Annotated in this window: 195 protein-coding genes, 6 pseudogenes and 1 riboswitch (2 of these 202 cut by a window edge); of the genes and pseudogenes, 47 read left to right on the top strand and 154 right to left on the bottom strand. The window is 46.9% G+C overall.

The window, feature by feature from the left end:
* The 7 genes from RQP50_RS24715 to yyaC all read right to left on the bottom strand — a co-directional run.
* Nucleotides 1–80, bottom strand: the 5' end (the start) of a protein-coding gene (locus RQP50_RS24715; RefSeq protein WP_072730164.1) for a PilZ domain-containing protein. 598 nt of this gene lie to the left of the window's left edge; the window shows 80 of its 678 coding nt (coding positions 1–80); its start codon is at nt 78–80; its stop codon lies beyond the left edge, outside the window.
* A gap of 473 nt (nt 81–553) precedes the next feature.
* Nucleotides 554–1,756, bottom strand: coding sequence for a class I SAM-dependent methyltransferase (locus tag RQP50_RS24710; protein WP_065291856.1), 1,203 nt, complete (start codon nt 1,754–1,756; stop codon nt 554–556).
* A gap of 13 nt (nt 1,757–1,769) precedes the next feature.
* Nucleotides 1,770–2,537 carry a DUF6483 family protein gene (locus RQP50_RS24705; RefSeq protein WP_072730162.1) on the bottom strand — a complete coding sequence of 256 codons (768 nt, stop codon included), beginning with the start codon at nt 2,535–2,537 and terminating at the stop codon, nt 1,770–1,772.
* Between the two features lie 5 nt (nt 2,538–2,542).
* Entirely contained in the window at nt 2,543–3,214 is a 672-nt protein-coding gene (locus RQP50_RS24700) for an SdpI family protein (RefSeq protein ID WP_315747053.1), read from the bottom strand.
* A complete protein-coding gene (locus RQP50_RS24695) occupies nt 3,214–3,495 on the bottom strand; it encodes an autorepressor SdpR family transcription factor (RefSeq protein ID WP_021255291.1) in 282 nt (93 codons plus the stop codon). Before RQP50_RS24695 ends, RQP50_RS24700 begins: the two co-directional genes overlap by 1 nt.
* A 158-nt stretch (nt 3,496–3,653) precedes the next feature.
* Nucleotides 3,654–4,448 (bottom strand): alpha/beta fold hydrolase, encoded by a 795-nt coding sequence (locus RQP50_RS24690; protein ID WP_315747052.1) that lies wholly within the window; start codon nt 4,446–4,448, stop codon nt 3,654–3,656.
* A gap of 473 nt (nt 4,449–4,921) precedes the next feature.
* Nucleotides 4,922–5,479, bottom strand: a complete 558-nt coding sequence (yyaC, locus tag RQP50_RS24685; RefSeq protein WP_174810262.1) for a spore protease YyaC — start codon at nt 5,477–5,479, stop codon at nt 4,922–4,924.
* 271 nt (nt 5,480–5,750) lie between these two features.
* Here yyaC and RQP50_RS24680 point away from each other — a divergent pair, with 271 nt between their 5' ends.
* Nucleotides 5,751–5,975: a DUF1128 family protein gene (locus tag RQP50_RS24680; protein WP_021255294.1), complete on the top strand. Its 225-nt coding sequence runs from the start codon at nt 5,751–5,753 to the stop codon at nt 5,973–5,975.
* Between the two features lie 93 nt (nt 5,976–6,068).
* Here RQP50_RS24680 and RQP50_RS24675 read toward each other — a convergent pair whose 3' ends face one another.
* Both RQP50_RS24675 and RQP50_RS24670 read right to left on the bottom strand, forming a co-directional pair.
* Entirely contained in the window at nt 6,069–6,773 is a 705-nt protein-coding gene (locus tag RQP50_RS24675; RefSeq protein ID WP_315747051.1) for a copper homeostasis protein CutC, read from the bottom strand.
* Between the two features lie 53 nt (nt 6,774–6,826).
* A complete protein-coding gene (locus tag RQP50_RS24670) occupies nt 6,827–7,834 on the bottom strand; it encodes an asparaginase (RefSeq protein ID WP_072730157.1) in 1,008 nt (335 codons plus the stop codon).
* Nucleotides 7,835–7,989: 155 nt separating this feature from the next.
* Between RQP50_RS24670 and RQP50_RS24665 the strand changes: the two genes are divergently transcribed.
* Nucleotides 7,990–8,679: a phosphatase PAP2 family protein gene (locus tag RQP50_RS24665; protein ID WP_227774825.1), complete on the top strand. Its 690-nt coding sequence runs from the start codon at nt 7,990–7,992 to the stop codon at nt 8,677–8,679.
* Between the two features lie 91 nt (nt 8,680–8,770).
* Nucleotides 8,771–9,154 (top strand): YtxH domain-containing protein, encoded by a 384-nt coding sequence (locus RQP50_RS24660; protein ID WP_021255298.1) that lies wholly within the window; start codon nt 8,771–8,773, stop codon nt 9,152–9,154.
* Between the two features lie 97 nt (nt 9,155–9,251).
* Here RQP50_RS24660 and RQP50_RS24655 read toward each other — a convergent pair whose 3' ends face one another.
* The 8 genes and pseudogenes from RQP50_RS24655 to RQP50_RS24620 all read right to left on the bottom strand — a co-directional run bounded on the left by RQP50_RS24655 (nt 9,252) and on the right by RQP50_RS24620 (nt 18,387).
* On the bottom strand, nt 9,252–10,022 hold the full coding sequence (locus RQP50_RS24655; RefSeq protein WP_028532007.1) for a sigma-70 family RNA polymerase sigma factor: 771 nt from the start codon (nt 10,020–10,022) through the stop codon (nt 9,252–9,254).
* The gene (rsbW, locus tag RQP50_RS24650; protein ID WP_072730155.1) at nt 10,019–10,477 is read right to left on the bottom strand and encodes an anti-sigma B factor RsbW; all 459 of its coding nucleotides are present in this window, start codon (nt 10,475–10,477) and stop codon (nt 10,019–10,021) included. The genes RQP50_RS24655 and rsbW overlap by 4 nt, the downstream gene beginning before the upstream one ends.
* A gap of 33 nt (nt 10,478–10,510) precedes the next feature.
* Nucleotides 10,511–10,831, bottom strand: a complete 321-nt coding sequence (locus RQP50_RS24645; protein ID WP_021255301.1) for an STAS domain-containing protein — start codon at nt 10,829–10,831, stop codon at nt 10,511–10,513.
* 117 nt (nt 10,832–10,948) lie between these two features.
* Nucleotides 10,949–12,139, bottom strand: a pseudogene (locus RQP50_RS24640) (ATP-binding protein); the annotation flags it as partial.
* Nucleotides 12,140–12,150: 11 nt separating this feature from the next.
* Nucleotides 12,151–13,017, bottom strand: a complete 867-nt coding sequence (locus tag RQP50_RS24635) for a CheR family methyltransferase (protein ID WP_021255303.1) — start codon at nt 13,015–13,017, stop codon at nt 12,151–12,153.
* A gap of 48 nt (nt 13,018–13,065) precedes the next feature.
* Nucleotides 13,066–16,452, bottom strand: a complete 3,387-nt coding sequence (locus tag RQP50_RS24630) for a response regulator (protein WP_315747050.1) — start codon at nt 16,450–16,452, stop codon at nt 13,066–13,068.
* 20 nt (nt 16,453–16,472) lie between these two features.
* Nucleotides 16,473–17,615: a SpoIIE family protein phosphatase gene (locus RQP50_RS24625; protein WP_021255305.1), complete on the bottom strand. Its 1,143-nt coding sequence runs from the start codon at nt 17,613–17,615 to the stop codon at nt 16,473–16,475.
* A gap of 175 nt (nt 17,616–17,790) precedes the next feature.
* Nucleotides 17,791–18,387, bottom strand: coding sequence for a DUF948 domain-containing protein (locus tag RQP50_RS24620; RefSeq protein ID WP_072730151.1), 597 nt, complete (start codon nt 18,385–18,387; stop codon nt 17,791–17,793).
* Nucleotides 18,388–18,609: 222 nt separating this feature from the next.
* Here RQP50_RS24620 and RQP50_RS24615 point away from each other — a divergent pair, with 222 nt between their 5' ends.
* Nucleotides 18,610–18,771: a DUF1328 domain-containing protein gene (locus RQP50_RS24615; protein WP_021261596.1), complete on the top strand. Its 162-nt coding sequence runs from the start codon at nt 18,610–18,612 to the stop codon at nt 18,769–18,771.
* 103 nt (nt 18,772–18,874) lie between these two features.
* Here the strand turns inward: RQP50_RS24615 and RQP50_RS24610 are convergent, their stop codons facing one another.
* The 3 genes from RQP50_RS24610 to RQP50_RS24600 all read right to left on the bottom strand — a co-directional run bounded on the left by RQP50_RS24610 (nt 18,875) and on the right by RQP50_RS24600 (nt 21,474).
* Nucleotides 18,875–20,218, bottom strand: coding sequence for an L-cystine transporter (locus tag RQP50_RS24610; RefSeq protein WP_370510433.1), 1,344 nt, complete (start codon nt 20,216–20,218; stop codon nt 18,875–18,877).
* A gap of 136 nt (nt 20,219–20,354) precedes the next feature.
* On the bottom strand, nt 20,355–20,810 hold the full coding sequence (locus tag RQP50_RS24605) for a MarR family winged helix-turn-helix transcriptional regulator (RefSeq protein ID WP_021255309.1): 456 nt from the start codon (nt 20,808–20,810) through the stop codon (nt 20,355–20,357).
* Between the two features lie 91 nt (nt 20,811–20,901).
* Complete coding sequence (locus RQP50_RS24600) at nt 20,902–21,474, bottom strand: hypothetical protein (RefSeq protein WP_021255310.1); 573 nt, start codon at nt 21,472–21,474, stop codon at nt 20,902–20,904.
* Nucleotides 21,475–21,723: 249 nt separating this feature from the next.
* On the opposite strand from RQP50_RS24600, the gene RQP50_RS24595 reads away from it, so the two are divergent.
* The 4 genes from RQP50_RS24595 to RQP50_RS24580 all read left to right on the top strand — a co-directional run bounded on the left by RQP50_RS24595 (nt 21,724) and on the right by RQP50_RS24580 (nt 25,827).
* On the top strand, nt 21,724–22,371 hold the full coding sequence (locus RQP50_RS24595; RefSeq protein ID WP_315747049.1) for a hypothetical protein: 648 nt from the start codon (nt 21,724–21,726) through the stop codon (nt 22,369–22,371).
* Between the two features lie 114 nt (nt 22,372–22,485).
* On the top strand, nt 22,486–23,982 hold the full coding sequence (locus tag RQP50_RS24590) for an MFS transporter (RefSeq protein ID WP_315747048.1): 1,497 nt from the start codon (nt 22,486–22,488) through the stop codon (nt 23,980–23,982).
* Nucleotides 23,983–24,006: 24 nt separating this feature from the next.
* Nucleotides 24,007–25,236, top strand: a complete 1,230-nt coding sequence (locus RQP50_RS24585) for a macrolide family glycosyltransferase (protein ID WP_315747047.1) — start codon at nt 24,007–24,009, stop codon at nt 25,234–25,236.
* Nucleotides 25,237–25,401: 165 nt separating this feature from the next.
* Entirely contained in the window at nt 25,402–25,827 is a 426-nt protein-coding gene (locus RQP50_RS24580) for a MarR family winged helix-turn-helix transcriptional regulator (protein WP_028532002.1), read from the top strand.
* Nucleotides 25,828–25,952: 125 nt separating this feature from the next.
* Here the strand turns inward: RQP50_RS24580 and wsfD are convergent, their stop codons facing one another.
* The 5 genes from wsfD to RQP50_RS24555 form a co-directional block, all read right to left on the bottom strand.
* Nucleotides 25,953–27,374 (bottom strand): glycan biosynthesis hexose transferase WsfD, encoded by a 1,422-nt coding sequence (wsfD, locus tag RQP50_RS24575; RefSeq protein ID WP_315747046.1) that lies wholly within the window; start codon nt 27,372–27,374, stop codon nt 25,953–25,955.
* Nucleotides 27,375–27,441: 67 nt separating this feature from the next.
* Nucleotides 27,442–27,969, bottom strand: a complete 528-nt coding sequence (locus RQP50_RS24570) for a GtrA family protein (protein WP_315747045.1) — start codon at nt 27,967–27,969, stop codon at nt 27,442–27,444.
* Nucleotides 27,966–28,982: a glycosyltransferase family 2 protein gene (locus tag RQP50_RS24565; protein ID WP_315747044.1), complete on the bottom strand. Its 1,017-nt coding sequence runs from the start codon at nt 28,980–28,982 to the stop codon at nt 27,966–27,968. Before RQP50_RS24565 ends, RQP50_RS24570 begins: the two co-directional genes overlap by 4 nt.
* A 225-nt stretch (nt 28,983–29,207) precedes the next feature.
* Nucleotides 29,208–30,305 carry a serine hydrolase domain-containing protein gene (locus RQP50_RS24560; protein ID WP_315747043.1) on the bottom strand — a complete coding sequence of 366 codons (1,098 nt, stop codon included), beginning with the start codon at nt 30,303–30,305 and terminating at the stop codon, nt 29,208–29,210.
* A 105-nt stretch (nt 30,306–30,410) separates the two neighbouring features.
* Nucleotides 30,411–31,601: an anhydro-N-acetylmuramic acid kinase gene (locus RQP50_RS24555; protein ID WP_072730140.1), complete on the bottom strand. Its 1,191-nt coding sequence runs from the start codon at nt 31,599–31,601 to the stop codon at nt 30,411–30,413.
* A 399-nt stretch (nt 31,602–32,000) separates the two neighbouring features.
* On the opposite strand from RQP50_RS24555, the gene RQP50_RS24550 reads away from it, so the two are divergent.
* On the top strand, nt 32,001–32,438 hold the full coding sequence (locus RQP50_RS24550; protein ID WP_072730139.1) for a hypothetical protein: 438 nt from the start codon (nt 32,001–32,003) through the stop codon (nt 32,436–32,438).
* Nucleotides 32,439–32,516: 78 nt separating this feature from the next.
* On the opposite strand, the gene RQP50_RS24545 is transcribed toward RQP50_RS24550, so the two are convergent.
* The 6 genes from RQP50_RS24545 to RQP50_RS24520 form a co-directional block, all read right to left on the bottom strand.
* The gene (locus RQP50_RS24545; RefSeq protein ID WP_315747042.1) at nt 32,517–33,704 is read right to left on the bottom strand and encodes a trans-sulfuration enzyme family protein; all 1,188 of its coding nucleotides are present in this window, start codon (nt 33,702–33,704) and stop codon (nt 32,517–32,519) included.
* A 160-nt stretch (nt 33,705–33,864) separates the two neighbouring features.
* Complete coding sequence (locus tag RQP50_RS24540; protein WP_315747077.1) at nt 33,865–34,539, bottom strand: serine/threonine-protein kinase; 675 nt, start codon at nt 34,537–34,539, stop codon at nt 33,865–33,867.
* Between the two features lie 268 nt (nt 34,540–34,807).
* Nucleotides 34,808–35,080: a transcriptional repressor gene (locus tag RQP50_RS24535; RefSeq protein ID WP_021255323.1), complete on the bottom strand. Its 273-nt coding sequence runs from the start codon at nt 35,078–35,080 to the stop codon at nt 34,808–34,810.
* A 50-nt stretch (nt 35,081–35,130) separates the two neighbouring features.
* Nucleotides 35,131–36,600 (bottom strand): catalase, encoded by a 1,470-nt coding sequence (locus tag RQP50_RS24530; RefSeq protein WP_072730136.1) that lies wholly within the window; start codon nt 36,598–36,600, stop codon nt 35,131–35,133.
* A gap of 389 nt (nt 36,601–36,989) precedes the next feature.
* Nucleotides 36,990–38,852: an ABC transporter ATP-binding protein gene (locus RQP50_RS24525; RefSeq protein WP_315747041.1), complete on the bottom strand. Its 1,863-nt coding sequence runs from the start codon at nt 38,850–38,852 to the stop codon at nt 36,990–36,992.
* Nucleotides 38,845–40,590 (bottom strand): ABC transporter ATP-binding protein, encoded by a 1,746-nt coding sequence (locus RQP50_RS24520; RefSeq protein WP_315747040.1) that lies wholly within the window; start codon nt 40,588–40,590, stop codon nt 38,845–38,847. Before RQP50_RS24520 ends, RQP50_RS24525 begins: the two co-directional genes overlap by 8 nt.
* A 493-nt stretch (nt 40,591–41,083) precedes the next feature.
* Here RQP50_RS24520 and RQP50_RS24515 point away from each other — a divergent pair.
* Nucleotides 41,084–41,248, top strand: a pseudogene (locus tag RQP50_RS24515) (PAS domain-containing protein); the annotation flags it as partial.
* Between the two features lie 179 nt (nt 41,249–41,427).
* Here RQP50_RS24515 and RQP50_RS24510 read toward each other — a convergent pair.
* Nucleotides 41,428–42,276: an EcsC family protein gene (locus RQP50_RS24510; protein WP_315747039.1), complete on the bottom strand. Its 849-nt coding sequence runs from the start codon at nt 42,274–42,276 to the stop codon at nt 41,428–41,430.
* A 462-nt stretch (nt 42,277–42,738) separates the two neighbouring features.
* Here RQP50_RS24510 and RQP50_RS24505 point away from each other — a divergent pair, with 462 nt between their 5' ends.
* Both RQP50_RS24505 and RQP50_RS24500 read left to right on the top strand, forming a co-directional pair.
* Complete coding sequence (locus tag RQP50_RS24505) at nt 42,739–43,677, top strand: hypothetical protein (protein ID WP_315747038.1); 939 nt, start codon at nt 42,739–42,741, stop codon at nt 43,675–43,677.
* Between the two features lie 66 nt (nt 43,678–43,743).
* Nucleotides 43,744–43,986, top strand: a complete 243-nt coding sequence (locus RQP50_RS24500) for an NHLP leader peptide family RiPP precursor (protein WP_021255329.1) — start codon at nt 43,744–43,746, stop codon at nt 43,984–43,986.
* A 79-nt stretch (nt 43,987–44,065) separates the two neighbouring features.
* Here the strand turns inward: RQP50_RS24500 and RQP50_RS24495 are convergent, their stop codons facing one another.
* Nucleotides 44,066–45,691 (bottom strand): ATP-binding protein, encoded by a 1,626-nt coding sequence (locus RQP50_RS24495; RefSeq protein WP_235075065.1) that lies wholly within the window; start codon nt 45,689–45,691, stop codon nt 44,066–44,068.
* 685 nt (nt 45,692–46,376) lie between these two features.
* On the opposite strand from RQP50_RS24495, the gene RQP50_RS24490 reads away from it, so the two are divergent.
* Nucleotides 46,377–46,982 carry a pentapeptide repeat-containing protein gene (locus RQP50_RS24490; RefSeq protein WP_072730133.1) on the top strand — a complete coding sequence of 202 codons (606 nt, stop codon included), beginning with the start codon at nt 46,377–46,379 and terminating at the stop codon, nt 46,980–46,982.
* A 68-nt stretch (nt 46,983–47,050) separates the two neighbouring features.
* Here RQP50_RS24490 and RQP50_RS24485 read toward each other — a convergent pair whose 3' ends face one another.
* Entirely contained in the window at nt 47,051–48,199 is a 1,149-nt protein-coding gene (locus RQP50_RS24485) for a phosphodiester glycosidase family protein (RefSeq protein WP_251487517.1), read from the bottom strand.
* A gap of 189 nt (nt 48,200–48,388) precedes the next feature.
* Nucleotides 48,389–49,144 carry an acyl-[acyl-carrier-protein] thioesterase gene (locus RQP50_RS24480; RefSeq protein ID WP_315747037.1) on the bottom strand — a complete coding sequence of 252 codons (756 nt, stop codon included), beginning with the start codon at nt 49,142–49,144 and terminating at the stop codon, nt 48,389–48,391.
* Nucleotides 49,145–49,520: 376 nt separating this feature from the next.
* Between RQP50_RS24480 and RQP50_RS24475 the strand changes: the two genes are divergently transcribed.
* From RQP50_RS24475 to RQP50_RS24465, 3 genes are all read left to right on the top strand, one after another.
* Entirely contained in the window at nt 49,521–50,246 is a 726-nt protein-coding gene (locus RQP50_RS24475) for a futalosine hydrolase (RefSeq protein ID WP_394358433.1), read from the top strand.
* Nucleotides 50,247–50,248: 2 nt separating this feature from the next.
* Nucleotides 50,249–51,091 carry a 1,4-dihydroxy-6-naphthoate synthase gene (locus RQP50_RS24470; protein ID WP_072730132.1) on the top strand — a complete coding sequence of 281 codons (843 nt, stop codon included), beginning with the start codon at nt 50,249–50,251 and terminating at the stop codon, nt 51,089–51,091.
* 440 nt (nt 51,092–51,531) lie between these two features.
* Nucleotides 51,532–52,743, top strand: coding sequence for an MFS transporter (locus RQP50_RS24465; RefSeq protein ID WP_072730131.1), 1,212 nt, complete (start codon nt 51,532–51,534; stop codon nt 52,741–52,743).
* Between the two features lie 153 nt (nt 52,744–52,896).
* Here RQP50_RS24465 and RQP50_RS24460 read toward each other — a convergent pair whose 3' ends face one another.
* From RQP50_RS24460 to RQP50_RS24405, 12 genes are all read right to left on the bottom strand, one after another.
* The gene (locus RQP50_RS24460; protein WP_315747035.1) at nt 52,897–54,189 is read right to left on the bottom strand and encodes a Gfo/Idh/MocA family protein; all 1,293 of its coding nucleotides are present in this window, start codon (nt 54,187–54,189) and stop codon (nt 52,897–52,899) included.
* Nucleotides 54,190–54,492: 303 nt separating this feature from the next.
* Nucleotides 54,493–55,404, bottom strand: a complete 912-nt coding sequence (locus tag RQP50_RS24455; RefSeq protein ID WP_227774841.1) for an ABC transporter permease — start codon at nt 55,402–55,404, stop codon at nt 54,493–54,495.
* Nucleotides 55,405–55,408: 4 nt separating this feature from the next.
* Nucleotides 55,409–56,320, bottom strand: coding sequence for an ABC transporter permease (locus RQP50_RS24450; protein WP_315747034.1), 912 nt, complete (start codon nt 56,318–56,320; stop codon nt 55,409–55,411).
* 260 nt (nt 56,321–56,580) lie between these two features.
* The gene (locus RQP50_RS24445) at nt 56,581–57,648 is read right to left on the bottom strand and encodes a sensor histidine kinase (protein WP_315747033.1); all 1,068 of its coding nucleotides are present in this window, start codon (nt 57,646–57,648) and stop codon (nt 56,581–56,583) included.
* On the bottom strand, nt 57,641–58,351 hold the full coding sequence (locus tag RQP50_RS24440) for a response regulator transcription factor (protein ID WP_021255341.1): 711 nt from the start codon (nt 58,349–58,351) through the stop codon (nt 57,641–57,643). The genes RQP50_RS24445 and RQP50_RS24440 overlap by 8 nt, the downstream gene beginning before the upstream one ends.
* 124 nt (nt 58,352–58,475) lie before the next feature.
* Entirely contained in the window at nt 58,476–59,054 is a 579-nt protein-coding gene (locus RQP50_RS24435; protein WP_315747032.1) for a class I SAM-dependent methyltransferase, read from the bottom strand.
* A gap of 240 nt (nt 59,055–59,294) precedes the next feature.
* On the bottom strand, nt 59,295–60,056 hold the full coding sequence (locus RQP50_RS24430) for a restriction endonuclease (protein WP_072730127.1): 762 nt from the start codon (nt 60,054–60,056) through the stop codon (nt 59,295–59,297).
* 230 nt (nt 60,057–60,286) lie between these two features.
* Nucleotides 60,287–61,162, bottom strand: a complete 876-nt coding sequence (locus tag RQP50_RS24425; protein WP_315747031.1) for a radical SAM/SPASM domain-containing protein — start codon at nt 61,160–61,162, stop codon at nt 60,287–60,289.
* A 366-nt stretch (nt 61,163–61,528) separates the two neighbouring features.
* Nucleotides 61,529–62,167: a DUF1349 domain-containing protein gene (locus RQP50_RS24420; protein WP_072730125.1), complete on the bottom strand. Its 639-nt coding sequence runs from the start codon at nt 62,165–62,167 to the stop codon at nt 61,529–61,531.
* 95 nt (nt 62,168–62,262) lie between these two features.
* On the bottom strand, nt 62,263–62,727 hold the full coding sequence (locus tag RQP50_RS24415; protein ID WP_174807836.1) for an OsmC family protein: 465 nt from the start codon (nt 62,725–62,727) through the stop codon (nt 62,263–62,265).
* Between the two features lie 151 nt (nt 62,728–62,878).
* Nucleotides 62,879–64,402 carry an ABC-F family ATP-binding cassette domain-containing protein gene (locus tag RQP50_RS24410; protein ID WP_315747030.1) on the bottom strand — a complete coding sequence of 508 codons (1,524 nt, stop codon included), beginning with the start codon at nt 64,400–64,402 and terminating at the stop codon, nt 62,879–62,881.
* 499 nt (nt 64,403–64,901) lie between these two features.
* On the bottom strand, nt 64,902–65,699 hold the full coding sequence (locus tag RQP50_RS24405) for a DUF6612 family protein (protein WP_315747029.1): 798 nt from the start codon (nt 65,697–65,699) through the stop codon (nt 64,902–64,904).
* A gap of 226 nt (nt 65,700–65,925) precedes the next feature.
* Between RQP50_RS24405 and RQP50_RS24400 the strand changes: the two genes are divergently transcribed.
* The 3 genes from RQP50_RS24400 (at nt 65,926) to RQP50_RS24390 (ending at nt 70,859) form a co-directional block, all read left to right on the top strand.
* Nucleotides 65,926–66,603 carry a helix-turn-helix transcriptional regulator gene (locus RQP50_RS24400; RefSeq protein WP_315747028.1) on the top strand — a complete coding sequence of 226 codons (678 nt, stop codon included), beginning with the start codon at nt 65,926–65,928 and terminating at the stop codon, nt 66,601–66,603.
* On the top strand, nt 66,600–67,781 hold the full coding sequence (locus tag RQP50_RS24395; protein ID WP_072730120.1) for a macrolide family glycosyltransferase: 1,182 nt from the start codon (nt 66,600–66,602) through the stop codon (nt 67,779–67,781). The genes RQP50_RS24400 and RQP50_RS24395 overlap by 4 nt, the downstream gene beginning before the upstream one ends.
* A gap of 177 nt (nt 67,782–67,958) precedes the next feature.
* Nucleotides 67,959–68,048: riboswitch (cyclic di-GMP riboswitch) on the top strand.
* Between the two features lie 210 nt (nt 68,049–68,258).
* Complete coding sequence (locus tag RQP50_RS24390; RefSeq protein WP_315747027.1) at nt 68,259–70,859, top strand: CAP-associated domain-containing protein; 2,601 nt, start codon at nt 68,259–68,261, stop codon at nt 70,857–70,859.
* Between the two features lie 167 nt (nt 70,860–71,026).
* Here the strand turns inward: RQP50_RS24390 and RQP50_RS24385 are convergent, their stop codons facing one another.
* Both RQP50_RS24385 and RQP50_RS24380 read right to left on the bottom strand, forming a co-directional pair.
* Nucleotides 71,027–71,800 carry a DUF6612 family protein gene (locus tag RQP50_RS24385; RefSeq protein WP_072730119.1) on the bottom strand — a complete coding sequence of 258 codons (774 nt, stop codon included), beginning with the start codon at nt 71,798–71,800 and terminating at the stop codon, nt 71,027–71,029.
* Nucleotides 71,801–71,969: 169 nt separating this feature from the next.
* A complete protein-coding gene (locus tag RQP50_RS24380; protein WP_072730118.1) occupies nt 71,970–72,830 on the bottom strand; it encodes a DUF6612 family protein in 861 nt (286 codons plus the stop codon).
* Nucleotides 72,831–73,028: 198 nt separating this feature from the next.
* On the opposite strand from RQP50_RS24380, the gene RQP50_RS24375 reads away from it, so the two are divergent.
* Nucleotides 73,029–73,589 carry an SLOG family protein gene (locus RQP50_RS24375; protein ID WP_315747026.1) on the top strand — a complete coding sequence of 187 codons (561 nt, stop codon included), beginning with the start codon at nt 73,029–73,031 and terminating at the stop codon, nt 73,587–73,589.
* Between the two features lie 185 nt (nt 73,590–73,774).
* Here RQP50_RS24375 and RQP50_RS24370 read toward each other — a convergent pair whose 3' ends face one another.
* From RQP50_RS24370 to RQP50_RS24320, 11 genes are all read right to left on the bottom strand, one after another.
* Nucleotides 73,775–74,398: a GNAT family N-acetyltransferase gene (locus tag RQP50_RS24370; protein WP_315747025.1), complete on the bottom strand. Its 624-nt coding sequence runs from the start codon at nt 74,396–74,398 to the stop codon at nt 73,775–73,777.
* Between the two features lie 170 nt (nt 74,399–74,568).
* Nucleotides 74,569–74,997 carry an NUDIX domain-containing protein gene (locus tag RQP50_RS24365; RefSeq protein ID WP_315747024.1) on the bottom strand — a complete coding sequence of 143 codons (429 nt, stop codon included), beginning with the start codon at nt 74,995–74,997 and terminating at the stop codon, nt 74,569–74,571.
* A gap of 119 nt (nt 74,998–75,116) precedes the next feature.
* Nucleotides 75,117–75,716: a response regulator transcription factor gene (locus RQP50_RS24360; protein WP_021261013.1), complete on the bottom strand. Its 600-nt coding sequence runs from the start codon at nt 75,714–75,716 to the stop codon at nt 75,117–75,119.
* Nucleotides 75,713–76,843, bottom strand: a complete 1,131-nt coding sequence (locus RQP50_RS24355; RefSeq protein WP_315747023.1) for a sensor histidine kinase — start codon at nt 76,841–76,843, stop codon at nt 75,713–75,715. The genes RQP50_RS24360 and RQP50_RS24355 overlap by 4 nt, the downstream gene beginning before the upstream one ends.
* A 68-nt stretch (nt 76,844–76,911) precedes the next feature.
* Nucleotides 76,912–77,970, bottom strand: coding sequence for a fatty acid desaturase (locus RQP50_RS24350; protein WP_072730114.1), 1,059 nt, complete (start codon nt 77,968–77,970; stop codon nt 76,912–76,914).
* A 228-nt stretch (nt 77,971–78,198) separates the two neighbouring features.
* Complete coding sequence (locus RQP50_RS24345; RefSeq protein ID WP_315747022.1) at nt 78,199–79,020, bottom strand: alpha/beta hydrolase; 822 nt, start codon at nt 79,018–79,020, stop codon at nt 78,199–78,201.
* Between the two features lie 78 nt (nt 79,021–79,098).
* A complete protein-coding gene (locus tag RQP50_RS24340; RefSeq protein WP_394358430.1) occupies nt 79,099–80,121 on the bottom strand; it encodes a FecCD family ABC transporter permease in 1,023 nt (340 codons plus the stop codon).
* Nucleotides 80,114–81,121 (bottom strand): FecCD family ABC transporter permease, encoded by a 1,008-nt coding sequence (locus tag RQP50_RS24335; protein ID WP_315747021.1) that lies wholly within the window; start codon nt 81,119–81,121, stop codon nt 80,114–80,116. The genes RQP50_RS24340 and RQP50_RS24335 overlap by 8 nt, the downstream gene beginning before the upstream one ends.
* A 38-nt stretch (nt 81,122–81,159) precedes the next feature.
* On the bottom strand, nt 81,160–82,182 hold the full coding sequence (locus tag RQP50_RS24330; RefSeq protein WP_072730110.1) for an ABC transporter substrate-binding protein: 1,023 nt from the start codon (nt 82,180–82,182) through the stop codon (nt 81,160–81,162).
* A 101-nt stretch (nt 82,183–82,283) separates the two neighbouring features.
* Complete coding sequence (locus RQP50_RS24325; protein WP_072730109.1) at nt 82,284–83,924, bottom strand: ABC transporter substrate-binding protein; 1,641 nt, start codon at nt 83,922–83,924, stop codon at nt 82,284–82,286.
* A 184-nt stretch (nt 83,925–84,108) separates the two neighbouring features.
* The gene (locus RQP50_RS24320) at nt 84,109–84,417 is read right to left on the bottom strand and encodes a hypothetical protein (RefSeq protein WP_072730108.1); all 309 of its coding nucleotides are present in this window, start codon (nt 84,415–84,417) and stop codon (nt 84,109–84,111) included.
* A gap of 174 nt (nt 84,418–84,591) precedes the next feature.
* Between RQP50_RS24320 and RQP50_RS24315 the strand changes: the two genes are divergently transcribed.
* Complete coding sequence (locus RQP50_RS24315; RefSeq protein WP_021261022.1) at nt 84,592–84,978, top strand: helix-turn-helix domain-containing protein; 387 nt, start codon at nt 84,592–84,594, stop codon at nt 84,976–84,978.
* Between the two features lie 100 nt (nt 84,979–85,078).
* Here the strand turns inward: RQP50_RS24315 and RQP50_RS24310 are convergent, their stop codons facing one another.
* The 13 genes from RQP50_RS24310 to RQP50_RS24250 form a co-directional block, all read right to left on the bottom strand.
* Nucleotides 85,079–87,184, bottom strand: coding sequence for an ADP-ribosylglycohydrolase family protein (locus tag RQP50_RS24310; protein ID WP_315747020.1), 2,106 nt, complete (start codon nt 87,182–87,184; stop codon nt 85,079–85,081).
* A gap of 100 nt (nt 87,185–87,284) precedes the next feature.
* Complete coding sequence (locus RQP50_RS24305) at nt 87,285–88,445, bottom strand: ADP-ribosylglycohydrolase family protein (RefSeq protein WP_315747019.1); 1,161 nt, start codon at nt 88,443–88,445, stop codon at nt 87,285–87,287.
* A gap of 86 nt (nt 88,446–88,531) precedes the next feature.
* On the bottom strand, nt 88,532–89,986 hold the full coding sequence (locus RQP50_RS24300; RefSeq protein ID WP_315747018.1) for an extracellular solute-binding protein: 1,455 nt from the start codon (nt 89,984–89,986) through the stop codon (nt 88,532–88,534).
* A gap of 112 nt (nt 89,987–90,098) precedes the next feature.
* Nucleotides 90,099–90,980 carry a carbohydrate ABC transporter permease gene (locus tag RQP50_RS24295; RefSeq protein WP_315747017.1) on the bottom strand — a complete coding sequence of 294 codons (882 nt, stop codon included), beginning with the start codon at nt 90,978–90,980 and terminating at the stop codon, nt 90,099–90,101.
* A gap of 13 nt (nt 90,981–90,993) precedes the next feature.
* Nucleotides 90,994–91,896, bottom strand: coding sequence for an ABC transporter permease (locus tag RQP50_RS24290; RefSeq protein ID WP_028531973.1), 903 nt, complete (start codon nt 91,894–91,896; stop codon nt 90,994–90,996).
* Nucleotides 91,897–91,920: 24 nt separating this feature from the next.
* On the bottom strand, nt 91,921–92,229 hold the full coding sequence (locus tag RQP50_RS24285) for a DUF4387 domain-containing protein (RefSeq protein ID WP_251487414.1): 309 nt from the start codon (nt 92,227–92,229) through the stop codon (nt 91,921–91,923).
* 2 nt (nt 92,230–92,231) lie between these two features.
* A complete protein-coding gene (locus tag RQP50_RS24280; protein WP_315747016.1) occupies nt 92,232–93,599 on the bottom strand; it encodes an acyclic terpene utilization AtuA family protein in 1,368 nt (455 codons plus the stop codon).
* A 158-nt stretch (nt 93,600–93,757) separates the two neighbouring features.
* Nucleotides 93,758–94,480 carry a FadR/GntR family transcriptional regulator gene (locus RQP50_RS24275; RefSeq protein WP_315747015.1) on the bottom strand — a complete coding sequence of 241 codons (723 nt, stop codon included), beginning with the start codon at nt 94,478–94,480 and terminating at the stop codon, nt 93,758–93,760.
* 181 nt (nt 94,481–94,661) lie between these two features.
* A complete protein-coding gene (locus RQP50_RS24270; protein ID WP_315747014.1) occupies nt 94,662–95,330 on the bottom strand; it encodes a hypothetical protein in 669 nt (222 codons plus the stop codon).
* A 155-nt stretch (nt 95,331–95,485) separates the two neighbouring features.
* On the bottom strand, nt 95,486–97,117 hold the full coding sequence (locus tag RQP50_RS24265) for a type 2 periplasmic-binding domain-containing protein (RefSeq protein WP_315747013.1): 1,632 nt from the start codon (nt 97,115–97,117) through the stop codon (nt 95,486–95,488).
* A gap of 56 nt (nt 97,118–97,173) precedes the next feature.
* Complete coding sequence (locus RQP50_RS24260) at nt 97,174–98,058, bottom strand: carbohydrate ABC transporter permease (protein WP_072730100.1); 885 nt, start codon at nt 98,056–98,058, stop codon at nt 97,174–97,176.
* Between the two features lie 13 nt (nt 98,059–98,071).
* On the bottom strand, nt 98,072–98,977 hold the full coding sequence (locus RQP50_RS24255; RefSeq protein ID WP_315747075.1) for an ABC transporter permease: 906 nt from the start codon (nt 98,975–98,977) through the stop codon (nt 98,072–98,074).
* 119 nt (nt 98,978–99,096) lie between these two features.
* The gene (locus RQP50_RS24250) at nt 99,097–100,275 is read right to left on the bottom strand and encodes a Gfo/Idh/MocA family protein (RefSeq protein WP_315747012.1); all 1,179 of its coding nucleotides are present in this window, start codon (nt 100,273–100,275) and stop codon (nt 99,097–99,099) included.
* Nucleotides 100,276–101,074: 799 nt separating this feature from the next.
* On the opposite strand from RQP50_RS24250, the gene RQP50_RS24245 reads away from it, so the two are divergent.
* Complete coding sequence (locus RQP50_RS24245) at nt 101,075–101,980, top strand: NAD-dependent epimerase/dehydratase family protein (RefSeq protein WP_315747011.1); 906 nt, start codon at nt 101,075–101,077, stop codon at nt 101,978–101,980.
* Between the two features lie 196 nt (nt 101,981–102,176).
* Here the strand turns inward: RQP50_RS24245 and RQP50_RS24240 are convergent, their stop codons facing one another.
* Entirely contained in the window at nt 102,177–103,208 is a 1,032-nt protein-coding gene (locus RQP50_RS24240; RefSeq protein ID WP_072730098.1) for a LacI family DNA-binding transcriptional regulator, read from the bottom strand.
* 293 nt (nt 103,209–103,501) lie between these two features.
* Between RQP50_RS24240 and RQP50_RS24235 the strand changes: the two genes are divergently transcribed.
* Together RQP50_RS24235 and RQP50_RS24230 are read left to right on the top strand one after the other, a co-directional pair.
* Nucleotides 103,502–104,194 (top strand): glycosyltransferase family 2 protein, encoded by a 693-nt coding sequence (locus RQP50_RS24235; protein ID WP_072730097.1) that lies wholly within the window; start codon nt 103,502–103,504, stop codon nt 104,192–104,194.
* Nucleotides 104,195–104,264: 70 nt separating this feature from the next.
* Nucleotides 104,265–105,083: a WcbI family polysaccharide biosynthesis putative acetyltransferase gene (locus RQP50_RS24230; protein WP_315747010.1), complete on the top strand. Its 819-nt coding sequence runs from the start codon at nt 104,265–104,267 to the stop codon at nt 105,081–105,083.
* A gap of 161 nt (nt 105,084–105,244) precedes the next feature.
* On the opposite strand, the gene RQP50_RS24225 is transcribed toward RQP50_RS24230, so the two are convergent.
* The 4 genes from RQP50_RS24225 to RQP50_RS24210 are packed head-to-tail and all read right to left on the bottom strand — an operon-like array spanning nt 105,245 to nt 108,886.
* Nucleotides 105,245–105,874: a hypothetical protein gene (locus tag RQP50_RS24225; protein ID WP_315747009.1), complete on the bottom strand. Its 630-nt coding sequence runs from the start codon at nt 105,872–105,874 to the stop codon at nt 105,245–105,247.
* A gap of 22 nt (nt 105,875–105,896) precedes the next feature.
* Complete coding sequence (locus RQP50_RS24220; protein ID WP_315747008.1) at nt 105,897–106,889, bottom strand: hypothetical protein; 993 nt, start codon at nt 106,887–106,889, stop codon at nt 105,897–105,899.
* A 52-nt stretch (nt 106,890–106,941) separates the two neighbouring features.
* Nucleotides 106,942–108,357 carry a DUF4179 domain-containing protein gene (locus RQP50_RS24215; RefSeq protein ID WP_315747007.1) on the bottom strand — a complete coding sequence of 472 codons (1,416 nt, stop codon included), beginning with the start codon at nt 108,355–108,357 and terminating at the stop codon, nt 106,942–106,944.
* Nucleotides 108,344–108,886, bottom strand: a complete 543-nt coding sequence (locus RQP50_RS24210) for a sigma-70 family RNA polymerase sigma factor (RefSeq protein WP_315747006.1) — start codon at nt 108,884–108,886, stop codon at nt 108,344–108,346. Before RQP50_RS24210 ends, RQP50_RS24215 begins: the two co-directional genes overlap by 14 nt.
* Before the next feature lie 299 nt (nt 108,887–109,185).
* Between RQP50_RS24210 and RQP50_RS24205 the strand changes: the two genes are divergently transcribed.
* Entirely contained in the window at nt 109,186–109,755 is a 570-nt protein-coding gene (locus RQP50_RS24205; RefSeq protein WP_315747005.1) for a TetR/AcrR family transcriptional regulator, read from the top strand.
* Nucleotides 109,752–110,837 (top strand): serine hydrolase domain-containing protein, encoded by a 1,086-nt coding sequence (locus RQP50_RS24200; protein ID WP_315747004.1) that lies wholly within the window; start codon nt 109,752–109,754, stop codon nt 110,835–110,837. Before RQP50_RS24205 ends, RQP50_RS24200 begins: the two co-directional genes overlap by 4 nt.
* A 91-nt stretch (nt 110,838–110,928) precedes the next feature.
* On the opposite strand, the gene htpG is transcribed toward RQP50_RS24200, so the two are convergent.
* Entirely contained in the window at nt 110,929–112,806 is a 1,878-nt protein-coding gene (gene htpG / locus RQP50_RS24195) for a molecular chaperone HtpG (RefSeq protein WP_028531964.1), read from the bottom strand.
* A 413-nt stretch (nt 112,807–113,219) separates the two neighbouring features.
* Between htpG and RQP50_RS24190 the strand changes: the two genes are divergently transcribed.
* The 3 genes from RQP50_RS24190 to RQP50_RS24180 all read left to right on the top strand — a co-directional run bounded on the left by RQP50_RS24190 (nt 113,220) and on the right by RQP50_RS24180 (nt 119,716).
* Nucleotides 113,220–114,671: an esterase-like activity of phytase family protein gene (locus RQP50_RS24190; RefSeq protein WP_315747003.1), complete on the top strand. Its 1,452-nt coding sequence runs from the start codon at nt 113,220–113,222 to the stop codon at nt 114,669–114,671.
* A 183-nt stretch (nt 114,672–114,854) separates the two neighbouring features.
* Complete coding sequence (locus RQP50_RS24185) at nt 114,855–117,203, top strand: S9 family peptidase (RefSeq protein ID WP_315747002.1); 2,349 nt, start codon at nt 114,855–114,857, stop codon at nt 117,201–117,203.
* A 182-nt stretch (nt 117,204–117,385) separates the two neighbouring features.
* Entirely contained in the window at nt 117,386–119,716 is a 2,331-nt protein-coding gene (locus RQP50_RS24180) for a S9 family peptidase (protein ID WP_315747001.1), read from the top strand.
* Nucleotides 119,717–119,960: 244 nt separating this feature from the next.
* On the opposite strand, the gene RQP50_RS24175 is transcribed toward RQP50_RS24180, so the two are convergent.
* The 7 genes from RQP50_RS24175 to RQP50_RS24145 form a co-directional block, all read right to left on the bottom strand.
* Nucleotides 119,961–120,911 carry a helix-turn-helix transcriptional regulator gene (locus RQP50_RS24175; RefSeq protein WP_315747000.1) on the bottom strand — a complete coding sequence of 317 codons (951 nt, stop codon included), beginning with the start codon at nt 120,909–120,911 and terminating at the stop codon, nt 119,961–119,963.
* Between the two features lie 204 nt (nt 120,912–121,115).
* Nucleotides 121,116–122,522, bottom strand: a complete 1,407-nt coding sequence (locus RQP50_RS24170; protein WP_315746999.1) for an erythromycin esterase family protein — start codon at nt 122,520–122,522, stop codon at nt 121,116–121,118.
* A gap of 106 nt (nt 122,523–122,628) precedes the next feature.
* Complete coding sequence (locus RQP50_RS24165) at nt 122,629–124,116, bottom strand: glycosyltransferase family 39 protein (protein WP_021255398.1); 1,488 nt, start codon at nt 124,114–124,116, stop codon at nt 122,629–122,631.
* 79 nt (nt 124,117–124,195) lie between these two features.
* The gene (locus RQP50_RS24160; protein ID WP_315746998.1) at nt 124,196–124,885 is read right to left on the bottom strand and encodes a hypothetical protein; all 690 of its coding nucleotides are present in this window, start codon (nt 124,883–124,885) and stop codon (nt 124,196–124,198) included.
* 138 nt (nt 124,886–125,023) lie between these two features.
* The gene (locus RQP50_RS24155; RefSeq protein ID WP_315746997.1) at nt 125,024–125,710 is read right to left on the bottom strand and encodes a hypothetical protein; all 687 of its coding nucleotides are present in this window, start codon (nt 125,708–125,710) and stop codon (nt 125,024–125,026) included.
* Nucleotides 125,711–125,805: 95 nt separating this feature from the next.
* Nucleotides 125,806–126,552 (bottom strand): hypothetical protein, encoded by a 747-nt coding sequence (locus tag RQP50_RS24150; RefSeq protein ID WP_072730082.1) that lies wholly within the window; start codon nt 126,550–126,552, stop codon nt 125,806–125,808.
* Nucleotides 126,553–126,564: 12 nt separating this feature from the next.
* Complete coding sequence (locus RQP50_RS24145; protein WP_315746996.1) at nt 126,565–127,863, bottom strand: SPFH domain-containing protein; 1,299 nt, start codon at nt 127,861–127,863, stop codon at nt 126,565–126,567.
* Between the two features lie 756 nt (nt 127,864–128,619).
* Here RQP50_RS24145 and RQP50_RS24140 point away from each other — a divergent pair.
* Both RQP50_RS24140 and RQP50_RS24135 read left to right on the top strand, forming a co-directional pair.
* A complete protein-coding gene (locus RQP50_RS24140; protein ID WP_315746995.1) occupies nt 128,620–130,977 on the top strand; it encodes a glycosyl hydrolase family 18 protein in 2,358 nt (785 codons plus the stop codon).
* Between the two features lie 361 nt (nt 130,978–131,338).
* Nucleotides 131,339–132,685, top strand: a complete 1,347-nt coding sequence (locus tag RQP50_RS24135; RefSeq protein ID WP_315746994.1) for an erythromycin esterase family protein — start codon at nt 131,339–131,341, stop codon at nt 132,683–132,685.
* A 30-nt stretch (nt 132,686–132,715) separates the two neighbouring features.
* On the opposite strand, the pseudogene RQP50_RS24130 reads toward RQP50_RS24135, so the two are convergent.
* Nucleotides 132,716–133,117 (bottom strand): annotated as a pseudogene (locus RQP50_RS24130) (IS30 family transposase); the annotation flags it as partial.
* Between the two features lie 364 nt (nt 133,118–133,481).
* Nucleotides 133,482–134,003, bottom strand: coding sequence for a hypothetical protein (locus tag RQP50_RS24125; protein WP_315746992.1), 522 nt, complete (start codon nt 134,001–134,003; stop codon nt 133,482–133,484).
* Between the two features lie 200 nt (nt 134,004–134,203).
* Here RQP50_RS24125 and nfi point away from each other — a divergent pair, with 200 nt between their 5' ends.
* A complete protein-coding gene (gene nfi / locus RQP50_RS24120) occupies nt 134,204–134,905 on the top strand; it encodes a deoxyribonuclease V (protein ID WP_315747074.1) in 702 nt (233 codons plus the stop codon).
* Nucleotides 134,906–135,136: 231 nt separating this feature from the next.
* On the opposite strand, the gene RQP50_RS24115 is transcribed toward nfi, so the two are convergent.
* The 5 genes from RQP50_RS24115 to RQP50_RS24095 form a co-directional block, all read right to left on the bottom strand.
* Entirely contained in the window at nt 135,137–135,616 is a 480-nt protein-coding gene (locus tag RQP50_RS24115; RefSeq protein ID WP_315746991.1) for a toxin-antitoxin system YwqK family antitoxin, read from the bottom strand.
* Complete coding sequence (locus RQP50_RS24110; RefSeq protein ID WP_315746990.1) at nt 135,606–135,935, bottom strand: YwqJ-related putative deaminase; 330 nt, start codon at nt 135,933–135,935, stop codon at nt 135,606–135,608. Before RQP50_RS24110 ends, RQP50_RS24115 begins: the two co-directional genes overlap by 11 nt.
* A 205-nt stretch (nt 135,936–136,140) precedes the next feature.
* Nucleotides 136,141–136,596: a hypothetical protein gene (locus tag RQP50_RS24105; protein ID WP_315746989.1), complete on the bottom strand. Its 456-nt coding sequence runs from the start codon at nt 136,594–136,596 to the stop codon at nt 136,141–136,143.
* Nucleotides 136,597–136,615: 19 nt separating this feature from the next.
* The gene (locus RQP50_RS24100) at nt 136,616–137,122 is read right to left on the bottom strand and encodes an EndoU domain-containing protein (protein ID WP_315746988.1); all 507 of its coding nucleotides are present in this window, start codon (nt 137,120–137,122) and stop codon (nt 136,616–136,618) included.
* Between the two features lie 97 nt (nt 137,123–137,219).
* On the bottom strand, nt 137,220–139,625 hold the full coding sequence (locus RQP50_RS24095) for a hypothetical protein (protein ID WP_315746987.1): 2,406 nt from the start codon (nt 139,623–139,625) through the stop codon (nt 137,220–137,222).
* 676 nt (nt 139,626–140,301) lie between these two features.
* Between RQP50_RS24095 and RQP50_RS24090 the strand changes: the two genes are divergently transcribed.
* A complete protein-coding gene (locus tag RQP50_RS24090) occupies nt 140,302–140,592 on the top strand; it encodes a helix-turn-helix domain-containing protein (RefSeq protein WP_315746986.1) in 291 nt (96 codons plus the stop codon).
* A gap of 627 nt (nt 140,593–141,219) precedes the next feature.
* On the opposite strand, the gene cdiI is transcribed toward RQP50_RS24090, so the two are convergent.
* The 25 genes and pseudogenes from cdiI to RQP50_RS23965 form a co-directional block, all read right to left on the bottom strand.
* Complete coding sequence (cdiI, locus tag RQP50_RS24085) at nt 141,220–141,585, bottom strand: ribonuclease toxin immunity protein CdiI (protein ID WP_315746985.1); 366 nt, start codon at nt 141,583–141,585, stop codon at nt 141,220–141,222.
* A gap of 18 nt (nt 141,586–141,603) precedes the next feature.
* Nucleotides 141,604–142,758, bottom strand: coding sequence for a CdiA family toxin C-terminal domain-containing protein (locus tag RQP50_RS24080; protein WP_315746984.1), 1,155 nt, complete (start codon nt 142,756–142,758; stop codon nt 141,604–141,606).
* A gap of 92 nt (nt 142,759–142,850) precedes the next feature.
* Nucleotides 142,851–143,525, bottom strand: a pseudogene (locus RQP50_RS24075) (hypothetical protein); the annotation flags it as partial.
* A gap of 127 nt (nt 143,526–143,652) precedes the next feature.
* Complete coding sequence (locus tag RQP50_RS24070; protein WP_072730071.1) at nt 143,653–144,453, bottom strand: hypothetical protein; 801 nt, start codon at nt 144,451–144,453, stop codon at nt 143,653–143,655.
* Between the two features lie 467 nt (nt 144,454–144,920).
* On the bottom strand, nt 144,921–145,550 hold the full coding sequence (locus RQP50_RS24065; RefSeq protein ID WP_072730070.1) for a hypothetical protein: 630 nt from the start codon (nt 145,548–145,550) through the stop codon (nt 144,921–144,923).
* Nucleotides 145,551–145,644: 94 nt separating this feature from the next.
* Nucleotides 145,645–145,779: pseudogene (locus RQP50_RS24060) on the bottom strand (pentapeptide repeat-containing protein); the annotation flags it as partial.
* Between the two features lie 1,036 nt (nt 145,780–146,815).
* A complete protein-coding gene (locus RQP50_RS24055; protein ID WP_072730068.1) occupies nt 146,816–147,355 on the bottom strand; it encodes a hypothetical protein in 540 nt (179 codons plus the stop codon).
* 170 nt (nt 147,356–147,525) lie between these two features.
* Entirely contained in the window at nt 147,526–148,071 is a 546-nt protein-coding gene (locus tag RQP50_RS24050) for a hypothetical protein (RefSeq protein ID WP_072730067.1), read from the bottom strand.
* A complete protein-coding gene (locus tag RQP50_RS24045) occupies nt 148,068–151,136 on the bottom strand; it encodes a contractile injection system protein, VgrG/Pvc8 family (protein ID WP_315746983.1) in 3,069 nt (1,022 codons plus the stop codon). The genes RQP50_RS24050 and RQP50_RS24045 overlap by 4 nt, the downstream gene beginning before the upstream one ends.
* 75 nt (nt 151,137–151,211) lie before the next feature.
* Nucleotides 151,212–151,628 carry a DUF4280 domain-containing protein gene (locus RQP50_RS24040; RefSeq protein ID WP_021261075.1) on the bottom strand — a complete coding sequence of 139 codons (417 nt, stop codon included), beginning with the start codon at nt 151,626–151,628 and terminating at the stop codon, nt 151,212–151,214.
* 16 nt (nt 151,629–151,644) lie between these two features.
* Nucleotides 151,645–152,151 (bottom strand): hypothetical protein, encoded by a 507-nt coding sequence (locus RQP50_RS24035; protein ID WP_072730185.1) that lies wholly within the window; start codon nt 152,149–152,151, stop codon nt 151,645–151,647.
* 14 nt (nt 152,152–152,165) lie between these two features.
* Entirely contained in the window at nt 152,166–153,455 is a 1,290-nt protein-coding gene (locus RQP50_RS24030) for a pentapeptide repeat-containing protein (RefSeq protein WP_315746982.1), read from the bottom strand.
* Between the two features lie 75 nt (nt 153,456–153,530).
* On the bottom strand, nt 153,531–154,946 hold the full coding sequence (locus RQP50_RS24025) for a hypothetical protein (RefSeq protein WP_315746981.1): 1,416 nt from the start codon (nt 154,944–154,946) through the stop codon (nt 153,531–153,533).
* Entirely contained in the window at nt 154,943–155,617 is a 675-nt protein-coding gene (locus RQP50_RS24020; RefSeq protein WP_315746980.1) for a hypothetical protein, read from the bottom strand. The genes RQP50_RS24025 and RQP50_RS24020 overlap by 4 nt, the downstream gene beginning before the upstream one ends.
* Before the next feature lie 154 nt (nt 155,618–155,771).
* The gene (locus RQP50_RS24015; RefSeq protein ID WP_315746979.1) at nt 155,772–156,551 is read right to left on the bottom strand and encodes a DNA and RNA helicase; all 780 of its coding nucleotides are present in this window, start codon (nt 156,549–156,551) and stop codon (nt 155,772–155,774) included.
* Between the two features lie 49 nt (nt 156,552–156,600).
* Complete coding sequence (locus RQP50_RS24010; RefSeq protein ID WP_315746978.1) at nt 156,601–159,255, bottom strand: Hsp70 family protein; 2,655 nt, start codon at nt 159,253–159,255, stop codon at nt 156,601–156,603.
* A 53-nt stretch (nt 159,256–159,308) separates the two neighbouring features.
* Nucleotides 159,309–160,010 carry an iron-dependent peroxidase gene (locus tag RQP50_RS24005; protein ID WP_315747073.1) on the bottom strand — a complete coding sequence of 234 codons (702 nt, stop codon included), beginning with the start codon at nt 160,008–160,010 and terminating at the stop codon, nt 159,309–159,311.
* A complete protein-coding gene (locus tag RQP50_RS24000; RefSeq protein WP_315747072.1) occupies nt 160,001–161,293 on the bottom strand; it encodes a normocyte-binding protein in 1,293 nt (430 codons plus the stop codon). The genes RQP50_RS24005 and RQP50_RS24000 overlap by 10 nt, the downstream gene beginning before the upstream one ends.
* A 100-nt stretch (nt 161,294–161,393) precedes the next feature.
* Nucleotides 161,394–163,292, bottom strand: coding sequence for a serine/threonine protein phosphatase (locus RQP50_RS23995; protein ID WP_315746977.1), 1,899 nt, complete (start codon nt 163,290–163,292; stop codon nt 161,394–161,396).
* Between the two features lie 155 nt (nt 163,293–163,447).
* Nucleotides 163,448–164,299 (bottom strand): PP2C family protein-serine/threonine phosphatase, encoded by an 852-nt coding sequence (locus RQP50_RS23990; protein ID WP_315746976.1) that lies wholly within the window; start codon nt 164,297–164,299, stop codon nt 163,448–163,450.
* 14 nt (nt 164,300–164,313) lie between these two features.
* Nucleotides 164,314–164,835 carry an FHA domain-containing protein gene (locus RQP50_RS23985; protein WP_315746975.1) on the bottom strand — a complete coding sequence of 174 codons (522 nt, stop codon included), beginning with the start codon at nt 164,833–164,835 and terminating at the stop codon, nt 164,314–164,316.
* A 64-nt stretch (nt 164,836–164,899) separates the two neighbouring features.
* Nucleotides 164,900–165,478, bottom strand: coding sequence for an FHA domain-containing protein (locus RQP50_RS23980; RefSeq protein ID WP_174809899.1), 579 nt, complete (start codon nt 165,476–165,478; stop codon nt 164,900–164,902).
* A 210-nt stretch (nt 165,479–165,688) separates the two neighbouring features.
* Nucleotides 165,689–166,150: a J domain-containing protein gene (locus tag RQP50_RS23975; protein ID WP_072730056.1), complete on the bottom strand. Its 462-nt coding sequence runs from the start codon at nt 166,148–166,150 to the stop codon at nt 165,689–165,691.
* Nucleotides 166,151–166,298: 148 nt separating this feature from the next.
* The gene (locus tag RQP50_RS23970) at nt 166,299–166,724 is read right to left on the bottom strand and encodes a membrane-associated protease 1 (RefSeq protein ID WP_315746974.1); all 426 of its coding nucleotides are present in this window, start codon (nt 166,722–166,724) and stop codon (nt 166,299–166,301) included.
* A gap of 131 nt (nt 166,725–166,855) precedes the next feature.
* Nucleotides 166,856–169,024: a transcriptional regulator gene (locus tag RQP50_RS23965; protein WP_315746973.1), complete on the bottom strand. Its 2,169-nt coding sequence runs from the start codon at nt 169,022–169,024 to the stop codon at nt 166,856–166,858.
* A 468-nt stretch (nt 169,025–169,492) separates the two neighbouring features.
* Here RQP50_RS23965 and RQP50_RS23960 point away from each other — a divergent pair, with 468 nt between their 5' ends.
* Nucleotides 169,493–171,550 carry a VWA domain-containing protein gene (locus RQP50_RS23960; RefSeq protein ID WP_315746972.1) on the top strand — a complete coding sequence of 686 codons (2,058 nt, stop codon included), beginning with the start codon at nt 169,493–169,495 and terminating at the stop codon, nt 171,548–171,550.
* Nucleotides 171,551–171,807: 257 nt separating this feature from the next.
* On the opposite strand, the gene RQP50_RS23955 is transcribed toward RQP50_RS23960, so the two are convergent.
* Nucleotides 171,808–172,755: a serine/threonine protein kinase gene (locus RQP50_RS23955; RefSeq protein ID WP_072730053.1), complete on the bottom strand. Its 948-nt coding sequence runs from the start codon at nt 172,753–172,755 to the stop codon at nt 171,808–171,810.
* A gap of 437 nt (nt 172,756–173,192) precedes the next feature.
* Here RQP50_RS23955 and RQP50_RS23950 point away from each other — a divergent pair, with 437 nt between their 5' ends.
* The gene (locus RQP50_RS23950; RefSeq protein WP_315746971.1) at nt 173,193–173,945 is read left to right on the top strand and encodes a class I SAM-dependent methyltransferase; all 753 of its coding nucleotides are present in this window, start codon (nt 173,193–173,195) and stop codon (nt 173,943–173,945) included.
* Nucleotides 173,946–174,159: 214 nt separating this feature from the next.
* Here RQP50_RS23950 and RQP50_RS23945 read toward each other — a convergent pair whose 3' ends face one another.
* The 11 genes and pseudogenes from RQP50_RS23945 to RQP50_RS23895 form a co-directional block, all read right to left on the bottom strand.
* Nucleotides 174,160–175,104, bottom strand: a complete 945-nt coding sequence (locus RQP50_RS23945) for a VanZ family protein (RefSeq protein ID WP_315746970.1) — start codon at nt 175,102–175,104, stop codon at nt 174,160–174,162.
* A 25-nt stretch (nt 175,105–175,129) separates the two neighbouring features.
* Nucleotides 175,130–175,216, bottom strand: a pseudogene (locus RQP50_RS23940) (ABC transporter ATP-binding protein); the annotation flags it as partial.
* Nucleotides 175,217–175,416: 200 nt separating this feature from the next.
* On the bottom strand, nt 175,417–176,121 hold the full coding sequence (locus RQP50_RS23935) for a hypothetical protein (protein WP_072730050.1): 705 nt from the start codon (nt 176,119–176,121) through the stop codon (nt 175,417–175,419).
* Between the two features lie 360 nt (nt 176,122–176,481).
* Nucleotides 176,482–178,218, bottom strand: coding sequence for a response regulator transcription factor (locus RQP50_RS23930; RefSeq protein ID WP_072730049.1), 1,737 nt, complete (start codon nt 178,216–178,218; stop codon nt 176,482–176,484).
* 14 nt (nt 178,219–178,232) lie between these two features.
* Nucleotides 178,233–179,963 carry a sensor histidine kinase gene (locus RQP50_RS23925; RefSeq protein ID WP_072730048.1) on the bottom strand — a complete coding sequence of 577 codons (1,731 nt, stop codon included), beginning with the start codon at nt 179,961–179,963 and terminating at the stop codon, nt 178,233–178,235.
* Nucleotides 179,964–180,000: 37 nt separating this feature from the next.
* The gene (locus RQP50_RS23920; RefSeq protein WP_072730047.1) at nt 180,001–180,879 is read right to left on the bottom strand and encodes a carbohydrate ABC transporter permease; all 879 of its coding nucleotides are present in this window, start codon (nt 180,877–180,879) and stop codon (nt 180,001–180,003) included.
* Nucleotides 180,880–180,898: 19 nt separating this feature from the next.
* Nucleotides 180,899–181,804: an ABC transporter permease gene (locus tag RQP50_RS23915; protein ID WP_072730046.1), complete on the bottom strand. Its 906-nt coding sequence runs from the start codon at nt 181,802–181,804 to the stop codon at nt 180,899–180,901.
* 256 nt (nt 181,805–182,060) lie between these two features.
* Nucleotides 182,061–183,737, bottom strand: a complete 1,677-nt coding sequence (locus RQP50_RS23910) for an extracellular solute-binding protein (protein WP_227774828.1) — start codon at nt 183,735–183,737, stop codon at nt 182,061–182,063.
* Between the two features lie 161 nt (nt 183,738–183,898).
* Nucleotides 183,899–184,360 carry a GNAT family N-acetyltransferase gene (locus tag RQP50_RS23905; protein WP_315746969.1) on the bottom strand — a complete coding sequence of 154 codons (462 nt, stop codon included), beginning with the start codon at nt 184,358–184,360 and terminating at the stop codon, nt 183,899–183,901.
* A 184-nt stretch (nt 184,361–184,544) separates the two neighbouring features.
* Nucleotides 184,545–185,927 (bottom strand): S41 family peptidase, encoded by a 1,383-nt coding sequence (locus RQP50_RS23900; RefSeq protein WP_315746968.1) that lies wholly within the window; start codon nt 185,925–185,927, stop codon nt 184,545–184,547.
* Between the two features lie 350 nt (nt 185,928–186,277).
* Nucleotides 186,278–187,921 carry a glycoside hydrolase family 19 protein gene (locus tag RQP50_RS23895; protein ID WP_315746967.1) on the bottom strand — a complete coding sequence of 548 codons (1,644 nt, stop codon included), beginning with the start codon at nt 187,919–187,921 and terminating at the stop codon, nt 186,278–186,280.
* Nucleotides 187,922–188,142: 221 nt separating this feature from the next.
* Between RQP50_RS23895 and RQP50_RS23890 the strand changes: the two genes are divergently transcribed.
* On the top strand, nt 188,143–189,429 hold the full coding sequence (locus RQP50_RS23890) for a hypothetical protein (RefSeq protein ID WP_315746966.1): 1,287 nt from the start codon (nt 188,143–188,145) through the stop codon (nt 189,427–189,429).
* A gap of 155 nt (nt 189,430–189,584) precedes the next feature.
* Complete coding sequence (locus RQP50_RS23885) at nt 189,585–190,979, top strand: tryptophanase (protein WP_065293900.1); 1,395 nt, start codon at nt 189,585–189,587, stop codon at nt 190,977–190,979.
* 217 nt (nt 190,980–191,196) lie between these two features.
* Here RQP50_RS23885 and RQP50_RS23880 read toward each other — a convergent pair whose 3' ends face one another.
* The 6 genes from RQP50_RS23880 to RQP50_RS23855 form a co-directional block, all read right to left on the bottom strand.
* A complete protein-coding gene (locus RQP50_RS23880; RefSeq protein WP_072730040.1) occupies nt 191,197–192,579 on the bottom strand; it encodes an amino acid permease in 1,383 nt (460 codons plus the stop codon).
* A 486-nt stretch (nt 192,580–193,065) separates the two neighbouring features.
* Nucleotides 193,066–197,790, bottom strand: coding sequence for an S-layer homology domain-containing protein (locus tag RQP50_RS23875; RefSeq protein ID WP_315746965.1), 4,725 nt, complete (start codon nt 197,788–197,790; stop codon nt 193,066–193,068).
* Between the two features lie 294 nt (nt 197,791–198,084).
* Nucleotides 198,085–198,660 carry a GNAT family N-acetyltransferase gene (locus tag RQP50_RS23870; RefSeq protein ID WP_315746964.1) on the bottom strand — a complete coding sequence of 192 codons (576 nt, stop codon included), beginning with the start codon at nt 198,658–198,660 and terminating at the stop codon, nt 198,085–198,087.
* Nucleotides 198,661–198,758: 98 nt separating this feature from the next.
* On the bottom strand, nt 198,759–199,652 hold the full coding sequence (locus RQP50_RS23865; protein ID WP_315746963.1) for an aminoglycoside phosphotransferase family protein: 894 nt from the start codon (nt 199,650–199,652) through the stop codon (nt 198,759–198,761).
* A gap of 30 nt (nt 199,653–199,682) precedes the next feature.
* The gene (locus RQP50_RS23860; RefSeq protein WP_315746962.1) at nt 199,683–200,621 is read right to left on the bottom strand and encodes an AraC family transcriptional regulator; all 939 of its coding nucleotides are present in this window, start codon (nt 200,619–200,621) and stop codon (nt 199,683–199,685) included.
* Nucleotides 200,622–200,803: 182 nt separating this feature from the next.
* Nucleotides 200,804–201,418 (bottom strand): hypothetical protein, encoded by a 615-nt coding sequence (locus RQP50_RS23855; protein ID WP_315746961.1) that lies wholly within the window; start codon nt 201,416–201,418, stop codon nt 200,804–200,806.
* 383 nt (nt 201,419–201,801) lie between these two features.
* Between RQP50_RS23855 and RQP50_RS23850 the strand changes: the two genes are divergently transcribed.
* On the top strand, nt 201,802–203,157 hold the full coding sequence (locus RQP50_RS23850) for a helix-turn-helix domain-containing protein (protein ID WP_315746960.1): 1,356 nt from the start codon (nt 201,802–201,804) through the stop codon (nt 203,155–203,157).
* A 309-nt stretch (nt 203,158–203,466) separates the two neighbouring features.
* Here RQP50_RS23850 and RQP50_RS23845 read toward each other — a convergent pair whose 3' ends face one another.
* From RQP50_RS23845 to RQP50_RS23830, 4 genes are all read right to left on the bottom strand, one after another.
* Nucleotides 203,467–203,844 (bottom strand): hypothetical protein, encoded by a 378-nt coding sequence (locus RQP50_RS23845; RefSeq protein ID WP_315746959.1) that lies wholly within the window; start codon nt 203,842–203,844, stop codon nt 203,467–203,469.
* Between the two features lie 184 nt (nt 203,845–204,028).
* Entirely contained in the window at nt 204,029–204,637 is a 609-nt protein-coding gene (locus tag RQP50_RS23840) for a CPBP family intramembrane glutamic endopeptidase (RefSeq protein ID WP_315746958.1), read from the bottom strand.
* 6 nt (nt 204,638–204,643) lie between these two features.
* Nucleotides 204,644–204,853 (bottom strand): helix-turn-helix domain-containing protein, encoded by a 210-nt coding sequence (locus RQP50_RS23835; RefSeq protein WP_044353654.1) that lies wholly within the window; start codon nt 204,851–204,853, stop codon nt 204,644–204,646.
* A gap of 13 nt (nt 204,854–204,866) precedes the next feature.
* On the bottom strand, nt 204,867–205,409 hold the full coding sequence (locus RQP50_RS23830) for a DUF2975 domain-containing protein (RefSeq protein ID WP_315746957.1): 543 nt from the start codon (nt 205,407–205,409) through the stop codon (nt 204,867–204,869).
* A 341-nt stretch (nt 205,410–205,750) separates the two neighbouring features.
* Here RQP50_RS23830 and RQP50_RS23825 point away from each other — a divergent pair, with 341 nt between their 5' ends.
* The 5 genes from RQP50_RS23825 to RQP50_RS23805 all read left to right on the top strand — a co-directional run bounded on the left by RQP50_RS23825 (nt 205,751) and on the right by RQP50_RS23805 (nt 212,323).
* Nucleotides 205,751–206,770: an ABC transporter substrate-binding protein gene (locus RQP50_RS23825; RefSeq protein WP_021255468.1), complete on the top strand. Its 1,020-nt coding sequence runs from the start codon at nt 205,751–205,753 to the stop codon at nt 206,768–206,770.
* A gap of 103 nt (nt 206,771–206,873) precedes the next feature.
* Entirely contained in the window at nt 206,874–207,980 is a 1,107-nt protein-coding gene (locus tag RQP50_RS23820; protein WP_065292493.1) for an ABC transporter ATP-binding protein, read from the top strand.
* Entirely contained in the window at nt 207,977–209,632 is a 1,656-nt protein-coding gene (locus RQP50_RS23815) for an ABC transporter permease (RefSeq protein ID WP_021261118.1), read from the top strand. Before RQP50_RS23820 ends, RQP50_RS23815 begins: the two co-directional genes overlap by 4 nt.
* Before the next feature lie 218 nt (nt 209,633–209,850).
* Complete coding sequence (locus tag RQP50_RS23810) at nt 209,851–211,566, top strand: sensor histidine kinase (protein WP_315746956.1); 1,716 nt, start codon at nt 209,851–209,853, stop codon at nt 211,564–211,566.
* Nucleotides 211,544–212,323: a response regulator transcription factor gene (locus tag RQP50_RS23805; RefSeq protein ID WP_315746955.1), complete on the top strand. Its 780-nt coding sequence runs from the start codon at nt 211,544–211,546 to the stop codon at nt 212,321–212,323. Before RQP50_RS23810 ends, RQP50_RS23805 begins: the two co-directional genes overlap by 23 nt.
* Nucleotides 212,324–212,572: 249 nt before the next feature.
* On the opposite strand, the gene RQP50_RS23800 is transcribed toward RQP50_RS23805, so the two are convergent.
* Nucleotides 212,573–212,749, bottom strand: a complete 177-nt coding sequence (locus RQP50_RS23800; protein WP_072730031.1) for a DUF3934 family protein — start codon at nt 212,747–212,749, stop codon at nt 212,573–212,575.
* 179 nt (nt 212,750–212,928) lie between these two features.
* Nucleotides 212,929–214,161 carry a copper amine oxidase N-terminal domain-containing protein gene (locus tag RQP50_RS23795; RefSeq protein ID WP_315746954.1) on the bottom strand — a complete coding sequence of 411 codons (1,233 nt, stop codon included), beginning with the start codon at nt 214,159–214,161 and terminating at the stop codon, nt 212,929–212,931.
* Nucleotides 214,162–214,344: 183 nt separating this feature from the next.
* Here RQP50_RS23795 and RQP50_RS23790 point away from each other — a divergent pair, with 183 nt between their 5' ends.
* A complete protein-coding gene (locus RQP50_RS23790; protein WP_072730029.1) occupies nt 214,345–214,776 on the top strand; it encodes a VOC family protein in 432 nt (143 codons plus the stop codon).
* Between the two features lie 128 nt (nt 214,777–214,904).
* Here the strand turns inward: RQP50_RS23790 and ahlS are convergent, their stop codons facing one another.
* Entirely contained in the window at nt 214,905–215,753 is an 849-nt protein-coding gene (ahlS, locus tag RQP50_RS23785) for an AhlS family quorum-quenching N-acyl homoserine lactonase (protein ID WP_072730028.1), read from the bottom strand.
* 195 nt (nt 215,754–215,948) lie between these two features.
* On the opposite strand from ahlS, the gene RQP50_RS23780 reads away from it, so the two are divergent.
* The gene (locus RQP50_RS23780) at nt 215,949–216,344 is read left to right on the top strand and encodes a winged helix-turn-helix transcriptional regulator (RefSeq protein WP_315746953.1); all 396 of its coding nucleotides are present in this window, start codon (nt 215,949–215,951) and stop codon (nt 216,342–216,344) included.
* Between the two features lie 175 nt (nt 216,345–216,519).
* Here RQP50_RS23780 and RQP50_RS23775 read toward each other — a convergent pair whose 3' ends face one another.
* From RQP50_RS23775 to RQP50_RS23755, 5 genes are all read right to left on the bottom strand, one after another.
* Nucleotides 216,520–217,047, bottom strand: coding sequence for a DUF4241 domain-containing protein (locus tag RQP50_RS23775; protein WP_315746952.1), 528 nt, complete (start codon nt 217,045–217,047; stop codon nt 216,520–216,522).
* Between the two features lie 242 nt (nt 217,048–217,289).
* Complete coding sequence (locus RQP50_RS23770) at nt 217,290–218,639, bottom strand: Nramp family divalent metal transporter (RefSeq protein ID WP_315746951.1); 1,350 nt, start codon at nt 218,637–218,639, stop codon at nt 217,290–217,292.
* A gap of 221 nt (nt 218,640–218,860) precedes the next feature.
* On the bottom strand, nt 218,861–220,075 hold the full coding sequence (locus RQP50_RS23765; protein WP_021255483.1) for a NupC/NupG family nucleoside CNT transporter: 1,215 nt from the start codon (nt 220,073–220,075) through the stop codon (nt 218,861–218,863).
* A gap of 100 nt (nt 220,076–220,175) precedes the next feature.
* On the bottom strand, nt 220,176–221,132 hold the full coding sequence (locus RQP50_RS23760; protein ID WP_138184321.1) for a nucleoside hydrolase: 957 nt from the start codon (nt 221,130–221,132) through the stop codon (nt 220,176–220,178).
* The gene (locus tag RQP50_RS23755) at nt 221,132–222,085 is read right to left on the bottom strand and encodes a nucleoside hydrolase (RefSeq protein ID WP_021255485.1); all 954 of its coding nucleotides are present in this window, start codon (nt 222,083–222,085) and stop codon (nt 221,132–221,134) included. The genes RQP50_RS23760 and RQP50_RS23755 overlap by 1 nt, the downstream gene beginning before the upstream one ends.
* A gap of 437 nt (nt 222,086–222,522) precedes the next feature.
* Here RQP50_RS23755 and RQP50_RS23750 point away from each other — a divergent pair, with 437 nt between their 5' ends.
* Nucleotides 222,523–223,068 (top strand): hypothetical protein, encoded by a 546-nt coding sequence (locus RQP50_RS23750; RefSeq protein WP_174807554.1) that lies wholly within the window; start codon nt 222,523–222,525, stop codon nt 223,066–223,068.
* Between the two features lie 113 nt (nt 223,069–223,181).
* Here the strand turns inward: RQP50_RS23750 and RQP50_RS23745 are convergent, their stop codons facing one another.
* The 3 genes from RQP50_RS23745 to RQP50_RS23735 all read right to left on the bottom strand — a co-directional run bounded on the left by RQP50_RS23745 (nt 223,182) and on the right by RQP50_RS23735 (nt 227,318).
* Nucleotides 223,182–224,321 (bottom strand): beta-ketoacyl-ACP synthase III, encoded by a 1,140-nt coding sequence (locus RQP50_RS23745; protein ID WP_072732184.1) that lies wholly within the window; start codon nt 224,319–224,321, stop codon nt 223,182–223,184.
* Between the two features lie 167 nt (nt 224,322–224,488).
* Entirely contained in the window at nt 224,489–225,715 is a 1,227-nt protein-coding gene (locus tag RQP50_RS23740) for an RtcB family protein (RefSeq protein ID WP_315746950.1), read from the bottom strand.
* A gap of 43 nt (nt 225,716–225,758) precedes the next feature.
* A complete protein-coding gene (locus tag RQP50_RS23735; RefSeq protein WP_315746949.1) occupies nt 225,759–227,318 on the bottom strand; it encodes a limonene hydroxylase in 1,560 nt (519 codons plus the stop codon).
* A gap of 200 nt (nt 227,319–227,518) precedes the next feature.
* On the opposite strand from RQP50_RS23735, the gene RQP50_RS23730 reads away from it, so the two are divergent.
* Nucleotides 227,519–227,992: a GNAT family N-acetyltransferase gene (locus RQP50_RS23730; RefSeq protein WP_072732187.1), complete on the top strand. Its 474-nt coding sequence runs from the start codon at nt 227,519–227,521 to the stop codon at nt 227,990–227,992.
* 127 nt (nt 227,993–228,119) lie between these two features.
* Here the strand turns inward: RQP50_RS23730 and RQP50_RS23725 are convergent, their stop codons facing one another.
* From RQP50_RS23725 to RQP50_RS23715, 3 genes are all read right to left on the bottom strand, one after another.
* Nucleotides 228,120–229,019, bottom strand: coding sequence for an SDR family oxidoreductase (locus RQP50_RS23725; RefSeq protein WP_315746948.1), 900 nt, complete (start codon nt 229,017–229,019; stop codon nt 228,120–228,122).
* A 644-nt stretch (nt 229,020–229,663) separates the two neighbouring features.
* A complete protein-coding gene (locus RQP50_RS23720; protein WP_021255492.1) occupies nt 229,664–230,614 on the bottom strand; it encodes an ABC transporter permease in 951 nt (316 codons plus the stop codon).
* Nucleotides 230,615–230,617: 3 nt separating this feature from the next.
* Nucleotides 230,618–230,686, bottom strand: the 3' end of a protein-coding gene (locus RQP50_RS23715; protein ID WP_315746947.1) for an ABC transporter permease. 1,005 nt of this gene lie beyond the right edge of the window; 69 of the gene's 1,074 nt are visible here — the last part of the coding sequence; its start codon lies beyond the right edge, outside the window; the stop codon is at nt 230,618–230,620.

Here is a 230,686-nt window from a genome sequence, read left to right as displayed (position 1 = left end):
TCGCCCTCAAGCACTGTACGACTGTGCAAAAGCGACATTAACAAATGCTCTGGAGCATCCGTTACATAAGCTCCCGTCATTGACCGTTCAACCTCCTAGGTTCTTCGTTCGCAGTTTATCCCCTTGCTCCGCTTCGCTTCGTTTCACTATTCACGTTAATCTTGCTCTTGCTGTATGAAGATCGAGCCAGACATAGGCGTCCTGCTTGTTCTATTGCAACAACTCACTTTGCCCTGTTCTATAACCATGCAGCTATAGATTCTTTTAATGGGCATTGATTTGTTACTGTTCCTGTTCCATACTACCTTCCTTTATATATCGTCCAAAACGGAGGGAATTTGAAGAGAAGCATACTGCTGGATAGAGTCGCTCGACCAAGGAGTTCATGTATGTAGCTCACTAGAGAAGGAGCAGGCCCTACATTATGCGATGTAACGAGAGCCGCCCATATTCGTTGGATCATAACTAAGAACCAAGTCAGCTTATGAGCCTGCCTATCCCCCACATCAAAAAGAACCCTCTACACAACGGAGAGGGCTCTAGCCTTAGATACTTATACTGTGCGCTTGCAGCCACGAGCTTCCAACAGCTCTTGCAGGGCATGCTCCAAGTACGGATCTGCGTTCAAAAACTGCCTGAACGTCTCATACTCGTTCCACATTTGCGGGTCAGTCTTCTCTACCTGCCCAGCAGGTTCTTCACCGCGAACCGCACGAATCAAAATATTCTTGGGTGTGTGCTCTATATCAATAAATTCGAGCAATTGTGTACGATATCCTACGCAATCAAGCAACTTCGCCCGCAGTCCATCCGTCGCCAAGGCACTGAAACGTTCCTTCAATATGCCGTGTCTCAACAAGGGCTCCAGCACGCTCTGCTCCACCTGACGGTTCAATTCATGCTGGCAGCATGGAACCGACAAGATAACTTGAGCTCCCCACCGTACAGCCTTGTTTAGCGCTGCATCTGTCGCGGTGTCACAAGCGTGCAGCGTCACCACCATATCGACCTCATCGGCACCTTCATATTGGGCGATATCCCCCATTTGGAAGGAGAGTCCGTCATAGTCAAGGCGCCTAGCAAGCGCCTCGCACCGTTCGATGACGTCCCGCTTCAAGTCCAACCCTACAATGTGAACAGGGAGCTTGGATTCTACATGCAGAAAATGATACAGCGCGAACGTTAGATACGATTTGCCGCAGCCAAAATCGATAATGCGGACCGTACGATTGCTCGGCAGATGCGGCAGCACATCCGCCACCATTTCGAGGAAGCGATTGATTTGGCGGAACTTATCATATTTCGCTGCAATCACATTGCCTTCCTTGCCCATGATGCCTAGTTCGACCAAGAATGGAACCGGAACTCCCTCGTTCAACACATATTGCTTCTTGCGGTTATGTGACACTTCAACCTTGCGCACAACTGCCGCTTGCTTGCGAATCGTTACCTTGAATTTCTTGCTGATTAACACTTGGTAATCGCCCTCTGTTGTCCGCAACAGTCCCTGCTTGAATGTACTCTCGAATAAAGACATCACCTTCGCAGCCGCTTCTGTTAACGGGACATTATCATGCGTCACCTTATTATCATAATGATACTCGAACTGGATCTGAATCTGCCCGCGCAACTGCACCGGCTTGAGCAGCACCTTGGTGTAGCCCTCCTCGGGCTTGCGCCGCAGTTGGCTAAGCACTGCACTGCTTAAGATTTGTTCTGTAATCACTCGTTCAACTAACTCTGTTAATTGTTCCATCTGCTTATAACTCCTACCGTTCCATTTGCCATGCTGTACTCTTACTTACGTCTTCCCTGCCCGAGATGACCTCTTCTCGGCTTAATCCGCCTTCTAGAAGCGTCTCATCCGACATTGCATCAAGTCGTTCATAGAACTTCAACGCTTGCGTATATCGACTTGCTGCCTGCTCAGGATGATGCCGCTCTCCACTGTTCAACCACTCAAACAAAGAGTCCTCTGCTTCAGCCAGACGACCCTCCTTCTCAAACCAGCGCCACATCTTCTCCCTTAAGCGATTATCAATATGATAGCCTTTGATTACCTGATATATCGCTTCCATCGAGTCTTGAACCGGAAGCAGCCTCCGATCACTACCTTGCGAGGTCGCTTCCAGCAAAAGCTCGTACGACTTCATCAATCGCAGAATATATATTGTCTCGTCATTGTCAGTTCCCATCATGCTCTCACCATATCGCGGCACTTCGGCAGCGCCAAACGGCGACGACTCATCATCATGCCTGCTTCGTTCCCAATCCAACTTAGCCCGCTCATACAGTACAATCGCCAATGCTTGGATCTCATCTGCATGCAGCCGCTCTCCCGTCCGGAACAGTCGTATGATGTCCTCTGCCGGAAGCTTGTCAGCCAGTTCCCCGCTAATCCGAAAACGGCGCTGCAACAATTCATCCCATTCGACAATCAGTTGCTCACGCTTCTTCTTTTCCTTTAGTCCAAGCGCTTGACCAAACATACGAGTCATCTCTTCAATTAACCGGAGTAAATAATCACGTTGGTGCATCACCATCACCTCGGCCGTATTTTAGATTGAAAGACAAGGTAGGAATAAATCATGGGGACAAAGACTGATACCGCTATTACAAGTAAACCGATATATCCACCCCAGTGGAGGGGCAGCAGCCATGCTCCAGCACATGCTAGTAAACCCGATATAAGCCACACCTTGCCGGCCAGACGATGCGTTTTGCGCCATACCTGTTCGTCTGCAAGCGTCCACGGCGTACGGATACCGAAAAAATAGTTGAACCGCACACGTCCAAACATGTTGCCAAGGAACATCCACAACAATCCGAGCGTAGTTAATATCAGAGATTGCACCGGAAACCCGTTAATTAGATGATAGCCGATCACGACGCCGAATATAGCTTGCAGGAACACAGACAATGCCCAGCCGAACCATATGTATGTGGATTCGAATTTCTTGTAATTGTGCTGCTGCGGATCTGCACGTCGAACGAACGGCAAAAGTACGGGGATCAGTATTAAGATAGCAGAGAATATGATAAAAACTATCGTCTTCTCCATTGTCCCGTCAGGAGCGCCATAGTAGTTGAAATGGGATACAATCCTCTCTGGAATCTTCGGATATGCCAGCCACATCAGTCCAGCTACAATCACATTGTACACAAACAATACAAGAAATGCCCTTCTCTCCAGACTGTGATCCAGTAGTTTCATTAATCATCCCGCCCTCGCTTCCCCTGGTATGAAATGATATCAAGAAACCAGCCGAGAGCCTCCTGCAATACGGTTGTATTGAGTGAGTACCATATATGCTGGCCTCGCCGCTCATCAAGAATGAGCTTCGCTTGCTTCAACCCATTCAGATGATGAGAGATGCTTGGCTTCGTCATATTAAAGTGATCGGCGATGTCCCCTGCCGTCATATCCTTATCCTTCAACAAGGTTATAATCTGTCGCCTGGTCGGATCTGCAAGTGCTTTAAACGCCTCATTCATGTCAAAGCCTCGCTTCATGTACATAATATTCGGATTCAGACATCCAAAAAGTAAGTCAAGTATAGCGAAAAAGGGGAGCTTCCTCAAGTGAAGCTCCCCTAGACGTGGTCATCCATATCATCGTTGTCCCTAATACATCAGAACACTTCTGCTGCCTCTTACTGAAATACATTAGCTAAATAGGTGTGCAGCGCATCCGCAAGTGTCGCTGGCGTCTCCATCATACTCATATGACCCGCCTTCTCTATCGTAACCTGCGAAATATTGTCCCCGCTCGCCGTAAAGGCTTTATCTGCTGTCACAATCTGATCGTGCTCTCCCGCTACTAACAGCACGGGTAACTCAGTTGCTTGCAATACCGAAGTCCGATCAGTTCGCTCTCTCATCGCAAGCGCTGCTCCAGCAGCTCCTTGCGGCGGTGTGCAATATCCAATCTCCTTCGCCCTGTTCACCTGCAAGGCATGCTCTTCAAGATGCTGTGGCGCGAACAGCTTCGGGATTAATCCGTCCACAACAGGAACGATACCTTGCGATTGCAGCTTCTCGACAACGGCCAAGCGATTCTGCTTGCCCTCTTCGGTATCCGGCAAGCTCGTGGAATGGATCAGCCCGAACCCATGCAAGCGGCTGCTATAGCGCTGAGCGAACGACAGCGTAATATATCCACCAAGAGAGTGACCAAGCAGCACAAATTGCGATAGCTCGAGTTTATCGGCAAGCGCAAGCACATCGTCAGCCATTTGTTCAATGGTATATGCGCCTACTGGTGAATCTGACTTGGCATGACCTCGCAAATCTGGAGCAATGACGCGATAGTTCCGCGCCAGCATCGGCATTATCGCTTCCCAATATTTCGAACTTCCACAATAGCCATGAAGCAATAGGACAGCAGGGCCTTGTCCTTGCTGTTCTACATTCATCGTAAAGTTAGCATCCACCTGTATTCTTGTCATCGCTTATCCCTCTCTCCTTCTGGTACGTTCTCAAATTCGCAAGCATTCATTTTATGCAGAACCTGCCGAAATATGCACCTTTAATTACCATTACACAAAATTTTCAAAAAAGCTTGTCCAAAGCATTCTTTCATTCCAAAAACATCCATACATATATAGTATATTACACTACCCATAAATGCCTGAATCAGCAGCCAACTCCAAGCATTGCCCGCACCAGTAATCTGCGATCTCGAATAGAGGGGGGGTGAACAATATGCAAGGGTTCGAACTTTTCTTTGCCACGAGTGCATTTATTCTCGGGTTAGTTCAGCTCATCATCAAGCTGACGGACCGGGAAAGTAAAAAATGATCCGTTCCCCCAGAACGGATCGGTACAGCTTAACACGCACATCTGTATGAACCCGAATGATGGAGGCGGAGGGCGATCCGGCTCCATCTTTTTTTGGCCCACGACATCATTTGTATGGAGGTTATTCGGTATTTATGCTTGGCTCGGGAAGAAATGATTCGATGATAGCATCCGCTATTTCGTCCGCCATCTTCATGACGTGATGCAAGGAAGTCGTCTGCAATGTCCAATACGGCTTCGGGCCATTCACATTCACAACACAAGCAATGCTGTATTGACCCACTTCCGGCATAGCTAAGCCGACCGATTCTGCTGGCTGTAAGGAGGAGTGGCTGACCAGATATTGTCCTACGGAGCCTGGATGTCCGAGGCAAGCATCGATTGCAACCGTCACAACATGATCCCGCAGCGCAGATAACCGGGATTGCAAATTCGTGGCATCACATGGCTCTTCCATCGTCCCTACCACCTGCAATCCATGCTGCGCAAGTCGGGTGCCAACCAAGGGTCCAAGCGCATCTCCTGTGGATCGGTCGGTACCGATGCAGACGAACATAACGTCCTGACCTTGATGCTTGTCTGCGACTTGCCGCAGCCAATCTTGGAGACGATCTATCGTGCAGCGCGTTCTCTGGCCGCTCTGTTCGTATACCTTATTCATACTGCCGTTGACTTGCATGGGCGGAGAGCTCCTTCTGTTCTTTGTACTTCTTGATCAATCCTACTTCATAATTCATTCTGCTGCATGATTCAATCTGCTTCATGATTCACATTCTACTGTACAATTCCACTGATGCCAAGCAAGCCACAATAAGGAAGGAAGCATAAGAAATGCCTCGGAGACGAACATTGAATTAGGCGAGGATATCGTTTTGTTTCCACTGCTTTCGTGATACAATACGGACATGTTGAATAGGACGTTATCGCAATAGCGTCTAAGGAGGAGAACCATGGTTTCCAATGAAAGAACGCAAGCCAATGTAGAAATGATGATTGATGTGATCAAGGATAAATTGAAGATGGCTACGGCAGCAGCGATGCAGTCCTCTGCGTTCTCCGTAGAGCAATATGACGACATCAAGGATATTTACGATATCATTATGAGCAAGCCTGCTTTCAGCATCAGTGAAGTAGAGGCGATTGTCTCTGAGCTCGGCAAATTACGCCGTTCCTAACACTTTGTCGTATCGCATCACCAGTTGCAACCAAACGAAAAATAGCTCCTAGCGCACAGTGCATAAGCAAAGCGGCTCGGGAGCTATTTTTATTTATACCGTAATTGTATTGAGCGACGACCGCAAAGCCCGCAGACGTTCAGGGTCAATTGGTGCTAGGGCATGACCGCCCATGCGTACATTCGATCCAAAATGAACCTGCTTCACTCCTGCTTCCCTTGTGAAATCAACCACCGTCTCCGCGGTCAGTCCACTGCCAGCCAAAATCCCCAGATTCGAGCCAGCAGCCTGCCGCACCATGGACTGGATACACGCAAGGCCTTGCAGAGCGCTTGGCTGACCGCCCGATGTCAGTACAGTAGTCACCTGTGGGTAAGCAAGCAGAACATCCAAGGCTTGTAGCAGATCGGCAGACTTATCGATCGCACGATGGAAGGTCAGCGGCAAATCGCCGGCTGCCTCCAACACTCTCTCCAGCAGATCAACGTCTACCTTCCCTTCCGGTGTAAGCGCGCCAAAAACAATAGCATTCGCTCCAGTTTCACGTAACAAGCGAGTATCGCGCACAATTGTTGCTCGATCGTCAGCATCATACACGAATGAACGGCTATGCGGCCGTACCATCACATTAACCGGAATACTTACGGAAGCTATAGCCTCTTCAACGAGCCCGAGACTAGGGGTTAGTCCCCCTTCTGAAAATGCAGTAATCAGTTCAATGCGATCTGCTCCATGCAGCGCCGCTTCCTTCACCTCTTGCACTGTCGTACCGATAACCTCTAAGAGTATGGGATTCATTAGCTCACCTCTTCTATGATGTCATACTACAACGAAATTGCGCATCATACCGCTCACTTCAATGCTTGAAGCTGAAATACCGTCTTCTGTTCTCCGACCACACGGCCGTTGTCGTTCCGAATTGTGCCTGGGAACACGCGACGAATACGCTCAATTGTCGACTTCTCCTCATAAGCAATCTGTTCGAGAATCGATGCAACAATATGCGCCCATTCCTCATCTGAACCATCCGCTACCTTGAAGGCGAAGCCCAGACCTTCACGACGAAGTCCGAAGGCAAATATCCCTTTGAAGCCGCCCTTGGCTATGATGTTCTTATCTTCCATCAACAGCGAGTCAACCCGATTCGTACCGCCAACTAATAATGGATGCTCCTGCATTGCATTGCGAATGCGCTCTGCAGCCTGGCGAGTCGGTTCATCCTTAATAAGCTCTGGGCAGGCGATCTTCACATACGCCGTTGCGAGTCCTTGAAGCGGAAGTGCATACACCGGGAAACCACAGCCATCTGTACCTGCATGCATCTGTTCTGGATCAACACCTGCCATCTCGCCGATTGTACGTGTAATCTCTTGCTGTGCGGGATGTTCAGGTTCCGTATAAGTCGCCAGATCCCAGCCCATCATATGGCTCCATGCAAGGACGCCGAAATGCTTGCCAGCACAATTATGATACGCTCTCCGGCGTTCTCCTCCATCGCGCAAATACTGCTCTTTCACTTCTTCGTTCAATGGAAAAGAGGGCGAGCAAATCAAATGATTCTCTTCAAGTCCCGCACACTGCATAATGTGTTCCATCGTATCAATATGAATGGATTCTCCTCGATGAGACGCTGTCATCAACGCTAAATCTCGAGTTTGCAGCCCATAATGCTCAAGTGTCCCACTGCGAACAACAGGGATCGCCTGCAGTGGCTTGCCTGCCGAACGCAGGAACATCGGTGTATATATATCTCCGAGCGCATATTGAGGCTGCAGATGGCGATCGACACCACAGATTGCACCACGATGCTCGCACTCCAGCCAGCCATTACGTGTTTCCTCCACTAGACGTTCATTCATGTTCGTCTTCCTTTCATTTCTTCCAGTTGCAACAAAGCATGGAAATATGTTATTGATATTACATATTTACCTTTTGTCCATAATTCGTGCTTTAAGAAGCATCAGCGGACATCTTGTAATGTAAACATACACCTAAAGGAGAAGTGTTGACAACTGTGAAACAACAATATCGGGGCGTTACGCCAGAAGCAAAACGCAAGTTCGCACTAAATCTTCTAGGGGGAGCTGCCGCGACACTTATCTTGGCTATCGTTTTCTTTTTTATCACTAGAAGTGTTCTTCTGAATCAAACGACTGACTTCGATCGCTACGTAACGGATACGGTACGCCAAGCAGCCTCCCCTACCTTAACAACTGTCGTCACATGGATCACCCATATCGGATCTAGCCGTGTCGTTGTACCGTTGGCTGGCATACTTATTGTACTCCTTGCCTTCGTGTACAAGCGCAGATGGGACGCCATAAGCCTTCTGACTGTCTCGCTGGGAGGCGCCTTGGTCAATGAAGGCCTGAAGATCTGCTTCCAGCGGGCAAGACCAGACTGGGAACACTGGGTCGTTGAAAATGGCTACAGCTTTCCAAGCGGTCACTCCATGGTTAGTACTGCCTTCTTCGGCATGATTGGATATTTAATATGGGTTCACTTAAAAGAACAGGGCAAGCCTGCCGGATATGTGCTTGTGCTTACGGTATTACTTATTGTATGCATCGGGCTTAGCCGCATTTATTTGGGTGTTCATTACGTAACCGATGTGCTGGGCGGATACACGGCAGGTGCAATCTGGCTTCTGTTTACCATTATGGCGATGCAGTGGCTGAGAGACCGCAAGAGAAGCGCTCGATAGGTACAGATAATGGGTGCCTCTGTTTCAAACCTCCTAAAATTGTGTAATCCTCTAGTAAGACTTTCGACTACACACAAAAGGAGAGGTTAGTATGAGTCAAAACACAGAATGCAATAACGCAAAAATGGATTGCAACACATTTGTAAAGGGACTTCTCATTGGGGGCGCGATAGGAGCGGCTGCAGCTCTGCTGCTTGCGCCGAAATCCGGACGCGAGCTGCGCTCAGATATAAGCGATAAGGCACAGCAAGTAGGCGGCAAAACAAAAGAAATGGCGACAGATCTTGGATCCCGCACAGCTGAAACCGTAAAAACGGTTGGATCAAAAGCGGGTGCAGTCGTTAGCAGCGTGAAAGAAGCATCCAAGGAGTTCGCTGCAACCGTAAAGGAAGCAACAGCCAACACTGCAAATCAGTTGAAGGAAGCATCTGCAGACGTAGCAGAGGAAATTGCGGACGAGTTGAAGAAGGAATAGTGAACGGTATCTAATCTTTCATGAGAATTGCATCTATACCATCATAGCAGACACAAAATGAAGATGCTGTCTATACAGACAAGCATCTTCATTTTTTCTACGAAGAATTATTCGATGTCAATATATTCTTAAGTTTCTCCGTTGCACGCCGCTGGATGCGCGATACGCTCATTTGGGAAATGCCGAGACGATCCGCAGCCGAGCGCTGTGATAATCCTTCATTAAATATAAGTGCCAATACATTTTGTTCTTCCGGCTTGAGTTCCTTCATAGCCTCCATCAGATCCATCTTGCGTTCCACCGATTCATAATCGTCGGCTTCAGAGCGAATCAGCTCTCCCAATGTCGCAGCACTCTCATCCTGCGATAATGGGGTATCTAAGGAGACGTAATGATAGCACTCTCGACCGGCTAGAACTTCGACAGTTTCTTCGACGGACAATTCCAACTTCTCCGCAATCTCATTTACATTAGGCGACCGCTCAAGCTTCATTGTCAGCTCATCAATGGTCTGCTGTACGAGCGCACCTTTTTCCTTAATCCGGCGTGGAACTTGTATATACCATGACTTGTCCCGCAAGAAGTTCTTCATATGCCCAATCATACTTTTCATCGCATAAGCTTCGAACGGAACACCTAACGAACTATCGAATTGCTTCAATAAGCGAATCAATGCCATATTGCCGACCTGCATCAAATCTTCATACAAGTCCGGACGGTTGCGTGAAATCTTGCCTGCGGCCATCTTGACCATGGGATCGTATCTCTGAATGAGGATCGTTGCAATCTCATTATCATTTGTAGCTTGATATTCATGTATGAGCCGTGTTGCTTCCTCTGATGAATGTTGTTGAGGGACAGCACTCATAGAAGTTCCCCGCTTCGCTGCAGGCGCTTCTTCATCTTCACAACGGTGCCGTGACCATCGACGCTCATCACTTCAACCTCATCCATCAACGCCTGCATTAAATAAAATCCAAGACCACCGGCCTGAATATCTTCAAGCTGCTTGTCATGCAAGCCTTCCACCCCACTGGTCTTGCTTGCTGCATCAAAGCTCGCTCCCTCATCCTGTACGATGATCCCAATCTCATCCTCAGCAACCTCAAACAGTACTTCAACGACTCCACCCTGCGAATCATACGCATATAGCACTGCATTATTGCAAGCTTCCGAAATCGCTACCTTCATATCTTCTATATCCTCATAGGAGAATCCGATACGGCTTGCGATGCCATACAAAGTCAACCGTGCCAACTCCACATATTCGGCTTGTGCTGGCAATGATAACTTAACGCGCTTCCATTCTCTTGCGTGTTCCATAATTCTGATTCAGTCCCTTTCATCGTTCATTTGTTAGGCTTGTGGGGTCAGAAATTTCGAAATACCTGTCATATCAAATAGTTTTTGGACATGTGTCGGTACATTTACAATACGGAAAGCTGACTTCTGCTCATGACGCATCTTCAATATCGAGATCAAGATTCCAATCCCTGTGCTATCAATATACGTCAGCTCTTTCAGATCTAAGGTAAGCTCTGTGTTCGCATCGTTCACAATCGGTTCCATCGTGGAACGAAACTCTTTCGCTGCTGCCAAATCCAAATCTCCACAAGTCTGGACAATTACTTGTCCCTCTTGCTGTACCGTCTTAACTGCAAACTTTTTTCCGTTCATCATGTTCCTCTCCTATACATAGGTAAACTTGTTAAATGTACTTTATTGGTAAATAACCTTCATCATCTAAATCGAAACAATGGGAAAAGAATGCGACGGCTACTCGCCACATTCCTTCAACCATACGTCAAATGTAAATAGGGCCCCTTCTGGTACCGGTATGGCACGAATATCCCCGTCCATCAATTGGACAAGCGACTTGCAAATGGCAAGCCCCAATCCACTTCCGCCATACTTGCGGTTCATAGAAGAGTCAAGCTGTGCGAATGGCTGGAACAGCCCTTCCATCTTATCGACTGGAATACCGATTCCTGTATCCCGTACATCGAACTGGACATGGAACTTATTGCCTTCCCCCGTGCGCTTCGTTTCGATGATGGACACATAAATGCTGACATTCCCACGATTCGTAAATTTGACTGCATTTCCTACGAGATTAATAAGGATCTGCCTGACGCGCAGCATATCTCCATACAATAACGATGGCACATCCTCATCCATTGAATACGACAAGGTCAAATCCCGCTTATTCGCCTCGACCATGAACAGCTCATAAACTTCTGTAATGAGCGAGTTCGTATCGAACGGAAATTCTTCTAATTCCAGCTTGCCTGATTCCATCTTGGTGAAATCAAGAATATTATTAATCGTCCTGATCAGTGTATCGGCGCTCTTGCGGATCAACTCCGCATAGTTCGATTGCTCACTTGTCAGCTCAGTGTCGAGCAGCAGATCAACCATTCCGAGCACCCCGTTCATCGGCGTTCGAATCTCATGGCTCATCATTGCTAAAAACTGTGTTCTAGCAAGTGCCGCGCGCTCCGCTGCTTCCTTAGCAGCTGCCAGCTCACTGTTCATCCGCTCAAGTTCCTTCGTCTTCTGATGGAGAAGCATCTTCTGCGCCTGCAGCCGCTTCTGTGCCAGGAATATACCAACGAAGCTATGAATCTTCGACTTCAAAATATGAGGAACGAATGGCTTGACCATATAGTCAACCCCACCCGCTGAGTATCCAGCAAATAAATGCTCGGTTTCCTTATAGTTCGCGGATACGAATATTATCGGAATATTCTTCGTCTTCTCGCGAGCCTTAATCCATTTGGCCGTCTCGATCCCATCCATGCCTGGCATTTGAACATCCAGCACAATAACGGCGAATTCCTCTTTCATCAAGTGGCGCAAAGCTTCCTCGCCTGAAGTAGCCTTGACCAAGCGATAGCTTTCCTCGGACAACACGGCCTCGAGTGCAAGTAAATTCTCGCGCCTATCGTCAACGAGCAAAATATTGATTGGTTCCAAGGTGTTCACAATTGTGCCTCCTATCGTATTTTACGATAAATCTTCTCGTTACGATCGATCTCCTCGTATTGAGATTCTCTCCCTGTAAAATGCAAGGATTCCTTGCCTCCGACAATAAGCACACCTAGTGGCGCCAAGCTCTCATAGAAAAGATCATGAACCCGGTTGCGCAGCGGCTCATTAAAATAAATCATTACATTGCGGCATAGGATGACGTTAAATTCATTAAAGGATCGATCTGTTGCCAGGTTATGCTCTGCAAAAATTACATTTTTACGCAAGTAAGGATGAATGACAACGCCCTCTCCAGAAGCCGTATAATATTCGGAGAAAGAGCTTGTCCCGCCCGCCTCCAAATAATTTTTGGTGTATGTGCGCATTTTGTCCATCGGGCATACGCCTTCTTTGGCTTTCTGCAGCGATAGCGGATTCATATCGGTTGCATACAGCCTGGTCTTCTCATACAGCCCTTCCTCATGAAGCAGTATCGCCATGGAGTATACTTCCTCTCCTGTCGAGCAACCCGCATGCCATATCCGAATATACGGATACGTACGCAGCATAGGGACGACCTGTTGACGAAATGCCAAGAACATGGAGGGATCCCGGAACATTTCGGTAACGGGGATCGACAGGCTGCGGACAAAACGCTGCAAGCATTCCCGATTATAGAGTACTCGGCCCTGCAGCTCCGAAATCGTGTCTACCTTTTCCTCATGCACTTGATGCCAAATGCGCCGTTTGAGCGAAGGATACGCATAGTCCCGGAAATCATAACCATAAACTCGATAAACCCCTTCTAACAGCAATTCAATCTCAATGCGTTCTCGGTCCGAATCCTGGGGCCTTCTTCTCTCATCATGTAAACCGAGCCCGTTTCCGTTCATATCTTATCCTTGCTCCTTCATTCATCATGTCAACATATTGCTTACCTGTTATTTATATAACCATACTCGCATCAATGAAAGCAGCTGTTCCGTCTGAAATGGCTTGCTGACATAGTCTGACGCTCCTGCCTCAATGCACTTATTGCGATCTTCTTTCATCGCCTTCGCCGTCAGTGCTATGATCGGCAGCTTCTCGAATCGAGGCTGTTCGCGAATGCGGCGCATCGCTTCATAGCCATCCATCTCCGGCATCATCATATCCATGAGAACGAGGTCGAAATTCTCTTCCCCATCCAATGCTTCAAGTGCTTCGCGTCCATTTTCAGCATACACGATATTCATATCGTACTGCTCTAGCACGCTTGATAGCGCAAATACATTGCGCACATCATCATCGACGAGCAGTACCCGCTTGCCTGACAGCAGCATATCACTTGGTCCCTGGTTTTCTTTTTCATCGCTTAGCTGAACTTCCTCCGAACGCTTCAAGAGAATCATCGTTTCTTGCAGCAGACGTTCAGGAGACTTCACATCCTTAATAATGATGCTCTGTGCGCGCTTCTTCAGTTCCGTCTCTTCCTTCGAATCCAGCAGTTTGCCAGTGTATACAATGATCGGGATACGACGGATTCGGGAGTGGTGACTAATTTCATCCATTAATTCAAATCCTGTCATATCAGGAAGCAGCAAATCCAGCACCATGCCGTCGAACTTCTCTTCCCCGAGTACCTTGAGTGCTTCCGTCCCGGTAGAGACCGCGGTAACGGCTACGTCCGCTCCTTCAATTAAGGCAATTAGAGACTGTCGCTGCGGACCATCATCTTCAACGATCAGCAGCTTCTTCTCTCCAAATGGCCACTTATGTCCGTCCACTTCTTCAGAAACAGCGACTTCCTTGAGCAACGCTTCTTCCCAAGCAGTAAGAGGCATACCCTCATGGTTCGCAGATACCTGCGGCAGATGAGGCTTGACGAGCTTACTGCGTTCCTCTGATGTATGCCCCTCTTCGCCCTCTACGGTTAGTGCCGCTTGGGCTTCTGCGATCGCCTTTTCATACAAAGCAACGGTGGAGTTAACTGGAATTGATGAAGGCTCTACCGCCTTCATCGGAAGGAAGAAGGTAAACGTACTGCCTTCCTTCTCTCGACTAACCAGCTGCAGCTTGCCGCCAAGCAGTCTTGCCAACTCTCGGCTGATGGACAGACCGAGCCCTGCGCCGCCGTAATTTCGGCTAGTTGTACCATCCAACTGCTGGAACGCTTCGAAGATCAAATCTTGTTTATCTTTCGGAATGCCGATCCCGGTATCTACAACATGTATCGCCAAATAAGGCTCATCCGCTTCCTGAAGCGGGGAAGGCAATTGCTCCGGCTTCGCCTTCGCAATGTGAAGGGTTACTGAGCCCTTCGTTGTGAATTTAAATGCATTGCCAATCAAATTGCGTACAACCTGCTTCACTCGATGCCCATCAGTTACTAGGGAGCTTGGCAGATCCGGATCTATCTCTACCTTGAACTCAAGCCCTTTCTGCTCTGCAATTGTCTCAAAGCTGTCGCTCATAAAGGAGGCCAATTCGCTCAAATAGACAGTTTCAAAATTCAACTGCATCTTGCCTGCGTCGATCTTGGACAAATCCAAGATTTCATCAATCATTTTAAGCAGATCCGAACCGGACATGTTAATCGTACGCGCATACTCGACCTGCTTCTGTCCCAAGTTCCCTTCCTTATTCTCCGCCAGCAATTGGGACAGCACCAGCAGGCTGTTAAGCGGAGTACGCAGTTCATGAGACATATTAGCGAGGAACTCAGACTTGTACTTCGAAGCCAAGGCCAACTGCAATGTCTGGCGTTCCAATATCGTTCGCGCCCCTTCGAGCTCTTCGTTCTTCTCTTGGGTTGCCAGCATCTGTTCTTCCAGCGCACGTGTCTTCGCGATCAGTTCCGTATTGTAGTGTTCCAGTTCTTCCTGTTGACGCTGGAGCATCTCCTCAGAACGCTTCAATGCTTCTGTGTGCGATTCCAGATGCTCGTTCGAGCGCTTCAGTTCTTCCTGTTGTGTCATCAGTTCCTCAGACTGGCATTGCAGTTCTTCGGTAAGCGCCTGTGACTCACGCAGCAATTCCTCTACACGCAAGCGTCCAGAGATCGTATGCACGATGACCCCGAGCTTCTGTGCGAGCTTTTCGAGCAGTCGATGCTGTACAGGTGACATCTTCGTCAATGATGCCATCTCTAACACCGCAATCACTCTGCGTTCGAACATAATCGGGAATAAGATAAGCTCAATCGGTTGAGATTGACATACGCCCGATTCAATTCGAATGGAGCAATCCTTCATGTCGCTTATAATGATTGGCTTCTCATCCACGACACATTGACCGAGCAGGCCTTTCCCAACAACCATTGTTCGCTCAGCCTTCAAATCGTCAGTAGCTGCATAAGTACCGAACAGTTCGAATACATCTGGTTGATCCGTCTCATTTCGAATATACAGGGCGCCATATTGTCCACCAAGTGTCGGCACGAACTCGCTAATGAACATCTGCCCAACCTGATTCAATGTAGCGGCTCCATTCAGAAGCTCTGTAACACGTGCTGCATTTCCATCGATCCATGCCTGCTCTTCTTGAGCCTTCCGATACAATTCCTCATTCTTCTTGCGTGCTTCCAAGTCTTCTGCCATCCGCTTGAACACTTGAATGACTTCTCCAATCTCATCATTCGTATGCGGCTCAAGCTTACGTACAATACGAAGCCTTCCACGGGCAAGACTGCGCATCATGATGGACATCGTATTCAAATTCCGTGTCACACTCGGGATGACCCACAACATAATCGCGCAGGAAACGACAAGCCCCAGCACCATGATACCGGCCGTCAAAGTAATCGACTGCTCGTAATGCTTCTTCGCTTCCAGCACCTGATTGTCAATCGACATCTCATGATGATTGGCCAAATCGGCCACACTGTTTTTCAAGTTGCGTTGATATTCCAATCCCTCTTTATTTCGCAATGCGTTGGCTTCTTCATATTTATTCTTGGTGGTGAGCTCTACTGACTTGTTGACGAATTCGTCGTACTTGTCCCAATCGCGTATCGCCAGCTCGATGAGCTTCTTCTCTTGCGCCGTTGAATATTGTGCCGTCAACTCCCTGAACGATTTAACAATATCATCACGGTAAACCTTCCCTTTTTGCAACAGTTCTTCGCCGTTAACATTCGGGTTTAGCATATCGGTCACCAGCACGCTGGCGATATTGTCCATGTCGTCCCGAATCAAAAAGGCAAGTTCCACTTTGCGGAAGCTGTCCGTATAAATCTGATCCAGATCCTGCTGCAAGCTGCTCATGCGATCATAAGACACCCAGCCAAGTCCGGATATGATAAGCATGAACAGAACGAAGCCAGCGATTAATTTCGTGCGTAACTTCACTGTCTGCTCCTCCTTCTAAATCAATGAACATCCACCCAAATCAGGCACTTGTCATCCTCACTGTCCTCATCAGAACCAGGTGCAAACAGCTCGTCCCATGAACTGCTCTGCAGCGTCTTCTCGTGTCGAAGAATATTGGCAATGCGCTCCATAGCCTCTTCCACGCTGTTGCCTGCCGTTTCCATTAACCCATCCGTATACATTGCAATTCGAGCACGTGAGTCGCATTGTACTTCTTTGGTCTCTACTTCAAGCTCTGGGAACATGCCTACTGGATATCCGGTAGATTCCAAGGTTATGAGCTCACCATCCTCCATCATGACAACGCCAGGAGGGTGTCCTGCGTTCGCATACTGGATGCATCCCTTGTTCGTATCAACAACCACATATAATGCCGTCATATAATAGAGCATTAAATTCCCGTTCATATGAAGCTGATGGAATTTCGTATTCAATCGCTTAAGCACAAGATCCGGCTGTTCGATCTGCATAACGGCGTCCCGTAGAACGGAAGCAATGAACATACACAGCAGCGCAGAGGATACGCCGTGCCCCATAACATCGATTATGATAATTCCATATCTGCCTTGGCCCAGCGGGAACCAAGCATACAGATCTCCCGCCAGCTCCTCAGAAGGCTGATATAGTGCGTTGATCGTAATATGTTCATCTTGATAAGGCTCTGTCAACACAGAGCTCTGCACCTTCGCGGCCAAGCTTAATTCATCGCGAATATGGCGATCACGTTCCTTATGCCAATCCTTCTCCCGCTTCAAGCGCAGCGCTAGCCGGATTCGAGCCAGCAGCTCCACCCTGTTAATCGGCTTCGTGACGTAATCAACCGCACCCGCATCCAATGCCTCTGCGAGCATATTGGAATCCCCAATCGCCGTTACGATAATAATCGGAATGTCCCGAAGCTCAGAGTATTGTTGGATCGTGCTGCAAGCTTCCAGTCCATCAATCTCCGGCATCATCATATCCAATAAAATAAGATCAATATCCGGTACATACATAGGCCCAAGAGGCCCATCCATCCCAAGAACTTGATACATCTCATGGGCTGACGAAGCAGTCTGCACTCCGTCATAGCCAGCTTTACGAAGGATTTCCCGAATGAGCATGACATTCGTCGGATTGTCATCAACGACGAGAACGTTCATCATACTCTCCTCCCCTCATCGATTATGATATAGTTCGTGCCTTTTCGACATAGCCCCCCATAATTCCCAACTACCACTATACCGGAAAAGGCCAAAGAAGATCATCTCTTTTTGTTACTTGCCTGTGAAAAAAAACGAGAGCCGGTTAACCAAACTGTTAACCGGCTCTCCCGCACTATGCGCGCTGTCTCCACAATTGCCACAGCTTCGTCCCAATATCGACCCATTCCTTCCAATCCTGCTGTTGGCTAGCTGTGGAATGGGAATGGCTTTGTCCCTGCGGTGATTGTTCACGTTCTTGCTTATGCTCGGCTTCACCCAGTGGCTCCTGTGTTATCACAGCAGTATCCGCCTGCAGCGGTGCTGATACAGGCGCAGACGCTGCTGCCTGATGCTCCTTAGACACTCGTCTATCAGGGGTGGGCTTACGTTCAAATCGCCCTGCGGCTCGACGTACCCCCTTAACCAGTCCTACTGATACCTGCTTCGCAGCGATTGAGATCTCGTTCAAGGCTTCACCGGCATGTTGAACAGAGTCCATCACTGGCTCCATCTTCTTTAATTGCTCAGACAGCTCTAGAGAGAGTTCATTCGCATTTTTGGCGACACCTTGCAAGTCGCCACTCAATAAATTCACGGTCTGCTGTACTTGCTCAAGGGTATCGGCAGCCCGCTCCAGAGAGCGCTTGGCTGACAGCAGTGTTTGAATCAGATAGAACACCAGCACCGCAAACGCTGCTGCTGCAAGTAATGCACTAATTTCCAATAACATAGATGAATACCGCCTTTCTCCGCATTCCCAAGCATAACACATTTTTCCGTATACCAATTATGAATAAATACCCTGAAAGCAGAACTGTGAAACAAAAATACCCAATTGTTTAGCTGTCCTCCCGCTGTGGTAATCATCATGCAAGCCACGACAATCGAGCAGCATAGACAAGCTGCTCGGCCCAAACCTTTTTCGTAACATTCTATCAAGGAGGAACTGCTTATGCTTACATGGTCAGCTATATTTTTAGTAATCGCTGTAATTGCAGGTGTGTTTGGTTTTTTTGGGATCGTCGCAGCAGCAGCATCCATCGCCAAAGTACTGTTCTTTATCTTCCTCGTTCTGTTCATCATCTCCCTTGTGACGGGAAGACGAGTATCATAATCGCCATATCGCTCTATGCAACATACAAGAATAACAAAAAAGGCTCGTCCGTATGACGAGCCTTTAGCCTTTTGTAATGCTTAACCGTTCATATCATATTCAACTAAGATTCTTCCCCGGAAAGTGAACGGCTCTCACCACGGAGAAATGCTTCCTTGTCCCACTGTCTTAGCCAACGAGAGGATAATACGCCCGCCAGCATGGATCCATTTACATTTAGCGCGGTGCGCCCCATATCAATTAGGGGCTCTACAGAAATTAACAGTCCCGCCAAGCCAACCGGCAAATTCATCGAGGACAGCACGATTAGTGCGGCAAATGTAGCTCCTCCTCCAACACCCGCAACACCGAAGGAACTGATCGCAACTACCGCTATGAGCTGCAGAATAAACCATGGATCGAGCGGATTCATTCCCACAGTAGGTGCAATCATAACGGCCAGCATGGCAGGATATATGCCGGCACATCCGTTCTGCCCCATTGAAGCGCCGAACGACGCACTAAAATTCGCAAAACTCTCCGGTACTCCAAGTTTATCCCTCTGTGTCTCCACATTGATCGGAATAGAACCTGCACTTGTACGTGACGTAAAGGCAAATACCAAGGCAGGAGTTGCGAGCTTCACGTATCGCGCAGGCGATATCCCCGATAGCCCAAGAAGCAGCAGGTGAATGATAAACATGACAATCAGTGCAACGTAAGAAGCAATTACGAATCGGCCTAACTTCCATATCTCCGCTGGTGCTGTCGTAGACACAACGCGAATCATCAACGCAAGAACACCATACGGCGTTAATCGAAGCACCAATGTCACCATCCGCATAACAACCGCGTGTAGCGAATCAATGATAGAGGCGAACGTGCGCCCATGCTCAGGCTTCTTCCTAGCCACACCTAATGCTGCAATTCCAACAAAGGCAGAGAAAATAACAACTGCAATGGTAGAAGTTCTTCTTCCCTCTGTCATATCGAGAAATGGATTCGTAGGTATGAACTCCAGTACCTGCTGCGGGATCGTCATATCACGCACTTCTCCGACCTGTTCACTCAAGTGCTGCCCACGTTCTGTCTCTTGTTGTCCCGCCTCCATATTCACAGCGGACAAATTGAAGGCCAGCGCAGATGCGATGCCGACAGCAGCTGCAACGGCAGTCGTCGCGATCAGGATGCTTATAATCACTGCACTCATCCTGCCAACACCCGTTCTCGTCGTCACATGCAAGATCGCGGAAATGATAGATACGATAATCAGCGGAATGACGACCATATGCAGCAGACGTACATAGCCACCACCCACGATATACACCCAATCGTTGAGCACACGTACAATATCATGCCCAGCTCCATATAGCTGCTGGAGAATCGCTCCATATACAATCCCTAAGCCGAGCCCAGCAAATACCCGCTTCGTAAAGGACACATGCCTCTTCTGCATGACATACAGCATATAGAGGAGTCCAAGCACAACAACAGCATGAACGATCAACCACCAACCGTTGCTCACGGTCATTTCACTCCTTGGTCGCAGGAGGCGCGGACATTCTCATGTCCATAATTCCATCCAGCATCATGTGATGCTATTATTACTCCCCAACTTGTGATATTTCATCCAGATTGAGGTTGACTTGCTGACAGATGTGAATGAAATGAAGCAACTCTTCATCCGGAATACCTTCGAAGAAGCGTGAGAACACAATCTCTCGCTGGATTTCTACCGCCTTGACCTTCTCATGCCCAGCTTCTGTAAGCTCCAAATAATTAATGCGACGATCAAGTGCATCTCGATTGCGTGTAACATATTGCAGCAAGGTGAGCTTATCGGTTATGCCCGTCACGGCTCCCGGTGTCAAGCGAAGCTCCTTTGCTACATCTGTTACTTTCATTGCCCCATTGCGAAATAGAAGATTCAGTACTGCAAATTGAGTCATATTCACATTGAGGTTATGCAGTTCCAAATGCCGATCCCATTGGGCGCGCATCCCACGCAGCATAGAGCGGAAATTCATCTGCAATTGGAGCAGTTGTTCACGATTAGGCAAACTGTCACGTCCTTTTCTATCGTCCTATCTAACACACCAATCCTAACATGAACCTAGCAATCGGCAACAAATAGGCTCATCTTACTCCGTACTAAAGTTTCAGCCCAAAGCGGAACTTCCAGCCATCTTCTAAGAACTTCACTTCTTTTACTTTAACCAAATGCGGCAGCTCTGACGATAAGGAAAATTCCTTCGTCTGCAATGACAGCCATGAGAGAGGGATTGAAATGTCCTTCACGCGGGCATCAGTCGGCACTACACGTACTGATTGACTGCTATCATCCCACTCCAATTGGAATGTAATCTTGAGCTCTGCTTGAACATAAGAGATAGGCTCCAATTGAATCGTTGCTTCCAATTCATTGTTCGCAAGCTCTGTCTTCATCCCACTAATATTCCACTTTTCCTTCAACGAGCGATAAGGTTCTGTCTCCTGCATATGCTTGGATACCAGTCCATTAATCTCTTCTTCGCTAAATTGTATCGTAAGAGAACGATTGTGTACGATTTGCTCCAAACGTTCTGACAAGGACACATCCACTTGAGGAGGCCAGCCTAATACCGTAGTCGGTTGAATGTAAAAATACGCCGCTCCAGCAAGCAGAATAAACAATACGATGACCGTCAACAATCCACGGCGCAGCCATTTCCACAATGTCTTCACTCTTATCATTCCTTCCAAAATATTGTTTCACTACCATGTAAACCGGTTACATACTAAACAAGGCGGGGGAACATTCCTTATGTCACCTATAAATGATACCTTCATGTCCTCATCGTAAACTTTAATATCCTAGAGAAAGCCTCACATAAAGTTGGTATCTGACAACAAAGTCCAGTAACCAGTAATCGGAATGTTCACCTTAGCAGTAAACCATACCATTGTATAACCATGAGAGAGGAGAATTCAATAATGAAGAAATTAGTGGCAGTGATGGCTATGACTTTAACGTTCAGTACGATAGCTGCAACAGGAGCATTTGCCGCACAAGAAACAGATACAACTGGAGTTGTTACGACAGAAATCGTGTCGATAGACCTGAAACAAAACACGACTCTCTATGATTCAATCAGCGGTAAAATAGTAGGCCTCTTGGAGCCCCAGGTGATTTCAATTGAAGCAGCATCGAAGGATGAGCACAATACGACTTGGTATCGAGTGTTTACATGGATGGGTACAGCGTGGATGAAAGACCCGAATGCCTACTCCAAACTCGTTGCAGTCGGCCCCAATACAACCATATATAACATACCTAACGGCAAGCAGACGGGCAATCTTGCAGCGCAGACACTTCCTATTATCAATGAGCAAATTGATGAGTCCGGATTTACCTGGTATCAGATCAATAGTTATCAAGGCAAAGCATGGATACTAAATCCAGAACAAAGCCAGCGTGTCAAGTTAACAGCAATAACTCCACTCTATCAAGCCATTGATGGCAAGAAGGTTGGAGAATTGAAGCCGCAGACGGTAACCGTGCGTACAGTGAAATATGATGCAAAAGGAAAGCGCTGGGCGAATATCCCGACTTGGAAGGGAAACCTGTGGATCAGATGGTAATCTGCAGCTCCAGCTAAGTGAATATTCAAATTTACAGGTATTGACATAAATGATTGCCGTGAATATAATAGTCGTAGCAACTATCTAGGACGACAAAGAGACATAACCATTGTATTGCATCCATACATAACGGTTATGTCTCTTTTTACCCAATTAGTTGCTATGACTACTATTGTCAAGGCAATTATAACTTTTGAACGGAGGTGTGTTGGAATTCGTTCTGCAGACACCGGAATTTTTCAAGTTCCGTATCGGGCGTTGACAATCGGCATCATACTCATTTTATCTACTGTCGCCTTCGAGGGTCTCGCCATTACTACCATAGCTCCCACACTCGCACACAGTCTGCAAGGCATCCATTTGTATGGCTGGATCTTTAGTACCTTCTTATTATTTCAACTTATAGGTACCATGGTTATCGGCAAACAAATTGATCGGCATGGCGTAATTGCATCCGTTCTCGTCTCTTGCTCTATCTTTGTCATTGGCATCATCATAGCTGCTCTCTCCTTCCATATGTATATGCTCATTGCAGGAAGAGCATTGCAGGGTTTTGGTGCTGGCTCCCTTGTCACCTGTGTCTATTACATTGTAACGGTTCGATACCCGGATTCGCTGCGCACCTCTATATTGGCAGCTTTCTCAGCCGCTTATGTTCTTCCTGCATTAATCGGACCTTATGTCGCAGGCCTCATCTCGATCTATTTATCGTGGCGATTCGTGTTTTGGCTCGTGCTCCCTCTTATCGTGCTCGCACTCTGTATGACACTGCCTTCTTTCCGGAGCATACAGAAATCAAGCAGTTCCGAGATCAGGGGCGGGCGCAAAGAGTTATACGCAATACTGCTCGCTATCGGAACAGGATTGCTGCTGACCGGGTTAGGCCGAATTACGGATTGGTTAGGCGTAGTGCTCACCGGAATTGGGATTGCCATTATGGTACATCCGCTCCGTCGTCTGCTGCCTCAGGGAACATTCACGGTAACGCGTGGTCTCCCTGCCATAATCGTAACCCGAGCACTCTACATCGCCTGCTATTTCGCAACGGAGAGCTATGTCGTTCTCGGATTAACGAAGGTAAGAGGAATAACTGAGGATCTCGCGGGACTAATCGTAGCCGCTGGGGCATTAAGTTGGTCTGGTGCCGCATGGGTACAAGCTCGCCTTGACCGACGGGACCTAGGCGAAGACCGACAGAGGAGAATTCGGGTTGGCTTATGCATCATGATTGTGGGTGTCTCGCTTGTTCTAACTTCCATTGGACTGTCAGGCGGCGGCGTTGCTCTCGCCTTGATCTCGCAGGTCATTACCGGATTTGGAGTCGGGCTAGCCACCCCAACAATTGGGGCAGTTGCTCTGCAGCTGGCTGAGGAAGGCAAGGAGGGCGAGGTATCCGCCACACTCCAATTCATCGATTCATTCAGCATAGCTGTAAGCATAGGGATAAGTGGGGCCCTTGTAGCTCTAAGTGAAAGCCTGCAATTGGGAATCTTCACGGGTGTCATGATGGCATTGGTTCTGCAACTCTGCTTCGTTGTTCTCAGTTTCGTTACGTCTTTCCGCATTACAATGAAAGCCCACAGCATTGTACAGTCACATTCATCAATGTAGCATCCATTATTGGAGGTGGACGATTTGGCACGTGCATTGGTTGTCATTACTCCTGCTGAAGGACATGTGAATCCATCGTTAGGCTTGGTTCAGCAGCTCGTGAAGTGCGGCGAGGAAGTTACTTATGTGTGCACCGAGGAATATCGCAAACGGATTGAAGCAACAGGTGCAAAAGTCATCACTTACACGTACGCCCGAGGATCATTTGCTGATGATCCGATATTGAAGCCGAAAGTTTACATGCATCCTTACCAATTTATTCATTTCATCCTGCGCGGCATGATTGAACCTATCATTCCAGAGGTTCTTGCTCTCACTGAGCAGGGCTCTTACGACTATTTGATTTATGATTACTTATTAGGTGGCTGGAGCGGGCAAATCATTGCAGAGCGGCTTGGCATCCCTGCTGTATGCTCCATCACTTCGTTCGTATTCGTGAAACCGCTCGGAGCAGAACAACAGCTAACCGAGCAGGAGGAGCAGGAAATTCAGGCAATCTATGATTCCTCGATGGAGATCGCGGGGCAATTAGCGGAGCGCTATCAACTATCCACTCCCGACATGTCTGATATTTTCAAGGCATATGGAGAGCTGAAGGTCGTGCATCTCAGCCGTGATTTGCAGCCGAATGCAGAATTGCTGGACGACAGCTATGTGTTCACTGGCTCATCCATCGTACCGCGCATGGATGCCCCAACCTTTACATTGGATCGCAGCCAGCTTCCTTACGCACATACCGTCTATATATCGCTAGGCAGCATTTTGAACAATAACATTGAATTTTACAAGCTATGCTTTGAAGCTTTTCGCAATGAATCCATTACATTCATTTTAGCCTGTGGCAAAGAGACAAATATGGAGCCGCTTGCTGACTTGATTCCAGACAATTTCATTATTAAACCCTACTTGCCGCAATTGGAAGTGCTGCAGCAAGTGGATGTCTTCATTACACATGCCGGCATGAACAGCACAAGTGAAGCCTTATACTACGATGTGCCGCTCGTCATGATCCCATTAACGTCCGATCAGCCTATGGTTGCCATGCAAGTGAAGAACCGGGGAGCTGGAGTTATCGTGGATCATCAAGGTCTCACGCCAGAAGTGCTGCGGAGCGCACTACTCGAAGTGCTGCATACCCCTTCCTATAAGCAGCAAGCCCATGCCATCGGCAAGTCTCTTCGCGAAGCAGGAGGATATGAACGGGCTGCCGAGATCGTCATGAGCGTTGTTGGGAAGGCAGCAGCACAGCCTTGAGGACACGGAAGTAACCCGGATTCGTCGCTCAATCGACAACTGTCCCGCTTCATTGACACGTTATTTGTCCTTACCTATAATGGTCATAACAACGATAGGGGTTGTTCAAAGTATGCGTATTTGAACAACTATAATAACGATGTGAATGAATCTGGGGGTCCGCATTTGGAATTAGAAAAGTATATCGGAGTCATTGTTCATCGGGCAGATTTGAAGCTTACGAATTATTATCAGAAGGTTGTAAATCCTTTCGACATCACTGTCGACCAATGGGAAATCTTAGTGGTGTTGTGGGAGCAGGAAGGAATCACACAGAAGGAACTCGCTGAGCGGCTGCATAAAGACCAGACGAATGTAGCTCGCATGCTGTTCAAGCTCGAGAAAAAAGGCTTTATCTATCGAGTAACGCATGAATCGGATCGCAGATCACTTCGTGTATACTTGACTGTCAAAGGCCGAGAAATCAAAGAAGACATACTTGCTCCATCCATTGAAGCTTACCAGAAAACGATTGAAGGATTAACAGAGGAAGAAGTGGAAACGTTCCGCAGAATCTTGTCCATTATGCATAACAATGTTAAGGATCTATAACAGATTAGGCAGTATAAAAATCCCCTCGGAGTTCCGCAGCTGCATCATCGATATCTTACGATGTGCAGCTGCGGCCCGAGGGGATTTCCCATATGCGCAGCTATATCATGGCTGTATTTCGCCCGCTATTCCAACTCCGGCGAACGGTCGAATATCCGGCGCACCTGTGACACGATCCAAATGACCGTAAATACGATCATAATATCGAAGCTCACATTGAACAGGAATAGATGCTTGCCCAAATCGGCTTCCCCATCGCCGACAAGCGGCACCGCAACCGAGATAATCGCTATTAAGGCTACGATGAGCGTGACATCCAGCATCTGGCGCTTATATTTATTCCGAATATACTCCTTCAGCACGATGCCAATGTATAGTACAAAGAAGATGAAGAAGAAGGTAAAGTTCTTCGGAATTAGTTTCTTCTTGCCCTCACTCCAAGTACTGTAGGTATACGATAGTGCACCGCGTGGCTCACCCAATTCCTTCTCATAGCTCCCTAGGTAATAAGGACGAATGAATGTCGCCTGCGCAGCGGCAGCCTCAAGCTTGTCAATGATCCGGCCTGGATGACGCAAATAGTAGCCAACAATGTCCATATGTCCAAGTCTGGAGTAAACATGTTCAGTAAGCTCAGGCGCATCCTGCTTAATCGGGACATCGGATTGAAAATAGTTCGTTCCAGCGAGAACCGCATATTTCTGAGGGATGCCTAGTGCATCCAAGTCCTCTGACACATGCGAAGAATCTTTTAAAATTCCGAAGAAGATCGTCTGATACAAATTGATTTGCTTCAGCTCTTTAGGCGCGAACACATAGATGAGCGCTGTTGTCGCGATCATGAAGGCTGCTCCCCCAGCTATCACCCGCTTCCAAGCTCGATCCGGCCGCTTTTTGTACAATCGAAGCCCATATAAAGCAAACACCAAGCCAACCGGCGCATTTTGAATCTTGGAGGCTGCCAATATAAACGCGCAGACAAACAATAGGACTAGCCAAGTGAGTGAAGGATGCTGCTGCCTTGCCAAAGTAACCGCAATCGCCGTGGACAACAATAGAAACAGCAGGGAAACCGACTCACCGAAAAAGGAATGAAAATAACCGACATATCCAATATCGAAAAACATGAACAGTACACAGAGCGCTGCTGTGATTTGCAGCCACCGCTTGCCTGCACAAGCGTAGCGGACAATGACAAACAGTGTGCTTAATAGCAGCAATGAATATACAATGCCCATTGCCTGCATCGGGAAATAGGATGGATTGAGCACCCGTCCAAGCAGCCCTGCAATGAAGACAAACAACACCTGCGAAGACGCATAATTGACGGCAAATGGGCCGTAATCATATTTGGAATGACTAAATCCGAAATATTTGTCCTCATATGTAAACGTGTCATTAAGCGGCGATATCCCCCCGCTCCGCACGATACGATCAAAGTCTCCGTTATCTGCTACTCCGATATAAGGCGAAGTAAACAAAATGCATGTTAAAATGATAGCACCGATTAGAACGGAACCCCAAGATACCCAATCTTTTCGTTTCATGCCAAGAATCACTCTCCTAACTAAAAAGAATAGCACTTCCCCGAGATGGGGAAGCGCCTCATTTCATTTATTGGCGTTCAGCACTGCGGTAGTTGTCATAGTCCTCTCCGTGTTGTCCGTCGCTCGCTCGCACCACACGGGATGAAGGCTCAGATGCTGACGATGGTGCGGCGAAGGTAATCAGTCGATGGAGAACAAACGAAGTTACGGTGTAAGCACCCGCTTCGCATAACACAATCAGCGATTGCTGCCATGATTGCGGCAGCGAGCCTAGCAGCCCCGTAACCAGCGCCGAGAATGCAGGATGAAGCAGCACGTAGGCTGCTGCATAACAGAGCAAGGAAATAACAAGGAACCGAATGAAGCTGCTGAGCTGCGCCCCCTCGTATTGGAACGTAAAGCGGCGATTGAGCACATAACTGCACAGCACCCCTATTGTGTTCCCTACAAATGTCGATGCGAAGTGATCCCATCCAGCAAGGTGCATCAGTGCATAAATAAGCCCAAGTCCAATGCATGTGTTAATCACGCCGATAACCGCATAGCGGCTGAACAATCCCAGCCAGCCCTTCTTGGCCGCTTGCTCACGGCTCATCGGTTCACCTCTGCACGCTGGGCACCCGGCCAGGAAGGCTGCGCCTCATTCTGTACCACGTATGCGTCAGACAGCACCGTCTCCACAATATAGGGTGGTCTGCGCTTTACTTCATTATATATCTTCCCGATGTACTCTCCGATCACCCCTAACGCCAGCAGCTGAATGCTGCCGATGAACCATAGCGAGAACATCAATGAAGCCCAGCCGGACACGGTATGTCCTGTCAGCTTGGAAATAAGCGTGTAGCCTCCGGCAATAATACTCGCTCCCAGACTGATGAAGCCAAGCATTGTAACAAGGCGCATAGGTTTGATGCTGAACGACGTAATGCCATCCCATGCAAAAGACAGCATCTTGCGAAGCGGATACTTCGATTCACCTGCAACACGCTCCATACGGTCATAGGCAACTGTTGTAGAACGGAATCCGATCAGCGGTACGATTCCTCGCAAGAACAAGTTCACTTCATGGAATTCGCTCAAGTGTTCTACAGCCCTCCGGCTCATAAGGCGATAATCTGCATGGTTGTATACCAATGGGATACCCATCTTGCGCATCACTTTATAGAAGGATTCAGCACTCCAGCGCTTGAACCATGTATCTGTTGCTCTGCTGTTGCGAACACCGTATACGACCTCGTATCCCTCATGAAACTTGCGTACGAATTCTCGAATGGCTCCGGTATCGTCTTGAAGATCGGCGTCTAGCGACACGATGCAGTCCGCATGCTCCTTCGCGTACATAAGTCCGGCTAACAGCGCCTTCTGATGGCCAGCATTGCGAGCAAGCTTCAATCCGCAAATAACAGGGTGAGCGGCGCGGGCCTTCTCGATCTGCTGCCACGTTCCATCTCGGCTCCCATCATCTACAAGCACGATACGGCTGTCGGCTGATACGAGCTGATCCCGTTCGAGTCCCTTCAGCAATTCGATGAGTACGGGTGTCGTAATTGGCAAGGCCTCCTCCTCGTTATAACAAGGAATGACCATATAAAGAATCGGTAATGTCATCGTAGTACCCCTTTTACATTGAAAATACGACATATTTCCACATACAGCTGATTTCCATTATATCCTATATCATGAAATATGCATAACCAAAATGATAACTTGGCTCATCTATTATAGCGAAAGACAAAAACGCCTGCCGATCGCTCAAAGCGAACAGCAGGCGGTATTAGACGAAAATCGTGATAAAGGGACGTGAATTCTCCGTTTCATGCCGACAAATCAACTTTATTCTGTGATTGCTGCAAGGACGGCTTCATAAAATTGGCGTCGCAGTTCTGATACACTCTTATCCCGTCCATAATGCACGCGATTGGTAAGCAGCACCACTACGATATCCCTTTCAGGATCGATCCATATGCTTGTACCCGTAAAGCCTGTATGACCGAAGCTGGAGGCTGACCATCCTGTTCCAGCAAAATCAGCGGTATCTCCTTGCAGCACCCAACCAAGTCCTCGCTTTGCATTGGCTATATTGGAAGTCTGACAACGGAGCGCCTCTTGAATGACGCGGTCAGACAGCAAATTTCCCTCCACTCCATGCAGCTCAGCCTTGCTTACCCATAAGCGGGCATAACGCACTAGATCGCGCGCAGAAGCGAACAGCCCTGCGTTTCCGGCGACGCCTCCCAACGCAGCTGCATTCTCATCATGGACCCGTCCCCAGCAATGCTCCTCTAGCCGCGAATCATATTCCGTAGCCGCTATTCGTGAACGAGCCTCCTGCGGAGGATTGAAGCTGCTGTCCACCATGCCGAGCGGCTTCAGCAGCATGCGTTCCGCCGCTGTAGCCAGTGATTCTCCGCATACGCGATCTATAAGTCTGCCAAGTACAATATAGCCGAGACAACTATACTGACAGCCTGCTCCCGGCGGATACTCTACTTCCATACGATCCAGATAGCGAGCAATCTCATCAGGTGACCATCCATGTGAATACAAATCCCGATGAGGAGGCAGGCCTGAAGTATGTGCGAGCAACTGGCGAATCGTAATCGAATCTTTTCCATTGCCGCTGAACTCGGGCATGTGCATGGCCACAGGATCATCCAAGTTAAGCTTATCTGACTCAACCAGCATCAATAGTAACGGGAGTGTCACGACAATTTTCGTCAAGGAAGCACAATCGTATATGGTATCAATCGTGACTGGTATCCTCTGCTTATCTGTATCCACTGCATGGCCCCTAGCATACTCGAACGCATGACCACCGTACCAAATAAGCGAGACGGCCCCTGGAATATCTCCACTCATTATTGCATCATCAATCAGCGCGCAAGCATCCTGAAACTGTGCGTTGTTCGCAGCAAGACGACCTTCTGGCATCGCCCAATCCCCCCACAGCATTGTGATGAATCTTAGAACGCAATCGTAAGTCCTATTACCGAGAAATTCTCATCCACTTCATAGCAAGCATAGCTATGGATTGGATTATGGCATGGCCAGCTTGCCCATAATGGTTGGACGCACAGCTCCGGTAACACGAGGCAAATTATTCGGAATCCCGTGTATAAAATCATTTGCAAGCAGGGCGAATGCGATCGCTTCCTTCGCATCTCCCGGCAATCCCATCTCATCAGAGGCTGTCACCTTCTGTTCCGGCAGCTCTTCCGCAAGCCAGCGCATCAGTGTTGCATTGCGTGCTCCACCTCCGCTGACAATAACATCTCGTATGCGGTGTTGAGGAAATACAAACTGCCGATAGGCATCCGCAATCGTGCGGGCCGTCAATGCGGTGAATGTCGCAACGATATCCTCAGCCGACAGCCCCAGCATTCTGCCATGCTCGATCCAATGCAGCGCATAATCCGTACCGAACATCTCACGTCCAGTCGTCTTCACTGGCGGCTCGGCGTAGTATGGATGTGCAAGCAATTCATCCAGCAGCTCGGTATTCACCTGGCCGCGTGACGCCCATTCCCCATTGCGGTCATACCCATATGCCCCGCCCGATAATTGATAGATGGCTTGATCGATCAGCATATTGCCGGGACCCGTATCGAAGGCGGTCACCGTACTCTGATCCCCGCCAGCAGGAAGAATCGTACAATTGCCAATTCCGCCAATGTTCTGCGCAATTCTGCCCACTTCCGAGTCTCGCAGCAACAGATAGTCCGCATACGGCGTTAATGGCGCTCCCTGTCCGCCAACTGCCATATCCGCCGGCCGATAATCTCCGATAACGGGGACACCCGTATGCTTGGCAATGATTGAGATATCCCCAATTTGTAGAGTGGAAGGAACCGCACATCGATCTGCCTTATCTACGACAGGCTGGTGCCAGATTGTCTGGCCGTGGGAGCTGATGAAATCGACGTCCTCCATCGAGATTCCAGCATTGCTTGCCGCCTCGCGCGCCGCCTGTGCCAGCATTTCCCCCATATAGGCATTCATGATACATATTTCTTCTGTACTCGTACCGCCTCTTGTACACAATCTTTTCAGTCGCTCTCGAAGCTCATCATCATATTCCTTGCAATGAAAGACGATCATATCTGCCCGAGACTCTACTCCCGCACCCTGAATGCGAACGACTGCGGCGTCAATCCCGTCGAGTGATGTACCTGACATTAGTCCGATGATAATATGTTCCGATTTTACAGCTAATGATCGTGTGCGCAACCTTTCTCCTCCTTAGAAACTCCAATTCACTACACGGTATGTAAACGCCTTCATAAATAATTGCTGCTGAATCCATTAAGCCCTATTTGTTGAGAGAACATGTCATTTTTGACCTCTATATCTTATTATACGCTTTTGAAATTTTATTTCAATTTATGATATAATAATAGAATTATCATTCCACATGAATCTCATAGGGATGTGCTTACGCAGATCGAAAAGAGCCATGTTGAAGAATAATTTCAACAATTATTAAAACATTCTGCTTCAGCTCGTACATTTCTCATGTAACCAATTGCTCCTCGTAACACAATTGACACATTGTATTTCTGATCCTGACAGATTATAATCTATCCAAATCAATCCAAGAGATTTTCATCACACTAAGGAGCTGATTGTATGAATTTCCCTTCTCTTCAGGATATTGAGTCCCTTGAGAGAGACGAACAAATTGATACCATAAAGAAGCTGCGTCTAAGCAATCGTATTCATGAAATGGCAGAAGGCTTCGGGTTCAAGAGCTCTTCGATGTATTACAATTGGTTGAAGAAGCTACAAATTTATGAGGATCTATGCGGGAAAAAAAGTGTATTCAATCCGATTATGCCTCGATCATCCAACGAGTCGCTGCTTGCAAACGCAAGCTATACGCTCCGAGATGAAACGGGCAGCTTCTCTCCGGCTTCTCACCAAGTTGTACTATCCCAAGAAGAGATGAAGTTCAAGTATGACTTAGCAGCTTCAGGATCACAGGCTGCTGCCTTGCTGCGCAAGATTGCAGCCTACATCGAAGATGAGGAGAGCGAGTTCAACATTACCCTCTGTATCGAAAAATGATGGCTGCAACGCAAAAAGAACTGGACGCGTCTATCTGCGCAGCCAGTTCTTTTGTGTTCATCCTATATACCTCTAATTCTACGATAGTCCCAATTGTTCGAAGGAGCGGCGCATATCCTGAATGAGCAGTTCAGGATCCTCAAGTCCTGCGTACAGCCGTACGAGGACAAGCTCTTCTCCCTCTTGCCCTGCTAGTGGACGAACAACTTGCACTAAGCTCTCATAGCCACCCCAGCTGACCCCGATTCGGAACATTTGCAGCCGATCTGCCCATGTCAGCACCTGCTCAAGCGGAAGCGCCATCTCGAAGGAGAACAAGCTCCCGTACCCACTCATTTGCTGCTTCGCCAACTCATGCTGCGGATAAGTAGTCAGTCCGGGATGATTTACTCGTGCAATGTACGGAAGCTCATCCAAATACGCAGCCACAGCAAGACCATTCTGCTGCAGCCGCTCCATACGCAGTGGGAGCGTACGCAGTCCGCGCATCGCAAGACATGCTGTCTGCGGCGTCATGATTCCGCCGTATAGCAGAAATTCATGGCGTCCGATTTCTTGCAGCCGTTCATGGGAACCGATAATAACCCCAGCCATAATATCACTATGTCCGCCAATATATTTCGTCAAGGAATGAACCACCAAGTCAATACCGAGTTCCAGCGGATTCTGGAATATCGGAGTCGCCCACGTATTATCAATGATCGTTGTCGCTCCGATTCGCTTGGCGAGCTCTGCACATGCACGCAGATCCTGAAGTCGAATCGTCATGCTTGTCGGGCTCTCGAGATATAACATCGAAGTATTCGGCCGAACAGCGGCTTCTATACTCTCAATCGATTCCCCATTCACGAATGTCGTCTCAATCCCGAAGCGGTGCAGGTAATTGCCAAGCATTTCACGAGTTGGCCCATAGACATGATCCACACAGATAACGTGATCACCGGCCTTCACCGCTGACATAATGGCCGCAGAGATCGCCGCCATTCCTGAAGCGAAGCAGCGTGCTGCTTCCCCTCCCTCCAGCAGAGCCAACCGACGCTCTAATTCATTGACGCTCGGGTTGTTGCCGCGCGAGTAGAGATGGTGCTCTAGCGGAGAATCCAATGCCTCATAAAATTCCTTGTGGCATGAAAAGGTAAACAGACTGTTCTGATACATCGGCATTGTAACTGCACCGAAATGCCGTTCATCGTGACAATCATGCACGACTACTGTTTGCTTGTCCCACTTCTTGTCTGAAGACAGGCCTTGTCTCTCGGTTGACATGATCTTATCGTTCCCTTCGCGGCAATAATGACTACATTTATATTGCACCATACTGAGGCATGCCAGCCCTACCTGACACCGTGTATGGACATTGCTAAATATGAATTCCTAGTACTAATGACCTTCTACTTCCCATGTATTTTCCTTCCCACTCGCTTAGTCAGTTCTTATCGCAGCCCGTCGCAGCCGCGCGTCTACGGTACATCTGGTAGCTTTTGCGAAGCAGCTCAAGCAGCCACTCCGGAACCGGCACTCCCCACTTCAAGCCTAGCGGTTTGTACAACAACCGATATGCCTGCTTGAAGTCTCCCCACATGCGGTCAGGCTGCGGGATCAGAAAATCGGATACATCCACGACATACCCTTTGCCACAATCATTGGTGACATTTTTGCCATGAATATCTCTTGGGGTCAACCCTCGTGCGGATGCATACTCCAGCGCTTCATCAATATCGTCCAATACCGATTGTGGTATCGATATCCCGTGCCGGAGGCAGTGATACAGCGTTACCCCAGGTAGCCGCTTCAATATCAAATATCCTTGCCCGACGTAATAACATTCCGAATAGGCAGGATGCTTGCCCAGACGTCGATATACTTCCGCTTCGTCGTCCAAACCCTTCCTACCTGCTGCATACATTTTTACGGCAACAGAGGCATATTGCTTATGGCTGAAGACGACCGCATAATTCCCTGCGCCAATAACCTCCCAATCCACCGGTGTATTGGACACTTGAACGGGATCGTCCCCATTCAGACTGCGAATGTCTGCTGCAGGCAGCAGAACAAGCTCAATCTGCTCTATTAGCGACTGAAGCTGCTCTGGATTAAGCATCAATACCCATTTCTCCTTCTAATCATTGACCATGTGCCACCCAAGCGAAACGCATTTCTCCCCTTAATATACCATATCGCCGGTCTTCGAGCGCTATCATCAGATGCCCCAGATCCAAAAAATGAGAGCCTCTTTTTGCAATCTAATTGGGAGCAGCCAAGGAATACATCAGGGTATGGTCACGCAAAAAAAGGATAGGGACTCAGATATAATCTGAGCCTCTATCCTTCCTCATGTAAATGATAAGATCCATCAAGGATTCAAGGACTTATTTGGCAATGCATTCATACCGCTTCGAGGTGTGATCTTCATTCAGTTCACGCACGATACCGTTCTTAACAAAATATTTCAAGCTGCAATATACCGTAGAGAGTGAAATGCGCTTCGTGGTCGCACGCATTCCAATATAAATTTCAATCGCGGTTGCGGGGGACTTGGCTTGATTAACGAACGATAAGACCGCTTCTCTCTGCTGTGTTAAATGTACGGGTTCTCGCTTACTGTCAGATTGTACGAATGAGATCATCGAATTGCGATTCATGGGGGTCCCTACCTTTCTTATCGTTGTCTTCGTCGTTACTTAAGAGCATGTTATGAGTTCATATGCTGTGTGTGCGCACTTACGTCAATCCCAAGGCCAGCCGCAATTCGGGCACCATAGCCCGCATCGGCACGGAAGAAGTTGCACAATGCGCGCATTTGAACCTCAGGTCTAACCTGCTTGAGGTCGTTCACCAAGTTCGCAATCAATCGCGATTGCTCCTCTGGGGTTAAGCTGCGATACTTATCGCCAGCCTGCCCGAAGTCATTCGTCTTGCTAATTGTACGCCGCATCGTCGTGCCGTCGAGGAGCATTTCGCTCTCTGCGTATTGCCCTCCAGCTTCAACATATGCGCCGGGATGGCTGTTCGGTTCATAGTTAATTGGAGACGGATCCTGATTCACATTCATGGCTCCATCGCGCTGATGGTTCCGCACTTGGGCAAACGGGCAATTGACTGGTATTTGCAAATAGTTTGTCCCTAGACGGTGGCGCTGTGTATCCGGATAAGAGAACAAGCGGCCTTGCAGCAGCTTATCTTCCGATGGCTCAATGCCAGGTACCAGTACGCTTGGCGAGAAGGCAGACTGTTCTACACTTGCGAAGAAGTTCGCTGGGTTCTCGTTCAATGTCATCCGCCCTACCTTCATCATCGGCACGAGCTCTTCCGGCCATACCTTCGTAGGATCAAGCGGATCGAAATCAAAATCATCCCCTTGCGATGGTTCAATCATTTGCACATACAAGTCCCATTCAGGGAAGTCTTCTGCTTCGATCGAATCATACAGATCACGAGTAGCGTGGTTGAAATCCTTCGCTTGAATTTGCTCCGCTTCTTCTGCAGTCAGGCTACGTACACCTTGAAGTGATTTCCATGTATATTTCACATAGACAACCTTGCCTTCCTCATTCACCCATTTGAAGGCGTGTACGCTAAATCCGTCCATTTCTCGATAATTCGCCGGGATACCCAGGTCTGAGAATAACCATGTCAACATATTGGTCGATTCAGGAGACAGCGACATGAAGTCCCAGTAATGATCTGGTGTTTGGATATTCGTATGTGGAGCCGGCTTCAGGGAGTGCACCATATCCGGGAACTTAATCGCATCCCGAATAAAGAACACAGGCAGGTTATTGCCTACTAAGTCATAATTGCCTTCGGTTGTATAGAACTTCACAGCGAATCCGCGTGGATCGCGAAGCGTCTCAGGAGATGTCCCTCCATGGATGACCGTAGAGAAACGCACGAATACCTTCGTCTCAATGGAAGGATCCTGCAAGAAGGCTGCCTTTGTATATTTAGACATGCTTTGATACGGACGAAACACACCGAACGCCCCTGCACCGCGAGCATGGACGACACGCTCAGGAATACGTTCTCGATCGAAATGCGCAAGCTTCTCAATGAGATGGTAATCCTCCAACAACACTGGACCGTGCTGTCCAGCTGTTTTCGAGTTTTGATTATCAGCTACTGGGGCGCCTTGATTTGTTGTCAGTTTCGTCGGGTTACTCAATAATATCGCCTCCGCATGTTTTTATTTTATGTTTTAAATAATAATTATTATTATTAAGTGTGTTATTAATTTAGCACACCGAGATGCATTTATCAATAATAATTATAATCTAATATTTAATTTAGATAAAATAACAGAATAATCGTGAGTACCGGCACATGATATGCGGCCAAGGATTAAATAGTGAATGAGAGGATAATACTGATGCTGGATATCGCGAGAGAACTGAAACTTGGTGATAGAAGCCATCCTGTGCTGCTTCTTTGGCGGGAATTAGAATAAAGTCGCGGGTGCTAGAACTAGTAGCTAAGCTGAAATGAAAATACACCTTACCTCCCATTCTAGCTCTGAACTGCTATTAGGAGATAAGATGCATCGTATTAAGCAGATTATTGTTGCTCGGCTGTTCTTGGGTACGAACGCGAATGATGGATCAGCTCTGCATAATACCCATTCTGTGCAATAAGGGACTCGTTCGTCCCTTCCTCTGCAACGCGGCCATGCCGCATGACAATAATGCGATCTGCATGCTGAATCGTCGATAAACGGTGAGCAATCACGAGCGTCGTTCTACCCTCTGAGACCACTTCAAGCGCTTGCTGGATGAGCTGTTCGGTATGAGAATCCAAATGTGCCGTTGCCTCATCCAAGATGAGAATGCGGGGCTGGAACACGAGAATCCGAGCAAAAGAAATCAGCTGCCGCTCCCCTGCCGATAGACCGCTCCCGCGATCAGACAGCCTTGTATCATAGCCATGCTTCAAGCGCTTGATCAGGCCGTGCGCCCCAACCGACTTGCAGGCCCAGATCACTTCCTCCCGCGATACGTTATCCTGGAATAAGCGGACATTATCAAGAATGGATCCCGAATACAGAAATGGATCCTGCTGCACTAGTCCGACAATCTGATGCAGCGTATGCTGCGGCAGTCGGCGGATATCAACCCCATCAATCTCAATACTTCCCCGCTTGACGTCATAGAAACGCGCGAGCAGGTTCACAAGTGAGCTCTTGCCAGCTCCCGTCGTGCCTACGATACCTATGAACTCACCTGGCTTAATGTGCAAATCCAGATCATGCAGCACGTCGCGATCATCAACATAAGCAAAGCGAATATGATTGAAGTCGACTTGGCCCTGCACTTCAGAGGCAACTACATTATGCTCCTGCTCTGGTTTCGGATCCTGTACTTCAGGTTGAATGCGGAAGATGCGCCACAAGCGATCCATAGATACGATTGTGGATTGGAGCGTGTTCCATTGCTGGGTAATATGGTTGATCGGCTGGAAAAACTGCCGAATGTAATTGATAAAGGCATACAGAACTCCGAACGCCAATGACGTATCCAATACGGCCATGCCGCCAAGCCACACAATGAATGCGACCGACACATTGCCGAGCACATCGAACGAGCGGTTGAACATGATGCTCGTGCGCACCTCGCGCAGATTCTCTTGCAAATACTTCCGATTCTGCGCCGTGAAGCGCTCTGTCTGCTCCTTCTCCTGATGGAACACCTGGATGAGGCCCATACCCGACAGATTCTCCGCCAAAAATCCGATAAGCCTTGACAGCTCACCCCGTGCGCGTTGATAAGCAGATCGCAGCGCCTTCCGGAAAGCTACCGCAATCGCCAAAATAATTGGGAACAAGATAAGGCAGAACATCGCAAGCTTCGCATCGAGCGAAAACATAAACACCACGATCAAGAGAAGCGACATGCCGTCCCTTACTACGCTTAACAGCACTTGAGTAAAGAACTGGTTGATCGTCTCGGTGTCACTGGACACATTCGTTACGAGGCTGCCCATCGAATGGCGATCGAAGAATGACATCGATTGCTTTGATATATGTGTGAACAGATCCTTCCGCAACTGGCCGACAATGCCCTGCCCCACCTTCTGAAGCAGGTTCGCCTGAATATAGGTGAACAGCAAGCTAAGCAGCGCGAGAAGCAAATAGCTGCCGCCAATCAGAAATAATGTGCCCACACCGTGCTTCCCGGCCAAGACATGATCGTCAATCGCGATCTTCACGAGATAAGGTTGCAGCAAATCCGCTCCAATTGCAAGGAATGTACATAAAAATATGGCGAGAAACGTCAAGCGATACGGCTTCGCATAAGCGAACATAGCGCGAAACGATTGCCTGCGCTCTTTGGGAGAAGCCCCTGCCATGCGTGAGCCTATCTCCTTGGACTGTGCAGGATGATGATTGTTCCTGCCCTTTACGTTCGCTGTCGGTTCAGGCATTTCTCTTCCCCTCCTCTTGAATCGTATAGAGCGAGGCATAATAGCCGCCTGATTGGATCAGTTCTTCATGTGCTCCACGTTCCACAATGCTGCCATGATCAAGGACAATAATTTCATCAGCGTGGCGTACAGCGCTTATCCGGTGTGCGATAATGATGTTCGTCTTGCCCTTTCGAACTTCCCGGAGATTGTTCAATATCGTCGTCTCTGTTACAACATCAACCGCACTTACACTATCATCCAAAATGAGAATGGGCGCGTTCTTAATCATTCCCCGTGCCAAGCTCGTTCGTTGACGCTGGCCGCCAGACAAGGTAAGGCCGCGCTCTCCCAGCTTCGTAAAGAACTGATCGGGAAACCCCATAATATTGTCCCATACGTCCGCTTGCTTCGCCGCCTCCTCAACCGCTTCGTCTTCAGCATTTCGGTTATAGAATGCAATATTATCTCGAATAGTCGTGCTGAATAGGAATCCATCCTGCGGCACATACCCAATTTGGGTACGCAGGCTCTCTAGCGTAACTTCACAGATGTCTTGGCCTCCGATCCGAATTGTCCCCTTCGGAGGATCGTAGACGCGAAGCAGCAGCTTCACTAGTGTCGACTTGCCGCTGCCCGTCTTGCCAACAATGCCGAGCGTCTTGCCTGCTGATATCTGAATATTCACATCAGCTAATGATTCTCTACTTTCCTCTGGATAGGCAAATGTCAGGTTCCTGATCTCGATCACAGCATCGTCCGCCGAGATTGGCTGAGCACCCGCATATTCACGGATGTCCGGCTCTTCATTCAACAGCCGGTTCAAGCGATCAAGAGAAGCTCGTGAGCGGAGCATCACATTGATGACATTGCCGATTTGCTGCAGGGGTGTCATAATCATGCGCAAATACAGGGTTAACATAACGAAGCTTCCAAGGGATAATTGTCCCTGCATCGACAGCACACCCCCATACGTTATTGCGATAACGAGGGAAAGTGAGCCAGCGAACGGAATGAGCGCTTGGAAGAGAGATGTCATCCGCACAAGCCCTAATTGATTGCTGCAAATCTGATCCACTGTTGCGCCGAAGCGTTCTTCTGCCACATGCTCAACTGCGAATGTCTTCGTCACCTTCATGCCACCGAATTGCTCTTCTGCGGACTCCGTCATCGCCGCAAGGGAATCCTGCACCGCACGAGAACGAGTGCGAATGCGCGGGCCGAAATAAATGACAAACAGCGGAATCGTAAGCAGTGGAAGCACGCACACGAATACCAAATATAGCGGAATGCCACTTACCCCCATCATAATGATGACCGACAGGAGCAGGATCGTCGCATTCGTCGTCTGGTTCACGCCGTTGGCAATCGTTTCTCGAACCGAGGTAACATCATTCATGAAATAGCTGAGCAGCTTGCCTACACCATGATTCGAATAATAGTGCTCACTTAATCTTGTAAATTGAGTAAACAGCTTCTGTCTCATGTTGAATTCAAACTTACGTCCTAGGCGATGATTCAAATATTGTCCAATTCCAAACAAGGAGCCATATCCGATAGCAACTCCAAGCAGCCATAAGCTGTAATGAATCACGGACCCCTTCGTCAGCCCCCGCATCTGCAGCTCATCAGTGAATCGCCCTAGCAAGGTGGGGAAAAAGGAGTAAATGATATTGGCTAACGCCATGCAGCCTACAGCTGTCACATAGAGCGGCAGATGAGCACGGACATGACTAAACAACAATGTCTTTCCCTTCATGAATAGCATCACATCCCGTCTCATATTCGTTTAACCAGCACTGGGCCATGTCGGCATCGACTGACTCTTCATCAGCCGCATGTGGGCCCGCCTGTCTACGGCACTCCTGTACCTTGATATGCACTTCATTTCTACATCGCACTGTGTATATCCGTACATAAATAGTAATTGAAATACCTGCCATTAACAAACCATATTTTTACATACATAACACCTATGCTTCCTCACTCTTCTTTACAAACTGAGAACACACCTATCCCCACACACAAATGAAGTGCCTAGCCAGCACAAATAAGCCGTACTGTTCCAAGATTGGGTACGGAAATGCAATTCGTTTAAGGAAATGCGTCAAAAATTATGCAAAGCAAAATGTGATCTCAATCAAATCGTCCCGTATTGTTCTTTGCTTTCATCTAAGCATGCATTGACTTATTGATAATGGATCTCAATGACAAAGGAGACTTACGATGAGCGAACTTATTAATAATCGCGAAAAAAAGATGTCGAGGATTTCTGGATCCCGTTCAAGGATAAGTTCGTCTATTTTCGCTATTTCGCTGTTCGGGATGAGTCGGGGCAATATATGGGGACGTTAGAATTTACGCAAAATGTAAGCGAGATTCGAGCACTAGAGGGACAGAAGCGAATCATGTCCTAGAGCGTCTCCTGATCTACATCATCGGCCTCTCTGGTCCGCGGCCTGCTTTACGTGAATTGTGCCGCAGGCCGCTGCCGCTGGGCCGAATTCATTACATCTAACCACTGCCCCTTTGAGCCGCTTGCCATAGGATTAAGGATCGGTTCGAAGGGGCAGCAAGCAATATCTGCAACTAGCGCTTAACAGCAGTCATCCAGCGCATTGAGACGTTCCAGCACTGCCCGCTTGCGGTATAGCATCTGCGCTGTCTCTGCCATGTCATGAATCATAGAGCGGTTCATGAACGAACCGAATATCATGCCGATAACCGGCACGGATTGGAATAGCTTCTTCCAGCCAAAATTATCGGTAAAGGACACCATCGTCTCCCGCCATCCCTGTACTTCAGACACCGAGTCTCGAAGTCTATTCGGGTTGTCGTAGTCGCCAATGTCTTGCAGCACCGCCTGCTTGCCTACAATATCGGACATCGTGAACTGCATACACTTCACAATAAAGAGCCGCTCTCTTGGATCATCCGGATCAAATCCGTAGCAGATCGCCGTCTCCTGAAGCACCTTAAGCGCGATGCCAAGAACCGCAGGTATATCCACCGCTAACGTAAATATGCCGCCAAATCCCGTCGTTGCCCCTTGAGCAAATGCTACCTTCTTATTGGATTCCCGTACCGAATCCGCAACTGTGTTGCTCAGAGCTAGAGGCATCTGCTTCACAGCCAGCAGATCCAGTGGATTCCCCTGCGCAGTAGAGGCCGCCAGGGAAACAGGATCTTCTTCTGCCCACTTTGCACGAAGCTTCATTAGTATGCTTTTCTTCTGGACGAGGTAGCTTCCTCCTGTATGGAGATAGCCTCCCAACTCATCTAGCAATTCAGCAATCTTATTCTGTATCCCCTTGGGAGTGAAGCGATCCAGCAGCGCGAATGGCAGCCGTCCTATCTTCTCGAATACGGATAAGTCCTTCTGCTCGCGTTCCCATTCCTCTATCGCTTGCAGCATCTGTTGAAGCACGTGTCTCGATTCTCCCATTCCTCTTGATCTCTCCGTCTCCGCATTAGATTAAACTATGTATTTCTATACCAATACGGAATGGCTTCATGTAGGTTGCGTCCCTTTTCCCGGATTGAGATCCCGTTCCCTGAGAGCTCAAGGAGAGCGCTGAAGAAGAAACGAAATGAGCATAGCAAGATGTGACTTCTGAAGACCAGATAGACTTCTGCCTATAGTCAGCAATGTTCTTGTCGATTTATCCAATCTTCCTCTATACTGATGGTAACTGTTTTCAACTTCCTAGCTTCCACTTCCTATTCAAGATATCCTATCAACATCTGCATCTTCTGTGTCAGTTCCGCACTCACACCTAGCTCTTATGCATTCATGCTGCTACCATCCTACTCACAAACGCTGCACATGCCTGCCAGTTTTCTCATCTTGTCCGAACATCATACATATCAGAGTTGCAACATCAATCACATAGGAAGAAGGGATACTATGCATTGGTATGAACCGTTCCGCTCCGAGATTGAACAGGTCTTTCAAGATGCCGAGTGTATCATCGAGGCATTCCCAGCCCCGCTGAATGACGCAGGATTGCGCTATATAGAGAAATTCAATCCCAGTAACGATCGAAGCACAAATAATTATATATGCTACTGCCTCCCTTATTGGATGCAGGACATGACTGGACTCTCGACAGCGCATTGCCGCCGCCTGGCGCTTGCAAGCATATTCGGCATGCTCTATTACTTTATCCAAGATGATGTCATGGATAATGATTGCGATAACAAGGCCGAGCAGCTTGCCTTGGGTAATCTATGCTATATCGAATTGCTCGACATCTATAGACAGATGTTCCCTCCCCAGTCCCCGTTATGGGACAGCTTCAGGCAGTACACATGGGAGTGGGTTCATGGCGTCACTAGCGAGCGTGAGCAGGATGTATTTATGACGGATCGCCTCAAGGTCGCTCACAAGTCAGCCCTCGTCAAGCTGTCTAGTAGCGGCGCGCTCTTCTTAACGGGTATGGAGGATAAGCTCCCGCATGTAAACGAGGCCGTTGATACTGTGCTTGTTTGTTTGCAGATGACCGATGACTGGGCAGATTGGCAGACAGATCTACAAGATGGAAGCTATAATTGTCTGCTGGCGTGGATTCGTTCTATTCAACAGATTCCGACAGATAAACCACTTACCGAGGAACTCGTTCGACATGCCATTACCGTATCCGACATCCTCGCTTCCTTTGGTCAAGAAGCTTTGAAACTTCAAGCCAAGCTGGATGCCATGCCGGAAGCGTCCCCTCAACTTGTAGAGTTTAACCATTCACTAGCAAACATTCTTGTCGAAGAAGCCGACCATATTCGACAGCAGCGTGAAGTGCTGATGATGGGCGGATTGTCGTATTGGTTGTCGAATTCGGTAACAAAGTAGTAGTTCAGAAAACAGGCAAAGTGTTACATTATCTGTGTAGTTCATTCCATATACGGAGGGGTGCACATGGTAACTACGGAGCAACTTTTCAAAAATCAAATCATTCACAAGGCCTGGGAAGATCCTTCATTTAAGGAGCGCTTGCTCAAAGATCCGAAGGCTGCCATTAAAGAAGTGCTAGGCATTTCGATTCCTGACCATGTTGAACTAACGACTCAGGAAGAAACAAAAGATCGCTTCGTCCTCGTCATACCTCCAAATCCAGCAGAGACACTCCCTGCAGAAGGCGTTCGCCGTTTCGTCTGGTAAATAATCTCCCTCTAAAAAGGGGCTTTCCCTCGTCAGGCTATGACTTGTGGAATGCCCCTTCTCACTATTGTATAATCGTCTAAGTACCACTATGAAGCGCAATAGGTGGCTGTTCCAGTGCAGAAGGAAAGCGCACTATCGCCTCTGTCCCTTTCCCCTTCTCACTGTGAAAATGGATGCTTCCCTGCATAACTTCAACGATGCGGAAGGTGACCATCAACCCTAGACCAGTTCCCTTCGTCTTATTCGAAAAATAAGGCTCGCCAAGGCGTGCTATCTCCTCCTGATCCATCCCTACACCATCATCCTGAACACAGATCATGATCCCCCCTCTTTCTTCATACCCTGCTATTCGGATCATACCGCCATCCTGCAGTGCTTCGATGCTATTCTTGATCAGATTGATAAATACTTGCTTGAACTTGGATGAGTTGCCGTAAATCAATAAATTTGACTCTACTTCCAATTCGATAACACCACCCTGCATATTTGCAAGCGGCATAAGTATCCCCTCAATCTGCCTAAGCTCCTCCCCAACATTAAGAATCACGACATCCTCGAGCTCTGGCTTCGCAAAAGTGAGGAAATCAGTAATAATTTCGGATGCGCGATCAAGCTCAGTTAATGCAAGCTTCACGTATTCCTTTTCTTTGTCATTCGAGTGATTCTTCATCAACTGAAGGAATCCTCTCGTTACCTGAAGCGGATTGCGCACCTCATGGGCTACAGAGGCTGCAAGTTCGCTGATGATGTGCATCTTTTCGGAATGCTGCAGCTTGCCGTTGTACATTTCAAGCTCCTTGGAATATTGAATAACCTGTTCATGTGTCGCAACGATTCTTCTGCCCATAATCATGATGAAGGCAATGATAAAGGCAATAACTCCCCATTTCCAAATGGTAAGTTCATACTGGCCAGAATGAAGCAGAAACCAAACTAATTCTCCTAATGTCACAATAGCAAAAACAGTAAAGCCAATTGCAAACAATATCGCGTCCACATTTTTTCGGATAGCGTATACGATAGAAAGCCCAGTCAGCAAGCACAATTGCCCGACAATTAGGACTGCATACACTTTGACGGTTATAAAGTAAAAAAAACCATAGAACTGATTATTAGATAGTATATTTATAAACAGGCACACAAGCATGAGTATAGAGTAAACAACTTGAAACTTCCTGATTTTCAATGTAATTGAGAATGGTCCGGGCCCAGTAATTTGCTCGAAATAATAAGTTAGTGCTGGGGAAAGGGCTTGCATGGCGATGTCAAATAAGATGACAGTCAGTTTCCCATATTCGCCGAAATAAGTATGAATAAACTTAGAGTTCGTAATCATGATAATACCAACAGCCATGATTACGATATTAAGAGATAACCAACTGGGCACGTCAATATTACGAAGGGAAAAGACGCAAATAAGCATTACAATGGAGATAAACACCAATGAACTACCTAGTAAAATATCTATGAGCCCTTGATTCGCATAATCTTGAATGATTTCTTGGTAATTGCCGATGATGATTGATTTCTGGATTCCAATTCGTTCTACCGTTGTAGCCGTATGGATATATACATGTTGACTATTAGAGGATGGTCTGATCGGCACAAGAATTTGATATACGTCAGATCCATAATCACGTGCAGAGTGGTACAGCTTTCTACCTTCATCCGAGTATACATCTACTTCAAATCCATATAACATACTTATGTATAACCCGGGTTGATCCCAATGCACAGGCGGGAGAGAAATTCGATACCATGCAGATTGGCTTCCTTGTGGCTTTAGAGGGACGCTTGATTGAAGATCAATTGTCTCCCATCCCTCTGTTCTCCTTACAATGTCCTTCCATGCACTTTGCTGCTTTTCCCATATTACATCCCATTGGGTAATCGTTATTTTAGTGGGTTCTGGTTGTGTGGATAATAGAGAAGGCGATGTTATAGCTCCAATAACCAATATAATGAGGCCTATGAAAATACCTCGCGTGAACCAGTTTTTAAATCCCATTTCACACCCCTGTATGTATTCAAGGATCATTCCATATCCGATATGGGCAATACTTCAACAAAAATATGTAAAATCCTGCTTAGAATCTGGAAATTGAACCATTTCTAATATGCGTCTCCATAAAATATAATAATCTTCATGGATCTTGTTGAAAATCCCTGTTCATGCTACTTCTGTGTCGATCTATGGATGGGAAAAGACATAGAGAAAGTATATACAAACAATAGTGAGATGACTGTCGAAAAAAGAATGTCGAAATGTATTTTTTCGTGGTGTCCCCTCGTAATATTTGCATCATTGCAAACAGGTAGATTTCCTTGTTACGATAACTACTGGGATAGATGAACGATATCGTATGAAATCTACAAAGGAGTATCCTATGACAACTTATATAGAAGAACAGTACGACGGCAACGACTTTAGCTATGTCAATTGGAGCGAGTCTGAGCTGCGCAATTGCACGTTTACCTCCTGCCGCTTCCGAGGTGCACAACTGGATGGAGCAGTGACAACAAGCTGTCAATTTATTGACTGTGATTTCACCGGAGCCGTGCTCAATGGCTCTACACACACGCACAGTGCATTTACGAATTGCCGGTTCACAGGAGTTAATTTATTCGCGGCCAAATTTGCAGAATGCAAAATGGTAGGGACGGATTTCACCACTGTATTATGGGATGGCATAACGATTATCGGAGGAGATTGGTCGTATACGAATATGCGCCATGCGAACTTAACGAGGCAGAACTTGCGTGGTGTTCGCTTCATGGAGGCAGACCTGACTGAAAGCAAGCTGGAGAAGGCTGACCTACGGGATGCCGATCTAACCCGTACAAATCTCACCAAAACCAAATTGGCTGGTGCAGATTTGCGAGGAGCTGAGATGAACGGAGTGAACTTCAAAGCACTGGAACTTACCAAAGTCCGAATTGATATGATTCAAGCCGTTGCATTTGCTAGAGCATACGGAGCCAAGGTAGATTGATTCGTAGATAGAGTAACAGCCGCAGTCTGCTAATATAGCAATTTTGCGGCTGTTTTTCAGTACTTCTTTTATTTAAAAATGAGCAGCGCATTGCTAATGTTCCGCCCAGGGTATGTCATATATCTTCCATTGTAATAAAGGCCGCTTGATGCTCCGCCATCCAAATTCATCGCCTGATAAGCGCCAGCCTGCTTCATCACTTTAGCAAGCTCTGGAATCGTAGCGCTGGATGTAGTCAAGATCATTAGCTTGTAGTCCTTGGTTATACCAACCGCACTGCGTATGCTGCTGTGCTTCAATATTTTCGGATCTTTAAAGCCTTCGCCCTTCAGATTAACGGTAATCTTGCCGTCTGTAATAAGACGCGGCCCTACCTGCAAAGCTCCGTACACATCCCCTTCTTGGAATCGATCTATGAATGATGGCCCCGGGATCATCTCTACTTGATTATCTTTCGTGAACAGAAGCACACTTCGTTTATCGCCAGAGCCGTTATGTATCATTTTTCCGTTTCTAACTACATAGCCATACGGGACTTTCACCTTCGAATTGGAATAAGCATCAAAGTAGCCCCCATTTATCGCAGCGATTGCATAATTACGCTTTGCCATATGCTTGAGGTTATCGACCGAGCCCTCTCCTCCGTAACCCACTCCTACGCCGAGACGTATATGAGGATGCAGCAGATTTATGGTCAGCATCGTGGTCGTCACCCGCTTGTTCCCGACCTTGAATGCTCGCCAGCTCTTCTCAATTGACGATGTTTGGTTGATCCGCTGCTTCGAGACAATAGGCAAGCGAACATGACTGTCCCCATTCCAAAAATGGACAAGCGATCCGTTCTTGTCCCATTCCATAGACAGGTTCATTGCTTCGCTGACGAACCGAACTGGAACATAAGTCGTCCCCCCTGCTCGGAATGGGGCTGCTTCCAACTCCGTATTCATTCCGTTGACATATGCCTGCGTTGTACCTAATGTCATCTCCAGATAATTATCGTCGCTTACCACCTCTATGCGCTTACTTGTAGGCTCCCATGTCACTTGATAGTGCAGCTTATCGCTCAAATAGCGTATCGGGACGTAAGTACGGTACGCCTTCGTATCCATAACCCCATATGAGCTTGCATCTGCGTGAGCTTGCCCATGTGGTGTAATGAATGTAAAAGTTAAGGCTATCCCTAGAACTGCTGTCATTATTTTTTTCAATTTCTGCACTCTCCCAGGCGAAAAAATCCAATTTCAGGAATATAGTATCATATCATCCTTTTGAGGACGATGTCTTTTTTCGACAATAATGTCAATTAGCCGACGTAATCCGATCATTCTGACGATTAATGTCATTGTCACAGAGAAGAGGAGCGCAACGTTAACGCTCCCGAATCCCCGGCACCATCTATCCAGCAGCTATTCTTCTCGATAAACAACTTCAGCATCGAACAACGTACTGCCATCCGAAGCTTGTCCACGAATAAAGCAGCGGCGATCATCTGCATGCATCGCTTCACCAGTAGAACGGTATACATCTACTTGATCCCCGAGAATGATTTCCTTATGGTACGTAATTCGGAAGCGCGACACACCTCGTTCCAACTCCTCTAGCGTCATCGCATCCAAGCATATATCAGCAAATCTGGCATTATTCAAATGGCCGTTCATATCAATACTGCTCTGTCTTACGTGGAGGGTATAAGCAAGGCGAAGAGTGGATTCTTCTGGTATGGCAACCTTCTCAGGCATCTCCCCCACAGAATCCTCATTATTGACAGGAACATTATAAGGAAATGCGGATGCCCGAAGAATACGCCGCTTATTCAGATCAACAAGTGCCCATGTCGTGCGGGATTGAGCAATTTGCTGATGCTCTGCATCGTAGACCACATAATCACGCAGCCATTGAACGCCTCTCGCTCCCTTATGCCATGTATCCAACTGAAGTACATCTCCGTACTTCGGCATTCTCATCAGTTCCAAATCCACGGTCAACAGCATCCAAGCCATGCCGCTGCCTACCAATTCGTCCATGGATACATCATGCGATGCAAGATGGGAATCACCTGCCCGCTGCATCCACTCCATTAATGTCGACAAGCGACAATCGCGCTTGTAATCACAGTTATCAGATGATACTTCATGTTGCTCACTCCAACGATTTGAGACCACTTCTAATCAACTCCTTCTGAACAATCATCTGCCTGCTTTTGAGTCCATCTATCTGCATCAGTCATTCCATGCCCAACAATATCATAACCGATATTGATCTGCTAAACCGCTGCTTCCACTGCGGAAACCTGTTCACGATCCTGAGCTCACTTGGTAATCGTAAATGCTTCTATTCATAAACCATCCTATGATATGTTAGTATAAACATAAGATAAGAAGCAAGCATAGATTATCCCCTTTACACAATAAATCCCCTCTTTACAGAATTTGAGGAAGAAGATAATTTGAAGGAAGTAAATCGATATATAATTTTTCCGATGCGATAGACGGTGTGTGTGAAACGCTTGTCTTGTATCATAAAGGAGCGACCAACATGATGAAGGAAATGAAGGATGCCTCAGCAGTGGTTTCAACTGTCATTAGTGCAGCTGAAGCCGCCGAACAGCCAACAGAGGGCCGCATTCTAATTGTGACTTCTGTCGCAGCAGAGCGGGATGCCTTATTGCGCGGTCTTCAGCATCATCCTCAATATGACGTCATTCTCGGTGGCGTGGGTGTCGCAGCGGCCGCAGCCCGGACGGCTCGGAAGCTTGCAAATGAGGGTTCATCCAACTATCGGCTTGTCATCTGTGCCGGTATCGGCGGGGGATTTCCCGGACAAGCTGAGATTGGATCATTGGTCGTCGCAAGCGACATCATTGCCGCAGATTTAGGTGCGGAGACCCCAGAGGGGTTCTCCAGTCTAGACGAGCTTGGCTTCGGCTCTGCTCGCATTCCTGTCGATGCTGGGCTTGTCGCTCAAGTAGCGACAGCACTGCAAACAGCGAATCTGCCAGCACGTTCCGGCCCCGTGCTCACGGTTGCAACCGTGACAGGCACAGCTGCAACCGCAGCCCAAATGGCAGAACGTGTGCCTGGAGCAGCCGTTGAAGCCATGGAAGGCTATGGCGTAGCAACCGCGGCGCAGGATTTCGGTCTGCCCGTACTGGAGCTACGCGCGATATCGAATGCCGTCGGCCCGCGCAATCGTGCCGCTTGGCGGATTCAAGAAGCGCTGGATGCATTGGAAGCTGCCAGCGCAGTTTTAGTGGAGGTGCTGTAATCATGAAAATCGCCTATTCCCCATGTCCGAACGATACGTTTGTCTTCCATGCTTGGGCGCATGGACTTATACCGGGTGCCCCGGAGTTAGATGTAACATATGCAGATATTGATATCACGAACCACCTTGCAGCGAGCGGAAACGGGTTAGATGTGCTCAAGATTTCATTCGCAGCATTGCCTTGGGTACTGTCTGAGTATGCCCTGCTGCCATGTGGGGGAGCGCTTGGCCGTGGCTGCGGACCGCTTGTATTGACGAAGGAATCGGCTTCGACCCCAGCTGACCCATCCAGCTTGTCTGGCCGACGTGTCGCAGTGCCCAGTGAACGATCTACAGCCTATCTATTGTTCCGGTTGTGGGCTGCACAGAATGTGCCAGGCGGGGTCGGAGAGATTGTCGTCATGCCGTTCCATCAGATCATGCCGGCCGTTCGAGATGGCCACATTGATGCAGGGCTAGTTATTCATGAAGCTCGCTTCACATATCCGTCTTACGGTCTCACAATGCTTGCCGATCTGGGTAAGTGGTGGGAAGCGGATACCGGCCTGCCGATTCCACTCGGTGCCATAATCGCCCGCCGCACGCTTAATGTGAACGCAATCGCCGGCTGGGCACGCGCATCAGTCGAATATGCATGGGCACACCCGGAAGCATCGCGTGAATACGTCCTAGCTCATGCACAGGAGATGTCGCCTGAAGTAACGGATGCCCATATTAACCTGTACGTGAATGAATTTACTAGAAACTTAGGTGAAGACGGCTATGCTGCAGTCGAAGCACTGCTTGGCCGCGCAGCGAAGGAAGGTCTCGTGCCTGCTTTCGATTTAGCCGCACTTCGTCTGTAGTCTATAGTGTGATTCGCGAACGCTAGCTATATTATACCATTACGAAGTAGAGCGCCCGCAGATTACGCGGGCGCTCTCTTTGCTTCTTTCGCTGCCGACAGTGATAGACACTTGGCTGATATATCGCTAGGCGCCTACGGGAGACAGCAGATGAATAGGTTCAAGTTAGGAAGACAATCTGTCCCTTCTATACGCCCCCCTATTCAGTTGTCGACTCTTCGATCATATGCCCATTATGAAAGGATATGCTGTCCATTCGGCATGTCACCGCATACGATACAGCGAGTTTGCATATGCAAACGTTGGAAGCTTTTCATAGGCGGGTCGTGTATAATAGTTTATTGCTAAAGTAAGTAGGCAAATAGAAACGAGATTCTAGGAACAACACACTCCGAAGGAATCGCTCTCTTGCTGAAAACAACTACAGGAGTGAAAGTCCAATGGAAACATGGAAGAAAAATTTATGGATTCTATGGTTTGGTACATTCATCGTCTCATCAAGCTTCTCCATGGTCGTCCCATTCCTGCCGCTCTTCTTGATTCAAATTGGTGTAAAGGATCATATTGAGCTGTGGTCAGGGATTTTGTTCAGCAGCGTATTTTTCGCCGGCGCCATTTCTTCTCCGTTCTGGGGAGCGATTGGCGACAAGTATGGACGCAAGCCAATGATTATCCGGGCCGGAATTGTACTATTCGTAACTTATATTATGCTAGCCTTCGTTACGAATCAGTACCAGCTATTAACGATCCGTATATTGCAAGGCCTGCTGACAGGCTTCATCCCCGGATCGATTGCCCTTGTTGGCACCAGTACACCTGAAAAAAAGGTCGGCTATGCCTTGTCGATGATGGCAACCGCCACTGCAACCGGTACAATAATGGGGCCGCTCCTCGGCGGCATTTTATCGAAGCTGTTCGACAGCCGTCTGACGTTCGCATGTGCAGGCATCTTGTGTTTGATTGCAACATTGCTCGTCATCTTCTGGGTAAAAGAAGAAAACTTCGTTCCAACGAAGGACAGCAGTTCGATCGTCAATACCATTCGGATCGCATCCGTAAATCGTCCGTTCATGATCGTACTTCTGCTCTCCCTATTGACCCAATTCTCGGTCATGACGATAGAGCCTGTTCTGCCTCTCTACATTGTAGAGATCGGGCATTCCGCGAAGGACGCCTCATTAGTAGCTGGATTTGTGTTCTCGCTTGTTGGCGTTGCAAGTATTCTGTTCGCAGCAAGATGGGGTAAGCTTGCCGACCGCATCGGCTTCCAGAAGGTTCTTCTGATCGGCCTGCTCGCGGGCGGTATCGGTACGCTCGCTCAAATTCCGTTTCAAAATATATGGTGGTTCTCGATTATCCGCTTTACATATGGCATCTTCTTCTGCGCTGTGTTCCCAGCATTGAACGGACTCGTGGTGCGGACAACAGACAGTGATTTCCGTGGACGCGCCTTCAGCTTGAATCAGACCGCGAATCAATTTGGCGGAATGCTTGGCCCACTCGTTGGGGGAGCGATTAGTGGTGTGTTCTCCATCCACATGGTATTTTGGGTCACGGGTATATTGCTGCTTGCAACGATGGGGTTGGCGTTCTGGACGCAGCGTGGTGACCGCGTTCCAGTGAAGGCCGCAGGAACAAGCAAAGAGTTGTAATCATGTAATCCTCAGAAATTACAGGTTTACGTTGCGGAAGACTTATGAAGAGGTTACAATCATCGTTCTACAATAACAAGGGGCTGCATCGAACGTAATTTTTACATACGTCGGTGAGCCCCTTCTCTTTTTTATCGAGTGATCGTTGGAACATTACCGCTCTGAACATGTACCTGCCAAAGGATTGCTGACTACCTGCTGGTAATATCGCGTCAGCTGCTGAATATCCATAGGCATTCCGTCATGCAATCGGGAGCGTTCCGCAGCGAACGCCATCATGTGGCTCTGCACGGAGCCGCGCAGCACAGTCGATAGGTCGCTCCTATTGTGTGGCTGCGACGATACGAGACGGCAAAATTCATGCATCATGGCCGTACAGCCTTCGCGACCCTCATCATGGACATGCATCTCTTGTGAGGTATCATCAACAAAATCATATACTGTGAATGTCTGCTTTTCTAGGTTACCACGTATTTCCCCGCTCGTTCCTGATATTTGCACCATTCGCGAGCTGTCATGCGTGAAGGCGGACAAGGTAAAGGAAGCCGTCGCTCCGTTGCGAAATTCCATATTGACCACCTGATGATCGACGACATCATTGTCACATTGGAAGACACACCGCCCATAAGGCGTCTCGCGAATCACGTCCCGAATATGCTCATCTGTAGGATCCTTCGTGAAATGCAGCGCACGACGACGACCTTCTCCTAAGTAATATCTCAAATCTGCATAGCAGCATTCTTTAACGTGCGGACAGCCGTCTGTACAATAGAGCGGCGCATCTGCTGGCTTATTCTCCCGCTTGAAATGGAACAGCGAGCCGAAGGACGTCAGCCGCCTGCAATCCTGCTGCATAAGCCACAGAATAATATCTAAATCATGACATGACTTCGCTAAAATCATCGGACTGGACTCGCTCGTCTTACTCCAATGGCCACGTACATAACTATGGGCCATGTGAGCGAAGCCTATATTTTCACATAACTGAATATTCACGATCCTTCCGATGCTGCCTGCATCGATCACCTGCTTGATAGAGGACCAGAATGGTGTGTAGCGCAGCACATAGCATACAAGAACGATCCGGTTGCACCGTCTCGCAGCTGCCTCAATCTCGACGCATTCCTCAGGCGAAGGCGAGATCGGCTTCTCCAACAACACGTGATAGCCCTGCTCCAGTGCCATCATCGTCGCTTCGTAATGCATGCGATCCTGCGTGCAGATCATCACCGCATCCGCATAGCGTGCCCCTTGCAGTGCTTCCTTCCAATCCGAAAATACATATTCCGCCTGAATATGATGCTCGCGCGCGAACACTGCCCGCCTCTCCTCGTCCGGTTCGGCAACCGCGACAATTTCTAATTCCTCTGGGAATTGCAAAGCATGCTGTGCGTATACATCTGCTCCTCGCACTCCTGCTCCTAGCAAGATGGCCTTCACACTCATCTCTCCGGCACCCTCCATTAAGCAATCATCTCGTTGTGATTGGGATATTTTTCTTTGTCTATAATTCTATAATCTAAAGCATATATCCAATCGGAGCAATGCGTTTCCCCACTCTATTTATGAACATCGTATGTCATGAAGACATCCTGCTCTTCCCACTCTACGAAGAAGCTAAGCTTGCTATCCTTCTGCATAACGCCAAGTCAGATTTGTCTGTCTCCGCTCGATTCTCTGCCTGCTGGATTCTGTCTCTGTCGAACGTGATGATTTCAAAATTCGCATCGTATTGCGTCTCTCTGTCTTCTATAAATAGGAGCCCATACGGCGGTTGAAGTGGCGTCGTAGGCCCTCTCCCAATAGATTGAAGGTGAGCACCGTGAACAGAATAGCGAGCGCGGGATAAAATACGAAAGTGAACTTGCTTAAATAAATATCCGCGCGCGTCTCTGCAAGCAAGGACACCCAGTTGGTGCTTGTATTCACAAATTTCATGGTGAAGTAATCAACCTCGGCCCAATTGTGCGTCAAGAAAATACTCAACACACCTAATTGTCCAATAAGCAGCATGACCTTGCCCAAATCAATGCAAAAATTAATGACGATCTCCGGTACAAGCGACGGCATATAATAATTTCGAACCAGGCGCCATCCACTTAATCCAAGCGATTCTCCTGCTTCCACAAATAATTCGTGTGAGATATGGTTCGCCTGCTGCTGCACAATATGTGCCACGCGCCCCACCTCAAGCAAAGCGAGAATTGGGATTACCCATAGAATACGATTGCTCGAATATTGGATGAACGGCATACTCAGTAATAGAATAGCTGAGAAAATAACAGGCAGAAACGTGAATATCTGATTCAAGCTTGTTACCAGCCAATGAGCAACTCCCTTCTGCTTATACGCGAGCACGCCTAATGGCACTGCAATTATATAGCGCAGCAGAGCAATGAAGAAGACGATATAGACCGTCTCCTTGGTTCCTACCACGAGCTTGCTCAAGTTGTCGACGCCTTTCTTATCCGAGCCAATCCAGTTCAGATCCGAAGCTTTGTAGGGAGGTAGCATGAGCTTGCCCTGCTCTGACCATCTATGCTTTTCGGGTGTAAGCGACTTGTCTATGAACGGCAATTCTGGACCAAGGTACATCACAAATAAAACCAAGGCGAGCATTGCCCCACCGATCCATAGTGTGTAGTTTTTCAATGAGGACACTCCTTTATCTCGATGTCGGCGCAATGGAACGCTTGGCCAGCAAGGCAATCCACTGAACTAGCACCACCATAATCGTAAAACAGCAAGCAATCCCGATAATGACACCCGGCTCATAATTCACTCCCGATCCGAAGCTAGTATCATAATCAATCGCTTGGAATAAACGGTGAGCTGCACCAGGATAACTCATTAAGTATTCAACCATTAGTAAATTAGACAGGGTGTATCCGAACAAGGAAGGCAGGTGGGACAAAATCGTTCCCATACTGTTGCGGCCAACGTGCTTGAACAAAATCATTCGCTGCGCCACTCCCTTCGCTTTGGCAACCTGAATGTACATCTGTCCTTCCTGCGCCGCAATTGCAGCGCTCGTAATTCGTGCAATATACATAGCTGGATATACGGATACAAGTACAGATGGAATGAGGAAGGCATACCATTCTTTTTGCTCAAAGAAATGAATAAACGGCATGTATCGAATAACAAACCATTGAATGAGCAGCACGACCATGAAGTCAGGCACCGATTGAAACAACCAAGTCGTTCCGTTCCCGATCACATTCCACTTCGACTTGGACAGCTTATAGTCAGCAATCCCTTTCAACAAGCCCAATATAAAACTTAATAGAAAGCCAATCACAATAATAGTTAGGCTGTTCCCCATCACTGTCAGCACCTCAGAACCTACAGCTTCCCCGTAACGGGTTACGCCTAAGGTATTGTCAACAAAGATACCGCGTATAAATCCTGTGATGTTCTCGGCATACTGCGACCAGCTGAACTGATACTTCGCTGTCATCTTATAGCCTTCCATGCCGATGTCCAGCTTGCGTGGAAATAGGACAATGAGCATTATCATGATCAATGCAAAAAGGCTGAGGCATAGTGACTTCACCATATGCAGTACTAGATTCATAATTTCCTCCTGAGTGATTCTCTCGCGATCCATATGCTAGTGATACCATATCATTCCTGTATTGTGAAGACGATGCAATCCTTTTATGGTTATTTTATCCATCAAATAGAGTGCTTCTATGATTGTTGATTCCTTGGGTGATCCTCTTCCCCTCCACACCATAAAAGGCACATTCCCAAATGAACTGGAAATGTGCCCTCTTCTACTAGATCTATTCTATTGACTCCATGGTATAGGGGAGAAACCAGACTTATCCATTGTTACTGACCGTCCAGCGGGAGCTCCAGACGGAACGTGAACTTCCCCTCCTCATGCGACATGCTGAGCTGACCACGATGCAGTCTTGCAATATGATAGGCAATAGATAGGCCGAGACCCGCCCCGGGGCTATCGTGTTGATCGTTACGAGAGGCTTCCGCCTTATAGAACCGCTCGAACAATCGCTGCTCCTGTTCCTTCGTAATAGGGTGCCCCCAGTTCTCTATTTCCAGCCATACTGTATAATTCTGCTCCCAGAGCCGCACCGTAATTTCTCCGGGCCTTACCGAGAAGTTGTACGCATTCATTAGTAAGTTATCCATTGCTCGAACAAGCAGTTCTGCATCTGCCATTATCATTATCGCACGTTGGGATACATGGACAAGCCGAATCGTGAGCGACGCCTCTCTTGCCAACGGTTCAAATTCAACAAGCAATTGGCGGAGCAGTCCGCTCAAATCAAGACGAGAGCGCTCGATTTCCACTCGATTGTCAGCTAGTCTTGTATATTCGAACAAATCATTGATCAGCTGGCTAAGCTGCTCGGTCTTCCGGCATGCATTGTGAAGGTAGCGCAGCTGCTCTTCCTTGCTTGCTGCCTCCTCTTGCTGCAACAAGTTCAAGTATCCAATCAGACTTGTCAGCGGTGTGCGTAAATCATGCGAGACATTCGTAATAAGCTCCATCTTCATCTGCTCGGTAAGACGCTCTTTCTCGATCATCCGCTGCAACTGTCCCGCCATATGGTTAATAGAATCTGCAATAATGCCGAGTTCATCCTGTCTATCCAAGGTTACACGGGATTGCAGATCTCCCTCAGCAATAGACAAGATCCCCTCTGTCAATCTCTTTAAATCTTGTAGTAAACCACGTGTAAAGAGAAAGAAGTATGCAAGGTATAGAAACAGAAACACTAATGGACTGACACCGTGACCTATTAAATAGGACGATACCGTATCCATGAGCGCCATTGTAATAAAGGTACAAAACAAGCTGAGAAGCGCAAACCAGAACAAACGTCCTCGGATGTTATGCTTACCATGCAGCATCGCCCATATCCTTCTATTCAATCCGATACCCCACTCCCCATACGGTCTTAATATATTGAGGCTCTCTAGGATTCTCTTCAATCTTTTCTCGAATATTGCGGATGTGCACCATTACTGTATTGTCCGTGATGAATTTGTCTTCCTTCCAGACCAATTCAATAAGCTTATCAATGCTGAATACATGCCCCCGCCGCCGTGCCAGCCGCTCCAATATCGAGAATTCAGTAGGGGTGAGCAGCACTTCCTTCCCCCGGACAATAACGAGATGCCGTTCCGGATATATGCATAAATCCTTTATTTCGATAAACGTTTCATCTGAAATCGGGGGCGCCTGCATGATGCGTTCTTCCTGTTCCGCGAAAGATTGTCTGCGCAATTGAGCCTTCACCCTCGCCAGAAGCTCCATCGGATGAAATGGCTTGGCGATATAATCATCCGCGCCTGTATGAAGTCCAGTGATCTTATCCAGACTCTCTCCTTTGGCGGAGAGCATGATAATCGGCACCTTCGTATGTTGGCGAATGGCCATGCATGCCTGCATACCATCCATATTCGGCATCATCACGTCCAGAATAATAAGATCAATATGTTCATGCTGCAGCAGTTCCAATGCCTGAATCCCATCTGCTGCCTCAAACACGGTATAGCCTTCATTGTGCAAGTAAATGCGGAGCACATCTCGTATGTCCGCATCATCATCTGTTACTAATATCCCTTGACTCATCCCATCCTTCTCTCCTTTCTGTAGAACAAGTATAAAGCTTAAGAGAAGTGTATGAACAATCCAATTGAAAAAGAAATGATATTCAACTCCCAAAAGGATCGAGAGTCGAAGGCCGAATACCCGATTACTGCAACCCGCTCCCTTTCCGGCATACATATACGAAGGCTGGTGGAACGTTCAGAAACACAAAATGAATATTCTCGATATCAAAATAGCGAGCCAAATGCGGCTTCATTTGTTGAGAGTATTGGAATGCAACGAATAAACCTCCCGGCTTAAGCGATGCGTAAATTTCCTCGATCAGATGATCACGCAACTGCTGCGGGAAGTTGAAGAATGGCAGCCCGCTCAGCACACAATCCAACTGCTCCCTACTTTCATCCCCCAATATCTTGCCTAGCTCACCAGCATCCGGATAAGCAGCGTATTCGGGATAGTTATCCTGCAATCGCGCCAGCAACAATGGATCCTTCTCGAACAAAATCACTCTGGCCGTATCTCGTTTAACCGTATCGATAAATCTCGTAATGGCCCCTGTTCCCGCGCCTAATTCGGCAACATGCTGCACCTCTTGCCAGTCCACAGCATCCATCATGCGCTGCGCGAGAAATCGTGAGCTTGGCGTAATGCTCCCTATCTGTTTGGGCGTTCGAAAAAATGTATTTAAGAACAGTAGCTTTTCCCGAATCATGTTCACACTCATTTGACGTCTCCCTTTCGCTCGTATCCTTGGTTGTTATTATCATATCCAACATGTCTTGGGATCATAGGGAGTTTGCTCTGAATGAGTTCTTAATGAGTTCTGAAGAATTTCTGAAGGGATAGATTCTACGGATAAAAAAGTGTGGGTAGGTTAAAACCGCTTAACGTCAACTATGATTATATGATTGATCATCCAGCGGTTTCGTAATTTAGTTATATGTGTTCTGTTCCTAGAGTACCATTATACCGATCGGGTATGCCTGCACTTCGGATAGGTTGAGCATCCCCAGAATGCTTGTCCTTGCTTGCTTTTTCTTCTCACCATTGGCGAGCCGCAAGTACAAATCATTGATGCGGATGCTGCGCTTTCCTTACTACCTTGCTTCAGCTCTGCTTTTGCTACTTCCATTTCTCGACTACTTTTCTTCGATGTCCTTTTCCTAGGATTCCACTTCCCCCATGAACGCAGCTTGTGTTCAATGAGTGCACCGTGCCAATAATCCACTTTGAATTGTTCCGCTTCTTTCTTCGCTGGCCCTGTCAAATCTGATGTCGTAATCAACAAGGATAAAATACAATCGTGATTCCGTTTAGCACCAACAAGTTCACGAACCGTCTGCACAGGAACCTTATGGTGACTGGCATAGCACTTCGCCTGAACAGCGGTCTTCTCTCCCCGTCGATCCGTAATCACAAGATCCACGCCCCCATCGCTGCCGCCGACTCCCACCTCTGTGACCCCATAACCTTGATCTCGAAAATAAAGGGCCAACAGGCGCTCGAACTCAGCACCCGTCAAGTCTTCCAACTTACTTGATAAGATCGCTTCATCTTCACGACAACGTGTTGAAGCTCTATTTGTAGTACCTCGCTTTGCCCGGTTTTGCGGTAATCTTCCATTCTTCTTCGATGGCTTCTTTCCTTGAATCGCAACCAAGATCGAAGCTCCGAGCAAAATGGCTATCATAACAGCTGCGATTAACATCCATTCACTGCTTCCCATGTACATATCTCTCCTGTTGTTTATATATCAACATTTTACAACCTGGAAACATTTTGATAAACCCTTGAAATGTCTTCCTCCTCAATTAGAGCATCGCAACAATACTAAAACAAATAAGCCCTTATTAACCATACATGATTAATAAGGACTTCAACTTTCAACGTATTCGAGAGAAGGGCATGAACTTCCTACCTTCATGCGCTGCTGTCGCTCAGATTTACATCATTCAGCTATGTGCCGAACCGCTTGCGATAACCACACTTGCGGCACAGTTCCTCCACAGCTTCTCTGCGGGAGAATCCGTAGAACAAGTTGTTCGCTCGCTCACTTTCAACAATCTCCGAGAATGAGTCACGGTTCACATTACCGAGATTAATAACCCCTTCGCCATCCAAGCAGCACGGTACAACGGTTCCGTCCACGAGTATCGCTGCTTGGGAACGAAGCGCATGGCAGAAGCCTTTGCCATCATCCTCCGGAGCGCTCAAGCTTGGCCATTCAAATTCATGGTCTTGATTCAAATAAACACGATCCGCAATCTTAACACCGCTGCCCGGAACGATCTTCTCTTCAATTCGATAGTCCAAATTGAATTCTTTTTCAATAATTTCAAGCGTCTCACGGTTGCGATTACGCTCCATGTTCGTTTTATTATCCTGCGTCAAATTCCATAGTCGGAACGAGAAGATAACCTTATCCTCTTCAGCTTCACGCACGAACTCCAAAATATCAGCAAGATACTTATCACGGTTCTCCGAGCCAATATGACCATCGAAGCTATGAAGCGAGAAGTTCATCTGGCGCAGCGCTGGCTTGCCAAGCAGCTTATGCTTGTTCTTGCGTATAAGTGTACCGTTCGTTGTAATATTGACCTTGAAGCCCTTCTCATGGGCTGCGTCTAATAGTTCATCGATCTTCGGATGGAGCAAGGGCTCTCCTTTGACATGCAAATAAATATGATTCGTATGCGGCTTAATCTCATCTAGAATATGATTGAATGCATCCAGCTTCATGAAGTTCGCTTTGCGTTCTGTCGGCGGACAGAACGTACAAGCCAAGTTGCATACACTGGTCAGCTCTATATAGACTTTTTTGAACGTTTTCAAGATTGTTCCCCATTCTATTGTAGTAGTTCCGTACTGTCCTCACCCTCTACTATGCACGAAAACGCCCCTGCATTCAACTTAATCCGGGCCGGAACATACAGGAACTAGTACGGCAGAGCAGAATTCCATCACCGAAAACGATGGATTGTAGCGAAGAATAGGGGGTAACGTACACACGTCACATGTGAATATCGATTGCTTGATGGGTTGATCGGAGTGCATCCTTTTGCCGAACTTGAGATAGTTCCTAGGTTCGAGAAGTATCCAAAATGCGCAAACGCTAAAGAGGCCCTTATTGAGAAGGGCCCCACATTGACCATTTAAAGGTCGAGTTTCAAGATAAACTCTGTTTCTGAAGCAATCCCATTACTTATACACTTGAGTTCGATCATCCGAAAGTTCTTCAATCGTTATGTAATCAAAATGTGCCTCATACCCTTCACCTTGCGGACTGCATGCATAGACACCAACTTGAATTGGCTTCGACTCCTGCTCGAACAAATGGGTCATGCGAAGCTGCTTCCATGCGGCACCATCCAGTGAGTAATCGACATAAAAGTCGTTCCCAATCCGGGAAATACGGAAGTAGACCGGAGCATCCCCATTATCAACCTCTTGGGTTGACCAGTCCGAATATCCGTGGTTCGTGACGACTGCGCCGAGCTTATTGCTCCCATCCGGAATATATTCTACAGATGTTTTGAGCCAAGTGTCTGGCGAATAGCGAACCATTAGCCCTGCTTGGTCATAACGGTGAACAGGATAGGAATATACCTTGGTCGTCAGCCTGAAGTTCCCCTCAATTTCTGTATATAGAAAATGTCCATTATCGACTTCAAAGCCATAATGTGTCTTTTGCCAGTAATCGGTTTCTTTGACGGTGCGAACAATGAGTTTTGCAGATTCTTGATTGATCTCCCACGCTCGAGGCGGCGAGTACCACATCAAGTTCGTGTTCAATTGTTCATGTTCAAAATTTTCATGTAGTCGAATTGAATTGCTCATCTGAATTGCCTCCATGTCGTAGTCTCTATTCCATCATAGGTGGAATCATCCCTACTGTACAGGGGCGCAATTAAGATTACGGTGCATCTCCTACATTATGTTGTGACCTGCGGAGAGTCCTGTTCCAGAATAATGCCATTCAATACAAGTCGAACAGGAGCACTAATCGTATCCCCAACCGGACATGTACGCTCAATGAACTGCACGAATTGTTCGACCTGCTCATAGGAAGCATTGCTCTTCACATGGATGTTGTAGCGAATTTCAGAATAGCCTCGGCGCACGTCAGATTTGTTCATGAAGCCATCTGTATCCAAATCCCCCTCAAGCTCCACCCAAAATTGCTCCAGCTGAATATTGAATTTACGGGCATATGCTCTTGCCACGATGGACTGGCAGGCGCCTAACGCACACAGTACGACTTCAACCGGATTCATTGCCGTATCCGTACCGCCCAGCGATTTCGGCTCGTCAATCGTAATCTCGAAATTCCGTGATCTCGCCTTTACAACCATTCCCTCTTGCAGATGTGCAGAAGCAGTAAATGTTTCAAGTGGCATTCATATAACCTCGCCTTCCTATTTTAACCAACATTATATCACAGTTAAAAAATATGAATAGTGAGAATGTTCTCTTGCTTCCAAGAAAAGAAGGGAGACTGCAGCTTTCTGCAATCTCCCTACTATGGTCGAGCTGCAAACCGAGCAGCCCTTATTTCAACGACCACACCTGTGTCACCCAATCTGCATAAAAGTCAGGCTCATGAGATACCAGCAGCACTGAACCAGTGTAGCTGCGCAGTGCCTCTATAAGGGCCTCCTTCGCCCGAGCATCCAAGTGATTCGTCGGTTCATCCAACACGAGCACATTGCTGTCCGTCAGCATCAATTCGCATAATCGTACCTTAGCCTGCTCTCCGCCGCTTAGCGAGCTGAGCGGCTGCCGAATATGCTCCTCCGTCAACCCAGTCATCGCAAGCAGCTTGCGTATCTGCTGATGTGTCATGTCTGTACGGAATGCGCATAATTGATCAAGCGCGGAATCGTCGGATACGAACAGCTCTTGAGCAAAATAAGCGACCTTCACCCGCTCTCCTTGACGAACATTGCCATGCAATGGGGGTAATTCTCCAAGCAGCGTCTTAAGCAGCGTTGTCTTGCCCACTCCATTATGACCGACAATCGCAATCTTCTCTCCTCGTTTCATCAACAGATTCAGAGGCGAGCATAGCGGCTTCGCATAGCCGATTTGTAGCTGTTCAGCCCTCATAATTCTACCTTCAGGCTCTACATGAACTTGGAAAGAAAACCGCGGCTTCGCACCAGAAGTTGGTCGATCAATCCGCGTCATGCGTTCCAGCATCTTCTCGCGGCTCTTGGCCTGCTTCGCCTTGCGAATCTTATTTTTCTGAACAAAATCTTCGAGTCTGGCAATTTCCTTCTGTTGTCGGCTATACGCTTCGTGCTGCTGCAAATTATTAAGCTCGTATACGCTGCGGAATGCCTCGTAGTTGCCTACATAACGCTTAATATTCTGGTGCTCGACATGAAAGATCGACGTGGCAATTTCATTTAAGAAAGAATTATCATGGGAAATGACCAAGAAGGCTTGCTTATACCCCTTCAAATAGCCCTTCAGCCAATCAATGTGCACCTCATCCAAATAGTTCGTCGGTTCATCCAGCAGGAGAACATGGGGTTCTTCCAAGAGCAATCTTCCTAGAAGCAGCTTCGTGCGTTGACCTCCGCTCAGCTTCTCGACATCCCGATCCAGACCAATATCAAGCAGCCCTAAGCCTGCTGCGATCTGTTCCAGTTTCACTTCAATCTCATAAAATCCCGAATGCTCCAGTCGATGCTGAAGCTCCCCATACTTGGCAAGCCATAACTCCAGATTGTCAGCATCTTCGGCCATCTTGTGTGCCAACTCCATCAAATTCTGTTCCATGGCATAGAGGTGCCCAAATGCCCCGCGCAAATAATCGAGCACGGTCATCCCAGGCTGCAGATCAATATGCTGCTGCAAATAACCTACCTTCACATGAGGCAGCCACTCCACCTTCCCTGCATCCGGCAATAGCTCACCGGACAGGATACGCAGCAATGTTGACTTGCCCGCTCCGTTGCTGCCTACAATTCCGGCATGCTCCCCCGGTAGCAAGCGGAAGCTAATATCAAGAAATACTCGTTTATCTCCATAAAAATGGGTTACTTCTTCTACAGATAACATACTCATGTCATTCTCTCCTTTGCATTTGCGTAAATGATGCTCAACGCCAAGCGAGAGAACAGCTTCATAAAGAAAGTATCTACTTGTGTGTATGCAAAAAAGGGCAAGGCGAACGAATCGCCTTGCCCTATACAAATAGCCCTTAATGGTAGTTCAATTCATCCTTAGTGCTGTAGACCAATACGAACAGACCGTTGTCTGTTCGTTCCGCTTGGTTCTGCACCCAAAGTTCATGAACGCGTACTTGTATATGAAAAAAGGAATCGGTTCTTTATCCACTGTTCTTCGATTGGCGTTAAGCTAAAAATGGGCAGACTTCTCCCGTCTTAAGCCAATTTCCGTTGAAGAACAGTTGACAATACCGCCATCCCCTTTCTAATCCTCATCATCATAAAATGGTATTACGAGGAAAATCATACACGATCATAGCTCGTCCTGTCAAGAATATGCAAAAACCGCCGCATTCAAAAGATGCGGCGGAATCAACCAGTAGAAAAATAACTTCTTATTGAGCGCTGTTTATAATATGCTGTGGCACTTTAATCTGAGGGACCACATTGTGTCTAGTGTATGTTGAGTTACTTACAAAATGATCCTCAATTTTTCGTCCGGACTCTTCTCCTGACTTGGTATATTCAAAAGTGATACTAATAAGAAAATAATTATCCTTGTTTATCCGATATTTCATTACTATGTTTTTCATATCGAGCATGATTTGCTTATTACCCTTTTGCTCTGATGTTTTCTTTTCTAAATTATCCTCTTCCTGGCTTGGTGACTCCGACCACAAAAAATGTTCCGCTTCCTTAGCTTTTTCATTTTCCAAACTCACTGTCACGATATAATCATTGCCTTCAGAAATAATGTTCGCTTCATTTGCATACATCTTGATCTGTCTAAAGAGCTCACTCAAATCCATATCCTTCTGTATTTGAGTTGGATTCATCGAATCATCTAGCAACTTCCTCCATTGACCATCATATCCAAGAAAATATGTTCCTTCATCCGTTCTGTACATTTTTTTCGTTAGGTTCACTTCATCAGAATATATCGAACTTTCGAAATATGAACCTATCGGTTCCTTGGTATAGTCATATCTCATTGTAGTTACCTTTGATTCTTGTGTTTTATGGTCTACTGTCAATGTTTGTGTTTGAACGATATCTAAAGAGAAGCTCTTTACACGTTTATCAGCCTCAATTGCTTTCTGCAATACTTCATCTACAGTGGGCATCGTATTGCCGCATGCCGTTATCCCTAGTAATGATAAGAATGCTAGTAGTATGGTTATCCGTTTTTTCAAAATAACAGCCCCCTAAAATAATCTGCTTTACCCATGTTAGCCAATTTATAAAGAAGGGAACAGTAAGTTAAAACCTATTACTTCAATAAAATAGAAGCATTTAGACATCATCGATACATCTAATGGATACAGCAAGACTGTCGACAGTCTTGTTCTTTAACAGAACACCTCAGTTTGTATTCTCTATTAATTTGGTATGATATGGACAAATAACAGTGCACAAGTATTGGATATATTGCGAAAAATGTGTTGCAAAGGACGTCTTGCCCAAACCTCCATGTTTTCCTTCGACGAGCTTGTACCTAAGGATCTTTTGGTTCGCAAAATCGAATACGGCGCTATCGACGTTAGCTTCATCTATGACCTGTTCTTCGCCACAATTCTTAACATAAAATGTTGCGAACTGTTGATAGATTTTCACCTTGGTTCTTCTATATATTTAACGTATATGGAGATGAAAAATATGATTGGTATGAATATTCGTGTGTTGCGTAAAAAGCATAAATTCAGTCAGGAGCAATTAGCGGAGAAGGTAAACGTATCACGACAGACCGTAGCAAAGTGGGAAAACGGGGAGGCCTTGCCCGATATTTTTAAATGCAAAATACTCGCTGAACTTTTTCAAGTAACCTTGGATCAATTATCCCGTGATATGAGTGAAGAAGCGGCGAATCAGCTCGCTCCCACGGGGAAGCAGTTCTTTGGTGTTGTGAAGGTAGGTGATCGGGGACAGATTGTCATTCCCAAACAGGCACGCGAAATGTATCAGATACAAGCTGGTGATAAGCTGATTGTCTTGGGGGAAGATGCGACAAAAGGGATTGCTCTCTTAAAAAGTAATCATTTCATGGAATTTGTAGAGATGATCCAAAAAGCGGAGCGAGAGGTAGATAAATCAGAATGAGCAAAATTGTATTTTTTTCGATACCCGCGCATGGTCACACTAATCCAACCATTCCGGTGGTAGCCGAATTAGTCAATAGAGGCCATCAAGTTTGGTACTATTCCTTTCTAGAATTTCAGGAAAAAATAGAAGGTGCTGGCGCTGCATTCATTGCTTGTGATGAGTTCTTGCCCCAGCTTTCACAAAAGGAATTGGATCGCAAGGTTGGCAAAGATTTTACAGCATTAATTGAGATGGTTGCCGATACGACCATTGCTTTGGATGAGAAGGTATGTCAGGAATTAAGGGAAATTCAGCCGGATTGTATTGTATCTGACTCTATATGCTTTTGGGGAAAATTATTTGCTAAAAAACTAGAAATTCCATATGTTTGTTCGACTACTACCTTTGCTTTTAATCAGTACACTGCGAAACTGATGAAGCGTGGTTTTATCGATTTATGGAGAATGATCGTGGGTTTGCCCCGAATGAACAGAAAAATTCAGTTGTTAAAGAATCATGGATATGAAATTGAGAATTTTATATCGATTGTTCAAAATAATAATGAAACAGACACCATTGTCTATACCTCGAAAGAATTCCAGCCGATGGCGGATACGTTTTCTGAGCGATATGCTTTTGTCGGACCATCCATCAGACAGTCTCCGTCGATACAGATTAATAAAAAAGATAGAAAACGAATCTACATTTCACTTGGGACTATACTGAATCAAAATCAAGATTTTTACCAAAAAGTTATTCAGGCATTTGCAGATACGGACTATGATGTTGTGATGTCAGTTGGTGAAAAAACGGAGATTGCTTCTCTTGGCAACATACCAAGAAATTTTACAGTGAATAACGTCGTGGATCAAATATCGGTATTGCAAACAGCCGATGTATTTATTACCCATTGCGGTATGAATAGTGTGAATGAAAGCCTTTATTTTGGAGTTCCAATGGTTTTATTTCCGCAACATAGCGAACAAGGATTAGTGGCTGATCGGGTTGCTCAACTGGGTGCAGGTTTACAGTTGAAAGGAAAGAAGCCAAAATATTTGGCAGCAGCGGTATCTGAGGTGTTGACGAATCGGACATATCAGGAAAATGCGCTAAAACTGTCAGAAACTTTTCAGAATGCTGGTGGTGCAGTAGAAGCGGCCAATGTGATTTTAACTAAAATTCGAGCGAAGTCTTAATGGTACTTTCATGATCCTTTTTTAAAAATGGGGCAGCTTCATTGAAGAGGTGCATGACGAACATAAATATCGTACTGGGTTGATAGACCTGGTACTTGATGAATTTTGCGTACCTATAGGCACAGTTGTATACAAGCTGTTCATTTACATGTTACTATAGACATTTAATCTGTAACATTTGGATAATGGCAAACCCTAGCGAAAGCAGGGGACGCAAAGCCACGGGTCTAATGTATTTCACAATGCGATGACAGCCGGGTTGCCCTAATTGCGACATTACGTGCGTCTTTTTTTATTGCGCTGCCATTAGGGTGGCGCTTTTTTTGTGCTATTGTAAAGCGTCCCCGGTGTTCATCTCATTTGATCGCAGAATGTAAAAGAATAGGAGATGAAATGATGCGGCCATGTTGTACAGCAACCAACAACGCAATGTACCAAGAACAGCATAAACACATTAAAGCAGGAAGAATGCGGCGTATGACGATTACAGCTAGCGCTGCGCTGTTAGCCGGGATGCTTATCTATCAGCCGACCCTTTATGCAGCGGATAAGCTGGTCGGTAGTATGATTACTGTCACGAAAACGAACAATGCTCCGCAGGCAGGGGCAGACCAACTGCAAGGCATCACCATAGGAATGAGCGAGGATCAACTATTCCAAAAAATCGGACTGCCGGTTCGCAAGGATCTAAGTGAATATGGCTTCGAGTGGTATATTTACAATCAGGATTATAAACATTACTTACAAGTTGGTGTTCAGGACCACAAGGTCGTTGCACTCTATACGAATGCGAATGATTCTTATGGCAGTATTGGATTCGGTTCAACCAAGCAGGAGGTAGAGGCAGCCTTCGGATCTTCCCTCAGTCAAATTAGGAAAGGCAATACGATTTACAATATGGACAACAGCGGACAATATAGCCTGTACAAGGTCGGCGGTATGTATGCAACCGTGTTCTATGATCTCCATCAAGGGAATACGGTGACGGCTGTCCAATTTATTGCCCAGGATGTGGAACTGGCGTTCAAGGGGTACTTTGGCACGCCTAGCAAGCGATTGCAGACAAGCTTTGAGCAACAAATCCTCGATTTGGCTAATGCTGTGCGTGTCCGCGAGGGCATGAAGCCATTGAAGTGGAATGAAAAGGCTGCGGGAACTGCTCGCAAGCATAGCGACGATATGGGGCTGAGAAGCTTCTTCGATCATAACAATCCGGACGGCAAATCCCCGTTCGATCGGCTGAAGGCGGACGGAATCGTATACCAAAAGGCAGGGGAAAACATTGCTGCTGGACAGTCGAGTGCCATCTTCGTTCACGAGAACTGGATGAACTCGAAAGGACATCGTTCGAATATTTTGGGAGACTTTTCTCATCTAGGGGTGGGTGTGTACTTCGGGGGGAATTCAAATGTATATTACACACAGAACTTCGTCACGCAGAATTCCGTCGACGATAAAAAGCCCGATCCTGATGTTGTATCTCCTAGCCTCAGCAAATCTAAGGTTCTGACAGGAGATCCATTCGATGTAAAGGTCGAATATTCTGTGTCGAAAGCAGTATATTCAGCTTCATTCAGTCTTACTTATGACAGCCGCTTGACTCTCTTAGATATTAAGCCAAGCGTTACGATGGCTACCTATCAAAAGTTGAACTATCCGGATGTCCCGCTTATCACGACAAAGAACATAACCGATTTACCTAATGGCCAGAAGCAATTGGATTACTCCGTCAATCTCAACGGAGGCGCTTATGAAGGAGACGGCGACATAGCAACCATCGCTTTCTTGAGCGACCAAGAAGGGAAATATACCTTCAATCTTGTAAATGCGAATCTGTTCAACGCAAACAATGAACGGATCCGAATCGGTTACATTCACTCGTCTACCGTTGATGTCATCAAGCCGTCTGTTCCAAATCCGAATCCGAAGCCAGAGTTGCCTATTTCGTCTTCCTCATCTGAAGGCTCTAGAGGTTCTACTAGTTCTACACCTTCGACTTCTGTGGGAACAATTCCAGCCGGTAAGACGATGAAGGCAGGATTACTGGCAGAGACGATGAAGGAGCATGCAGTGAATGCGGAGTTTAAGATAAATGCGAATACCGTGAAAAAACAGCTGCAGGACAAAAATGCCAAGCAGGTTCAACCCGATATTAGCGATGTAAGCATGAAGGATTACAATGAAGTCTCCTTCACGCTTGACAAATCGGCCGCCAAACTGCTGCAGGAATCAGGCAAGGATTTGCTTCTGTCTACAGCCGAATTCGATATTACCATTCCGAATAAGTCTATTGCGGAACTCATCGGAACGAGCGGACTCGAGCTTGTGGTGTCTCTTGCAGAGCATAAGGACAAAGGTTTTAGCAAGCATCATGGCGAGACGACCTTTACGTCTCCGATGATCACGATCCGTGGGCCGCAAGAAGCAAAGAATATCCTGTTGGAAATCTCCTTGAAGCTGATGGAAGCTACAAAGGATATTCGTAAGGCAGGCGTGTACGCAGAAGCTCAAGGCGTAACAACAAATGCTTGGAGCTATAAACTGGCCGGAATGAAGGCAGCTGATAAGAAGCATATTTCCTTCCAGGTCACGCAGTTCGGCACCTACACGATTGCAGAGCATGCAAGATCCTTCAATGATCTTACTGCACATTGGGCAAAGGATGAAATTGAAGTCATTGCAGCTCACGGACTGTTGTGCGGCAAAGACAGCATACACACATTCAAGCCGAACGACGTTATTACCCAAGCGGAGTTCGCCACCTTGCTTGATCGCTTGACGAATAACGGAAATACTTGGGAACAGCGGATTGCAGAGCCTGGGGCACGTAAACCGATTACTCGCGAAAAAATGGTCGTGATGCTTACGCGGGCATTGAAAATTGATCTGTCCCATTCAAGCGCTTCGCTTGGATTTAAGGATGAAGCACTCATCTCACAGGATGCAAAGACAGCCGTTGTGTACGCAGTGAGCAAAGGACTTATCAAAGGAACCACCGATAACAAACTTGATCCGGCGGGAACGCTCACTCGAGCGCAGGCGGCACTCGTTTTGTACCGCGTGATACACGAGCAATAAGATATTCATCATGACACAAAAAGCAGAGATCCTAGATTAACACATAGGATCTCTGCTTTTTTTTCCTTTTATGGGGTGTACCGCGTGATAACAGTAATGCCGTCGGAACTATTTTTTCTCAGTCTATAACTTTATTTTCTTTCTTCATAGACAATCGAAATCGTATCCTATTGAGCGTTGTCGATAACATCCTTCGGCACTTTAATTTCGGCCAATTCGTTATGCTTCGTAATTGTGCTCGTCACCTTCATGCTGATCGAAATCTTCTGTCCGTTCTCTTCCCCTTCGAGCACAAGTGTAAAGCCGCTTTTTGTTGGGAAGTAGGTTTCCTTATTCACGCCATATGTCATGGTAAGCGTCTTAACATTCATCTTGCCAAGCGCTTCCGCAGCTTCTTCACCAGATGACTCGGACAACAGCGTCTTCGCCAACTCCTTGCCTTTATCGCCAGACATATCCGTAGTCATGATGTATTCGTTACCTTCCACGGTAATCTTCGAATCTTTCTCTAACGGCTTAAATTTATCGAGATTTTGCGTCAAGCTCATTTGGCTCTTAATGTTCGTTTCCCACTGGCTCTTCAACTCATCCGGAACTTTCGCCCATTCGCCATTGACCTGAGAGTATGCTCCTTCTTTGGTGAAGTATTGTTTAATCGTTTGGTTCGTTTGGTCTGACACAATTGACGTATCTTGATAGAAACCAAGCGGTTCCTTTGTAAAGTCAGTTTTGATTGTAATATCCGATTTTTCTTCTTTGCTGCTGTCGCCTTGAATCCCATTCACTTGCTCAACATGGACATCCATTGAATAGCTCTTCAATGTTTTATCCGCATCCGTAGCCTTTTGAATCAATTCTCCTGCCGTAGGTGTTGAGTTGCCGCATGCTGTAATGCCTAGTACTACCATGATCGCTACGAGTGCTGCCGTCCACTTCTTCAAAACCGTCTGCCTCCCAAAATTAGTATGCTCCCTCATAGTAACCAATATCGATAGACAGACAAAGTGAACGTAGCCCTATTCCGAAACAGAAATTAGTAGAATAGAACTATTAATGCCATAAAAAAACCGCCAAATCCGTAGATTCGACGGTCTAGTCTATACATTGCGATTACTTAGCGCTGTCCAATACTTCTTGTGGCACCTTGATTTCGCCAACCTCGTTATGCTTCGAGAATGTGCTTGTCATAACCATATTGAGTTCAACTTTCTGACCTTGCTCTTCTACTTCCATAGACATGTCGACATCGGATATTGTTGGTTGGTATGACTCCTTGTTGACACCAAACTTCATCTTAATGCTTTTAATCTTCATTTGCTCAATCATTGCTTCCATTTGAGGATTACTGTTAGAACCAGATTGGGTCATCAACGACTTCGCCAGTTCCTTCATCCCGTCACCGGACAAGTCCGCCGTCAAGATATAGTTAGTACCTTCTTCGGATACCTTCGAATCTTTCGCTATCGATTTGAAGCGTTCCAGGGACTGCTCTGGGCTTGCCCCTTTCTCCGCACCTTCAAGAATTTGTGCCTTCATGTCATCCGGCATCTTCGTCCATTGCCCGTTCACTTGTGAATAAATGCCGTCCTTCGAAATATACTGAACGACTTTTTGCTCACCTTGACCCGCTACGTTCATTGTCATTTCTTGATACAGATTGAAAGGCTCTTTAGTCATGTCGCTTTTCAGTTTTATTTCCGTATTTTGCTCTTGCTTCTGTTCACCTTGGCTAATTGTAAGATCCTGCTTCACTTGGCTGTCCATAGAGAAATTCTTGAGCGACTTGCTTGCATCAATTGATTTTTGAATAAGTTCATCGACAGATGGAACCTGAGCATCCTTTTTCTCTGTCTCAGTTGTCGTCTGTGCTGTAGAAGAGCTGTTTGCTCCAGCAGCGTCTTTTTTATCTCCGCAAGCCGTCATGCTTACTACTAATATTGCCCCCAACAATAGTGCAACCCATTTTTTCAAAACTTTTTCCCCCTAAATGTTAGTATACTTACTCATATTAACCAATTCATACGTCTCTGTAACAGGGATTTTAGAACTAAAACATGTGTCAAATTGATGAAGGAACTAGATATTTAGTCCCATTCTATGTATATTTATCATTTTTAGTTATACCGTCTATAATCATATATATAGATACATTCTCGGAGGAATCATACATTGAAAAATCTACTCGTTACCGGCTACCGAGCTCACGAACTCGGCATTTATAACAATAAGCATCAGGGAGTTCCTTATATACGCAAAGCGATAGAATCTCGCCTTATTCCGCTAATTGGAGAAGGATTAGAATGGGTCATCACACCTGGCCAGTATGGAGTCGATTTATGGGCTTGCGAAGCTGCTATCTCGCTGAAACAACAATATCCGCAGTTGAAATGCTCCATTATTACGGCGTACGCCAATCCTCAATCACAGTGGAGCGAGGAGAAGCAAACCTATTTCGAAGAAATTATGCGCGGAATCGATTACTATGGCTCGGTGAGTAATGCTCCCTACAGTGGCAAATGGCAGTTCATCGCAAGGGACGAGCTGCTGTTCCGCAAGACAGATGGCATTCTGCTCGTCTATGATGAGGATTCGGGAGAGGCAAGTCCGAAGTTTACGAAGGAACGCGCCTTGAAGAAGCAAGAAGAAGAAGGCTATATCTATATCAATATCGGAGCAGAGGAAATTCAAGCGATTGCAGATGAGGAGCAAAGCAGCATGTTCTTCGAGTGAAAAATTGTTTTGAATAAAATTCGCTTGGTCTAGTGAAAACGGATATGTATCAAGTATGTAAGGGAGCAGGGGCTTCAGTTAATCGTTCCAAAAAAGTAATAGGTCGACTCTATAAAACCAGCGGCAGCTTTGTGTTGTAAAATAGTACACTGCCGCTGGTTCATTGAATGAATACAGCCATTAGTTCAATCATTTTGCATCATAAATTCCTCTAATGTTATCCTCATTAGTTGGGTATCTTTATATTCTCCATCAAACAATTCTCTTTCATGTAGTACTTTTATCTTGTTAAATCCACATTTTTCATAACTCTTGATTGCTCTGACATTCACGATTTGTGGATCTATGTAAATATCCTCAACTTCTCGCTCGGTAAATAAATACCGAATGATAAGTTTCAATGCCAGAGTTCCGATTCCCTTATCCCAAAAATCAGTCTCTCCTATAAATATATCTAGTCCGAATTGCGGTTGATCAAGCTTTGCTCCATATTCATGAATTTCATCCTGTTGTAACGGATAGAACTGTAAATATCCTATAGAAGCATTATTAAATTCAATAATACACGGGGTGACAAAATGCTCTCCTCTTGCCCGTGGCCCATATTTTCCTATAATCTGTTCCCATGTAAATCTGGTACTTGGACCTTCAATAAAACTTAGGATTTTTTTATCATTCAGCCATTTATATAACAAAGCAAAGTCTTCATCAGAATAAGACATTTCTCTAATCGATACCTGACCATCTGAAGCAAGCATTACGTCTTCCCCCTCTAATGGTTTATTTTGTTGAATCCCATCAGCTAACATCTTGCGATATCTTTTTCATCTCAGTAATTTTGAGGAATAGCAGAATACAAGAACCCTGTTGCTGAAAGTAGTTTTGTTCTGTTTTTGTCGCTCAGCCACATTATTTCCCGGAAAATGTTGCACCACGCTCATTCCCACACGTTCCACTTAAACCAAACTAGATTCAAGCCTCAAGCTTTTCCCAATATTCGATCTATTGCAGGCTTCGTAAAGCAGGCCAATTGCTCGGGCAGCTTGTCCAGGGAAAACCAACGCATATCCCCAATTGCTCCGTCTGCCTCATTATTGCGTGCTTCTCCTCCCTGTACTGTTGTATCGTAGATGAGGGACACCCAGTGTTCATCATTTTCGGGACGGATCGTTTCCGCTGTACATAGCAATTGGGTCACCGTTATATCCAGGTTAACTTCCTCTTGCACCTCACGGATAACGCATTCCTCTAATGATTCGTACATATCCAGCTTGCCGCCAGGAATGCTCCATGTTCCTTGTTCCGGGTTCCGGTTGCGCTTGACCAACAGAATTTCGTCATTTTGATTGCGAATTACCGCTCCTACACCTAATTTCGGAATTGCTGTTGTATGATTTGTAACTGTCATTGCCACTCACTCCTTAATCGAATATTCACCATCATTAGACTATTTAGGTCATGCAATGGTTTCACAAAAAGAGGAGTCGCGCATTAAGCGCACTCCTCCATTTCTATCGATATCCAGCCTTACTTGAACCAGCCCTTCTCCTTAAACCGCGTAATCGCCTCGATGCGATTGCCCACATTAAGCTTGTCGAGAATAACTGAAATATAGTTGCGCACGGTTCCTGTCGTGATATACAGCTCTGAGGCAATTTCCTTCGTATTCTTGCCGTCTGCAATCAGACAAAGCACTTCCTTCTCCCGCTCTGTCAGCGGATTCTCTTCCGAGTATGCTTCATCTACCAGTTCAGAAGCATAGATCCGTCTGCCTGCCATAATGCTGCGGATTGAATCTGCCAGTTCCTCGCTCGGGCTGTCCTTGAGCAGATATCCATTCGCGCCTGCCTTCACGGCTCTCTCGAAATATCCCGGACGGGCAAAGGTCGTCAGGATCACGACCTTGCAGCCTGCGCCCTTCAGTTCCTCAGCGGCATCCAGCCCGCTCTTCCCTGGCATCTCAATATCCATCAGGCATATATCTGGATTGTGCTCATGAACGAGCTTTACAGCCTCATCCCCATTGCTTGCCCGCCCGACAACACTCATATCCTCTTCCAAATCCAGCAGAGACGCTAGCGCTCCAAGCAGCATCCGCTGATCTTCCGCAATGACAATACGTATCACGTCCCCACCTCCTTAATTGGCTGCTTCGTCACGATCGGCACTTGTATGATGATGGCCGTACCTTGATCACATACAATGTCCATACTTGCGTTAATGAACTCAAGCCGTTCCTTCATTCCAAGCAAGCCATTGCCTGTCGACTGAAGGCTGGTGTCCATCCCAACACCGTTATCCTGCACCTTAACCTTAAGTTCTGCTTGCGAAGATTCAAATTGAATCGAACAGGACGTCGCATTGCTATGCTTCACAATGTTTGTAACCGCTTCTTTCAAGCACATACTGAGTACATTTTCATAAAGAAGAGAGATATTCGCAAGCTTGCCGCCTTCTAGGCTAAACTCAATTTGAGCCGCCTTCAAAATTTGCTTGATGCGAAACAGCTCATCCTCCAGCCGCGTTCCCCTCATTTGTGTCACCAGTTCCCGCACTTCCTTCAAGGCCGTTCTCGCTGTCTGCCGCACATCATTGATTTCTGCTTGGGCACGTCCGGGATTCTTATGAATAAGCTTGCCTGCAAGATCACTCTTCAGGCCGATGAGCGACAACTTCTGACCAAGCGTATCATGCAAATCACGGGCAATGCGGTGTCGCTCCTGCAGCTTCACCAGATCCGCAATCCGCTTGTTGGCATCCTCCAGCTCTCCTTGCAGCTTATCTCGCTTGTTGCGATTATAAGTCGTTACTGGGAGCAGGATAACTCCGATCATGCTGACAAGAACGAATGGCAGCTGCGTGATGAGCACCGGATTCTTCGTTACAAATCCATAGTTGATCGTCACAATCGTACTAATCAAGTGGATGGTATATAACGTAATAAAGCCGATTTTGTGCTGAATATTACCGATAAAGAACGCCAGAAACAATGCAAAGTATACATATCCGAACAGTACCGTCATTGTAATGGAAATAATCACTTGGAAGGAGGTCCAAAAGTAGACCCACCATCCCTTCGATACAAACGACAACACATAGCAGCCGAAAAACGCCAGTATCATGACTACGCCAATACCAACTTCGTATGGCGAAGAGGCCCGAAATATAAAGTAAAAAGGAAGGATATAAAAGACAACCCACACGTACGGGCTCAATCCCGTACTCCTGTGAAATATGTGATACCACTTCTGCATGGTTGTCTTCCTCCTTCCTCTTGCCATATTTAATTGTATCTTACCATAATGATGCCAAGCCGTGCTCATTATTCCCCTTGAATCCCCGCTCTTGGCGGCTTGATAGAGCTTCTAATGCGACCTGACTTCTGCAGCAGCATCTGCTTGTGTTCCTTGAAGCTAACAAATACCTTTCTCTCTTCATCCCATAGTCGGAATCGGAGCGACTTCAGGCTCGTACGCAGGGTAATTGTCGTTGCCTTCTGCAGCGGAATGGACGCATCATGCGCCTTCTCCAAATTGTAGTTCGGCACCTTCGGACTAAGATGATGCACATGATGGAAGCCGATGTTGCCGGTAATCCACTGCAGCAACTTCGGCAGCTTGTAATAGGAGCTTCCTTCTACCGCCGCCTTCACGTAGCTCCATTCATCTTCATGCTCGAAGTACGTCTCCTCGAATTGATGCTGCACATAGAACAGCCAGATGCCGAGCATGCCCGACAATAAGAAGATTGGCCCTTGGATCATCAGAAATGCCTGCCAACCAATGGCCCAACACAGCAATGCATATAATACTACAATTCCAATATTCGTAATGTGCGTATTCACTTGCTCCTTACGCTTCGCACCTTTAACATTGAAGCGATAAGCAATCAGGAAGATGGCAATCGGCCCGATGCAGAGCATGACCACTGGATTGCGGTATACACGATAAGCTAGACGCGTCCACCAGGAAGCCTCCTCGTATTCCTCAACCGTCAGCACCCACATGTCGCCAATTCCCCGCTTGTCTAGGTTGCTGCTTGTGGCATGATGGATAGAGTGACTGTTCTTCCATTGCTGGTACGGAACAAGGGTGATCACCCCTGTAATCGTTCCCAGTATATCGTTTGCCTTCCGGCTCTTAAAAAAGGATTGGTGACAGCAGTCATGAAATATAATAAATGTCCGAATGACGAAGCCGGACGCCATGACCATGAACACGAGTGATAGCCAGTAGGATACCGAAAGACTCGCATAAGCGGCATACCACAGAACCAAAAGCGGTAAAATCGTATTGCATATTTGTCGAATGCTCGATCGCATATCGATCTGTTCATAAGGCGCTACTTCCTTCTTCAAGCTAGTAAGCTTCGAATCGGCCATCTTGTCAGTTCCCCCTAAATTGTTAACGAACATAGGTGATATCGTATGAACCCATACTTAATTATCTTAAGTATAGAGAATCCGTGTCATCCGCAGTAGTCATAAACGTCAGATAAGGGACATGATAAATGTCATATATGTCACGTTAAAACATGCAAACATAGGCGCGCCGATCCGCAAACAAACAAGCAGCCTGCTGAAATAGGTCAGCAGGCTGCTTGTTACTTCTTATTTATGAAGCGCGAATCGGATTGCGCGTCCGATCAAGCCGGGAAGTACAGATAAATGCCCTTCACCAGGAAATACATGAAAATCCACGGACAAGCCGTTCTCCTCCAGCTTGTTCAAGCGCTGGTACATCTCCTCCGCATTATGCAGCATCCGATTCGGGTGTGAGGCTTCCTCTTCCCCAACGGTCATGAGCAGCCGCACAGGGGTTGGATCAGGCTCTACAGTTCGGTTCGCCGTAAATACCTGCTCCGCCTCCAGCACGCAGCGATTGCTCCACCAAATAGAGGGGCTGCCCGCAATATAAGTCTGGAACAGATCAGGCTTCGTGAACATCGTATTCAGTGTGAATAAGCCACCGAGTGAATGACCGAACAAAGCCTGCTTCGAACGATCAATCGGATACGCCTCTTCGATTGCTGGCTTCAGCTCTTCCTCGATGAAGCGAAGGAAGTTGTCGCCGCCTCCAGTTGGCGGCCATTCCTCCCCGCCTGGTCTTGGCGGCAAGGATGCACGATCCGTTGGAGGTGTCAGTTCATAGAAGCGATCCGCAGGAAAGTTTCCTTCCGTCAAATAACCAATCCCTACAACAACCAGAGGGCCGAAGCCGCGAATGCCTCGCCCCTTCAACACGCGAGCCGACTCCGCGCAAAGAGGAAATAACGCGTTGCCGTCGAGCACATACAGAACCGGGTACCCCTCCGAAGGAGCTTCGCCCTCGGGAACACTAACACTAATTCGATAATCTCGGTGCGTATGCGTGGAACCCATATTGTAAACCGTAGAACGCGGCAGCGTAATCGGTTGTTCTGCTATTTTCATGCTGGTTCCTCCCCTATTGTGCGGAATGAATTCCGATGACTCTGCCGATGTCAATGTTATGTCTTTCGAACATCGGACCTATTTCGGAGCTCGATAGAGCAAGTAGATAAAATACGGAACGCCGAGCAGCGCCACAACGACACCTGCCGGCAATGATATCGGCGCAAAAATCGTTCTGCCGATATAATCGGAGACGACAACGATAACCATCCCGATTATTCCGCACACGGGCAGCATGCGATGATGACTCACACCGACCAGCTTCCGTGCAATATGCGGTGCGATCAAGCCGACGAAGCCAATGCTGCCGGATACGGATACACAAGCACTGACAAGCCCAATGCTGGCTATGAGCAGTAAATTTGTCTCCCGATTGACTGCCACGCCAAGACTCATCGCACTGTCTCGCTCGAATTGCAGCAAGTCCAGCTTCCGTGACTTGAACCAAATGAATGGGACGCAAATGATGAGCCATGGCAATGCAGCCACAACGTAATGCCAGTTCGCATTCCACACGCTGCCTGACATCCACACCGTTGCCATCTCGAAGTCCTGCGGATTCATCTTCAATGAAATATACATAGACAATGCCCCGAGACCAGAAGCTACCGCAATACCAACTAAGATCAAGCGCTGCGGATCAAGCCTGCCTCGATGCCATGAGAACGCAAAAATAAAGATAGCTGCCAGCAAGCCACCGACAAGTCCAAACAAAGGCATAGCCATTACTGCAAACCAATCTGTGCCGACGATCTTCCCTTGGAAGAAAAACATAAACAGTACGACTGCAGCTCCGGCACCAGAGTTTATACCCAAAATCCCTGGATCGGCAAGGCCATTCCGCGTAATGCCTTGAATAACAGCACCTGCTATGCCAAGACCCAAACCTACCATTGCAGACAGCACAATGCGCGGCAGTCTGAACTCGAAGATAACAAGCTCATGATCCGGCTTCGGATCAATGCCCAGGATGGTATTGAAGACATCTTTCACCGTCATATCGAAGACGCCATTTGTCACGCTTATATAGACCGCCGTACAGAACAATGCGAGCCCAACGCCAAATACAACCCACCAACGAAGCAATGAATCTCTATGCACGTCCTCCCCCTCCTTTTTTGCGAATGAGATAGAGGAAGAATGGAACCCCAATTAAGGCTGTTACTACACCGACTGGAGTTTCGAATGGATGATTGATGAATCTGCTGAGTACATCAGCAAGGCCAAGGAACAAGGCCCCCAGCAAGCCTGCACAAGGCACCGTCCACCGGTAATCCAGTCCAACCATCATACGTGCAATATGAGGAACAATTAAACCAACGAAGCCAATCTTGCCTGCCAGCGCTACCGAAATACCGGTCAAAATGACGACTGAAGCGGTTGCAAGCAGCTTTACAAAAAACGTCTTCTGCCCCAAGCCAGCCGCAACATCTTCGCCAAGCGAGAGTGTCGTAATTGATCTGGTGACAGACATCGCCAGAATAAATCCAACAATAGCAAATGGAATAACAAGCTTAATTAACTGGGGATCCAATTGATGAAGCCTAGCGTTATACCAGAAGCTGATATTCTGCGAAATTTGAAAATAAACGGCGATCGCAGATGAAATGCTGCTGAGCAGGGTTCCGATAACCGTTCCGACAATCGCCATCTTCACTGGCGACAACCCACCCGGAATTGTGGAGGCCAATCCCCACACGACAACGACGCCAAACAATGAACCTAATAACGAAAAGAAAATCATTTCAATGGATGACGCAGAAGGAACCAAAATCGTGCACAGCGTAATGACGAAGGCCGAACCATCAGATACCCCCATAATAGAAGGGGATGCAAGATAGTTTCTTGTCATCCCCTGCATCATGGCTCCTGATACGGCTAGGAACGCCCCGATCAAGAGCGCCCCTATTGCCCTCGGCATGCGCGAGTGCAAAATAATTTGGTGATCTACATTGTCCGGATTGAAGTGGAACACAGCATTCCATACGGTATTCGCATCAATGTTCTTGGCTCCATAGAGCACAGATAATACGATGACCGCCACCATGGCAATTGGTGACAAGATCATGATTGCAATCGCCAATGCCTTCTTATTATGCATATCGTACCAACCTGTTGTTTATTATTTGAACATCTGAATTATTGGGACAGCTTATCTACTGCTGCTTCAAGGAACAAGAATTTGCTGAGCGCTGTGCCGCCTTGTGCGAGCGGGTCCACAACATTGACGAACACTTTGCCGTTCTTCACCGCATTAACGCTCTTCCAGATTGGATTGTTCTCCAAATCCTCCAGTGCTTTCGGTGTATTCTTGTTCTCATCTGGAGAGAACTGAACGAACAGATAGTCAGGATTGATTTCCGAGAATTTCTCCAGCGAGATCAATTCTTGCGCCTTCGCTGCTTTCACTTCTGCGGGAGCCGTCAGACCCAAATCGTTATAGAGGGAAGCATTAAAGAAGACTCCCTCAGGGTAGATCGCCAGATCGCCCTTACGAACACGAACCGCCAGTACCTTCTTGTCCTTCAGCTTGTCGCCGAACTTCGCTTTCGTCGCATCCAAGTCGGCTTTATACTTGTTCAAAGCCTCTTCCGCTTCTTTCTCCTTGCCTGTTAGTTCTGCCAAGAGCTTCAGATTGGCTTCCCAGTTCGTAGACACGTGTGATACCGGAATGGTAGTCGTAATTTTTTTGAAGTTCTCGATAGCCTCTGGCTTGAACTTCGTAGAAGCGAGGATGACGTCAGGCTTCAGCTTCAAGATTCCTTCGTAATCCGGCTCCATCTTCTCTCCGACCGATACGGCTTCCGTTGTCGCTTTCTTGAACAAGTCAGGGAACTGCCCGCTTACACTAATTGCACCAACTGGCTTCGCGTCAAGTACAACCGCATCTTCCATGGACTCCATAGAACCAGAAATTACGATGCGAAGTTCCTTTTTAGCAGGGATCGTATACGTTTGATCCAAATACGTAATTGTTTTTGTTTCGCCGGATGGTGCCGACTCTTTATCTTTATTGTCTGTGTTAGACGCTGCAGGTGCAGTCGTTTCCGTGCCTGAACCGTTCTTCGCATCAGCGCCTTCTTTCGCGCCACCAGCACCGCATGCTGTCAATGCCAGTGAAAGTGAAAGCAATAATAACCCCTTAACCATCCATTTGTTCATTTATTTCTGAACTCCCTTCGAACGTTTCAATTGATAATGATTATCACTATTAAATGATAGAACGTTTATCCCGAATCTCCAATGGATAAATTCCTGAATTGTTATGGACAATTTCCAGATAGCAATTGAAGCATCGTATCCATCATTCGTTCCATCGCGATCGGAGAATACTCGACCCAAGGATCTGTATGTATCAGATGAACACGTTGACGACGCACAGCACTAAGCTGCTGCCATCGCCAGCTTTCCTGCAGCTGCTCCCAAGCGGCTAACGTCTCACTCTCTTGGCAGACGTTGACGAGCAGGCGATCTGGATTGATTAGGGCAAGCTGCTCCAATGACAGCTCCATGTTATAGACTTGCTCTGGCCATTGGAATGCCTGTTGGAGCTGCAGATTATCGAATACAACCTCTGCAATTCCACGATTGCAATATGCATAGATCTGCTTTCTCAAAATTCTAACGAAGAGGAAGGTCTCATCCTTCACGCCAGATGGAAGTTGTTCTCTTACCCAATCCACTCTACGATCATACTGAGCAAGCCAATTCGCAGCCTCCGTCTCTTCCCCAAGCAGCTTCGCTGTATGCACCAGCTGCTCTCGCCAATTCCTCGTACTTGGAACTTGACAGACGTTGCCTACCTGACCAAGCTGCTCTTGCTCCTCCTCGGCAAGCCCATCTATGCTGACGATTACATCCGGCGCCGCCTCGTGCAGCTTCATGATGTTCGCTTCCCAGTGCTCATTGACACGGTACGCGCTGAGATGAACAGGAATATCATAGCGATATTGATCGTAATAGTATTTCGTCCATTTCGGGTGCAGCGGCGCAGCATAGGGAATAATATTGAGCGCCAGCAGATAGCCAGCTACTCCAGTTCCGTATGCAGCAATTCTCTTCCTGCGGCTCTTCATATAAACCGAAGGGGAAACACCAACCATCTGCTTGAACTTCCGGCTGAAATAAAACTCATCCTGATATCCAACCTGATGCGCAATATCTCGCAGCTTCACATCAGATCGATTCAGGAATTGCTTCGCCTTATTCATTCGCAGTTCTGTCAAATAATCGTTTGAGCTGAGGCCAAATGTCTTTTTGAATAAATCGACGAAATACTTCGGACTTACTCCTGCAATGGCTCCCAATTGCTCGATCGACAAGCTGTCACTGTAGTGCAATTCCATGTATGCCTTCGCTCTCTCAATGGAAGAACTTCCATGATCAGTGTGGTTCGGCTTCTTATTCAGCAGCGTATAGATAAGCTCCTGGAAGGCATATTGAGCACGGAATCGTTCCTGAGCACTCTCGCTGCCATGCATGCGAACGACTGCATCGCACAGAAGTGTCAGTTCTCCTGCTGAAGTCACCGCAATTGTCTCCTGGTGTTCGATTTCCCGTTCATCATGCAAGGGATGAAGCAGTGCTCCTTCCTCTGCTTCTCTATACATATCGAAATAAAAAAGATAGGCCTCTATGCCATCTTCTGCTTCTGATTTCATGCCGAATGTATGAGCAGGGGCGAACCAATACGCACTTTCACGAGACAAGGAATATTCCTTCTTGTCCAGCTGTACCGTTCCATGCCCTTGTGTTGTAATGATCAACAGATGTGTACTTGTCCACTGTTGAGCGGATTGATAGCCCTGCACATCCTTGCGGTATTCTGCTGTACGCAGTTTATAGATCGCTTCATTCCAGGAAATGCGACTGCTGGAATGATTCCGTTTATTCATCGTTTTCATACTGCCTCCTACTTTATATAGAAGAAATCGGTGAGCATAATGAATCTATCTTAATGAATCCTACCATCTTTCTCATCATAATTGATAATGATTATCATCGTCAATATAGCTATGAATGAAACCAATACAAAGAGCCCAACAGTTCCTACTGCTGAGCTTGTCTAACCTGATGACATTGTTCTTGCTAGTTCATTGGGAGATGGCTATTACTCATCGCCAATTCTTCCTCTGACTTGTTCAAGAAGATGAGCATCTTCAATCCATCCTGTACACCCTTTGCATAGATCCATCCCATTTGCATAGAAGCCATCTCGTTCTGCACTTGTATCCATTCCTTGTGCAAGCTGCGCCCACTTCGACCTAACTTGCGCTGAATCGAATGCTCCAATTCATCTAATTTATTCTGCAGTATTGTTATTTCCGGTAGCATCTCGACTTGTGTCCTAAGGAATTCCAACCGTTGCTGCAAGGTATCTTTTACCCAATCAGACATTTTTTCTTCCTCCACATCGATTACTAAACTGATTACGGAAATGCAATTATCCATGATTCATATCATTTTCCATATAATAGTTCCATTATAGTATAACATTTATCTTTTTGTTATGTTATAGTGATATCTCATTTTCCTCTACGATTCAATAACCTCTAAACTGAGGTGAACATCATGTCAGATTTGCTTAAGTTTGTTGGCGAACAGCTAAGAATGATTCGACTCGCAAAAGGATTAAGCCAGGAGCAAGTTGCAGAAAGAACGGGAAAAGAGGGCATGAGCAAGTCGCGGATATCCGATATTGAATCCGGGAAAGTCAATGTAACCTTGAAGACATTGGAATCTCTTATGCATGCGCTGGATATTATGCCTAGTGAACTGTTTGACTTCCAGAAGCTCGGCATCGAGGATGGCATCGAAGACAAGCAGATGCTTCTTGATCTACATAGAATCACGCTCATGGAAAGATCGATTGATGAGGTCAAGTATGTGGTTCGAACCACAAAGGATTTCCTTAACACGATGGATGCTAAAAGTTCCAAAGGAAATAAGCGTTCCTAAACGCAGCACCCGAGAATCACGACCTAATCGTCGAAAATACGAAAAACCCGCCCTCCTTATCCCGCGGGTTCTTCGTATTGTAAAATGGCGCTCGTCTCGTTTACAGCTCCGTTATTGTCAGTTTTCGATAGTAGGTTCTAGCCGCACCGAGCGTGCTTACTCCATACATGCCATAGCTCCACGCATCATCCTCGTGCTGCAGCAATTGCTCGCCATTGATGCTTAGTGTAAGGGTACTGCCCTCTGCGGTTAGCTTGATGTCGTACTCCTGATTCAACTTCCATGGGTAGGCACAGCTGGCAAGCTTCTTGTAGCCGAAGTCATTGGCGTATAAAGACACTTGACCCTTACCGTTCAGTCCCGCATGGTAGCCGCGCATGGCGCCTTGAGCCCGAATCGCAACAAGATGTGAATCGCCGCTTTGCGGGTTGAGCGTAACCTCAACCGAGTAATCTGTCGCAAAATAATTGCCTGCATATGACTCGCTAGACTCGGCAGTCATCACGTACATGCTGCCATCTACCAAGCTCCATGCCCCTTGATTATGAGCAAATGGGGTCACACAGCCGAAGCTCATCGCCTGCTTGTGGAAGTCAATTGTGTAGGCCGCCTTGCCGTAAATCCGGAATTCGTCAATGAAGATGCGTCCAAGGCTCTTCGGCTTGCGCGTAGAGTCTGACTCCAGAACGATGCCAACTTCATCAATCAATTCTCCCTCTGTGTCTGGAATGACAAATTCCACATCGATCCACTGCTCGTTCACAAGCTTGCGGTAACCCTGTACCAAATCCCGCTTGCTCTTCGCCAAACGCACATATGGGGCAATCGTCATCGGCGCATTGCCGCCCCATTGATCAAGGTAAATTTTCATCGATACCGTCTGCCCTGAATAAGCCTTCGGCGAGAAGGTAGGCGAATAACGCTCATCGTTGAAGTCATCCCGAGTGTAAAATGACTTGTAGAACACCTTCGAGCTCTCACCGCGAGTCATGCGATCAAATAGCACCTCAAGCGATCCCGTTCCTTGGTACGCCTGTTCTGTAGAATGCTTTAGGCGGCAGAAGAATGGATCAGATACGCGCATATTATGTGTTGAGCCTGGCAGCTCGAAGTCAAAATGGATTTCGTTCTCCTTGCAGCTGTCCAGCAGCTCGGGCGGGCATGGCACATTGGCCAAGCGATAGCCCAGAATCGCCAGTTCCTTCGCATAAGTAGGAATATCAAGAATGTTCAAATAACCCGAAATGCCCGACATGACGATGCCGTCATTAATCGGTGCTCGATAATGTTCCCCGATTCCGCTTAAGCCGCAAGCTACCCCAAGCACCGTTCCGACATTGCCAGCATTGCAATCCGTATCCCAGCCGCACATCGTCGCAATTTCCACAGTGCGGTTAAAGTCGCCCTGTCCGTAGATCATGGACAGCACACATACGCCTGCATTCGGGATGATATGGCATACACCCGTATATTTATCGTAGCCCCAATCCCGCTCCAGCATCGCGCGACATGATCTGAAATCGTCCGGATGCTGTTCATGGAAGGCGAGCACAGCACGCGCAACCTGCGCGTAGAGGGAATCGCTTGGAATTTCCGCTAGACCTGCTTCAATAATGTCTTCGATGTTCGCTGTCTCGAAAGCCTTCGAGATCGCCGCACAGAAAAATCTCGCGCCAAGCACACCCTCACCATCATGTGATACTCTTGCCGCTGCTTCGCCAAAGTCAGCCGCCTTCTTCGGATTGCAGGGATTCACAAGTCCCCATGTATCAATAAAAATCTGCCCGCCAATCTGTTCGGCAATAATTTGTCCGTTCTGCTCAATCGAACCAGATTGCGGAGCAGAGATTCCTTTTTTCAAATTGATATACGCGGTATGCTCAGTGCTTACGCCATATCCGCCCCACCAGAACATGCCGATGCCCTCGCGAGAATAGTTGAGCCAAGCACGCGCCACATCATTTGGCGCAATGTCACGATCCACCGCATCATCATAGAGTGCACGGAGGAAATAATAAGGGCCGTTGGCGTCGTCATCTGCCGCAAAATTTTTAAAATCCTTAACATACCCCGTAATCTCGCCATACGTATTCTGAATTCGCTCATAGCTCCAAATTGTTGGCTCTACCGGCGCTCCGAGGCGAATTCCGATATTCATTCCCAAATAGCCCGCATATATCTTCTCTACATAATTGTTCGGTATCATACAGTCTGTCACCGCCTCTAAGTCGTTATTCTCTTGCATGTTATGAAGTAAGAATGTTAGAACGTAAGAACGTTTTTCATTTTCGTATGCTGTAAGTGAGTTACATCATCTGATCTATCATTTGCTCTCTCTTTCGATGTAACTGTGCATCCGTGCCAATGATCGCGGTTGCCACTTCCATGAATGCTTCGCAGTGCTGATCGATGCGCTGCTGATTGATGTCTTCGAGTGTAGCTATCTCTTCCGCAGGTATGGCCTGCACGCCTTGCATAGCCCCCAGAATAGCGCCGATCATGACGCCGATGGAATCCGTATCGCGCCCCGAGCTGACCCCGTCCTTGACCGCTTCCAGCAGATTGCCCTCGTGCAGCAAGATATAAGCCAGTGCAAGCGGCAGTTCCTCGATGGCGAACAATCGGCTTGGCGTGTAGTGATTGGATGGGATGCCGATCTTGTGTATGCTCCGATGCACATCGTCTCCCATTGGTGAATAGCGCGCGAGCACTTCATGGAAGGAACGAACGATTTCCTCTCGATCCTCCTTGCGGGACTGAAGAAGAAGAGCCGTCTCGCAAATGTCATGTATCGCCCGCTTCGTGCCGTCCTTCGCATAATGCAGCGCCGTATCCGCTATATCATGTACGGTCGCTCCAGGCTCCATTGCCTTCGCAACACAGCATGCCATTACGCCTGCCGCCTCGAGGCCGTAGCTGAGCTGATGCCCAGATGCGAACAGAATTGCCTCATCATAGGCTCCCTTCGGATTGCAGGCATTCACGATGCCGATCGGGGAGATATACATGGCTGCCCCGCAGTTGACCATATTGCCGTACCCGCCTTCGCGCGGTTCACAATTCGCGAGCACATGCCGATTGAAAATATGCTTCTCGGGATAGAACAATCGATCCATAATGAGCGCTTCCCGGCCGAATTCCGGAATATACCGTGGCCGAAACGCAATCTCCTTCACGAATTCATTTGCCATATCATAGGCATCCAGGTGACGGCGTTCCGTAACATATACATTCATTAATGCGAGCGTCATTAGCGTATCGTCGGTAATAATGCCTTGGCCTCTCATTCTCCCCTGCCTCGCTGCCTCCGGCCAATCCGCCTTCCACCATTTCGTTTGCGTTGTTTCCACGCGCCCATACTTCTCTTTAATTTCGCTGTACGTCATTTTCTCTACGACAGCACCCATTGCATCCCCATAGGCTGTTCCGTAGATTGCTCCTTGTACTCGCTGCGCAAAAGAAACCATCCCGCTTCTCTCCCTCCTGCCTGAAGAGCGAGGCAGTCGCCTCGCTCCCCGATATCCAGTCTCATACGCTCTAGCTTTCGAGCTTCCTATTTGATCGTTTGATTCGCGTACTCTGTAATTTCCTTGCCACCGGCATCATTCCACGCCTGCACGAACTTGTCGAAGTCAGCTGCCGATTTGCTGCCCATCACGATGTTCGCTGCGAATTCCTTGTACAGCTCATTGCAGGCGTCCCATTTGCCGGCAAGTTCGGCTGGTATTATGAAGGCATTATCCTTGCTCGACAGAGAATCAATCATCTCCAGTGACTTCATTGCCGGTTCAGACAGGTATGGTGTCGCAGGATCGAATTCATGTTCCGGCTTGAAGTTAATCGTAGAGCCGACGAATAGCGGATACCATTCCGCGAATTTTTCCTTCAGCTTGATTTTGTTGTTAACGATCTCATACTCTTCACCTTCAATGCCGAGCTTGTCGAGCATTTGCCCCTTCGGGCTAGCCAAATATTCGAGTACAGCAAAAGCCAAATCTTTATGCTTGGACACTTTGCTTATCGCAAAGCCGCGGCTTTCCTTGCTGACATCGATCGGCAGGTAGCCTTGCGCCTTGCCTTTCGCTGGCGGGAGAGGCATTACCTTGGCCGACACTCCATTCTGAGACGTCATTTTGTTATTGTACAGGTCGATCACCTTGCCCTGTGTCCCTGCGATAATGGCAGCTTGTCCATCATAAAAAGCTTTTTCCTTCGTATCCCATTTCTTTGTTAGAAACTCTGGATCAAGCAAACCTTCCTTATACAGCTTGGCATAGAACTCCAGCTTGTCCTTTTCAAATGATGTAGTTTTGCCGAATGCGTATTTCCCGTCCGCGCCCTTAATCCATGTCGAGGTCAAACCGAATGCTTGTGCGAACATCACATCAAGCTCATCAAGATTGCCCGCTGTCGTGTAGGCAAATTTAGCACCATTCTTTTCTTTCATTTCTTTGAAAAAATTATAATAGTTATCTATGGATGGATTCGCGAGCAATTCCTTGCCTGTTGCCGACTTATCGAACCAGTCCTGGCGCATGACCGGAATTTGGCTGCTTGTTGGCGACAGCCATACTAAGTACGGATAGTTTTTCGTGCGTTCTTGATTGAACACGTTCATGGATGCTTTGACATAGGTGGATTGTTCAATGTAAGGGGTAAGATCTTCAAGGATTTGCTGCGTGATGGCAAATGCGTAATCCCCGCCTTGGAAGTACATAATGTCCGGAATCGTGCCGCTTTGCAGCAGTAAGCCCAGCTTCTCCGAATAAGTTCCGCTCTGTACGGGAACGACCTCCAGTTTAATGTTCTTTCCTTCTGCCTTCATGCCTTCCTCAATCCCTTTAATCACCCTTGCATCAGGCGGCAGATCCTTGCCGACAATTGATATCGTGACTGCCTCTTGTTCGGATGATGATTGTGCATCTCCCGCATCCTTCGTTCCACTGGAACCACACGCTGTAGTAAGCATCATCAAGCTGGCAAGCATAAGGAAAATCATTTTTTTCATTGCATTTCCTCCCCCATATTTATAATCCTTTGTGTTCATAGATGGTTTTCAGCACTAAGAAGGCTACTGCATTTTTTGAACAAAATGCATTTCTTTGATCACAATAGCTTGTTTATTCTTTCACTCCGCCCTCCATCACTCCGCTTGTATAATGTCTCAGAATGACAGGATAGAGGATAAGAAACGGGATAATGGCAATGACGATCGTCGCTGCTTTCAGGGATGAGAAATCCAACTGTGCCACATTACTGTTTTTCAGCAGATCGGCTGTGCCGATTAGGGCCGTGCTGTCCCGCTCCACAACGAACTGCCGAAGCAGCACTTGCAATACGGTATTGTCGCGGCTCGATAGAAAAATGCTCGATTTGAAAAATTCATTCCATTTGGCAACCACATAGAACATCCCGATTGTCAGTAGCGGTATGCGAGCCAGCGGCAGGACAATTTTGACGAACATTCGAATATGTCCGGCACCGTCGATTCTCGCCGCCTCGATAAGAGAGTCCGGGATCTCTTCAAGGAAACGCATCATAATGATAAGGTAGTACACATTGATCATCCGGTAGAATACCATAGCCCATAAGCTGTCGAGCAGATGCAAATCCTTAATGACCATGTATTCCTGCACGATCCCCGGTTCGAAGATCATAATAATAATGAGAAAAATCATAATCGGCGTCTTGCCTACTAAATGTTTGCGGGTCAGCACATAGGCCGCGAGTGTGGTAAAGATAACGCTGATGCATGTACCCGTAATTGAAATAAACAAAGAGTTCAACAGCGCCTTGCTGACCAGTGCATTGTTGAGCACAACTTGAAAGTTAATAAGGGAGAAGCCTTGCGGCCAGATTTCATAGCCCCGCAGCATATGAACCTTGTCTGGATTCGACAGCGCTCTGGCAATCAAGTTCATGATCGGGATGAACATCGTTAAGACAAGTGCTGAGAGGATAAGGCCGATCAGCATTTTGGATACGGTTATTTTATTTCGCAAGATGCATCCCTCCTTACCAGGCGCCTTTGTTCGTAATTTTTTTCGATATAAAATGAGTCGACAGCACAAGGATGACCCCAATTAAGCTCTTGAATAAATTCGCTGCCGTTGCAAACGAATATTGGCCATTAATGAGACCAACCCGATACACGTAAGTATCGATGATATCGATCTTGCTGTTGACCGAATCGTTCGTGAAGTTCAACACTTGATCCAGCCCGGCATTCATAATGAAGCCGACATTGAGAATGAAGATCGTGACCATCGGAATATACAAATGCGGAAGCACGATCCGCGTTACAATATGCCAACGGCTCGCCCCATCTACATATGCCGCTTCGTACAAGCTAGGACTGATTCCCATGATGGCCGCAAGATAAATAATCGAATCCCATCCGATGCTGCGCCATGCCTCACTCGCCAGCAGAACCCAGCGAATGCTGCCCTTGTCAGTCAGAAAGTCATGCGCGGGGAAGCCGAACACTTGAATGAGCTCATTGACGGCACCTGTCGATGGGGATAAAAATTCGAACCATATCCCTGTAATGACGACCCACGATAAAAAGTGAGGCAAATAGGAGATAACCTGAACCGCCTTGCGAAAGCGCCCATTGCGGAATTCATTAAGCATTAATGCGAACAAAATGGGCAGTGGGAAAAGCAACACCAGCTTCATCGCACTAATGATGAGCGTATTCGCCAGAACATTCATAAAAATGGGCGTACTGAATAATTCGCGGAAATACTTCAAACCCACGAACACATGGTCACCCAAAATGCGATAGTCAAAGAAGGCCAGCTTCATTCCGATAATGGGCCATATATGAAAAATGAGAAAATACGCAATACAAGGCAGCAGCAGGAGATAGAGCACTTTGTCCGCCCACACCCGCTTTAATTTCGAAGCCGCTTTCATTTCCACTCACCTCCGGACGGTTGCTTAGCTGATTTCCAATTCCATGAGCGGCGCATGCTGCTGCGCTCCATATACATCCCGATCGAATACGGTGCCTGAGGACACCTGTCTGGCGAACGTAATTTTGAAGCCGAGCGCTTGGTCGAAAAACACAAGCTGCGTAATATGTTCAAGCGGGATTTGGTATAACCTGGATACCATCTCTTTATTCATTCGACCAGACTGCTTCATTTTGTAATAGAGCTCCGGTTCTTTGAACAAGACGTCTATCGTAATCTCGAAGGGCCCGCTATTTTTGCTTCGAAATACGGCCGCAGCGTCATATAGCTTCATGACTACACCTCTGTATATTCGTTCTTGAACATCTCCAGCCCATCCGCAACCTCCATCAAGTGGTATACGGAAAATTCATAGACGTCGCCGAACGGCACGTCGCTCGGTGCAAATGGGAATGCCAGATTGCCAGCCGTCGACTTTCTTCCCTCATACCCGTAATGAAGGAAGGTGGAACGGGCAGAACTGCAAATCGCATTCGCCAGTTCCTGCGTCTTGGCAGTTACCTCGATGACGACACCGAGCTCATGAGCAGGTGTCCGAATTGGCTCCAGCTCTCCCAACACGCCATTCAAGCCATAATTAATGAAATGAATGTGGTAGTCTTCCCTTGAAATTTCATCATAGTACTCATACACCTGCTGCTTGACCAGTTCCTCTACCTCTTCAATCCGTGCAATAAGGAGCGGATCGCGTACACCGGCAATGACGAAGGTACGGCAGGCCACCTTCATAGCGCCTTCCAGTTTGATTTTGTACACCGGAGTCTCCGATATTCGGCTGCCGCTTACTTCTACGCTGCCATCACCAAGCTCCGTGAAGATGCAATGCTCCAAATCCAGCGTCAGCCCTGGACCATGCAAAATGTACGGATGATCCTTCTCGTAAAACGTGTGGGCGGCAACCGATACGGCTGTGCATTTGCGTGCCTCGCTAAGCGGCTTCACGATAAAGGAATTCGGCTGCAATATGCCCAGCATGCAATCCTTAGTCGTACCCGGTTCAGCAGACAGCGCGGCGCACTCTAGTATTTTCCCTAGATGATAGGCAAGCGCAGTATCGAACCCATGAAGCATGGCAACTGCCGCAAATGGAGACGGATCATAGGCTCGTCCACAAATAACGATATCCGCTCCTTCTTGAAGCGCCTCTACAATTGGCTCATGCCCCATCTGCGCCACGATGTTCGTCGTTGCCGCCAAGCGTTCCTGAGTCAGCGGTGCAACCGTCAGGCCCAATGGCTCGCACTGCCCGGCATCCAGCTTCGCAGCAACCACCTCGTGAGGAATGTCTGCCCAGATCGTGGCGATTTTGATGCCTTGGAAGCGATGCTCTTCAAGGATCTCCATGATGATGGCCTGTGTCCATTCCACATGTACCTTGGCGCCGCTGCCCCCGGCCGATCCGATGATGATCGGAATCTTCGCCTGGATTCCCGCGTTGATCATAATCTCCAAGTCCTTCTTGCAAGCCTGCTTGCTGACGATTGCAGTTCCCGCACCCAGCTTATGGGGACCGGCATCCGTAGACCCAGCGTCTACGACAATGGCATCCGGATGATGCGCCATACCGTTCATGAACGAGGCCCTTGGAAAGCCATAGCCCAGCATCCCGCACGGGGCCAGGATTTTGAATTGTTCTTTTGTCATAGGTACCCTCCACCATCACAGTACGCAATGCGTGTTGTAATTTTTTGTTTGCAGCTTGCTATCCGGTGTTCTTTAGGGTCTAGGTGTGAGTTCTAGGGAGTATTGGAAATGTGGGTAATTGGATGATCCAATTTAATGATCAAAAGGAAGCGATGCGCTCACCCTTTTGAGCTTCCATTGTGGAGCAGAATGTTCTGCTTAACTTGTTGCAAGTGATAGAGCAGTGCTTCCTTTGCTTTTTGTGGGTTTTTCTCCTTAATGGCTTGTAAAATGCGGTAATGCTCCTTATATACATCGTCCTTGCGCCCCGGAATATGTTCCGTCTTCGCAAGTGTCTTCTGCAGCAGATCGATATGCAGATCGATCAGGTTGACGAGTACAACATTGTGTGTCGCCTTGGCAATGGAAAGGTGGAATGCTTGATCCGGATTGGCTTGACCATTCGAATCATCCGAATCATCGGAGTCACGGTCAATCTTGCCCCATTTCTCAAATGCCTGCTCAATCTCCCGAATATCCTGCTCGGTCGCTCGTTCCGCAGCAAGCTCGACGATGCCCGTCTCGAATATCTCTCTTGCTTCGAGCAGCTCAATGATCGTGGCCCGTTCGATATTCTCCAGCATGCGCTTCTTGTCTTCGGCTTCGTTCAGCCTCTTGCTCAAGAAGCGTCCGCCTCCGGGGCGCGTCTCTATGAGTCCTTCTCGTTCGAGAATACGGAAGGCCTCCCGCAAGGTTCCGCGGCTAATGCCGAATGCTTGGGCGAGCTCCCTTTCCGTTGGCAATACATCTCCCGGAGCCAGGTTGCCTTCGAGAATCAGATTCTCTATTTGTTCAATGACATCTTCATAGACACGGTGGTACTTAATTTTTTTAATCGTCATTGCTCATTACCTTTCATGCGTGTCATTCAAAATTGGGTGACCCAATTATCCGCAATTTCATACTAAGCGCATTTAGTTTAAGTGTCAATATAATTTTGATAGCGTTTTCTTCCGGGTGATTTTATAGATTCACATAAAAAATAAGCCTAGTTGTAAAGAAACTAGGCTCATAGTAGATATTTTAGCGGTATTTGTAGGTATACTCTTCTCCGTTACAAGTAATCAACACTTTTATCGGTTTTTTATCTTTCGCTATTTCGGCTGGCACCTCACTAATAAAATGAAGTGTTCCCGTTTTTAATGGCTCAATCTTCGTAATCATCGTATATGTAAAGTCACCACCACCCTTTTCCTCTATCGCCGAGAATGGATCATATTCATATTTATCATCGTAAACGACTTTTACCGATACGAATTCATCAGATCCTTTTCCGATAGTCAGCAGGCTTTTCACTTTTACAACTACATCAAAGTACGTATTTGCTTGATCTTTTACCTCATAGTAGGTGTAAAATCTGTCTGGTTTTGGGGGTACGATTTTAGTTCCGAATTTAGCGCCTGTGACGGTAAACTCAGCAAAATCTCCTATTTTTATTGCTTTATTGGCTTCAATCGTTTTGTCGTCTTTCGCAGCAGCAGTTGTTGTATTTTCAGACTCAGCTTCCTTTTCTTTTTTTGCAGGAGCATCTACATTTTTACTATCCTTCGCTTTAAGCTCTGCATTTTCTTTTTCCAATGCCGCTATTTTTTGCTCTAGCGCTTGCACATCTGCATTGCTGCTCGTACAACCCGTTAATGACGCTGCTAATAGTCCTGAAGCTATTGTTAGTGCTAAGGTTTTCTTTGTCATCCTTATTCCTCCTTTTTTCTATCGTTTAAATATACCACCAAATCAGACTACTTGACTATGAAACCTCCATTATTATGTGACAAATGACCTATAAGCACAAAAAAACCGCAGTAGGTTACACTATTAAGTGCCCTCACTGCGGGTCATTTGATAGATTATTTTCCACCCTTATAACGCTCATAAGCAGCTTCATAGATCTCCAAGTAACGCTTCACGTTCATTTGCTCCAACTGCTTCACATACGCATCCCACTGGTCGAAGCCTGCAGCTCCAGAGGCGAACTTGTCGCGCATCTCGTCGATATACGTCTGGATGTCCGTCTGGATCGTCGTCAATTCTTCCTGCTCCTCTGGCGTGAAGTTGAAGGACGGCCACACATCTTCCATTTTCACGGAGAATGGTTCTGCATCCTGTGCATTTTTCACAGAAGAAGGATAGCCCTCCGCACCCTTGAAGAACTTCTGCTTCACGATGCCCGGATAGTAGCCGCCCGGCCACGTCAGGTATTGGCTGATGGCCTGATCCAGATTCAGACCATCCTTGTTGTTCTTAATTGCATCTAGATATTCATAGTCACCCTTGTCGTTCACCTGATAGGTAACACCTTCAAAGCCCATGAAGAACATCTTGGCGCCTTCATCGCCATAGAAATGATCAATCCAGCGAATTGCGGCTTCTGGATTCTTCGCTTTGTCCGTCAGGACGAACATGCCGAGGTTGCCAAGCGGCGAGCCGATATTCGTCAGCAGCTTCTCTCCGTTCACCCCTTGAATGACCGGCATCCCCACATAACCATCCTGATTGTATACGGCCTTCGGATCAACACCGTCCAAGAACCCATATAAGCCGGCGCTCGCTTTCGAGGTAATGTCCGTATCCTTCATCGTGAAGGTTTCCTTGTCCAGCAGTCCATCCTTGTATAGCTTAGCGACATATTGCAGCAATTGCTTATATTCATCAGTTGACTGAACAAAGCGAAGCTTGCCCGTCGCCGGATCAAGATCCACATTCGGGTTGGCTATCCCGTTCTTGCTTAATCCAAATGGTCCGCGCAAAAAGTTGATCATAATGCTGACGCCCCTGGATCCCCATGGAATCTCATCCTGCTTGCCGTTCTTGTTCGGATCCTTTTCTTTAAACGCTTTCAACACCTGAACCAATTCATCCAGATTCGTCGGCGCCTTCATTCCCACGTTGTCCAGCCATTCCTGCTTCATCCATGGTGTGCCGTAGAACAGCGATTTGAACTCCGGATCAAATATGGTTGGGAAGCCGTAAATGCTGCCATCCGGCATCGTAATTCCCTTTTTTACAATCGGGTACTGCTCCATAATCTTCTTGAAGTTCGGCGCATATTGATCAATGAGGTCGTTCAGCCTGAGAAATGTTCCTTGACTACCGTATTTGATTAAATCCGTCTTCGGCAGTGCAGAGGCGAAAAACATCTCTGGATAATCGCCGCCAGCCAGCTTAATGTTGCGCTTCTCCTTCAGACTGTCGATCTGCACCGTCTCCCACTCGATATGGATATTGCTCATTTTCTCGTATTCCTGCCAGAGCATCAGCTTGCTCCAATCGGCAGAAGCGAAGAACTTGCCGGCGAAGGCCGTCATCGTCATTTTGTCCTTCGCGATCGGCATGCCTTCCTTGTTCATCAGCGCCACACGCTCATCACGATTGCCCTCGTTCGCTGCACCGCCGCCTCCTCCGCCTCCGCACGCCGTTACGAGCAATGAGAAGCTCAGCACCACACTAAGCGTCAATGTGAACCATTTTCTTGAACGCATCACATGTCCCCCTTTATTATTCAATATTGGAATACCGATACCGATAGCCGTGCAATCTACCCCTTCAATGCGCCAATCATGATGCCCTTCACGAAGTACCGCTGCAAGAACGGATACAATATCAACATTGGCAAATTCGCTACAACGAGTACAGCGTACTTTAACCCTTCCACGCTCATCTTCATCCGGACCGCTGATTCAGAAGTCAGCTTCACGAACTCGCCGGAATCGCTTTGAATCAAGATTTCACGCAGGATAAGCTGCAGTGGGAATTTCTCCTTCGTCGTCAAGTAAATCAAGGCATTAAAGTACGAGTTCCAATGACCCACTGCATAAAAAAGCACCATAACTGCAATAATCGGCATGGACAGCGGCAGTACGATACGGAGCAGCGTTTGAATGTGCGTGCAGCCATCGATCATCGCAGATTCCTGTAGCTCACCGGGAATCGACTGCTGGAAGAAGGTGCGCATAATGATGATATTCCATACGGATACAGCATTCGGGATAATCATGACCCACAGTGTATCGAGCATGTTCAAGTTTTTAATCAATAAATAGGTAGGAATCAATCCGCCCCCGAAGAACATCGTGAATACGATAAGTCCGGTTACAAATCCCCGCCCTGCCAGATCACGGCGAGATAATGGATATGCAGCACAGATGGTCATCACGACATTAAGCGCCGTACCGATGACCGTATATAGAATGGTGTTGCTGTAGCCGAGCAGAATGTCCTTGTTTTGAAAAATTTTCGTATAGGCATCAAGATTGAAACCCTTCGGAATGAGCCACATTTCTCCGCGCAGCACATGTTCCGGATTACTGATAGAAGCGCTCAATACGAATACGAGCGGGTACAGAACGATGAGAGTGAGCAAGGTAAGCAGCGTGTAATTGATTAGGTTAAATATGCGGTCGCCAAACGAACGATCGATCATCTTCTGTCCCCCCTTACCATAGGCTCGTCTCGTTGACACGCCGCGCAATGTAGTTCACAACAATCAAGAGCGCAAAATTGACAACGGAATTGAACAATCCAACGGCAGCCGAGAAGCTGTACTGCGCGTCCAAAATACCGGTACGATACACATAGGTGGAGATGATGTCTGAACTGCTCATGTTGAGTGAATTTTGCATGAGGAATACTTTCTCGAAGCCAACCGACATGACGCTGCCCAGATTCAAAATGAGCAGAATGATAATCGTTGGCGCAATCGTCGGCAGGTTAATATGCCAGATGCGCTGTACACGTGTTGCGCCATCAATGGTAGCTGCTTCATGCAACTGGTGATCGACACCGGAAAGAGCCGCCAAGTAGATGATGGAGCTCCAGCCCATCGTCTGCCATACATCGGACAACACATACAGCGTTTTGAACCAGCCCGGTGAGGTCATAAAGGTAATCGGCTCGCCGCCCATCGCCACGATCAGATGATTGATAATGCCTGTACTCGGATTCAGAAAAATAAACAGCATCCCCACAACAACGACGACCGACAAGAAGTGCGGGGCGTACGTAATGGTCTGTACGACCTTCTTGAACCGCTCGGCCTTCACTTCGTTCAGCATCAGCGCAAGGAAGATCGGGATAGGGAAGCTTAGCGCCATGGAATACAGACTGATGAGCACCGTGTTCGTCAGCAGGCGTTCGAAGTAGAAGCTGTTGAAGAAGCGTTCGAAATGCTTGAAGCCAACCCACGGACTGTCCCATATCCCCTTATTCGCCATGAAGTCCTTGAAGGCAATCTGAATACCGTACATCGGCAAATAGTGAAAGATGATATAGTACAGCACGACCGGAAGCAGGAGCAGGTACAACTGCCAATTCTTCACCAGCCCCCTGCGTATACGCTCCATTCGACTGTTGCGCCCAGGTTCAAGCTCACTGGAACGCTGCATTGCAAGTTCAGTTGCCTTCATCGCTTCTTCCTCCCTGATGCATCGTCTACGTGCAAGCTATCCGGCTGCTTCATGGATTAGCCCTCCGATAGGATAGCGGCAGCATCCAAATTCGGGATTGGCGAGACAGGGACAACGCCGCCGCCTTGGCGAATCGACTCGGTTGCCGCACAACCTACAGCCACGCTCATACGACCCGCAAGTGGAGTTGCTATCGGCTCCTTCCCATGCAGAATCATATCGACGAAGTCCTTGCAAATGTTCGGATCCGCTCCGCCATGCGACCCCTTCGCCTCCTTAATCTGATACACGCGATCTGCCAGTTCGCGCTCTGTATTGGATTTGCGCGTCCATACGTATACTTTGTCTTCCATTTCGTTATTTTCCATCCGGCCTTCCGTGCCGATAAAGGTATAGTTCCGCTGATAATCCGGTGTGAAGTGGCATTGTAGATAGGAGGCTTTAATCCCGCCTTCCAGCTCCATAATGACCATATTGTTGTCCTCCACATTCACCTCTTCACGGAATGCACATTCGATTAGTCTCCCTGGGCTCGCTTCCGTACACGTTGTCCGCTCCTCACAGCTTGGACAGGTTAAGTCATTCGACTTATCCCCGCCATAAAAGTCCAAGCTGCCGAATGCGCTCACCTTCATCGCATAGCGCCCTGTAATCCAATGAATGATATCGATATCATGCGATCCCTTCTGGAGCAGCAATCCTGTGCTGTTCTTGGAGTTCGCATGCCAATCGTGAAAATAGAAATACCCGCCCCAGCCTACAAAATGTCTTACCCATACAGCCTTGATCTCGCCAATTACACCAGAATCCACAATTTCCTTCATCGTGCGATACATGTTCATGTAGCGCATATTGAAGCCAACCATCAGATGCTTGCCGGATTCCTTCCACGCGTTCAAAATATTGTCGCAGCCTTCCACCGTAATCGCCAGCGGCTTCTCGCAAAATACATGCTTTCCTGCCTTCAGCGCTGCTACGGCATGCTCCTCATGACAGAAATCAGGCGAGGTCACCGCTATCGCATCGATATCTTCGCGTGCAAGGAGTTCCCGATAGTCTGTCGTGACGAACGCATCCGGGTTAACATCGTCCTTGAATTCCTGAAGGCGCTCCGGATAAATATCAGCTGCGCCTACTACAATGGATCGACCCTCCGGCTGATGCCAGTATTTTGCGATTGTCCCTCTTCCTCGTGCACCAATCATGCCAATTCGAACTTGCTTCTCTGTCTTCATTTCCTCATTCTCCTCTCGATTATGCTTGCAAGTCTTGTGCAAAACAACCGCTTGCAGCAGCACATCGCCCTCTATAGTAAAGCGCTTTCAATACGCGATGCCGCTAGTTCTCTTGTGCAGCAGCTAGATGCAGGTAAGGGGAAATAAGCGTCAGCAATAAAGCATGCAGCACAATGGCTAACGTTCAATCAGATATTTTCTAGTCGGCTCTCATGGTGAGATCTATAAAATCCATACGAGTCGGGGTTCATAGGATCATAGGTGCAAAGATCTACTAGATCATTGGGTTCTTGGGTTCATAAGGAGTTTTCTTCCTGCACCATGCTGAATGGTGAATAATTGAAATGTGTCTGATGTGATGGATTTTCTTATGTGATGATCGTGATTGATGGTCATGTGATGGGAATATGATGAGTGCTACCCAAGTACTTAAGTTTGGGTATTGAATCACTTTGCGCAAAAAAGACAAATATATTTGGGGTAAAATCTATTGAAGTTTGGATAAAAATATCGCGAGCACATTTACTACGAAATGGTTTCATCTGCAAGCTTGTCGTCATTATATTACGCTAAACTTTCCTCCGTCAACACGTTTTTGGATGAATTTTTCATCAACCAAATTTTAAATATTTGGGGCAAATATCCAAACTATGCATCTCCCTCAGCTTCTCCGTATTGCATGGAGTTGATCAGTTTCAATACGGCGTACAGGAATATCCGTGCAATCGGCGAATACAACATAGGTAGAATTAATCGTCCCCTTCACACTATAAACAGGTAAGAGAAGGAGTTTGATGACATGAGTAAAGTGCTAGTACTCGGGGGAACCCGCTTCTTTGGCAAGAAGCTTGTAAACCTGCTTATTCAAGAAGGCTCGGATGTTACCGTTGCAACACGAGGACATACGGAGGATTCTTTCGGTGATCAAGTGACGCGTATCCATCTTGACCGAACAGTGCCTGAACAATTGCGGCAGGCTGTCGGCGACACGGAATGGGATGTCGTGTACGATAATATCGGCTATCACCCGCAGGATGCGTTCCATGCTTGTGAGATATTTGCTGGCAAGGTGAAGCGGTACATCTTCACTTCAACCTTGTCTGTCTATCCCTTCGGGCAGATAGGCTATTCCGAAGAGGAATTCTCCCCATATATATACGCCATTCCAGCCAATCTTCCGCAGGAAATCGCATATGGCGAAGGCAAGCGGCTTGCTGAAGCCGTCCTGTTCCAGCATGCTTCCTTCCCCGTATGTGCCGTCCGGTTTCCAATCGTGCTTGGCATGGATGACTATACGAAGCGGCTTCATTTCCACATCGAGCATGTACAACAGGGGCTTCCTATCGGACTTCCGAATCCACAAGCCGAGATGAGCTATATCACTTCGGATGAAGCAGCCCGCTTCCTATTCTGGCTGAAAAACCAGCACTTCGAAGGGCCTGTCAATGCCTGCTCAGACGGGGTACTGTCGATCCGTCAGATCATTCAGCTTATCGAAGAGGGCGTAGGCAAATCCGCGCTAATCGTAGACACTTCCGATCCACAGCAGGCAGCAGCATTCGATACCGCTCACCTGTCTCCGTTCGGCGTGCCGGATCGATGGGGCCTGAATACAAGCAAGGCAGTACAGCACGGATTCAAGTTCGACTCGATTCAGGACTGGTATCCTCAACTCATTACATCGATCATCGGTTCCCGTTCGTAATAGGACAGGCTCGAAGTAAAACACACAAGGATCCGCTTCAAAAGTCCGTCTTACATTTTGCCCCCCCTACATGGGGGTGAACATTGCATGACAAAAGACGCCTTTTCTCCACTAAAACCGTGGTTTTAAAGGCGTCTTCGTTTATCTTATAGGACTGATCTCCTGTTTAACAGCTATTGAGGACAGCCGCATCCGCTCAGGTAGACTTGCGTACAATCAGAGAAAAAGGGAGCAGCATTCGGAAAGGCGCTGGATATGGATCCGTCAGCCCATCCAATAAAGCCTTCGCAGCAGCATACCCCATCTCGTACTTCGGAATATGAATAGACGACAATGGCGGAGAGCTGTACTTGGCGAACTCAATATCATCAATGCCTATGAAGGCAAGATCCCCGGGAATGGACAGTCCCTCTTCCGCTGCTGCCCGCATCGCAGCAATCGCCATCATATCGCTGGCACAGAACATCGCAGTAGGCCGATCTACTTGTTGTACTAGCTGCTTCATCTGTTCATAACTGCGATCCGCATCCCATTCAGCGTCAATGACCCAATTCGGGTTCCACACACAGCCCGCTTCCTCAAGAGCGATTCGGTATCCCCGATACCTCTTCTCCCGCTCCAGTTGTCCAAGAAGCCCTTTCCCTCCAATAAATCCAATCTTGCGGTGCCCATTCGTGATGAGATGACCAACCGCCACCCTTGCCGCATTCATCCGATCATAGGAAATAACTGGAATTGACGGATCTGCTACATCGATCCCAACAATGTTCGGCACTCTCTCCTTCAGCCACTTATATTGAGCAGGATCCATTCCTTCTACACAAATGATTCCGCTAAGCTGATACGACTTCAATAGGGATTCAAACAACGTGGTGCTTCTCAGTTCAGCTTGGGTATGTAAAAAAGCAAGTGAAGCTCCTGCCTCAAGCAGCTTGGCTTCTATTCCTTGAATAATCGGAGAAAAGTAAGGATGATTGTACTTGTTGTCAGGAAGTGATAGGATGCAGCCAATCGCATGAGTGGACATAGGAGATGTGTGATGCCGCGTTCGGGTACGCGCTTTGGGATTGGCTATAGGTGTTACCTGATAATTGAGTGTTTTGGCGGCCTGCCATATTTTCTGCTTCGTCTCTTCACTTACTCGCCTGCTGTCATCATGATTTATAACGCGTGAGACAGTCGATATCGAGACTCCGACCCTCTCTGCTATATCTTTCAGTCTGACCATGATCTCCTCCCCTGGCAGTATGACTTATCTTCTTCGAAGTCGGTAAGCGGTCTAGTTGTAAATCACAGCATACCACAGCGATCATGCACTTAAAAGCATGAAGTACAAGGCGGTGCGGTTCACTCACTTCCCCCTCACTTTCCCTCACTGATTCGGGAAATTTGGCTTCAGACGCTTTTTTTTTACAAATAGGGACATTTTGTCCCTGACCAATAGCCAATGCCGTGCATTATATATTAACAATAGGTCAGTTCCTATCCGCTTCGTGCATGAACCTGTGGAGGGTCGCTAGGATGAAATACATGCTCGGCATCTTTTATGTGAATCGCCTTGATCTATTGTATCGGGCCATTGCCAGTATCCAGCCCTACTGGCCGCATACGGTTATCATCGATAATTCAGACAGCCATGACCTGCGTCATGAAGAAGCGTTATCCTCTATCGTTTCGATTTACGAGCCCCCCGTTCCCTTCTCACATAGTCAATCGCAAAATATGCTGCATCGATGGGGCGCTGAGCGGCAATGTAACGCAGTTCTCTATATGCATTCCGACGCAGAAGCTCATGAAGGCGTTCCGGATGCATTCCTCGCTACGTTAGCAGCATGGCAGCAGACTGGGCATCGATGGGGCGTCGCCTTCACTAACTTGGATACGCTCGCTGCATTTCACATGGACGCAATTAGGGCTGCTGGACCGTGGGACCACCTGCTTCCTATGTACTTCTCCGATCAGGACTGGTACCGAAGAGTCGTGCTGGCAGGATACCCGATCGTTCCAACCGGACTGGGCGTGACCCATCATAATGCCGGGGCTTCGACGGTTAAGTCCAATCCCCTGCTCACCCATCTCCATCACGTTACCTTCCCGTTGTACCACTACTATTATGAGACCAAGTGGGGCGGTACTCTAGGGAAAGAGACCTACCACCTTCCATTCAATCATTTCCCGCTGAATCCCGTTGACAATTATCTTCCTGTCACGTAACCCCTGAACACGGAACGCGAGGCTCGATTATCTCTGTCTATCATAGATAGAATGAGGGAGTGTATATCGAATGAAAAAATGTATTGTATTCGGCAATTGTCACGTATTTCCCATACGCAGGTATTTGATGGCATCTCACACATTCCGTTACAGTTATAAGCTGGTAGATGTGCTCCCTATCCAAAACTGCAATCAAGAGATCGGTATCGGCGATCATGTGCTGAACGATTGTGATTTGTTCATTTACATGAAGACGAGCGATGCCTACGGCGAGCGCTTGTCTAGTGATTACTTGTTAAGCAGGCTGCCGCCCCATTGCAAGAAAATTAGCATTGGCAACGCCTACTTCAAATCCTACTACCCTCAATTTACTTACAATAACAAGAATACGCTGTATGGATACGAGGATCAGAACGTTCTCCGGTTATTGAAGCAAGGAGAGAGCAAGGAGCGAATTGTCGCCATATTGTCTGACGAGCAATTCTATTCCGCCAAAGAACTGCAAATGATCCACAATGAATTCATGTATAATCTCCGCCAACGCGAATTCGACATTGATATTCCGCTTGCGAATTTCATCGAGCAGCATTATCAGAAGGAGCATCTATTCTGCACGGTCTGCCATCCTCGGTACCATATTATCCGCTACTTAGCGATGAACATTTTGCAGCGAATCGGAATTTCTACGATGGAAATTGCGCAAGCCTTTTACGATTCAGACTTCATCGATTTGATTCACCCTATTTATCCAAGCGTCATCAAGCATTTGGATCTGAGATTTCTACAGCCAGGTGCGCGTATCTATTCGCTGGGAGATGAGAAGTTCACCTTCCAAGAATATATCGCACGGTACGTGGATATTCACAGCCAAGAACTGCAAATGGTGTAGGGCTTGCATAAGAAACCGGATCATATGTAAAAAAAATCAGAGGGCACTCAGCCTCTCTGATTTTTTCTGCCTTCTGTCTTCTGTTCTCCGTCGAAACATTCTCGGTCTTCTATTTTGATTTCGCAACTAGTTCTCTGTTTAATAAGAAGACCTTTCCTTTTTCATTTATATTGTTGAGCAGCTTGGACAGCCCTCTGACCAACCTTAGAATTCGGCACATTATAAATTGCCACTTGCACTTTGCCGCTTTTCGCGTCGATGACAAGATGGTAAGGACCTAGCGTACTGATTTCGCCGCTTGCTCCATCAATGTTCAATTTCGTAATATCGTCATACGAGAGGCTCTTCTCTGTTTCTGTGATGGCTGCCTTCATCTTTGTCCGGATGCCCTCGTCCAAGGAAGAGAGCTGAGGGTCGAGATTGATTTGATAGATTTCACCGGTTTGTGCTTTGATCGTAACCTCAGCAGCAAATATTTTCTCCGCTCCCTTTACGGGATGCGTTACGGTTCGATAGGCTTTCGAATAAAGAGTAGGCTCTTTCTTCCCATCGATTTTATACGAATACCGTACGCCTTCAAAGTCGATTTCTTCATTTACAAACGGCTTCAAAGCCTCCTGCGCCTTCTCCACCAGCTCCTTGTCCAAATCCTTAACGGTCTTCGTGAATCCCGGCTCGCCTTGTTGTTTGGAGTTGGCCGCAGCTGCCACAGCGGATGTCGGTGCCGGAATGGATGCCATAAGCAGCGCTGCTGCGGTTACAGATAATAGAACTACGTTCCACCGTTTCATGAATAAATCCTCCTCCTACCCATTAGTTTCTCTTGCCGTTCTCAGGCAACAGACTGATACCGTAGCAGTTCCCTTTCAAGTCCACTCTGGCTTCTATCGAAGGACTTCCTTTTTTCGTAAAGGCAAATTTATTTCCGTATTTCGACTCCTGCTTCGCCTCGTACCCGCTCAAGTTTATATTGAATATTGATTTTGTTTTGGCTTCTACCGCAGCCTTCACCTTCTTGATGTCCAAATCCGCATATGCTTTATCTTTATCAGGAACATCCATTTTCTTTATAAGAACATCATAGATTTTACCCGTAACAGCACCGATCTCCAGGCCTATCCACTGCTCTTCATCGCCGCCGCTAATTCGCCATACGTAAGAATCCTCTTTCATTTTCGGATCGTTGTTCACGAACTTGTGCAGTTGGGCTCTCGTTAATGCTGGATTTCCGCCGTTCGAGAACTTCTTCAAGGCTTCTTCTGCATTTTTCCGTACTGAAGCGTCTATATCCTTATAGGAGAAGTCGATATAAGCGGTATGATCCTGATCTGTCATGGAAGCGGCAAAATCCTCACCCAGCATCGAAATACGGGTTTCATTCGGGGATTTATGTAGATCCACTTGTTTCGGTGCATACTTCCGTTTATTATTCAGCTCCTTAAGCAAGCCAATCATCTTGTCCTGCTTGGCCTTTTCTAGTTGATCGAAGGTGAGGCGCAGGTTCAAAAACACGATTTCCTTCGTGTTCTTGTTCATCATCATATTCCCTATATTGTCTTTGAAAGTAATCGTCAAGTTCACTCCTTCCATGTTCACATCGGCCTCAACGATAGACAAGCCTGACAAATCACGAACCTCTTTTTTTATTTTCTCTTGGGTTTCCTTATCCACATCTGTTAGCTTCATCGTGTTCTGTTCACTCGCCTGTGCGACCTTCTTCGATGCATAAGATTCCGTTGCAGGTAAAGCTGTCAGTACAAGCGCCGCTGCCGTCATGCATATCCATACTTTGTTCCATGATTTCATTTGAAATTGCTCCCTTCAGCATTGTCAGTTTATGTGTTCCTTTTCTGTGTATCTAATCCGTTAAGGGGATTGTCATTTCCAAGTCTTTGATGTAATCCACCAGTGGTGTATCTTCCGTCACGAATGTCAGTTTCTGATCGGGCGATACCTGGTCATATTCCGCGACAAAGCGATAATTCTCGGGATCGATCACCCGGATTTGCTCATCCATGAGCAATTGCCCTTGCTCATCTTCCAAATATAAACGACGACCGTTATCAAACGGATTGTCGCCAACCTTGCTGTAATAGACAAATAGTTTGTCGCCCTTCCATTCCAAGCGCGTCACTTCCAAACGTCCAGCCGCTCCTTGGCTGAGAATAAGTGGCTTCTCTTCGCTTGGCATCTCGTTAACCGTAGTTTTATTTTGAGACCGTGGTTTCTTAGATAATGTTCTGAAATACGGCTTCAACGTAATCGATTTCGATGGATGTTGGAACGGTGCGAAATTGAAGTTGCACGTAATGTGCTCGATCCCATTAATCAATGTCCCTGATCCATCCCTCCCGTTAATTGGCTGGAGTTCATTTCCGCGATCATCGAAGATGGCAACATTAAGTCCCAATGGCTCTAACTCTTTAGGACGATGTGGATGCTCGTGTTTCAAAATAACCCGCGTTGACACTTCCGACATTTCGATTTTATCTACTTTCACGACGGACTCCCCGTGCTTTCTTACCATGTCCGATGTGATGGTTCGCGAAGCAACCTTTTTCACGGGGAAGCTGAATTCGAATCGATCCTGCTCCATTCCCTCCAAGAACACAAACAGCTTCAATTCGAACTCATCGGGCAGATTCCAGTTAGGTGTAAAGTTAATGACACTGTTTACCGTCTTGCCGTCTTCCGATAGGATGCTATCCCGTAAACTGCTCGCAAAATGATCGAGTTCTCCGTCAATCGCCAGCTTTACCTGTTCGATTTTCCGCCCAGGCGCTGTTTGAACGAAGCCCACAGATAATCTTGCCCCATCGTAGATGACCTTGGATACTTTCAGCGTTTCTCCGTTTATCGTCACGCTTTGATTGACATTATCGACGAGCCCCTTTTCATCCGCTGCCTGCAGCCCTAAGTCCCCCGCAATCGTGAACACGGTATTCAGAAGCGGAATCTTCTTCAATGTCTGCGCCATCACCGGCGACACGAACCCAGAGCCGATAATGCCCATGCCGATAAAAGATACCGCTGCCGTTATGACGGCGACTTGGCGCAAGCGTCTCTTTTGTCGGCTTGCTGCATTCGATCGCAGCGCGTGAACGGACTTCACAACACTCTGCTTCACAACATCTGGCACAGCATCCCGCTTAGCCGCCAGGTCTCGCAGCTGCGCATAGGTAGCGTCGTAGCGCTGCCGCACCACTTCAGGGACTTCGAGCGGCTCATTGGCAGCCGCCTGCTTGAGCACATGCTCCATATCAACATGTTTCATAGTCGCCCGTCCTTTCAAAAGGATTGTCCATCACCTTCGCCAACGCTGCACGGGCCCGATGCAAGCGCGACTTAATCGTTCCTTCTGTTGTGTCCAGCAGCTCCGCAATGTCTCTCACAGACATGTCCTCAAAATAATGCAGCGAAATGACGATGCGGTGATTATCCTCCAACCGATCAATCTCCGCCATCAGATCCAAGTACTCGAAATGCTCATTATCCGCAACAGGTGCGGCTTTTGCCGGAAGATCAGCCATAATGACAACCCGCTTCTGCTTGCTGACTAATTGATGACATTCATTCATTACAATACGGAACATCCATGTCTGGAAGTAGGCAGGTTCTCGTAAAGTATGTATCGCGCGAAACGCCTTGAATATCGCCTCCTGAATCACATCAGCGCAATCCTCATCCCGCTTCAAGATGGAACGTGCTACCCGATATAAACTGCGCTCCATACCTGTAATAAGCCGAATAAATGCTTCGCAATCTCCCTGCTGTGCCAGCCTTACTTCGTCCACCGTTAGCACATTGATAATCCTCCCTCAAGATTTAAATAAGCTTATTCTATTACGTTAGATTGGATATGAAGGAAGTTGGTTCCATCCAATCAACATTTCATTTGGCAGGACAAAAAGCCGTTCATGACAAACCTCCCCAATTAAGAAGGGTCGAACAGATGTACAAATAAATATATTTTCCGTATTTTTCCTAATGAGGTATTGAATATCTACCTGTCACATATATACTGATTATAAATAAATATCATTTGATATGTATCAGATGATATCCTAATGGATTTGGATGCCTACTAGGGAGGAGACCCGCTATGCCGCCTAAGACGAAATTTTCGCGGGATACGATCATTGATGCTGCCTTCAACATTGCCATGCGAGAAGGAATCTACAGCATTACGATTCGCAAGGTCGCAGAACATCTGGGAAGCTCAATTGCGCCTATTTATGTCAACTTCACAGATGTTGCGGAGCTCATTCAAGTGGTTGTACAGCGTATTTTTACTTTCAGCGACGATTATCTCCTCAGTCAGGATACGGGTCAGCCATTCCATGATATTGGCGTTGCCACACTCCGCTTCGCACGGGAATACCCGCTCCTGTTCCGCGACATGGTCATGAGACCGAACCCCTATTTGCAGCATGAGCCGGGCGAGATGAACAGCCTTATCGACAGAATGAAGACCGATCCGGAGCTCGCGGATTTCACAGACGAAGAGCTGATGCCTATTCTGCTTAAGATGAGAATATTTACGCTAGGTCTGTCCGTTATGACGGCTAATGGCCTGCTGCCAGAAGGCTTCAATGACATTGAGGTCATGGACAGTACGTCCGCCGATATTATTGCTGCCGCCCGCATGCGGCAGAAAGGGGAGCAATTATGAATCGTCAGGAAGCGATGAGTCGAATCGAGCGGCAGTTTAGAAGCGTTATTCAGCGCAATCACAAGCTTCACAATGCCTATTTCCTCGTACATTGCGAGCCGCTAGGCATTCATCTGAACATGGCGGAAGGCATGACGCAAGGCAAGCCAGCCCTTCCGCAGCAGCGCTATTATATTGCCAGCATTAGCAAACTGTTCACCTCGGTACTTACAGCAATGCTCGCCGAAGAGGGCAAGCTCACCTATGAAGATCCCATCCATCATTACCTTCCCTCTGAGCTGATGCACAAGCTGCATGTTTACAAGGGCACCGATTACTCTACTCAAATTCAAATCAAGCATCTGCTCAGCCATACGTCCGGATTGAACGATTACTTTGAGGATCGCCCCAAGCAAGGCCCGCGGATGCTCGATCTGTTCACCTCGGAACCTTCGCGCCAATGGACGCCGCAGGAGGTTATCCAATGGTCCAAAGAGCATCTGACTTCCCATTTCCCTCCCGGACAGGGAATCCATTACTCGGATACCGGATACCACTTACTAGGCTTACTCATTGAAAACATTACATCCAATCCACTCCATGAAACATTTCGCCGTTACTTATTCGAACCGCTGCAACTCCATCATACGCATATGGCGTTTTATTCTACACCGGCAGTAGAAGACCCTTATCCCATGGCCGACTTATATGCCGGCCAGACTGCAATCACCCATTACAAAAGCATCAGCATGGAATACGCAGGCGGCGCCTTAATATCGACCTCAGAGAACTTGCTGACATTCATGAAGGCTCTTACGAGCGGCAAGTTGATATCCAACGAAAGCCTCCAGCGCATGCAAGTATGGACGAAGTTCAGGCCGGGCGTGGATTATGGGTACGGCATCGTCCGCTTTCGAACCGTTCCAATCTTATTCCCGGCAAGATATAATGCGTGGGGCGCATGGGGCTATTCCGGAACCGTTATGTTCTATCATCCCGCCCTCGATGCCTATCTGATCTGCAGTTTGAATCAACTGCGATCCACCGCTAAGGCAGTTCGCATTATGTTCAAGGCCATTGACGTTCTCCTGAAGTGCAGATAGCCAAACGCAAAAACCCGCTGCCAGCGCTTGGGCCGACAGCGGGTTATCTTCCATCATGATTTCTTTCATTGTATCGAAGAGAACCTCTTCGTTACACCATTATCTTGCACATATCGTTCGTGAACTCCACTGGATCCTGCAGCGGCAAGCCTTCAATCAAGAGCGCTTGGCTGTACAGCAGGTTCGTATACAGGCTCAGCTTCTCTTCATCGGATGCATGAGCATTCTTCAGAGATTGGAACACTTCGTGGTTCACGTTGATTTCGAGCACCTTATCGGCTTTCACCGCTTGGTTGTTCGGCATCGCATTCAACACTTTTTCCATCTCGATGGATACTTCGCCTTCTGCAGACAAGCATACTGGATGGGACTTCAAGCGCTTCGAGGCTTTAACGCTCTTCACCTTATCCTTCAAGATGTCCTTCATCGCCTCGAACAGTTCCTTGTTCTCGTCTTGTTCGTCAGCAGACTTGTCATCGCCATCGGACTCGATGCCGAGATCGCCGCTCGATACGTTCTTGAATTCCTTCTCCTTGTACTTCATGAGCATCTTAATCGCGAACTCATCAATGTCGTCTGTGAAGTACAGAATCTCATAGCCCTTATCCAACACAAGCTCAGTTTGCGGCAGCTTCTCGATGCGTTCGATCGATTCGCCAACTGCGTAGTAAATGTATTTCTGATCTTCTGGCATTCTTTCTACGTACTCATCCAGCGATACCAACTTCTTCTCCTTGGAGGAGTAGAACATGATCAGGTCTTGCAGCACATCCTTGTTCATGCCATAGTCGCTGTACACACCATACTTCAACTGTCTGCCGAACGATTGGAAGAACTGCTCGTACTTCTCTCTTTCGTCCTTCATCAAGGATTGCAGCTGGCTCTTAATCTTGTTCTTGATATTCTTCGCGATCAAGCTCAACTGGCGGTCATGCTGCAGCATTTCGCGTGAGATGTTCAAGGACAGATCCTCGGAATCGACCATCCCTTTCACGAAGCTGAAGTAGTCTGGGAGCAGTTCTGCGCATTTGTTCATGATCAACACGCCGTTCGAGTACAGCTCAAGCCCCTTCTCATATTCCTTCGTATAATAGTCGAATGGCGTATTCTCTGGAATGTACAAGATCGCATTATATACAACAGCGCCGTCAGCGCTGATATGAATATGCTTCAGCGGCTTGTCGAAGCCATAACGCTTCTCACTGTAGAAGTTCTCATAGTCTTCTGTCGTCAGCTCATTCTTATTTTTGCGCCAGATCGGAACCATGCTGTTCACTGTTTCTTCTTCTTGATACGCTTCGAATTCCTTATCGTCGTCTTCCTTCGGACGATGCTTCGTCACATCCATCTTGATCGGGTAACGGATGAAGTCCGAATATTTCTTCACGATCGACTTCAGACGGTATTCATCCAAATACTCGTCATATTGATCATCTTCCGTGTTTGGCTTGATCTTCAATGTGATAACCGTACCCGGCACATCCTTCTCGCTAGGCTCTATCGTGTAACCGTCTACACCCTTCGATTCCCATTTGAACGCTTCGTCACTGCCGAACGCCTTACTAATTACCGTCACGACATCAGCAACCATGAATGCGGAATAGAAGCCTACACCGAATTGGCCAATAATGTTATGGCCATCCTTCGCTTCATTCTCCGTCTTGAAGGCGAGGGAGCCGCTCTTCGCGATAACGCCGAGGTTGTTCTCTAGTTCTTCCTTCGTCATCCCGATCCCTGTATCGGCTATTGTCAACGTACGGTTCTCTTTATCAACCGATACTTTAATGAAATAATCTTCTTTATTGAACACCACATTGTCATCAGACAAAGCTTTATAGTACATTTTGTCGATCGCGTCGCTCGCATTGGAGATGAGCTCTCTAAGGAAGATTTCCCGCTGCGTGTAGATCGAGTTGATCATCATTTCCAACAAACGCTTGGATTCTGCTTTGAATTGCTTCTTAGCCATGAATAAAAATCCCCTCTCATATCTTTTCTTGTCATTACTTACACGTAGTCATTATCATTAAAGTAAGTAATGGATTAGCACTCCACTACACAGAGTGCTAACAATATAGTAATAGTGTACCTAGTCTATTTTTTACTGTCAACTATATTACGTTCAAAATTGGGATTTTCTGATATAAATTTTTACTCTTATATCGAGCAGATAATGATGCTAGAAGCATACAAGCCTATCGCTAGACTTTACCTCCCGATTTCCGTTTTTATTTGTATGCCCCTCTATTTACAAACTCTCAAGTTTTCCATTACATCTCCTTAACCCTTCCATCACATAACCTTAACAAGCGGTTGCTATAATCCAGGTGAACAGACAAGAATGCACATTTTATAGATTCGTCTTATGGAGGGACATGACAAATGAAAAAGAAAGCTATGATCGCGCTAGCAACCGCATTGACATTGACTGCTGGAACAGGAATTACTTCGGTACAAGCTGCCGAAAGCGTACCGGCATCTCACGTTACGTACACGAGCAACGGGCAAACGGTTACGCCTGCTTCGCCGGCTGTAGAAATCGACTCCCGTCTGTATATGCCTCTTCGCGCACTTAGTGAAGTAACAGGCAAATATGTAGATTGGGATGAATTCAGAGGCAGTGTTGCGTTGACGGACAAGCCTGAGTTGACTGGCAAGTACAAGCTCAATGCAGCGGATCTAGCTGAAGGAATTAAGATGGGCATTGGTTCATCCTTGACTCATGTGCCTGGCGATCCTGACAATGTGTTCTACTCCACTGCTGACCGTGGCCCGAACGGCCAAGTTGAGGTTGGCGGCAAAACTCGCCGGACGTTCCCGTTAGCAAGCTATACGCCTAGCTTATACAAGATTCAAATCGATAAAGATGAAATTAAAATATTGGAGCAAATCCCACTCAAGGTGAATGGTAAAAATCCGACAACGGGAAATGCTCATATTACCGGACTTCCGAATAGTAAAGGTCGAGATGAAGCACCATTCGATGCCAAAGGGGAAAAAGGCCTAGCCTACGATCCATACGGACTCGATATCGAGGGTCTTGCTTATAACGCAAAGGATGACACGTTCTGGATCTCGGATGAATACGGCCCTTCCATCGTTCATGTGAAGCGCGACGGTACGATTATTGAGCGCATTGTTCCAAAAGGATGGGCTGCACAAGTCTCTACACCGCTTGTACCAGCTAGAGAAGTTCTTCCATCCGTATACAATAAGCTTCGCCAAAATCGCGGTGCTGAAGGCGTCGGTATTACGCCAGACGGCAAGTACATGTTCATGTCTATGCAAAGCCCGCTGCGCAATCCAGACAAGTCTACAGACAACTCGCGTCAACTACGCATCATCAAGTTCGATCTTGCGACATTGCAGCCAGTGGCTGAATATGTATATGTGACAGAGGATGCCAAGCAGTTCACCGGTCTGGATCAAGCAGACATTGTCATCTCGGACGTGGTAGCCATCAACGAGAATACGCTGCTGATTGACGAACGTGACAAAAATGCAGGCGATAAAGCTCAATTGAAGCGCATTTATGCGGTCGATCTCACGACAGCAACGAATATTCTTGGCAAGTATGACGACGAGAAGTCTGGCAAGACACTGGAGCAAATGTCTCTTGCTGATCTGAAATCCAACAGCATTCTGCCGCTTGCGAAGCGCACTGTATTGGATGCAGTTGAATTCAAATATCCGTATGAGAAAATTGAAGGTGTATCCCTCGTAGACGGCAACAAACTCGTAATCGTCAATGATAACGACTTCGGTGTGGACAGCAGCTCGTCCGACAACGGCACTGAACTGTGGACATTCAAGCTTCCTTACTCCATCCAATAACTTCACACCTACTTGCAGCACCCTGGAACGGACGTCAGCAGTCAGCGTCTATCCGGGGTGTTCGCGTATATTTCACACGATTCCATATAACCTACCTAATACATACAATTGATCCAAATACTAAATAAAAAGCTTCATCATATACATATATGGGTCTGTACATATAAGGAGGTTATTCAATTCATGAGAAAGAAAGTCATATCCGCCACACTTGCTGCTGTGCTCGCTGCATCGCTTCCGCTGACTGTCATGGCGCAACAGAAGTCTACTTCTACTGCCGCCTCATCATGGTATACAGAAGGGATTCAGGCGCTCGTCTCCAGAGGAATTCTTCCCGAGCAGACAAAACCAACGTCCACAATCCCGGTAAAGGACTTCATCCGCTATGCCGCACTATCGCTCACCTACCAGCATGGAATCGATCCAATGAAGGCAGCTGCGAATGAAGGCTGGGTCGACGCTGAGGAATTCTCCTCTCTCGACGCACCGATTACGCGCGGGGAGCTTGCCCGTATCCTCATTCGCGCCTATGAACTTGGCACAGAGGAACGCGGCGAGAAGACATTAACCGAATATACGCTGCGTGCTAAATCTCTTGGCTTACTTACTGGCTATCCAGACGGCAGCCTTCATGAAAATAAAGACGCGACTATCAGGGAAGCCGCCTCTGCACTTCGCAACCTGCGCAAGCTCCGTCTAGCTCAAATCGACAACAAGGGTGTACCGCTCATTTCCGTCGAGGATTTCATGCGCAACCCTGGCAACTTCTCGTATCAGTTGTCTGCGGACGGCAACTACATTTCTTATGCGGCAGCTTGGGAGAACCGGACGAATGTATTCGTGAAGAAGATGGATGGCTCGAGCGAGCCTGCACGCATCACTAGCTCCAAGGATCGCGATATTGCGGGGTTCTTCTGGAAGGGCGATCACATCCTGTACTTAAAGGACAAAGGCGGAGATGAAAACTACCACTTATATTCGGCAGCATTCAACGGCAATGCGGAGAAGGATCTCACTCCATTCGATAAGGTTCGCGTCGGGGTAGTCAGCACACTGTCCAATGTGAAGGACGAAATACTCATTACGATGAACAAGGATAACGCGAGAGCATTCGATGTCTATAAATTGAACGTGAAGACAGGGGCTACCAAGCTTGTAGCGAAAAACCCTGGCAATATCCAATCTTGGCTTGCCGATCACAATGGCGCCATCCGCATGGCTGTTGCTACGGATGGCATTGAAGGATCAGTGCTCTATCGCGATTCAGAGGACGCAGAATTTAAGCCTTTCATCACAACGGATACAGGTGAAACCGTCTACCCGCTTGGCTTCACGAAGGACAACAAGAACATTTATGCGATATCGAACAAGGGCCGCGATAAAACTGCGCTGCTCAAATACGACCTGCAGGGCAAGGAGCAGCTACTCTACTCCCATCCTGAGGTCGACTTAGATCGTGCAGTATATGACGACAAGCAAGATAAGCTGCTCATGGCTACCTATATCACAGACAAGAAGCATAATTATTACTTCGATGCGGACTTCGAAGCTCTGAACAAAAAGCTGCAACATAAATTGCAGGCAACGGAAAGCGAAATCCAAATCAATGATTACAACGACGCAAGAACGAAATTCATCGTCAGTCTGTCGAATGACAAGGTGCAGGGAAAATACTACTACTATGATTCAACGACGGATAAGCTGACGCTCCTTGCTGCCTTGAGCGACTGGCTTACAACGGATCAGCTTGCCGATATGCATCCAATCTCCTATAAGAGCAGAGATGGCTTAACGATCTACGGCTATTTGACACTGCCCAAAAATAAGCAGCCCGAACAGCTCCCGCTTATCGTGAATCCTCACGGCGGGCCTTGGGCTCGCGATGAGTGGGGCTTCAATCCCGAGGTTCAGCTGCTCGCTAACCGCGGCTATGCCGTGCTGCAAGTTAACTTCCGATCCTCAACAGGTTATGGCAAAGCATTCATCGATGCTGGCGACAAGCAGTGGGGACGCGATATTCAAAATGACATTACGGACGGCGTGAAATGGGCAATCAAGCAAGGCATTGCAGATCCAAGCCGCATCGGCATTTATGGCGCATCATTCGGAGGATACGCAACGCTGGCCGGCATAACCTTCACGCCGGATCTGTATGCAGCAGCCGTCGACTATGTAGGCGTGTCCAACATCTTCACCCTGCTGAATACGCTGCCGCCGTATTGGGAAGCGAACCGCAATATGTTCTATGCACGGATTGGGCATCCAGAGAAGGATAAGGAGCTGCTTAAGGAAGTATCCCCTGTGTTCCATGCAGATAAGATCATTACACCGCTCTTCGTCGCACAAGGGGCCAATGATCCGCGCGTAAATAAAGCTGAATCTGATCAAATGGTTGAAGCACTCAAGAAGAGAGGCATTAATGTAGAGTATATGGTGAAGGACAACGAGGGCCATGGCTTCCACAACGAAGAGAATCGAATTGAATTCTACAATGCCATGGTGAAGTTCTTGGATACCCATTTAACAAAATAGCTTCCAATCCATAAAAGGGCTCTTTTCCATGAGAAAGGGCCCTTTTTTTTGTATGTATGGCGATGTGTAAGAACAATATATTTCTTGAACTGTTATATTTTACATGAATCCTGTAATCCCAATATTTACGTATATACTTGAAGTAATTAAAATTATGAGCATATACAAAGGGGTTCATGTCATTGAAAAAGAAATGGATTGCTGCATCACTCGCGGCCGTGCTTGCAGCATCGCTGCCGACGTCCGTCATGGCGCAGAAGCCGGCCGAAGCTGCCACTTGGTACCAGAATGGGATTCAGGCGCTTACGTCCAAAGGAATTTTGGATGAACATGCAAAGCTGACGTCTACGGTTTCCGTTGACGAATTCGTCCGCCTTGCTGTCCTGTCACTCACGTACCAACACGGAATCGAGCCAATGAAGGCTGCTAAGAATGCAGGCTTGGTAGCTGATGGGGACTTCACCTCTCTTGATGCGCCGATTAAACGCGGCGAGATTGCCCGCATCCTCGTTCGTGCGCTTGGCAAAGAGCAAGACGAGAAGAGCTTGACCGATTATGCGGAACGCGCTAAGACGCTGGGCTTGCTCAAGGGATTCCCCGATGGGAAACTGCATGAGAATAACGCAGCAACTCTGCGCGAGGCTGCATCCGCACTTGAGAACGTTGTGAAGCTGAGCCGTTCCGGCATCGACAATAAGGGCGTGCCGCAAATTTCCGTCGAGGATTTCATGCGCAACCCTGGAAGCTTCTCCTATCAGCTGTCTCCGGATGGCAATTATATTTCCTATGCAGCACCGTGGGAAAATCGCTCGAATGTCTTCGTACAGAAGATGGACGGTTCCAGCGAGCCAGTGCGCGTAACGAGCTCCAAGGATCGTGATATTTCCGGCTTCTTCTGGAAAGGCGATCATATCCTCTACTTGAAGGACAAGGGCGGGGACGAGAACTTCCACCTGTACTCCGCAGCGTTCAACGGCAATGAAGAGAAGGAATTAACGCCATTCGATAAGGTTCGAGTCGGCGTAGTCAGTGCACTGTCCGGCGTTAAGGACGAGATTCTCGTCTCCATGAACAAGGAAGACGCCAAGGCATTCGACGTGTACAAGCTGAACATCAAGACAGGCGAAACGAAGCTGGTCGCGAAAAATCCTGGCGACATTCAAGAGTGGATTGCCGACCATGACGGCAAAATTCGCCTTGCCGTTGCTTCAGACGGCATCGAGGGCGTCGTATTGTACCGGGCAACAGAGCAAGACGAATTCAAGCCATTCATTACGACATCAGGCGGCGACAATGTTAGCCCGCTCGGCTTCTCTAAGGACAATAAGACGATCTATGCTGTATCCAACAAAGGTCGCGACAAGTCCGCGCTCGTCAAGTACGACCTTCAGGGCAATGAGCAGCTGATCTACTCCCATCCGGACGTCGATCTGGCAGGAGCGGTGTATGACCATAAGCAGGATAAACTGCTCATGACTGCATATATAACGGATAAAGTACATGTGAAATATTTTGATGAATCATTCGAGGCTTTGCACAAAAAACTTCAGCACAAGCTGCAGGCAACAGAAAGCGAAATCGGCATCAACGACTACAATGAAGACAAGACCAAGCTCATCGTCAGCCTATCCACTGACAAAGTGCAGGGCAAGTATTATTACTATGATTCCACAACGGATCAATTGACGCTGCTCGCCAACCTGAGTGACTGGCTCAATCCAGAGCAGATGGCAGACATGCACCCGATCTCCTATAAGAGCAGAGACGGCATGACGATTCATGGCTACTTAACGCTGCCGAAGAATAAGACACCGGAGAACCTCCCTCTGATCGTCAATCCGCATGGCGGTCCATGGACCCGCGACATGTGGGGCTTCAATACGGAAGCTCAGCTGCTGGCTAATCGCGGCTATGCCGTGCTGCAGGTTAATTTCCGCTCCTCTACGGGTTACGGAAAAGCATTCATCGACGCCGGCAACAAGCAGTGGGGCCGCAATATTCAAAATGACATCACGGATGGCGTACAATGGGCAATCAAGCAAGGCATCGCCGATCCGAAGCGCGTCGGCATTTACGGTGCATCCTTCGGCGGATATGCGACACTAGCCGGCATTACGTTTACGCCGGACATGTATGCAGCAGCCGTCGATTATGTCGGGGTATCCAACATCTTCACCCTGCTTGATACATTGCCTCCTTATTGGGAAGCGAACCGCAACATGTTCTATGAGCGCATCGGCCATCCGGAGAAGGACAAAGACATGCTGAAGTCCGTATCTCCTGTATTCCATGCGGACAAAATCACAACGCCGCTCTTAGTTGCGCAGGGCGCCAACGATCCGCGCGTGAACAAAGCCGAATCCGATCAAATCGTCGAAGCCCTCAAGAAGAGAGGCGTTGACGTCGAATATATGGTGAAGGACAACGAAGGCCACGGCTTCAACAATGAGGAAAACCGCATCGAATTCTACAATGCCATGGTGAAGTTTTTGGATACACATCTGAAACATTGATTAGATTCGTCGGGCCATATTCGCCAACAACAACGTAAAAAAGATCGGGTTCAGCAGTCAGATGTCTCTGATATGCTGAACCCGATCTTTCTTTTTATTTTCGCTATCAATATCTCTGCATACGATGCAGCAATAACTGCTCATTACTCACTTGGAGCTATTTCTCTCCTTACATGCTGGTCCCTCATCTACGGAAGGCAAGAGGTTACAGTTTGAGCCTGCCATAGACATCTCCTGAGTTCATCTAGCTATGCTGCCACACGGACAAGGCATTCTTCTTGAAATGACTTGGCGTAACCCCCGTCTTGCGCTTAAAAACTCGGGAAAAGTACGGAACATCATTAAAGCCCACTTGGAAGCATATATCCGTTACCGACATATCGGTATCAAGCAGCATCGCGGCCGCCTTGTGAATCCGAATATCGACCAAGTAATCATTATACGTCTTACCGGTAAATCGTTTAAATAAATCACAGAAGTATGTCTTCGAAATATTAAACTTGCGGCAGATCATCTCTAGGCGCAGCTCTTCATTATAGTGCTCATGTATGTAATGAATCGCGGCCGTCATCAATTCCTTGAATTTGCCCAATCGTTCATCCACGTCATCGGGATTACGCTGTCGATCCATCTCTCGCACAAGCATCGTCATCAGCTTCAGCAGATCCGCCTTGAGTACCAGTTCGTAATAACGATTAGCCTGCTGATATTCGTCCAGCATATCATTTAGAATCTTCGATACCTCAAGATCAGTCGCTCCCGACAATGCCACCTTCGGGGTCACATGTTCCTCATCCAGCATGAACTGTTCCAGATAGGAGTAGTCGAACCTCCCTCTGCTTCCATTATGCGGCTGATACTGCTCGTCAATAAAATGCGGGAGAAACTCAAGTCCAATAATGTCAATTCCTTGACCGGCCACTAATGTCACCCGATGAACGGCGTATGGTGGGATTACAAAAATATTGCCCTTCACCATCCGATACGTGTGATTATTGATCGTATGCATGAACTCGCCCTTCACGACATACCAGATTTGAAAATAGTCATGCGTATGATCACGTATGCTGCCACCCGCATGGTTCCAACGATATATTTTAAAAGGCAGCGGTGTTCCGATCTCGCTCTCAGCGCGATAAAATTGGACATCCTGTGGCATGGGCTTCTGCTGCAACTCTCGACGCTCGAGCATCATCGGTTTCCCCTCCTCTTCCACTCTGATCCCGTTCCCAATCCAATCTGGGTTAGCTTGGAAACCATTCTCTTCTATCATATCATGATTGACCAAACAGGCGATACCGAATGTGCAATTGAAAGGGCGAAATCAGCAGGCGGGAATCCTCCTCCAGCATACACAAAAAAAGAGCCGCATCCCGTATGCAGCCCTATTCAACCTATATTATTGTGCCATCCGTCGTGATGGATGGATCGTATCCACGAACAATAGACCATCATACTGATCCCGAACGACCATCGTCTCCTCAAGTACGCCCCACGCTTTAGCAATACGAGGAGTGAACATCCATGATGTACCCGGTTCAAGCTTCGCCTGTGTGAGATCCAAGAACTGAGTAGGGTGGCCTCCTGCTCTAAGCACCGCTTCTATGCTTCCTTCATTATGCGGCAGCGTGATGCGCTCGGTATCCTTGCTATTCTTGCTGGAGCTTCCTTGATAGGCATACAATCCGATCACATAATTGTCCTTCCGCAGCGAGAATGGCAGCATCTCCCCCATTGTCGGATAAGGGTGATTGTCGAAGCCAAAGCCATTATGCTCGGTTACCATCGTCGAATTATGCTTTCGAACATGGTAATTATGCCCCCATACGATGATCTTCTTATCGGGATACAGCCGCTCGGCAAGCCATGCCGCATTGCTCGCCATTTGCTCATCCCGAATATAGCTGGCTTCCTTCATCTGCTGCTCAGGCTCAATCCCAGCGAATAGCTTCACCATTCGTTCACAGTACGTCTCCAGCATATCGATGCGATTCTGCAGCACACGCTCCATAATGGGAACGAGCTCTGGTTGCTCAGGGTGAACAGCCTGCAGCTTCGTCTTGTTCTCCTTCACGAACGTCTGGAATACTTGATACTTCGCAATCAGCAGCGATTGCTCCCGCTTGAATGGCTCCATATCCTTGTAGGCATGCACCTTCAAATACCATCGTTCCGTTTGCGCGAACGATACCGCTTTGCTCTTGTCGACTTGGGCGAACCATTTCTCCACAAATGCAATGAACGGTTCCGTAGTACCCTGTACATCAATCCCTGTCAGAATAAGCGGCCGTGCCGTCTTGCTCTGCTGCGCGATATACTCGAATAATGGCAAGTTCTCCTCCACCTGCCATACACCAAAGATCGAACTCTTTATCATATCTGTAGGTGTGCGCTTGCCAATCTCCGCAAACGCAGCCGATGTCTCGCCCAGATTCGATTCAAACGCGAGTACATCATACCCGAGCTGTTCATGCAAAAACTGAACCAGCCGAACCTTCGCCGAATTGTATTCCGATGCACCATGTGACGCTTCTCCTAGACTGACCATTCGCCTATGCTGCAATAACGGCTTCAGAAACTGAAGATCCTGAAATCGTTCCTTCGTTTCCTGTTCCTTTCCATGGCTCTCATCATGAATGGCAACCGGCTTCGCATGCTCCTTGACCCACTGCTTCCACGCTTGGCTGATTGCCATGTCCGCCTCACCTGCTTCAATGCTGCTTGCTGCTGCGCTGTTGGCGATTGAGGTGCAGGCAATCATGCAGACTGCCGCCCCCATAATCAGTGTTCGCTTCCATCCTATCATTGTTTCACCTTCTGGTTATGTCTTTGTTGTCTTGCATAAACAGCATAAATCGAGAAGGTTAAGGGCAAGGATGGCTCACGTTTAAGTTTGGTTTAAAAAAGCAAGGTCACGCTTCCTCGGCGACTTCTTGTCGTGCATCCTTCACGCGCAGTCGCAGCAGCCGGCGGAATGGGATGCGCTCCTTCCACTGGGACATGACGACAACGAGCGCATAAGCACCATACCCTTCAATGATAATCATCGATGGCATAATGAAGTATCGGTACCGCTGCTGCACTTCAATGAACAGATGCACACCCATATAGCCGAGAATTAATAGAATGAGGAACAGATACTTATGTTCGGTATCCCTGCGCAGAATAAGAAGATCAACGGCTAAGAACAGCAGTAAGATAATGACAAAGTAACTGACATACGAATACGTATGAATCAAACCGAATAGACTGCTCACGCTGTTCGTATTCAGGCTCCAGAATAACGCATCAACCTCGCCCCACATAAGCCGAATTTTACTTAGGAAGAGATTCGACAGCTCTCCAACATTGGACAGGCGCTCCCACACCATTTCCTTCTCAATACGCGTTCGCTCTTCTCCTAACGGATATTGCGACACTGTTTTAAAGTCCTCTTCCGAATAGGCCCCCTCTGTCCCACGATTGAAGCCCAATACAAATTTCCACATCGGATCATGGTTCTCTAATGCCGTATTCGAGATTCCCGTTCCTACCGCAATGAAGCTAACCAGGTAGAAGACAGCAAAATAGGTCGTCATGAAAATAACAAGGAAGCCGATCACTTTCTTGATAGACTCCTTCTTCAGCACGATTAAATAAATAACGGCATAAAACAGGATACTTAATAGGATCACAATGCCCAATGGACGTATGAGATTGCCAAGTGACAACACCACCGCTATTACCATGCTTACTCTCCAGTTGGGCGTTCGTTTTTGGAGCAAAAGGTAAAACCCGAGATAGAACAGAAACGTCGCCAAATGCTGATTCGTCAATACCGAGCTCATTACAATGCTGGGAATGAAGAAGCAGTAAGTGATGCCAGCGAACTTCGCCGCAAATTCATGGAATAGATTCCGTCCAATTTTATATACCAACACCGTGATGCCTGCGCACCAGAGTGCATTTATGATTTTCAAGGGCAGCAAGCTTGTGCCGAATATCTTAATCATCAGCGCCTGATACATCGTGAAGCCTAATTGATAGGTCCATGCCTGGAAATAATCGCTGTACTTATACGAGAAATCCCCTACCGACATTTTCACTGCGGCATCGTACATGATTTGAAAATCAGACATCGGCTTCGTATCAACGACAAGCACCCACATAAACCGGATACAGAAGGCTAAGCATGCGATAAAAAGGATAAATGCCCGTTCCTCATGCAAATGCCGATAAGCTAGATAGGCCAAAATAAATACAAAAGCTGTATAACCTGCCATAATGAATGGGACTTGGATAAGCATATCTGGGCTGTAGCCCATGAAGACGCCACACATGTAAAAAAGAATGATGCACAGAAATGAAAGCAAAATAAAAAGCAGCGGTGTCTTGCATATCCGCGCTTTGCGTAACGACATCTCCAAGGATATCCCACCTATTTATAAAATGAACCCATTCATTGTACCATCATTTCTGAATCATAGTAGCTCCATAATATTACACTGCATCGTATGCCATCATGGAGCCACAATACTCACAAGCTGCTACAGAATCAGGCTGCACCTTAATCTGAGCACCACAACCCGTGCAGTCGACTACTTTTGGGAGCATCGGCTTGTTGGCAGCAGCTGAATTTGCGGCCGCACGTTCGTAAGGTTTAAAGTTATCGTCCCATTCAGCGAGATCGGTCATCTCATTCACCAATTGTACCCGATACTGTTCTACCATAGCTTTTTCATCCGCACTGCGATCTAGCTTCGTGCTTGCCCACACGAGAAGAGCACCCGGAACACCCAGTAATAATACAAAAACAAACAGCATCTCTACTTCATCCTGCATATCCGACCAGATCATCATATTTCCCAGCAACACAAGCTCTACGAATAACATCATCATCCAGCCCAAGCCTCGCATGAAATTGCTGGCTCTCCATAGCTTCTTGGCAGGCAGTAATATGCCCCGCTGACGAAGCTGCAGCTCGATTTCGGCTTTTGTCCTTCGCTGCTTGCCCTTGCGGAACAGACAAATTCCTGGAATGCCGAATACGAATATAGAATACAACAATTTCCCGGACCAATCCTCGATCTCGTGAAGCTGTGACAAGTTAAGAAGGAACGAGAGGATAAAGCTGATTTGGAAAAATAAAAAGATTCCGCCTACTACTTTTAAAAAAGAGCCTTTCTTCATTATATGTCTCCCATTCCTCCTGAATTCTACTAAAATCATCTATAGCCCTGTATTTAGCCCTATTTTGCTTAACAATCTCGAATTTCTCTAGATTTCTCTACTGCTCAGCAACAATCATCGCTTAGTTATGTGCTACACTTACTCATACGGAACCGCAGATCCGCAATAGTCGCAAGAAGCAGTAGATCGAGGAGGTACCTCGGTCTGAGCGCCGCATCCGGGGCAGCTGACCATCTTCGGAAGCAATGGCGCACTGGCAGCCACCTCTGCAGCAGCACGACTATGTACCGGTTCGTCATCCCTATCCTCATTCTCTTCTTCATCGTCTTCGTTATCTTCGTCTGAGGGGTTCATGTTCTCTGCTTGCTGCTGCATGTACAACGCATCTGCCTTCGCATCGATTCGAGAAGCCCGCCAGAGCATGAAGATACCAAGGATGAAGAAGAATAGCCCTACGCCATAGATTGTCGTTAATTGAGACTTAGGTACTGGCCACTCCGCCAATACAGTGAGATACTTCCACTCGATGCCGAACAATATGATATAGCCGATGAATCGAAGCAAGTCGCTCACTCTTAACGAATCGCGCGCCGGAATCAGATTCTGCTCCCGCATCCTCTTCCGTGTTTCCTTACGTTTCTTCAAATACTTGCCGCCGATGAACGACATAAGCCCTGGAATCCCGAATACAAATACAGAGAATCCCAGCTTCCCTACCGGGTCATCAGCAGGAGTAACACGAGATAAGCTTACGAAAAAGCCAAAAATAAAAGCAACTTGCAAAAAGAGCAGCACTCTTCCTATTGTGCGTAATAAACCACCCATGGAATTCAGTTCACCTTTCTATCTATTTAACTATTGAGCATACATTCATATTAAATCTGTCGTTGTCTATCCATCGTAACTATTCATTGCCACTGCTATTTCACCGCTGCTAACTGCTCATTGCGCAGCTTCATTCCGTTAGACAACTGCCGGATCATATCGCGCAGCTCATCAGCGCTGTATACCGTGTTGCGATCACGCACCATAGATCGTACACCTTCCTCCAGGCGAGCAGCCTGATCCATGATCTGTCCTTCCTCCAGTACCATAGCCGGTACCGATATCGGATCGCTATATTTCACCTGCTCCTCCAGCTTGCCCATCTGTTCCAGCAGCACATCACGCTCTGCATGCTCCCAGCCTTCCAATTCCAGTCGTGCTCCATGCAGACTAAGCTGAAGTCGCTTCTTAAATTGCATTCGATTACTCTCATCCTTCTGCAAGCGGCCAACAGATAATCGCGTGAGGCCAATGAGGAGCGCCAAAATGAACGCTAATGCAAAGGTGATGATGTGAATCCACATGTACAGCTTCTCGGATACATCCAGGACGAGCCAAAACAGCACAATATGTACAAGAACTGCAATATTGTAAATGAAGGCGATGGCTCCCATTGATAAATTCATAGGAACCTCATCCTTGTGCTTGGACAGATGGACGAGCATACTCATGCAGAATAGATAGCTGATCACCCCTGCCATCATGAGCGAGCCGAAGGACAGCCACCATGAGAAGCCGCGGGATTCGACATCGCTCAGGCCAAAAAATAAACCAACCGTTACCGCTCCTAGAATGAGAAATATCGCTGATGTAATCCACTTGAACCGTGATGCCCACTTCATGATATTCTCCCCCTATACCAGCTTATTGCCGCATTCCACGCAGAATTTTTGCCCTGGCTTAACCTCGCTGTTGCACCCGCTGCAAGTAAGCGTCGTCACCTCGCCGCAGTGCGGACAGAACTTGGACTTGCTGGACACCGATTCGCCGCAATGATGGCATGGAACCGGCATCGCTTGTCCGCATTCGATACAAGCTCCTTGATCCGGCGGATTGTCAGCCCCACATTCTGGGCATGGATTATACGGATCCCCGCAGTGTGGGCAGAATTTGGTCGTACGCGGCATCTGCTCCCCACATGCCTGACATTTCACCTCAACCGGCTTCTCCGTGCCGCCACTTACAGCCAGCGATGTACCGCAACCTGTGCAGAAGGAGGCATCTCGCTGATTGCCACGATTGCACTTCGGACATACCTTGTCATGCGCATCAACTCGAAGCTCGCCTGCCATCTGCGTCATGACGCCGCCTACGGCACCGCCAACGCCGTACCCCATGCCAAGGCCCATTCCGGCACTCATCAGATCTGACTTCACTCCACTATCATTCCTAGCGACTTCTCCAAGCGTATCGAATGTACGCTCTTGCTGATAGGTGAATCCGATAATATTCATTTCAGCCCGCTTCGCCAGCGCTTCTCGCAAACGCTGTGTGGCTGGATCATCCTCAGGCGTATTGACCGAGTCTACATAGAAATTAAGCAGACGAATGCCATACTCCTCGAACACCGGTGCAACCAGCTCTTGAATATGCTTGGAAATATCCGATATGTAAGCATTGATCTCTAATATACTAATCTTACGATGCACGAAGTAGGAAGAGATCAGCTGGTGAATATTCATCATGAGCACGCCGCGGAAATATTCAGTCAGCGTATCTTGATTGAACACAGGCAGCGTGCCAACAAGCTTGCCCAAGAACTTGCGCGCATCTTCGATCTGAATGCCGAACTGCCCGAAGGAACGTACCTTCACGAACAACTGATACTTAGGATCCTGCAACTGAAGCGGTGTTCGCGTGCCCCATTTTACATTCAGAGAATGAACCTTATTGACATACCATACTTCCGCAGTAAACGGAGAATCCCCTCCGAACGGCAAGTTAACAATATGATTCAATATTGGAATATTCGCTGTGCTAAGCGTATGTCTGCCCGCTGTGAAGCTATCGAGCGCTTGCCCGCCCTTGAACAAAATCGCTTCCTGAGACTCGTTTACGATAAGCTGCGACCACGTTGCCAGCTCATGATTGGGAAACTTCCATGCAAATACATCAGGTGAACCATCATATTTGATTACATCAATAATCGCCATATTCTGCAGTACCTCCGACAATAATAGTATGGAGCCATACACATCGAAAGGGATCGTTTCTACTTCCCTATATCAACTGTTTGTATTAATATGAAGATATACACATTCACTACTTTACTACTACGAGGAAGCTTGCAAAACGTATCCATAATTAAGTCCGCATTCCTAATCTTTCTTCTATCTGCTCCATTTCTATTATATAAGGCAGCTGCTTCAGACACCATCCTCATAATGGAAATCAAAAAAATAGGCCTGCCCTAGCCCGTGCTTCATTCGGCATCATAACGTTCATACTCGCTTCGCTTCGTGCATATATTTATTTTCGTGTTAAAACGTTTATCTGGAAAATCTATAAATGTGAGTTCCCTCGACTTGACCCAATATTTATGAACTACCACATTTCAAGCAATACGTAATACGATGACTGTAAATTGTTAAAGCGATTCGCTTTATTCCACCTCTTCCCCCTCTTTATAGCACATGGATTCTTTGGATGAATAACACCTTCTTCACACTTCACTAACTTCATCACATACAAGACTATGCCATTTCTAATGTTTGTCTTAGCTACCGCCTTAATGTGAGCTTCACAATCCCACCCTGGCTTGTAATTTCGCATTCTGATCCACCTAGCATCCATCTATCGTTCTAAGAAATTTGAATGCGATTACATAGATTTATAAGTGAAAGGAGATGTTCACCCTATTCTGCAGATCTGATGCATCTAATCCAATATGAAACGGAGTGTGGTTCAAATTGAGAAAGGCCAAAAAAGTTTGTGCGATCTTGTTTTTTGTCTTCATCTTGGTATTCACAGCTGTACCATTGACTGCCTTCGCCGCTTCACCATGGGCACCGAATACAGCCTATAAAACAGGAGACCTCGTCACCTATGGAACCGATACCTACCAATGTGTACAAGGACATACCTCTCTTGTCGGATGGGAACCGCCAAACGTTCCTGCACTTTGGAGCAAACAATTAGCTCCTGCCGACACGGAGCCGCCGACTGCTCCAACGAATGTTGCAGCCAGCAATATCACAACCGCATCCGTCACCCTTGGGTGGACGGCATCTACCGACAATGTCGGTGTTACAGGCTATGACGTCTATAATGGAACGACACTTGCAGGCTCGACTGCGACCACTTCTTTCACCGCTTCAGGCTTAACGCCTAATACCACTTATACCTTTACCGTTAAAGCGAAAGACGCTGCCGGCAACATTTCCCCTGCCAGCTCGCCTGTAAGCGCAACGACATTGGCTATTATTCCGGATACCCAACCTCCGACAGTACCTGCTAATGTAACCGCCTCCAACGTGACCAGCAGCTCGGTTACATTGAACTGGACGGCTTCAACGGATAATGTGGGTGTCACAGGTTATGAGGTGTACAATGGCTCCATACTCGCCGGTTCTTCGACAACTACCTCCTATACCGTTACAGGCTTGAATGCCAGCACTGCCTATACGTTCACGGTCACTGCGAAAGACGCCGCCGGCAACGTATCCGCTGCCAGCTCACCAGTCAATGTCGCGACAAGCGCTGTTATTATAGACACGGAGCCACCAACAGCGCCCGCCAACTTAACAGCTCCTACCGTAACGACAAACTCCGTATCATTAAGCTGGACTGCTTCGACAGACAACATCGGCGTCACCGGATACGATATTTATAATGGCACGACGTTGGCAGGTTCTTCGAATACAACCTCCTACACCGTTACAGGCTTAACTGTCAACACCGCTTACACCTTTACTGTGAAAGCAAAAGATGCCGCGGGTAATGTATCCGCCGCCAGTAATGCGCTCACCGTTACAACACGTTCCCAACCTTCATCCCAATATGAGATTATAGGATACTTCCCAAGCTGGGCTGCTTACGATACGCCGTCCTTCACGCCTGCCAAAATTGACCCGACAAAAGTAACGGTTATCAACTATGCATTCCTTGATATTTGCTGGAACGGCAGACATGGCAATCCTTCCAACAGCCCCGATAATCCAAATCCAAACACATGGACCTGTCAAAACGGCAATGGCACCCCAAATAATGCGCCGAACGGTTCCATCGTAATTGGAGATTCATTTACAGACGGTACAGCTGATGGCGGTTACAACCAATTGGTTACAATCAGACAGCTGAAAAACACCAATCCAAATCTGAAATTATTCGCCTCTGTCGGCGGATGGACGTGGTCCAACCAATTCTCCAACACCGCGAATGACCCTGTCACAAGAGGCAACTTCGCCACTTCCGCCGTCAATTTCTTGCGCCAATATCAATTCGATGGCATCGACATCGACTGGGAATATCCGAACAGCGTTGGCGTACCTTGCGCGTCGGGTCAGACTTGCCAACGTACAGCTGACAAAGCCAACTACGTCCTGCTGCTGCAAACCCTTCGCCAAGCTCTTGATAAAGCCGGACAACAAGACGGCAAGCGCTACTACATTACGATTGCTTCCAGCGCGAACTCCAGCTTCCTTGCCGATGCAGGCGGCACCAACAACTGGCTGTCCAACGCTGCACAGTACTTGGACTGGATCAACATCATGACCTACGACTACTATGGCCCATGGGATGCGACAAGCGGCATCGGATCGCCATTGTATAACGACCCCGCCAACACAAACGGCAGCAGCCAATTCAACATCAATTCCACAGTGACCAACTATTTGAACAAAGGCATTCCTGCAAACAAAATAACCATAGGCGAACCATTCTATGGCTATGGCTGGAAAGGATGCAACGGAGGTCCAAATAACAACGGATTGTACCAAAGCTGCAGTGGTGAAGCCACTGGCGGTTCCAGCGGCTCGACGTATGACTTCGCCCACATGCAGAATACTGGCCTGCTGTCTGCTGATTCCACAGGTAAATATACCGTTGCTGGCCAAGGGTATATCCGCTACTGGAACAATGTGACGCAAACTCCATCCCTCTACAACCCATCTACAAAAGTCTTTATTTCGTATGATGACGAGCAATCCATTCATTTGAAAAATGAGTTCATCAAATCCAAAGGATTACGCGGCGCGATGTTCTGGGAACTGAACGCAGACAGAAACCGCACCCTGCAATCCGTCGTGTCCAACGACTTGCCTCATTAATGCGATCAAGATGATAATTCAGCCATAAGAATAGAATAAACAGCACACGCACGCAATAAAAAAGGGCTTTCCCAAAAGTAGAATCTTCTACTTTCTAAGGAAAGCTCTCTTTATGTATTCCTCGAGAGATGGATATGCCTGAACTGCTGCTGCACAAACGTAGGAGCCGATTTCTTTACAGCAGATTTAAGAGGTTGAATAGATATTCCTTCAACTATAAGGATTGCAGCTGCTTTGTTTTTTGTATATACATAAGCATCTTAAGGTTTACTTAAGAACCTAGTAAGAAAAAAGAGACTTTTAGGAACTAGAATATATTTATCTTAACAAACCAACTTATAAAGTATTTCAGGAGGATTTTATGAAAAAGAAAATGGGTATCGCAATTGCTGCCTCTATTATCACTCTAACTAGTTTTACAGGAAGTACTTATGCAACTTCGAAAGCAGAAGTTCCTGTTACAGGTTCCTACAACACAAATCAAATGGCTCAACATATAAAATGGTTAGAAGAGCATGCAATGCCATTAAAGACAACGGATCCAACAGCACCTATTCATGATTTGAGTCCGCTTAAGGATATGATCGGATCAGCTACAATTGTTGGTTTAGGTGAAGCGACGCATGGGGCTCACGAAGTTTTTACCATGAAGCATCGCATTGTTAATTATTTGACAGCTGAAATGGGCTTTAAGGCCTTAGTGTTAGAAGAGGGATGGGACAGAGCATTGGGACTCGATCGCTATGTTCTTACGGGTAAAGGGGACCCAAGCCAATATCTAAGTCCTGTATTTAACACGAAAGAAATCATAGATCTGCTTCAATGGATACGCCAATATAATGCTGTTCCAAAGCATAAATCCAAAATACGGATCATCGGGATGGATATACAAACCGTAAACGAGAGTGTTTATAACAATATCCTAGCGTATGTAAAGAAATACGATCCGAAACTTGTCACTCGTTTCGAACAAAAGATGAAAGGCCTTATTCCTGTAACGAAGGATTTAGATACCTTTGGCGATCTTAAGAAAGAAACGAAAGCACGGTATGTTTCAGATGCGAAACAAATCAGCGCTTTATTAGAGCAAAATAAAAATAAACTGAATGGAAAATCCCCAGAGTTCGCATGGATCAAACAAAATGCCCGTATTATCGAGCAATTTACGACAATGACAGCCGCATTTCCTGATAACCTGGAAGACTTTTATTTGAAACACGATATTGCCATGTATGAGAATGCGAAATGGACAGAAGAACATATAGGAAAAACAATCGTGTGGGGCCATAATGGGCACGTTTCGAAAACAAATATGATCCCTTTCGTATACCCTAAAGTAGCTGGGCAGCATTTAGCAGAACATTATGGAAAACGGTATGTATCCATTGGAACATCTGTCTATGAGGGACGTTACAATGTTTACAACAGTAACCAAGAATTCGGTCCCTACGGAACATTAAAATTAGATGACCCGAATAGTTTCAACTATACCTTTGGACAAGTAAAATACGACCAGTTTTTTGTAGATTTACGTAAGGCAAGCGGAGTGACTAAAACTTGGCTAAACGAGCAACATACCATTTTTGCCGGAGTAACAACGGTAGGTCCAGATTTCCCAACGACTGTAGATGTACCATTAGGTAAAACATTTGATATCCTTGTTCAAATTCAGAAAGTGAGTCCATCTCAACTGATCAGGAAACGGTGAATTCCTGGGATTTATTTATTTGACGGATTGTCAAGCTAAGTACGACAGTTCATTCATGAACGCTTCGTGAGCAGACATCCAGCCTAGACATCTACGTGGACGATTATTAATGAGAGAGATAGCCTCGTTGCCAGGAGAATACGGATCTACAAAATAAACTTTAGATTTATGAGAGTTCTCAAGGTTGGCATAGCAAGCAAACTCTTTCCCGCGATCTACGGTAGCGGTTGGAAAGGCGGCTTGAGGATACTGGCTGGCAACAACACCAACGGCAGCCTCCATCGAATAGGCGTTACGATCGGGCATCCTCATGGCTAAGTAGTGCCGAGTCTTACGCTCAATAAAAGTGGCTACACAAGCTTTGCTTTTGCCACGGCTAGAGACAACGGTATCCAGCTCCCAGTGGCCGAAGGTTGCACGCTTGCGAACCTGAACCAGCTTCTCGGTCAGCTCATTTGCAAGTTTAGGCTTATCGTTGCCGACAGAAGCACTAGATGCTGCGGCAACGATAAGCGTGTTGAGCCTACCGGGCTTCGTATACTGCTCTGAGGCTTCCGCGTTCGATTTCTCGTGCGATGAGGGAATGGTGTCTACCCAACTCACATGCGCATTTTTGTTTTCTAGCTGTCGCACTTTATATTATAATCCGTCATATTAAAAAGGCTCATCCTCCCTATCGTTCAAGTTGGAATAAGCCTTTGAAAGTTTATCAAACGTATTAATCGAGTTTGTCATTATATTGTACGATCTCGTTGTTGAGAGTGTAAATAAGTTTACACAAATTATTGACTGTCCCTTACAGAATTTTAGATAATTTTACACCATTAAACTCATCTCCCCACCCTTCGTCTTCTTCTATAGAAGATTTCAAAAATGGGTCAATATCAGGTAATGGAAAGTCGTTATTTAACATATGACTGATAAGTGTCTCCAATGCATCCATACTTCTTTCCCCATACCCGCTAATATTAGTATAAGCATGACTAACTCCCAGTTCATGAATATCTCGTAGTAAGATATTTATTGATTCATCAATATTTTGATATAAATTATATAAACTTAGGTATTCATCTTCACTTATCCGCTCAAAATCTTCATCATATGTTGTAGTTTCCTTTAAATTTTCAGGAATTAATTCAGCTGTTGCTGAGTTACAGTCTTCTAAGTTATTTGAACTTGTGAATTCCCATAGATATCTCAAAACAATCTTCCAATCATCTGAATTGTATTTTAATGATATTAGTGCATTCTCAAAACAACTAATACCATAGGCAACTCTACCTCTGAATGAAATTAGTTTAAATGTATCAATATTCAAAGTCTATTTCACTCTCCTCTTTTCAGAAGGTAACCTTGTTTAGCTTGTTCCGTCCCCTATGTTGTAATCTTAAAATCAGAAAAAAAGAAGATGATCCCCACGTCTACGTACTAATAACTATCACCATTATATCAACTTACTTTTGCGATATAGTACCATACGAGTCATGCTATAATAAAAAAACTACTACCGATCTATCTATGAAAGGAGAAAATGATATCGAACAAGTTATTCAGCATTCATGGGATTTAAGCGAATCACAGGCAATTATTCTCCAAAAGGAGCTTGCCTTAAAAGTAATAAAGGAAGACCAACTAAATCAAGTTAACTATATTGCTGGTGTTGACGTAGCCTATAGTAAAAATAGTGATAGATTAGTAGCTGCCGTTGTAATACTTGATGCCGTTACTCTAAAACAAGTTGAAAGCACTGTAGTAGAAGGTAGGTCTAGTTTCCCCTATATTCCTGGATTATTTTCATTCAGAGAATTACCTTCGGTTATTAAAGCATTCAGTAAAATATCTATTACACCAGATTTAATAGTCTGTGATGGACAAGGGGTTGCTCATCCGAGACGATTTGGATTAGCAAGTCATTTGGGAGTACTGTTTAATATTCCAACAATAGGTTGTGGTAAAACCAAGTTAATTGGAGACTCCGAAGAACCTGGTCAAAAAAGAGGGGAATATGCAACTCTAATTGATCAATCGGACAAAGTTGGTATCGTATTAAGAACCCAGGATCATATAAAGCCTATTTATGTCTCTGTAGGACACCGAATCTCATTACCTACGGCGTGCAAATGGGTTTTACGGCTAGCTCCTCATTTCCGTTTACCCGAGACAACTCGCCAAGCAGATCAATTGGTAAATAGATATTTAGCTCACTTAGAAGACAAATAGAGGCAAGATAACTTTTTTTATACCCATTGGCCATCGCATTTCTCTGCCGACAGTTTGTGATTGGTTATTAAAGGTTTCTCTTTACTACCTGAGGTAACTCGACAGGCTGACCAACTTGTACGAAAATATTTAAGAAAATAGGGGAGATAGAATGGGTTGACCCCTTCTATCTCTCTATTATTTATTAATCTTATTTTTACATAAAAAACCTTTTATTATCACAACTAATTACTAATTCAAATCTGTTTGCTCATTCTTTCTTTGTTCTCTACGTAAATTTAACAACTTATAATTGTCACAAATTTCACTTAACACTCTCGATACAGCTAGATTTCCATTTTCATCCCATTCTTGATAATTCAATTCTATACCATTTTCATATTCTCCAATTGACTTTATCTCCCCGTTTTCATACCAGCTTATCTTCTTGCCAATGATTTGTCCGCGCTCCATAAGTTGCTTCGATTTTGTTTTCCCGCTTTCATAAAATTCATGAGTTAATCCATGTTGGAACCCATTTTTGTAAATACTGAAATATCTCAACATACCATTTGCATACGTCTCATAAGCAATTCCATTGAAAGGGCTCCCGTTCTCGTCCTCAGCATTATCTAGTACTTCATCACTTGATGATGAATACCACAAATCCCCAAAATCCACACCTTCATCAATAATTTCTTCAAGTGAATAATTTATTTCTTTATCTCCCATGATTATGTTTTAGCACCTCCGGTATAAAATGAGTTCCCTTTGTTATATACTCACAATGAGGGCAGCGAGGCATCGGAGTCCCAATTGGCATCTTCTTATTTATTTTTCTAGCAGAAATTACGAATATCATGAACTCTTCTATATCAGCATCGGGACGAGCTAATAATGCTCTATTTAGAGCTCTTACTTCAGCATGAGAATTCTTTAATCTATTTAGTTCTTTATGGACAGCTCCCCTTAGGTTTATACGCTGATGCAGTTCTTGAGAACTTAATTGCCCATATTTCTCTCTTAAATATTTCCCCCGAGATTTAATCATCCCCTCAATGCCTTCCTTCGGCTTATTAAGCTTCGGACAGGTTGCTTGACATGCAAAAGAGCCCTTTCCTACTCATAGTTCAAGTGTGAAAGAGCTTTTGAAAGTTTATCAGGTGTTTGAATTATTTAGTGTTTGGTTTGTTGGTTGTCTTGTACGACCTTCTTGTTAAGACTGTAAAGAGTTTACATAAAATTTATGACAGACTCTATCTACTCGCTAGTTCATACACCTCAATGCATTTTTTATTTATCCAGTCTATTGCTATTTCTGCTTCTTCTCTTAACATAACGCCTCGCTTGCATTTATACTGAAAATTTTCTTTTGCCCAGACCAGTATGATCTTTGTATATTCTAAAGTCTCAATCTTACATGTACTGTCCTCTTCATCATCTTCAGCAAAGATATCTTCAATAGTTGTAAAAAATTCATCTGATTTTATTAAGTTTACATTCCCCCCCCCTTCATATAAAGTTGTCTTTCCTGCTAGTAATTCAAGTAATTTTTCAATTTCATCCTTTACAGTAGCAAAATCGCCAAAAATATCCGAACCTAGTGAATTACTAATCAGATAACCATTCTTTAATGATGTATCAATACCAAAATCCAAAATAACCTCATTAAAATCTTCATTAAATTCAATTGTATACAAATATTTAATCATGTTGTTATCTCCATTCTTCTTAATACAACGGATATGCTGACGTAATTTTGCCACTTTTTATAATAAATTCAATAGTAATTCCTGTACTTGCAGTCCCTCTATATCTATTATTCTTGTAAACAACTTTGTTGTTGAAAGCTATATTTATCTCGTCAATTACTTGTTGTGGTGTCCAATCTTTCGGAAAAAACGTAGTCTTAGCTTTCTTTAGTATTCCATCAACCTCTATATTGGCTCTGTATACACCATACTCATTAGGGGGATCAACATTTCCAACAACTTTCCCTTTACTATTTGGCATACCTTCATAATGAAATCCAACTGCTTGTCCCTTTATAATTTCGCCCTCAAAGATATGATTTAGTGCGTTACTCGTCGTTCCTTTTTTGAAAGATTCTGTATTTTTTAAATCATCGAGATTCCAACTAACTTTCCCCGTACCCCCACCGCTTGAGTTCTTATTTTTTCCCGAAGTAGAACCCGATGCTGAATTCTTCGGATCGCTCCCCGGATAGTATTTCCGCACCTCAATCTGATTCTTCGTCGGTTCAAGAGGTTTTTGTGTAGACGATTTATAGTTCGCATTTGGCCCATCGTATACCAACTTGTTCTTGGACAATTGACTAGCGGACTGTTGAAAGGCTTTCCAATCTTTCCTTTATACCCCAGTTTACAGTTGACCCCCCACCTATTGGCACCGGCGTCTTTGCACTCGCCTTCGGAAGAGTAGGCCCACTACCTTTTGGTGCAGCTCCTTTCGCCCCCAAAATTAAAGTGAATACGTCAAAGGAACCCATCCAATGCTCCTTAGATAATGGATCATCTGGATTAAATGCTTCTTTGAAGGAACCTGCAATACCCGACGACAACCAGTTCACATAGTCATATGGGGATTCATTGCGCATGTCGGCCCTTGTCTTGTATCCTTCAATTCTACTGCCCACTTCGTCAAACGACCCTACCGTTAACCAGTTGCCAAAGTCGTACAGGGAATCAAACTTGTTGTTATTACGTACCTCTAACCCATTCCAAAAATCAATTCCTATTTCTGCAAAGCTATTTCCCGTTTTTTTAACTCCAGACCAAATTTCTTCTCCGGTCTGCGCGCCCACATCTGCAATTTTCTTTCCCATCGCGAGTTGAGCTTCCGCTTGCTGGATCTGGGCTTCGCCTAGCATAGCCAGCCATGACCGGGATTCTTCTTGCTTCGGTTTCGGCTGCTCTGCCATGTTACGATCGTAGTTCGCCTTCCAGCGTTGTCTCACTTCAGGTGGAATCTGCTGATACGCTTGAGCCATCGCATTTGACTCTATTGCTATGTTTTGAACCAGCTCTAGTAGACCGCCAGAACTTGCTATATGACGCGCACTTGTGAACACCTTGCCCAGCAGCCACTTACTATAATAGGCATCTTTGGCTTTCTCGTGCTCGTATTGACTGATGAGTCCTTGCATGAACAAACCGGCCAGATATTTCAGCGGATGCAGCCCACCTTTTGCGCCTCCACCTCCAGCATGACTCGTCCCTGTACTTCGAACAGGAACAGCAGCGCTTGCTAGTAGACTCGTACTCACCGCCGCTCCGACAAATCCGCCTAATGCTGCTCCCACCGCTACTCCTACTACTGCTCCAGCTACTGCTCCCATCATCGGAATAGCGCCTAGCAGTTTGGACCCCGTACCCAGCAATCCATCGGCTTGTTTTTGATCCGCCGGGTTCGTGATCTTCGCGGTCGGGGTATTTGTGTTGTTAGATGAACCCTTCTTGGCTGCGGCTTGTGCTGCTTCATAGTCTTTGATGTTCATTAGCGGAGGCTCCGGCACAGGAGGAAGATCCATGACGAACACTGGAGCCTTCACCGTTCCCTCTTGATCCACCACCGGGGCCTTGATATCCGTTTCACCATCTAGTACCATGCTGCTGGCTCCGCCTGTGAGGTACAATGCACTTCCTGCGGTAAGCGACAATTCCTGACCTGCATCCAGCTTCACGTGACCGCCTTGAATCCGCACATCTCCCGGGCTGCTGACGGTAATGCCGTTCCCTTCATGGAGTGTAATTGAAAATCCTCCCGAGGTAGACAGCGTCAGCTCTTGTTCAGACATGTCCACGCCGCTTCCTTGCGCATGTCTCCATACTTTAACGTCTGGCTCCCCTTGTCCCTGGCGATGCTGTCGCGAATCCATGACATAGGCTTCATGTTCCCGGCTCGTCGGCAAATAAAGCTCCACACGCGCCCCAACCTCCGGCATATCGTACCAGCCACTATGGTCTTCTGCTGCATAGCGAGTGGCCACCGGGAACCAACATGCTTTAGCCGGGTCTTGCTTAGGGTCGATATCCAGTTGGAGCTGTACCAAATCTTGCTGTACCTGTAACACGCTGCCCGTCAGCGCAATCCCCGTAGCTTGATCATTCTCATAGCGGGCATAGCGAATATCCTGTTCAGCCTGGAGATCGTAACGGGTAAGCAGCAGTCCATCCTTCATCCGTGTTACTGCCCGAACAACAACTAGCTCTTTCCCAGATCCAATCGGTAACGCGATGCTATCACCCAACGCATAGTATTGCAGGCTCTCGATCACGTAGGTCACATACGAGCCCGCACGTTTTCCGGGCTTCCCCGTCTCAAGTTCATGGAACGTCCTACGAACCTGGTAACTTACATCCCGTTCCAGCTTGTACAGTTTGCCTACCGGCATTCCGAAGAAGACCTTAGGCGACGCTGCAGTTACCTCCGGCACCAGCACTGACCCAAAGCGAGCGGCCAGACGCTTTAAAAATGCCCAATCTGTCTCCTCATATTGTAAAACAAAAGTTCCCAGTTTGGTATTGTTGGTTACGGTATCGATGGCGTCTCCAAACTTGTATTTTCGAATCATCGTTGTGACTACACTTCGAATCGCTACATCGGTGAGAGCATCTGCCACTGCTTTCGTATCGACATCTGCGCGGATCCTGGTATACCGCCTCAACGAAGCAAAAATCGTAGTCAATTGACCAGTCGTGATGATTCCGAAGAAACTCAAAAAAGGACATGTTTTGCATGAAATTGAGAACTCGTAATATAAGCACCTGCTCATCGTCTTCTTCGCGTTGCATCTTTCCTAGCCATAACCCGGCTTGATCACTCACGAATATTCCGCTTTCGTCTTTTACATACACTCTATACATCCACATTACATATTTTTCGATTACAATAAGACAATCGTCCGTGACTAAGTATCCGTCGAAATGCATGATATCGTGTTCCCGCCCAATTTTAATGACTGCCTTTCTCACTCCCAACTCACCTACTTTCTTATTTCTTACGTAACAGTGCTTCGCTATACGTATATGTAACCTCGAGTCTTCCTTCCAGCTCGTCTTTAACGAGACGAAGACCGTTTCAAAAAAATCTCCTGAAATCGATATAAGTTACATTGCATATGGTTCGCTTTTCACTTTCATCACAGCTCCTCCTAATTATCTTTGTATTGTAATCACGTCATTTTGGTTATAATGTTCAGTATTCACGTATTATTAGCAAATATCTATTTTGAATCAATTTCAATAATTTCACAGGAATAATAGGATTATATCTTGTATATACGTCGTTTTTCTAAATATTACTTGCATTTACGTCATACCTTGCATTGTCTTCTCGCATTTCACAAGATATACTAGTAAAAAAGACGGAAATACAAGCAAAAGTGAGGAATTAAAATGGCTTTATCAGAGAACATGAGGGCAATTCGCAAGGAAAAAGGTCTTACTCAGCATGAATTAGCCGAGCTTGCGAATCTATCCAGATCATATATTGCAGATGTTGAAAGAAAAAGATATAATCCTAGTTTCGAGTCAATTCAAGCAATCGCAAATGCATTAGGAGTCAAGGTATCAAAACTGATTGGAGAAAGTACAGAAGATATCGACAAAGAAGAAGACTGGACACAAGAAGAAATCGAAGAGATAACAAGATTTAAGGAGTTTATAAAGTCCAAGAGGAAAAAGTAGTAGTTAGCATTAGAAATGTTATGATTCCGGATTCCGAAAGTGGAGACACGCGGAAACATACACGAAGCATAAACACCACGGTACTATAACGCCTTGCTCTCGTTTAAAGGGAAAAATTGGCGTTCGGTAATCATAATGAAGAAGATGCTCGCATTGATTCTGGGTATGAAAAGAGCTTATTCCTCCTTAGCGTTAAGTTGGAATAAGCCTTTGAAGTTTATTAAGTGTATCTTAATTCAGTGCTTGATTTGTTGGTTGTACTGTGCGATCTTGTTGTTAGGAAGTAAACTCCAGTTTTACACGTATAAAAGTTCTATTATTCTTAAGTTACTCTAGTCCAAATGAGCTTTTAATCTCACTTAAAAGCTTATTTGCTGCTCGGTCTGTTTTTGTTGATGATTTTGGCTTTCAGTAACTAAAAAATAGATTGGGAAAAATCTAAACATCCTACCGTGTCTTCTTTAGCAGTTGGATAAGTTTCAGTATCTCACGCACTTGTTCTAGCAGTTGCCGCAGCTTCCCGATCTGCAAGAGCCGCAGGTGTTTCTCCGCAGTTGCCGGACTTCTGCCGACTGAACCAATCTACATTGATCATACGCTAGCCCCAATCTGACTGCTAGGTGAGGCTTATTTGACGTTCACCTTTTGTTTAATTTCCTCTAATCGAGCTTCAACCTCATCCTTAGCATTTGGATGTCGAATTAAATAATCCGTGCTTGCTTCTTTTAAATAATAATAGAAAGTAGGGTAATCCAAAACTATAGTCTGGTCTTCGTCTACTGCAGGGTAGTCAAAAAAATAGCAAACTCCATCTTCTCCGAAGTACCCTTCTTCCCACTCTTCTAGTTCACCTGCAAATAAACACCAGATATGCTCGTTACCAAAACCCTGCTTGCTACAATACTTTTCCATTGCTTTGATAAAGTTCCCATCTCCGATGGCAAAGTAATAAAGATCTATCAGCTTATTCTCAGAAATATGTTCATTTGACATACGCTTGCCTCCTTACTCCTATTTGCCTTCAAATGAAGGATGGAAATTTGTGATGTTCCCACTATCATTAAGATATCCCGTAAATCTAAGTCCATTAGATGAATATCCAGTGACTAATCTCCCATTAATCACACCATTCTCCATAGCCTCTTTACCCCATACGATCATTTGTTCATTTGAAATTACAATAGGATCATAGACTGTTTTTGGTTGAGGTATATTTTTATATTGGCCAGGCACTACCTTCAATTCCCTGTCTAATGCAGGAAGTCTATACTCTATTTCATAAACCCCAGCAACTGTAGGATGTGGAGTTCTTGAGACAATGACATCGTCTAGCTTCCAGCCTTGCTCCGACAGGATTTTTTCAAAGCTTTCTAAACTATGGCCTCCGACAACACCTTTATTCCCTTTTCTAACGATCCCTTGTGCATTTATCATATGATCGTCAAAGCTATCAACATACTCGAAATTGTTCTTTATTACAGGTACACCATTACCCGTCCCCTCACCGCTTGATTTCTTATTTTTAGAACCCGATGCTGAAGTCTCCGGATTGCTCCCCGGATAGTATTTCCGCACCTCAATCTGGTTCTTCGTCGGTTCAAGAGGTTTTTGTGTAGACGATTTATAGTTCGCATTTGGCCCATCGTATACCAACTTGTTCTTGGACAATTGACTAGCGGACTGTTGAAAGGCTTCCAATCTTTCCTTTATACCCCAGTTTACAGTTGGCACCGGCGTCTTTGCATTCACCTTCGGAAGAGTAGGCCCACTACCTTTTGGTGCAGCTCCTTTCGCCCCCAAAATTAAAGTGAATACGTCAAAGGAACCCATCCAATGCTCCTTAGATAATGGATCATCTGGATTAAATGCTTCTTTGAAGGAACCTGCAATACCCGACGACAACCAGTTCACATAGTCATATGGGGATTCATTGCGCATGTCGGCCCTTGTCTTGTATCCTTCAATTCTACTGCCCACTTCGTCAAACGACCCTACCGTTAACCAGTTGCCAAAGTCGTACAGGGAATCAAACTTGTTGTTATTACGTACCTCTAACCCATTCCAAAAATCGATGCCTATTTCCGCAAAGCTATTTCCCGTCTTTTTAACTCCAGACCATATTTCTTCTCCGGTCTGCGCGCCCACCTCTGCAATTTTCTTCCCCATCGCGCGTTGGGCTTCCGCTTGCTGAATCTGGGCTTCGCCTAGCATAGCCAGCCATGACCGAGGTTCGGTTTCGGCTGCTCTGCTGTATAACGATCGTAGCTCGCCCTCCACCGTTTTCTCACTTCGGGTGGAACCTGCTGATACGCTTGAGCCATCGCATTTGACTCTATTACCATGTTTTGAACCAGCTCTTGTAGACCGCCTGAATTTGCTATATGACGCGCACTTGTGAACACCTTGCCCAGCAACCATTTGCTATAATAAGCATCCTTGGCTTTCTCGTGCTCGTATTGACTGATAAGTCCTTGAATGACTAAACCGGCCAGATATTTCAGCGGATGCAAACCACCTTTTGCGCTTCCACCTCCAGCATGACTCGTCCCTGTACTTCGAACAGGTATAGCTGCGCTTGCTTGCAGACTCACACTTACAGCCGCTCCGAAAAATCCGCCTAATGCTGCTCCCATTGCTGTTCCCACTACTGCTCCAGCTACTGCTCCTATCATCGGAATAGAGCCTAGCAGTTTGGACTCCGTACCCAGCAATCCATCGGCTTGTTTTTGATCCGCCGGGTTCGTGATCTTCGCGGTCGGGGTATTTGTGTTGTTAGATGAACCCTTCTTGGCTGCGGCTTGTGCTGCTTCATAGTCTTTGATGTTCATTAGTGGCGGCTCCGGCACAGGAGGAAGATCCATGACGAACACTGGAGCCTTCACCGTTCCCTCTTGATCCACCACCGGTGCCTTGATATCCGTTTCACCATCCAGCTTCACGTGACCGCTATAGTACCTGGCTATAACTCAATTCACATTCAGACGAAAAAAATAGCCAGTCGCTGAGTGATTTTCGGACTGGCTGCAGAATGTGTTTTGATCCCTATCTACAAATCTTATATTATTCGGGCAAAGTATACATCACATCAAAAGGATTCTTATCTTCAAAAAAACGAGTATACAAATTTTTCATATCTGCTGCACCTAGGTTGTTCTTGTCACTGCGTATTAAACGCCCTAGTTCTACTAATATATTTGCTTCTTTTGGACTGACAATTTTTCGATCTAACATATATTTTGTGCTTTCTGGTGTTTCCCAAGCCCAATCATTTACCGCTACTTCAGAAGACGGATATCCAAATGACAATGAACCGATATATGCATACTTTGAACACAAAGGATGAACAATTAACAAAAATGTTGAGATTACCCCGGAGCGGTATCTTATCCTCTTGAGCGTTTTAACTTCATTAGCGAATGACTCCAAGTGACTAGGTAAATCTCCCCAATCGCTTTCGGACATTAACACTAAGATTTCAATTGCTAGTTCTTTATTTGGAGTTTCCGCCAATTTCGTGAAAATTTCGTTCATAGTAACGCCAGTAACTGTAAATGAGTTAAAACATCTTACTGCTTCCGAAAAAACCACTTCCCCTAACGACACCAATCTTATATACTCGTCTAACAGTTTAGTATCGTTGCTAACATAATGCGGAGACTCGATAATAGTTTCAATTATTTGAGCCTTTGTACTGTTATCCTCAACCAAGGGAATCATGCTAGCAAGAAAAGCAATACTATCGCTTTCTAATGCATTTATAGCAGAGCTATTTTTTAATAAATTTAGCGTTTCTGCCAAAGTACTATCATAATCTTCTTCTAAACAAAAGTCATATATCGTTGAGATGATTTTTTTGTCCATATGTCTCCTCCAAGTATTCTATTTCATTTCTAATTAATGATTCTGAATCACTTTCCATTCGATACCACCTTTTGTCTCCCTATAAAGAAGCCTCATTATATTCGATAATCCTGTATTTTCTAATTATACAAGGTTCTCTTTCGTGTATAAACTGGATGAACTGTATACTTCTTCCTACATACTAACTGCTGTGTATTTCGACAATTTCATTTCCGGTTCTCTGTTGATCCACGATAAGGACAACTAACATTTTTCTTTATTGACATATTAAAAAGGCTCATCCTCCCTATCGTTCAAGTTGGAATAAGCCTTTGAAAGTTTATTAAACGTGTAGATCAAGTTTTTAGTGTTTTGTTTGTTGGTTGTATTGTGCGTTCTTGTTGTTGGGATTGTAAATAAGTTTACACAAAATTATTGATTATTCCTCACCCACAATGATAATGGGAGTGAAGACGACTGTGAACCCTTTAAGCAAAATATTCATTTACTATTGCAGTTAATTGGTCATTTCCTAACTCAATGTTAGTCAAGTAATAAATGAAATAATCTTCTACTTCACTTTGATTGAAAAGGCTCAGATATCGAAATGCAAGTAATGTAGCACTATCTTCTCCATAACTTTTTTCTAGTTTTGATTTTACATATTGAATTACTGGATTAATAAATCTAATGTCTTTCATCTTAATAAGGGCATTAATGATGAATGCAATCTCATCCTCATTTTCTTTTTCAAAAATCTCACGTATCTCATTCTCTTCTAATTCTTCTAGAAATAGCTGTTCTCTAACTAAATTAAATATTCTTAAAGCCTCCAATTCATCGTTATAATAATCCTCCCAAAAGCTTAGATACGCAAATTGCTTAGGTAATAACGCTGAACATTTATTAGGCTTATTCCATAATGTCCAATCAGAGTTGATTTTATCGGATACAATTTTAAATAAAGCAACTGGATAAGGGACAACTGGATTGGCATCATTTTCTATCCTGTAGAATTCCTCGCCATCTTTGTTAGTTTCCACAGAATAAACTATATATTTTTTATTCTTTGATAGATTCTCTTTTTTTTCTAAACCTTCGATAAGACTTACTCTCATTTATCTTACCCCTCTAATATTAAAATCAGCATCCAATTCAACTATCCAGAATAAGTCATTTTCATTTGCTCTAAGCTTCCTCGGTTTTGATACCTTTCATCGAGCATCCGCTAGAATCGGCTCCATGAAGCAAGCTGTATGTCAAATCGCTACCATTCAACTGACTCTCCTGCCACACCGTTCCTACTAAAACACAGCCATATAGACGGCTATGCTCCATCTCAATCTGGCAAATCGGTCGGGTAAAAAGTCACTCTTCCCACAGAGTATAGCGAGGGGCCTTTAAAATTAACCCAATCAGGCGTAACTAAAGGTCTTAAACTTTCAGTCTTTTCAATTTTCACTCTACCACCTTAACGATTATTAGATTTAGTAGAAAACATTATCCCTTCTATATAAAATGAACTAATGATGGCAATCAAAATCTAATGCAAAGCCGATCAAGATTAGTCATCGGAATTGCCATGATGTGTTGGATCCTTTAGTTCAACTGCATGACTTGTTCTGCTAAAACAAAATGTTCGTGATTTTCTTGCAAGTAGGCATGATACAGAAATGAACTCAATTACTCTCACCCACTTATTTTTCATTTCTTGGCACATAAGGAAAATGGGGACTTCTAGTAGGGTCATCTAGGTGTTCAAACACCCTGTGGCTTCCTGTCGGCGTATCAGGTGTTCCTCGATAAACGTCGTCGCTTGACTCCAGTTTACCTTAATTTCCTAGATACTGCTTCCTAGCGTACAGATCCTTTCCTAGCATCAATAGCACCAACTATGCATCAACTCCATCACTGGTTCCTTTCATCCTTGTATTTATCATATCAGCTTCGCTATTTCATTTTTCAGCTGTGGCGACATCTTGTAGGATTTTGCTCGCCGCCAGTTCTATCTCTTTGTTGAGAGTCAGCAAGAATCGTACTCGCGATTCCTTGGTCTCTGAGTTTCTCCAGCCTCTCACGTCGGTGAATTCTTTTCCAAGCAGTATCGCGCAAACCTATCTTCTGTGCGGATCCATTAATAATTGCACAAAAAAGCCTATTCCATCTGCTGGAATAAGCCTATATAAGTAGGTTTTTCTTTTTTGGAGTTGTAAATCTGATTCACATAAAATTTCTGACATTAATTTTCCGAATTCATCCGTTTATTTCTTCCACTTAAACTGACCTTTTATTTTAGTTTATTAGATTTTGGTTCACAATCTATAAACCCTTTTATTGCTGCACTCTCAGTTCCCAGTCTCTAATTTAGAGTCAAAAATTACAGTTAATCTAAGTTATCCTTAAAAGTAAAAAGAATGTTACTAAAACGAATGCTCCCTTTATCAACAACATCAGAAACTAGTTTTACATTATACTCACACTTCGGATATTGAATTCCTGTTTGTGAAACCTTTCTTTCCTCAATTTCAAGTTCGTTTACATTTACTAATATACTCGATATTTGATACATCAACTCTAATATTTCCTTATGGGATTTATCTCTTAAATTTCCTTCATAAACAACATTCCCATAAGTGTGACTTGAAACAATATTTTCTTTCGCTTCGTCATCTATAAACATAAACTCTTCTTCTAATACGAATAATGAAGTCTGAAATCCCAAAAAAGAGAAATAGCAATCTTTATCCTCATCGATGCTTACATATCTAATTTGTTCATTTGTATCCTGTACCTCTTTTTCATCTAAAGTAAGAGCTTTAACACATATATTTGGGTGCTTTTTAAGTGGTTTCACCAAATAACTCATAATCTCTTCATTCGTAAAATTCATGCAATGATTACCTTCTGAGTTAACGTTATCCATCTCAGTTCACCCTCATATTTAATTATTTCGTTCGTACTACGGAGCCTATTGGCAACAGCATATTGGCCTCGTAGAAAATTTATTAGAATTTCAGGTTTCTTACTTTACGTTACTAATATTCATTCCTCTACTCTTAGTCCTGTTTCTCTAGGGAAACAGACTCATATTCGCTAAAGATTGCTACTAACAAAAGTTTCCAGTTCATTAGTGTTTTTAGATTCAGGCGCACTTATCAGTAGCTTTACAATTACCTCAGTTACTTTTGAAAATGAGAATTTGCTGGAGCCTGATTCTCCATGAGCACCAATATAAAACTCTAGATCACCGCTCGGAAACTGCGATGTTTCTTCAATAACATTTACTGCACTATTTAAAACAGCCTCAGCGTACTCAAGCGGTATTCCAACGAAAACATTATCTGATTTCATTGCAATATTATCATTTAATAATTCATCCTCATCCTCCCCAACATTAACAGTAATATTCACCCTATCATCATTACCAGGAATAAACTTAACACCTAAGAGGGCGTAGTTACTCATGTCCCGACGAGAAAGCAGCAATTCTAGGGCCAAACTAGTAGGCCTAGTATAATTTTTTGGTTTTACTTTAACTGATGACGTTAAATTATCCACTACTTTATATCTCATTTCAGGTAAATCGTTTATCCATATTCTCCCCCGACGAAACTGTCCTAAATTATCTAATATAATCATTCTTCTACCCCCCAAAACTTTCTCCAGTTTTTATTAAATATATCTGGCATTGATTTGATGACATCAGCATGATATACGCTAAATCGAGAAACATCATATTTTTGAAGCGCCATCTCATGAGCGGTGTCATAATCAATTCCTTTTTTCATCATCGTTGATTCCGAAACCTCGTGCATGTAAAAGCTTGCATCGGCACCAGATATTTTTTTATTATTAGCTAAAGCTTCTTCAAGCCTTTTAATCATAGCTAAATTCTCAGGGAAGTCTCCAAAATTTTGTGAAAGATGCTCTTTAACAATGTTTAAACCTTTCGGAGATACATTCAGTTCCTTTCCTTCTATTTTACCTAAACCTTGCCCAGTCTGCCCACTATATGAAGAATTATTAGCACCAGTTTTACGTGTACCTTCACCTGCCCCCTCAAAGCCATCCTTCCGCTTATTTACATCCAGATTACCTTGTTCCCTTACTTTTGGCACCGGCGTCTTTGCATTCACCTTCGGAAGAGTAGGCCCACTACCTTTTGGTGCAGCTCCTTTCGCCCCCAAAATTAAAGTGAATACGTCAAAGGAACCCATCCAATGCTCCTTAGATAATGGATCATCTGGATTAAATGCTTCTTTGAAGGAACCTGCAATACCCGACGACAACCAGTTCACATAGTCATATGGGGATTCATTGCGCATGTCGGCCCTTGTCTTGTATCCTTCAATTCTACTACTCACTTCGTCAAATGCCCCTACCGTTAACCAGTTGCCAAAGTCGTATGGAGAATCTAACGATTTGTTTGCACGTACTTCTAACCCATTCCAAAAATCAATTCCTATTTCTGCAAAGCTATTTCCCGTTTTTTTAACTCCAGACCAAATTTCTTCTCCGGTCTGCGCGCCCACATCTGCAATTTTCTTTCCCATCGCGAGTTGAGCTTCCGCTTGCTGGATCTGGGCTTCGCCTAGCATAGCCAGCCATGACCGGGATTCTTCTTGCTTCGGTTTCGGCTGCTCTGCCATGTTACGATCGTAGTTCGCCTTCCAGCGTTGTCTCACTTCAGGTGGAATCTGCTTATACGCTTGAGCCATCGCATTTGACTCTATTGCTATGTTTTGAACCAGCTCTAGTAGACCGCCAGAACTTGCTATATGACGCGCACTTGTGAACACCTTGCCCAGCAGCCACTTACTATAATAGGCATCTTTGGCTTTCTCGTGCTCGTATTGACTGATGAGTCCTTGCATGAACAAACCGGCCAGATATTTCAGTGGATGCAATCCACCTTTTGCGCCTCCACCTCCAGCATGACTCGTCCCTGTACTTCGAACAGGAACAGCAGCGCTTGCTAGTAGACTCGTACTCACAGCCGCTCCGACAAATCCGCCTAATGCTGCTCCCACCGCTACTCCTACTACTGCTCCAGCTACTGCTCCAGCTACTGCTCCCATCATCGGAATAGCGCCTAGCAGTTTGGACTCCGTACCCAGCAATCCATCGGCTTGTTTTTGATCCGCCGGGTTCGTGATCTTCGCGGTCGGGGTATTTGTGTTGTTAGATGAACCCTTCTTGGCTGCGGCTTGTGCTGCTTCATAGTCTTTGATGTTCATTAGTGGCGGCTCCGGCACAGGAGGAAGATCCATGACGAACACTGGAGCCTTCACCGTTCCCTCTTGATCCACCACCGGGGCCTTGATATCCGTTTCACCATCTAGTACCATGCTGCTGGCTCCGCCTGTGAGGTACAATGCACTTCCTGCTGTAAGCGACAGCTCCTGACCTGCATCCAGCTTCACGTGACCGCCTTGAATCCGCACATCTCCCGGGCTGCTGACGGTAATGCCGTTCCCTTCATGGAGTGTAATTGAAAATCCTCCCGAGGTAGACAGCGTCAGCTCTTGTTCAGACATGTCCACGCCGCTTCCTTGCGCATGTCTCCATACTTTAACGTCTGGCTCCCCTTGTCCCTGGCGATGCTGTCGCGAATCCATGACATAGGCTTCATGTTCCCGGCTCGTCGGCAAATAAAGCTCCACACGCGCCCCAACCTCCGGCATATCGTACCAGCCACTATGGTCTTCTGCTGCATAGCGAGTGGCCACCGGGAACCAACATGCTTTAGCAGGGTCTTGCTTAGGGTCGATCTCCAGTTGGAGCTGTACCAAATCTTGCTGTACCTGCAACACGCTGCCCGTCAGCGCAATCCCCGTAGCTTGATCGTTCTCATAGCGGGCATAGCGAATATCTTGTTCAGCCTGGAGATCGTAACGGGTAAGCAGCAGTCCATCCTTCATCCGTGTTACTGCCCGAACAACAACGAGCTCTTTCCCAGATCCAATCGGTAACGCGATGCTATCACCCAACGCATAGTATTGCAGGCTTTCGAACACATAGGTCACATACGAGCCCGCTCGTCTCCCCGGCTTCCCCGTCTCCAGTTCATGGAACGTCCTACGAACCTGGTAACTTACATCCCGTTCCAGCTTGTACAGTTTGCCTACCGGCATTCCGAAGAAGACCTTAGGCGACGCTGCAGTTACCTCCGGCACCAGCACTGACCCAAAGCGAGCGGCCAGACGCTTTAAAAATGCCCAATCCGTCTCCTCATATTGTAAAACAAAAGTTCCCAGTTTGGTATTGTTGGTTACGGTATCGATGGCGTCTCCAAACTTGTATTTACGAATCATCGTTGTGACCAGATCATCGTAGGTACGATGAATATCCTGATAGGATCGCTTCTTTATCTGGATATCCATCTGATAGGAATGCGAAGCGGCTTCCAGCTCAAAGGTATACACGCCCCGAAAGCAATGCACGGATAGGCGCGTTACAATCCCATGAAACAGTCGTCTTACCGATTGTCCTCGCTCATCCAACTGGCGGATAACGATCGGTTCCTCTTCCATGTTCTGTCCAATGCATGCAGCTCCCTGCTCTTCTGACAGCATGCCGCTTACCGTTACATATGCGTGATCGTTGATGGTTCTTGTAATTTGAAGCTTCTCTATATGTTGAGGCTGAAAGGGACCGTAGAAACGCAGACTTTCATATCCGATTTCGTTATGTAATGCACTCAAATGAGCTCATCTCTCCTTTCGGGCGGCATAAAGCCGCGGTCACTTCCGAAACCTGACGTCTTTGAGAGCCGAACCTTAATCCAACTCCTGCCCGTCATTTTCGATTTGGATATGACCACAATATAGACACTGAAGGGTACAGTTCTGCATCAAGGCAGGCTGACCCTCGATCTTCACATCACTTTTCCCGTTCAGCCACGGCATGGTCAGCATCGGAACACATGGAGCCTTCTTCACGCCATAGATGTCTACCATCTCACTGGCCTGCACGGCTGGATTTAGCGGGCTGGAGCAGTTCCCAAAAGACTCGATGTTCACCCCGGGCACGTAATCTCCAATATTCATTTGTGCTTTGTTTTTAATGTAGACGCCATGGCTAAAAGGCCTTTTCAGACGGGTAGGCTGCGTACCATAACTACAGCTTAAGATCGCTCCTGCCACGACATAGCTTTTTTTCGCAGCACTTCCCGGCTTCACCTGAGTTTCTTCCATCTTGCTTTCTCCCCCTTCATGCCTCCATCTCAACTCTTTGCAATCGAATGCCTGTAAAGAATCGTCGTAACAGGCTTTCCGCCACAGCCAAATGGATATAAATATGAGGTTCGATGGAGCCCTTAATCCGAAAAACAGGCGATTCCAACTCCCCCTGTCTCAGTATCAAACGCTTCAATGTCTGATTGGGGTACCATTCCGTTTGTGCGGACAAACAATCTTCCATCGGCGGACGAAGCAACCAATATACGTCCTGTTTGGCCTGCTTGAAATCGGTAAGAATGACCGCTCTCCATTCCAGTCCGGGCATATATTTCTCCAATAATGATTTCATCCGATCCGACACCAGCGGCAGAGGAAATTCCAAAAAATCCGGGTACACCGTTTGTTGACTGGTATGCACAGCTAGAAAAAGAGGGTCCTCCTGCTGGTTCTGTCCCTGTGGATCTGCCAGGATATCTCTTACTTGCAAAGGAGACATCGCAGCAGGCTCCACTCTGTTCTTTACCCGCTCGTCTACCATCAGTCGAAAATATCTCAATGCAGCCACTCCCTTTTACTAACGGTGTCCCTCGACTGTGCAGGCGCAGATGGATCACTATATAGATGGGATTTCTCAAAGGTTCCCGAATCCAATCCAATGGCTTCTCTACGCTGTACATCTGTAAAAATGACTCCTTGTACATTAGCTCCCGTAAAATCAGCCCCGATCAAACAAGCGCCGGCAAAAGATGCGCCTGATAGATCTGTCCCAGCAAAGCAGGCATCCGTTAGATCCGCTCCGGTAAAAATCGCTCTTTGAAGTAACGCATTTTGAAATACGGCTCCACGCAACTGCGCACCTTGAAAGCTGGTCTTATGCAAGCTTGCCCCTGTGAAATCTACACCGGCAAAACCCAATGGCTCCCAATCCAAAGAAACATCTGATCCATATCCGGCGCTGCCCATAACGGCATCCAATATCGCCCCTTTCATCGAGCATCCGCTGAAATCGGCTCCATGAAGCAAGCTGTATGTCAAGTCGCTACCATTCAACTGACTCTCCTGCCACACCGTTCCTACTAAAACACAGCCATATAGACGGCTATGCTCCATCTCAATCTGGCGAAAAGCTGTATAGCGAAAATCCAGCAAACTATAATCTCCATCCGACAGTTGGACTTGGGTCAACGCCTGATAACCATATGCATGCTCTTCTTTTTCCTCTAGCCATAACCGAATCTCATCTGCCTCCATGGCTCTGTGATCTTCTCGATACACCGATACACTGTGGTCCATGTATTCGCCCACACGAATCTCGAACGTCTCTTCCCGCTCCAACTCTTGAAATTCCGGCAAGCACACGGCCTGCTTCATCGCGAGACGAACCATATTTACAAGGAGTGCATGAATATGTGCTGCCGCCTCCAGCATGGCATGCTCCCATTCAAGCTCCGATAGTGAAACACTCCGCTTCTCTACTTCCCCTTGCAATTGCTGCCGGAAATCGGACCAATAGGAATATGACCAGCTCGCATCCCATTCAAATCGGATCGGTTGGGGATCAAGCATCCATAAGGCATCTGAAGCTTCTACAAGATAAGCAGGCCGCTCCTCCAGCCATGTGGTACGAAGCGCGGAGTACGTAATATAGCCGATTTTCCCCTTTTTACCTTGAATCTGCTCTTGTCGAATATCCCGGCAGTATCCCCGAAAGTCCTCGATACAGGCCTTCATCCGTTGCTCTTGCACCGCCTTGAACTTCAGTGCCCAGTGTCTGCGGATCAGGTACCACGCCAGATTCGAGGCGGCTTGCTGCGGGTCTAGCTCTTCTTTAGGCTTCTCCATTTACATTCCCCCACGATCTGAAGCTCTTCATAGGTCATATCATCAAGCTGCCTTCATTCGTTCGCGAACTATAGCCTAATTCGACTTCACTTCGCTGCCCTTCATATCGGCTGATCCGCTCAATTGAATATGACTGCCCTTGCAGTCCATACGCAGCTCGCTGCCTGCGGACAAGCTCATCTTCTTCCCTGCAGACAAGCTCAAATTGCCACCCGCTGAGATACTTACCTGCTTGCTGCTTACAATATGAATGCCTTCCTTGTCGTCCAGCTTAATAAAAATAGAGCCATCTTTCCCCGTCACGACCAGTTCATCCGGTCCCAGACGGATTTCCTTCCCATGGGGCGTTCGCCAGATCTTTATCTGCGGATTGGAGAACTTGTTGTGTCCGCTTCCTCTACCCGCACGTCGGACCGCACTTCCCGCAACGCCATCTTCTTCACGACTTCCCGGGAAATATAAAGACACCGGATCCCCTTTCTCCGGCATTACATACCAGCCTGTATGTCCTCCGCCGCTATACACCGCCGAATAGGTAAACCAATGCGCCTGCTCGACCGCCTGCTTCTCATCGCAGTCCAGATGGATACGTACCTGATCCTGACGCACGTCCATGACCACCCCGCCTAACGAAGCACCAGCCAGTTTGTCCTGATAATATCGTTTCTGCCTTAATCCTTGGTACGAAGTAAGCACATATTGATGGCGCAGTAAGCCCTGCCTCATCTCCGTATAGGCCTCAATGACAAACAAACTATGTCCCTTAAAAGCTAACCGAGCCCCCAAGTCCAGCACCTCGTCCGTCTCTACCTCATAAACAATAAAATCATTCTCGCCCACCTTTGCCTGTTCATTCTCCTGAAAATAACGAAAAGGCAGCATTTGCTTGCGCACGGTATAACGGGTATGATCCAGCACCACTTGTGCCGGGCTATCCTCGATGCCGAAATAAAATTTAGGACTGTCAAAACGGGCCACAGGCATTAGACTCGTATGATAGTGGGAAGCCATGCGTCTTAAAAAAGCCCAGTCCGTCTCCTGATACTGGATGGCAATTCGGCTGATGGGCTCTCCGCCTGTCGCCCCATCAATCACATCCAGCCCTTCATAATCCTTGCCGACGATCTCCAGCATCTGAGGAATCGTCATCTTCGTATATTGAAAAGAGCGGGTACGCTGTTGAATATCCATCCGGTAGGTATGAGAAATGGCCTCAACCATGAGGTAGTAAACATCCCTTTCAACCCTTACTTCGACCGTTAGTGCGATCCCGCTGAATAACGGCTTGCTTTCGCCCGATTCGTCCCGCTGACTCACCTGAATGACCGTGTTCTTCTCTGTCTTTTCCACATAGCTATCCCGTAGCTCCTCGGGGATGATCCCGGTAAAATAGAGACGGGTGTGCTCGTTTATTTTCTTCGTGAGGGTAAGCTGCTCCAGTTTGACCAGCTCGTAAGGATGGATTTGGATATTTTCGTAGCCTATGCTCATAGCGAATACGCTCCTTTCTCAAACGTAGGAGGTAAGGGCACTGACACCGTTTGGAGCGACTGTACCGTATATTCCGCAACAGGCAGCCATACCTCCATGTCCGATTCCACACAGTTAAACGTCCCCATCATCACCTGTCCTGCATGGATGAACAACAGGATCTCGTTGTACAAATTCGTATCCACGCCTGCAGCTATAAAACGGATTTGCCCGATGGATAGACCGGAACGATTCACAATCACTTGAGTACCCATCCAATTACGGATCGGTTGTACAGACCGCAGAACGTCTGCCATCTGCTCGACAAAATCAGGTAGCTCCTCGTCCGTCAAAGGGGTTTCGGTTCTATTAAAGGTGATATTCACCGTTCCATCCTCCGAAGTATAAATGAGCTCCGGACGATGCTCCGAAGGATATTTAAACTTGGCTTGCGCAAGCGGCATTAGCTTAAAGAATTTCGGGACGCTAACCGCCATTTGTCCGTCCAAAATCGCTCTCATTTCCAAGGTAATGAGCTTATCGCCCAGCCATAACGTTGAGTTTTTTTCAGTTATGTTTTTATCGTGATTATTTACAGTCGTTTGAGATAGGATCGTATTTTCATTATTAGATGCAGCATTCTGATTAAGCTTGTTTTTGATGCTAAGGATCTGCTCGTCCATATAGTTCATAAGGGTAGTCCCTTCTTAAAAAAATATGACTTTTTGGAAAATGCAATCGGAATCGAAGCGCTGTCGTTCGAATAAATGACATCCGGTCTGTGAGCCGATGAATATTCGCCGCTGCTGCTTCAGGTGGTAACTCCTGCTTTTTAGAACCTCTGACTCAATCCACTATCATCCGCTGCCGGCCACCGTGCCGTACATCAGGAGACAGCGCTCTGCCTCCTCCCGCTTCACTCAAAATTCTCCGCAGGCCTGCGAAGATTCGCTCATTGCTCAGCTCGCGGTATCCCGTTCCGAGACGCTGACCGAGATAATGCTGAATGACGTTCCGTTCCACGGCGCCGCCGTTCAGGCAGAGCATGGCGAAGCTCGCATCATAGGGGTGATCCGTGCCGCTCTTCAGCAGCTCATTGGCGAAATACTGCAAAATGAATGGAGACAGCGTGCTGCTTCCGATGCCGGCATACGGCACATGGATGACGTTGAACGTGTTATACTCGGTCGCCAAGTCGGCAAAACCCTGATAATCCGCACGCAGCCGGGCACCCTCCTTCAGCTTGAACCGACCGAGCTCCAGCTCGTCCGTCTGCACCTGCATGTCGTTCTCATCAAGCACGATCTCGCCCGGAAGCGTCGTGAAGTCGCTCGCTGCCTGTTCCGTGAGAAAGCGAATTTTGAGCACTGTCTCCTTGCCGTTCGAGGAATACGGAAGTTCGAAATCCTCTTCCATGGTATATAAGCGGCCGTCATGCTTGACGATGCCTTTGGCAATCATCAAGCTTTCTGCATTGACCTGAACTTCGCCGCCCGCGATGATACCGTCGGAATAGTGCTGGTAGATGATGTCTGCGAACTGGCGCGGATAATCGCGCAGGCTCTCCAGCATGGCGGTTTTCAGAATCCGGCCTTTATGGAAATGCGGCATTTGGTGCGTAAACAAGGCGTTCCCTCCTTTCTCCTTAGACTTTGTTCAAAAAATTCGTGATTCCTTATTTCAACCCGTCGAAGAAATCCAGCTCCGACAAATCATTTTCGAACGCATAGAACTGCTTCTTCCCGATATGGAGCTGCTCATTCACCCGCGCAACTGGTACTGCGTTGAAGCCCCAGCTGCCATCGCCCGCAAAAACGAACCATTTCGCCTCGCCGTTGGCAATCGAATCCGTATCGTCCTGTGGAATGCTGGCGCCGTACTGGGCGGCGATCTCCTCGTATAGAGCGGGGCGGTAATCGGCAAAATCATTCCGATATGTCACTGTGTGTCTCAATTGCCCGTCGCCTCCACGAATATGGAACTCGATCTCATGCGCGCTAAGCGGCCGCGAAATCGAGCCCTGTGCCTGATCCAGCCGCTCATAGCCGGAGATGAGCATCTTCTCCCACCCGGTATGTGTCCAGGCACTGACCGAATACGGAACGACCGGCGCATGATTCGTTAGCTGCGCCTCGATAAGTCCCGACTTCCGAGCGCTCAAGTAACGCAGGGCACCACGCAAGCAGGCCAGCTTCAGCTCCGGAACCTTCCCCGAATCTTCCGCCTTCTGTCGGAATTCGATTGCTCTTCCCGGTACGAATTCCTTCAGCGCTTCCCGAAACACGTCGATGCGGCAGGATTGACCTGTCAGCTTAATGATGGAGTAGTCCTGCAGCCTACCGTCGCGGTAGAACTCGTCCAGAAACTTGCGTACGATGGCGTATATGTCTCCACGAATCAACTGGTTCATTTCTTGAATGTTGAACACGATGTCCGGCGGCTCGTATACGTCCCGGAACTGCCCGTTCTCGCGCAGTGACAGGCACCATCGATCCACGGCCGTAAGATTCAGGTCGCTTTCTGTCCTGCTTCCCGTCCCTGAGTGGAATCGATTGCGAAGAATGCCCGTTTTGCGGAAAAATTCCTTCTTCATGCCGTCCGCCAGCTCCCACAGCACATAAAAATTGTTCCGCACGCGCTGATATTCATCGCGCGCATGGTTCTCATATTCCTTGAACCGAGTTGGAAGAAAGTGCTCCGTCTCCTTATAACGGGCGTCGAAGCGTGAATAGACCGCATGTGTGCCGTATTCGTCGACATGCCGATAAATGTCCGTGGCCGGAATGTCGATCAAGCTATCAATGTCCGGCAGGCTCGCCTTCCTGTAAAAGTCAGCAAATGTGATCTTCATGTACTGCATGATGCGATATGTCAGATTGTTCCCGCCGAAGTTCGTATCTCCGTTCTCATAGGATGTATGGATATCGAGCTTATAGGCGATATGCCCATCCTCGATGCGGAACCGGCATGACGACAGATCGGTCGTTCCTCCGCCGCAGTCGATCACGAGCGCTTGATATTCTTCGCCGTCCAAAAACCGCTGCTTCTCCATCTGATCAGCGATCGTGTTGTACAATACGGCCAAGCCTTCATCCAGCGCATCCCTGGTCTCGATGCGGTACTCCGGCAATATATCCGCGAACATATCGATGAATTGTGTCTTCATCTTGACCGGGCCCGATAGATGGAGATGCTTGAAGCGGCATTTGAATTGATGCTCTGCCGTTCGGATTACATGCCGCATATAGGCGCGCAGCAAATCGCTTCTGCTTACCGTTGCCGCATTCCCATGTCCGTCCGTCACTTCCTCCAGCCGCTTGTAATTGTTCACCCAGCGCTTCATTCCATGGAACACGGAGGCGCTGGAGCTGTACCCACTTTTCCGCTTATCTTGCAGCGCATCGCTGCCGAAGCTGAACCGGATTCGCTCCGGATCAGAGCAATCTGCGATTCCGACTACAGTAGGCATCGACTCGATCCATTCCCCTTCCTTGGATGTTCCGTCAGGGAAGCACACATAGTTGATACGATCAAGCCGGATTCGCCCGTTCAGTAGATCCGTCGCATTTGGTGAAGCCACGTACCCACCGTGCAAATACGCCCCTGCCGTTGTATTCGTCGTCCCGAAGTCAATCGCCAACACCGCGTCCGTCTCTTCCAGCTCACGGATATCCAAATCCGCCACCGGAATCTTGTAATAGTACAGATTGGCAGGCGGCTGCGGGGTGCTGCGATAGTACGTGCGATACACATATTCCGATACTTGCTTCGGGAAAAAGAGCAGACTGTATTGGCGATTCGCCGTCTTCCTCACTTTCGCTCCCTCGCCCATCGCAAGCCAATAGCTGCCCGGACGCAGACTATCCTTCACCAGATTGAGGATCGCGCACAGCTCCATATGCTCATTAACAAGCAGCACGTTCGATTCGGCAATTTCCGTTCCCGCTTCCACCCTGTATCCATCATGCCGATCGAGCTTCAAGCCGTCGTACAGCGTAATCTTGGCCGGAACCCGAATACCTCCGTCATTCGGCAGCGGTATGCGGAGATAAGTTTGTACCATCTTCTCGACCCGTTCAAACCCGCCCGGGCTAGCCGTTTGAATGAGCTGGCTTTCCTCCGCCCCCCGGTATTTCATGACGGTTGCAATTAATCCGTCGCGATCAAGCGTATGGATCATTCCTTCAATGAGCTTCTCCTGATGGCAAATGTTCCGGAGCTGAAATGTCGTCATCTCCGATAGTTCCTCCCGGGTATATTCCACATGCTTCCGCCCCGCATCCCGCTTGGCCGGCTGCTTATAAAGCCTATATGTATAATACTCGCTCATCTTTGCCCCCTCCCGGCCGCCTCGCGTCCAGCCTTGCTTCTTATCTTTATAAGTTAATACAGCGACACATTTCCAATCCGCATCGTATCCTCCATGCCAATAATGCCGAAATGATCCTGCCAATACACTTCCGTATGGAATCTTGCCGGCAGGAACAGCTCCTGAATCAATTCGAGCTTCATTCGCGCCGGTTCACTTTCCTCCTGTCCGACATAGAAGAGAAGCTCGTCCCGATCCTCGCAGTTCGCATAGATCGTCGAGCTGCGGAAGATGCCACGCATCGTATCCTTGAGCAGGTATATCGCCTCACCCGTCTCATATAGCCGCAGCACATTCCCCGCGATCACCTCGCGCTGCTCTTGATTGAACAGGCCGATCCCCTTGCTGACGCGCAAACCGAACTTCCCCTCTTCCATGTCGCGCAGCACGAACTTTATGTAATACTCGCGCCGGTTCATCCCCTGATAACGATCAATTTCCGTCACAAAGTGAAGCACGATATCGAACAGCGTTTGGCGCAGCTCCACATCCTCTTCATTGTTAATGTCGAACATGTCCTTGAACAGATCGTAGAACCGATAATACGGATTCACCTCGATTGTGTCCGGCACCGCATTCGCCCAAACGTTGAGCTCCTCCAAGCTCAGTTCCATATAAGGCGAATACACCTTGGCGGGGACAAAGCAAAAATCCGACGCACTCAGGCCGGATTGCTCTGCCTTAATAACCAAATCCCATATGTAATTCACGCCAATACCCCTTCGCACTTATACTCGGGAAAATGCATCTGCACCTCGGAAACGAGAAAGCTCATCAGATCATGCAGAATGAACTGCTCTCCTTCCGACACTTCGTCCTCGACTGCGCGGAAGCTAAGCCGCATCATTTTCTTATCCAGTACCGTCCGCACATTGTCGCTAATGAACGAGTTCATCTCATAGGATTGTTCCCCGCCGTTATTCGCTTCCAGGATATCCACATGCTCCAGTTGAAGCATCTGCGCTGCCTCAAAAGCATTCACGAGCCGCACAATCTCGCCCTTGGAGCGCACGATTTGGGCTTGCTTCCGCGCATATTTGCCGATAAAGCCATCTGCTCTCCGATTGGATACCAGCTTGTATTCCAAGCTTCCAAGCCGGGATTCCGAAGGCTGCGCAATCTTCACGACCGTCCACATGCCGGATTTCTCATGCGGCGACACAATCGTCAAATCGTCTCTCGTTCGCTTGATATAACGAATGTGCTCCTCATTTCCTTCCACCAGATAGCCATGTTCGCTGCCCAGCTTGTGAATCGCCAGAACATGTTCGTAATTAATTCGATCGGCTGCAGGCTCGGGAAAGCCGTCGTTCTGAATGGCAAGCCGCTCGATATTCCAGAGCGGTACGAGATCCACGTGCTTATGAGGCTCGAATTCCTCCAGATTAACGGTAATTTCGTTGATCTCCTCCTCTTCCCGCAAAGCACTGTCGCAGTCCGTGAGCCATACGTCAAAAAATTTATAAGCGTATGGATGATTCAATGTCTTCCATGGAACGCTGTTCTGTTGAAAGACACGGTATAGCTTCTCGATCTCGTTGATGTACAGTCGGCTTTGCGACAAGCGCACCGTAATCGCATAATTGCCCCCTGATGTCTTCATCTCTCCGCGGAATGTTCTTTTCCCTGACATCAGGTTATGCAGCCTTGCAAAGTCACACTGCAAAAACAGAGTTAGCAGCAGCGCTTTCCCCTGCTGCTTCATCTGCTCGACAAGACTTCCCATTTCTATCGTTTTGTGTGCCGTGTCCTCCGGCAGCATCGGGCGGAGGAAATCATGAATCGGGTCGACATCATCGCGGCGGCACATCGATACGAAAATATCGTGCTTTTCCTCGACATCCTCAATTTCGTCGAATACCTTGCGCTCTATTTTCCGATTCATGTCTTCCTGATATTCCACCAGGTTCAGGAACAATCCAGTCATTACATTTTTCAATAACTTGCGCTGCTCCAGATCCTCCATCCTGCTCAATCGATCATGTATCAGTTCCTTCATGGCGCCTGATGGACTCCTTCCTTGTTCCCTTGTTCTCCCTGCTAGGGGATGGAGCTTCATTCCCTTTGCCGGCAGTTGAAGCATTCCCCGTTGGCATCCCTTATCCGCTGCTCGCAGCCGCTCCGCTTTCGGCGTTGCTCGGCACGGCTCCACCAGCGGCATTGCCCGCTGCACTTCCGCCCCCGGCGTTGCTCGGTGCAGATTCGCCCGCCGCATTGCCCGCTGTGCCTCCGCTTCCGGCGTTGCTCGGCGCAGATCCGCCCGCCGTATTGCCCGCTGTGCCTCCACTTCCGACGTTGCTCGGCGCAGATCCGCCCGCCGTATTGCCCGCTGTGCCTCCGCTTCCGGCGTTGCTCGGCGCAGATCCGCCCGCCGTATTGCCCGCTGTGCCTCCACTTCCGGCATTGCCGCCTGCGTTCCCGCTGCCATTCGCGACGGCAGGAGGCTGTGCAGCGGGTGGCGCCGGATTCAGCTTGCCCAGCGCCTTATCGATCTTGCGCTCCATGCCCAGCACACGTTCCAGCATGTCGATTTCCTGATAGATTTGCTGCGCGGCGGAATAAGCATCGATAGCTCCCAGATAATCCTGCCCGGCTAACTGCTGGTCGCCCTTCTTCTCATACTTCTCGCCCTCCAGCAGCCGCTTCTCCTTCCGCAAACCAGCAAGCTTCTCTTCCGCTGAATCGAGCTTGGCTCGGATATCCTTCTCTCCGTCGGTGTACCCTTCCTCAAGCGCGGATTTCCGTGCCTTCTGGTAAGAACTGCGCGCCCCAACATAATCCTGTGCCTCGAACTTCTTGTCCCCTTCCTGCACCCAGTTCATAACCTGCATGTACGTGCGGGAACGGTCTATTTTCTCCTCTAGCTGCTTATGATTGAACTCTTTGTATGGCTTTGCTTCCTCCTGCGCCTTCCCGTATTTGTCCAGCGCCTTCGCGAAGTCCTGTCCCTTGAAAGCTTCATCTCCGTCCACCATAAGCTGCATCACGCGCTGCTTCTTCGCGAAAAAGTCCCTGTGGAACTTGTCCTTCAACCGAATCGCCATATTGCGCGCCTCACTGTAATCCTTAATGGCCTTCGGATAATCGCCATCCTTCATATACATGTCTGCACTTTTCTGATATTCGAACATGTTCTCCAGATTCTCCGCTTGGATCGCCGCCTGCTTTATGAAGTAGAAGGCCGCGCCTCCACCAACCAGCAGCAGCACGATCAGGGCCAATAGCCACTTCTTCAGCAAACGCCATTTACGCTTCGGATCCTCCTTGAACACCTTGTTCGCATACACAGCAACAGCCGTGTAATTGCTCACCGTTTGCCGCTGCTTGCTGAGCAGCACGTCCTCAAGCGTATCCGTGAAATCCTCTGGCTCCTTCGCATCCGCTAATGCGTCGACCATTTCCGTTGCGTTGACATCCTCCCACAAGCCAGGGGTGCACAGCAGCAGAACATCTCCTTCAGACAAAGGAGCCTTTTTCGAAACATACGGCTCCAGGCGCTCCGGCTGCCCCATATACTGAAGAAGATTGTGGCGTTCCTCATGAACCTCCATCGCTTCTTCCGAGATTTCTCCGGCATCCTTCATCGACTGTGCCAAGCTCTGATCCCTGCTGCGACCGAATAAGCGTCCGCCGCGAAAGTGATACAGGCGGGCATTCCCCGCTGCCACCCAGCGAATCTTCGCATAATCTGTCACGACCAGAATCAGGCTTGCCTTAAGGCGCACGCGCTTGCTCTCCGTTCGCAGCCATTCATGCGCTTCCTGCATGTAATGCTTCAACCGCAGCGAAGACATCGTCGGCTTCTCCGTAAATCGGCCAAGAATGCTCTTGACGACCATCTCGGCACTGTCGACTTCCGTGTCCGAATCCAAGCCGTCCGCGATGACCCAGCAGGCCATATCATCCAGCTCCACATAGGCGAAATAGTCTTTATTATGTAGAAAAGAACCGGCCTCCGTCACGAAGCTGGTCTTAAAGTCGCTGTTCTCCTTTCTCATCCTTACCCCCGCTTCTCCTGTCCCATGATTCGCATACCTATCACGGAGCTCGTGTTCAAAAAGGAAATTCCCGCCTTCACACAATCAAAAGCGAGTAAAGTGGTCGATTCGATCTGTCTCTCCCAGAAATCTACCGAAGCCAGGAACAACAGGCTTCATGCGTTATCTACGATGACAATGGTCGCGTTGTCTTGATTGGCCAATCTCTTCTGTTCGATCGCTTCGATGATCTCCTCGGCTGCATCGTGAGGTGAAATCGGCTTGGACAGAATCTGCTCCAATTCCACTTCCGTCATCGTGTTGTACACCCCATCGCTGCAGAGAATGATCCGGTCTCCCGGCTGCAGCCTGAACGGCTCGCTGCCGATCTCGATGCTCTTGAAATTCTCATATCCCAAGTAATTGATAAGCCGCCTCTTCATCGGGTGCTCCATCGCTTCTTCCCTTGTGATCTGCCCCGTTAAGCAGCGTTCCTGCAGCACCGACTCCAAGATATGACGCTCATTCATCCGGATGAAATTGTCTTCCCGGAACACCATGATCATACTGTCGCCCACAGCACCCCAATACAGGAGATCATCCGCAATGACGGCAGCTACCAGCGTCGTCCCTCCAGGCGCGCCCTTCAAATTCCGCAAAATTTCCGTATTGCTTATCTTGGCCGCCTTCGTGAAAAAGCTCTGGACTTCCCGAATATGCTCTAACTTGAGGAACTCTCGAATAAATACGGTTACCGCGAGCGTACTCGCCATTCTGCCGTGCGCCAGGCCGCTTATGCCGTCCGCAAGTACGGCGGCCGTACCGTGTGCGGTCGTGACGCTGGCGAAATAATCGTCCTGCTCCTCACGAGCGCCAATCGTCTGCCCATTGCCGATCGGCATGCCGGACGCAGGTGGCTCAAGGCTCACCGTATCCAGCAGCAGCCGGCGCCGCACACCCAGCAGAAGCAGAATTGCGGCTGTACAAGTCAACACGATCAGATACGGTACCCAATTCTGTACATCCATTGTGGTCATCATCCCTAACCCATATTGTGATTCCACTCGAAATGTATGCCGCAGAGCGGAATGAAGATAAATTTGCTGCGACCGAGCTGAATGACGTCATACGCTGCCAGCTCCACCGGCGAATAAACGGCTTCTTCGTTGTGATAAGCAAGTCCTGAGGCATCTCCTGGCAACAGGTAGAAATTGCGCTTCTTCGGATCATATACGATTACCGCATGATTTCTGCGCGAGATGGCATTGTCGCCCAAGATGCGAATATGCATCTCCTCTGCGCGCCCGATAAAATTCTTCTCCGCCATAATCCGATAGTCCTGACCAAGCTGAGGGCCCTCAATGCATACGAGCCAGCCGGTTACCGGCTCGATGCCGGTCGTTTCCCCTAGGTATGGCATCGTCTTCTCATTGTCCTCCACGTGCGGCGGCCTCTTCGCGTCCACATTCTGCGGCTGTTCCACCGATATGCTGCAATAAGGGCATATGCTGCCATGCTTCCTCGTACTGAACATGTGTCCGTTAGCGCATCTTGTCAGACTCATCTTTCTTCATTCCCCCGTCAATTTGAATAGTTCTCCTATGATCATGAAGTCAATATATCGTTCGTTATTTCGCCAGTAACCGCGTGTTGGCAATGCTGATGACATCGCCGGAATGAATCCGGCATGGCTCCTCCGGCTCCAACTGATTCACCCTTTTTCCCCCGGCTCTTCGAATGCCCACCCCGCTGCGGGAATCAAGATCCTCGATGAACCAATGGCCCGAGGCATAATTGAGCACCGCATGATGTTTGCTAATAAGCGACGCATATTCCGAATCCGACAGATCTATGTCAACCTCGCCTTCTGCACCGGTTTTGCCGATAAGCAAGGATGTTTCGCCGTGGATATACCATTCCTTTACACTCTCTCCCTCTTCATTCAGGAGTACAAGCTTGGCAATGGTGTCGACTTCGTCCTGCCGGCCTGCTTCACGACTACCGGAACGCCGCGCCGCATACGCGATTATCGCGATCGCCAGAAGGACTCCGACCGCCGCCTTCAGGACGGGATCGATGTTCCATATGTACACATATAACAGAGCAGCAACCACAATAGCTGCAACCCCTATATCAATGAGCGCGATCCACCCGCTATTCCGATTGGCATGACGGTGAACTTGATCGCTGCTATTTTGCTTACTCACATCTCATTCCTCCGTTGCTCGCTCAACTCATGTGCATCCCTTTTATCAAAAAAAAGCACCGTACCTAAAGCAAAACGATGGCTTTGCTAGCTTGTTCGGAGCTGTTCTCAATGTCACTCTGCCTTGTCATATTCGTCCGAAAATACCATACCGCGTGCGTATAGTCGCCGAAGCCGTACCCGAATTGCATGGGCAATCGGCAGAGCCACTCTATTTTTTCTTGTTCATACCGAAAAAGCGTTGGAACATCTCGGACGTATCTATCGGATTCCCCGCGTCCTTGCCGCCGTTCTGCATTGGCTTCTTCGTTTTCGGATCAAAGCCAAAAAATCGCGCGAAATTGGCTTCCACGTTCTGTGGATCGAAGTTGGCCCTTCCTCTTGCTGCTTCTCCGGAAGCTGAATTGCGCCCTCTTGAATGAGCAGACTGATTATCATGATTTCGTTCGGAGCCGCGCTCCATGCCATCCAGCTTATCATCATAAGCCTTCCGTGCAGCCTCATCCTGAAGCACCGCGTAGGCTTCATGAATCTGCTTGAACCGTTGTTCCGCCTCGCTGCTTCCCCCATTTACGTCGGGATGATACTGCTTGGCGAGCCGCCGATATGCCTTCTTCAATTCTTCAGGCGATGCATGCCGCTGTACGCCCAGAAGTTCATAATAGTTCGTCATTCGCCTCGCCCCTGCCTTTCTAACGGTTTTCAACAAAATATTGCAATGCTTCTCATGAATTTCCCAGTGTACCGGATAAAAATATTAAGAGGCTGGAAGCCTCTTAATATTTGTTGTCCGCATTGCCACCAGAACAGGACGTACCTGCTTATACCGGGTAACCGCCGTCGATTGTAGCCAGTTCGGTTTTGTCTTTCTTTTGTTTGATGTACAGCGTGAATGTACCTACGCCTTCCGTGTCCCCGTAAGTTTCGGAGTAGTCAACCACGAATGCGTTCGGGAAATGCACTTTGCGCACCACTTGATCCGCAGCGACAACCTCAAGCGTTACCTTGCGGTAGCAGTCCGCCTTCTCGGCAGGAACGAGCGACCACAATGCCAGCTTCTTCGTGTCGTCAGCGTTGTCACCGTCAGTCGCCGTAATAATTTTGCCGGAAATGCGCAGCGTCGCGCCCACGTCCGTCGATCTTGCGTTGGAATCATTCGGTGTGTCCGTGTCATACACAACTTTCTGAATGTTGTCCATGCCGAGCTCGATCGTTTCTGCGCCTTCTACTCTAAGTATGAATCCCATGAATTTTGCCTCCTTGAATGAAAATAATTTAGTTTCCGCAAGCATGGAATGCTTACGGGATTTATGTTGGAAGGCGCGCTTGAAGCACGCCTCTAACATACGCTTCCATATGCCAGCCAAGCTTCTAATCATTAGGCTTTAACAGGCGTAGTGCCCTTCGTGATCATGACTTCGAGATTCTTCACATTGCCGTTGAACACAAGATCGATATGGCATAGATTGCTCTTGTCGTCTATCACATAGGACATGTCATCCCCGTCTTGAATGATCGAGTTGACAAAGCCGCGCGTACCAAGCCACTTGCTCCTTTGGCTGCTCGGATTATTGCTGAAGAATTTCACGATGTTCTCATGCTTGAAGTCACCCGTCTGGAAGCGGAGAATCCGCTCGATATAGGTGCTGACAAGCGTTTTGTATATGGAATCAAAGCCATTCTCGGTCAATGCCATGCTTCTGGCCTTGTATACCGTGATTCGCTTGATGTCTTTATCCTGAAGCTGCGCATTCTCGGAAGAGAAGACGAAGCCAAAGTTTTTATAGTTGATCGCGTCTTTGATGTTGTTCGTAAATCCAGTAATCTCCTTCGCCATCGTCGTAACCGCGCGCAGCGCATGGTCGCTTGCTTCAATATCGAAGCGTACGCCCGGATAATCACGGCTGACGTTCTTGAACGATTCGCGCAAATATTCCGGACACTGATAGGCAGCAACGACCCCTGCAGCAACATAAGCGGCGCCTACGTACACGCCCTCGATCCACAGCTTCAAGATGTCTTCCTTATCTTGGGACAGCTTGACTCCGTCCTCCGTGTGGAGCATGCGGCTATCGATGACAACGCCGGACTTATCCTTCGGAATAATGGTGAAGTTCGGGATGCATGGAATGGCGAACTCGCTGTATTCCTTGCGAACCATGCTGCCGCACTTGTCGATATACTTGTCGAGACCGGTGGTTGCCAGACTGTTGAAGGTCGTCTCTTCTCCAGATTCGAAGTTGAAGAATACCTGCACCTTATAGTCCTTCACGACTTGCAGAAGCATCGACAGCGATTCCATCGTGTTGCCTTCCTGCTTCACGGTCTTGCCGTTGCCGCGGAAGCGTTCGCGGGACACCTTCACCTTGCCGGCCGATTCCAGCTCGACGGACGGCACGATCCCGAACCAGATCGTGTCGGAGAATTCATTCTTCGAGTTCACCGTGTTCAGATATGTCTCCAAGCGCGGAATATTGCTGCTCTTCACGGTCATATCCAGCTTCGCGTTCGTGATGAGCATGGACGGAAGCATTCCCTTGTTCTTGGTCGCATACTGATCGAAGAACATCCGTACGCCCAGTATCTTCTCCACGAGCGGCTTGACTGTTTTTACAAAGTCATCCTTCGCATTCTTGTAGAACTCCAAATACGTATTATAGTTTTGTACTTCCGTCTCCGTATCGACCTCGTTATGTACCGCTGGCAGCGGACAGAATGTACGCACTACCAAATCCTTCACGTATGAAGACGGCGTCTCTGTAATGGATTCATAATCTTCGCCGAACACGTTCGAAAGCTCGGTACCGCTGTTGTCATCCAAGAGCATCAGCTCGGTATTGTCGCTCTTCGGCGCTTCAATGATCTTCAATTCGCCCGACTCGCCGATCGTCAGCATGCCGATTTGGATCGCCTCGGCTTGATTCTCCTCCCGCGATCCGCCCAGCAAGAGCCGTGTCTTGATATCTTCAATCGCGAGCGGCAGCATTGCCATCACGTTGTTGTAATTTTTGCTGGCGTCCTCGAACATCCCGTTCAGCTTATCGCCCAAATCAAGCTTCTTCGGATCCCCTTCATCCAGCTTGTCATACTGGCCATACAAGTAATGGATTTCCTTGCGCACTTGGCGAATATCGTCCATCACCTTCTTCGGCGAAATCATGTCGAGCAGATTCTCGAACTTGAAATCGACGTTCGTAATTCCCTGACTGCGCTTCGTATCGATCAGGGTGAACAGCATTTTCAGAAAATCATTGTTCTGGTCGATCTTAATTTCTGAGATGCAATCCTCGGCGATTCCCTCCGGCTTCTTCAGCGTATACATCACTTTCTGATTGGCTGCATTGTAGAACGAATACACGCTCGGGGAGAACTTGTCGAGGAACTCATCAAAGCTCCGAACAAGCAGGTGCTCGTTCACTTCCTTGATCTTGTCGTCACTGAGGCTGTCAATTCCTTTGACATCGCCTACGATGGTCAGCAGATCCAGCATTTCCGGGTTAATCTCCTCGAAAAGCATGGCTCGGTTCGTTTGACTGATAATGTCCATAATGTCAGCACAAAAAACGGCAGCCAACTTGGCTTACGCTGGAACGCATAAGCTAGGACTGGCATGCACGACTTTATGCTTCCTCCTCTCTATTTCGTTGCTATAGTCTTCTCGCACTAGATATGCAAGAGAAGTCATTCCTTCGCAAATACAGTTTCTATAATTTGGGTGATTAGTTCTATTTAAATCTTAGAGAGAACATCCCAAATTTGTCAATATTATTTATTTGTCGCTCAAATTCGCTATAAATCCCCTTGATTTACCCAAATCAAGAAAAAAATTTGTCGTTAGCCCTTCACTTTTTGGTACTTATTTCCGATGATTTGAGATAGGATGACAGTACCAACTGCCCAGTATCCCAGACACCATTCCTCCTTTTCCCAAATATTTCGGTAGAATCTAACAAATACTTTATATCGAAACAAAAAATATTTATATTTTTTGTTAAAAGGTGGGTATATAGCTTTTATGTGTAGACGAAATATTTTCAAATCTATGATTTTCCTGCTTACGACCTGCTTGTTATTTCTAACGTCATCATCCCTAATACCTATTCGCACTTCCCTAGCTCAGGCCGATTCAGCACAAGGAATCGATGCCGTATTCGTCATGGACGTCAGTTATTCCATGAACGAGACCGACAAGGAAGGCATTGCGTCGGAAGTCGTCAATATGTTCATGGACATGAGCGATTCGGAACGCACGCGTATTGGGTTCGTGGCCTATAACGACAGAATCGTGGCCTCGGAGCCGCTAACTTCGCTCGCTGAGCCTGGACAGAAGGAGAAGCTGAAGCGTCAGATCAGCAGCTTGCGCCGCTATGGGTATACGGATCTGGGCCTCGGCTTGAAGAAGGGAGCCGAGATTGCTGGTAAAGGTACTGGCCACGGCCATAAGCCATTCATTATTCTGCTGTCCGACGGGGGCACCGACTTCGGCAATGCTTACACGGGCCGAACAATCGCCGACTCGAACCAAGACGTAGAGCGCGTCATTCAGCAGGCGAACAAGCAGGGATACCGTATTTACACCATTGGCCTGAATCATGACGGCTCGGTGAATGAGAAGCAGCTGAAGACCATTGCCGCAAAGACCGGCGGCACTTCTTATGTCACGACTAGCGCAGAAGAGCTGCCTGATATATTCAACCGCATTTTCGCCGATCAAATCCAATCGGTTCTCGTTCCGATCGCCGCGTTAACTGCGACTGGAGACTTGCAGGAAGTAAAGGTTCCACTTCCGAACTCCAGCATGTCAGAGGCGAATCTCATTCTGCTGTCTCAGAGCCCTTTGCTGGAGTCTCAGCTCTATAACAGCACCAAGAATGCGCGATTCTATAAATCCGGCAAATATACGTTGATGAAGATTCCCGAGCCGCGCAAAGGCGAGCTGCTATTGAAGTTCAGGGGAATGACAGGGGATGTTATAAAGGTGAACCTGCTTGGCAGCTATAACATGCGGGCAGGCGGAGAATTGACTTCCAAGGAAGCGACGAAAGGACTGCCGACAGCCTTCGCGGCTCGCTTGTATTCCCTGTCGAACAAGCAGCCATTGGAAGATAAGGATATATACACGGACGTACAGGCAGAGCTTGTTATCACCAATCGTCAGACGAAGCAGAAAGAACGCGTGCAGATGACGAACAATGGGACAGGCTTCTCGGCGGAGCATCGTTTCCGCATATCAGGAAAATACGACTGGAAAATCATCATGAATGGGCCCCACTTCTTCAGAGAAACTGCTGGCAGTATGCTCGAAATCGTCAATAAAGCGCCCGTATTGTCCGGACAGAATCAAATTGGCATCGTGAAGGAAGATGGAGAGACGAAGCTGAATTTCAAGGATTATTTCACCGATCCGAACGGAGATGAATTGACGTACAAGATTGTCTCCAGCGATCATAAAAATCGAATGGAGGCACGTGTCGACGGTGCGACGCTCTACCTGTCCCCGCTGCATTCCGGCTCTTCGGAAATAACCGTAACGGCAACCGACCCTGAGGGGGGAACGGTTACTGGAAAGCTGAACGTGCAGATTTCTTCGGTGTGGGAACGTTATTGGATTATCGGAGGCTGTGCGTTGGCTGCATTGATTGCCTTATTCGCACTATACGTGCTGCTGCGTCCAAAGCCGACGTTCACTGGGAGACTGGAAGGGTACTTCTTAAATACGGCAAGCGGCAACGAGGTTCCCGTTAAATACTGGCCACTTACTTCCTTCGGCAAAACACGAAAAGTAAGCCTTCAGCAGCTGTTTGCCCGCCTGGATGTGAATGAGCCGTTGCCGGAAGCCGCCCATATCCTGTTCGAGGCCGGCAAGAACGGAACGCTTCGAATCAAGCACCGTACCAACTGTACGGTGGCCAAGGGACGTACACCCATTAAGCCGAACGATACGGCAACGCTTGAATACAATGATAAGTTGTACATTACGTTCGAGGATGGGATAACGGAGATCGAGCTGCGCTTCAAAGCTGTTAAACAGGGCGCTGTATCGTATGCGGATCCGTCTGCAATGTCACGCTAAATGAAATGGGCAACCGGTAGGGACAATGGAAGTAGATACAAATCAGGGGCCGATTCAGTTCATTAGAACCTAGATTTCAATAAGTAAATAAAGAGGCTGTCCCACACTCGGACAGCCTCTCATTATTTATTAATAAGGCATCGTTATGCCATGTTGCGCTCTATGCAACACATCTATAAATGCCACCTAGCACACTATATTGATGTAAATCGTACAACATGACCTGTTGCAAACGTAGTTGCACCTACATCCTACTTCTAAGCCTGCTTGCGATCATCCTGCTGCCGCGCCTTGTGCTTGCCGAGCAAGCGCTCAACCATTGCCAGCAGAATTCGTTCCGCATGCAGCGCGGCCTTCATCTGCTTCATAGAAGCATGCCTCTTATCTGGGCGAACCGCTAGTCCCTTGCGAATAGTGCGCTCCATCAGCGGGCTGACGCTGCGGTTTAGGCTTCTGACCGATTCCAGATTATCCTGGAACAAGCGCCTAGTCACATCATTCGGCGTGCGGCCGCTTAGGCAAAAATACATCGTAGCTGCAAAGCTGTATACGTCGGACGTGATTCCCTGCTGCGATTTTTCGGAATAGAATTCAAGCGGCGAATATCCCGTGCTCGTAAAAATCCGATGACCCGTCTTCTCATAGTATATAGCAGAACCGAAATCGAGCAGCTTCGGCTGACCGTCCTCTCCAATGATAATGTTCGCTGGCTTGATATCGCGATGAATGATGCCTTGCGCATGGACATATTCAAGCGCAGATGCAAGCGGCAGTATCGTATCGCGCAGGAAATCGGCCACGGAAACAAGCCTGCCTTCTTCAACAAACCGCTCAAGCGAGATGCCCTTGCAATACTCCATTATCATATAATGCGTCCCGTTCTCCTCAAAATAATCCACAAGGCGAACGATGTTCGAGTGGCTCAATTGCTGCAGCATCTGCGTTTCCATCAGGAAGGCCTCCCGCAGCTCATCATACTGCCGTTGAACAGAGGGTACACGGCACAGCACGGTTCGCTTGTCCAGATCGCGAAGAGCTACCTGCCTCGGGTAGAACTCCTTCACGATGACCGCCGCTCCGTCCGCCAGCTTCCGTCCCGCATATACATTGGCCAGCTCGCTGCAAGCGATTACTTTCTTCACTTTATAGGAATGATGAAGCACAACATTTCGATTCAAACAAATGCCAGCATAATCCGGTTTCACGGTTTCCTCCAGAAGCTCTGGCCTGACTGGGACGTGGAAGTTGCATCGTCCGCCAGCAGACACGTAGTATCTATTATTGTAACACGATACCCAATATTTGCTATATAAGATTTATATGGTTTATTGAATTCTATGAGATAACGATCAAGAGAGATAATGCTTTGACCTTCAATCTTTTCCCATGATATAATTCGGTCATTCTTTCCAATGAGGTGAAATGGATGTCATTCCGCAACGTTCGAGGTATGTAGGTTCCGGGCTGGGTCAAAACGCGTACCAGCTATCAAGGGGATAGTCTGCCCTTTTGAGCCTAACGGAACAGAGAGCCGCGCAACGAAATGGAATCCATTCAGAAGGATATGCAGTTGTACAGTTCCTGCCGATCTGACAACTCGTATGCCCATTAATTTCACATACTATTGGAAGGCGGAATCAATATGAACTCTTTCGATTACAAACAATTTTATGATCAAGTAGGCAAGCTGAACGGTTGGGATTTCAGTCAAGTGAAATCAACTACAGAGGGGACGAATTGGGAGCTATTCCATGAGGCTGGCAAGCTGTGCGCCAAGTCGGACATCCTGCTCGACATCGGTACAGGTGGCGGTGAATCTGTGCTGCCGATCGCAGGTCAAGTGCTTCTGCTCGTTGGAATCGATGCTTCTGCAAGCATGGTCTGTACGGCACAAGCGAATCTGGCAGCGGCGCAGAAGCCCAATGTACGCTTTATGCAGATGAATGCAGAGCAGCTTATGTTCCCAGATCGACACTTCAACATCATCACATGTCGACATTCCGAATTCAATGCCACAGAAGTTGCTAGGGTATTGACGGACGATGGCGTGTTCCTAACCCAACAAATCAGTGAAGGCAACAAGCTCAACCTGAAGCAGGCATTCGGCAGAGGACAAAGCAACGGCGTTGAATCCGGCACCCTGCTGCGTCGATATCAGAAAGAGCTTGGCGAAGCAGGATTCATGAATATCCAATCCTATGAAATCAATCTGACACAGTATTATCAGACCGAAGAAGATCTGATGTTCATCCTTACACATACGCCAACGATACCGAACTTTGGGCAATTCGAGGACGATATGCGCATCTTCAAGCAATTCGTCGCCGACAATAGCACAGATAAGGGCATTCGTACGAATGAACAACGGTTCGCCATTGTTGCAAGAAAGCATTAATCCATCATACGATTTGAGCGATGACTCTTATAGACCATCCTTGCGCATGTAGGATTATTTAATGGTAACTGTCACACTTTATATACAATTCGTCATATAAATTAAAGCAGCCAAGGGATTCGTCCCCCTGGCTGCTTATTTAGATCGGCGAGCTTCTATCGATGTACAATCTAGTCATGATTCACCTTATCTTGTACAGCATTCGGATTTCGCCTTATTGCTCGCGCTTTTCCCAGCTCCAATAATATTTCATCTCTCTAAAAGCAACATCCCACAATGTTTCATTTCCTTCAATGGTTATCGTCAGCTCATTTGCCTTTTCGAGATAAACTGTGAATATTTCCGGCTCATGGCGTTCTGCAGACGCAGACAGGAACTCATGTCCATCAACGGACACACTTACTCTCCCCTGCAACTCCTTCTGATCGGGAACTCCATAAAACAAGGAAAGATAAAGCTCTTTATTGCCTAACGAATACGTATATGTCCCCCTATTTTTGCCTTCGATACTATACACATTATATTTGGGTTCTACGGTTTGACCGCCAATTTTGAAACGGTATGGTTTTGTGCCCGTTGATGTATTTCCGGTGCTGTCTATCAGTTCGTTCAACGCCACAAAGGGACCCATTTCTTGGGTAAACGCCTTGTCAACAATCCCGAAGCTCCCCCAAACCACAGTCATAAGGACAACAATGAAAATGCCCGTGGCAGCTATACTTTTCCGGATATTATTTGTACGAAAGCCAAGTTTGTACGCCCAGAATCCGATTGCTGCGCCTAATGAGTTTACAATTACGTCGTTAATATCGAAGCTGCCGAGCAACGTTAGTGCCTGAATCGTTTCAATCACGAGAATGGATAGGATGAACAATGCAATGAATCGAATAAAGCCCGTTCGATATAACAACGGAATCAAAATGCCAAAAGGAATGAAAGCTGCGATGTTTCCAAATGCCACAAAGTCCATCAAAGTAGGATGTAGAAGATCTGATAAACTTGGCAGCCTAAAAAAACTGTCCGGTATAAGAATAAAGGTGAAACCGGCCTCTTGATCTATGGCACCTACTCTACCGAAAGCTAGAAATATAAAATAAAGAATCAAAAATGTATAGCATATGGTTATGCCCAATATAATCTTACGCTGCTGTTTAGTCATGGTTTACTCCCTTATAGGCGATTGCCGAAAAAGAAACATCGTCAAGCTCCTTAACCACCGACTCGTCTTTACCGTATATTTCAGACAGATGCTCGATTTTTAAAATATCCATTGTCAAACCCCCATAGCTATGCTGATGGATATCATTTTATCTGCCTAACATGACTTTCAAGTGACAGTGAAGGTGACAATTTAGTCACTTGCAGAGCGCTAATAAAACACTATTCACTATACATGCAAATAATAATCGCCTATAAATAAAAGCAGCCAAAGGAATTTATCCCCTGGCTGCTATCTTACGTCATGATAAGCTTACCGATAAGACACCGTTGAACCGCAATACTCACAAGTTGAGGTGGAGCTAGGAGATACGCTCGTTTGTGCGCCACAGCTAGAACATGCAATCATTTTGGGCAGCTGTGGTGCAGTCTGTGGTACGGTCGAGCTAGCTGCTGCTTCCATTTCTGCACGACGAATCGGCTGTGCTGGAGCTTCCTTAACGATCTCCTCAATTGTTGGCGCATACGAAGGCATTGGCACAGGCTCCTGTTCGAAATAAGCTAGATGCTCTCTTCTAAAGCGCTCCTGTGACCTTTTCTCCAATCCTGATGCTGCCCACCAGAGCAATACCCCCGGTGTGAAAAAGAGCAGCGCAAAAAGAGCAGCCAACATGAACTTATCTCCTTGCGTCGACCAGTTCACGATCATACCAAACCATACGATCCCATATAAGAACATAAGAAATCCTCCTGCAAATCGCAGGAATGATTGGAAGGCCATGCTAGGCGGATTAAGTCCTAGCTGTCGCAATTGCTCGCGTTCATCTGCTTTTTTCTTCATACTGCCCCCAATTTTTCGGAGCACCAATCCCGGAAGAAGAAATACAAGCAGACATATCATTAGATAATCCTTCCGAAACATAGATCGATCCATAAGCATCCCAAGGATACTAAGTACAAGCGCAAATATGAGAAAACCGCCGCAAAATTTCAAAAAAGAACCGATCTTTCCCCTCATTCCGCTAAACCTCCTATCACCTATCACACCAAACCATCACATTCCGTATAGCTCATATCCGCTAAAGACGGCATTCCGATTCATATGGCCCGCCATTTACGGGCATAACACTCATTATAAATAACATCCAATGGAGAGGCCAACCTAATTGTGGAAAAAGAATTGCAGAACAAAAAGAAATAGACCTCCAGCCAAGCTTGCCATGACTGAAGGTCTAGAGAACTTGCAAAAATGAACATGCATCCGATTGCGAATGCGCGGCCGGAAGCTGTATCCGGCCAACGATTTCCGAATTTACAAACTTGCGAACTTCACTTGCCGCACTGCTTGGCAATTTCTACGCTCTTACGCTCTTGAGCTTTAGGACATTCCCTCTTTAATGTTCTTCTCCTGCAGCTTCATCCGATATTCAAGCGGTGTCATCTGATTCTGCTTCTTGAAGAAGCGAATGAAGGCCAGCGCCGAATTGTAACCTAGCGCGGATGCGATCTCATTGACCCTCTTCGAGGTATTGAGCAGCCATTCCTTCGCCTGCAGATTGCGATAATCGTTGATGTAATCGGATATCCCGATGCCTGTCATTTGCTTATATAGTCTAGATAAGTAGGAAGGATTCAACCCTACCTCGTTCGCAATCGCAATCAGCGAGATATCATGGGTTAAATTATTGGCAATGTAACGATGAACTCGCTTGATCAGTTCACCTGGAACTTGTTCTTCTCTTCCTTCTTGCCGCTCGAATAAATGATCAGCGAGTTCCCAGAAATATTTCTTCATATCAAGCCATGTGAATGACTCCTTCTTCTGGTACAAGAAACTAATATCCATCTTCGCGCCGACCTCTTGCTTCAACTTCGGATTCTCTCCCAAATGGGACAGAAACAACGCCGACAAGGAATGATACAACGCCATCTTCCGAGCATAGCTGCTCTCCTCCTCATTGTTCCAATCCTTCGTAATGCGCAGGAACAATTCATAAAACTCCTTGCGATGATTGTTCTCCAGACATTTCAGCAGCAGTTGAATTCGGTTATGTTGAAAGTAATCTTGCGTATTTGTGCCGTCTCCACACTCCTGCATTTGCAGAATATCGGAATCCGTCAAAATAACCTCGTTAGGCAGCCGCTCCCCCGACACGAAGCAATACTTCAGCATCTGGAATCGTTCTGCTACATTCGCCCATTCCGTCGATGTACTGCTGAATGCGAAGGATACCGTTACTTGCAGAAGGCGCTGACAGGTCTGTTGGATCATGCCCATAACTCCGTTCAAGCGAGCCTGTGATGACTTCCACACTTCCGACTCGGACATCACATCTTCATGAGACTCATAACTGGAGTAGGAATAGCTATGATTGCCGTCTTTCGTCATTCGCGGCTGCAGCAGCCATACAAGCTTGGAATGCTCGAATGGGCAGGAGAAGCATTCCATATACGGGGTGACATACTCCTCGACGATATTCTGAACGCCATACAGCAATAAGGATTTATCAAGTGAACTGAAGGAATTCTTCCAAGCATCCACCTTACCAACCACCATCATGACAGGCAGATCGGCACGCAGCGGAATATCATATTCTTGAAAATGCCGCTCAATCCCTCTCAGCACCTCCGCCTTGCCCTCTAGAAGCTCCCATACATATTCTCTCTGCAGCAGCGGCAGCGCTTGCCGCATCCGATAATGCGCCTGCTCCAGTCTGCGCATCTGCTCACATTCCTTGTTAAGCTGAGCAATGGCCCGTTCAACAGCAGCGATAATCTTCTCATCGCTCTCAATTTTCAAGATATAGTCGAATCCGCCAAGAACCATAGCACTTTGCACATAATGGAAGTCATTATAGCCCGTCAAGAAAATCACTTTACAGTTCGGCCAACTCTGCTTAATATTTTGAAGCAGCTCAATCCCTTCCAGGCCAGGCATTTTAATATCAGAGATAACAATATCTATGGGCGAAGCGGATCTGCGCATCATATCCAATGCCTCTTCACCCGAATACGCTTTCAAAATATCGAGTTCAAGATGCTCCATGCCCTGAAATAACTCCAACAACCCATCTACAATAATAGGCAAGTCGTCCACGATGAGCATTCGTCGCATGCCGATCTCCTCCTTTATTCAAGCCCCAGATGTATACGTACCTTCAGTCCGCCAAGTTCAGAACGCGACAATTTCAATCCATATGAATCTCCGTAGCGAAGCTGTATCCGTCTGTGTACATTAATAAGCCCTGTCGTCTCATCGATGTGATTGGTACAATTGGCAAGGCGATTGCAAAGCTCATTCAGCTTCTCGTCGTCCAAGTCATCTCCATTATCTTCGACACTGATCACAACTCCATCTTCAACCTGTTCGCTGTGAACCCACAACTCTCCTGCTCCACGCATATTGCCGAATGCATACTTATAGGCATTCTCAATGATCGGCTGCAGCACAAGACGCGGTACACGTATTGGCTGGCTCTCGATGTCGAGGAACACTTGAATCCGATCCCCATAGCAGATTGATTGCATCTCTACATAGGTCGAGGAATGCTTCACTTCCATCTCTAGCGGAATTTCATCTTCATCGTTCCGGGTAATGAAATGAAAATACTCGCCGATATACAAGCAGAATTGGTAGGCCTTCTCTTTGTCCTCCGACTTAATAAGCCGGCACAGTACAAAGAAGCAATTGTACAAGAAATGGGGATTGATTTGCGATTGAAGCCGCTTCAGTTCCGAGCGCTGGCTTCGAATTTGCTGCTCGTAGTTCTGTTCAATGAGTGTTTTCAACGAGTGCACGGTATCATTGAACGCCTGATACAAATATCCGAACTCATCATGACCTCGATCAATCGGAACAGGCGTCAAGTTAAGCTGCTTCACCCGCCTGAACGCATGAATGAGCTTCATGAGTGGTCGATACATGAGCTTCATCAAGGAGTAAGAGAAAAACAGCGCTGCCACAACAGCCAATCCACATGCCCACCAGAACCATTGCCGATACTTCTGAATCGGCCCCAGAACGGTTGATTCCGGTATGCAGGTTACAGAGTAAGAACTCCAAACGGCAGAATACTTGTAAACAGTCAAATATCGCTCTCCGTTATACTCTACGATATCGTAGCCTTCTTGCTTTTCTTCTTTCCATTTCTGCTGAATAAATGCCTTCATCGATTCATACAGTGTAGACTGCTCATTGCTGCGAATATCCCATCCGTGCTCCACATTCAGCAGCATCGTCTCTCCATTCAGAGAACCTGCAATCTGATCAAGCGCTTCCTTGATCTTTCTAACGGACAACTCTGCACCAACCAAATAGATTGGGTCCTTGAAAGTAGTCGTCGGGTATTGTAGGGTAATAAACAGTCGATTGTTCCAGTATATGAATGGCTTGCTATAGAAAGGACTCTCATGCTGCATGGCATCAAATTCCTCTCGATTGAGCGTCGTGTCATATTGCTGACTGAGCAGCGTACGATCAATTTTCGGTACGTATGCCCTGGCTTCGTTAATAAACGGACTCGAATTCTTCATGAGCTCCAATCGCTTCTGAATTAGCGTAATGTTGTTGGCCCGCTCGTAGGCGGTCAAGTCTGTCCCTAGTGCCGCCAGCTCCAGCAAATCGTTGTCCGTTACATAGTTCGGCAAGTAACGGTTAATTCGTTCAACTTCCTTATCGAGCGAGTCCAGGTAGAAGCTTGTCGTATTTAAGGTAGAACGTGATACTTCCCGCTGAATGCTATTAGCTCCCCGCTCATTGATGAATAACGTAATCATCATGAGGGGGAGCAATACGATTAGAAATACAGCCATAATCTTCATGAAGATGGAAGAATCTTTTATGCGGAATAATAGTTTCATCGTATTTTCTCCCTACATTTGGAGGTTTCAGCTACTATTATTCTTTGACACTTCCCATCACAATTCCTTTAATGAAGAATCGCTGTAAGAATGGATATATAATTAATATTGGGAATGCAGCAACGAAGATCTGTGCAGCCTTACTTGTACGGTCGGACAGCTTCTGCATCAGCTGAATTTCCTCAGGCTTGAGGTAGCGCAGATCCAGCTTTATTATTATCGACTGCAGGAAGGTTTGCAGCGGATATTTATCAGGATGGTTCATTAACAACATACCATCGAACCAGCTGTTCCAGTGCCAGACAACCGTAAAGAGTCCAGTCGTTGCCAGTGCCGGAATGGATAAGGGTGCATATATTTTCCACAAGGTTGTGAAATGTCCCGCTCCGTCAATCTTCGAAGATTCCTCCAGCTCCTTCGGCAAGTTGCGATAGAAGTTAAGCAGGAGAATAATGTTGAATACTTGAACAGCATTCGGTAGTATTAAAGCCCATATCGTATCTATAATACCGACCGCTTTAACGGTCATATACCATGGAATCAAGCCGCCGTTGAACAATATTGTGAATACAAATATCCATACATACACGGTTCGCAAACGGAACTGTGATGTATCCTTCGACAATGGATATGCGGTCATGATCGTCAAGAACATGCTGAAGGCCGTGCCCAATATGGCACGCTCAACTGTGATCCCGAACGCGCGCAAGTATTCCGGCTTGCCGAATACGTTCTGGTACGCTGCTGTCGTGAATTCAACCGGCCACAGTATGACCCTGCCTGCGGATGCCGCTGACCCTGAACTGAAGGACACGGCTAATATATGAACAAGCGGTAATAGACATAATATCGAGATAAAAGCTAGAAATACAAAGTTGCAACCTAAGAAGATACGTCGGCCTAACGACTTTTTCATAACGTTTCGTCCTCCTTGACTAGAATATGCGGTAATTGGCGAAGCGATAGGCCATGACATACGATACGGATATTAGTATGAAAGAAACAGCCGACTTTAGCAGTCCAACAGCTGTTGCAAACCCATACTGTGATTCCACGACTCCCATTCGATATACGAATGTATCAATAATATCTCCACTCTCGTATACCTGCGGGCTGTACAGGTTGAATATTTGATCGAATCCGGCATTCAGCACGTTCCCGATGCTAAGCGTAAGCATGAGTACGATAATCGGCAGCATGCCCGGCAAGGTTACATTCAAGGTCTGCTTCCAGCGCCCAGCTCCGTCAATTTCCGCAGCTTCATACAGCACAGGATTAATGCCTGTAAGCGCCGCCAAATAAATGATTGTACCGAAGCCGAATTCCTTCCATACGTCCGTAACGACCATCACATAAGGGAACCAGCTGCTTTCACCAAGGAAGAAGATCGGCTTCACTCCGAACAGACTGAGTAAATGATTCACAATTCCTGTAGAAGGAGAGAGTACGTCGATAACGATACCACTGAGCAGGACCCAAGATAAGAAATGCGGCAAATAAACCAAAGTCTGAAACGTTCGCTTCACCCATTCCTTGCGTAATTCGTTTAAGAGAATTGCGATCGTTATGGGAACAAACAATCCAGCAAGAATCTTCATGACCGCGATGTAAATGGTATTGAAAAAGATGCGGCCGATATCCGGGTAATCCATCAGGAACTTAAAGTTCTTCCATCCCACGAATGGCGATCCCAGCAATCCCTTCGACGGGATATATTTCTGGAATGCCATCATAATGCCTACCATCGGAATATAGCTGAATACAATAATGAAAATTAGTGCGGGAATGAGCATCAAGTGCAGCGGCCATTCACGCTTCCACATCCGAGATAATCGATTCATTCTGCTCCACCTACTTGTAGTAAAATGTAAAAAGAAGGGCATGCCCTATATATGAATGAAGAACTACCTTTATTGTAGATACCATTCAAATCCCATTCCATATACTGGTCTTTACTTCTATATACAGCTGTTGCGATTCCTCATGCTCTTGGGCCTTAATCCAATAGAATCATGTCCGATGAGCGCATTTGCAATTATTCACAGTGACTGACACAGTAAAAAAAGAGAGCGGAACATATCCGCTCTCCCCGTGAAATCATTTATTTGCTGCGTACCATTCGTTTACTTCCTTCGTCATGTCATCGCCGCCAAGCTTCTTCCAGTCTTCCACAAATTTGTCGAATTCATCGATCGGCGCTTGGTTCATGATGATCTTTACGAAGATTTCGTCACGCTTGCGCAAGAGCAGCTCTTGCTTTTCGACCATCGTAGGCGTTGGAGCGCCATAGAATTTGTTGCGATGGAACAGGTTGTGCTCTTTCAAGTATGGAGTGTTAGATACCGCTCCGCCTGGACCGGAAATCAACATTTCCCACCACATCGAAATATCTTCACCGTTCAAATACTTCATAGCACGTTCATAGCGCCTTCTTTGGTCTTTCGTTTGCAGCAAGCTTTCATCCTTCGTTTCGATTGCCTTTGGCAATATTTCGCCATTGTTGTTCCCTTGGTTGAACGCCATAACCGGGCTCAATTGCCAGTAGTTATTGCCGCTCTCTTTCCTGCTCTTACCATACTCGTATACCTTCTGTTCCTCTGTTGGATGGTTGTCAACCACGATCCAATTGTTCAACAATTTAATCATTGCCTCTGGATGTTTCGCTTTCTTGGAGACAACATTATATTTTTCGGTACCCAGTTCGGTTTGCGTGGACGCTTCCGTACCATCAATGGAAAGAAGGCGGAATGGTTTCCATTCTTGAATAACCTTGCCGTCCTTGACTGCACCTTGAGCTAAATGAGCCGGAGTCCATTCCGCACCATAGAGTACGCCAATTTGGTTATTGAAGATCAATTCGGATTCCTTCATCATGTCCTTAACTGCAAATTCTGGATCAATTAGCCCCTTCTTGAACATATCTTGCAGGGAACGGAGAGCTTCCTTCATCTCTGGCTGGATATCACTGTACATCAATCCACCCTTGCCATCATCAATCCATTGCTTCATGTAAGCGTGATATCCATTCAGGAAGCCTACGAGACCAAGTGCACCTGTAGGTTCATAATATTCTTTATTCACTGCCAGACCATAGGACTTTCCAGTGCCCCCTGGATCTTTTGCTGCAAACGTTTCCATAATTTTAATCAGGTCTTGCATCGTTTTCGGCTCAGGCAGGTTCAGCTTCTTCAGCCAGTCCGTACGAACCCATACAAATTGAGGAGTGAACGCAGTACCCGACTCTGGAACTCCCATCAATTTACCGTCAAATGTACCAGACTTCATCTGCAAACCGCCATCGCGCATTAAAAACTCTTTCGTTTCATCCGTAGCATATTTGTCATATACTTCGGTCAAGTCTTGAATCATATCTGCCTCGATGAGCTGCTGCAGTTGAGCTGGTGTAGCCACAAAGAAGTCAGGCAAGTCGTCAGTCGCAATCGCCATCTTGAGCTTCTCTTGGAACTGCGGACCGGTATTCCCTCCATCTACAACCCACTTATTCGTCACTTTAACGCCAATGTCTTTTTCAAGAGCATCATATACGGCATTCTTATCATACGTTTCACCTGCATCAAATTTCAAATACGGATCCTTCGCACGAACCGTAGATACTTCAATTACTGTATTTTCTGGTGTTTCAGCTGGTTTCTCTGCGGTTGTGTTTTCTGCTGGTTTATCCGTTGTTGGCTGTGATGTATCAGCTGTATTGCTTGTGCAAGCTGTTGCGACGAGACTCAAGATAAGCGTAAGCGATAATAACATATTCCGCATTCTTTTCACGTCTGACCCTCCTAATATGTGTATTGAAGACCCACTTCTAATTGTAGATATCGTTCCTAAGGCGTTCCATATACTGGTCTTTACTTCTATATACAACTGTTGTGGTGCACATGATTTGTCGCCCGTTGCTCCGCATCCATCTAAATGGAAGCTTAGACTATGATTTCTAGTACAGGGAGATCCCTGCCAGGGAATACCGTTGAGGCTATTTCACCAATTCTTCTAGCCCCCATTCGTATGTAAAAAGGTTCCGCATGCGGATCACTATGTACGAGTACCGCGCGTATTCCCTGATCCCTAGCAGCATCGATCATACGGTTCCATAACGCTTGTCCATACCCTCGTCCGATAGCATTCGGATGAATGAACAAATAGGTTACTAGGCCCTTGTCCTGCTGTGAAATATCCTGTTCGAGCGCAATAAATCCTTGAATCTGCTGATTCTTCTCGACGACAAATAATTGAGCGGCTGTAAGATGCGCCTCAGTAATCGTCAAATCCTCCCGGCAAGCTTCCATAAATGCTTCATCATAACCCCAGTACGCCTTGGATGCATAAGCAAGCTCACTAAGTATACGAACATCCTGCACTGTGGCTTGGCGTATATACACCATCCCTTGTCTCCCCTTTTATGAATGGTAATTGTTGTGAAGTGCTGCTTCATTCATTGTACCTGACAAGATCCATGGGCGGAAGCTTCGAATCACCTATTCACTTATGTTCAGACTCCACTTTCCTTGTCCATTGCAATGGAAATCCCCAGACGCATGGAAGCGCTGGGGACAGGTGACGCATTATTTATTTCTTGTTCACGAGTTGTTCGACAAAGGCGAGCTGCTCATCCACATGTTTTGTTTTGTTGTAGGTTGACGGCACCACATAATCAGGGACAAGCGCTGCTCCTTTGGAAGCATCCGGTCTTTCGAGTTGTCTACTTGACAAATACATGGAAAATTTACTGTTTGGCAGATCGAATTTTGCGGAAGCAACATATGCGTTCGCATTTCCTCCAGGCATTTCTCCAATTACCTGCCCAATCTTATTATCTTGCACAATCGCCGCCATCAATGATGCTCCGCCATATGTATTTTTGGAGGTAAGTACATACAGTTTCCCTTCAAATACAAGCTCTTCATGAACATGATTGTTCTGTGTTGAATGAATTATTTCTGCCATTCCTTCTACGTTCTCACCACTGTTCCCCTCTGTTGAATTACGCGTTACCGCAAAGGATTGATAGTGCTGCACATTCACATATTGGAGCAGTTTCACGATAGCATTCGCATTCCCAACGAAATTATGATCACGAAGGTCTAGCACGACATTGTTGATTTGATTGTGCTTAACAGCAGAGAAGAACTTTTTTAATTCAGCGTCATACACGTCATCAGACTTAAGCATAACCACTTTTAATAGAGCTATGTTTTTGTCCTTATCTATGTTTTGAGAATAATTCGAAGGATATCCCGCTGAAATAGGCTTCACCTGCAACTTAACCGGCTGCCGCAGCTTTTTCCCATCTCTCATGATGGTATAGACAACATAATCTTTATTTTCAATCAAACCTAACTTCTCTAAATATACCTCTTCAGCCAATAAGGTTGAAACTTCCAACGAAGCAAGCAAATACATTTCATTATCACTAGGGATATATTTGATAAGTTCTTGAGCAAACTCTTCAACTGTTCTGTCGCCAATGGCAATGATTTTATCTCCAACCTTCAAGTCCTCCTCATTACTATGATATATATACACTCCATTCTCATACCATTTATATAAAATTGGAATGTTTCGCTTTCGAAAGCTTGAAGTTATTGCAAAACCTGAATTGGCATCATGCAGTTGAGCAATAATGGATTGTCCCCAGAAGTAAATATCTTTGCGATATATCTGATCTTTCTTTTCTTTAATTTCCTTCAATACTTGTTCGTATTGGGCCTTCAGTTCCTCTGGTATTCCATTTACGGTCGCAGGATGGGTGTCTGCAATTTTGTTATACAAAAATTCGATGTCTTTGATCGCTTTTTGCTGCTCCTTCGTTAGAACCGCTGGTTCGTGAAGCTGCTTTTCTTTTTTGCTAATCGCCTTTTCCGTAACGCTGTCGTTCCATGTAAGAGCCGTAACTATTACTGCCCCTATAATCCCGATAAATAATAGAAACCCTACTAATCGCATTTTCATTTGATATCATTCCCCCTGCATTTCTCTATTAACGACCTATTCTATATCTGCATCTACTTTCCCCCATCAATTTGCACTCCCTTCGACAATTTGGCTATATAAGGGAAATACAAACACAATATATCATACAATCGAATATTTTTATTTGAATAAATTAGTAATAAGCCTATGCTATGATTCATCTCTACATCACATGGATTTCATTACCTACAAAACATAAAAAAAGCTGCCCAACAAGTAGAAATCTACCCGTCAGACAGCTTCTTAAATTGTGGCCCATCTCGTTCCAGCAATAGCAATCTTGATGTAGAGATGAAATCATCCTCTCGTCCTTCATCGCTATTTCCAAATTAAAATGGCTGCATGCCCGCTGTATCCAGCTTCTCGCCATCAATGTTAGCGCCCATGCGAGTCGTCAGATCACGATAGTGTGCGACGCGGCGGCGTACTGGATCTACTGTCTCCGGCAAATTCGCTTCTTGACCTCCGTTGATGACCATAATAGTAGCTCCGAATCCCGGCACGAGCCCCTTCGCCAACTGTTCTGCCGTAGGCGTCCATTGCCCTGTCATGATGTCATGGTTGGAAGGCTTCGGATCCTGTGGGGTCATCCAGAAGAGCAGCCCCGTAATGAAGCCGAGCTTCCCGTCTGCTGTAATCTTGTCTGGATCATTCAGCAGTACACCAGGATCACGATATACGATGGAGCTAATCAAGCCATAGTTATAGTTCCAGCTAAGCTGAATCGGACCGCGCCCATGATAGGACTTGCCCGGTACCGGCTTCCAGAACAGGTTGTCCTCATCTACATAGCCGATTTTGTCCGTATTGACGAAGCCCAGCTCTTCATTGAAGAACAGGGCCCAGCGCAGCTCGCCGCCTGGTGCCGTAGACCAGCCGCCGCCTGTCTCATGAGCGATGTTCGCTAGGAACCCAGCAAGCTCGCGCTTGCGGTCATTACTGCTCCCCTCACCCAGGAAACTGCCGAAATCCACGATCCGCGTCAGCTTCGGCAAATTCGAATGACTGGCATCATTGAAGTCTGGCGCTTGGAAGAGCAAGGTTTCGGTCTTCGCCTGCTTGTCCAGGCGGTAAATTTGCTTCACGTTCGGATAGCCCTCGCGGACGACTTCCTTATACTTAATATTCGCAATCTCGCGTACTGCTGCTACGAGATTGTCATAGGAATAATAGTCGGACTGGTTCGGCTTGTAATAGTAGTTGCCCTTCGCTTTTGCATCCCATTCCGGTGTACCGTAGCGCAGTGGGAACGTGGACTCATATTCCGCCTTCGGAATCGCTGCTTGTACCTCCGCTGCAGCCGCATCCGGCAGGAAGGCAGGATTAATGCCATTCCACAGCTGACTAATCTGGTCGTCGGTCAGCACACGGCTCTCTCCTACGCCTATATCAATGACCGGGCCGCCTTTCGTTGCTGCACTTATCGCTGAACTATCGGTATAGTTGCCTGATGTATCCACAGCGCGAATGACGTATTGATATCCTGTATCCGCTTCCAATTCATAGTCTGTGAATTTCTTGGCGATGGTGCTGCCTGCTTTCGCACCGTTGCGGAGAACATCATAATGAGAAATGGCTACATTGTCGGTTGAAGCTGTCCAAGTGAGTGTAATAAAGGTGGAGGATTGCTCGGTTGATACGAGATTCGTTGGAGCGGTAGGAGGTGTAGTATCTTCGTTGTTGTCATTCAATAACTTCCATGAGGTGTCCCATTCGTTCGTTACTTTTGCATCAGGTCTACTATTGTAGGACCACCACTTCGCTTCATAAATCTTGCCTTGATGGGAAACAATATCGCCTGCAGAGTAAGCCTTGTTGGTCTGCCAAGCTTGTACCTGAGACGAATTCGTGCTGCTTGCCGCATAAGCTGTAGAGGATGATCCGAGTGGCGCTGCTGTAAGAATTGCCGCACCAAGAACAGCGCTTAAACTTTTGAGCAGAAGCTTGTGCGAGAACGGAAAGTTGCGATTCATTATACGCCTCCTATTCAGATTGTTATTGATAACGACTCTAGTATAGGAAATTGCGTCTACTTCGCTCAATAGGTACAGCGAACCATTCCTTTGTCGAATCTTGCTTCTGATACTATCTTATTAGCGCTATAACTTTCTCACTTTCGGTTATGCTTCATTCACCTACTTTTATATTGAAAATGATATGATATCAGCAACAATATTTAGAGGAGTTAACATGAATGACTATTAATATTCAAGAAATCATCCATGCCACACAGCATAAGTTCGGGTTAGAGAAATACCGCTTGCACACGCAAGAATTGTACCGGGAAGTGAATCCATTCAATGAGACAACCTATTATCTCAGCATGGAGTGGTATCCGCCCTATGTGAAGGAGTCTGTTGATGAAGATACAAATCCCGAAGGGACAGCCGTTATTTCCTATGACCTGACTGCTGGTCAATATACGAGTCTCATTTTTGTACAGGGGAAATCTTATGCGAACAGCCCTTCTATTCCGAACATCAACTTAGAAGAGATCATTGCGTGGATTGAGAGAGATACCAAACTCGTCTATGGCAAGCAGTTCCAGCTCTCTCACCACCAGAATGGCCAATATATCTTCCATGAATGCGTCGACGGAACCCCTCTGTCTCCTGGCGGACGTATCGAGATCCACATCGATGAAGCCAACAAGCTCGTACAGTATTCCAAGTATGGATTCTATGCTTCCGAGTCATTGATTCAAAAGGAAGCGTTCACCCTCTCCCTTGAACAAGTACAAGTCGAGCAGCTTGCCAAGCAGCAGCTGAAGCTGCTCGAATATCCGGTGTACGAGGAACAACGCCTTCTTCCGCTCTATGGAATCGAAGAGGTTTATGTGACGAACGGCAGAGCTTCCATCATTCCGTTCGAATTCATTATCCATGCGGGTTCGTGGCTGAATATCGATCAGGTCATCGAATGGGAACAGGCTAAAACACAGCCTTTGGAAAAGGTGGACATCGAGTGGCAGAAGACGGTCACTGTCGAACAAGCGGTAGCGTGTGAGCCGCATCCCGACTCCTTCCCGATTACCGAGGCAGAGCAAGAAAAGGCGGTCGCAGCGGTTGTTGAAGGAATGAGCCAACTATACCCGAGCGACTCCGGACAATGGGTGTTGAAGACTTTGCATTTGCATCGTCATCGGGGATATATAGAAGCGATATTGCGGGAGCAGACGCCAAGCAAACGCGTATTCCAGCGCAAGCTGGTTCTGTTTATTGATGCGCAGCGCTTTGTGACTGTAAATGCAATGGACAACCTGCCATTTATCGAAATGTTCGATGATTTTCAGGCAGCAGATGAGGTTGTCATCAGTCAGGATGAAGCCTATGTGAAGCTGAATGAAAAGGGATTCATCGAGCTGACGCCGGTCTACGTGTATCATCCGGAACTGAAGAAGTATGTATTGTGCGGAAAGCTGGACTGTCCGTACGCTGTGAACGCTGCAAATGGCGAGATTATGGAGTTGAACAGCATATAAACAGCGAACACTTTGCCCGAATCGTGCCGGATCCTCTGATTGAAAGCGTTATATTTTCCCAGTATAATAAAATTGATTTCAAAATATTGGATATATGTGAGAGGACTTCCAAGCTGTACGTTGAATAAAAACTTTTCAATGACGGAGGTGTTGGAATGGCGCGATTCGCAGAGCCGTTTAAAATCAAAATGGTAGAGCCGTTGAACATGATCTCACGGGAAGAACGGGAAAAGGCGCTTGAACGGGCGGGATATAATCCATTCCTGCTGCGCGGGGACGAAGTGTACATCGATCTGTTGACCGATAGCGGTACGACCGCGATGAGCGACAACCAATGGGCAGGCCTGATGCTGGGCGACGAATCGTACGCAGGCAGCCGCAACTATTATCATCTGTGCGACGCGGTGCAGCAGATTACAGGCTATCAGCATGTAATTCCCATGCATCAGGGACGAGGCGCTGAGAAGGTGCTGTTTCCGCTGCTTATTCAAAAAGGACAGTATGTCCTGAGCAATTGGCATTTCGATACAACGCGTGCGCATGTCGATCTGGCTGGCGGGATTGCGGTTGATCTTGTTACCGAACAAGCCTATGACACGACGACGCCTTACCCGTTCAAAGGAAACTTTGATGTGGATAAGCTGCGCCATGCGCTCGCTGAAAAAGGAGCAGAAAATATCGCATTTATTCTTATTACCGTGACGAACAACAGCGCCGGCGGCCAGCCCGTATCCATGGAAAATATCCGTGAGGTATCCGCCATTGCGAAGCAGAACGGGATTCGCGTTTTCTTTGATGCCGCGCGTTATGCCGAGAATGCGTACTTTATCAAGCAACGCGAGCAAGGCTATGAAGATAAAGAGATTATTGATATCGTCCGTGAAATGTTCTCTTATGGCGAAGGATTCACGATGAGCGCTAAAAAGGATGGGCTTGTCAATATCGGCGGCTTGCTGGCCTTTAAAGAGGATGAAACCTTATTTACGCAAGCGCGTTCGATGACAGTGCCGATGGAGGGCTTTCCGACCTACGGCGGCTTGACCGGCCGCGATATGGAAGCTCTTGCCCGCGGACTGCGCGAAGGCATCGACGAGCAGTATCTTGCTTATCGCATCGGCCAGATCGAATATCTCGGCAGACGCCTCGAGGAAGGCGGAATCCCGTTCCAGACGCCAACGGGCGGCCATGCCGTCTTCGTAGACGCGAAGAAGATGCTGCCGCATATTTCCGCGGCCCAATTCCCGGCCCAGGTGCTGGCGAATGAGCTATATCTTGAAGCAGGGATACGGGGGGTTGAGATCGGTTCCTTTCTGCTGGGACGTGACGCTGCGACTGGCGAGCAATTGGAGAGCAAGCTTGAATTGCTGCGCTTGACGATTCCGCGCCGTGTCTATACGAATAACCATATGGATGTTATTGCGGATGCCTTGATTGCAATCAAGGATCGGGCAGGAACACTAACCGGATTAGAATTCACCTACGAACCGCCGATATTGCGGCATTTCACTGCGCGCCTACGGCCCGTCAAGACAGAAGCCCTGTCCCACTGACATATGCCATCCATCCTGAATAGGGACGGTGACATCGAAATGCCGCCATTTGTCAAATGGCCATCTTCCCTACAGCATGTACGCTGGTGAGGAAGGAGGGTGAAAGGCCGACCATCTCGCCCAGAAGGAGCGGCGGCGGCTACACGAAAATTGGCATAATGAAGAAGCAGCTTTCTGGATAGAAGGCTGCTTCTTTTGTGACATAACATATGATTTATTAATTCAGATTACTGTGCTTACGCGAATACATAAAGTATATAATCGTGCCAATGCCGATCCATATCATAAATGAGATCCACGTCATATAAGGCAAGCTGGATGCAAGGTACAGGCAAAGCAGCGCACTAATGATAGGGAGCACGGGTACGAACGGAACACGGAATGAAGCCTTCAATTCAGGAAACTTCTTGCGCAAGACAATGATAGCGACCGAGATTAATGTAAACGCAGCCAATGTCCCCATATTCACCAAATGCGCAAGCGTGGTTAAATCAACAAAACCTGCAATGCCTGCCGCAACGAACCCGGTTAACCATGTGTTGCCGATTGGAGTTTTGGTCTTGGCATTCACTTGCGAGAACATTTTCGGCAACAAGCCGTCACGACTCATAGCGAACGACAAGCGGACTTGAGCATAAATCATGGCAAGAATTACGGTCGTAATGCCAAATACCGCTCCGATTGATATGATCCCCGCTATCGAGTTCTGCCCTACGGATTCCAATGCTAATGCAACCGGCGCACCGACATTGAGCATGGTATATGGAATCATCCCGGTTAATACCCCGGATACCGTAATATATAAAATCGTACAAATGAGCAGAGATACGATGATCCCGATTGGCAACGCTCTTTTGGGGTTTTCCACTTCTTCCGATGCCGTAGCGATGATATCGAACCCAATATAGGCGAAAAACACAGTAGCCGCCCCCGTCATCACACCACTGAATCCAAAAGGCATGAACGGCGTCCAGTTATCAGGCTTTACATACCATATTCCGACTGCGATAAACAGCAAGATAATAGCTAATTTCACGAACACCATGACCGTGTTGAACTTAATGCTTTCCTTGACTCCTTTACTGACGAGCGCTGTGATTGCCAAAATGATGAGAACCGCCGGCAAATCAATAAGGCCACCTTTTCCCATACTAGGAGCAGAGGATATAATGTCTGGAATCGGCAGGTTAAAGCCCGCAAGCAGAGATTGAAAGTACGCAGACCATCCCGTAGCGACTGCGGAAACCGCGATTACATATTCGAGCATGAGATCCCAGCCGATAAGGAAAGCTAGCAATTCTCCCAATGTTGCATACGTAAATGTATATACGCTTCCCGAGACGGGCACTGCCGAGGAGAACTCCGCATAGCAAAATGCAGCAAGCGCGCAGGCAATACCCGCGATAACAAATGATAGCATGATCGCTGGCCCCGAAGATTCTGCCGCCACGACGCCCGTAACGACGAAAATCCCTGTCCCGATCACGCAGCCTACGCCAAGAAAAATCAAATCGAGCAAAGACATCGCCCGTGCCAATTCTTTTTTCTCGCTCTGCGCAAGCATGAGGCTCAATGACTTCTTTCGGAAAAGCTTATTCAATATTATTCCCCCTATGCTCTGGTACGCAAAAGCAAACACAATCAGTAATTATTGAAAACATTTACATCCCATACCAATTTTTATGCTATCTATGTTTAGGTTAAGAACGATTTTAACATGTCTATTGAATCCTGAGATATAGGTAATTATTGCTAAGCTAACCGTTCTTCCTTCCCCTGAGAATCGACGGATAGGTTTGTACTGTAGGAGAAGAAATCAAGCATTCATGTATTCCAAAGCAGAACAAACTTATTTATCATTATCCAATATTACCAATTTTTATGCAATATATCCAGAAGAACTTTTTTCAAAAATAGTGCCTGATAGATATGATGATAAATGAAAATGCTAGCAATGGGAGATGTAGCGTCGTTGATTCGCGTATATCAAAATAAAGGAGCAGCCTTCTAAGATTAAAAGGCTGCTTCTTCATCTATTAACACTACTATTTAAAAGAGATCCGGCTTGCATGCAATACGCGAACAGCTAGTGTTTACTTGATATAGCCTTAACAAGTAAAGTTACCGCTTCCGCTCTCGTCGCCGGGTTATTCGGAGCCAGCTTGTTGCCCTGCTGACCGCGAATAAAACCTGCCGCATATGCTGCGGATACATGCTCCCTGGCCCACAGTGGTATCTGATCTGCATCAGCGAATGGAAGCTGGACTTGCGAATCTGCCTTCAATCCTAATGCACGAATGATCATCACGATCATCTCCGTACGGCTGATCGGATGGCTTGCACGGAAGGTATGATCCGAATATCCCGTAATAATGCCCGCAGTGACGGCGCTGGCCACGTGTGGCCGAGCCCAGACTGGAATCTTGTCGAGATCGGTGAAATCCAGTATCTTCGAACCAATCCCATCCAACTTCAAGGCCCGACTAAGCATTGCCGCGAATTCGGCCCGCGTGACCCGCTCATTCGGACGGAAGGTAGCGTCTACATATCCGGTAACGATCCCCTGTGCTACAGCCTGCTCAATCGCAGCTTGGGCCCAGTGCCCGGAAATATCCTTGAGGGCGATTTTCTTCGTCCCGGTCGAACCACTGGCAGACCCTTCACCTGTGCCCGTTTGATTGCCTGAACCGTTATCTGCTCCGCTGCTGCCAGTAGACGCTCCGTTAGATCCACTGGAAGAAGAACCTCCAGACGATCCTCCGGATGGGGAACCCGGTTCGGGAACCGTCGCCGTCTTGAAATGGAGTGAGTAGCTGCGCAGTAATTTGAAATCCTCATTCATGACTCGAATCACAGCCGTTCCCGGCAGCTCCAAGGCTTGAATGACGCTTACCCGCAAGCGTGGATCATTGGCCTCCGCGCTGACAATAGGCACTTCTGCCGTCCCTACGGGCAATTCGATATAATAGGATGTCTTGTCTGGCGCAAAGTCCGTAAGGAGTCGATCGTTCATGCGAATTGCTGTAATTTCCCCCGGAATGACGCCGCTATGAAACGTATCAAGAGCCTCCATCAAGGTTACGGCCTCTCTGTTCACTTCTTGCTGCGTCGCTCCTGCATCATGAGCAACCTTAGCAGCTGCTTCGATAGCAGCCCGCAGCCCATCAATCACCTTCTGCGGATATTGCCCCGGTTCAGTTCCGGCCTTCGCTGCATGATAGATCTTGTTCGCTAGCGTGATCGTATCGTTCAACGAAGTCGGATCAACGGCATAGCCTGTGAACGGTACGATGCTATCGTTCAGTCGGAAGTCTTGGAATTCAGCAGTATCCCCATACCCACCTGGGCTTCCGCCTGCATTATTGGCGAACAATCCCACATGGAGATTCGCAATCGTTGCATTTTCATATGCACCCCCTATTTGCGTCCATGTCGTAAGATCCGTGCTATAGTAGCCTGCATACCGATTGCCTTCCTTTGTTACTTTTAGATATACCGTATCGCTCTGAATCTGATCTGCCGTTACCTGCTCTTGCGGAGCTCCATTCGACTCAGAAATAACGGAGAATATGGCTCCTCCATAGCCCGGATGGTTCTTTCTGGCCACATAGAAGTAGTTATCATCATCGCCGTAGATCAGCAGTCCTCCCTCGGCATACGCCTTCGTCGGCTTGAAGGATAACCGCGTAATCAACGTAACATCTTTGGTAGATGGCGCATAAAGAAGTATATTCTTGTTCGAATTGGCGTCCCTCCACAGATTCCCTTTCTCTGTCTTGATCTTCATGTTGTTGTGCTCGGCATCAAGCGCCCAAGCCTCTTTATTTTCCCTGATCCATGTCCATACGGAATTGAGTGTCAGTTGGCCGCTTACTGCAATGAGCGCTTTGCCATACACACCTGATCCATCGGTTGCTTCAGCACGAACCTCAACAATCCCGTTAGCTTTCGCTGTTAACAGGCCATTGCTGTCAATCGCGGCGACGTGCGAGGCTGGTGTCGTGCCTGGATTGTACGCCCTCCATTCAACCGCCTGCTTATCAGCATGCGGCGGTTCAAGCTTCGCCTGCATGAGCAGCGTACCGAATGGAGCCGTAATCTCTTGCATGCCATTGTGACCGGTTACGATAATTCGCTCCACAGGAGTTCCCTGATGCGGTTTGAACGTCACGGGAATCGTCTGTTCCGCCACATTTCCACGTAAATTTACGGTCGCTGTAAGGTTAGCCGTTCCGGCTTGCAAGCCCGTCACGACACCGTTGTTATCGATTCGGGCAATGGCCCGGTTGTCGCTTGAGTAGGTAATGACCGCCTTGGTCAGATCTGCAGCGTATCCGCCAACCGTCGTGCCTTTTACCCCTAATTGAAAGCTCTGCCCAACTGTATAATCCCGCTCCACTCGGCTCTCTAAGTGAACCTCCGCTGCCGATGCGAAGCCGCCGACGCCTTCAGTAGCCTCCAGCTTGATGAACGAAGCTGTCACAGGAGGGAATGCTGCTGATTTCTCCGAAGAATCGGAGGACCAGTTGCCGCTCGCGATTTCAGTAAACTGGGCTCCATCTGTACTTGCATATATTTTATAAGCAGTGATGTTCCCGTTATACCCTTCCTGTCTCGGAAGATAGCTTAAACCGCTAACGACTGATTTCATGCTGAGCTCAAGCGTAATCGATTGCGGAAGTGGTGCGTACGGAACCCATTGGCTGTGCCAGAACGTCGATGGATTGCCGTCGATCGCGTATTTGGCATCACCATTGTACTGCGTCGCCTCGCTTGAAGCTGTTGCCTTCACTGTCGTCTGGTCGTTGCCCGCTGCAATCGAAATACTCTTCAGCACCCCCTTATCATTCACATGCAACTGCTGTTCTGGGGAGATTGTGACCTCATCCGCAGGCGTCCTGTCCAGAAGAACGGTTCGATTTACACCTTCGCCTTCGAATTGATTGCCTTCTATTGAAATATGATTGCTCTCTAAGAGGTGGAATGCGGCTTGCTCATTGGGGTTCATGTTGGGGTGCGTTCTCGTAATCTTGTTGTCGGAGAAACGAATGCCGTCCGTGCTCTTAGCGAACAGTACGGTATTGTCTAGCATCTGAAACGTATTGCCTTCAATGTTGATATTGCGATGCACAGGCCCTGCATACTTCGTATTCTCAGGATGAATCTGAATCACCGGATTCCCGTTCTCGATGAACGTATTATTGCGAATCGTTACATCTTGAACCATCCCGGATTCGTACCAGGTTTGCGCATCGCTGGCGATGAGGATTCCGCTCATCTGCATGCGCTCGAACACATTGTCTTCAATGATGGATTTGCCGCGCGTGGATAGAAGAATTCCTCGCGTCGGAATGCGCGAGAAGTGATTTCCTTTAATTTCGACCTCTGGCGCCCAGGTGGCATTCTCGATTACAACGCCTGTTCCAATACTCGAAGGTACATCCTCTTCAAGGGTGAGGGTAATTTCACGGTCGTTGATCCGGGCCGCCTGAGCGACCTTGCCGCTGCCTACAGATGTAAGGGTTCTGTTATCGATGAACTCGATTGCATCACCAGGGAAGAACGCCTCAAATCCGTACGTCTGATGATGCATGAAGCGGACGACGATCTGATTCGGTGCCGGCTTGCGCACCACCTCGAGATGAGTCCCATGTACATTAATGACATCATCATGAGCCCCACGGAAGGTACTGTTCATAATCTTTAGCTTGCCCTTCACGCCTGATGCTTGGATGAAGTCAGCGAATCCAGTCGCAGTACGTCCCGTTTCCCCGCGCGGTGCGAACGTCATGTCCTCGAATGTCAGGTTTTCGCTGAACTGTCCAATGATACCTAGTCCATGCGTATAGTGCATCGTAACATGCTTCCACGTGACATTTTTGCTCTTATGAATGAAGGAGCCTACCTGACTGCGAACCCCGTCTCGAATTTGAAATACATTCCCTACTGTAGTATTCGGAGCCTGATTATAATGCAGCCGCAGCGTATTGGCCTTCAACTCCTGCACGCTTGTCGCGCTGGATACGGGGTTGCCTGTTCTCCACGTGATATTTTGGCCTGGATCATACTCTTGGGCGATTCCGTCCTTGAACTCCCAATAACGCGCTCCAGCCTTATTCGGTTCGCTCACCCAATAGACTTGACCGCCGCGAATCTCATATAGGGAATCCTGGCTAACCTCGACATCCATATAGTCACTGCCGATCTCCAGCACCTTCACTTCCGACATCGTCGGCCGTTCATAATCAACGCGTACATTGCGAATCTCAATATCTTCGCTTTGATCGATGACAAAGGTCGTCATTTTCCCATGCAGCATAAACAATGACCCATTGCCTTCAACCGTTACGTTCTTCATATCCTTAAGCAGCAAGCCAATCGTCTTCGTTACATCTGGATTCTCGCTCTCGGAAGCTGTATTGGAGATGTAATAGGGCCGCTTCTCCGCATCTTCCGCATAAAAATCATATCTGCCTTCCGGGAAATGTAGAACGACAGGGCCATCCACAGCCGCCGCAGCAGCAATCGCTCGCTGGACGGGAACTGCCGCATCCTCATGCGAATTCGGCTTTGCTCCATAGTAAGTAACATCAATGACAGTAGGCATGGATGCAAATTTGAGCTGCTCTCCACCATAAGTGGCATCAACAACCGAAGGAGTGTCTTGTTGGATTGAATCCCCCTCCTGTACAACATCGTGCATAACAGCATTGCTAGCATCGTCGTAAGCCATTGCATAATAGGGTGTCAGCATCCAAGTGGCTAGCACGACTAGCATGAAGACCACTACATTCTTACTTGACCGCTTCATCTCATTCCTCCCAACAAAAGATTGTTGTTCTTCGTTACGCGTTACGTTTGTCCTCCTTTGCTTATGTAGTCGTCTTATCCGTTGCAGATATGGTAATCGCTTACAATTTTGATTGTACTATAGCCTATGCTCTCTAAATCTAGTAGTTTCCATCATTTTTTTATGAGAATCGTACTTATTTAGTAGAGAAAGCAGATTGTCCAAATTGGCTCGTAACAATACAAAAAGTCCGAGAAGCCGCAGCCCCTCGAACCTTTTTATCAGGAAATTACAACACAAAGGGAGGATTGCTCACTAAACCTCGATCTTATACTCTCTCTGTAATAGTCCATATATCTCTAAGTCCACGATTCCTTTGCCCGACCAGAGCGATGCTTGCCGCAGCGTCCCTTCCTTGATGAAGCCATTCTTCAGCAGCACCCGCTTCGAGCGTTCATTTGTAGGCATAACTTCGGCTTGAATTCGGTTTACATCCACGTCCTCGAACAAGAACTTCACAACAATTCGCGTCGCTTCCGCAGCAATGCCTTGCCCCCACTCCGTTTCTGCCAAGAAGTACCCGATCGTCACCATATTCACCTTCTGATTGAAGTCGAACGCTTCCATGATGCCTACCACTCTCTTGCTGTCCTCATTGGTGAATATCCCCCATTTGATGCGCGACCTCTTATTGAAGTCTCTCTCAAAATGCCCGATCATGTTCTTGACGGTCGCCTTGTTATGCTTCGGAATAATGCCGCAATATTCAAAAACGGTATCGTTGCTGTAAATGTCATAGACCTCTTCCAGATGATGCTCTTCGACTTTCTTCAACGTAAGTGTGTCCGACTTCAGTATCGGAAATTGCCCAAACACGGCGTCCAGGTTCATCGTATCACCGCTCCATATTTCCAGCTTAATCGTATTCGTCGTATGATCGTAACATCACTGCCTTGACCTTGACCGTCTTGTTCCACCTTTTAAGCTTTTTAGCATGTAATCCCGTGTAGATGTGGATTGCTTGTCAGCAACCGCTGCACCCTGTCTAGGGTATCTGGCCCCATTGGAATACCCCCATTGCGATACAAAAGTATCCATCTGAGACATGCCAGCGCTTGGAACATATCAAGCTCCTCTTGCTGGATATCATTTATAGCTAAATACGTATTACGAAACACTTCGGCAAAGTGCTCCGGTATATAGATCTGCTGGAGCGTGAGCGACCAAGCGAAATCATACCTTGCATCTCCCAATTGCACATTGGTCCAGTCGATGACCGTTAATTGTCCCGCCTTCTCAACGAGATTGCCAAGATGATAGTCCCCGTGGATGATTCGCTCATGCTTCGGTGCTGCCAGCTCGACCAATTGCTCTAGGAGAGGATGCAGATCCGAATGCGCCTGCATACCTGGGAAGAAATATTCGCTGAAATCATGCCGCGGCAGTTGTATCTGAGTATGGAATTCTTCTGGAGAAATGCGGTGTACGCGGTCTAATAGATTCGCAATCTCCTTTATAGTCTGATCATTGCCATCACGCAACGGCTCGCCATCGAAGGTAGTCAGCAGCACATTGTCACCGTTCGCATTTATCCCCCAACCGAATGGCTTCGATACGGATACTCCCTGCGCATGCAGCAAATTGAGAGACTGGTATTGCAGACGAATATCCGGTTTGGAATCTCTGCTCCATATTTTCAGCACATAGCTGTCCGTATCGGTTACCACCTTAACGGTCTCTGCTTCCATACCTTGCATCAAGGAAGTGATCGTAATCGCACCCGCTTGCTGCAGAATGCGATCAAGATGCTGATGCTTGTCCCTCCACTCTATTGCTGCCAGATCATGCTCATGGTGCTTGTGCTTATGTTCATGTTCCATCATACCTTCATACCGCCCCTCTGTTTATGCTTCTCATGCTCTTTGACGAATCGGAATATGTAAATCCACTCTGCACTTGCCTTCCTTATCCTGCTTGGGATCGTTCAGGCACAGTTCAAAACATGGTCGATCATCAGCCTCATAACCACTGCTTGGCAGCCACAGCCTGAACATCGTCTCGTATGCGAGAACGAAATTCGGGACGGTATCGTAATACGAATAGACCGCATACCTACCACCAGGCAGGGTTCCATATGAGATGTCCTTGTGTTCCTGCTTGGTGAATCCTGGCGGCAGCGTGACACAAGCATCGTAACGGCAGGCATACTCCTCAACCTCGTTACTATCGTCTAACGACACGCCAATGAACCTCTGTTGCCCTATGGCACTCCCCTGCTCTCGTACCCAGTTTCCCAACTTGTCCCAAGCACCTCGTGTATCCAAATAACTCCCAACATGCCGCACATACGCCACTTCTACATCCGGAAGCTCCTTGATCACAATCATGTTCTCCCACGCTCTCTGCAGCAATGGATGTCTGCGACTTCTATTGTAGTCTGGAGAGAAAGATAACTCTTCTTGCTTATTGCTATGATTTGCTGACAAATTGCGATTTTCCCGAATTGTATGCTGAAGCGTATCTCGCAGCTTGCTCCTGACCGCGCTCGGCGTGCTTCCATAGTGCTTCTTGAAGACAGCATTGAAGGTGGAAATAGACTCGAAACCGCACAGACTTGAGATGTCCAGTATGGTGTGATCCGTTTGCTCCAATAAGTGAATTGCCTTCTGCAAGCGCTCTTGATTCACAAATGCCATAGGCGTTATGCCGACATGCGCCGCAAAGACTCTCGTAAAATGATATTTGGAAAAGTTCGCAATGCTGGCAAGCTGATCGAGACTAAGCTTCTGATGGCTGTTTTCTTTTATATAGGAGATGATCTTATCGATTCTGGATTGATAGCCATTGTTCATTGGAAAAATCCCTCTATCTGCTAGGTTCTAATAGGATTTCGATTCTTCTTGAAAGGGAACAAAAAGCCGCCGTCATTGACGGCTTGACTTCTCCGTCAAATCAAGTGGCTGAGCAACGCAAAGATTCATACCAGTCACGGAAAATTATAGTTATGGTTATCATTTTATCGCACCAAGCCGCGTTAGCCTACAAACGAATTTATCACCAACCCGTAAGGTTGATTTACATTTCCTCCATTAAACTCTCCCACCCGTACAGGGGACGTTGGAGTAGAAATATCCTGCCAGTTATACGGCTGCGTCTCCAGTAGTCCGAGTGCTGGCATATTGGGATCTCCCGCGATCAAGAAGAAGTCATCTAACCCCGCAGGCTGCACAGCAGACTTCGCAAAGGGCCCCGTCCCAGCACCGCCCGTATCCTCAAAAAGCTCAATTCTCGCCTCCATCGCATTGTCGGCAAAGGCATTGAGAAACAAGTTGAACGAGACACTTGCACCCGCAGGAATCAAAAATGGTGTAGAAGCTGCTGCAAAAGCCGACGTCTGGCCCTCAGATACCGGCAGCTTCCATACGTATTCCGGATTGGGAACACCCCCGAAAGGAGAATAGGCTTGCAGGCTGTTATCATTATCGTACTTCTCCAATAATGGCCATGCCACAGGAGCTAGGGTGCGGGCTACTTTGTCAGCATTCGTGCCTGTACCGTTGGCCGCATTCAGCGCAGCTTGATCTATGTTCGTACCCACAAAGACAGAAGTCGCATTGCTGACCAGCCTTTGAAACGCTTCTATGGACATGTCATCACCTTTTTGTGAGAAGATAGGAGGTACAAGAGAGTGTAAGGGACGCCCGGTTGCAAACGCTACTCCCCTTATACTTAGTACCGCTTACAGCATGGATTCCCCGTTAAATGCTTCATCTGTAATTTGTCCTCCTATCCTATGAACCTATGGGTGAAGCTGCTTGTGCGAATGCCATTGTGATGATTATTGCATGCCAACCTGATCGAAGTAGGACTCTCCATTTTTCGACAAAAATAGTATAGAAATTCAACCAGATGTCAATTTGCCATTTACTTCATCTTCATTTATACTAAAAACCAACAGAAACTTAAATAAATTGTCAATTCAGGAAGGATTTCGAATTGTTATGCTGAATTACTAAATAAGGAGGATTCGACATGACAAGCAATCTTCATGTAGCTCCGATGGAACTCCGCCACAGGTTACAAGATGAATTGAGCATAAGGGGGTGGAAGCAGAAAGAGTTAGCAGAGGCATCCGGCATCGACAGTTCAACCATTAGTTACATTTTCAACAACAAGCAATCACTTATGCTGCCTCAGCTCCACGCGATCAATCACGCATTCGGATTACCAATAGACACCTTCTATGAAGAATTCATAGGAGAATGCTGCAACGAACTGGGCCGATTGCGGCCTGATAAGACAAGCGATTTTATTCTCCACTGTATTGAAGTAGAAAAGTATGACCTGGTCAAGCAGCTAGTACAACTCCTCTATGAAGAAACCAATCGTTCCAAACTGATCGACACCGCCTTCAAAATCGCCGAACGCATCTTCCAGTCACCGAAACGCAACTACTCACTCCCGTTCTACGACATCATCATTCGCAATGGATACAGCCGCAGCGAGAAAATAGCCATCTCCTACTTCAGAAGATTCCTCATCTTGAGAGACTTGGATACGAGCGGAGCCGGCAACGAAGCCTTATGCCAGCTGATTGAATATCTGCCTATACTCCCTGATTCACTGAGGCTCGACGCCTATTATCGCATACTTACATATTACAATGTCGTAGAGAACTGGGCAAAGCTGCTCCAGTATGCCAAGGAATTGCGCGCTATTGCGTTTGAGGAAGGACAAGATGATTATATAGCAGAGAGCTGGTTGTACGAGTCTGTGGCTTTGAAAGGCATGAAAAACTATGAAGGTGCATTAAATTCTACTCGTCAATATGCCGTTTATGGTGACCATTACGCATTTCTTTCTAAATGCAACGAGCTTTACATTTCCATCGAGATGAAGAAGACAGAACCAATTGAGGAGCTTATGGGGCTTTTGAATAGTGATCAAAAACTCTTGGTACTCCCTGTCGCATTGGATAGCTATGTTAGTAATGATGCGTTTCAAGACGCTGCTGTGTATTTGGAACAACATAATACCTACATAGACATTCTATTATCTATGGAAGACCCCTTCCACGTAAAGCACAAGTTACGTCTTACACAAGCGTTGGCACAGTATTATTTCAAAACAGCTCAGCATGAATTGGGTTTTAACTTTAACGCCCTATCATTGGAATTGGCACTTAAACTCAAAAATATGCAGTATGTTGGTATGTCTGTTCTTCTCTTTCAAGAGTATGAGATACATGCTTCTGAAGAACACAAAGGTCGTTTCACACACATTCTATTAAATGAGGTGGATTCAAATGAAGAAAGTACTAGTCACGATCTCCATGGCTCTTTTCTTGTTCGGTTCTACAGGGTTATCTTTGGAAGTGAGCGCGGATAATATCGGGTCAGGATGGTCTCCTGTTGACAGTAATACCGGGACAAGCCTGCTTTTAAGTGACATCGGGACAGGATGGTCGCCAATGAATAGTGATGATCCTGAGTGGTCTATGTCATTCAGTGACATTGGAACAGGGTGGTAAGCAGCATCGGCTCGGGATGGAGCCCGTTGGGAAGCGTTGTAGAAGTATAGGAATGTTGTATAAATTCAAGGTAATACAGGATAGCAACTCTTGAGTTCAAGGGTTGCTATCCTATTTTGTTCAGTGATCAAAGGTACCCAATCTGGCACATAATAATAGAGAGCAACTTAAGTGGGAAAAATGACACCCAATATATAACCATCCTTCGTTTGGATAACAACTAGAAGTTTATCGCCATCCTTTACCCTGAATATTTTATCGCCCTTGCGAATTTCATAGGTACGAGTGGCCTCCGGATACACAACATCTCCATCAGTTACGGGCTTCTCAACGATTTCATGAACCTCACCGATTTGTTCGCCTAAATTCTCTTTCGGGAAATTATCTCTGGTTTTCAGACTGTAGAGCTTATCATCTATATATAAATAACCAATAACCTCATCAAATACCTTTGTAAAATCAACTCCTTCTACAGCATCTTTTTTAGTACAACTAATAAGTAATACGCATGAAAGCGTGATGATGAAAAGTTTTACTGATTTCATACACAGCCCTCCTTTATGTAGAAAATTACTAAACTGCGTAATATTAAGGTATAGGTTCAAAACATACAGATAGCGACTCTTGAGTTCAAGGGTCGCTTTCTTAATTAGGATAATATCCAAAATATCAAGAGTATCTAGGGATTAGAATCCATCCAATGGAAGAGCCGCATGGCATATCATCTTACTACACCAATTGGAACATCATCGTCATCGCTGAGAACGAATTGGCCAATCCGTGCATCATCCAGCTTGGAATAATCGATCCTCCTGCTAATCTCTCGTTTATGTACCCCATAAACCAGCCAATTAAAGCAGTAAATAACGTTATGATAACAGCATTGATAATTCCGGTTCTTGAAAAAAACATAACTCCGTGCAAACAACCAAACAATAACGCCTGAACCGTGTTCCCTGTTGCAAATCCAAACGCAGAAATCAATCTCTTCCCGATAAAACCTCTGAATAAAATTTCCTCAGATAAACCGGTCTGTACGAAAGCATACAACAAAGCCGCAGCTATACCTGAAACGCCTACTCCATAAAATTGCGATGCAGCAACATCGGTGTCATTAGTGAAAAACAAAATAATTATCCACCCAAGAGATATGAACAAGAGAAGCGCTAAGAAGAACAGGATGAAAAAGCTGTTTCTTTTCTCGATAACAGGAAGTTTACATCCAATCCATTCAAAAAAAGACTGCTTCATTCTGGCGAATAGGAACCAACATACCAGTGGAATTACACTAAATAAGATTACTTGAATAAGTGATGAAACCAACATGGGAACAGTCATCTCTTATTACTCCTCTCCCTTGTACTCTAAAATGTCGCCAGGCTGGCAATCAAGGACTTTACAAATCGCATCAAGTGTAGAGAAACGAATCGCACTTATTTTCCCCGTTTTTATATTCGAGAGATTAACATTTGATATTCCTACCTTAGCCGCAAGCTCGTTCAGAGATATCTTACGGTCTGCCATCACACGGTCCAGCCTCAAAACAATAGCCATAATACACACATCCTTACAGAGTTTCATCGGATTGCTGTTGCAGCATTCTACCATAATCGAATATTTGAGCTAGACAAAAGAATACGACCGCGACCAAAATATAAAACAGCTCAAACGACACATTAACCCTTGCCGCTGGCGTGACCATTTGAATCATTGCTATTTCAACAAATCCAGGAATAATGGCGATCCCAGCTATGAGCAAGGATATCCGTTTCAAACGCTTCATATGCTTGGCAACAAACGGTGTATAGTCCTTACTAATATCCTTAAATATCCGCCCGGCAATAAATAGTATCACCATGATTAGACATAGCCTCACTACACCCCCACTGAATGTAATAATTAGATCGGATTTGGCGTAATCACTATGGTCGGTATGTAAGAATATAGAGCTCATAGTGTTTATTGCTGCTGGAATTTCATCTCCTGACATCTGAGAAAGCCATAGGATTGCGACAATTTCCACAATCGTTACTAGCAACAGCATGATACACAGCATTCGTAAACAAACAGCCAATATTTTGCTCGTTTTCTGAATTTTAAGGGTGCTCATATGTTTCCTGCTCCTTTATTATGATGACTAGAGCATAACAGGAAAATATATGTATTTCAATAATAATTTAATGTTTATCGTTAAGTTATTATTGATATTTAACAACTAATACTTATGAAAGGATTTAATCATGTCACGAATTAAACTAATCATAGTCTCTATTTTTTTCATTCGAAGTCAAAGAAAACGCATTGTTCGCTGTTTCTACTTTAGGTCCTCCCCTCCAAAATTCACTTGCGAATTTTAGACGATGTTTGCGGATTGTGGGATTTGTAAGCGGTACCAACCTTGCTACAATAGACACACAACGCAATGAACATTGCTCAAGGGGGAATAAACAAATGAAAAGGCTTTCTTTGATGCTAGCGGCTTGCATGATGTTTGTCGGAGTGTTAAGCGGTTGTGGCGGCAGTGAATCGGATTCGGGTTCATCCAATAAATTGGTCATTTACAGTCCGAACAGCGAAGAAATCATCAAGACGATCATCCCAATGTTTGAAAAGAAAACAGGCATTACGGTTGAGCTCGTAACAGCTGGTACAGGGGAGATTGTTAAGCGTCTACAGTCTGAAAAGAAAAATCCTTACGCGGACGTTATGTTCGGCGGCTCCATGGCGGGCTACCGCGAGCATGCTGACCTGTATGAGCCTTACGTATCTCCAGAAGATGCGAACTTGATTGAAGGCCATCGCAATAAGACAGGGTTCGCAACTCCGTTTGTTTCAGACGGCAGCGTGCTGCTCGTGAACAAGAACCTGATCGGCGATATCAAAATTGAGGGTTATGAAGATTTGCTCAATCCGAAGCTGAAAGGCAAAATTGCATCCGCTGACCCGGCAAGCTCCAGCTCCGCCTTCGCTCAGCTTACGAACATGCTGAAAGCAATGGGCGGCGACTATGAGAATCAAAAAGGCTGGGATTATGTCAGCAAGCTGATCGAGAACCTCGACGGTAAAATTGCAAGCGGCTCTGGTGCAGTTCATAAGAGTGTCGCAGACGGCGAGTACATCGTTGGCTTGACATACGAAGATCCTTCTAGCACATATGTCAGAAACGGTGCACCGGTAGAAGTCGTGTATCCGAAGGAAGGCGCCGTATTCTTGGATGCAGCATCCGCCATTATTAAAGACGCACCTCATATGGAAAATGCGAAGAAGTTCATCGACTTCATCCTGTCCAAGGAAGCGCAAGACGCATTCGGCACACAATTGACGAACCGTCCGCTTCGCAAAGATACACAGCTCGGCGACTACATGACGCCACTCGATAAGATCAACATGATTGACGAAGATACAGACTACGTAAGTGCACATAAATCCGAAATCGTAGAGCGTTACATCTCTGTATTCACAAGCAAATAATCGGTTTTCAGAATCAAAATATGCGTGTCAAAAAGTCCGGTTCTCAGCACCACTTTTGATTATCGGACTTTTTGACTACCTATAAAAAGGTTAGGTGACAACAATGAGCGTAACAATAAAAATAAAAGACCTAGTCAAAAAATACGGTGATACGACCGTCATTCCAGAGTTGTCCTTGGAGATCAAGAAAGGCGAATTCTTCACGCTTCTCGGTCCTTCCGGGTGCGGCAAAACGACACTTCTGCGCATGATTGCTGGCTTCAACAGCATTGAAGGCGGAACAATCAACTTCAATGAGCGCGTCATTAATCAGGTTGAGCCAGGCAAGCGGAATATCGGGATGGTGTTCCAGAGCTATGCGATCTTCCCTCACCTTACCGTTAAGGGAAATATTGCGTTCGGTCTAGAGAACCGCAAGTTGTCCAAGGCCGAAATCAACGACAAAGTAGAAGATATCCTCAAGGTCGTACAAATCGAGCAATATAAAGATCGCATGCCGAAGAACCTGTCCGGTGGCCAACAGCAGCGCGTCGCACTTGCCCGTGCAATCGTCATCCACCCGGATGTACTGCTCATGGACGAACCGTTGTCCAACCTTGATGCGAAGCTCCGTGTCGATATGCGGAATGCGATTAAGGAAATTCAACGCGAAGTCGGCATTACAACGGTGTATGTAACACACGATCAGGAAGAGGCTATGGCCGTATCCGATCGCATCGCCGTTATGAAGTCGGGCGTCATTCAGCACTTGGGCACACCGCAGGAAATCTATCAACGCCCAGCCAACGTGTTCGTAGCTACATTCATCGGCCGCACGAACATTATCGAAGGCAGCTTAACGCGTCAGGGCGACAGCTATAAGGTGAACTTCGGTTCCGGCTATGCTGAGGAGCTTCCTAACATTCAGCTTCCGGCTTCAGCGAAGCAAAATGAATTGAATGTCAAAATCTCGGTTCGCCCAGAGGAATTCGTCATTACTGAGGATCAGACTGGTATGAAGGCAACCATCGTACACAGCGTCTTTTTGGGACAGAACACGCATTACTTCGTCGATCTGGAATCCGGGCAGCGCGTAGAAATTACACAGGAATCGAAGACAACACAGATTCTTGATCCTGGCCAAGTCGTCCATTTGAAGGTGAAAAAGGAAAAAATCAATGTATACGATGCTGCAGGTGAATTGAACTATACAAGGGGCGGTCAACTATGAGGGGGACGCGCAAACGATTTGACGTCTGGACTAACATTTCGTTCCTGATATTTGGTTTCTATCTTTTGTTCCTAGCCTTGCCTTTGTTTACGATGCTGTTCAAAAGCTTTTTCAACGGTACAACAGGCGATTTCTCACTCGCCTACTTCGTGAAGTTTTTCAGCAAGCCGTATTACACCAATGCACTATTCAACAGTATTAAAGTTACCGTCAGCGTAACCGCCCTTGCGGCGCTCATCGCAACACCACTAGCCTATATAATGGCTACTGTTAAGATTAAAGGGGACTCAACGATTCGGATTTTGATTCTGCTCTCGTCCATGTCGGCCCCGTTCATCGGAGCTTACTCTTGGATTCTCCTACTCGGAAGAAACGGCGTCATTACCAAATTCGTCAGCAATACATTTGGCTTCCAAATGCCTGACATATATGGCTTTACCGGTATATTAGTTGTCTTGACCCTGCAAATGGTGCCTCTCATCTTCATGTACGTATCCGGGGCACTCAAAAATGTGGACCAATCACTTATGGAAGCGGCAGAGAGCATGGGCTACAAGGGCATCAACAAGATGCGCAAGGTACTGCTCCCGCTCATCACACCAACCCTGCTCGCAGGCGGGCTGCTCGTATTCATGCGCGCGCTGGCCGACTTCGGTACGCCGATGCTGATCGGTGAAGGCTACAAGACCGTTCCTGTCCTGATCTTTACTGAGTTCATCAGTGAAGTCGGCGGCGACGACGGCTTTGCTGCTGCAATCAGTGTCATCGTTGTATTGTTCGCAACAGCAGTCTTCCTGATGCAAAAGTTTATAGCCAACCGCAAGTCCATCACAATGAGTGCATTGCATCCGCTTGAAGCGAAGAAGAAAAAAGGCATCGGCAACATCGCGGCGCATGCTGTCATCTATCTGTATACGTTAATCGCGCTGCTGCCGCAATTGTACGTCATCTATACTTCATTCTTGAAATCGAACGGCCGCGTCTTCGTTGATGGCTTCTCACTGCAAAGCTATCAGAATGCTTTCAGTAGCATCGGTGGTGTCATTACGAACACGTTCATCCTGGCTATCGTGTCGCTCGTCATCATTATCCTGCTTGCGATTCTGATTGCTTACGTAACCGTTCGCAGAAAGAATGCATTAACGAACACAATCGATATTTTCACGATGTTCCCTTACATCGTTCCTGGTTCTATCTTGGGTATCGCCTTGTTGATTACGTTCAACGATAAGCCGCTGGCACTGAGCGGAACAGCATTCATTATGATTATCTCGTTCGTCATCCGTCGGTTGCCTTATACGATTCGTTCCAGTGCAGCCATTTTGCATCAAATTAACGGCGGTATTGAGGAAGCCGCAATCAGCTTGGGCGCTTCTCAGATGAAGACATTCTTCAAGATTACACTGCCGATGATGCTCGCGGGCGTTGTCTCTGGTGCAATTCTAAGCTGGATCACAATCATTACTGAATTAAGTACCTCGATCATCTTGTATACAGGTAAGACGAAGACCGTTACGGTTGCTATTTATACCGAGGTTATTCGCGGCAACTATGGCGTGGCAGCAGCACTATCTACAATCCTAACCGTTATCACAGTCATATCGCTGCTCGTCTTCCTGAAGTTGTCCGGACAAAAAGAAGTCTCCCTATAAGAGAGGACGTTCTAAAAGTCCAACTTTGATCACGAAGTTACACAGGAAGTAACTCGGTGCTGAAAACCAAACTTCTTGAACAACATATTTGAATGCATCATCCACACCAAGTCGGTACCTCTTCTGGAGGGCCGGCTTGGTTGTATTTGGATGATCTTCTTTCAACAGCGAACCAGTATAATATGGAATGAAAGGGCTTACCGACACTGGAGGGAGACATGGAACAGAAGAAGATTCGCACCTTCAAGGAGTCAACCCGTCACTTATTTCAGCTGTATGCGGTGATTCCGTTTTTGATTTTGATCGCGCTGTTTTTCATCTTTACGATCATTAATGGAAGGATGAATTTGACGCAAAAAACGACGGAGGCCGCCGAGTCGATCAGTAAATCTATGGCGGAGGTGTTTCAACAGTATCACGAGGAAATCAACCGGATGGCTATCTCACCTGCCGTGACGAAATATGTGACTACACGCTTAGGCAGCGACAAGGTGTATTCCGAATTCTATGACTTCAATAATCGGCAAAAAGTGAAGAGCATATTCCATATCGTCGACACGGACGGCATCTTCCGAGCCAGCTCCGATTCGCCGGATGCACTATACAACAGCTTCGCCTTCGGCAATCTCATCAACCGGATTGAACAGAAATCCGGCAACACGCTGACTGAAATGAACAGCTTCCGCTATTCCCATGATCGCGACACAAGCTACACGTTCGGCAAAGCGATCGTCAAGGGCAAGCAGACGATTGGCTATATCATCTACCAGCTCTACGAATCTGACATGCAGAAGCTCATTTTCGAACAAAACAATGAGATTGCGATGATCACGGACGAGCATAACACGATCATTGCCACCACCAGCAATGTCACCAAGGGCGTATTGAACAAATTCAGTCCTAAGCTGGACAAGCAAGGACATGTTCTGTTGAACGACGGTACGTACTACATGTATACCAAGCGCATACCAGGCACACCGATTCAGGTGGTCACGCTCAATTCCTACAAGTCAGAGCAATACACCTACTACACGGTGTCTATCTTTATTCTCGCTGCCAGCCTGCTGCTGTGGGTTATTATTCATTTCCTATCGAACAAAATGTCTGCCCGCAATTCTGAATCGGTCGATAAATTAATTCTGGCCTTGGCCCAGCTGCGCGAAGGGAATTTCAACGGCTATGTCGATATTCACACGAATGATGAGTTCGAGATACTCGGCGATGAGTACAATGTGATGCTGGATCGGTTGAAGGAATTGATGATGAAAAATAAAGAGCTGTCTGAGCTGCGCACGATTATCGAGGTCAAGCAGCTGCAATCGCAGTTCCATCCGCATTTCATTTTCAACGTATTAGAGACGCTGCGGTACGCCATTAAGATGGACGCCAATCAAGCGCAGCAAATCGTTATGCTGCTGTCGAGACTGCTGCGATACAGCATCGGCAATGATCGGAGCGTTCAGCTGAAGGATGACATGAATTATGTGCGTGATTATTTGAAACTGCAGCAAATCCGCTTCAATGAGCGGTTGGAATACCGAATTACCGTCGAAGAGGAAACCAATCATGTATACGTACCTAAGCTGCTGCTGCAGCCAATCATTGAAAACGCTATCAAGTATGGTTATCAAAATCAAAGCAATGTGCTTATCGAAATCCGCATCTACCCTTCTGACGGGAAGCTGATGCTGGAGGTATGCGACAACGGACAAGGCATGGACGCGGAGACACTGCTGAAGGTGAACCGAATCCTACACAGCCAAAACAATACGACACAGCATATCGGGCTCTACAATGTTCACCGCCGCTTAGTGCTGCTCTACGGCGAGGAATCCGGCATCCACATCAACAGCAAGCAAGGGACTGGCACTTGTATAACACTAACAATTCCTTACGAATGGAGTGAAGGCGATGTTCAAGATTCTGCTAGTTGAAGACGAAGATATGATACGCAGAGGCATACGTTTCAGCATCGATTGGCTGCAGTATGATTGCATCGTGATAGAAGAAGCATTGAACGGACAGGACGGTTATGAGAAAATTTGCGAGCTGAAGCCGGATATCGTCATCACGGATATTAACATGCCCATTATGGACGGCATCTCCATGATTCGCGAGGGTTTGCAGCAGCATACGTTCAGCAGCATTATTATTTCCGGCTATAATGAGTTCCATCTTGCCAAGCAGGCGCTGCAATTAGGGGTAACCGAATTCCTCGTGAAGCCGCTGGAGGATGATCAATTGATCGCCGCCCTAGAATCGGCCAAGACGAAGGTCGATTTGCAGCGCAAATATGAGGTCATTTCGAATCATCCGCAAGAAACCGAAGAGATACTGAACAGCAAATTTATGGAGAAAGAAACGAAAACTTCGAAGTATGTATCGCAAATGATCGCGTACGTGCAGGAGAATTATGCGAAGAAAATCAGCATCCACGATCTTGTGGAGCAGCTCGACTTGAGTGCCTACTACTTGAATCAGAAATTCAAAGCTGAGACGAGCTATACGTTCAATGAGTTCCTGAACCGCTATCGCATTCAAAAGTCAATCGACCTGCTGAAATCAGGCGACAACAAAGTTTACAACATTGCTCACGATATCGGCTTCAGCGACTACAAGTACTTCATCAGCATTTTCAAAAAGTACGCCCACGTCACGCCGAGCCAGTATCAAGAATTCTATGGCAGTTAGGCTGAATCAAAGAATGACGAATAACAAGCAAAGAAGCAGCGCATGCCGTTCTTACAGGCACGCGCTGCTTCTCTTCCACTCAGGAGAGAGTGATTCAGCCAGCTCGGAATTGCTACGTGCAAACCATGCTAGAAAAAGAGGTGTTCTCTCATTTTTTCATTTAGATGTTGTAATCACATTTTGAAAATTGCTGATGACTCTAATAAAAGTGCACGTTTCTGTCTAACGAACCATACCCTTTATCCTTTATTACTTACTGCTTGTGCTCTTTGCGCCATCCGACTTTGGCCCATTCGCTTTTTTAGTACCTTTGCTTGTGTAAGGTTTTGGTTTGTTTTTTGCTCTTCTTTCACTAGCTTGCCATCTAGTCCAACCCTTTTTATCCGTTCCTCTACCTGTTCCGCCCTTACCCTTAGCTTTGCTCATATAATCACTCCACGATTGTTTGTATATAGAGTTCCCTGTACCTGGGTGGTTTTAATCCTTAATCCTTAATTTGCGACCTAAGAGCTAACTATATCAAAGCTAAGCATTAGAATCAAAGTTCTCTCGCCATTGAAATATATGGAAGTGATACGTAATAATAACCCTGTCAAAGGTAGTTCTTATTTCATAGCCTGCCAACTTTTAAAATCATGAACAGCAAATCCAGCATAGCTCATATAGCGTGTTAATTGGTTATGGGCGGCTTGCAATTCCTTCTCCATCGCTTCATTGCTCATGGAATAGAACGATGTCCGCGGACCCTCCGAACTTTTTACGGTCTCCACGGCAATGACAATTTTCTTTTTCAGCGTGGAAGCTTCTCTCAGCATCGCCTGCGCATTTTCCACGATCCCATTTTTGCCTAACGCATGATTGCGATAATTCATGATTACCAGGCAATCGAATTTTTCCAAAAGCCATGCGCTCATGCTGTAATCCGTCCCCGGCACTTTGATCGTATTCAGCCAATACGGAACGTCCATCGTAATTTTGAGATCGTTCTCCTTGGTTTCCTTCTCGATCAGTCGCAAGTTGTCCATCCAGCCTTCCAAAAGCACCTTATTGTCTTTCTTCCATTCGCTTAAGCGGTAAGGCTCGATATCGAAATGTAGTCCCGCAAACCTTGCCTCCGCTTCGACGGACGCATTGTAGGCGTTGACCCAAGCAATGAATTTTTTTATTTTATCCTGGTTTTTCTTATAAGCCCATTCGGGTCGTCCCTCTAGTGCCTCTACTTGAATCCCCTGTTCCTTGGCGCTGCGAACAAAGCTTTCATAGATCGCCGGGGCCATATCAGTATTAATTTGAAGGTAGATGGTAGTCACATTGCGCTCTTTAGCCAAGCTTATCGCCTTGTCTGAATCCCTTACGATCACTTGGCTGTCCCATATCCATGTCCCCTTCGGCACATTGCTGACGGCCGTCATGATGCTGACCTGATTCTGCTTCGGCTGCCATTCCACTTGAGCATGAAAGGCCTCGCTAATGAAGCGCAGCGGAACCATGGTGCGTCCGTTTTTGACCAGAGCGCCCCCACCGAATGTTACGGTTTCCCCGTTTACAATGGCATGATTTTCTCCAAGCCCCAGCGCAATCGTATCATTTTTATAGGTAAATAGGATCTGGTTCTGCGGCCTGTTCCACTTCACTGTTGCGCCAAGCTTCTCGGACACGAACTTGGCAGGAACCATAGTCAGGTTGGTAGCAGCGTCCACATAAGGGAGTTCGTCCGGGAAGGCTACTTCCCTTCCATCCACCTCGACTCGAAGTGAAGAAGCATAGACGTTAGGAATATTGAATCCAACACTCATCCCTATACATATAACTGTCATGTACAAAAGCAATCTCTTCATATGATATATGACCTCGGCTTTTCTCTTTGTAGTTCTGACATACAAGGAGATTATAAAGTGCAGAGCAATTGGCAACAAGACCCATTTCTGTATGGTGCATATCACCTAAGGTCCTAGGATTGAAGTTGAATTTGTGATTGGGATACAATGAGGAAATCTATTACCTTGCTAGGAGGCGTACATATGGTACCGCAACGAGTAAGTCTTCTCACGATTGGCGCATATCATCTGCCTTCCCTGAGAGCCTTTTATCAGCGGTTAGGATGGGCAGAAACGGAAATAAGTTCGGATGAATATGCCGTATTCAAGACGTCAGGGGTTATTCTCTCACTGTTCCCAATTGAGAAGCTGGCGGAAGATGCAGGAGTTGAAGTGCCGAAGCAGACAAATGTATTCCGTGGAGTCACGTTCGCTATCAATGTCGATGCCCCTGAACAAGTCGATTCCACCATTGAGCAAATTAGACTTGCAGGTGCACGCATTCTCCGCGAACCGAGCGATGCCTTCTGGGGAGGAAGAATTGCTTACTTCGCAGATCCGGAGAACAACTATTGGGAAGTCGCTTGGAATCCAGATTCCGTGTTTGACGAGCGAGGGGCAATGTTGACCTTTTAAAAGAATCAAGGAGTTCATCAGCGGATGAACTCCTTTTTTACTAGCTTTTATGGGGACTGATAATGATGCAGGACGCTATCAATACCTTCATCATTTCATTAAAGGATGAATCCTAAATTGGCAACCACTTACTCATAGTATCCTTCTGTTGACTTACGAAATCCCTTAAACTGATTGGCATCATGCCCGTACCATACTTGGGAGTTTGTTCGTGTGGCAAGCGTGCGGATACGATCTACCGTATTCCGGTATCCAACCGAGTCATACAGATTGCCTGGCGGTCTCACCGGTGGACCATAGCTCTCCGCCGTATAAATGGTATCGGAAGCAAGGATGATCCCACCCGTTTCCGGCATGTTGATATGCAAGCCCAGCATGCCCCAAGCATGCCCGCTTCCGAAGTTCAGCAGCGTAATGCCCTCGGCCAATTCCAGTTGATCCTCTGTCCGCTTGATCGTTTTCCACTGTAGGTTATTCTTGATCCAAGCATCGATGTCGGCCCATATGTAGCCCCCTTCTTTTTCGTTGCGGGCATACGTTTGCAGAGCTCCGTTCAGTTCGTCCTCGTGAACGATAATGGTCGCGTTCGTAAACAATTCCAAACATCCTGCATGATCCAAATGCAAATGAGAAGCCACGACATATTTGATATCCTGAGGAGATACGTTCAACTGTTCCAGTCGATTATGCAGATAACATTCCTCACTGGCTTTCCACGGAAAAAGCATTTGTATCGATTCAGCCCACCGGCCCTCCTTGCCCATTCCATTCGGATTGCAAGCTGTATCGAACAAAATCTTGCCTTCTGGATGATCAATTAACACCGTATAGACAGGAAACTCCACAAATTCGGTCGCCGCATTCGGATTCAGAACCGTAGCCGGATTATGCATGGCAAGCAACCAGTTCTTATCCATGCTCATACGGCCATTATCCATCACATACAGCTTAGGACGAGCCTTGATCACATTTGTCATCTTCATTTCCTCCCATTAAACAGCTAAGTTTTCACCTACATGTGTTTTCATTCGAAGTCCCTATTACTTTATGACTAAGAATGACGCCTATTCCGTTGATATAGACATACAATAATATATTTTATAAACTAAAATTACAAAAGTAGGCACTTTTTGGTGTCCAGGATACTTCAAGGTGCATAGGAGGGAGATCATTTGACATCTTCACCCACAACAAAGCACCCTGACATCTCGTTGGCAGGGTGCGGCTATAGCAGAGTACTTGAAATCATTTCGAACAAATGGACTTCACTCGTCATTTATGCATTGGAGAACGGAAGCATCCGATATGGGGAAATGGGAAGGAGAATCGAGGGGATCTCCAAAAAAATGCTGACGCAGACAGTACGGAAGCTGGAACGGGATGGGCTGGTTCAACGACATATTACACCAACCGTGCCTCCAGCCGTTGAATACTCGCTAACGCCCCTAGGCGAATCCTTGCTTCAGCCAATGAAAGAGCTGAGGCAATGGGCAAGGGCTCATTATGCAAGTGTCGAAGCGTCAAGAGCTGCGTATGATCTGGCGAATGAAAAAGCCCCTCAATCTTAAATTAAAGTTATCTAAATTATTGCTGGAAGATTCGTAGGATAAAGATATGAAAAAACAAGCATAATGACATTCCATCTCCTTCGGAATATCATTATGCTTGCTCTTTGTTAGTACCCTTACCCTTTAACAGCAGACATTTCTCGATGACCCGTTCAAGTAGTTCTGCCGTTGTTTCTCATAAATCTGCGTCTTTAATGAAAATAATCTTAATTCCTATGATCTGACTTTGCCCATTGACAGCATAATACGCCGCATACGCTCCATCTCCGAATCCAGTACGAGATACGACGCCGCCATCCAGCACACCAGCCTCTTCACCGCTCTCTGTAATATCGCAGCAAGCGTAATACCATTCGCTATCCGTATCATTTGATCCTGTATTATCTGCATTGGCATCCGGAATTCGATACTTGATAACGTCAAAGATTCCAGCCTGTCCGCTATCTACGCCTACAATGAAGTTCCCTTTCACCCATTCAAGGGTCTCCAGCTTATCGGCAATCGAGCTATGACAAGCAATGAGCTTGGCACAAGCTTCTCCCCAATCTTGAACCTCCGTCTTGCTTACATATGCGCTCCATGCTCCATTCAGCACATCGTCCAGCACACCCATAATGATCGTATTCTCATTCAAGTCGTAGCATGGATCGGATACAACCAGTTTCCCGGAGGTGATTTCAAATTGCCCTAATGATTTGTACATCGTTTCTCCTCCCTCAAATTCCTCTGTATGTATATTGTTATTACGTCATATATTCGATACTTGATAGGCGTATCCTTTTCAAAAGAAAATGAGGAAATCTCAGTTGGAGATTAACTCTTTCGTCCTTTCTATTCCTTCTTTTTTCTCCTCTTATGCAACCTAAACACAAAGAACCCGAGAGGAGCACGCTTTATCGTGTCACCACTCGGGTTCTTAGGCTTGCAGCCTTCATGTATGCAATACTATTGGAATGTCGTAATAATTAGCCAGATATTAAGAATCGTTAACACTACGGAAGTGACCCAGGCGAGAATAACGACCCATAATTTATTTTTAAATTCGCCCATCAGTTTCTCATCGCTCGTAAAGAGGGTCAAAGGAATGATGGAAAACGGCAATGCGACGCTTAGAAATACTTGCGAATAGATCAATAATTTCTCGACTACAGATTCCGTACTCCCGAACACCAGGATACATACTACGACGGGAATAATGGCAACAAGACGAGTAATCATCCGTCTAGCCCACATCGGCATTTTCATATGAATGAAGCCTTCCATAATGATCTGCCCGGATAAGGTTCCTGTAATCGTTGAATTTTGGCCTGACGCAAGCAGGGCGACGGCAAACAGTACGCTCAGTACAGGGCTGGCAATCGCACCGACAATCGAGCTGTCATTCAATGCACGGTATAACTGCCCCAGTGTATCCAAGGAGCCACTGTAACCGAAGAACAAGGATGCACCTAGAATAAGCAGTAAGCAGTTCACCACAAACGCGACAGTTAGCTGTATATTGGAGTCGATCGTCGCAAATTTGACTGCTTCTTTGAGTGATTTCCGATCTCCACGATCATACTGGCGTGCCTGCACAATCGACGAATGCAAATATAAATTGTGCGGCATTACCGTGGCGCCAACGATGCCTAGCGCGATAAATAATGCCCCGTCATTAAAAACGATCTCCGTTCTTGGGATGAATCCTCCAAGCATTTGAGCCACATTCGGCTGAGCAATAATGACTTCATACAGAAAAACAACAAGAATCGTTGCAATCAAGGTAACGACGATGGCTTCAATTTTCCGAAAACCAAACCGTGCTAATATCAATAGTAAAAATACATCAAGTACGGTAATAAATACACCGACGAGCAAAGGAATATTGAACAATAAATTCAGTGCCACCGCACTACCAATAACCTCAGCTATATCTGTAGCCATAATGGCCAGCTCTGTAATCATCCATAAGGCAAAGCCCCATTTTTTGCCCGTTTTCAACCGGGTTACTTGCGCCAAGTCCATTCCGGTTACAATTCCTAACTTCGCAGACATGCTCTGCAATAGCATGGCAATCAGACTGGAGATGAGAATGACCGACAACAGCAAATAACCAAACTGCGCCCCACCCGCAATGGAGGTAACCCAGTTACCAGGATCCATGTATCCTACTGCGACTAATGCACCCGGCCCTGAATAAGCTAGCAGCTTCCTCCAGAAACCTGCATCCTGAGGTATCGGAACCGTATTATTTATTTCCTCTAAGCTTGAGCCATTTTGTGTTTTGTGAAAGAATCTGCCTTTTCCTGACTCCATAATCAGCCCACCTTTTTTCCACTCCCAAAAATGTTTCTCTATATCAACTTTTAATCATTTTATACCTTTTTCTGAAAATTTCAAGTGTTAGACATGCTTCCTGCCACTCTTTTTATATGAAAAGGGCGGCCGTTCCCTGTTTCAATCCAGGGAAGCGACCGCCTCTTTATTCCGAACGATATGTTATTGTTATTTGACTATTAGCCTCGCACACACTCACACTACACGAGCATACCTGCAATGGCTGCACTCAGCAAGTTTGCAAGTGTTGCAGCAATGATCGCGCGGAAGCCCAGCTCAGCGAGATCCTGCCTGCGGGAAGGAGCTATACCGCCCAGTCCTCCAATAAGCAGCGCGATAGCCGCCAGATTGGCAAAACCGCACAGCGCAAAGCTGATGATGACTACGCTCTTCGGAGACAAGCTTGCAATCTCAGGCGCGAAAGAAGTGTACGCGACGAATTCATTCAAGACGAACTTCTGCCCGATGAAGGAACCTGCTTGCAGCGCTTCGCTCCATGGAACACCGATCAAGAAGGCAATCGGTGCGAACAGGTAGCCGAGAATTTGCTCGAGCGTCAATGCTTCAATGCCGAACACGCCGCCAACCCAGCCGATGATCATGTTCACTAGGAAGATGAGCGAGATGAACGCCAGAAGCATCGCTCCTACCCCAGCAGCAATTTTCAGACCGTCCGAGGCACCGCGAGCTGCAGCGTCGATCACATTACGGGACTCCGTATCCTTGACCATCTGAACCTTTTCCACTCGAAGATGGTGATCAGTTTCCGGCATCATGATCTTGGCCATCAACAAGCCGCCTGGTGCTCCCATGAATGCTGCCGCAAGCAAGTATTCGATCGGCACGCCGAGCATTGCATATCCGCCAAGCACGGAGCCGGATACGCACGCCAGCCCGCCGACCATAATCGCGAACAGCTCAGACTTTGTCATTTTCTCGATATAAGGCTTAACGACAAGCGGCGCTTCAGTTGGACCGAGGAAAATATTCGCTGCTGCTGACATGGATTCCGTTTCGCTCGTCTTGAGCACTTTAGACAGAAATCCGCCAATGATTCTTGTTGCCCACTGCATAATGCCGAGGTAATACAGAACTGCGATTAAGGAACAGAAGAAAATAATGATTGGCAGCACCTGCAGTGCGAACGTAAAGCCCGCCTTCTCTGCCCCGAGTATCCCGCCGAACAAGAACTGAATGCCCGCATTCGTGGAATCAATGATGCTCTGTACAACTTTGGATAAGTAGTTCAGCATCGTCTTGCCGAATTCCCACTTCAGTACGATTAACGCAAAGATGAATTGAATCGCGAACGCGCCAATGACCGTTCTCGGATTAATCGCTTTGCGATTTTTAGATAATGCCAGCGCTATAACGAGAATGCCTAAAATGCCTAGAAGCCCCCAAATGTATTGCATAAACAGATCCTTTCTTCATCGAGTCTATGGCCAAGATTGTAATACGAAAGGGTCGGATAGACCTCTTCATTTTCACTTGCATGAATTCGAATATTCTATGTTAGTTTATGGATTTTAATACATCAAATAGCATTCCTTTAAACGCATCGCGATCGATCGCTTCACATACGCGGACATTGCGCGTGCGCTCCAAGCGATTGTTGATATCGACTAGGCTGTAGCCTCTAGTCAGCTCGCCCACCGTCTCTACATCAACATGATAGAGATGAGAGTTCGTCATAATCGACTCATCTGCCGCAACTGCTGCCAGCAATGTATCTGGATGCGTTGTACCATTCAGACGGTGAACGGTCTTGTTGAAGCGCATGACGACCTTGTTCACGTCCTTGAAGAATTTCGCACCCTTTGTGCCGAGCTGCTCGATTTCCGCATGATCGTTGTCGTCCATGATGGAATATTGCGTGCACATTTCCCAGCCAACCATCGTGATTGGAATACCTGAGTGAAGCACGATCTTAGCCGCTTCTGGGTCAACATAGAAGTTGTACTCTGCCGTCGGCGTGATGTTGCCGAGCGCATTGTTCGTGCCGCCCATAATATACAGATGCGGGATTAACGGTATAATTGTCGGGTCCTTCTTGATCGCCATCGCAATATTCGTCAGCGGCGCAATCGCCAGCAGATGGATTTCCCCAGGATTGTTATGCACCGTATCAATTAAGAAATCAACCGCATGTCCAGTTGCAGGGGATTGAATCGCCTTTTCGAAAAAGGAATCGCCCATCCCGTCCTTGCCGTGAACATCCTCAACAGTACGATGCTCTTTATGGCCAAGTCCCATAAGTGGGCCTTCATATCCTTTGTACACCGGAACCTTGCCGCTATGTCCTGCAACTTGAACCGTATACAGTGCATTTTCCACCTGTTGATCGAACTGCACATTACCGCCTGTAATCATAATGCCTTCGACTTGGAAATAGTGAAGGGCCGTTAAGATCGCGATTGTATCGTCTCCTGCTGTGTCGGTATCAATAATGACGCGTTTCTTCTCTGACATTATGACTCCCTCTTCTCTGTTGCTTTTTTCGCTAGGTCTGTCATGTAATCGAAGAATGCATCGCGGTCTACATCGTATACGACCTGTACCGGACGACCGTCTGCCGTTTCTACCGTACGGCCTTGGCTAGCACCTTCGGTAATTACCTTGCTGTTCACCGTCTGTACCTTCACAAGATCGCTCTTGCCAACGAAGGCAGTCGTTAATACATCCCACAGATAGTACGTCGAGTTCGTAGAGAAATGAACGAGCGGCGGCACCATTGCGTAGCATTGACCGAGGAAATCAACCCCGATATGCTTGCGCTCTGCAGCCCAGCGTTCACGAACATCCAATGTAAGCGGTACTTGGTTCGTGCTTTCCAGCGCTACGAGATCAATCTCGATTCCGCTCTCCCACACGCGAGCAGCAGCATCCGGATCCCAGAATACGTTCCATTCTGCTGTTCCATCATGCTCAGGCTCATGCACATTACCCGCTTCGCGGAATGTACCGCCCATCCATACAAGGCGTTCTACCTTCTCTTCAATTGTTGGATCCATATCTAATGCGCGAGCAAGATCAGTCAGCGGACCTGTGAATAATAAGGTCGTCTTGCCTTCCGTTGCACGCAGCGTATCAATAATGTGTTCATGTGCCGGCTTGTCCGCAACCGGAGTTACGACCTTGCCAGATTCATTCAAGAGCGGCAGAGCATCCACATAGAATGCATGCATGCGCCAGTCTTTCGGGAAAGGATTTTTCCCACGCGAATTAGACGCAGCTACATCTAGCCCGCCTGTTCCGAAGCGATCAATGATTTTACGGCTTGCAAACATCGCTGGTTCTAAGTAGCAATCCGCTGGAATAACGGATACACCTGTTAACTCAACGTTATCCATTTGCAATAACAAAAACAAAGAAATCAAATCATCAACGCCGCCATCGTGGTTAAAATAAATCTTTTTCTTCATCTTGTCTCCATTCCATACATCAACACTTCATGTGAAGTAAATGTATTCTATGTTATGTCCGTACAAAGTGTCGCAAAACCGAACAAACAAAAATGATTTTTATCGTATTATTCGGATTCCGTTATAAATAATACTAAATTTTCTTTTAAAAATATATAGTTAAAAGAAAAAAATATTCGATTCTAAAGTATTAATAGGGAGAATTGTCACTTATTCCTATCCAACAAACGATACTTCCTCTCCCCAGTCCCGTACATCCCTCGCTTTATTGCAAAGAAATGTCCTCACCGCGAAGAGAGGACATTCGTACATGATCTATCATAATAGAAAGTATGGAGAAATAAAATCAACAAAGTTTCTGACTCCATTCTGCCGATTACATATATAGTATTGTCTGATTCCTAAAACCTAATCCTCCTATGAAAGGAGAACAAATTGTGCAGCAGCGTCCATCTAGAACGCCAGTAAAACCTATTAACAGAACCACAGTGAAATCACCCAACAGAACAGCAGCGCCTGACAGAAATCGTAGAACTCGTGAGCAGCCCAGAACGATTCGCCCTGCTTCGATCAACTCACAGTCAGGGAAGCCGGAAAAAGTGACAGAACTTCCTAAGACATCGACCAGCAAACCTGCTGCTAAACCTGTCTCACCTTCCAAGGCTCCCGTAAATAGACAGGGGCAAGCAGTTGCTTCCCTTATGTTCAGCCTACTTGGTATCCTGTCTTTTCTATACATATTGAATCATCTGAACGAGGTGATCAAGTATAACTCCATATTCACGTCCAAACTAAAGCCCGTCATGATTACGTCCTTTATCTTGAACATAATTGGATTTGCATTAGGGATCAGAGCGAGACATTCTGCGCGAGGCGGAGGGATAGCAATCGTTGGGGCGACATTTGCTTCGATTCCTCTAGGCATTTGCGTGGTTATTCTCCTTGTATTTATCTTGAAGTTGACGGGTGTCCAACCTCTATGAGGGGAGCGCTCCCCCTTGTCGTACTTCTGAAATTACAAAAAGAGAGAGTGGCTCCCCACTCTCTGCCTGCCTACTTGATGATCCACTTATCTAGAAATGCCATCTATCCAATTCTATTCTTCGACCGAAGGCCCAACTACTGTCAGCATCATAATCGAGGTTTGGAATCTACCGCTTTCGGGAACGATGCACAGTACCTGCTGCCCTTCCATTAGATGCCCCTCATTCATGAGCTCCTCCAGCATGATGTATATCGAAGCGGAAGCCGTGTTTCCCTTTGTATATAAATTCGTAAACCATTTCTCTGCTGGTATTGTTACCCCGCCCTGCTCTAACAACCGGAATATCTCATCTCTGAAAAAATGCGACGAGTAGTGGCAAACCATCCAATCGATGGTCTCAGGTTCAATCCGGCCTTCCTGCACCAGCTCCAAAAATCGACGAACACCTACCGTCGTGATTTCATTAACCAGTCTGACGTCTTGCTTCAGATTTAGCGCCCCTTGATCCGCCGCTTCATGAATGGATGCATAATCAAGCCAGGAAGATATTCCACTGTCCTTATCCATACCCGAATACATGCATACGTCATACTCATTTGCATAGGACTTGTTATCAATCCATTCGATGCGCAGCGATAACCCCTTCGCGGAGGACTTGTCCTGCAATATAACCGCGCCTGCACCATCCGACAGCATAAATCGCAAAAAGTCCGTGTCGAACGGCACACGCCCATTGCAATGTACAGACTGCGCCTCAAACTTCGTATGCTTAAATTCACGGCTCAGAAACTCACTGGCACATGCGACTGCTGCTTCTTGTTCGCCAGATTTAATTTGCAAGTAGGCGTATTTAAACGCCTGCATTCCACTTGCACATAAGCCGTTGTGCGAGGATATCTCCATTACAGGCAAGCCCGCTTCGGCATGTACCATACTCGCAAAACCAGGAAGAAGCAAATCGGCTCTCGTCGTTCCTGTTGCTAGGAAGCCAATATCCTGTTCTGCTATGTTTTCATTTCGTTCTAGTGCATCTCGTATTGCTAGAGCAGCCATTTCTGCGTTCGTATATAAGCTCTGTTGTTCTTTGTTCATTGCGTAGTAGCGATATTTTATCTGATTCTTTTCAAGGATGATCCGCTTGGTCTTTGAGGTCTTACCACCAATTTTGCCTAGATAATCTTCAATTTCATCATTACTAACCGGAGAGCCAGGAAGGAATTTACCTATACTTGTTATATAGACTTGATTCATGAAGCACCTCCATAAAATATGATATATTTCTTGATTATCATAGAATTTAATTAAATTGTAAAGTATTGGATTTTGCAAACAACAAAAAAAAGAAAAAGAACGCTCTATTCCGTATCAGAGCGCTCTTCTTCCATTGTACTTTTCAAATGTATGCTACTACACGCTAACTAATCCTTATACGGATCGAACTCATCTGCTCCGGCCATACACACGCCGATCGGCTTTAATGTGTGCATCACCTCGATCGTTTCTTCATGTGCATCCAATACTTCCTGCAGCTTACGATACACAAACGGACTCTCGTCCGTGCCCGCTCCGCGCAGCTCGACGCCGAATGTGCGCACGGCCTCCATCATTTGCGCTGTCGTAATTTTACCGCCGCTTCGAGTTCGGGTCTTCCAGTTCATTTTGCCTGCCGCCTGCGTCCGGCTCATGATCCGTCCCGCGCCATGAACGGTGCTGTAATAAGCTTCGCTATTCTCTATGCTATCCTTGCCTTTCACAATTACCGATATGTCGCCCATACTGCCGCCGATAAATCCGACCTGACCCGGTGCGGAAGGAGTCGCCCCTTTGCGGACAACCATGACTTCTTTGCCGTTATGCGTTTCTTTCCAAGCATAGTTATGGTGATTGTGCACCTCAAGATCAGCATCCGTACCCAGTATCGCCAGCACTTGCTCGATTACGTAATCCCGTCCTGCATAGGCATACCGTCCAGCCAGCTTCATGGCACGGTAATACATATCTCCAACCTCGCTGCTCAGATCAAGAAGGGTAGGAGGCTGATCCATCTTCTCTCCTGGAGCACTGGTAAGGAACTCCCGTCCGACAGCCAGATTCATGAATCCGCTCGCCGTCTTATGCCCAAATCCTCTACTCCCGAAATGATTCGAGACCCACAGCCGCCCTGTCCCTACTTCCTCGAACAAGTCTACAAAATGATTGCCGCTTCCAACGGTACCAAGCTGATTGCGAGCCAATGCTTTCAGCTTGTCATGCTCCTGCTTGCCAATCGCTTGATAGACGTTCCAGTCCGGATCATCGAAGAGATCGTGATCCACTTTCTCATTATTGACTCTCCCCATCCCGAAGGAGATTTTGCGGGCGATTTCGTTCATGATTTTCGGCAATCTAGGCTTGATATCTTCTGCAGTCAAATGAGTACGGACTGCCTTGTTCCCACAGGCAATGTCATACCCGACACCTGAAGGCGAGATTTGCCCGTCATAGACTACGACCCCGCCAATCGGCTGACTGTATCCTTTATGATGATCCGCCATCAGCAGGGCTTGAACCACATTACCCGTCTTAGCGCACATTTTCGCTTGCGTAACGGCGCTCTCCTCCGGGTTGCCCCAGACGCGTACGCCGTCTATTTGTTGATAAGCCATATACTTCTTCAACTCCAGTAAAGTATAATTTCTATTCGAATATTCAAACGCCTTTAACTTCTCGCAGCGCCTGAATTCGTTCTTTTACCGCTTCTTCAGTCTCAATTTCCGACAAATGTACGACCGCCCCAATGAGCTGCTCGCCCCAAGAAGCAGCGTCCCAGCCTTCCAACGCCCGCAGCGCCATATTCCGATTGCGAACGACAGGACTGTTTAGACCGGCCTTAATGAGCCTCTCTCCAATACCAGCGAATCGCTCCAAGCTCTGCAAGATGCTATTTAAGCATTGATGCGCAATGTACTCTTTCCCAAGCCCCATCTCAGCCCCCAAACCTGTAGCGATCTGCTGCAGTGGCAAGTGTTCCTCAGCGAACTGAACCAGCTTCTCAATTCTGCTCGCATCTTCTGATTTCATGAGCTGCAAGTAAAGGGAATCCTGCAGTGGATCCTCCGCAAGCTGATGATAAAGGGTTTCCCAAATATCTATCCCGAGCTTCCCTGCGCATGCTATGCCGTAATAGCGATACATCGATTCGCCCGATTCAATTGCATCCAGCACGTTCTCCTTCCATTTCGACTGGGCAAGGATCACTTGAACTGCTTCTATCGTATCGGTTCTAAGCTGCTCCGGCCATCCTGCAGACATTCGCTCGTTCCATCTCTCCTCATCTTGGGCTAAGAAGTCGTGCAGATGGAACATAACCGATAGGTGCTTGACCGTGGAACACATTTCTCGCGCCAACCTTACATAATCCGATAACACTTGTGGAGCATACTCATAATCATCGATATCCTCTGCGGGGCCTCCATTTAACAAAGCTTCAATAATATCCGTCGCACCTTCATACAATTCGTGGTCAACCTGCTCGACGGATAGCGCCCCCTGCAAGCCTCCATTTCTCGCACATATGCATGCCAAATATTCATCCATAACATTGTTCTGGCATCCATAGCGCAGCAGCCAATCTCGAATTTCCTGCGTCGCCGGCTCCAGCCTCTCTACGAGATGAATTTTCCCCCAACCATGAACATGCTTGGCTAATTCCCACAGCACCTCGTTGCTGTCGTCCATTCCATTCCGAATCGCGACTGCCGTATACAGCGTGAACTCATCATGCCTACCGAGCGTTAGAAGCAGCTCCTTCACGTGTTCATTTTGGAAAAGACCGAGCAGCGCAATACCGAACTTTACGACATTGCGATGTGCCCCATGCTCAGCGAGCCATACCGCTTCATGGAATACGGGCTCTGGTCGTATATCTGGATGAGTACGTACCTGCTCCAATATATCGTCAATCATGCTGCTTATTTGAGCCGTAGCGAGCTTCATATACAGTGCCTTTCGCGTAGCATGCTTCATCTCTCTAGATTGCTTCACCAGCAATTCGACGATCTCGTCTACCTCTTCATTCCTCTCACTGCCTGCTGCATGGTGGCTGAGCACTCCGTCCAAAGCACCTGATGCCCACCGTATCTGATTATCCGCCCAGAACTCTTCATCATCGGGCAAAGAGCCATTTACTGACTCCCCTTGATCTCGTATGTATGAATAAATGGAAGGTCTCCCCTTCCATGGTGCCGCTTGGTCAAAAGAAATAATCATCGTACTGTTCCCCTTTCCCGATACGTTCTTCTGCCTCTATCTTCGCTTATTTCCAATCCAATGAACATGGTAAAAGTATTACGACATCTATAAACCCGTTCTTTTATGCGATGCAATCTTGCGACCACAGAATATATACAGCTCCCTTTCTTAATTCATGGTAAAATTTATCTATTATTCGCATAAGTGAGGTGCTGAGTATGAACATTCGTGCAGTGAGAACGTCCGATTATACGAGCGTGCTTTCTGTTCTTAATGATTGGTGGGGTGGCAGAAATATGTCTGATATGCTGCCAAAATTGTTTTTTGTCCATTTTCAACAAACGAGCTTTATTGCAGAACAAGACGGGGAAATGATCGCCTTCTTAATTGGGTTCGTGTCGCAAACCTATCCGAACGAGGCCTATATCCATTTTATCGGTGTTCACCCGAATCATCGAAAGTCCGGGATCGCGAAAAGGCTGTACGAAACGTTCTTCGATACCGTACGGCAATACGATTGCGACACCGTCCGCTGTTTGACTTCACCCGTTAATACGACTTCGATCGCATTTCATACGCGGATGGGCTTCCGAATCGAAGAAGGAGACGGCGAGATAGATGGGGTGCCCGTACATACGAACTATGACGGAAGAGGCGGAAGCAGAGTACTGTTTGTTACCTCTATCAAGTAAATCCTCCATTAAATAAGCGACATAGTTCGGATAAATGACAGCCGTTTCCCAGTACATACCGAGAAACGGCTTTCTATTTTTTAGGTGACGATAAGCATCGTGTACTCTTACTTACTCTTACTTCTTCTTATACCTCGGTGTCCCCCTCCCCCGGCGGTGCCGGAATCCCCTGTTCCGCCGCTCTGCTCACCGCTTCCCACGCTTCCCAGGTCGCAATACGCTCCTTATAAGTGTTTCTGGCGATATCAAAAATCGCGCTTCCCAAAATAAGCCGCAAAGGCGGATTCTCACTATCCACCAACTTCATAAGCGCTTCGGCAGCCAATGTAGGATCGCTATCTATCGAACTTTCCGCATACTGTTGGGCTAGCTCTTCTCGAAGAGAATGGTAAGCCTCTAATGGCTGGCTATAGCTCATCGTGCTGTATAAATCCGTCCAATACCCGCCCGGCTCCACGAGCGTCAACTTCACCCCAAAGTGGGCTGCTTCCTGCGCCAACGCTTCGCTTAGGCCCTCTAGTGCAAATTTGCTTGCACTATACATGCCTGTCATTGGACCTGAGATTACTCCCCCTATGCTGGAAATTTGAATCAAATGCCCTGACCGCTGCTCACGCAAGTAAGGGAATACCGCCTGAGAAACCCATAGCGCCCCGAAAAAATTCGTTTCCATGAGATCTCTTGCATCGGCTTCGCTCAGTTCCTCGACCATGCCTAACGTCATCGTGCCCGCGTTGTTCACGACAATATCAAGATGCCCGAAATGCTCTTCCGCCGCCTTTACGGTTGCAAATACGGATTCCCGCTCCCGGATATCAAGCCGTAAAAATAGCAGTGCATCTTGGTATTGCTCTTTCAGTGATTCTAACTTCCCGACGGTTCTGGCGACGGCTGCAACCTGATCTCCTGCTTCTAGCGCAGCATTGGCAAATGCATAGCCCAGCCCCTTGCTGGCGCCCGTAATCAGCCACACGCGTCTCTTCTTATTCTTCCGATCTTCAGGATTGAACAGTTCCTGTGTTGTCATCGAAAATCCCCCCTAAACCAAAATAAAAAAACACAGACAAATGCTCTGCCTGTGCCAACTATAATCGGGTAGGAATATCCCTGTATAAGTCCATGTTCGAACAGCGCCAAAGAAGCCCTCGATAAAAAAAACGCAGGCAAATCCTCGCGACACTCGCCAAGACATGAACTAGACGGCATATGGACAGACTTATCCCGATTGCTCTGCTGACAGGCAGAGAAACAAAGAACCAATGAATGCAATTTGCATGGTTGGCTTATCGGGAACAATCTATCACACATAACCCTCCGTTCCTGTTAGATACCAATACTGTAGCAAAGACGGCAGGAAATTTCAACCAAATATAAACTAACTAACTAACTAACACCATCAACATTGCCTTTATCCTGACCAGTCTTCATGTTCCGTTTGTTAGGGCAGCACGCTCCCACCATTATACCTGCCAAGGATGAAAAGAAACGCGGAATTTTGACCTGTTCACTTAGAGGAGCTTAGGGAACTGTGTGTAGTTTAACAGATGATTCGAATATAGACTTTCAAATAAAAAAATCCCCTCCAGAAGGTATTGGTTGCTCCAATTACCTCTGAGGGGATGCTATCTATTTTATTATACTTTCTTCACATGGACGAAATCGAAATAAGCTCTATCTTTTCCCCGGATCGTACGGCTCTCCGAGTGCGGTTGGTCCGCTCGTACGCCCAACTGCGAAGAGCAGCACCAGCAAGGTCAACAGGTAAGGAAGCATGTAGAACACTTCGGTCGGTATCGTCTTCGCCCAATCATAGATGACAACCTGATCCTTGAGCGCTTGGGCAAATCCGAAGAAAATCGCTGCGCCAAACGCCCCTATTGGGTTCCACTTCCCGAAGATGACCGCGGCAAGGGCAATAAAGCCTTGACCGGAAATCGTGCTCTGCGCGAAGCTGCTGTTCGCCGTTAAGGCGACCGTTGCGCCTCCTAGGGCAGCGATGGATCCCCCAACCAGAATGGATAACGTACGAAGGCGATTAACCTTCACGCCTGCCGTATCAGCAGCCCCAGGGTGTTCCCCAACCGCACGCATCCGCAAGCCAAGCGGTGTCTTATACATGACGAACCATACCACGAATACACAAATATAAGCGATATAGGTCGTTGGATATGCCGTAAAGAATGCTTTTCCGAAGAACGGAATGTCACTCAACAATGGGATGGACCATTTAAAAAACACCTCAATGATCGGCGTCTCCGCTGCTCCATCGAACAAGAGCTTAACCATGAAGAACGTCGAGCTCGCCGCCAGCAAGTTGACGACAATCCCGCTGATTACCTGATTTGCTTTAAATTTTATCGAAGCAAGTGCATGAATGCCGGAGAAGATCAGCGTGAAAATCATGGCACCGAGGAGACCTAACCAAGGCGAAGCACCGCCAAGCCCCGCACTCTCCGCATAATGCGTCGTAACCGCAGCAGCGAAGGCTCCCGATATCATAAACCCTTCAAGTCCCAGGTTAATAACACCGGTACGTTCGACGATCACCCCGCCGAGTGCGGCAAAGATCAATGCCGTGGCAAACACGAATGTTCCATTCAATAGATTGGCTAGAATATCCATGGTTTACCCCTCCTCCCGCTTCGATTTGCGTTTGAACATCTTGATGAACATGCGGATGGCTCCTGGAGCTGC

Source organism: Paenibacillus suaedae, from assembly GCF_032337355.1.
Taxonomy (GTDB): domain Bacteria; phylum Bacillota; class Bacilli; order Paenibacillales; family Paenibacillaceae; genus Paenibacillus_B; species Paenibacillus_B suaedae.
This window is presented reverse-complemented; position numbering and strand designations above follow the sequence as displayed.

Coding starts and splice junctions, on each gene's coding strand:
- RQP50_RS24710 (WP_065291856.1), bottom strand. CDS start 1,756: ATGGAACAATTAACAGAGTTAGTTGAACGAGTGATTACAGAACAAATC.
- RQP50_RS24705 (WP_072730162.1), bottom strand. CDS start 2,537: ATGCACCAACGTGATTATTTACTCCGGTTAATTGAAGAGATGACTCGT.
- RQP50_RS24700 (WP_315747053.1), bottom strand. CDS start 3,214: ATGAAACTACTGGATCACAGTCTGGAGAGAAGGGCATTTCTTGTATTG.
- RQP50_RS24695 (WP_021255291.1), bottom strand. CDS start 3,495: ATGAATGAGGCGTTTAAAGCACTTGCAGATCCGACCAGGCGACAGATT.
- RQP50_RS24690 (WP_315747052.1), bottom strand. CDS start 4,448: ATGACAAGAATACAGGTGGATGCTAACTTTACGATGAATGTAGAACAG.
- yyaC (WP_174810262.1), bottom strand. CDS start 5,479: ATGCAAGTCAACGGCAGTATGAATAAGGTATACGAACAGAGCGGCCAG.
- RQP50_RS24680 (WP_021255294.1), top strand. CDS start 5,751: ATGGTTTCCAATGAAAGAACGCAAGCCAATGTAGAAATGATGATTGAT.
- RQP50_RS24675 (WP_315747051.1), bottom strand. CDS start 6,773: ATGAATCCCATACTCTTAGAGGTTATCGGTACGACAGTGCAAGAGGTG.
- RQP50_RS24670 (WP_072730157.1), bottom strand. CDS start 7,834: ATGAATGAACGTCTAGTGGAGGAAACACGTAATGGCTGGCTGGAGTGC.
- RQP50_RS24660 (WP_021255298.1), top strand. CDS start 8,771: ATGAGTCAAAACACAGAATGCAATAACGCAAAAATGGATTGCAACACA.
- RQP50_RS24655 (WP_028532007.1), bottom strand. CDS start 10,022: ATGAGTGCTGTCCCTCAACAACATTCATCAGAGGAAGCAACACGGCTC.
- rsbW (WP_072730155.1), bottom strand. CDS start 10,477: ATGGAACACGCAAGAGAATGGAAGCGCGTTAAGTTATCATTGCCAGCA.
- RQP50_RS24645 (WP_021255301.1), bottom strand. CDS start 10,831: ATGAACGGAAAAAAGTTTGCAGTTAAGACGGTACAGCAAGAGGGACAA.
- RQP50_RS24635 (WP_021255303.1), bottom strand. CDS start 13,017: ATGAACGGAAACGGGCTCGGTTTACATGATGAGAGAAGAAGGCCCCAG.
- RQP50_RS24625 (WP_021255305.1), bottom strand. CDS start 17,615: ATGAACGTTCTCGTCGTTGATGACAATCCGACGAATGTCATGCTCATT.
- RQP50_RS24620 (WP_072730151.1), bottom strand. CDS start 18,387: ATGTTATTGGAAATTAGTGCATTACTTGCAGCAGCAGCGTTTGCGGTG.
- RQP50_RS24615 (WP_021261596.1), top strand. CDS start 18,610: ATGCTTACATGGTCAGCTATATTTTTAGTAATCGCTGTAATTGCAGGT.
- RQP50_RS24610 (WP_370510433.1), bottom strand. CDS start 20,218: ATGCTGTATGTCATGCAGAAGAGGCATGTGTCCTTTACGAAGCGGGTA.
- RQP50_RS24595 (WP_315747049.1), top strand. CDS start 21,724: ATGAAGAAATTAGTGGCAGTGATGGCTATGACTTTAACGTTCAGTACG.
- wsfD (WP_315747046.1), bottom strand. CDS start 27,374: ATGAAACGAAAAGATTGGGTATCTTGGGGTTCCGTTCTAATCGGTGCT.
- RQP50_RS24570 (WP_315747045.1), bottom strand. CDS start 27,969: ATGAGCCGTGAGCAAGCGGCCAAGAAGGGCTGGCTGGGATTGTTCAGC.
- RQP50_RS24565 (WP_315747044.1), bottom strand. CDS start 28,982: ATGACATTACCGATTCTTTATATGGTCATTCCTTGTTATAACGAGGAG.
- RQP50_RS24560 (WP_315747043.1), bottom strand. CDS start 30,305: ATGCCAGAAGGTCGTCTTGCTGCGAACAACGCACAGTTTCAGGATGCT.
- RQP50_RS24550 (WP_072730139.1), top strand. CDS start 32,001: ATGAATTTCCCTTCTCTTCAGGATATTGAGTCCCTTGAGAGAGACGAA.
- RQP50_RS24545 (WP_315747042.1), bottom strand. CDS start 33,704: ATGTCAACCGAGAGACAAGGCCTGTCTTCAGACAAGAAGTGGGACAAG.
- RQP50_RS24540 (WP_315747077.1), bottom strand. CDS start 34,539: ATGCTTAATCCAGAGCAGCTTCAGTCGCTAATAGAGCAGATTGAGCTT.
- RQP50_RS24535 (WP_021255323.1), bottom strand. CDS start 35,080: ATGAATCGCAATTCGATGATCTCATTCGTACAATCTGACAGTAAGCGA.
- RQP50_RS24525 (WP_315747041.1), bottom strand. CDS start 38,852: ATGCCTGAACCGACAGCGAACGTAAAGGGCAGGAACAATCATCATCCT.
- RQP50_RS24520 (WP_315747040.1), bottom strand. CDS start 40,590: ATGAAGGGAAAGACATTGTTGTTTAGTCATGTCCGTGCTCATCTGCCG.
- RQP50_RS24510 (WP_315747039.1), bottom strand. CDS start 42,276: ATGGGAGAATCGAGACACGTGCTTCAACAGATGCTGCAAGCGATAGAG.
- RQP50_RS24505 (WP_315747038.1), top strand. CDS start 42,739: ATGCATTGGTATGAACCGTTCCGCTCCGAGATTGAACAGGTCTTTCAA.
- RQP50_RS24500 (WP_021255329.1), top strand. CDS start 43,744: ATGGTAACTACGGAGCAACTTTTCAAAAATCAAATCATTCACAAGGCC.
- RQP50_RS24495 (WP_235075065.1), bottom strand. CDS start 45,691: ATGTTATATGGATTTGAAGTAGATGTATACTCGGATGAAGGTAGAAAG.
- RQP50_RS24490 (WP_072730133.1), top strand. CDS start 46,377: ATGACAACTTATATAGAAGAACAGTACGACGGCAACGACTTTAGCTAT.
- RQP50_RS24475 (WP_394358433.1), top strand. CDS start 49,521: ATGAAGGAAATGAAGGATGCCTCAGCAGTGGTTTCAACTGTCATTAGT.
- RQP50_RS24470 (WP_072730132.1), top strand. CDS start 50,249: ATGAAAATCGCCTATTCCCCATGTCCGAACGATACGTTTGTCTTCCAT.
- RQP50_RS24465 (WP_072730131.1), top strand. CDS start 51,532: ATGGAAACATGGAAGAAAAATTTATGGATTCTATGGTTTGGTACATTC.
- RQP50_RS24460 (WP_315747035.1), bottom strand. CDS start 54,189: ATGAGTGTGAAGGCCATCTTGCTAGGAGCAGGAGTGCGAGGAGCAGAT.
- RQP50_RS24450 (WP_315747034.1), bottom strand. CDS start 56,320: ATGAATCTAGTACTGCATATGGTGAAGTCACTATGCCTCAGCCTTTTT.
- RQP50_RS24440 (WP_021255341.1), bottom strand. CDS start 58,351: ATGAGTCAAGGGATATTAGTAACAGATGATGATGCGGACATACGAGAT.
- RQP50_RS24435 (WP_315747032.1), bottom strand. CDS start 59,054: ATGAGTGTGAACATGATTCGGGAAAAGCTACTGTTCTTAAATACATTT.
- RQP50_RS24430 (WP_072730127.1), bottom strand. CDS start 60,056: ATGGGAAGCAGTGAATGGATGTTAATCGCAGCTGTTATGATAGCCATT.
- RQP50_RS24420 (WP_072730125.1), bottom strand. CDS start 62,167: ATGAGCAATTCAATTCGACTACATGAAAATTTTGAACATGAACAATTG.
- RQP50_RS24415 (WP_174807836.1), bottom strand. CDS start 62,727: ATGCCACTTGAAACATTTACTGCTTCTGCACATCTGCAAGAGGGAATG.
- RQP50_RS24410 (WP_315747030.1), bottom strand. CDS start 64,402: ATGAGTATGTTATCTGTAGAAGAAGTAACCCATTTTTATGGAGATAAA.
- RQP50_RS24395 (WP_072730120.1), top strand. CDS start 66,600: ATGAGCAAAATTGTATTTTTTTCGATACCCGCGCATGGTCACACTAAT.
- RQP50_RS24390 (WP_315747027.1), top strand. CDS start 68,259: ATGACGATTACAGCTAGCGCTGCGCTGTTAGCCGGGATGCTTATCTAT.
- RQP50_RS24370 (WP_315747025.1), bottom strand. CDS start 74,398: ATGTTAGCTGATGGGATTCAACAAAATAAACCATTAGAGGGGGAAGAC.
- RQP50_RS24365 (WP_315747024.1), bottom strand. CDS start 74,997: ATGACAGTTACAAATCATACAACAGCAATTCCGAAATTAGGTGTAGGA.
- RQP50_RS24355 (WP_315747023.1), bottom strand. CDS start 76,843: ATGCAGAAGTGGTATCACATATTTCACAGGAGTACGGGATTGAGCCCG.
- RQP50_RS24350 (WP_072730114.1), bottom strand. CDS start 77,970: ATGGCCGATTCGAAGCTTACTAGCTTGAAGAAGGAAGTAGCGCCTTAT.
- RQP50_RS24345 (WP_315747022.1), bottom strand. CDS start 79,020: ATGAAAATAGCAGAACAACCGATTACGCTGCCGCGTTCTACGGTTTAC.
- RQP50_RS24335 (WP_315747021.1), bottom strand. CDS start 81,121: ATGCATAATAAGAAGGCATTGGCGATTGCAATCATGATCTTGTCACCA.
- RQP50_RS24330 (WP_072730110.1), bottom strand. CDS start 82,182: ATGAACAAATGGATGGTTAAGGGGTTATTATTGCTTTCACTTTCACTG.
- RQP50_RS24325 (WP_072730109.1), bottom strand. CDS start 83,924: ATGAAAACGATGAATAAACGGAATCATTCCAGCAGTCGCATTTCCTGG.
- RQP50_RS24320 (WP_072730108.1), bottom strand. CDS start 84,417: ATGTCTGATTGGGTAAAAGATACCTTGCAGCAACGGTTGGAATTCCTT.
- RQP50_RS24315 (WP_021261022.1), top strand. CDS start 84,592: ATGTCAGATTTGCTTAAGTTTGTTGGCGAACAGCTAAGAATGATTCGA.
- RQP50_RS24310 (WP_315747020.1), bottom strand. CDS start 87,184: ATGATACCGAACAATTATGTAGAGAAGATATATGCGGGCTATTTGGGA.
- RQP50_RS24305 (WP_315747019.1), bottom strand. CDS start 88,445: ATGGTTTCTTTTGCGCAGCGAGTACAAGGAGCAATCTACGGAACAGCC.
- RQP50_RS24300 (WP_315747018.1), bottom strand. CDS start 89,986: ATGAAAAAAATGATTTTCCTTATGCTTGCCAGCTTGATGATGCTTACT.
- RQP50_RS24290 (WP_028531973.1), bottom strand. CDS start 91,896: ATGAAAGCGGCTTCGAAATTAAAGCGGGTGTGGGCGGACAAAGTGCTC.
- RQP50_RS24285 (WP_251487414.1), bottom strand. CDS start 92,229: ATGAAGCTATATGACGCTGCGGCCGTATTTCGAAGCAAAAATAGCGGG.
- RQP50_RS24280 (WP_315747016.1), bottom strand. CDS start 93,599: ATGACAAAAGAACAATTCAAAATCCTGGCCCCGTGCGGGATGCTGGGC.
- RQP50_RS24275 (WP_315747015.1), bottom strand. CDS start 94,480: ATGACGATTAAAAAAATTAAGTACCACCGTGTCTATGAAGATGTCATT.
- RQP50_RS24270 (WP_315747014.1), bottom strand. CDS start 95,330: ATGACAAAGAAAACCTTAGCACTAACAATAGCTTCAGGACTATTAGCA.
- RQP50_RS24265 (WP_315747013.1), bottom strand. CDS start 97,117: ATGCGTTCAAGAAAATGGTTCACATTGACGCTTAGTGTGGTGCTGAGC.
- RQP50_RS24260 (WP_072730100.1), bottom strand. CDS start 98,058: ATGATCGATCGTTCGTTTGGCGACCGCATATTTAACCTAATCAATTAC.
- RQP50_RS24255 (WP_315747075.1), bottom strand. CDS start 98,977: ATGGAGCGTATACGCAGGGGGCTGGTGAAGAATTGGCAGTTGTACCTG.
- RQP50_RS24250 (WP_315747012.1), bottom strand. CDS start 100,275: ATGAAGACAGAGAAGCAAGTTCGAATTGGCATGATTGGTGCACGAGGA.
- RQP50_RS24245 (WP_315747011.1), top strand. CDS start 101,075: ATGAGTAAAGTGCTAGTACTCGGGGGAACCCGCTTCTTTGGCAAGAAG.
- RQP50_RS24240 (WP_072730098.1), bottom strand. CDS start 103,208: ATGGTCAGACTGAAAGATATAGCAGAGAGGGTCGGAGTCTCGATATCG.
- RQP50_RS24235 (WP_072730097.1), top strand. CDS start 103,502: ATGAAATACATGCTCGGCATCTTTTATGTGAATCGCCTTGATCTATTG.
- RQP50_RS24230 (WP_315747010.1), top strand. CDS start 104,265: ATGAAAAAATGTATTGTATTCGGCAATTGTCACGTATTTCCCATACGC.
- RQP50_RS24225 (WP_315747009.1), bottom strand. CDS start 105,874: ATGAAACGGTGGAACGTAGTTCTATTATCTGTAACCGCAGCAGCGCTG.
- RQP50_RS24220 (WP_315747008.1), bottom strand. CDS start 106,889: ATGAAATCATGGAACAAAGTATGGATATGCATGACGGCAGCGGCGCTT.
- RQP50_RS24215 (WP_315747007.1), bottom strand. CDS start 108,357: ATGAAACATGTTGATATGGAGCATGTGCTCAAGCAGGCGGCTGCCAAT.
- RQP50_RS24205 (WP_315747005.1), top strand. CDS start 109,186: ATGCCGCCTAAGACGAAATTTTCGCGGGATACGATCATTGATGCTGCC.
- RQP50_RS24200 (WP_315747004.1), top strand. CDS start 109,752: ATGAATCGTCAGGAAGCGATGAGTCGAATCGAGCGGCAGTTTAGAAGC.
- htpG (WP_028531964.1), bottom strand. CDS start 112,806: ATGGCTAAGAAGCAATTCAAAGCAGAATCCAAGCGTTTGTTGGAAATG.
- RQP50_RS24190 (WP_315747003.1), top strand. CDS start 113,220: ATGAAAAAGAAAGCTATGATCGCGCTAGCAACCGCATTGACATTGACT.
- RQP50_RS24185 (WP_315747002.1), top strand. CDS start 114,855: ATGAGAAAGAAAGTCATATCCGCCACACTTGCTGCTGTGCTCGCTGCA.
- RQP50_RS24175 (WP_315747000.1), bottom strand. CDS start 120,911: ATGATGCTCGAGCGTCGAGAGTTGCAGCAGAAGCCCATGCCACAGGAT.
- RQP50_RS24170 (WP_315746999.1), bottom strand. CDS start 122,522: ATGATAGGATGGAAGCGAACACTGATTATGGGGGCGGCAGTCTGCATG.
- RQP50_RS24165 (WP_021255398.1), bottom strand. CDS start 124,116: ATGTCGTTACGCAAAGCGCGGATATGCAAGACACCGCTGCTTTTTATT.
- RQP50_RS24160 (WP_315746998.1), bottom strand. CDS start 124,885: ATGAAGAAAGGCTCTTTTTTAAAAGTAGTAGGCGGAATCTTTTTATTT.
- RQP50_RS24155 (WP_315746997.1), bottom strand. CDS start 125,710: ATGGGTGGTTTATTACGCACAATAGGAAGAGTGCTGCTCTTTTTGCAA.
- RQP50_RS24150 (WP_072730082.1), bottom strand. CDS start 126,552: ATGAAGTGGGCATCACGGTTCAAGTGGATTACATCAGCGATATTTCTC.
- RQP50_RS24145 (WP_315746996.1), bottom strand. CDS start 127,863: ATGGCGATTATTGATGTAATCAAATATGATGGTTCACCTGATGTATTT.
- RQP50_RS24135 (WP_315746994.1), top strand. CDS start 131,339: ATGAAAAAGAAAATGGGTATCGCAATTGCTGCCTCTATTATCACTCTA.
- nfi (WP_315747074.1), top strand. CDS start 134,204: ATGAAAGGAGAAAATGATATCGAACAAGTTATTCAGCATTCATGGGAT.
- RQP50_RS24115 (WP_315746991.1), bottom strand. CDS start 135,616: ATGGGAGATAAAGAAATAAATTATTCACTTGAAGAAATTATTGATGAA.
- RQP50_RS24110 (WP_315746990.1), bottom strand. CDS start 135,935: ATGATTAAATCTCGGGGGAAATATTTAAGAGAGAAATATGGGCAATTA.
- RQP50_RS24105 (WP_315746989.1), bottom strand. CDS start 136,596: ATGATTAAATATTTGTATACAATTGAATTTAATGAAGATTTTAATGAG.
- RQP50_RS24090 (WP_315746986.1), top strand. CDS start 140,302: ATGGCTTTATCAGAGAACATGAGGGCAATTCGCAAGGAAAAAGGTCTT.
- cdiI (WP_315746985.1), bottom strand. CDS start 141,585: ATGTCAAATGAACATATTTCTGAGAATAAGCTGATAGATCTTTATTAC.
- RQP50_RS24080 (WP_315746984.1), bottom strand. CDS start 142,758: ATGGGGAAGAAAATTGCAGAGGTGGGCGCGCAGACCGGAGAAGAAATA.
- RQP50_RS24070 (WP_072730071.1), bottom strand. CDS start 144,453: ATGGACAAAAAAATCATCTCAACGATATATGACTTTTGTTTAGAAGAA.
- RQP50_RS24065 (WP_072730070.1), bottom strand. CDS start 145,550: ATGAGAGTAAGTCTTATCGAAGGTTTAGAAAAAAAAGAGAATCTATCA.
- RQP50_RS24055 (WP_072730068.1), bottom strand. CDS start 147,355: ATGGATAACGTTAACTCAGAAGGTAATCATTGCATGAATTTTACGAAT.
- RQP50_RS24050 (WP_072730067.1), bottom strand. CDS start 148,071: ATGATTATATTAGATAATTTAGGACAGTTTCGTCGGGGGAGAATATGG.
- RQP50_RS24040 (WP_021261075.1), bottom strand. CDS start 151,628: ATGGAAGAAACTCAGGTGAAGCCGGGAAGTGCTGCGAAAAAAAGCTAT.
- RQP50_RS24035 (WP_072730185.1), bottom strand. CDS start 152,151: ATGGTAGACGAGCGGGTAAAGAACAGAGTGGAGCCTGCTGCGATGTCT.
- RQP50_RS24030 (WP_315746982.1), bottom strand. CDS start 153,455: ATGGAGAAGCCTAAAGAAGAGCTAGACCCGCAGCAAGCCGCCTCGAAT.
- RQP50_RS24025 (WP_315746981.1), bottom strand. CDS start 154,946: ATGAGCATAGGCTACGAAAATATCCAAATCCATCCTTACGAGCTGGTC.
- RQP50_RS24020 (WP_315746980.1), bottom strand. CDS start 155,617: ATGAACTATATGGACGAGCAGATCCTTAGCATCAAAAACAAGCTTAAT.
- RQP50_RS24010 (WP_315746978.1), bottom strand. CDS start 159,255: ATGAGCGAGTATTATACATATAGGCTTTATAAGCAGCCGGCCAAGCGG.
- RQP50_RS24000 (WP_315747072.1), bottom strand. CDS start 161,293: ATGAAGGAACTGATACATGATCGATTGAGCAGGATGGAGGATCTGGAG.
- RQP50_RS23995 (WP_315746977.1), bottom strand. CDS start 163,292: ATGAGAAAGGAGAACAGCGACTTTAAGACCAGCTTCGTGACGGAGGCC.
- RQP50_RS23990 (WP_315746976.1), bottom strand. CDS start 164,299: ATGGATGTACAGAATTGGGTACCGTATCTGATCGTGTTGACTTGTACA.
- RQP50_RS23985 (WP_315746975.1), bottom strand. CDS start 164,835: ATGAGTCTGACAAGATGCGCTAACGGACACATGTTCAGTACGAGGAAG.
- RQP50_RS23975 (WP_072730056.1), bottom strand. CDS start 166,150: ATGACGAACTATTATGAACTTCTGGGCGTACAGCGGCATGCATCGCCT.
- RQP50_RS23970 (WP_315746974.1), bottom strand. CDS start 166,724: ATGGGATTCATACTTAGAGTAGAAGGCGCAGAAACGATCGAGCTCGGC.
- RQP50_RS23965 (WP_315746973.1), bottom strand. CDS start 169,024: ATGGACATTATCAGTCAAACGAACCGAGCCATGCTTTTCGAGGAGATT.
- RQP50_RS23960 (WP_315746972.1), top strand. CDS start 169,493: ATGTGTAGACGAAATATTTTCAAATCTATGATTTTCCTGCTTACGACC.
- RQP50_RS23950 (WP_315746971.1), top strand. CDS start 173,193: ATGAACTCTTTCGATTACAAACAATTTTATGATCAAGTAGGCAAGCTG.
- RQP50_RS23945 (WP_315746970.1), bottom strand. CDS start 175,104: ATGACTAAACAGCAGCGTAAGATTATATTGGGCATAACCATATGCTAT.
- RQP50_RS23935 (WP_072730050.1), bottom strand. CDS start 176,121: ATGAGGGGAAAGATCGGTTCTTTTTTGAAATTTTGCGGCGGTTTTCTC.
- RQP50_RS23930 (WP_072730049.1), bottom strand. CDS start 178,218: ATGCGACGAATGCTCATCGTGGACGACTTGCCTATTATTGTAGATGGG.
- RQP50_RS23925 (WP_072730048.1), bottom strand. CDS start 179,963: ATGAAACTATTATTCCGCATAAAAGATTCTTCCATCTTCATGAAGATT.
- RQP50_RS23920 (WP_072730047.1), bottom strand. CDS start 180,879: ATGAAAAAGTCGTTAGGCCGACGTATCTTCTTAGGTTGCAACTTTGTA.
- RQP50_RS23915 (WP_072730046.1), bottom strand. CDS start 181,804: ATGAATCGATTATCTCGGATGTGGAAGCGTGAATGGCCGCTGCACTTG.
- RQP50_RS23910 (WP_227774828.1), bottom strand. CDS start 183,737: ATGCGGAATATGTTATTATCGCTTACGCTTATCTTGAGTCTCGTCGCA.
- RQP50_RS23905 (WP_315746969.1), bottom strand. CDS start 184,360: ATGGTGTATATACGCCAAGCCACAGTGCAGGATGTTCGTATACTTAGT.
- RQP50_RS23900 (WP_315746968.1), bottom strand. CDS start 185,927: ATGAAAATGCGATTAGTAGGGTTTCTATTATTTATCGGGATTATAGGG.
- RQP50_RS23895 (WP_315746967.1), bottom strand. CDS start 187,921: ATGAATCGCAACTTTCCGTTCTCGCACAAGCTTCTGCTCAAAAGTTTA.
- RQP50_RS23890 (WP_315746966.1), top strand. CDS start 188,143: ATGACTATTAATATTCAAGAAATCATCCATGCCACACAGCATAAGTTC.
- RQP50_RS23885 (WP_065293900.1), top strand. CDS start 189,585: ATGGCGCGATTCGCAGAGCCGTTTAAAATCAAAATGGTAGAGCCGTTG.
- RQP50_RS23875 (WP_315746965.1), bottom strand. CDS start 197,790: ATGAAGCGGTCAAGTAAGAATGTAGTGGTCTTCATGCTAGTCGTGCTA.
- RQP50_RS23870 (WP_315746964.1), bottom strand. CDS start 198,660: ATGAACCTGGACGCCGTGTTTGGGCAATTTCCGATACTGAAGTCGGAC.
- RQP50_RS23865 (WP_315746963.1), bottom strand. CDS start 199,652: ATGATGGAACATGAACATAAGCACAAGCACCATGAGCATGATCTGGCA.
- RQP50_RS23860 (WP_315746962.1), bottom strand. CDS start 200,621: ATGAACAATGGCTATCAATCCAGAATCGATAAGATCATCTCCTATATA.
- RQP50_RS23855 (WP_315746961.1), bottom strand. CDS start 201,418: ATGTCCATAGAAGCGTTTCAAAGGCTGGTCAGCAATGCGACTTCTGTC.
- RQP50_RS23850 (WP_315746960.1), top strand. CDS start 201,802: ATGACAAGCAATCTTCATGTAGCTCCGATGGAACTCCGCCACAGGTTA.
- RQP50_RS23845 (WP_315746959.1), bottom strand. CDS start 203,844: ATGAAATCAGTAAAACTTTTCATCATCACGCTTTCATGCGTATTACTT.
- RQP50_RS23840 (WP_315746958.1), bottom strand. CDS start 204,637: ATGACTGTTCCCATGTTGGTTTCATCACTTATTCAAGTAATCTTATTT.
- RQP50_RS23835 (WP_044353654.1), bottom strand. CDS start 204,853: ATGGCTATTGTTTTGAGGCTGGACCGTGTGATGGCAGACCGTAAGATA.
- RQP50_RS23830 (WP_315746957.1), bottom strand. CDS start 205,409: ATGAGCACCCTTAAAATTCAGAAAACGAGCAAAATATTGGCTGTTTGT.
- RQP50_RS23825 (WP_021255468.1), top strand. CDS start 205,751: ATGAAAAGGCTTTCTTTGATGCTAGCGGCTTGCATGATGTTTGTCGGA.
- RQP50_RS23820 (WP_065292493.1), top strand. CDS start 206,874: ATGAGCGTAACAATAAAAATAAAAGACCTAGTCAAAAAATACGGTGAT.
- RQP50_RS23815 (WP_021261118.1), top strand. CDS start 207,977: ATGAGGGGGACGCGCAAACGATTTGACGTCTGGACTAACATTTCGTTC.
- RQP50_RS23810 (WP_315746956.1), top strand. CDS start 209,851: ATGGAACAGAAGAAGATTCGCACCTTCAAGGAGTCAACCCGTCACTTA.
- RQP50_RS23805 (WP_315746955.1), top strand. CDS start 211,544: ATGTTCAAGATTCTGCTAGTTGAAGACGAAGATATGATACGCAGAGGC.
- RQP50_RS23800 (WP_072730031.1), bottom strand. CDS start 212,749: ATGAGCAAAGCTAAGGGTAAGGGCGGAACAGGTAGAGGAACGGATAAA.
- RQP50_RS23795 (WP_315746954.1), bottom strand. CDS start 214,161: ATGAAGAGATTGCTTTTGTACATGACAGTTATATGTATAGGGATGAGT.
- RQP50_RS23790 (WP_072730029.1), top strand. CDS start 214,345: ATGGTACCGCAACGAGTAAGTCTTCTCACGATTGGCGCATATCATCTG.
- ahlS (WP_072730028.1), bottom strand. CDS start 215,753: ATGACAAATGTGATCAAGGCTCGTCCTAAGCTGTATGTGATGGATAAT.
- RQP50_RS23775 (WP_315746952.1), bottom strand. CDS start 217,047: ATGTACAAATCATTAGGGCAATTTGAAATCACCTCCGGGAAACTGGTT.
- RQP50_RS23770 (WP_315746951.1), bottom strand. CDS start 218,639: ATGGAGTCAGGAAAAGGCAGATTCTTTCACAAAACACAAAATGGCTCA.
- RQP50_RS23765 (WP_021255483.1), bottom strand. CDS start 220,075: ATGCAATACATTTGGGGGCTTCTAGGCATTTTAGGCATTCTCGTTATA.
- RQP50_RS23760 (WP_138184321.1), bottom strand. CDS start 221,132: ATGTCAGAGAAGAAACGCGTCATTATTGATACCGACACAGCAGGAGAC.
- RQP50_RS23755 (WP_021255485.1), bottom strand. CDS start 222,085: ATGAAGAAAAAGATTTATTTTAACCACGATGGCGGCGTTGATGATTTG.
- RQP50_RS23745 (WP_072732184.1), bottom strand. CDS start 224,321: ATGAATCAAGTCTATATAACAAGTATAGGTAAATTCCTTCCTGGCTCT.
- RQP50_RS23740 (WP_315746950.1), bottom strand. CDS start 225,715: ATGGCTTATCAACAAATAGACGGCGTACGCGTCTGGGGCAACCCGGAG.
- RQP50_RS23735 (WP_315746949.1), bottom strand. CDS start 227,318: ATGATTATTTCTTTTGACCAAGCGGCACCATGGAAGGGGAGACCTTCC.
- RQP50_RS23730 (WP_072732187.1), top strand. CDS start 227,519: ATGAACATTCGTGCAGTGAGAACGTCCGATTATACGAGCGTGCTTTCT.
- RQP50_RS23725 (WP_315746948.1), bottom strand. CDS start 229,019: ATGACAACACAGGAACTGTTCAATCCTGAAGATCGGAAGAATAAGAAG.
- RQP50_RS23720 (WP_021255492.1), bottom strand. CDS start 230,614: ATGGATATTCTAGCCAATCTATTGAATGGAACATTCGTGTTTGCCACG.